General features: G+C 62.3%; 200 protein-coding genes, 8 tRNA genes and 1 pseudogene (2 of these 209 running past the window's edge). 140 read left to right on the top strand and 69 right to left on the bottom strand.

Going from position 1 to position 230,686, the window contains the following annotated elements:
* From AC26AR_RS11995 to AC26AR_RS11970, 6 genes are all read right to left on the bottom strand, one after another.
* Nucleotides 1-1,081 carry the 5' portion of a FecCD family ABC transporter permease gene (locus AC26AR_RS11995; protein WP_488107102.1) on the bottom strand. 47 nt of this gene lie to the left of the window's left edge, so the window shows 1,081 of its 1,128 coding nt (coding positions 1-1,081); it begins with the start codon at nt 1,079-1,081; the stop codon falls past the left edge of the window.
* A 161-nt stretch (nt 1,082-1,242) separates the two neighbouring features.
* Nucleotides 1,243-2,547, bottom strand: a complete 1,305-nt coding sequence (locus tag AC26AR_RS11990) for a TRAP transporter large permease (protein ID WP_271302217.1) — start codon at nt 2,545-2,547, stop codon at nt 1,243-1,245.
* A 1-nt stretch (nt 2,548) separates the two neighbouring features.
* Complete coding sequence (locus tag AC26AR_RS11985) at nt 2,549-3,106, bottom strand: TRAP transporter small permease (protein ID WP_077374836.1); 558 nt, start codon at nt 3,104-3,106, stop codon at nt 2,549-2,551.
* Nucleotides 3,107-3,291: 185 nt separating this feature from the next.
* Nucleotides 3,292-4,311, bottom strand: a complete 1,020-nt coding sequence (locus tag AC26AR_RS11980; protein WP_488107101.1) for a TRAP transporter substrate-binding protein — start codon at nt 4,309-4,311, stop codon at nt 3,292-3,294.
* Between the two features lie 224 nt (nt 4,312-4,535).
* Nucleotides 4,536-5,447: a LysR family transcriptional regulator gene (locus AC26AR_RS11975; RefSeq protein ID WP_077374830.1), complete on the bottom strand. Its 912-nt coding sequence runs from the start codon at nt 5,445-5,447 to the stop codon at nt 4,536-4,538.
* Nucleotides 5,448-5,556: 109 nt separating this feature from the next.
* Nucleotides 5,557-5,997 (bottom strand): VOC family protein, encoded by a 441-nt coding sequence (locus tag AC26AR_RS11970; protein WP_488107100.1) that lies wholly within the window; start codon nt 5,995-5,997, stop codon nt 5,557-5,559.
* 289 nt (nt 5,998-6,286) lie between these two features.
* Here AC26AR_RS11970 and AC26AR_RS11965 point away from each other — a divergent pair, with 289 nt between their 5' ends.
* From AC26AR_RS11965 to AC26AR_RS11955, 3 genes are read left to right on the top strand one after another with little or no spacing between them, the layout of a single operon-like run.
* Nucleotides 6,287-7,054 (top strand): 5-oxoprolinase subunit PxpA, encoded by a 768-nt coding sequence (locus tag AC26AR_RS11965; protein ID WP_084208091.1) that lies wholly within the window; start codon nt 6,287-6,289, stop codon nt 7,052-7,054.
* Nucleotides 7,054-7,800 carry a 5-oxoprolinase subunit B family protein gene (locus AC26AR_RS11960; protein WP_077374820.1) on the top strand — a complete coding sequence of 249 codons (747 nt, stop codon included), beginning with the start codon at nt 7,054-7,056 and terminating at the stop codon, nt 7,798-7,800. The genes AC26AR_RS11965 and AC26AR_RS11960 overlap by 1 nt, the downstream gene beginning before the upstream one ends.
* Nucleotides 7,797-8,762 carry a 5-oxoprolinase subunit C family protein gene (locus AC26AR_RS11955; RefSeq protein WP_218015148.1) on the top strand — a complete coding sequence of 322 codons (966 nt, stop codon included), beginning with the start codon at nt 7,797-7,799 and terminating at the stop codon, nt 8,760-8,762. The genes AC26AR_RS11960 and AC26AR_RS11955 overlap by 4 nt, the downstream gene beginning before the upstream one ends.
* A 482-nt stretch (nt 8,763-9,244) precedes the next feature.
* On the opposite strand, the gene AC26AR_RS11950 is transcribed toward AC26AR_RS11955, so the two are convergent.
* From AC26AR_RS11950 to AC26AR_RS11940, 3 genes are all read right to left on the bottom strand, one after another.
* Entirely contained in the window at nt 9,245-10,219 is a 975-nt protein-coding gene (locus tag AC26AR_RS11950; protein WP_488107099.1) for an SAM-dependent methyltransferase, read from the bottom strand.
* 34 nt (nt 10,220-10,253) lie between these two features.
* Nucleotides 10,254-11,963 (bottom strand): AMP-binding protein, encoded by a 1,710-nt coding sequence (locus AC26AR_RS11945; RefSeq protein WP_488107098.1) that lies wholly within the window; start codon nt 11,961-11,963, stop codon nt 10,254-10,256.
* Between the two features lie 180 nt (nt 11,964-12,143).
* Nucleotides 12,144-12,581 (bottom strand): MerR family transcriptional regulator, encoded by a 438-nt coding sequence (locus AC26AR_RS11940; RefSeq protein WP_077375619.1) that lies wholly within the window; start codon nt 12,579-12,581, stop codon nt 12,144-12,146.
* Nucleotides 12,582-12,936: 355 nt separating this feature from the next.
* Here AC26AR_RS11940 and AC26AR_RS11935 point away from each other — a divergent pair, with 355 nt between their 5' ends.
* The 7 genes from AC26AR_RS11935 (at nt 12,937) to AC26AR_RS11905 (ending at nt 20,904) form a co-directional block, all read left to right on the top strand.
* A complete protein-coding gene (locus AC26AR_RS11935; RefSeq protein ID WP_488107097.1) occupies nt 12,937-14,517 on the top strand; it encodes a CoA-acylating methylmalonate-semialdehyde dehydrogenase in 1,581 nt (526 codons plus the stop codon).
* Nucleotides 14,518-14,655: 138 nt separating this feature from the next.
* A complete protein-coding gene (locus AC26AR_RS11930) occupies nt 14,656-15,822 on the top strand; it encodes an acyl-CoA dehydrogenase family protein (protein WP_136938721.1) in 1,167 nt (388 codons plus the stop codon).
* 53 nt (nt 15,823-15,875) lie between these two features.
* Nucleotides 15,876-16,694 carry an enoyl-CoA hydratase gene (locus AC26AR_RS11925; RefSeq protein WP_488107096.1) on the top strand — a complete coding sequence of 273 codons (819 nt, stop codon included), beginning with the start codon at nt 15,876-15,878 and terminating at the stop codon, nt 16,692-16,694.
* On the top strand, nt 16,691-17,875 hold the full coding sequence (locus tag AC26AR_RS11920; RefSeq protein ID WP_488107095.1) for an enoyl-CoA hydratase/isomerase family protein: 1,185 nt from the start codon (nt 16,691-16,693) through the stop codon (nt 17,873-17,875). Before AC26AR_RS11925 ends, AC26AR_RS11920 begins: the two co-directional genes overlap by 4 nt.
* 85 nt (nt 17,876-17,960) lie before the next feature.
* The gene (gene mmsB / locus AC26AR_RS11915) at nt 17,961-18,875 is read left to right on the top strand and encodes a 3-hydroxyisobutyrate dehydrogenase (RefSeq protein WP_084208097.1); all 915 of its coding nucleotides are present in this window, start codon (nt 17,961-17,963) and stop codon (nt 18,873-18,875) included.
* A 63-nt stretch (nt 18,876-18,938) separates the two neighbouring features.
* A complete protein-coding gene (locus tag AC26AR_RS11910; RefSeq protein WP_077375616.1) occupies nt 18,939-19,352 on the top strand; it encodes a rhodanese-like domain-containing protein in 414 nt (137 codons plus the stop codon).
* Nucleotides 19,353-19,518: 166 nt separating this feature from the next.
* Nucleotides 19,519-20,904 carry an MATE family efflux transporter gene (locus AC26AR_RS11905; RefSeq protein WP_488107094.1) on the top strand — a complete coding sequence of 462 codons (1,386 nt, stop codon included), beginning with the start codon at nt 19,519-19,521 and terminating at the stop codon, nt 20,902-20,904.
* Between the two features lie 159 nt (nt 20,905-21,063).
* Here AC26AR_RS11905 and ppnP read toward each other — a convergent pair whose 3' ends face one another.
* Entirely contained in the window at nt 21,064-21,351 is a 288-nt protein-coding gene (gene ppnP / locus AC26AR_RS11900; RefSeq protein ID WP_488107093.1) for a pyrimidine/purine nucleoside phosphorylase, read from the bottom strand.
* A 76-nt stretch (nt 21,352-21,427) separates the two neighbouring features.
* Nucleotides 21,428-22,261, bottom strand: a complete 834-nt coding sequence (gene ppsR / locus AC26AR_RS11895) for a posphoenolpyruvate synthetase regulatory kinase/phosphorylase PpsR (RefSeq protein WP_077374789.1) — start codon at nt 22,259-22,261, stop codon at nt 21,428-21,430.
* Between the two features lie 394 nt (nt 22,262-22,655).
* On the opposite strand from ppsR, the gene ppsA reads away from it, so the two are divergent.
* Both ppsA and AC26AR_RS11885 read left to right on the top strand, forming a co-directional pair.
* The gene (gene ppsA, locus AC26AR_RS11890) at nt 22,656-25,043 is read left to right on the top strand and encodes a phosphoenolpyruvate synthase (protein ID WP_255304432.1); all 2,388 of its coding nucleotides are present in this window, start codon (nt 22,656-22,658) and stop codon (nt 25,041-25,043) included.
* A gap of 462 nt (nt 25,044-25,505) precedes the next feature.
* Complete coding sequence (locus AC26AR_RS11885) at nt 25,506-26,771, top strand: dicarboxylate/amino acid:cation symporter (RefSeq protein ID WP_205700483.1); 1,266 nt, start codon at nt 25,506-25,508, stop codon at nt 26,769-26,771.
* A 99-nt stretch (nt 26,772-26,870) separates the two neighbouring features.
* Here the strand turns inward: AC26AR_RS11885 and rraA are convergent, their stop codons facing one another.
* A complete protein-coding gene (gene rraA, locus AC26AR_RS11880) occupies nt 26,871-27,371 on the bottom strand; it encodes a ribonuclease E activity regulator RraA (protein ID WP_404625107.1) in 501 nt (166 codons plus the stop codon).
* 332 nt (nt 27,372-27,703) lie between these two features.
* Here rraA and AC26AR_RS11875 point away from each other — a divergent pair, with 332 nt between their 5' ends.
* Nucleotides 27,704-28,324, top strand: a complete 621-nt coding sequence (locus tag AC26AR_RS11875; protein ID WP_077374780.1) for a porin family protein — start codon at nt 27,704-27,706, stop codon at nt 28,322-28,324.
* Nucleotides 28,325-28,496: 172 nt separating this feature from the next.
* Here the strand turns inward: AC26AR_RS11875 and acnB are convergent, their stop codons facing one another.
* Nucleotides 28,497-31,100: a bifunctional aconitate hydratase 2/2-methylisocitrate dehydratase gene (acnB, locus tag AC26AR_RS11870; protein WP_271302320.1), complete on the bottom strand. Its 2,604-nt coding sequence runs from the start codon at nt 31,098-31,100 to the stop codon at nt 28,497-28,499.
* 450 nt (nt 31,101-31,550) lie between these two features.
* Here acnB and AC26AR_RS11865 point away from each other — a divergent pair, with 450 nt between their 5' ends.
* The 3 genes from AC26AR_RS11865 to AC26AR_RS11855 all read left to right on the top strand — a co-directional run bounded on the left by AC26AR_RS11865 (nt 31,551) and on the right by AC26AR_RS11855 (nt 36,775).
* Entirely contained in the window at nt 31,551-31,994 is a 444-nt protein-coding gene (locus tag AC26AR_RS11865; RefSeq protein ID WP_488107092.1) for a DUF1289 domain-containing protein, read from the top strand.
* A gap of 70 nt (nt 31,995-32,064) precedes the next feature.
* Entirely contained in the window at nt 32,065-32,766 is a 702-nt protein-coding gene (locus AC26AR_RS11860; protein WP_176493576.1) for a MiaE family protein, read from the top strand.
* Between the two features lie 94 nt (nt 32,767-32,860).
* On the top strand, nt 32,861-36,775 hold the full coding sequence (locus AC26AR_RS11855) for an ATP-binding protein (RefSeq protein WP_488107091.1): 3,915 nt from the start codon (nt 32,861-32,863) through the stop codon (nt 36,773-36,775).
* A 131-nt stretch (nt 36,776-36,906) separates the two neighbouring features.
* On the opposite strand, the gene AC26AR_RS11850 is transcribed toward AC26AR_RS11855, so the two are convergent.
* Complete coding sequence (locus AC26AR_RS11850) at nt 36,907-37,674, bottom strand: UDP-2,3-diacylglucosamine diphosphatase (protein WP_488107090.1); 768 nt, start codon at nt 37,672-37,674, stop codon at nt 36,907-36,909.
* A gap of 156 nt (nt 37,675-37,830) precedes the next feature.
* On the bottom strand, nt 37,831-38,325 hold the full coding sequence (locus AC26AR_RS11845; protein ID WP_043331309.1) for a peptidylprolyl isomerase: 495 nt from the start codon (nt 38,323-38,325) through the stop codon (nt 37,831-37,833).
* A 236-nt stretch (nt 38,326-38,561) separates the two neighbouring features.
* Between AC26AR_RS11845 and AC26AR_RS11840 the strand changes: the two genes are divergently transcribed.
* Both AC26AR_RS11840 and cysS read left to right on the top strand, forming a co-directional pair.
* Nucleotides 38,562-40,241: a glutamine--tRNA ligase/YqeY domain fusion protein gene (locus AC26AR_RS11840; RefSeq protein WP_077374771.1), complete on the top strand. Its 1,680-nt coding sequence runs from the start codon at nt 38,562-38,564 to the stop codon at nt 40,239-40,241.
* A gap of 202 nt (nt 40,242-40,443) precedes the next feature.
* Nucleotides 40,444-41,826: a cysteine--tRNA ligase gene (gene cysS, locus AC26AR_RS11835; protein WP_488107904.1), complete on the top strand. Its 1,383-nt coding sequence runs from the start codon at nt 40,444-40,446 to the stop codon at nt 41,824-41,826.
* A 104-nt stretch (nt 41,827-41,930) separates the two neighbouring features.
* Here cysS and mtnN read toward each other — a convergent pair whose 3' ends face one another.
* Nucleotides 41,931-42,641: a 5'-methylthioadenosine/S-adenosylhomocysteine nucleosidase gene (gene mtnN / locus AC26AR_RS11830; RefSeq protein WP_077375597.1), complete on the bottom strand. Its 711-nt coding sequence runs from the start codon at nt 42,639-42,641 to the stop codon at nt 41,931-41,933.
* A 79-nt stretch (nt 42,642-42,720) separates the two neighbouring features.
* On the bottom strand, nt 42,721-43,590 hold the full coding sequence (gene folD / locus AC26AR_RS11825) for a bifunctional methylenetetrahydrofolate dehydrogenase/methenyltetrahydrofolate cyclohydrolase FolD (RefSeq protein WP_077374768.1): 870 nt from the start codon (nt 43,588-43,590) through the stop codon (nt 42,721-42,723).
* A 363-nt stretch (nt 43,591-43,953) separates the two neighbouring features.
* On the opposite strand from folD, the gene AC26AR_RS11820 reads away from it, so the two are divergent.
* The 11 genes from AC26AR_RS11820 to AC26AR_RS11770 all read left to right on the top strand — a co-directional run bounded on the left by AC26AR_RS11820 (nt 43,954) and on the right by AC26AR_RS11770 (nt 53,910).
* The gene (locus AC26AR_RS11820; protein ID WP_488107089.1) at nt 43,954-44,163 is read left to right on the top strand and encodes a hypothetical protein; all 210 of its coding nucleotides are present in this window, start codon (nt 43,954-43,956) and stop codon (nt 44,161-44,163) included.
* A 229-nt stretch (nt 44,164-44,392) separates the two neighbouring features.
* Nucleotides 44,393-44,469: transfer RNA gene (locus AC26AR_RS11815), tRNA-Pro, on the top strand.
* An 87-nt stretch (nt 44,470-44,556) separates the two neighbouring features.
* Nucleotides 44,557-44,633: transfer RNA gene (locus AC26AR_RS11810), tRNA-Arg, on the top strand.
* 93 nt (nt 44,634-44,726) lie between these two features.
* Nucleotides 44,727-44,801, top strand: a tRNA-His gene (locus AC26AR_RS11805).
* A gap of 68 nt (nt 44,802-44,869) precedes the next feature.
* Nucleotides 44,870-44,944: transfer RNA gene (locus tag AC26AR_RS11800), tRNA-His, on the top strand.
* Nucleotides 44,945-45,258: 314 nt separating this feature from the next.
* On the top strand, nt 45,259-46,608 hold the full coding sequence (gene tig, locus AC26AR_RS11795) for a trigger factor (RefSeq protein WP_077374765.1): 1,350 nt from the start codon (nt 45,259-45,261) through the stop codon (nt 46,606-46,608).
* A 136-nt stretch (nt 46,609-46,744) separates the two neighbouring features.
* Nucleotides 46,745-47,365 (top strand): ATP-dependent Clp endopeptidase proteolytic subunit ClpP, encoded by a 621-nt coding sequence (clpP, locus tag AC26AR_RS11790; protein WP_065392597.1) that lies wholly within the window; start codon nt 46,745-46,747, stop codon nt 47,363-47,365.
* Nucleotides 47,366-47,449: 84 nt separating this feature from the next.
* Nucleotides 47,450-48,742, top strand: coding sequence for an ATP-dependent Clp protease ATP-binding subunit ClpX (gene clpX / locus AC26AR_RS11785; RefSeq protein WP_077374762.1), 1,293 nt, complete (start codon nt 47,450-47,452; stop codon nt 48,740-48,742).
* A gap of 234 nt (nt 48,743-48,976) precedes the next feature.
* Entirely contained in the window at nt 48,977-51,385 is a 2,409-nt protein-coding gene (gene lon, locus AC26AR_RS11780) for an endopeptidase La (RefSeq protein ID WP_084208104.1), read from the top strand.
* A 178-nt stretch (nt 51,386-51,563) separates the two neighbouring features.
* Nucleotides 51,564-51,836 (top strand): HU family DNA-binding protein, encoded by a 273-nt coding sequence (locus AC26AR_RS11775; protein ID WP_065392603.1) that lies wholly within the window; start codon nt 51,564-51,566, stop codon nt 51,834-51,836.
* Nucleotides 51,837-52,095: 259 nt separating this feature from the next.
* Nucleotides 52,096-53,910, top strand: coding sequence for a SurA N-terminal domain-containing protein (locus AC26AR_RS11770; protein WP_488107088.1), 1,815 nt, complete (start codon nt 52,096-52,098; stop codon nt 53,908-53,910).
* A gap of 168 nt (nt 53,911-54,078) precedes the next feature.
* Here the strand turns inward: AC26AR_RS11770 and AC26AR_RS11765 are convergent, their stop codons facing one another.
* The gene (locus AC26AR_RS11765) at nt 54,079-55,035 is read right to left on the bottom strand and encodes a LysR family transcriptional regulator (RefSeq protein ID WP_488107087.1); all 957 of its coding nucleotides are present in this window, start codon (nt 55,033-55,035) and stop codon (nt 54,079-54,081) included.
* Between the two features lie 263 nt (nt 55,036-55,298).
* Here AC26AR_RS11765 and AC26AR_RS11760 point away from each other — a divergent pair, with 263 nt between their 5' ends.
* The 4 genes from AC26AR_RS11760 (at nt 55,299) to AC26AR_RS11745 (ending at nt 59,298) form a co-directional block, all read left to right on the top strand.
* Nucleotides 55,299-56,297, top strand: coding sequence for an NADP-dependent oxidoreductase (locus tag AC26AR_RS11760; protein WP_488107086.1), 999 nt, complete (start codon nt 55,299-55,301; stop codon nt 56,295-56,297).
* A 380-nt stretch (nt 56,298-56,677) separates the two neighbouring features.
* Nucleotides 56,678-57,829 (top strand): iron-containing alcohol dehydrogenase, encoded by a 1,152-nt coding sequence (locus AC26AR_RS11755; RefSeq protein WP_084208106.1) that lies wholly within the window; start codon nt 56,678-56,680, stop codon nt 57,827-57,829.
* A gap of 211 nt (nt 57,830-58,040) precedes the next feature.
* The gene (locus tag AC26AR_RS11750) at nt 58,041-58,583 is read left to right on the top strand and encodes a CobW family GTP-binding protein (RefSeq protein ID WP_488107085.1); all 543 of its coding nucleotides are present in this window, start codon (nt 58,041-58,043) and stop codon (nt 58,581-58,583) included.
* The gene (locus AC26AR_RS11745; protein ID WP_488107084.1) at nt 58,552-59,298 is read left to right on the top strand and encodes a CobW family GTP-binding protein; all 747 of its coding nucleotides are present in this window, start codon (nt 58,552-58,554) and stop codon (nt 59,296-59,298) included. The genes AC26AR_RS11750 and AC26AR_RS11745 overlap by 32 nt, the downstream gene beginning before the upstream one ends.
* Nucleotides 59,299-59,327: 29 nt before the next feature.
* Here AC26AR_RS11745 and AC26AR_RS11740 read toward each other — a convergent pair whose 3' ends face one another.
* Genes AC26AR_RS11740 through queC form a run of 4 tightly spaced genes read right to left on the bottom strand, consistent with a single transcriptional unit; the run spans nt 59,328 to nt 61,955 of the window.
* On the bottom strand, nt 59,328-59,615 hold the full coding sequence (locus tag AC26AR_RS11740; RefSeq protein ID WP_084208108.1) for a YkgJ family cysteine cluster protein: 288 nt from the start codon (nt 59,613-59,615) through the stop codon (nt 59,328-59,330).
* Nucleotides 59,612-60,511 (bottom strand): 6-carboxytetrahydropterin synthase, encoded by a 900-nt coding sequence (locus AC26AR_RS11735; protein ID WP_271302234.1) that lies wholly within the window; start codon nt 60,509-60,511, stop codon nt 59,612-59,614. The genes AC26AR_RS11740 and AC26AR_RS11735 overlap by 4 nt, the downstream gene beginning before the upstream one ends.
* An 8-nt stretch (nt 60,512-60,519) precedes the next feature.
* Nucleotides 60,520-61,212, bottom strand: a complete 693-nt coding sequence (queE, locus tag AC26AR_RS11730; RefSeq protein WP_289864350.1) for a 7-carboxy-7-deazaguanine synthase — start codon at nt 61,210-61,212, stop codon at nt 60,520-60,522.
* Nucleotides 61,212-61,955 (bottom strand): 7-cyano-7-deazaguanine synthase QueC, encoded by a 744-nt coding sequence (queC, locus tag AC26AR_RS11725; RefSeq protein ID WP_488107083.1) that lies wholly within the window; start codon nt 61,953-61,955, stop codon nt 61,212-61,214. Before queC ends, queE begins: the two co-directional genes overlap by 1 nt.
* A 481-nt stretch (nt 61,956-62,436) precedes the next feature.
* On the opposite strand from queC, the gene AC26AR_RS11720 reads away from it, so the two are divergent.
* The gene (locus AC26AR_RS11720; protein WP_139345447.1) at nt 62,437-64,161 is read left to right on the top strand and encodes a putative bifunctional diguanylate cyclase/phosphodiesterase; all 1,725 of its coding nucleotides are present in this window, start codon (nt 62,437-62,439) and stop codon (nt 64,159-64,161) included.
* Between the two features lie 131 nt (nt 64,162-64,292).
* On the opposite strand, the gene AC26AR_RS11715 is transcribed toward AC26AR_RS11720, so the two are convergent.
* A complete protein-coding gene (locus AC26AR_RS11715; RefSeq protein WP_077374722.1) occupies nt 64,293-65,252 on the bottom strand; it encodes a LysR family transcriptional regulator in 960 nt (319 codons plus the stop codon).
* Nucleotides 65,253-65,688: 436 nt separating this feature from the next.
* Here AC26AR_RS11715 and AC26AR_RS11710 point away from each other — a divergent pair, with 436 nt between their 5' ends.
* The 4 genes from AC26AR_RS11710 (at nt 65,689) to AC26AR_RS11695 (ending at nt 70,662) form a co-directional block, all read left to right on the top strand.
* A complete protein-coding gene (locus tag AC26AR_RS11710; RefSeq protein ID WP_303567542.1) occupies nt 65,689-67,020 on the top strand; it encodes an MATE family efflux transporter in 1,332 nt (443 codons plus the stop codon).
* 321 nt (nt 67,021-67,341) lie between these two features.
* Nucleotides 67,342-68,601: a D-amino acid dehydrogenase gene (locus AC26AR_RS11705; protein WP_141392336.1), complete on the top strand. Its 1,260-nt coding sequence runs from the start codon at nt 67,342-67,344 to the stop codon at nt 68,599-68,601.
* Between the two features lie 161 nt (nt 68,602-68,762).
* On the top strand, nt 68,763-69,146 hold the full coding sequence (locus AC26AR_RS11700) for a RidA family protein (protein ID WP_488107082.1): 384 nt from the start codon (nt 68,763-68,765) through the stop codon (nt 69,144-69,146).
* 262 nt (nt 69,147-69,408) lie between these two features.
* On the top strand, nt 69,409-70,662 hold the full coding sequence (locus AC26AR_RS11695; RefSeq protein ID WP_488107081.1) for a LysR family transcriptional regulator: 1,254 nt from the start codon (nt 69,409-69,411) through the stop codon (nt 70,660-70,662).
* Nucleotides 70,663-70,778: 116 nt separating this feature from the next.
* Here the strand turns inward: AC26AR_RS11695 and AC26AR_RS11690 are convergent, their stop codons facing one another.
* The 3 genes from AC26AR_RS11690 to phhA form a co-directional block, all read right to left on the bottom strand.
* Entirely contained in the window at nt 70,779-71,972 is a 1,194-nt protein-coding gene (locus tag AC26AR_RS11690) for an amino acid aminotransferase (protein ID WP_488107080.1), read from the bottom strand.
* Nucleotide 71,973: 1 nt separating this feature from the next.
* Nucleotides 71,974-72,312 (bottom strand): 4a-hydroxytetrahydrobiopterin dehydratase, encoded by a 339-nt coding sequence (locus AC26AR_RS11685; RefSeq protein WP_077374704.1) that lies wholly within the window; start codon nt 72,310-72,312, stop codon nt 71,974-71,976.
* A gap of 66 nt (nt 72,313-72,378) precedes the next feature.
* Nucleotides 72,379-73,260 carry a phenylalanine 4-monooxygenase gene (phhA, locus tag AC26AR_RS11680; RefSeq protein ID WP_303567545.1) on the bottom strand — a complete coding sequence of 294 codons (882 nt, stop codon included), beginning with the start codon at nt 73,258-73,260 and terminating at the stop codon, nt 72,379-72,381.
* 461 nt (nt 73,261-73,721) lie between these two features.
* Between phhA and AC26AR_RS11675 the strand changes: the two genes are divergently transcribed.
* Both AC26AR_RS11675 and AC26AR_RS11670 read left to right on the top strand, forming a co-directional pair.
* Entirely contained in the window at nt 73,722-75,281 is a 1,560-nt protein-coding gene (locus tag AC26AR_RS11675; RefSeq protein ID WP_084208116.1) for a sigma-54-dependent transcriptional regulator, read from the top strand.
* A 232-nt stretch (nt 75,282-75,513) separates the two neighbouring features.
* On the top strand, nt 75,514-76,113 hold the full coding sequence (locus AC26AR_RS11670) for a MarR family transcriptional regulator (protein ID WP_240499676.1): 600 nt from the start codon (nt 75,514-75,516) through the stop codon (nt 76,111-76,113).
* 99 nt (nt 76,114-76,212) lie between these two features.
* Here AC26AR_RS11670 and cfa read toward each other — a convergent pair whose 3' ends face one another.
* Together cfa and AC26AR_RS11660 are read right to left on the bottom strand one after the other, a co-directional pair.
* Complete coding sequence (cfa, locus tag AC26AR_RS11665) at nt 76,213-77,391, bottom strand: cyclopropane fatty acyl phospholipid synthase (protein ID WP_077374696.1); 1,179 nt, start codon at nt 77,389-77,391, stop codon at nt 76,213-76,215.
* Between the two features lie 450 nt (nt 77,392-77,841).
* On the bottom strand, nt 77,842-78,219 hold the full coding sequence (locus AC26AR_RS11660) for a hypothetical protein (protein WP_077374692.1): 378 nt from the start codon (nt 78,217-78,219) through the stop codon (nt 77,842-77,844).
* 419 nt (nt 78,220-78,638) lie between these two features.
* On the opposite strand from AC26AR_RS11660, the gene fdhA reads away from it, so the two are divergent.
* Entirely contained in the window at nt 78,639-79,847 is a 1,209-nt protein-coding gene (gene fdhA, locus AC26AR_RS11655) for a formaldehyde dehydrogenase, glutathione-independent (protein ID WP_488107079.1), read from the top strand.
* Nucleotides 79,848-79,973: 126 nt separating this feature from the next.
* On the opposite strand, the gene AC26AR_RS11650 is transcribed toward fdhA, so the two are convergent.
* Nucleotides 79,974-81,350, bottom strand: a complete 1,377-nt coding sequence (locus AC26AR_RS11650) for an aminotransferase-like domain-containing protein (RefSeq protein WP_488107078.1) — start codon at nt 81,348-81,350, stop codon at nt 79,974-79,976.
* A 166-nt stretch (nt 81,351-81,516) separates the two neighbouring features.
* Between AC26AR_RS11650 and AC26AR_RS11645 the strand changes: the two genes are divergently transcribed.
* Together AC26AR_RS11645 and argE are read left to right on the top strand one after the other, a co-directional pair.
* A complete protein-coding gene (locus AC26AR_RS11645; RefSeq protein ID WP_488107077.1) occupies nt 81,517-82,395 on the top strand; it encodes an EamA family transporter in 879 nt (292 codons plus the stop codon).
* 140 nt (nt 82,396-82,535) lie between these two features.
* Nucleotides 82,536-83,774 (top strand): acetylornithine deacetylase, encoded by a 1,239-nt coding sequence (argE, locus tag AC26AR_RS11640; RefSeq protein WP_341542526.1) that lies wholly within the window; start codon nt 82,536-82,538, stop codon nt 83,772-83,774.
* Between the two features lie 46 nt (nt 83,775-83,820).
* On the opposite strand, the gene AC26AR_RS11635 is transcribed toward argE, so the two are convergent.
* On the bottom strand, nt 83,821-84,759 hold the full coding sequence (locus tag AC26AR_RS11635) for a LysR family transcriptional regulator ArgP (protein WP_077374680.1): 939 nt from the start codon (nt 84,757-84,759) through the stop codon (nt 83,821-83,823).
* A gap of 161 nt (nt 84,760-84,920) precedes the next feature.
* Between AC26AR_RS11635 and AC26AR_RS11630 the strand changes: the two genes are divergently transcribed.
* Together AC26AR_RS11630 and hppD are read left to right on the top strand one after the other, a co-directional pair.
* Entirely contained in the window at nt 84,921-85,526 is a 606-nt protein-coding gene (locus tag AC26AR_RS11630) for a LysE/ArgO family amino acid transporter (protein WP_077374677.1), read from the top strand.
* Between the two features lie 355 nt (nt 85,527-85,881).
* On the top strand, nt 85,882-86,964 hold the full coding sequence (gene hppD, locus AC26AR_RS11625) for a 4-hydroxyphenylpyruvate dioxygenase (RefSeq protein ID WP_488107076.1): 1,083 nt from the start codon (nt 85,882-85,884) through the stop codon (nt 86,962-86,964).
* Between the two features lie 170 nt (nt 86,965-87,134).
* Here the strand turns inward: hppD and AC26AR_RS11620 are convergent, their stop codons facing one another.
* Entirely contained in the window at nt 87,135-87,620 is a 486-nt protein-coding gene (locus AC26AR_RS11620) for an Lrp/AsnC family transcriptional regulator (protein ID WP_077374671.1), read from the bottom strand.
* 511 nt (nt 87,621-88,131) lie between these two features.
* On the opposite strand from AC26AR_RS11620, the gene leuA reads away from it, so the two are divergent.
* Both leuA and gltS read left to right on the top strand, forming a co-directional pair.
* Complete coding sequence (gene leuA / locus AC26AR_RS11615) at nt 88,132-89,856, top strand: 2-isopropylmalate synthase (protein WP_077374668.1); 1,725 nt, start codon at nt 88,132-88,134, stop codon at nt 89,854-89,856.
* 458 nt (nt 89,857-90,314) lie between these two features.
* On the top strand, nt 90,315-91,505 hold the full coding sequence (gene gltS, locus AC26AR_RS11610) for a sodium/glutamate symporter (protein WP_077374665.1): 1,191 nt from the start codon (nt 90,315-90,317) through the stop codon (nt 91,503-91,505).
* 144 nt (nt 91,506-91,649) lie between these two features.
* Here gltS and AC26AR_RS11605 read toward each other — a convergent pair whose 3' ends face one another.
* Nucleotides 91,650-93,146: an SLC13 family permease gene (locus AC26AR_RS11605; protein ID WP_077374662.1), complete on the bottom strand. Its 1,497-nt coding sequence runs from the start codon at nt 93,144-93,146 to the stop codon at nt 91,650-91,652.
* 526 nt (nt 93,147-93,672) lie between these two features.
* Here AC26AR_RS11605 and galE point away from each other — a divergent pair.
* From galE to ihfA, 16 genes and pseudogenes are all read left to right on the top strand, one after another.
* A complete protein-coding gene (gene galE / locus AC26AR_RS11600) occupies nt 93,673-94,692 on the top strand; it encodes a UDP-glucose 4-epimerase GalE (RefSeq protein ID WP_077374660.1) in 1,020 nt (339 codons plus the stop codon).
* A 167-nt stretch (nt 94,693-94,859) separates the two neighbouring features.
* Nucleotides 94,860-95,690, top strand: coding sequence for a 3'(2'),5'-bisphosphate nucleotidase CysQ (cysQ, locus tag AC26AR_RS11595; RefSeq protein ID WP_077374657.1), 831 nt, complete (start codon nt 94,860-94,862; stop codon nt 95,688-95,690).
* A 25-nt stretch (nt 95,691-95,715) separates the two neighbouring features.
* Nucleotides 95,716-97,611 carry a phosphoethanolamine transferase gene (locus AC26AR_RS11590; RefSeq protein WP_488107075.1) on the top strand — a complete coding sequence of 632 codons (1,896 nt, stop codon included), beginning with the start codon at nt 95,716-95,718 and terminating at the stop codon, nt 97,609-97,611.
* A 1-nt stretch (nt 97,612) separates the two neighbouring features.
* Complete coding sequence (locus tag AC26AR_RS11585) at nt 97,613-98,965, top strand: UDP-glucose dehydrogenase family protein (RefSeq protein WP_488107074.1); 1,353 nt, start codon at nt 97,613-97,615, stop codon at nt 98,963-98,965.
* Nucleotides 98,962-100,104 (top strand): glycosyltransferase family 4 protein, encoded by a 1,143-nt coding sequence (locus tag AC26AR_RS11580; RefSeq protein WP_488107073.1) that lies wholly within the window; start codon nt 98,962-98,964, stop codon nt 100,102-100,104. Before AC26AR_RS11585 ends, AC26AR_RS11580 begins: the two co-directional genes overlap by 4 nt.
* A gap of 155 nt (nt 100,105-100,259) precedes the next feature.
* Nucleotides 100,260-100,772, top strand: a complete 513-nt coding sequence (locus AC26AR_RS11575) for a DUF2489 domain-containing protein (protein ID WP_077374644.1) — start codon at nt 100,260-100,262, stop codon at nt 100,770-100,772.
* Between the two features lie 115 nt (nt 100,773-100,887).
* Nucleotides 100,888-102,404 (top strand): annotated as a pseudogene (locus AC26AR_RS11570) (IS3 family transposase).
* Nucleotides 102,405-102,540: 136 nt separating this feature from the next.
* A complete protein-coding gene (locus AC26AR_RS11565; protein ID WP_191237488.1) occupies nt 102,541-103,695 on the top strand; it encodes an amidohydrolase in 1,155 nt (384 codons plus the stop codon).
* A 278-nt stretch (nt 103,696-103,973) separates the two neighbouring features.
* Nucleotides 103,974-104,849 (top strand): OmpA family protein, encoded by an 876-nt coding sequence (locus tag AC26AR_RS11560; protein ID WP_065392602.1) that lies wholly within the window; start codon nt 103,974-103,976, stop codon nt 104,847-104,849.
* Nucleotides 104,850-105,195: 346 nt separating this feature from the next.
* Nucleotides 105,196-107,094 carry a threonine--tRNA ligase gene (gene thrS / locus AC26AR_RS11555; protein ID WP_084208127.1) on the top strand — a complete coding sequence of 633 codons (1,899 nt, stop codon included), beginning with the start codon at nt 105,196-105,198 and terminating at the stop codon, nt 107,092-107,094.
* Nucleotides 107,095-107,128: 34 nt separating this feature from the next.
* Nucleotides 107,129-107,668, top strand: coding sequence for a translation initiation factor IF-3 (gene infC, locus AC26AR_RS11550; RefSeq protein WP_077374638.1), 540 nt, complete (start codon nt 107,129-107,131; stop codon nt 107,666-107,668).
* 100 nt (nt 107,669-107,768) lie between these two features.
* Nucleotides 107,769-107,963 carry a 50S ribosomal protein L35 gene (rpmI, locus tag AC26AR_RS11545; RefSeq protein WP_043335648.1) on the top strand — a complete coding sequence of 65 codons (195 nt, stop codon included), beginning with the start codon at nt 107,769-107,771 and terminating at the stop codon, nt 107,961-107,963.
* Nucleotides 107,964-108,008: 45 nt separating this feature from the next.
* A complete protein-coding gene (rplT, locus tag AC26AR_RS11540) occupies nt 108,009-108,362 on the top strand; it encodes a 50S ribosomal protein L20 (protein ID WP_043335644.1) in 354 nt (117 codons plus the stop codon).
* A 358-nt stretch (nt 108,363-108,720) separates the two neighbouring features.
* The gene (gene pheS, locus AC26AR_RS11535) at nt 108,721-109,740 is read left to right on the top strand and encodes a phenylalanine--tRNA ligase subunit alpha (RefSeq protein WP_084208128.1); all 1,020 of its coding nucleotides are present in this window, start codon (nt 108,721-108,723) and stop codon (nt 109,738-109,740) included.
* A gap of 56 nt (nt 109,741-109,796) precedes the next feature.
* A complete protein-coding gene (pheT, locus tag AC26AR_RS11530) occupies nt 109,797-112,181 on the top strand; it encodes a phenylalanine--tRNA ligase subunit beta (RefSeq protein WP_488107072.1) in 2,385 nt (794 codons plus the stop codon).
* A gap of 26 nt (nt 112,182-112,207) precedes the next feature.
* Entirely contained in the window at nt 112,208-112,570 is a 363-nt protein-coding gene (ihfA, locus tag AC26AR_RS11525) for an integration host factor subunit alpha (protein WP_103751403.1), read from the top strand.
* A gap of 138 nt (nt 112,571-112,708) precedes the next feature.
* Here ihfA and AC26AR_RS11520 read toward each other — a convergent pair whose 3' ends face one another.
* A complete protein-coding gene (locus AC26AR_RS11520; protein WP_240704230.1) occupies nt 112,709-114,103 on the bottom strand; it encodes a TrkH family potassium uptake protein in 1,395 nt (464 codons plus the stop codon).
* Nucleotides 114,100-114,753: a potassium channel family protein gene (locus tag AC26AR_RS11515; RefSeq protein ID WP_077374629.1), complete on the bottom strand. Its 654-nt coding sequence runs from the start codon at nt 114,751-114,753 to the stop codon at nt 114,100-114,102. Before AC26AR_RS11515 ends, AC26AR_RS11520 begins: the two co-directional genes overlap by 4 nt.
* Before the next feature lie 408 nt (nt 114,754-115,161).
* On the opposite strand from AC26AR_RS11515, the gene AC26AR_RS11510 reads away from it, so the two are divergent.
* Nucleotides 115,162-116,619 carry a sodium-dependent transporter gene (locus tag AC26AR_RS11510; protein WP_488107071.1) on the top strand — a complete coding sequence of 486 codons (1,458 nt, stop codon included), beginning with the start codon at nt 115,162-115,164 and terminating at the stop codon, nt 116,617-116,619.
* A 170-nt stretch (nt 116,620-116,789) separates the two neighbouring features.
* On the opposite strand, the gene lapB is transcribed toward AC26AR_RS11510, so the two are convergent.
* From lapB to AC26AR_RS11495, 3 genes are all read right to left on the bottom strand, one after another.
* Entirely contained in the window at nt 116,790-117,968 is a 1,179-nt protein-coding gene (gene lapB, locus AC26AR_RS11505; RefSeq protein WP_084208132.1) for a lipopolysaccharide assembly protein LapB, read from the bottom strand.
* Nucleotides 117,969-118,274, bottom strand: coding sequence for a lipopolysaccharide assembly protein LapA domain-containing protein (locus AC26AR_RS11500; protein WP_077374623.1), 306 nt, complete (start codon nt 118,272-118,274; stop codon nt 117,969-117,971).
* 119 nt (nt 118,275-118,393) lie between these two features.
* A complete protein-coding gene (locus tag AC26AR_RS11495) occupies nt 118,394-118,690 on the bottom strand; it encodes an integration host factor subunit beta (protein WP_077374621.1) in 297 nt (98 codons plus the stop codon).
* A gap of 268 nt (nt 118,691-118,958) precedes the next feature.
* Here AC26AR_RS11495 and AC26AR_RS11490 point away from each other — a divergent pair, with 268 nt between their 5' ends.
* Both AC26AR_RS11490 and AC26AR_RS11485 read left to right on the top strand, forming a co-directional pair.
* On the top strand, nt 118,959-119,234 hold the full coding sequence (locus AC26AR_RS11490) for an FAD assembly factor SdhE (protein WP_077374619.1): 276 nt from the start codon (nt 118,959-118,961) through the stop codon (nt 119,232-119,234).
* Nucleotides 119,194-119,988 carry a hypothetical protein gene (locus AC26AR_RS11485; protein ID WP_488107070.1) on the top strand — a complete coding sequence of 265 codons (795 nt, stop codon included), beginning with the start codon at nt 119,194-119,196 and terminating at the stop codon, nt 119,986-119,988. Before AC26AR_RS11490 ends, AC26AR_RS11485 begins: the two co-directional genes overlap by 41 nt.
* Here the strand turns inward: AC26AR_RS11485 and nadB are convergent, their stop codons facing one another.
* Both nadB and AC26AR_RS11475 read right to left on the bottom strand, forming a co-directional pair.
* Nucleotides 119,989-121,722, bottom strand: a complete 1,734-nt coding sequence (nadB, locus tag AC26AR_RS11480; RefSeq protein WP_176493403.1) for an L-aspartate oxidase — start codon at nt 121,720-121,722, stop codon at nt 119,989-119,991.
* Nucleotides 121,719-122,987, bottom strand: a complete 1,269-nt coding sequence (locus AC26AR_RS11475; protein ID WP_488107069.1) for an FUSC family protein — start codon at nt 122,985-122,987, stop codon at nt 121,719-121,721. Before AC26AR_RS11475 ends, nadB begins: the two co-directional genes overlap by 4 nt.
* Nucleotides 122,988-123,427: 440 nt before the next feature.
* Here AC26AR_RS11475 and AC26AR_RS11470 point away from each other — a divergent pair, with 440 nt between their 5' ends.
* Nucleotides 123,428-124,825, top strand: a complete 1,398-nt coding sequence (locus AC26AR_RS11470; protein ID WP_341542879.1) for a class II fumarate hydratase — start codon at nt 123,428-123,430, stop codon at nt 124,823-124,825.
* A 154-nt stretch (nt 124,826-124,979) separates the two neighbouring features.
* Here AC26AR_RS11470 and glpD read toward each other — a convergent pair whose 3' ends face one another.
* The 3 genes from glpD to AC26AR_RS11455 form a co-directional block, all read right to left on the bottom strand.
* Entirely contained in the window at nt 124,980-126,482 is a 1,503-nt protein-coding gene (gene glpD / locus AC26AR_RS11465; RefSeq protein WP_488107068.1) for a glycerol-3-phosphate dehydrogenase, read from the bottom strand.
* Nucleotides 126,483-126,576: 94 nt separating this feature from the next.
* Entirely contained in the window at nt 126,577-126,918 is a 342-nt protein-coding gene (locus AC26AR_RS11460) for a hypothetical protein (protein WP_488107067.1), read from the bottom strand.
* Between the two features lie 94 nt (nt 126,919-127,012).
* The gene (locus AC26AR_RS11455) at nt 127,013-127,795 is read right to left on the bottom strand and encodes a DeoR/GlpR family transcriptional regulator (protein ID WP_084208138.1); all 783 of its coding nucleotides are present in this window, start codon (nt 127,793-127,795) and stop codon (nt 127,013-127,015) included.
* A 419-nt stretch (nt 127,796-128,214) separates the two neighbouring features.
* Here AC26AR_RS11455 and glpT point away from each other — a divergent pair, with 419 nt between their 5' ends.
* The 7 genes from glpT (at nt 128,215) to AC26AR_RS11420 (ending at nt 133,395) form a co-directional block, all read left to right on the top strand.
* Nucleotides 128,215-129,558 (top strand): glycerol-3-phosphate transporter, encoded by a 1,344-nt coding sequence (gene glpT / locus AC26AR_RS11450; RefSeq protein ID WP_077374603.1) that lies wholly within the window; start codon nt 128,215-128,217, stop codon nt 129,556-129,558.
* 88 nt (nt 129,559-129,646) lie between these two features.
* Entirely contained in the window at nt 129,647-131,140 is a 1,494-nt protein-coding gene (gene glpK, locus AC26AR_RS11445) for a glycerol kinase GlpK (protein WP_077374601.1), read from the top strand.
* 1 nt (nt 131,141) lies between these two features.
* Entirely contained in the window at nt 131,142-131,864 is a 723-nt protein-coding gene (locus AC26AR_RS11440; RefSeq protein ID WP_077374599.1) for an MIP/aquaporin family protein, read from the top strand.
* A gap of 198 nt (nt 131,865-132,062) precedes the next feature.
* Nucleotides 132,063-132,785: an MIP/aquaporin family protein gene (locus AC26AR_RS11435; RefSeq protein ID WP_488107066.1), complete on the top strand. Its 723-nt coding sequence runs from the start codon at nt 132,063-132,065 to the stop codon at nt 132,783-132,785.
* A 302-nt stretch (nt 132,786-133,087) separates the two neighbouring features.
* Nucleotides 133,088-133,164: transfer RNA gene (locus AC26AR_RS11430), tRNA-Val, on the top strand.
* Nucleotides 133,165-133,201: 37 nt separating this feature from the next.
* Nucleotides 133,202-133,278 (top strand) — tRNA-Val (locus AC26AR_RS11425).
* Nucleotides 133,279-133,318: 40 nt separating this feature from the next.
* Nucleotides 133,319-133,395 (top strand) — tRNA-Val (locus tag AC26AR_RS11420).
* 90 nt (nt 133,396-133,485) lie between these two features.
* Here AC26AR_RS11420 and AC26AR_RS11415 read toward each other — a convergent pair.
* The 5 genes from AC26AR_RS11415 to AC26AR_RS11395 all read right to left on the bottom strand — a co-directional run bounded on the left by AC26AR_RS11415 (nt 133,486) and on the right by AC26AR_RS11395 (nt 138,050).
* Nucleotides 133,486-134,517, bottom strand: coding sequence for an alpha/beta hydrolase (locus AC26AR_RS11415; protein ID WP_488107065.1), 1,032 nt, complete (start codon nt 134,515-134,517; stop codon nt 133,486-133,488).
* Nucleotides 134,518-134,700: 183 nt separating this feature from the next.
* On the bottom strand, nt 134,701-135,189 hold the full coding sequence (locus tag AC26AR_RS11410; RefSeq protein ID WP_488107064.1) for a GAF domain-containing protein: 489 nt from the start codon (nt 135,187-135,189) through the stop codon (nt 134,701-134,703).
* Between the two features lie 204 nt (nt 135,190-135,393).
* A complete protein-coding gene (locus AC26AR_RS11405) occupies nt 135,394-136,212 on the bottom strand; it encodes a MetQ/NlpA family ABC transporter substrate-binding protein (protein WP_488107903.1) in 819 nt (272 codons plus the stop codon).
* Nucleotides 136,213-136,372: 160 nt separating this feature from the next.
* The gene (locus AC26AR_RS11400) at nt 136,373-137,026 is read right to left on the bottom strand and encodes a methionine ABC transporter permease (RefSeq protein WP_284729279.1); all 654 of its coding nucleotides are present in this window, start codon (nt 137,024-137,026) and stop codon (nt 136,373-136,375) included.
* On the bottom strand, nt 137,007-138,050 hold the full coding sequence (locus AC26AR_RS11395; RefSeq protein ID WP_077374589.1) for a methionine ABC transporter ATP-binding protein: 1,044 nt from the start codon (nt 138,048-138,050) through the stop codon (nt 137,007-137,009). The genes AC26AR_RS11400 and AC26AR_RS11395 overlap by 20 nt, the downstream gene beginning before the upstream one ends.
* A gap of 622 nt (nt 138,051-138,672) precedes the next feature.
* Here AC26AR_RS11395 and AC26AR_RS11390 point away from each other — a divergent pair.
* From AC26AR_RS11390 to AC26AR_RS11365, 6 genes are all read left to right on the top strand, one after another.
* Nucleotides 138,673-139,284 carry a riboflavin synthase subunit alpha gene (locus AC26AR_RS11390; RefSeq protein ID WP_136938677.1) on the top strand — a complete coding sequence of 204 codons (612 nt, stop codon included), beginning with the start codon at nt 138,673-138,675 and terminating at the stop codon, nt 139,282-139,284.
* Nucleotides 139,285-139,584: 300 nt separating this feature from the next.
* Nucleotides 139,585-140,886, top strand: a complete 1,302-nt coding sequence (locus AC26AR_RS11385) for an NCS2 family permease (protein ID WP_084208142.1) — start codon at nt 139,585-139,587, stop codon at nt 140,884-140,886.
* A complete protein-coding gene (locus AC26AR_RS11380) occupies nt 140,886-141,431 on the top strand; it encodes an adenine phosphoribosyltransferase (protein ID WP_077374582.1) in 546 nt (181 codons plus the stop codon). Before AC26AR_RS11385 ends, AC26AR_RS11380 begins: the two co-directional genes overlap by 1 nt.
* Before the next feature lie 171 nt (nt 141,432-141,602).
* Nucleotides 141,603-142,100, top strand: coding sequence for a xanthine phosphoribosyltransferase (gene gpt / locus AC26AR_RS11375; protein ID WP_077374580.1), 498 nt, complete (start codon nt 141,603-141,605; stop codon nt 142,098-142,100).
* Between the two features lies 1 nt (nt 142,101).
* Nucleotides 142,102-142,815: a uracil-DNA glycosylase gene (ung, locus tag AC26AR_RS11370; protein ID WP_488107063.1), complete on the top strand. Its 714-nt coding sequence runs from the start codon at nt 142,102-142,104 to the stop codon at nt 142,813-142,815.
* A gap of 36 nt (nt 142,816-142,851) precedes the next feature.
* Entirely contained in the window at nt 142,852-144,042 is a 1,191-nt protein-coding gene (locus tag AC26AR_RS11365; RefSeq protein WP_084208143.1) for a glycosyltransferase family 4 protein, read from the top strand.
* Nucleotides 144,043-144,105: 63 nt separating this feature from the next.
* Here the strand turns inward: AC26AR_RS11365 and AC26AR_RS11360 are convergent, their stop codons facing one another.
* A complete protein-coding gene (locus tag AC26AR_RS11360; protein WP_488107062.1) occupies nt 144,106-145,041 on the bottom strand; it encodes a glycosyltransferase family 8 protein in 936 nt (311 codons plus the stop codon).
* Nucleotides 145,042-145,206: 165 nt separating this feature from the next.
* Here AC26AR_RS11360 and AC26AR_RS11355 point away from each other — a divergent pair, with 165 nt between their 5' ends.
* From AC26AR_RS11355 to AC26AR_RS11340, 4 genes are all read left to right on the top strand, one after another.
* Entirely contained in the window at nt 145,207-145,827 is a 621-nt protein-coding gene (locus tag AC26AR_RS11355) for a sulfotransferase family 2 domain-containing protein (protein WP_167592976.1), read from the top strand.
* A 148-nt stretch (nt 145,828-145,975) separates the two neighbouring features.
* A complete protein-coding gene (locus AC26AR_RS11350) occupies nt 145,976-147,184 on the top strand; it encodes a glycosyltransferase family 4 protein (RefSeq protein ID WP_488107061.1) in 1,209 nt (402 codons plus the stop codon).
* Between the two features lie 124 nt (nt 147,185-147,308).
* Entirely contained in the window at nt 147,309-147,938 is a 630-nt protein-coding gene (gene upp / locus AC26AR_RS11345) for a uracil phosphoribosyltransferase (RefSeq protein ID WP_077374565.1), read from the top strand.
* A gap of 122 nt (nt 147,939-148,060) precedes the next feature.
* Nucleotides 148,061-149,341 (top strand): uracil-xanthine permease family protein, encoded by a 1,281-nt coding sequence (locus AC26AR_RS11340; protein WP_279855282.1) that lies wholly within the window; start codon nt 148,061-148,063, stop codon nt 149,339-149,341.
* A gap of 145 nt (nt 149,342-149,486) precedes the next feature.
* On the opposite strand, the gene AC26AR_RS11335 is transcribed toward AC26AR_RS11340, so the two are convergent.
* From AC26AR_RS11335 to AC26AR_RS11325, 3 genes are read right to left on the bottom strand one after another with little or no spacing between them, the layout of a single operon-like run.
* Nucleotides 149,487-150,173 carry a helix-turn-helix domain-containing protein gene (locus AC26AR_RS11335; protein ID WP_488107060.1) on the bottom strand — a complete coding sequence of 229 codons (687 nt, stop codon included), beginning with the start codon at nt 150,171-150,173 and terminating at the stop codon, nt 149,487-149,489.
* Between the two features lie 40 nt (nt 150,174-150,213).
* Complete coding sequence (locus tag AC26AR_RS11330; RefSeq protein WP_488107059.1) at nt 150,214-152,466, bottom strand: cache domain-containing protein; 2,253 nt, start codon at nt 152,464-152,466, stop codon at nt 150,214-150,216.
* Entirely contained in the window at nt 152,463-153,995 is a 1,533-nt protein-coding gene (locus AC26AR_RS11325; protein ID WP_488107058.1) for a sigma-54-dependent transcriptional regulator, read from the bottom strand. Before AC26AR_RS11325 ends, AC26AR_RS11330 begins: the two co-directional genes overlap by 4 nt.
* 546 nt (nt 153,996-154,541) lie before the next feature.
* Here AC26AR_RS11325 and AC26AR_RS11320 point away from each other — a divergent pair.
* The 10 genes from AC26AR_RS11320 to AC26AR_RS11275 all read left to right on the top strand — a co-directional run bounded on the left by AC26AR_RS11320 (nt 154,542) and on the right by AC26AR_RS11275 (nt 163,446).
* A complete protein-coding gene (locus AC26AR_RS11320) occupies nt 154,542-155,471 on the top strand; it encodes an ABC transporter substrate-binding protein (RefSeq protein WP_077374553.1) in 930 nt (309 codons plus the stop codon).
* Between the two features lie 26 nt (nt 155,472-155,497).
* A complete protein-coding gene (locus tag AC26AR_RS11315) occupies nt 155,498-156,172 on the top strand; it encodes an ABC transporter permease (protein WP_205632739.1) in 675 nt (224 codons plus the stop codon).
* A 188-nt stretch (nt 156,173-156,360) separates the two neighbouring features.
* Nucleotides 156,361-157,053, top strand: coding sequence for an ABC transporter ATP-binding protein (locus AC26AR_RS11310; RefSeq protein ID WP_488107057.1), 693 nt, complete (start codon nt 156,361-156,363; stop codon nt 157,051-157,053).
* A gap of 95 nt (nt 157,054-157,148) precedes the next feature.
* On the top strand, nt 157,149-157,898 hold the full coding sequence (gene mobA, locus AC26AR_RS11305; RefSeq protein WP_488107056.1) for a molybdenum cofactor guanylyltransferase MobA: 750 nt from the start codon (nt 157,149-157,151) through the stop codon (nt 157,896-157,898).
* 458 nt (nt 157,899-158,356) lie between these two features.
* Nucleotides 158,357-158,980, top strand: coding sequence for a molybdopterin-guanine dinucleotide biosynthesis protein B (mobB, locus tag AC26AR_RS11300; protein ID WP_176504114.1), 624 nt, complete (start codon nt 158,357-158,359; stop codon nt 158,978-158,980).
* 35 nt (nt 158,981-159,015) lie between these two features.
* Nucleotides 159,016-160,386 (top strand): molybdopterin molybdotransferase MoeA, encoded by a 1,371-nt coding sequence (moeA, locus tag AC26AR_RS11295; RefSeq protein ID WP_488107055.1) that lies wholly within the window; start codon nt 159,016-159,018, stop codon nt 160,384-160,386.
* A gap of 167 nt (nt 160,387-160,553) precedes the next feature.
* Nucleotides 160,554-161,369 (top strand): cyclic pyranopterin monophosphate synthase MoaC, encoded by an 816-nt coding sequence (gene moaC, locus AC26AR_RS11290; protein ID WP_077374543.1) that lies wholly within the window; start codon nt 160,554-160,556, stop codon nt 161,367-161,369.
* A 1-nt stretch (nt 161,370) separates the two neighbouring features.
* Nucleotides 161,371-161,934 carry a molybdenum cofactor biosynthesis protein MoaE gene (locus AC26AR_RS11285; protein WP_077374541.1) on the top strand — a complete coding sequence of 188 codons (564 nt, stop codon included), beginning with the start codon at nt 161,371-161,373 and terminating at the stop codon, nt 161,932-161,934.
* Complete coding sequence (moaA, locus tag AC26AR_RS11280) at nt 161,934-162,920, top strand: GTP 3',8-cyclase MoaA (protein WP_488107054.1); 987 nt, start codon at nt 161,934-161,936, stop codon at nt 162,918-162,920. Before AC26AR_RS11285 ends, moaA begins: the two co-directional genes overlap by 1 nt.
* A gap of 238 nt (nt 162,921-163,158) precedes the next feature.
* Nucleotides 163,159-163,446 (top strand): H-NS family histone-like protein, encoded by a 288-nt coding sequence (locus AC26AR_RS11275; RefSeq protein WP_077374537.1) that lies wholly within the window; start codon nt 163,159-163,161, stop codon nt 163,444-163,446.
* 214 nt (nt 163,447-163,660) lie between these two features.
* Here AC26AR_RS11275 and AC26AR_RS11270 read toward each other — a convergent pair whose 3' ends face one another.
* The gene (locus AC26AR_RS11270) at nt 163,661-165,241 is read right to left on the bottom strand and encodes a ribonuclease J (protein WP_488107902.1); all 1,581 of its coding nucleotides are present in this window, start codon (nt 165,239-165,241) and stop codon (nt 163,661-163,663) included.
* A gap of 363 nt (nt 165,242-165,604) precedes the next feature.
* On the opposite strand from AC26AR_RS11270, the gene purU reads away from it, so the two are divergent.
* On the top strand, nt 165,605-166,459 hold the full coding sequence (gene purU / locus AC26AR_RS11265) for a formyltetrahydrofolate deformylase (protein WP_077374535.1): 855 nt from the start codon (nt 165,605-165,607) through the stop codon (nt 166,457-166,459).
* A gap of 117 nt (nt 166,460-166,576) precedes the next feature.
* Here purU and AC26AR_RS11260 read toward each other — a convergent pair whose 3' ends face one another.
* Nucleotides 166,577-167,545 carry a LysR family transcriptional regulator gene (locus AC26AR_RS11260; RefSeq protein ID WP_488107053.1) on the bottom strand — a complete coding sequence of 323 codons (969 nt, stop codon included), beginning with the start codon at nt 167,543-167,545 and terminating at the stop codon, nt 166,577-166,579.
* 181 nt (nt 167,546-167,726) lie between these two features.
* Between AC26AR_RS11260 and trpB the strand changes: the two genes are divergently transcribed.
* The 5 genes from trpB to AC26AR_RS11235 all read left to right on the top strand — a co-directional run bounded on the left by trpB (nt 167,727) and on the right by AC26AR_RS11235 (nt 174,338).
* Nucleotides 167,727-168,962 (top strand): tryptophan synthase subunit beta, encoded by a 1,236-nt coding sequence (gene trpB / locus AC26AR_RS11255; protein WP_077374435.1) that lies wholly within the window; start codon nt 167,727-167,729, stop codon nt 168,960-168,962.
* Between the two features lie 125 nt (nt 168,963-169,087).
* The gene (gene trpA, locus AC26AR_RS11250) at nt 169,088-169,927 is read left to right on the top strand and encodes a tryptophan synthase subunit alpha (RefSeq protein ID WP_084208158.1); all 840 of its coding nucleotides are present in this window, start codon (nt 169,088-169,090) and stop codon (nt 169,925-169,927) included.
* A 456-nt stretch (nt 169,928-170,383) separates the two neighbouring features.
* Complete coding sequence (locus tag AC26AR_RS11245; protein WP_488107052.1) at nt 170,384-172,759, top strand: sensor domain-containing protein; 2,376 nt, start codon at nt 170,384-170,386, stop codon at nt 172,757-172,759.
* A gap of 96 nt (nt 172,760-172,855) precedes the next feature.
* A tRNA-Arg gene (locus AC26AR_RS11240) sits at nt 172,856-172,932 on the top strand.
* Between the two features lie 161 nt (nt 172,933-173,093).
* Nucleotides 173,094-174,338, top strand: a complete 1,245-nt coding sequence (locus tag AC26AR_RS11235; protein ID WP_488107051.1) for a tyrosine-type recombinase/integrase — start codon at nt 173,094-173,096, stop codon at nt 174,336-174,338.
* Here AC26AR_RS11235 and AC26AR_RS11230 read toward each other — a convergent pair.
* The 6 genes from AC26AR_RS11230 to AC26AR_RS11205 all read right to left on the bottom strand — a co-directional run bounded on the left by AC26AR_RS11230 (nt 174,307) and on the right by AC26AR_RS11205 (nt 179,125).
* Nucleotides 174,307-174,540: a helix-turn-helix transcriptional regulator gene (locus AC26AR_RS11230; RefSeq protein ID WP_317292783.1), complete on the bottom strand. Its 234-nt coding sequence runs from the start codon at nt 174,538-174,540 to the stop codon at nt 174,307-174,309. The two genes, AC26AR_RS11235 and AC26AR_RS11230, sit on opposite strands and share 32 nt — an antisense overlap.
* A 13-nt stretch (nt 174,541-174,553) precedes the next feature.
* A complete protein-coding gene (locus tag AC26AR_RS11225; protein ID WP_317292784.1) occupies nt 174,554-174,874 on the bottom strand; it encodes a hypothetical protein in 321 nt (106 codons plus the stop codon).
* A 211-nt stretch (nt 174,875-175,085) separates the two neighbouring features.
* A complete protein-coding gene (locus AC26AR_RS11220; protein ID WP_488107050.1) occupies nt 175,086-175,844 on the bottom strand; it encodes a zeta toxin family protein in 759 nt (252 codons plus the stop codon).
* A 68-nt stretch (nt 175,845-175,912) separates the two neighbouring features.
* Nucleotides 175,913-176,827 (bottom strand): DNA cytosine methyltransferase, encoded by a 915-nt coding sequence (locus tag AC26AR_RS11215; RefSeq protein WP_488107049.1) that lies wholly within the window; start codon nt 176,825-176,827, stop codon nt 175,913-175,915.
* Nucleotides 176,824-177,411 carry a hypothetical protein gene (locus AC26AR_RS11210; protein ID WP_317292787.1) on the bottom strand — a complete coding sequence of 196 codons (588 nt, stop codon included), beginning with the start codon at nt 177,409-177,411 and terminating at the stop codon, nt 176,824-176,826. The genes AC26AR_RS11215 and AC26AR_RS11210 overlap by 4 nt, the downstream gene beginning before the upstream one ends.
* A 727-nt stretch (nt 177,412-178,138) precedes the next feature.
* Entirely contained in the window at nt 178,139-179,125 is a 987-nt protein-coding gene (locus tag AC26AR_RS11205; protein WP_488107048.1) for an IS481 family transposase, read from the bottom strand.
* A gap of 295 nt (nt 179,126-179,420) precedes the next feature.
* Between AC26AR_RS11205 and AC26AR_RS11200 the strand changes: the two genes are divergently transcribed.
* The 5 genes from AC26AR_RS11200 (at nt 179,421) to AC26AR_RS11180 (ending at nt 181,661) form a co-directional block, all read left to right on the top strand.
* Complete coding sequence (locus AC26AR_RS11200; protein WP_287020910.1) at nt 179,421-179,951, top strand: glycoside hydrolase family 24 protein; 531 nt, start codon at nt 179,421-179,423, stop codon at nt 179,949-179,951.
* A gap of 44 nt (nt 179,952-179,995) precedes the next feature.
* Nucleotides 179,996-180,349, top strand: a complete 354-nt coding sequence (locus tag AC26AR_RS11195) for a phage holin, lambda family (protein ID WP_131431534.1) — start codon at nt 179,996-179,998, stop codon at nt 180,347-180,349.
* Nucleotides 180,337-180,762, top strand: a complete 426-nt coding sequence (locus AC26AR_RS11190) for a hypothetical protein (RefSeq protein WP_248380730.1) — start codon at nt 180,337-180,339, stop codon at nt 180,760-180,762. The genes AC26AR_RS11195 and AC26AR_RS11190 overlap by 13 nt, the downstream gene beginning before the upstream one ends.
* On the top strand, nt 180,746-180,973 hold the full coding sequence (locus AC26AR_RS11185) for a hypothetical protein (protein ID WP_488107047.1): 228 nt from the start codon (nt 180,746-180,748) through the stop codon (nt 180,971-180,973). The genes AC26AR_RS11190 and AC26AR_RS11185 overlap by 17 nt, the downstream gene beginning before the upstream one ends.
* Before the next feature lie 178 nt (nt 180,974-181,151).
* A complete protein-coding gene (locus AC26AR_RS11180) occupies nt 181,152-181,661 on the top strand; it encodes a KilA-N domain-containing protein (protein ID WP_286989362.1) in 510 nt (169 codons plus the stop codon).
* A gap of 17 nt (nt 181,662-181,678) precedes the next feature.
* Here AC26AR_RS11180 and AC26AR_RS11175 read toward each other — a convergent pair whose 3' ends face one another.
* Entirely contained in the window at nt 181,679-181,870 is a 192-nt protein-coding gene (locus tag AC26AR_RS11175; protein WP_215824087.1) for a DUF2188 domain-containing protein, read from the bottom strand.
* A 33-nt stretch (nt 181,871-181,903) separates the two neighbouring features.
* A complete protein-coding gene (locus tag AC26AR_RS11170; RefSeq protein ID WP_488107046.1) occupies nt 181,904-182,113 on the bottom strand; it encodes a DUF2188 domain-containing protein in 210 nt (69 codons plus the stop codon).
* A 105-nt stretch (nt 182,114-182,218) separates the two neighbouring features.
* Between AC26AR_RS11170 and AC26AR_RS11165 the strand changes: the two genes are divergently transcribed.
* From AC26AR_RS11165 to AC26AR_RS11095, 15 genes are all read left to right on the top strand, one after another.
* The gene (locus tag AC26AR_RS11165) at nt 182,219-182,593 is read left to right on the top strand and encodes an HNH endonuclease (protein WP_339843056.1); all 375 of its coding nucleotides are present in this window, start codon (nt 182,219-182,221) and stop codon (nt 182,591-182,593) included.
* A 112-nt stretch (nt 182,594-182,705) separates the two neighbouring features.
* A complete protein-coding gene (locus tag AC26AR_RS11160) occupies nt 182,706-183,185 on the top strand; it encodes a phage terminase small subunit P27 family (protein ID WP_054557049.1) in 480 nt (159 codons plus the stop codon).
* Between the two features lie 6 nt (nt 183,186-183,191).
* The gene (locus AC26AR_RS11155) at nt 183,192-184,901 is read left to right on the top strand and encodes a terminase large subunit (RefSeq protein ID WP_488107045.1); all 1,710 of its coding nucleotides are present in this window, start codon (nt 183,192-183,194) and stop codon (nt 184,899-184,901) included.
* A 1-nt stretch (nt 184,902) separates the two neighbouring features.
* Nucleotides 184,903-185,067, top strand: coding sequence for a hypothetical protein (locus AC26AR_RS11150; protein WP_166019415.1), 165 nt, complete (start codon nt 184,903-184,905; stop codon nt 185,065-185,067).
* Entirely contained in the window at nt 185,064-186,284 is a 1,221-nt protein-coding gene (locus AC26AR_RS11145) for a phage portal protein (RefSeq protein WP_054557051.1), read from the top strand. Before AC26AR_RS11150 ends, AC26AR_RS11145 begins: the two co-directional genes overlap by 4 nt.
* Nucleotides 186,281-186,883, top strand: a complete 603-nt coding sequence (locus tag AC26AR_RS11140) for an HK97 family phage prohead protease (RefSeq protein WP_084208182.1) — start codon at nt 186,281-186,283, stop codon at nt 186,881-186,883. The genes AC26AR_RS11145 and AC26AR_RS11140 overlap by 4 nt, the downstream gene beginning before the upstream one ends.
* A gap of 15 nt (nt 186,884-186,898) precedes the next feature.
* Nucleotides 186,899-188,134, top strand: a complete 1,236-nt coding sequence (locus tag AC26AR_RS11135; RefSeq protein WP_488107044.1) for a phage major capsid protein — start codon at nt 186,899-186,901, stop codon at nt 188,132-188,134.
* A 77-nt stretch (nt 188,135-188,211) separates the two neighbouring features.
* On the top strand, nt 188,212-188,541 hold the full coding sequence (locus tag AC26AR_RS11130; RefSeq protein WP_054557054.1) for a head-tail connector protein: 330 nt from the start codon (nt 188,212-188,214) through the stop codon (nt 188,539-188,541).
* 7 nt (nt 188,542-188,548) lie between these two features.
* Nucleotides 188,549-189,094, top strand: a complete 546-nt coding sequence (locus AC26AR_RS11125) for a phage head completion protein (RefSeq protein ID WP_488107043.1) — start codon at nt 188,549-188,551, stop codon at nt 189,092-189,094.
* An 11-nt stretch (nt 189,095-189,105) separates the two neighbouring features.
* Nucleotides 189,106-189,684: a hypothetical protein gene (locus AC26AR_RS11120; protein ID WP_488107042.1), complete on the top strand. Its 579-nt coding sequence runs from the start codon at nt 189,106-189,108 to the stop codon at nt 189,682-189,684.
* A complete protein-coding gene (locus tag AC26AR_RS11115; protein WP_488107041.1) occupies nt 189,681-190,121 on the top strand; it encodes a hypothetical protein in 441 nt (146 codons plus the stop codon). Before AC26AR_RS11120 ends, AC26AR_RS11115 begins: the two co-directional genes overlap by 4 nt.
* A gap of 3 nt (nt 190,122-190,124) precedes the next feature.
* Nucleotides 190,125-190,871 (top strand): phage tail tube protein, encoded by a 747-nt coding sequence (locus AC26AR_RS11110; protein ID WP_488107040.1) that lies wholly within the window; start codon nt 190,125-190,127, stop codon nt 190,869-190,871.
* A gap of 12 nt (nt 190,872-190,883) precedes the next feature.
* Nucleotides 190,884-191,075, top strand: a complete 192-nt coding sequence (locus AC26AR_RS11105; RefSeq protein WP_488107039.1) for a DUF7210 family protein — start codon at nt 190,884-190,886, stop codon at nt 191,073-191,075.
* Between the two features lie 71 nt (nt 191,076-191,146).
* On the top strand, nt 191,147-194,950 hold the full coding sequence (locus tag AC26AR_RS11100) for a hypothetical protein (protein ID WP_488107038.1): 3,804 nt from the start codon (nt 191,147-191,149) through the stop codon (nt 194,948-194,950).
* 33 nt (nt 194,951-194,983) lie between these two features.
* The gene (locus AC26AR_RS11095) at nt 194,984-195,382 is read left to right on the top strand and encodes a hypothetical protein (protein ID WP_488107037.1); all 399 of its coding nucleotides are present in this window, start codon (nt 194,984-194,986) and stop codon (nt 195,380-195,382) included.
* On the opposite strand, the gene AC26AR_RS11090 is transcribed toward AC26AR_RS11095, so the two are convergent.
* The gene (locus tag AC26AR_RS11090; protein WP_488107036.1) at nt 195,379-195,774 is read right to left on the bottom strand and encodes a DUF4160 domain-containing protein; all 396 of its coding nucleotides are present in this window, start codon (nt 195,772-195,774) and stop codon (nt 195,379-195,381) included. The genes AC26AR_RS11095 and AC26AR_RS11090 overlap by 4 nt on opposite strands.
* 134 nt (nt 195,775-195,908) lie before the next feature.
* On the opposite strand from AC26AR_RS11090, the gene AC26AR_RS11085 reads away from it, so the two are divergent.
* From AC26AR_RS11085 to AC26AR_RS11060, 6 genes are all read left to right on the top strand, one after another.
* The gene (locus AC26AR_RS11085) at nt 195,909-199,286 is read left to right on the top strand and encodes a hypothetical protein (RefSeq protein ID WP_488107035.1); all 3,378 of its coding nucleotides are present in this window, start codon (nt 195,909-195,911) and stop codon (nt 199,284-199,286) included.
* An 86-nt stretch (nt 199,287-199,372) separates the two neighbouring features.
* Nucleotides 199,373-200,569: a hypothetical protein gene (locus AC26AR_RS11080; RefSeq protein ID WP_488107034.1), complete on the top strand. Its 1,197-nt coding sequence runs from the start codon at nt 199,373-199,375 to the stop codon at nt 200,567-200,569.
* A 2-nt stretch (nt 200,570-200,571) separates the two neighbouring features.
* A complete protein-coding gene (locus AC26AR_RS11075; RefSeq protein WP_488107033.1) occupies nt 200,572-201,726 on the top strand; it encodes a LamG-like jellyroll fold domain-containing protein in 1,155 nt (384 codons plus the stop codon).
* A complete protein-coding gene (locus AC26AR_RS11070; RefSeq protein ID WP_488107032.1) occupies nt 201,723-202,124 on the top strand; it encodes a hypothetical protein in 402 nt (133 codons plus the stop codon). Before AC26AR_RS11075 ends, AC26AR_RS11070 begins: the two co-directional genes overlap by 4 nt.
* Nucleotides 202,125-202,132: 8 nt before the next feature.
* Nucleotides 202,133-204,217, top strand: coding sequence for a hypothetical protein (locus tag AC26AR_RS11065; protein WP_488107031.1), 2,085 nt, complete (start codon nt 202,133-202,135; stop codon nt 204,215-204,217).
* 42 nt (nt 204,218-204,259) lie between these two features.
* Complete coding sequence (locus AC26AR_RS11060) at nt 204,260-204,481, top strand: hypothetical protein (RefSeq protein ID WP_488107030.1); 222 nt, start codon at nt 204,260-204,262, stop codon at nt 204,479-204,481.
* Between the two features lie 24 nt (nt 204,482-204,505).
* On the opposite strand, the gene AC26AR_RS11055 is transcribed toward AC26AR_RS11060, so the two are convergent.
* The 3 genes from AC26AR_RS11055 to AC26AR_RS11045 all read right to left on the bottom strand — a co-directional run bounded on the left by AC26AR_RS11055 (nt 204,506) and on the right by AC26AR_RS11045 (nt 208,646).
* A complete protein-coding gene (locus AC26AR_RS11055; RefSeq protein ID WP_488107029.1) occupies nt 204,506-205,708 on the bottom strand; it encodes an anti-phage protein in 1,203 nt (400 codons plus the stop codon).
* Nucleotides 205,668-206,840, bottom strand: a complete 1,173-nt coding sequence (locus tag AC26AR_RS11050) for a nucleoid-associated anti-phage protein (RefSeq protein ID WP_488107028.1) — start codon at nt 206,838-206,840, stop codon at nt 205,668-205,670. Before AC26AR_RS11050 ends, AC26AR_RS11055 begins: the two co-directional genes overlap by 41 nt.
* Nucleotides 206,841-207,476: 636 nt before the next feature.
* Nucleotides 207,477-208,646: a glycosyltransferase gene (locus AC26AR_RS11045; protein ID WP_164850279.1), complete on the bottom strand. Its 1,170-nt coding sequence runs from the start codon at nt 208,644-208,646 to the stop codon at nt 207,477-207,479.
* A gap of 327 nt (nt 208,647-208,973) precedes the next feature.
* Between AC26AR_RS11045 and AC26AR_RS11040 the strand changes: the two genes are divergently transcribed.
* Both AC26AR_RS11040 and AC26AR_RS11035 read left to right on the top strand, forming a co-directional pair.
* Nucleotides 208,974-209,831 (top strand): methyltransferase domain-containing protein, encoded by an 858-nt coding sequence (locus tag AC26AR_RS11040; RefSeq protein ID WP_284729293.1) that lies wholly within the window; start codon nt 208,974-208,976, stop codon nt 209,829-209,831.
* 72 nt (nt 209,832-209,903) lie between these two features.
* The gene (locus AC26AR_RS11035) at nt 209,904-210,959 is read left to right on the top strand and encodes a methyltransferase (RefSeq protein WP_191237424.1); all 1,056 of its coding nucleotides are present in this window, start codon (nt 209,904-209,906) and stop codon (nt 210,957-210,959) included.
* A gap of 45 nt (nt 210,960-211,004) precedes the next feature.
* Here the strand turns inward: AC26AR_RS11035 and AC26AR_RS11030 are convergent, their stop codons facing one another.
* Nucleotides 211,005-211,544, bottom strand: coding sequence for a GreA/GreB family elongation factor (locus AC26AR_RS11030; protein ID WP_404982994.1), 540 nt, complete (start codon nt 211,542-211,544; stop codon nt 211,005-211,007).
* A 243-nt stretch (nt 211,545-211,787) separates the two neighbouring features.
* Here AC26AR_RS11030 and AC26AR_RS11025 point away from each other — a divergent pair, with 243 nt between their 5' ends.
* The 6 genes from AC26AR_RS11025 to cysN all read left to right on the top strand — a co-directional run bounded on the left by AC26AR_RS11025 (nt 211,788) and on the right by cysN (nt 217,776).
* A complete protein-coding gene (locus AC26AR_RS11025) occupies nt 211,788-212,477 on the top strand; it encodes a tetratricopeptide repeat protein (protein WP_488107027.1) in 690 nt (229 codons plus the stop codon).
* A 156-nt stretch (nt 212,478-212,633) separates the two neighbouring features.
* Nucleotides 212,634-213,272, top strand: a complete 639-nt coding sequence (locus AC26AR_RS11020; RefSeq protein WP_488107026.1) for an NUDIX domain-containing protein — start codon at nt 212,634-212,636, stop codon at nt 213,270-213,272.
* A 268-nt stretch (nt 213,273-213,540) separates the two neighbouring features.
* Complete coding sequence (locus AC26AR_RS11015) at nt 213,541-213,987, top strand: DUF1249 domain-containing protein (RefSeq protein ID WP_077374279.1); 447 nt, start codon at nt 213,541-213,543, stop codon at nt 213,985-213,987.
* A gap of 234 nt (nt 213,988-214,221) precedes the next feature.
* The gene (locus AC26AR_RS11010; protein ID WP_279855262.1) at nt 214,222-214,956 is read left to right on the top strand and encodes a metallophosphoesterase; all 735 of its coding nucleotides are present in this window, start codon (nt 214,222-214,224) and stop codon (nt 214,954-214,956) included.
* 278 nt (nt 214,957-215,234) lie between these two features.
* Nucleotides 215,235-216,146, top strand: a complete 912-nt coding sequence (gene cysD, locus AC26AR_RS11005; protein WP_084208199.1) for a sulfate adenylyltransferase subunit CysD — start codon at nt 215,235-215,237, stop codon at nt 216,144-216,146.
* Between the two features lie 178 nt (nt 216,147-216,324).
* The gene (gene cysN / locus AC26AR_RS11000; RefSeq protein ID WP_084208200.1) at nt 216,325-217,776 is read left to right on the top strand and encodes a sulfate adenylyltransferase subunit CysN; all 1,452 of its coding nucleotides are present in this window, start codon (nt 216,325-216,327) and stop codon (nt 217,774-217,776) included.
* A gap of 217 nt (nt 217,777-217,993) precedes the next feature.
* Here cysN and AC26AR_RS10995 read toward each other — a convergent pair whose 3' ends face one another.
* Nucleotides 217,994-219,211 carry a globin domain-containing protein gene (locus AC26AR_RS10995; protein WP_404625210.1) on the bottom strand — a complete coding sequence of 406 codons (1,218 nt, stop codon included), beginning with the start codon at nt 219,209-219,211 and terminating at the stop codon, nt 217,994-217,996.
* 257 nt (nt 219,212-219,468) lie between these two features.
* Here AC26AR_RS10995 and norR point away from each other — a divergent pair, with 257 nt between their 5' ends.
* The gene (gene norR / locus AC26AR_RS10990; protein WP_488107025.1) at nt 219,469-221,223 is read left to right on the top strand and encodes a nitric oxide reductase transcriptional regulator NorR; all 1,755 of its coding nucleotides are present in this window, start codon (nt 219,469-219,471) and stop codon (nt 221,221-221,223) included.
* A 91-nt stretch (nt 221,224-221,314) separates the two neighbouring features.
* Here norR and cmoB read toward each other — a convergent pair whose 3' ends face one another.
* Together cmoB and cmoA are read right to left on the bottom strand one after the other, a co-directional pair.
* Nucleotides 221,315-222,343, bottom strand: coding sequence for a tRNA 5-methoxyuridine(34)/uridine 5-oxyacetic acid(34) synthase CmoB (gene cmoB / locus AC26AR_RS10985; RefSeq protein ID WP_488107024.1), 1,029 nt, complete (start codon nt 222,341-222,343; stop codon nt 221,315-221,317).
* A 31-nt stretch (nt 222,344-222,374) separates the two neighbouring features.
* On the bottom strand, nt 222,375-223,121 hold the full coding sequence (gene cmoA / locus AC26AR_RS10980; RefSeq protein WP_176503991.1) for a carboxy-S-adenosyl-L-methionine synthase CmoA: 747 nt from the start codon (nt 223,119-223,121) through the stop codon (nt 222,375-222,377).
* A 204-nt stretch (nt 223,122-223,325) separates the two neighbouring features.
* Between cmoA and pgi the strand changes: the two genes are divergently transcribed.
* The 5 genes from pgi to serB all read left to right on the top strand — a co-directional run.
* Entirely contained in the window at nt 223,326-225,029 is a 1,704-nt protein-coding gene (gene pgi, locus AC26AR_RS10975) for a glucose-6-phosphate isomerase (protein ID WP_488107023.1), read from the top strand.
* A 139-nt stretch (nt 225,030-225,168) separates the two neighbouring features.
* The gene (locus AC26AR_RS10970) at nt 225,169-225,915 is read left to right on the top strand and encodes a YqiA/YcfP family alpha/beta fold hydrolase (protein WP_077374251.1); all 747 of its coding nucleotides are present in this window, start codon (nt 225,169-225,171) and stop codon (nt 225,913-225,915) included.
* Between the two features lie 154 nt (nt 225,916-226,069).
* Nucleotides 226,070-227,950: a DNA topoisomerase IV subunit B gene (gene parE, locus AC26AR_RS10965; protein WP_488107022.1), complete on the top strand. Its 1,881-nt coding sequence runs from the start codon at nt 226,070-226,072 to the stop codon at nt 227,948-227,950.
* 125 nt (nt 227,951-228,075) lie between these two features.
* On the top strand, nt 228,076-230,352 hold the full coding sequence (gene parC / locus AC26AR_RS10960) for a DNA topoisomerase IV subunit A (protein ID WP_488107021.1): 2,277 nt from the start codon (nt 228,076-228,078) through the stop codon (nt 230,350-230,352).
* A gap of 67 nt (nt 230,353-230,419) precedes the next feature.
* Nucleotides 230,420-230,686: the 5' portion of a phosphoserine phosphatase SerB gene (gene serB, locus AC26AR_RS10955; protein WP_488107020.1), read on the top strand. The gene runs 945 nt beyond the window's last position; 267 of the gene's 1,212 nt are visible here — the first part of the coding sequence; the start codon lies at nt 230,420-230,422; its stop codon lies off the right edge, out of view.

Below are 230,686 nucleotides of genomic sequence, written 5' to 3'. Positions count from 1 at the left end.
GCAGGCCGATCAACGCGGTGATCATGCCCAGTGGCAGCAGCACGCCGGGGATGAGCGAACGGCTGAGGATCGAGGTCAGCGACAGCAGCAGGGCGCCGATCAGTGCCGAGAGGGGCAGCAGGCGCTGTTGCTGTTCACCTACCAGCAGGCGGGCGATGTGGGGCGCGACCAGGCCGATGAAGCCGACGCTGCCGACGAACGAGACGGCGGTGGCGGTCAGAAGCGCCGTGCACATCAGGCCGCTCAGACGCAGGCGGCGCACGTCCACGCCCAGCGCACGGGCCTGGGCTTCCCCCAGGCTCAGGGCGGTCAGCTCGCTGCGTCGACGATGAAAGACCACCGCACACAGCGCGATCACCAGGCTCAACACGGCCAGGCGTGACCAGCTGCTGCGCTCGAGGCTGCCCATCGACCAGAAGATCAGCTGCTGCAATGCCTCGGGCGAGGCGACGAACTGCAGCACACCCAGCAGGGCATTGAAGAAGAACATCAGCGCGATGCCCAGCAGTACCAGAGTCTGTACGCCGACGCCGGGCAGGCGCTGTGCGCTCCACAGCACCAGCGAGGCCCCCAGCGCGAAGAGGAAGGCATTCAGCGTGACCCCAAGCCCTGCGCCTGCGAGGCCCTGCCATGAGGGCAGCACCAGCTGCACGAGGTCGAGATGCAGGATCAGGCCAAGCCCGGCACCGACGCTGGCCGCCGCCGAGACTCCCAGCGTGAAGGGGTCGGCCAGCGGGTTGTGCAGCAGGGTCTGCATCTGGGCACCGGCCATGGCCAGGGAGGCGCCGACGGTCACCGCCATCAGCGCGATGGGCAGGCGCAGTTGCCAGAGGATGGCGTGGGCGAGCGGATCGTTCGCTTCGCTCTGCCACAGTGCGGGCAGCAGACGTGCCAGGGGCAGCTCGCCACTGCCCTGGCTGATATCCAGCAGGCAGGCGGCCAGGACCGCGAGGCCACTGGTCCAGAGCCACAGGGCACCATGGCGCTTTCGACGGCGCCAGTCGGCGATGGGTGAGGTGACGGGAGAAGTCAGGGAGTCGGGCACGGTGAGGTCCGGCGGTGGCGTGTCAGTGTGAAGCACGGGCGGCAGCCTGAAGCGCTTGCGTGTCACAAGCCTAGCGACTTGGCGTGGGAAGGAGAAGCCACGAAAAAGACCTCCCCGAAGGGAGGTCTGGAAGAGGACGACGTCCCGGGAGGGGATCTGTCTGCCGTGACAGTGCGTCGGGGACGTGGAGGGCCGGATCAGCCGTTCATGGCCTGGGGCAGATAGAGCACGATTTCCGGGAAGAGGTGCATCAACACGATGGAGAAGATCATCAACAGGAAGAACGGCAGCGTCGCCTTGGTGATGGTGATGATGTCCTTGCCGGTCAGGCTCTGGATCACGAAGAGGTTGAAGCCCACCGGCGGGGTGATCTGCGACATCTCGACCACGATGATCAGGTAGATACCGAACCAGATCAGGTCGAAACCGGCGGCTTCGATGACCGGCATGATGATGGAGGTCACCAGCAGGATCAGCGAGATGCCATCCAGGAAGCAGCCCAGGATCAGCAGGAACAGCGTCAGCACCACCAGCAGCATGGTCGGCGACAGCCCCAGGGTGGCGATGCCTTCGGCCAGCTGCATCGGAATCTGGGTGAAGCTCATCGCGGAGGACAGGAAGGAGGCACCGGCGATGATGAAGGCGATCATGCATGAGGTGCGCAGCGCCGCGAACAGCGATTCCTTGAAGGTGGCGGCGCTCATGTGGCCATTGAGTCGCGCGATGATCAGCGACAGCACCACGCCGACCGCCGCCGCTTCCGTCGGTGACGCCAGGCCACCGTAGATGCTGCCGAGGATGCCGCCGATCAGTGCCAGCAGCGGAATCAACTGGGCGCTGTTGCGCAGCTTGGCCATGAAGCTCATGTGCGGCTCATCATGGCCGGCGCGGCCCTGCGGCTCGCCGACGACCTTCGACCAGATCGCCAGATAGCCCATGAACAGGGCCAGCAGCAGCATGCCCGGCAGGACACCGGCGATGAACAGGCGCGAGATGGACTGCTCGGTGACCACGCCGTAGACGATCATCATGATCGACGGCGGAATCAGCAGACCGAGGGTCGAGGCGCTGGCGAGGGTACCGATGGCCAGATTGCTGTCGTAGCCGCGACGCTCAAGCTCCGGCAGGGTCATCTTGCCGACGGTGGCACAGGTGGCGGCGGAGGAGCCGCACACGGCGGCGAACAGCCCGCTGCCGATGATGTTGGAGTGCAGCAGGCGGCCCGGCAGGCGATTGAGCCACGGTGCCAGCGCGCGGAACATGTTGTCGGCGAGTCCGGAGCGGAACAGGATCTCGCCCATCCACACGAACATCGGCAGGGCGGTCAGGTCCCAGCCGTAGCTGGCACCCCAGAAGTCCGAGGCCAGGATCGGGCCGGTCTCGAAGGTGGAGAAGAAGGTCAGCACGATCCAGCCGGTGCCGATCAGCGAGAACGCGACCCACACGCCGCCGCCGAGCAGCAAGGCGAGGGCCAGCAGAGTGACGAGGATGAGTGTCAGCATGTCATTCGGCTCCGTCTTCGGGCTCGGGCGCCACGTAGCGTGAGGGCGCGGTGAAGGCGGTGCGCAGCGTGGCGATCAGTGTCTCGAGAATCGCCAGGCACAGAAGGCCGGTACCGGCGACCAGCACGCTCTGCGGAATCCACAGCGGCAGGGCCAGCAGGCCGGAGGAAATGTCGTGGTACTCGAGGCTCTCGCCGACCAGCAGTACCAGTTCATGGGTGATCAATACGCTCAGGCTCAGTGCGATCAGCAGCGCCAGGCTCTCGACCCACACGCGCACGGCGGGCGGCAGGCGATTGATGACCAGCGTCACGCGGATGTGCGCGTGGTGCGTGAAGGTATAGGCGAGGCTCAGGAAGGTGGCACCGACCAGCAGGAAGGCGGCCATTTCCGAGACGCCGGAGATCTCGAAGCCGAGACGTTCGGCTCCGAACATCACCAGGATGGCGTCGATCAGGCGCAGGAAGACCTGCAGGCTGACCAGGGTGCAGATCAGCAGCATGCAAGCTGCCGCACCCCACGCGCCGAGGCGATAGAGTCTGTCGAGGAAGTAGGTCATGACATGCACTCACAGGGAAGGTGAGGGTGGCCACGCGATGCCGTGTCGGGGAGCCCCTGTCGCGTCTGCCAGCGGGCAGAGGCGGACAGGGGTGCGACGTGATCATCGCGTGGCGGGGTGACGATACCGGCCAGGTGCCGAGCGTTCAGCTGATGGGACGAACGCCCGGCGCTGGCAGGCGGGGATCAGGCATCGAGATCGGCGCGATAACGCTCGAGCAGCTGCTGGCCTTCATCGCCGGCGCGTGATTTCCAGTCCTGGAACAGCTTGTCACCGGCGGCCTTGAGGTCTTCGGACAGCTTCTCGTCCGGCTCGCTGATGGTGAAGCCATTCTCGGTCAGCACCTTGGCGCTCTCGTCGGCATCGGCCTTGCTGGCTTCCCAGCCGCGAGTCTCGGCGGCCTTGGCGGCGTCCAGCACGGCCTGCTGGGTGCTCTCGTCGAGGCGATCGAAGGCACGCTTGTTGACGAAAACGATGTTCTTCGGCAGCCACAGCTTGGCGTCGTTGTAGTGCTTGACGTAATCCCAGGCCGACATGGACTTGCCGGTGGAGCTGGAGGTGATCATCGCGTCGACACGGCCGGTGCTGAAGGCGGTGGGGATGTCGGCTTCTTCGGTCTCGGTGGGCTTGCCGCCGACGTTCTCGACGAAGCGCTGGGTGTTGATGTTGGGCGCGCGGATGCGCAGGCCCTTGAGCTGGGAGACGTCGGTCAGGTCGAAGTCGGTGTAGATGCCCTGGGCCGGCCAGGCGACCGCGTACAGCGGCATCAGGCCTTCCTTGGCGAACAGCGCGGTGATGTCCGGCTTGGAGGCCTGCCACAGAGCGAAGGCTTCCTCGTAGCTGGAGGCGACGCCCGGCAGGGTGTCCAGCTCGTAGACCGGCGATTCGTTGGACAGGATCGACAGGAAGATCTCGCCGGCCTGGACGGTGCCGCGACGCACGGACGGCTTGATCTCGCCGTGGGAGATCAGCGAACCGCCGCTGTGCACGGTGATGCTCAGCTCGCCATCGGTGGCCGCGGTGACCTCCTCGGCGAACTGCTTGGTGTTCTTGGTGTGGAAGCTGGCATCGCCATACGGAGTGGCGAGGTTCCACTGTGCCGCGAGGGCCGAGCCACTGAAGGCCAGGGCACCGACGGCTGCCAGTCCGATGAGGGTACTGGAGGTGGCAGATTTGCGGGTGAGGGAGTCGCTGGGCTTACGCATGTCTAGTTCCTCATTATTATTGAATGTTGTCGGCAGACGATTTCATTCTTCAAGTGACAGGCCATCCCGTCCAATCGTTAATTCTGATTCACAGTATCGATGAAATCTTTCATCGTGTCGTCGCATGAAAGCCTTTGGCGATATTGTTAGACCTTGGTCTGACGCTGATCTGATGCAGGGCGGGGCACGATCAACCCTGTCTCAGCGCATGCATGACGCTTCGATCAGTCGGCGGGAGGCGCGTGCTGGCGAGAGTAGGTCTCGGCACACTGGCGACCCAGGCGCGCGACACTGGCGCAGAAGTCGGGGTAATTGGCATTGCGCCAGATGGCCTCATAGACCATCGGCGGCAGCGGGGTCTCGAGTGGCAGACGCACCAGTTCGCCGTGATTGATCACGTCCTCGACGGTGGCGACCGGCAGGACACCGATGCCCAGTCCTTCACTGCTCATGCGCAGAATGGTCATCAGGGTGCTGGTGCAGTGCACCTTGGGTTGGGTGATGCCCTGTTCGGCGAGGTAGCTGACAAGCTCCGTATAGGGACGGGCCTGCTTGCTGAAGGAGATGAAGGGGGTTCTGGCGAAGCATTCGCCGTCCTGGGCCAGCTGCTCGGCGAGGGTCGGCGAGGCGAACATGCCCATCTCGAAGGTGCACAGCGGTGTCTGGGTCGCGTAGGGGCCCATGGCGGCGCTGTCCATCGCGAACAGCATGTCGAGGTCATTGTCGGCCAAGCGCTGATGCAGAAAGGGCGAGATGTCGACGGTCATTTCCAGCGTCAGCTTGGGGTAGCGCTCGGCCAGCTGGCGCATGAAGGCCGGGAACCAGCTGTTGGCGATGGTCTCGATGACGCCCAGACGCAGCGTGCCGGAAAAGGCGCCTTCCTCCTGAAACAGGCGCATGGCTTCTTCGCGCCCGCTCAACAGGCGTTCGGCATGCGCGAAGAATTCCCGACCGCGCAGGGTGGGCTGGATGGGGCGGGTGGCACGCTCGAGCAGCGATTCGCCGACGGCGGCCTCAAGACGGTTGATGCGGTCCGAGATGGAGGGCTGGGTGAGGTGCAGCTTGGTCGCGCCCTTGCGGAACGAGCCGAGCCGCACGACCCAGACAAAGGCCTCGAGTTCCTTGAAATCGAACATGACAGATGCCCCGTGATGAATCGTTGAGACCGACCATCTTGCCGCATGCCGTGCAGGGCGTCAGCTTTCATCACCGGGCATGCCCCGCACGAGACGGGGCGCGGGGCCTTCACTTGCGAAACAGCTGGCTCTCGCGGTCCTTGAAGGCCTTGAACTCCAGCGCGTTGCCGGTGGGGTCGAGGAAGAACATCGTGGCCTGTTCACCGGGCTCGCCCTTGAAGCGCACATGAGGTGCGATCTCGAATGTCACGCCTTCGGCAGTGAGACGATCCGCCAGTGCCTGCCAGACCTCCATCTCGAGTACCACCCCGAAGTGCGGCACCGGGACGCCATGCCCATCGACCGGATTGCGGTGCTGGGCGAGCGGGTTGTCAGGGTCGGCCAGTGCCGGGTTCAGGTGGCAGACGAACTGGTGGCCGTAGAGGTCGAAATCGACCCAGCTGTCCGAGGAACGTCCCTCCGGACAGCCGAGGAATTCGCCATAGAAGCGCCGGGCTTCGGCGATGTCACGCACTTGAATCGCGAGGTGGAACGGATCACTGACGGCCATGTGGGAAATTCCTGTTGTTGTGGGTGGTTCCGCCAGACAAGACGCGTCGGTCGCCTGAGTCAGGCCGGCATTCAGAGATGACGGCCCTTTCGTGGCTGTCCGGGGTGCCCCAGACAGAAGCATGTGGCGGTCTGACAGGCAAGCGGATGATTGACTGGGCTTTCATACCTTCTGGTAATGAAAGATTTCATCGATATAACGAATCACAAAATACGATTGGATACCGAGGCATGGCCTTACTTAGAGTGGAGGGATAACAACACACAAGATCATCCTGCGAGGTGCCTCAATGTCCCGTTCCGCTCCCTCCCTCCCTCTGCTCAATTGCGACATGGGCGAAAGCTTCGGCAACTGGAAGATCGGCCTCGATGACGAGGTCATGCCCTACGTCGATTGCGCCAACATCGCCTGTGGCTTCCACGCCTCTGACCCCACCATCATGCGCCGTACCGTGCGGCTGGCGGTCAAGCACGACGTGCGCATCGGCGCACATCCCGCCTATCCGGATCTGCAGGGTTTCGGGCGCCGTTCCATGGCCTGTTCGCCTGCGGAAGTCGAGGACATGCTGCTCTATCAGATCGGCGCGCTCGACGGTATCTGTCGCGCCGAAGGCACTCGCGTCCAGTATGTGAAGCCGCATGGTGCGCTCTACAACGACATGGCCGCTGACCCGACGCTACTGCGCGCCGTCATGCAAGCCGTGGTGCGCTATGACGCCAGCCTGCCGCTGATGGTGATGGCGACCGCCAATCCGGCACCGATGCAGGCACTGGCCGACGAGATGGGCATCACGCTGTGGTTCGAGGCCTTCGCCGACCGTGCCTACGACTCGCGCGGTCACCTGGTCTCGCGTCGTGAGCCCGGCGCCGTGCATCACGACAGCGAGGTGATCATCGCCCAGTCGGTGACGCTGGCGCGCGGTGAAGCCCTCACCGACAGCAGCGGCGGTGATCTGGTACTCAGTGCCGACACCCTGTGCGTGCACGGTGACAACGCCGAGTCCGTGGCCGCGGTGCGTGCCATCCGTGACGCCTTCGATGCGCTGGCGGGTGCCTGATGGCTGGGGGGAATAGCCACGAACGTGGCTCGTCACCGCAACTGCGCCTCGAGACCGTCGGCATGGACTCGCTGATCATCCGGCTGTTCGACCGCATCGAGGAATCCAACATGGCCTGGATTCTGGCCGCTGACGGGGCCTTGCGTGAGGCCTTCGGCACAGCGCTGGTGGATCTGGTGCCGTCCTATACCACCTTGCTGCTGCACTATGACGTGGCGGCACTGGAAGAAGGCGAGGTGCGTGCCCGTATCCAGGCGGCCCTCGAGAACCTCGCTCCGCAGAGCGGTCAGCAGGGCCAGCTGCACGAGGTGCCCGTCTGGTACGACGACAGTGTCGGCCCGGAGCTTGCGCCGATCGCCGCGCGTCTCGGCATCAGTGTCGAGGCGTTGATCGAACGGCATGGCGCGCATGATTACTGCGTGTTCGCGCTTGGCTTCGCCCCCGGTTTCGCCTTCATGGGCGTGCTGGAGGAGGCATTGACCACACCGCGCCTCAAGACGCCGCGCCAGAAGATCGCCCCCGGCAGCGTCGGTATCGCCGATCGTCAGGCCGCGATCTACCCGTCCCGCTCTCCCGGTGGCTGGAACATCCTGGGCCGCACGCCCATCACGCTGTTCGGTCGCAACGAGGCCGGTGAGCCGTCCAGTCGCTTCATGCCCGGTGATCGCGTGCGTTTCGTTTCCGTGAGCCGAGAGGAATTCGTTGGCCTGGGCGGCGATGTCACCCCGCTGGAGGAGCGCGCATGAGTGCCGACAACGACAAGCGCGTGAGACTCGACGTCGAGCGCAGCGGTGCCCTGGCACTGGTACAGGATGCGGGACGCCTGGGGGTCCGCCATCTGGGCGTGACCCAGGGCGGCGCGGCGGACTGGGTGTCATTGGGCTGGGCCAACTGGCTGCTGGGAAATGCCCCGGATGCGCCGGGACTCGAGATCACCATGGGCGGCGGCCTGACCCTCAAGGTCGGGCAGGCGGGCACGCTGGCGCTGTGTGGCGCTGATCTGGCGGCGACACTGGATGGTGAGGCGTTGCTGCCCGGGCAGGCCTTCGCCGTGACGGCGGGGCAGGTGCTCAAGTTCGAGCGTCCGGTCGCCGGGCTGCGCGCCTATCTGGCCTTCCCGGGGGGGCTGGATGTCGCCCCGGTGCTGGGCAGTGCGGCCTGTACCGTGCGTGATGGTCTGGGCGGGCTGGATGGCGAAGGCCATGCATTGGCCAGCGGCGATGTGCTGACGGCGGCCGGCAATGAGCTGTCGCTGCGCGAGTTGCCGGCGTCGGCACAGGCATGGCAGCAGTCGCTGACCCCCGAGGAGGGCGAGGCGCTCGAACTGGCGCTGGTGGTAGGCGCCCAGATTGCCGAATTCAGCGGCGACAGCCTCTTTCGCGCCTTCAACCGCGACTGGGCAGTGGACGGGCGTGCCGATCGCATGGGCGTGCGTCTGACCGGCCCGCGTCTGGAGCGTGACGGTGCCGGGATGGTCTCCGAAGGCATTCCGCTGGGCGCGGTACAGGTGCCCGCCGATGGCCAGCCGATCATCCTGCTCAATGATCGCCAGACCATCGGCGGCTATCCGCGCCTTGGCGCACTGACGCCGCTGGCCTGCGCGCAGCTCGCCCAATGCGTGCCGGGCACCAGGGTGCGGCTGGCGGCCGTGACGCCGGGCCAGGCGCGCCAGGATCACCTCGCGGCACTGGCCGCCTGGCAGGCGTGAGGGCTCGCTGATCCAGTGCGCCATGCCGTGCCGATGAGCTGACGGACGGCGTGTCGGATCAATGGCTCGCACCGGCAGGAATCGAGCTGACAGCACGAGCAGACAAAGCGAGCAGACAAAAAAAGGGCCTCCAGATGGAGGCCCTTTCGGTTTTCCCGTGAGGGAATCTTTGATGCAGTCGGCGCGGATTGATCAGATCAGCGCCTTGATGAACAGATTCCCGGAGAAACGGTGCGCGAGCATCGGGAAACTGTGCACTGGCACATGGAAATGAAAGACATGCTCCAGTGCGGTCATCATGGTGAGGAAGACCCTCTTGCATGACGACGGATAACGAACGGCTTATCCCCCGAACGGGACTGTACTGGCAAGAATAACGGTTGATGACAGTGGATGCCAGTCATTTACGAGCGGTGTTTTCTAATTTTTTTCACGCCGGTATCGGACTGGCCTCACGCGGGAAACCTCCAGGCTCATCACCGTCACGGATGGCGGCGCTTGCGCAGTCGCCACAGGTGCACTTCCAGCCAGCCGGCCTCCAGCGCCTCGGCCAGATTGTGCTGCATCGTCGGGAAATGCGGCCCGAAGATCAGCTCCGGTGTCAGCGCCTGGCTGGCACGCTGGGCGGGCGAGAGTGGGGGCTGGCCGGAGGCGCCGGGGGAGGGTGTGCGCAGACGCCGCGCCTGCCAGGCGAGCACCTGAGGCGTCAGTTCGGCGTGCGCCTCGACCTCGAAACCACTGTTGGCCATCGCCTCGTGCAGTTCCTCGCAGCTGGCCAGGTGATCGGCGCGGGGCGTCAGTGCCCAGGGCACCGGCAGCTGCGGACGCTCATGGAAGGCTTGTGCCTGGACGCTGAGCACCGGCTCATGCAGCACCAGATAGCCGTCATCGTTGAGGCAGTCATGCCACTGACGCAACACGTCGGTCTTGTCGCTCAGATGGACCAGCAGGTGCTGGCTCAGGATGCGGTCGACATGTCGCCCTGTCAGGGCGGGGTGCAGCTCGGGATAGCAGGCGTCGCCCTCCAGCACTCGGATACGTTCGCGCAGGCCGGTGGCACGGTTGAGCGCGACGGCCAGCTGGCAGAGGCTCTCCGAGAGATCCAGCGTGGTGACGTGATGCCCGGCGCTGGCATGCTGACTGACCAGCATGCGTGCCAGTCCGCCGAGCCCGGCACCGGGCTCGAGAATCGCGAGTGGCATGCCCTCGGGGGTCTCGAGAGCCGCCATCGCCAGCAACTCGCGGCTGCCGGCCGCGCCTCCCAGATGCAGCTGATCCAGCCCTGCCAGCGCCGAGGGCGGCAGGACGGGCTCAGGATGCGCCTTGATCAATGCCTCGAGTGCCTCCTCCAGTGCCGCGTGATGCCGAGGGGGCGCGTAGTGCGCCACCTGGGCACAGGCCGTGCTCAGGTGGCGAGCGGAGGAGGCGTCATCGCCTCCCGGCGTGTCGTGACTCATGCGCGTGTTCTCCGTGGCCCTCCGAGGTGCCCGTTCATGCCTTGAGTCCCAGCTCCGCCGTAGCGGTTTCGCGCATCTTGAATTTCTGGATCTTGCCGGTGACGGTCATCGGGAATTCCTCGACGAACTTGATATGGCGCGGCACCTTGAAGTGGGCGATTCTGCCCTGGCAGAACGCCTTGAGGCCTTCGGCATCCAGCTGCTCGCCTTCCTTGAGCTTGACCCAGGCCATCACTTCCTCGCCATAGCGCTCATCGGGCACGCCGATCACCTGCACGTCCGACACGGCAGGATGAGTGTAGAGGAAGTCCTCTATCTCGCGGGGATAGATGTTCTCGCCACCGCGGATGATCATGTCCTTGATGCGCCCGACGATGGTCACGTAACCGTCCTCATCGAGGGTGGCGAGATCACCGGTATGCATCCAGCGGCCACTGTCGATGGCCTTGGCGGTGGCGTCCGGGTTGTTCCAGTAGCCGAGCATCACGCTGTAACCGCGTGTGCACAGCTCGCCCTTCTCGCCGCGCGGGACCACCTGGCCTGTCTCGGGGTCGACGATCTTGATCTCCAGATGGGGATGCAGGGTGCCGACGGTGGAGACACGCTTGTCCAGCGGTGCCTCGCGGGTGGTCTGCAGACTCACCGGGCTGGTCTCGGTCATGCCATAGGCGATGGTGACCTCGCGCATGTGCATGCGCTCGATGACCTGGCGCATCACCTCGATGGGGCAGATGGAACCCGCCATGGTGCCGGTGCGCAGGCTGGAGAGATCAAACTCGTCAAAGCGCGGGTGCTCGAGTTCGGCGATGAACATCGTCGGTACGCCGAACATCGCGGTGGCGCCTTCCTCACTGACCGCCTGCAGCGTGGCCAGCGGATCGAAACCCGCCTCGGGGTAGATGATCGTCGCCCCGTGGGTCAGGCAGCCCAGATTGCCCATCACCATGCCGAAGCAGTGATAGAGCGGCACCGGCATCACCAGCTTGTCGTGCTCCGTGAGATTCATGCGCTCGGCGACGAAGAAGCCGTTGTTGAGAATGTTGTGATGCGAGAGCGTGGCCCCCTTGGGGGCCCCGGTGGTGCCGGATGTGTACTGGATGTTGATCGGGTCATCGAAGGTCAGGCTGGCCTGCAGCTCGTGGAGTGTCTCGAGACTGACCTCTCCGGCGCCGCCCAGCACATCCTGCCAGTGGAGCATGCCGGGCAGGGCGTCCTCGGCCTCGAAGCAGACCAGACGCCTGAGGTCCGGCAGCGCGCCATTGTGAATGCCATCACGGCCGCGGGCCTCCCTGGCCTCAGGGAACAGCTCCTCGAGGATCGCGACGTAGTCCGAGGCCTTGAAGCGTGCCTGGAAGATCAGCGTCGCCGCGCCGGACTGCTTGAGCGCATAGGCCAGCTCATGGCCGCGATAGCTCGGGTTGAGATTGACCAGCACCGCTCCGATCTTGGCGGTGGCGTACTGGATCAAGGTCCACTCGGCGCGATTGGGTGCCCAGATGCCGACCCTGTCGCCGCGGGTGATGCCCATCGCCAGCAGGCCGCGCGCCACGCGCTCGACCTCTGCATGCAGCTCGGCCCAGGTGTAACGCAGCCCCTGATGACGGCTGATCAAGGCGTCGCGCTCGGGCCAGCGCGCGGTGATGCGATCGAGACAGTCACCGATGGTTTCCCCCATCAGGGGAGTGTCGGAGAGGGTGCTCAGATAGCTGAGAGACTGGCGTGTGGCAATGGCGTCCTGTGACATGGCGTTGTCCTGTGTCCCTGGTTGTTATTGGTGTGGCAAGGCGTATCAGGGGGAGCCGCCCGGCGGGCGGTCACGCCGCCAGGGGGCGGCGGCGTGAATGTCATGGTGCTTGTTGTCGTTATCGGTCTTGCTGTCGTGATGCTCTCAAAGGTGTTGGAAGAGAGTGACGGGGGTCGCGCATCATCCGTGTGTCGTCAGGCGGGCCAGCGCTTCCCGCGCCCGCGTCTCGACATCGTCCAGCTCGCGCTGCATGGCGGTGAGGTCGCGCAGCTGGCGCTCCAGTCCTTCACGTTTCTCGGCCAGGATGTCGAGCAGCCTCGTGAGCTGCTTCTCGCCGCCGCCATCCGCGGCATCGTAGAGATCCACCACCTCGCGAATCTCGGCCAGCGAGAATCCCAGCCGCTTGCCGCGCAGCGTCAGCTTGAGGCGCACGCGGTCCTTGTCGTGATAGATGCGCGTCTGGCCGCGTCGCTGGGGATGCAGCAGGCCTTCCTGCTCATAGAAGCGGATGGTGCGTGTGGTCACGTCGAAATGACGTGCCAGCTCGCCGATGCTCCAGGTGCGTTGGGTCGGGCGAATGGCGTCGCTGGTGCTGGTGGCACTCAGCAGGCCTTCCATGCCGACGCCATCGTCCGGACTCTCGGAGGCTGTCGGGTTCTGGGTGTCAGGCGTTGAGGTAATCATCGTATCCGTCATGGGCACTGCCGCTCCGAATGCTGTGTGCGCCGAGGAGATGGCATGCCCCTCTGCGCAGTGGATGCCAGCGGCGTCTGGCCGTGAATTTTCTACAGACTAGCATTGTTTACGTTAACGTAAAGGGTAATAGTATTTGCAGCCAACCAAGCAGATGCTAGGTTGAGTCAGATCGCAATGTCGGCTTGCCGCTTTCGGCAAGATGGCTCTGGCTGACGTCTCCGGCTCTGCTGACACGCCGTCCTTCACCCAATAACAACAGACACAGGAATGCCACGTCATGTCTTCGACTACCCTCACGTCCGCAAATGGCTCGCTTGAGTTGCTGTCACGACTGCGCGCCGTCGTCGCCGGTGACAGCGCACCACTGGTATTGCCACAGCTGATCAATGGCCAGTTTGTCGCAAGCGCCGCCGATCAGCACCTGAGCGTGACCAACCCGGCCACCAACGCTGAAGTGGCGCGTGTTCCACTGACGCCGCTCAGCGAACTGGACGAGGCGCTGGTGCATGCCGAGCAGGCCTTCCAGCGCTGGCGCAACACCCCGGTGCCGACCCGTGCCCGTCTGATGCTCAGCTATCAGCATCTGCTCAAGCAGCACCATGACGAGCTGGCCGAGATCATCTCCCATGAGCTGGGCAAGACCTTCGAGGACGCCAAGGGCGATGTCTGGCGCGGCATCGAGGTGGTCGAGCATGCCGCCAACATTCCGAGTCTGCTGATGGGCGAGACGGTGGAGAACGTCGCCACCGGCATCGACAGCTACTCCGTGACCCAGTCGCTGGGCGTCTGCCTGGGGATCACGCCGTTCAATTTCCCCGCCATGATACCGCTTTGGATGTTCCCGCTGTCCATCGCCTGCGGCAATGCCTTCGTGCTCAAGCCTTCCGAGCAGGTACCGCTGACCACGCTGCGTCTGGCGGAGCTGTTCATGGAAGCGGGAGCGCCCGAGGGCATCCTGACCGTGGTGCAGGGCGGGCGCGATCAGGTCAATCACCTGCTGGCCCACGAGACACCGCGCACCGTGAGCTTCGTCGGTTCGGTACCGGTGGGGCAGCACATCTATCGTACCGCCACCGACAACCTCAAGCGCGCCCAGTGCTTCGCGGGTGCCAAGAACCACATGGTGATCATGCCGGACGCTCCGGCGGACCAGGTGGTGAATGCGCTGGTCGGGGCCAGTGTCGGTGCGGCGGGTCAGCGCTGCATGGCGATCTCGGTGGCGGTCTTCGTCGGTGATTCGAAGGCCTTGATCGCGCGGGTGCGTGATGCGCTGGCCGAGGTGCGCCCCGGTGCCTGGAATGACACGGGCGCCAGCTACGGACCGCTGATCTCGCCGCAGGCACTGGAGCGCGTGACGGGCTGGATCGGGCAGGGCGTCGAGGAAGGGGCCGAGCTGCTGCTGGACGGTCGCGGCATCTCGGTGGCGGGCTATCCCGACGGCAACTGGCTGGGGCCGTGCCTGTTTTCCAAGGTGACGCCGGAAATGGTGCTCTATCGCGAGGAGATCTTCGGGCCGGTGCTGTGCTGCATGGAGGCGGCGGATCTGTCCGAGGCCATCGAGCTGATCAACAACAACCCCTACGGCAACGGCACCTCCATCTTCACGCGCTCCGGCGGCGCGGCACGCCGCTTCCAGAACGAGATCGCGGTGGGCCAGGTCGGCATCAACGTGCCGATTCCGGTGCCACTGCCGTTCTTCTCCTTCACCGGTTGGCGCGGCAGCTTCTTCGGCGATCTGCATGCCTATGGCAAGCAGGCGGTGCGCTTCTATACCGAGACCAAGACGGTGACGGCGCGCTGGTTCGATGATGCGCCGGCCGAGGGCAATCAGCCCAACTTCTCCATTCAGATGCGCTGATGACTCCTCAGATGCGCTGATGGCTCTCTTTACAAGACCGCTGAGGGCTCTTCAGATGCGCAGAGGGCTCTCTTCACAAGCCCGCCGAGGACTCGGCGGGCCTGGAGATAAAGAACAAGGACAACAGGAGGCAGCTGCATGAACTTTTCGCTGACCGATGACCAGCGTGCCCTGCAGGAGGGCGCGCGTGCCTTCGCGGATGCCGAGCTTGCCCCGCATGCCGCCGAGTGGGACGCCACGGCCCATTTCCCCATCGAGACGCTGAAGAAGGCGGGTGAGGCGGGCTTCATGGGGCTCTATGTCCCCGAGGAGCATGGCGGTCTTGGCCTGCCGCGTCTGGACAGCTCCATCATTCTCGAGCAGCTGGCCACCGGCTGCATCTCGACCACCGCCTACATCACCATCCACAACATGGTCGGCTGGATGATCGCGAGCTTCGCCAGTGACGAGTGCCGCGAGCAGTGGGTGCCAGCGATGGTGGCGGGCGACAAGCTTGGCTCCTACTGCCTGACCGAGCCGGGCAGCGGCAGTGATGCCGCCAGTCTGCGCACCCGCGCCGAGCGTGACGGCGATGACTACTACCTGAGTGGCTCCAAGATGTTCATCTCCGGTGCCGGGGCGACGGACGTGCTGGTGGTGATGGCGCGCACCGGTGAACCGGACAGCGGCGCGGCGGGTATCTCGGCCTTCGTGGTGCCAGCGGATGCCGACGGCATCAGCTACGGCAAGAAGGAAGACAAGATGGGCTGGAACAGCCAGCCGACCCGGCTGGTGAGCTTCGATCGCGTGCGGGTCCCGGCGGGCAATCGTCTGGGCGAGGAGGGCGAGGGCTTCCGTTTCGCGATGAAGGCGCTGGATGGCGGTCGCATCAACATCGCCACCTGCTCGCTGGGCGCGGCCCAGAAGGCGCTGGAGCTGTCGCGGGATTATCTCGGCGAGCGCAAGCAGTTCGGGCGCGAGCTGGCGCAGTTCCAGGCCCTGCAGTTCAAGCTGGCCGACATGGCCACCGAACTGACCGCCGCACGCACCCTGGTGCGACTGGCGGCCTTCAAGCTCGATGAGGGCGACGGCGAGGCCAGCGCCCACTGTGCGATGGCCAAGCGCTTTGCCACCGACATGGGCTTCGAGGTCTGCAATCAGGCACTCCAGCTGCATGGCGGCTACGGTTATATCCGCGAGTACCCATTGGAGCGGCTGGTGCGGGACACCCGTGTGCACCAGATTCTGGAAGGCACCAACGAGATCATGCGTCTGATCATCGCGCGCCGTCTTCTGACGCCGGGGATGATCGAGTCGCTGGCGTAACGGCGCCTCCACCTCAATTCGTCAGTGGTTACCATCTTTCAGGGAGTTACGTGATGTCATCCAATCAAGGGCCATGCCTCGTTCTCGAGAAGGATCGTCATATCGCCCGTGTCACCATCAGCAATCCGCCGGCCAACACCTGGACGGAGGCGTCCTTGATCGAGCTGGAGCATTTGCTCGATGAGCTGGAGAGCGATGGCAGCATAAGCGCCGTGGTGATCACCGGTGAGGGCGACAGGTTCTTCTCCGCCGGCGCCGATCTCAAGACCTTCGCCGATGGTGACAAGGGCGTTGCCGCCACCATGGCGCGTCGCTTCGGGCTGGCCTTCGAGCGGCTGGCCAACTTCCCGGGCGTTACGATCGCCGCCGTCAACGGCTACGCGATGGGCGGTGGGCTTGAATGCGCGCTGGCCTGCGACATCCGTATCGTCGAGCATCAGGCGAAACTGGCACTTCCGGAGGCCAAGGTGGGACTGCTGCCGTGCGCGGGCGGCACCCAGCATCTGCCGTGGCTGGTCGGCGAAGGCTGGGCCAAGCGCATGATCCTGTGTGGTGAGCAGGTGGATGCCGAGACCGCCGGTCGCATCGGGCTGGCGGAAGAGGTGGTCGAGACCGGCCAGAGCTTCGAGCGCGCACTGGCGATCGCCGAGAGCGTCGCCAACCAGAGTCCGAGCGCGGTGGCGCGCTGCAAGGCGTTGATCATGTCGTCACGCCATCGCGGCATGAGCGATGGCCTGCGCATGGAGCGCGAGCTGTTCGTCGAGCTGTTCGATGACCCCAACCAGAAGGAGGGCGTCAGCGCCTTCCTCGAGAAACGCGCACCGCAGTGGGTCTCGCATCAGAAAGAGGTGAAGGGAGGAGGGCGCTCATGAGCCAGATAGAAGGTGTCACTGCCAAGGCCGCGACCGATGTCGAGGCGCCCGTGGTGTTCGAGACGCGTCGCGCCCGCGACGGCAAGCAGCTGGGCATCATGCGCCTGAACGCGCCGCGTTCGCTGAATGCGCTGTCGCTGGCCATGATCGAGGCCATCGATGCGCAGCTGGATGCCTGGGAGCTGGACAGCAGCATCGCCATGGTGTGGCTGGAAGGTGCCGGCGAGCGTGCACTGTGTGCCGGTGGCGATATCGTGGCGCTCTATCAAGCGATGACCACGGCGCCTGCCAGCGAAGGCGCTGACCCTATTGAGGCGCTGGATGATTTCTTCGCCACCCGCTACTTCACCGCCGAATACCGGCTTGATCACCGGCTGCATACCTTCCCCAAGCCGCTGCTGGTATGGGGCGGCGGCATCGTGATGGGCGGCGGCATGGGGCTGTTCGCCGGCGGCTGTGAGCGCGTGGTCACCGAAAGCTCACGACTGGCGATGCCGGAAGTCAGCATCGGCCTGTACCCGGATGTCGGGGCCAGCTGGCTGCTCAATCGCCTGCCGCGTGGCATCGGAGAATATCTCGGCGCGACCGGCGCGCAGCTGAATGCCCGCGATGCGCTGGATCTTGGCCTGGCGACACGCCTGATTCCCGATGCGCAGCGCGAGGCGCTCAAGCAGGCGCTGTGCGAGGGAGAATTCGGCCGTCACCCGTCGCGTCATCTGAGCCAGGTACTGAGCGAGTTCGAGCGCCGTGAACTGGCGCCGCCGGGGCAGGTGCTGCCGCTCTTCGATCATCTTCAGCAGCTGGTCGCCGGGCGCGAAGTGCTGAAAGCCTGCCAGCGAATCATCGATGATCCCCAGGCGCGCAGTGACTGCAATGCGTGGCTGAGCGCCAACCGCGAGCGTCTGCTGGCCGGCTGCCCCAGTTCACCGCATCTGGTATTTCGCATGCTGGGGCGTCATCGCCATTCCTCGCTGGCGGAGGCCTTCCGCGACGAGCTGACCTTGTCGGTACGCTGCTGCATGGGCACCGAGCTTGCCGAAGGGGTGCGCGCCCTGTTGATCGACAAGGACAAGCAGCCGCAGTGGGCCTATGCCTCGATCGCGCAGGTCTCCGAGGAATACATCGACGGCTTCTTCGCGCCGCTGTGGGAAGAGGACGAGCATCCGCTGATGGATTTATAAGCGCGCTTTTCAGCACGGGCGGCAGGTGCGGACATGCCGCCGGACGCCAATGACAACAAGAACCTGTTCACGAGGAAGCATTGCAATGACATCCATCGGTTTCATCGGGCTCGGCAACATGGGCGGCCCCATGGCCCTCAATCTGGTCAAGGCCGGCCATGAGGTGAAGGTCTTCGATCTGGTCGAGTCGGCCATGAGCCAGCTGGTCGAGGCGGGTGCCTCACGCGCCGAGTCGCCACGCCAGGCGACAGAGGGCGTTGACGTCGTCATCAGCATGCTGCCGGCGGGGCAGCACGTGCGAAAGCTCTATCTGGGTGACAAGGAAGACGGCGAGGGTGGCCTCTTGGCGACACTCGACGCTTCGGTACTGGTGATCGACGCCTCGACCATCGCGCCGGATGATGCCCGGCTGGTCGCTCGCCATGCCGCCGAGCGTGGCATCACCTTCATGGACGCCCCGGTGTCGGGCGGGGTCGGTGGCGCACGTGCCGGCACCCTGAGCTTCATCGTCGGTGGTGAGGCCGACGGCTATGCGCGTGCCGTGCCGCTGCTGGAAGTGATGGGCAAGAATCTGTTCCATGCCGGCCCGGCCGGCAGCGGTCAGGTCGCCAAGATCTGCAACAACATGCTGCTGGGCATCCTGATGAGCGGCACCGCCGAGGCGCTGGCGCTGGGGGTCAAGAACGGACTGGACCCGGCCGTGCTCTCGGAGGTGATGAAGCAGTCCTCCGGCGGCAACTGGGCGCTCAACGTCTACAACCCCTGGCCCGGGGTGATGGAGGCGGCACCTGCGTCCAACGACTATCAGGGCGGCTTCCTGGTGGACCTGATGGCCAAGGATCTCGGCCTTGCCTGGGAAATGGCGCTGGGCTCGAAATCGGCAGTGCCAATGGGCTCCCAGGCGCGTAACCTGTTCGCCCAGCATGCCGCCCAGGGTGCGGGACGTCTCGATTTCTCGAGCATCCAGCGTTTCTATCGTTGCGGCGAGGCGGATGTGTGAGGTGTCACGCAGGCGGTGAGTGGCATGCATCATCAGGACGATATCATCTGCAAGGAGGACCCCATGATTCGACCGGTCAGTGAGCTGGTGGCAGCGGCCGAGAAGGAGATCGACACCCTGTCGCCTGAGGCGCTGCGTCAGGCGCTGGAGGAGTCTCGCGCAGGCGGTACGCCCCTGATCCTGGTGGATATCCGCGATGTGCGTGAGCTGGAGCGGGAAGGCCGCATTCCCGGGGCCATCCATGCGCCACGCGGCATGCTGGAGTTCTGGGTCGACCCGGCTTCGCCCTATCACCGTGCCGATTTCGCCCGTGAGGGACGTTATGTGCTGTTCTGCGCCGGCGGACTGCGCTCGGCGTTGGCCACCAAGTCGCTCAAGGACATGGGATTCGGGCCGGTCGCCCATCTCGGGGGTGGCTTCGCGGCCTGGCGTGAGTCGGGAGGCGAAGTCATCTCGCCCTTCATGCAGGGTAACTAGTCCGGTTTGCAGCCCCTGAGCCGCAAGGGAACTGCTCTCGCCGCGCGGATGTCTTACACTGTGCCCGTCCTGCACGACGGATTGCACGACAGATCGTACGATCGATAGCCCCCGATGGCCCCGCAGGCAGCTCGCCTGACGGGGCCGTTTACTGTCCGGAGCCTGCATGCCTGAGCCTGCCAACCCCACGTCCTCTTCCTCTGCCAGAAACCCGTCCCCGCGTGGTCGGCGTGATCTGCTGCGTGATCCGGTCGCCTCGACGCTTGCCCGCATGACGGGGCCGGTGATCGGCGGCATCGTCACCATGATGCTGTTCAACCTGGTGGATGCCTGGTTCATCGCCCAGCTGGGCACCGCGGAGCTGGCGGCGGTCACCTTCACCTTTCCTGTGACCTTTGCCGTCATCAGCATCGCCATCGGTCTGTCCATCGGCACCACCGCCGTGGTGGGACGCAGGCTCGGGCGTGGCGAGTTCGAGACGGTCAAGGCGCGGGCCACGGATGCCAGTCTGCTGGGGCTGCTGCTGGGCGTCATGATGATCGTGGCGGGGCTTGTCAGCATCGGGCCGCTGTTCGGGCTGCTGGGGGCCGATGACACCCTGATGCCGCACATCCAGGACTACATGCAGGTGTGGTACTTCGGGGCGCCCTTCGTGTTGCTGCCACGCGTGCTGGGCAGCGTGCTGCGCGCCGAGGGCAATACCCTGGTGCCCTCGCTGGTGATGGCGGCGGCAGGGGGTCTCAATGCGCTGCTCGACCCGCTGCTGATCTTCGGCATCGGAGATTGGCAGGGCATGGGCGTGGCGGGGGCGGCGTTGGCCACGGTGCTATCGTGGCTGGCGATGACGCTGGGCTTGCTGGCATTGCCATTGCTGCGCGCGCGGCTGGATCTGCATCAGCTGTCGCTGACACGTCTGATCACCTCATGGCGAGAAGTGGGGGCCATCGGCCTGCCTGCGGCCATGACCAGCGTGATGACGCCGATCGCCACGGCGCTGGTCACGCGGATCGTCAGTCAGCATGGTCATGCCGCCGTCGCGGCCTATGGCATCGGTTCACGCATCGAGTCACTGGCGCTGATTCTGGTGCTGGCACTCTCGATGACGCTGTCACCCTTCATCAGCCAGAACGATGGTGCCGGGCAGCACCGGCGGGTATGGCGAGCCATCCACGGCATACTCGGCTTCATTCTCGTCTGGCAGCTGGCGGTCTGGCTGGGGCTGGGGCTTGGCGGTGAGTGGATCGCGGCGCGCTTTGCCGAAAGCCCGGAAGTCGCGCAGCTGGTGGTCACCTACCTGTGGCTGATTCCCGCCGCACTCGGCGCCCAGGGCGTGATCATCCTCGCCAATTCCAGCCTCAATGCGCTGCACGAGCCACGCCGGGCGATGACACTCTCGCTGGTGCGACTGTTCGCTCTGCTGGTGCCATTGGCCTGGCTGGGGGGGACGCTTCACGGTGTGGTCGGTATCTTTGCCGGGGTGGCGACAAGCTATCTGCTGATGGGCGGTATCAGTTATCTGGCGCTGCGCTCCGTGCTCAGGCGACGCGCCTGAGCACGGTATCGAGAAGCAGTCGTCGTGACGAAAGAAGCCGCCGTGCTTGAGGGCACGGCGGCTTCTTCATGTCTGGCTTTCAGTGCCTTGGGCGGCTGTTTTCCCAGTGCCTCAGGCGGCTGTTTTCCCAGTGCCTTAGGCGGCTGTTTTCCCAGTGCCTTAAGCGTCTTCGTACTTGCACAGATAGGCGGACTCGACCGTGGTGCGCACCTCGAAGCTCTGGTTGGCTTCGACGATGAAGCTTTCCCCGTCTGCCAGTTGATACCACTCTTCGGCGCCCGGCAGCAGTACCTGCATGTCGCCGCTGATCAGGGTCATGTATTCGCGCTGGCTGGTGGAAAACACGAATTCGCCGATGGCCATCACGCCGACCGTGGCAGGCAGATCTGCGCTCTGGAAGGCGATGGAGGCCACCTGGCCGTCGAAGTAGTGGTTGGTGCGGAACATGGGGAGACTTCCTGCGTGAGTAGGGGGGTTGTTGTGGTCGATGTGTGTTGTTGGGGGCGTAACGTAGCGACGGGTATCAGCGTGGTGAGAAGCGGCGTGCCAGGCCGGTCTCGGCGATCATGCGCGTCGAGATCTCTTCGATCGAGAAGCGCGTGGTATCGATGTAGGGCACCTTGGAGCGGCGGAACAGCGCCTCGGTCTGCTCGACTTCCTGCAGACACTGGTCGATCGAGCAGTAGCGACTGTTGGGGCGACGCTCGGTACGGATGGCAGCCAGGCGGCGCGGGTCGATGGTCAGTCCGAACAGCTTGTGGCGATATTGCGCCAGTGACGCCGGCATCTTGAGGGTGCCGGATTCGTCGAGATCATCCTCGGTCAGCGGGTAGTTGGCCGCGCGGATGCCGAACTGCAAGGCCAGATACAGCGAGGTCGGGGTCTTGCCGCAGCGTGAGACGCCGATGAGGATGACGTCGGCCTTGTCGTACTGGTGGGTGCGCGCTCCATCATCGTTGTCGAGGGCAAAATGCACCGAATCGATGCGGTTCATGTAGACATCATCCTGACCGATGGAGTGGGTCTTGCCGACGCTGTAGGACGAGTGGGTATCCAGCTCCTCTTCCAGTGGCTTGAGGAAAGTGGAGAAGATGTCGACCTTGAAACCGGAGGATTCCGAGATGATGTCACGAATGTCCTGATCGACGATGGTGTCGATGATGATGGGGCGCTCACCGTCCGTGGCGTGGGCGCTCTCGATGGCCTTGACCAGCGCCGTGGCCTTCTCGGAGGAGTCGATGTAGGGCTTGGTCACCATGCGGATGTCGGTGTTCTCGAACTGGGCCAGCAGACTGCGTCCCAGTGTCTCGGCGGTGATACCGGTTCCATCGGAAATGAAGAAGGCGGTTCGGGTCATGACGGGCACTCGTGAAGAACGAATCGAAGACACAACCCGGCGCAGGGTGTCGTCTCGTGAAGTCCCAAGTGTCGGCGTTCACTGTCGTGCTTGCAATATCCGGCGGATGGCCAGTGGTGCGATATGGGAAATCTCGTGTTCCCGTTCCCCGGCAAAGCGGCCCATGACTACATTCCTGTAGCGGCCGTTTCTGGCTTGTCGACATGTTCGGCGACGATGGCGACAGAACGCCTGAAACAGTCTCAGGGTTGTAGTCCTCCTCCACTGACTAGCCGGTTAGACCAATGGCTAATACTAGAGAGAGCTTGTTAGGGTGGCGTCATTGCTGAACGGAAGGCGGTTCAACGTCCTCCATCGGTCATTCGTTTCCATCCATTGGTACCAGGGGGTTCCCTTGTCACAGCAAGCCACATCCGAATACGTCGTCGATTTCGATCAGCTCGGCATGAACGATGTTGATCGCGTTGGCGGCAAGAACGCCTCGCTCGGTGAGATGATCTCCAATCTGGCCGATGCCGGTGTCACCGTGCCCGGCGGCTTTGCGACTACCTCCTTTGCCTATCGCGAGTTCCTGGCCCACGAAGGCCTCGACAAGCGTATCAATGCCGCCCTCGATGCTCTCGATGTGGATGACGTGGTCGAACTGGCGCGTGTCGGTGCCGAGATTCGTCAGTGGATCATCGATACGCCGCTGCCGCCGGCCTTCGAGGCCGAGATGGAACGTGCCTATGCCGAGCTGCAGGCCAGGCACCCGAATTTGAAGGTTGCCGTGCGCTCCTCCGCCACCGCGGAAGACCTGCCGGACGCCTCCTTCGCCGGTCAGCAGGAAACCTTCCTCAACATCGAAGGCTTCGACAACATCAAGCGTGCGGTGCACGAGGTGTTCGCGTCACTGTTCAACGACCGCGCCATCTCCTACCGCGTGCACAAGGGCTTTGATCACTCGCTGGTCGCGCTGTCTGCCGGCGTGCAGAAGATGGTGCGCTCCGAGACGGCCGCTTCCGGCGTGATGTTCACGCTGGATACCGAATCCGGCTACCGCGACGCCGTCTTCGTCACCGGCTCCTGGGGCCTGGGCGAGACCGTGGTACAGGGCGCGGTCAACCCTGACGAGTTCTACGTCCACAAGACCACGCTGGCCGCCGGCCGCCCGGCGGTACTGCGCCGCAACCTGGGCTCGAAGCTGATCAAGATGGTCTACACCGACGACACCAGCGCCGGGCGTTCCGTGGCGACCGTCGACGTGCCGGTACCGGAGCGTCATCGATTCTGCATCAGCGACGCCGATGTCGAGGCCCTGGCGCGCCAGGCCATGATCATCGAGAAGCACTACCAGCGTCCGATGGACATCGAATGGGCGCGTGACGGCGATGACGGCAAGCTCTACATCGTCCAGGCGCGTCCGGAAACGGTCGTCAGCCAGGAAGAGGGCGGCAACCTCGAGCGCTTCCAGCTGCGCGAGAAGGGCCGCACCCTGGTGACGGGGCGTGCCATCGGCCAGCGTATCGGCCAGGGCGCGGTACGCGTGATCGACAACCCGGAGCAGATGGACAAGGTGCAGGTCGGCGACGTGCTGGTCACCGACATGACCGACCCGGACTGGGAGCCGGTCATGAAGCGCGCTTCCGCCATCGTCACCAATCGTGGCGGCCGTACCTGCCACGCGGCGATCATCGCGCGTGAGCTGGGCATCCCGGCCGTCGTCGGCTGTGGCGATGCCACCTCGGTGCTCGCCGAAGGTCGCGAAGTGACGGTCTCCTGCGCCGAAGGCGATACCGGGCATGTCTATGACGGCATCCTCAACTTCGACCGCACCGTCACCAGCGTCAACGAGATGCCGGAGATTCCGTTCAAGATCATGATGAACGTCGGCAACCCGGACCGCGCCTTCAGCTTCTCGCGTCTGCCGAATGCCGGTGTGGGCCTGGCGCGTCTCGAGTTCATCATCAATCGCATGATCGGCGTGCACCCCAAGGCGCTGCTCGACTACGCCACCCTGCCCATCGACCTGCAGCAGACCATCGATGCGCGTACCGCCGGCTACGCAAGTCCGGTCGACTTCTATGTCGACAAGCTGGTCGAGGGCATCTCCACCCTGGCGGCCGCCTTCCACCCGCAGAAGGTCATCGTGCGCATGTCGGACTTCAAGTCCAACGAGTACGAGAACCTGATCGGCGGCAAGATGTACGAGCCGGGCGAAGAGAACCCGATGCTGGGCTTCCGTGGCGCCTCGCGCTACGTGTCCGACACCTTCCGCGACTGCTTCGATCTCGAATGCCGTGCGCTCAAGCGTGTGCGTGACGAGATGGGGCTGACCAACGTCGAGATCATGGTGCCCTTCGTGCGGACTACCGGCGAGGCGGAACAGGTCATCAAGCTGCTGGGCGAGAATGGCCTGGTGCGTGGCGAGAACGGTCTGCGCGTCATCATGATGTGCGAGCTGCCGACCAACGCGCTGCTGGCGGATCAGTTCCTCGAGCACTTCGATGGCTTCTCCATCGGCTCCAACGATCTGACCCAGCTGACCCTCGGGCTGGATCGCGACTCCGGCATCGTCGCTCACCTCTTCGATGAGCGTAACCCGGCGGTCAAGCAGCTGATGTCGATGGCGATCCGTGCCTGCAAGGCGCAGGGCAAGTACGTGGGCATCTGCGGCCAGGGGCCGTCGGATCATCCGGAGCTGGCCAAGTGGCTGATGGAAGAGGGCATCGACAGCGTCTCCCTCAACCCGGATTCCGTGCTGGAAACCTGGTTCATGCTGGCGGACAAGGAACTGGCCTGATCCCGCTCGCGAGCGGATGTGATGCCCAGCCTCGGTATCTGACCCAGTGAGAGGCCCTAGGCTGGCGCACTACCAGATGCTGGCGCCAGTCGCCGGCTGATCAAGCGCCCACTGCACATCATGTGCGGTGGGCGCTTTTCATTTTCGCGCCCGAAAACTGAATGGATGGTCAGCTTGCGACACTAGACCAATGGTGTAGAAACCGGCAGAAGCATGTCAGTTCGTAACAAATAGCAACAAAATGATCTCGAATTCGCGACTAAATGATGATCATCCTGCCTCGTGTGGAAAAGGCAGTCATTTATAATCCCAGCCACCCCGCTGACCACAATATCCATGGTGGTTATGAATCCATGGTGACCATGCATCCATGGTGACCATGACGGCAGGCCTCACCGGTAGCCAGCAATGCGGTGGCACGCAACAACCGACCTTTCAGACACAATCCAAGGTAGTCGTAACGTGAAACAGTCTTTATGGAAGAACATCGGCGTCCAGGTAGTCATCGCCATGATACTGGGCGCTGGTGTAGGCGCTTACATGGGCGAAAGCGCCGCGATGTTCGCGCCACTCGGTGAGCTCTTCATTCACCTGATCAAGATGCTGGTGGTACCGCTGATCGCGGTCTCCATCGTGTCGGGAGCCGCCAATCTGGGCGATAGCCCTTCTGCCGGCAAGATCGGTCTCTCCACCTTCGCCTTCTTCATGCTCACCTCAGCCGTGGCGGTGATGCTGGCGCTGGTGATGGGGCATGTGTTCCAGCCGGGCAGTGGGGTGGATCTGGAAAGCGCCAAGGGCATGTTCTCCAACGCCTACGCCGACAAGGGCAGCGTGCCGGGCGTGATGGATACCATTCTGGGCATGGTGCCGACCAATATCTTCGGCGCACTCACCGATGCCAACATCCTGCAGATTCTGGTGTTCTGCCTGTTTCTCGGCATTGGCCTGTCCAAGACCGGCGAGCGTGGCAAGCCGCTGATCGAAGGCCTGAATACCGTGATCGAGGCCTTCGTGTGGATGATCAATGTGGTGATGCTGATCGCGCCGATCGGCGTCTTCGGTCTGATGGCGGATGCCGTCGGCACCTTCGGCTTCGATGTGCTGACCCTGGTGATGAAGCTGTTCCTCGTCTACATGGGCGCCATCCTCATCTATGGCTTCGTGTTCTACCCGCTGGTGGTCAAGTTCGGCTCTGACGTGCCGCTGGGTCGCTTCCTGTCGGTGATGAAGAAGCCGCAGGCCGTCGCGCTGTCCACGGCGTCCTCCATGGCGACCCTGCCGGTCAACATGGAAGTCTGCGAGAAGGAGCTGGGCCTGAAGAACGCCACGACGGCCTTCGTGCTGCCGCTGGGCGCGACCATCAACATGAGCGGCAACGCCATCTATTACGGGCTGGTGGCGATGTTCTTCGCCCAGGTCTTCAACGTCGATCTCGGCTTCTCCGCCTACGCCGCCATCGTGTTCACCGCAACCCTGGGTGCCATCGGTCAGGCTGGCGTGCCGGGGCCGTCGTTCCTGGTGGTTGCCGTGCTGCTGGCGGCCGGCATTCCCATCGAGGGCCTGCCGCTGCTGTTCGCGCTGGATCGTATCTTCGACATGACGCGTACCGCGCTCAACATCACCGGTGACGCGGCTTGCGCCGCCGTGGTGGATCGCTTCGCGCGTGCCGATGATGCGGTCACCGAGCGCCAGGACACCGCATCAGGTGAGCCGGTCAGCGTGCGCTGAGACAGACACGACTGACAGGAAAACGCCCCCGCAGCCAGAACGGTTGCGGGGGCGTTTTCATTGGGGGCTTGAACGGTTCGACCGGTGGTCGGGAACCGGTCAGGGCGTCGGCTGGGTGCGAATCAGCGCTTCCTTCGAGGTGACGATGCCGTTGTTGTCGGCATAGAGGAAGTCGCCCGGCACGATGGTGACACCGGCAAAGGTGACCGGGATATCGCGCTGGCCTTCGCCACGCTTGATGCTGGGACGCGGATAGCAGCCGAGTGCCTGCACGCCGAGCTGGGTGGCGTGGATCTCGTCGACATCACGGATGCAGCCATACATGATCACGCCGGCCCAGCCGCTCTTGGCGGCCTGCTCGGCGAGCATGTCGCCCAGCATGGCGCAGCGCATCGAGCCACCGGCATCGACGACCAGCACGCGCCCTGCACCGGGTTCCGCGACCGCCGCCTTGACCAGCGAGTTGTCCTCGAAGCACTTGATGGTCACGACTTCGCCGCCAAAGGACTCGACGCCGCCGTAGTTGATGAACAGGGGCTCGAGGACTTGCACATCAGGGAACTCATCGCAGAGATCGGGGGTGGAGAGGGAGTGCGTCATGTCGGATTCCTTGTGCTGGGCGGCCCGGTGAGGGTCGCTTGGGGACGGAGCGCTGGCGATTGCTGCAATGCCACAACGTCGAGAATGCCCGATACGCCAAGGCTTTGCACCTGTGCGAAGGGCTAAGCGGGCCTCGGGCGCGTGCAAGCGAGGGACGGGAGGGTCACGAGGGCATGTTGCTGACTGGCGACGTGGGAAGTAGTGAAAACGCCACTCTTGAAACACCGTTCGATATCTACCACGATGCTCCTGCACCCATGGCAGGCGACGTTGAACCAGTCTGCCTCTGGCAGGTATCCGCCTGTGCCGCCCATTGGATCAAGGAGCAACACATGAGCAAGTCACGTCTTCTGGCCGCCCCGTTGGCCACCGTTTCCTTCGCCGCTCTCGCTCTGGCGCTCAGTGGTCACGCCCAGGCGGCAGGCAATGCCACCGAAGGGCTCTATATCGGTGCCGGTACCGGTTTTTCCAGCCTGAAGAACGATGATTCCGATGAGGCCGGCGATTTCATCGACTCCGGCAGCGATGACTTCGACGTGGATGATGACGACAACGTCTACAAGGCCTTCGTGGGCTATCAGTACAACCCGTACTTCGCCACCGAAGCCTTCTATACGGATCTCGGGACCGTTCAGCTCAAGGGCAATGACTTCGGCAATACCGATCTCAAGTCCAAGGCCTACGGCGTCAACGTGGTGGGTATCCTGCCGATCGGCCAGTACTTCTCGCTGTTCGCCAAGGCGGGCATGGCCAAGTGGGAAACCGATGTCGATGGCAATCTGGGCGATTCCAGTGTCGACCTGAAGGACAATGACGGCTTCGACCCGGTCTATGGTGCCGGTGCCCAGGTCAATCTCGATCCGTTCCTGATCCGTGCCGAATACGAGCGTTATGACTTCGACAGCGACTATCAGGTAGATGCCTTCACGGCCTCTGTCGGTTACAAGTTCTAGGCTGAGCAGGTCGTCAGGCCGTCTCGGGCGGCGGGCGAAACGCCAGGCATGAAAAAACGGGCCGTCCCTGATGGGGCGGCCCGTTTCGTTGTCTCGCTGGCAGCTCTGGCGTGACCAGTGACGGCTGCTGTCCAGAGAGGCGCCGGACATTGGAGCCCGGCGCCTCGCCTGATCAGGCTTCCTGAGTGACCGGAATCACGTTGGAGGCGGCGTTCTGGAACTCTTCGATCTCATGGAAGTTCAGGTAGCGATAGATCTCGCCGGCCATGGCATCGAATTCGCCCATGTAGCCCTGATACTCCTCGACGCTCGGCAGACGACCGATGACCGCGGCGATGGCGGCCAGTTCGGCAGACGCCAGGAAGACGTTGGCGCCGTCGCCCAGACGGTTCGGGAAGTTGCGCGTGGAGGTGGACACCACGGTGGACTTGGCAGCCACACGTGCCTGGTTACCCATGCACAGTGAGCAGCCCGGCATTTCCATGCGCGCGCCGGCACGGCCGTAGATGCCGTAATAGCCTTCGGCGGTCAGCTGGTGCTGGTCCATCTTGGTCGGCGGTGCCAACCACAGCTTGGTCTTCAGGCTACCGGCCGGCTGCTTCTCGAGCAGCTTGCCGGCGGCACGGAAGTGACCGATGTTGGTCATGCACGAGCCGATGAAGACCTCGTCGATCTTCTGGCCGGCCACGTCGGACAGCAGACGCGCATCGTCCGGGTCGTTCGGGGCACACAGCACCGGCTGATCGATCTCGTCGAGGTCGATCTCGATGATCTCGGCGTATTCCGCGTCCTTGTCGGCACGCATCTGGCTCGGGTTGGCCAGCCACTCTTCCATGCCGGCGATACGACGCTCGATGGTACGGGCATCGCCGTAACCGTTGGCGATCATCCACTTGAGCAGGGTGATGTTGGACGTCAGGTACTCGGTCACGCTCTCGTCGGACAGCGTGATGGTGCAGCCTGCGGCGGAGCGCTCGGCAGAGGCGTCAGACAGCTCGAAGGCCTGCTCTGCGGTGAGATCTTCCAGACCTTCGATTTCCAGAATGCGGCCGGAGAAGGCGTTCTTCTTGTTGGACTTGTCGACGGTCAGCAGGCCCTGCTTGATGGCGTACAGCGGGATGGCGTGGACCAGGTCACGCAGGGTGATGCCCGGGCGACGCTTGCCCTTGAAGCGCACCAGCACGGATTCCGGCATGTCCAGCGGCATCACGCCAGTCGCGGCGGCGAAGGCCACCAGGCCAGAGCCTGCCGGGAAGGAGATGCCCATCGGGAAGCGGGTGTGGGAGTCACCACCGGTACCGACGGTGTCCGGCAGCAGCATGCGGTTCAGCCACGAGTGGATGATGCCGTCACCCGGGCGCAGCGACACGCCGCCGCGGTTCATGATGAAGTCCGGCAGGGTGTGGTGAGTCTCGACATCGACCGGCTTCGGGTAGGCGGCGGTGTGGCAGAAGGACTGCATCACCAGGTCGGCCTGGAAGCCCAGACATGCCAGATCCTTCAACTCGTCGCGAGTCATCGGGCCGGTGGTGTCCTGGGAGCCGACGGTGGTCATCTTCGGCTCGCAGTACATGCCCGGACGCACGCCTTCCATGTTGCAGGCCTTGCCGACCATCTTCTGCGCGAGGGTGAAGCCCTTGCCGGTATCCTTCGGCTGCTCCGGCAGACGGAAGACGTCAGAGGCGTCCAGTCCCAGCTCGGCACGTGCCTTGTCGGTCAGACCGCGACCGATGATCAGCGGGATACGGCCGCCAGCACGCACTTCGTCCAGCAGGACCTGAGTCTTGAGGGAGAAGGTGGAGATGACTTCGTCGGTGTCGTGACGGCAGACCTTGCCTTCGTACGGGTAGATGTCGATGACATCGCCCATGGCCATCTTCTCGACGTCCATTTCCACCGGCAGGGCACCGGCATCTTCCATGGTGTTGAAGAAGATCGGCGCGATCTTGTTGCCGAACACGAAGCCGCCAGCGCGCTTGTTGGGCACGTTCGGGATGTCGTCACCGAAGAACCACAGCACGGAGTTGGTGGCGGACTTGCGTGAGGAGCCGGTACCGACCACGTCGCCGACGTAGGCGACCGGGAAGCCCTTGGCCTTCACTTCCTCGATCTGGGCCAGCGGGCCGATGACGCCTTCTTCCTGCGGGATGATGCCATCACGCGGGTTCTTGAGCATCGCGTTGGCGTGCAGCGGGATGTCCGGACGTGACCAGGCGTCAGGCGCCGGGGACAGGTCGTCGGTGTTGGTCTCGCCCGGCACCTTGAAGACGGTCAGGGTGATCTTGTCCGCCAGGGCGGGCTTTGACAGGAACCATTCGGCGTCCGCCCAGGACTGCAGCACGGATTGCGCGACGGTGTTGCCGGCCTTGGCGCGCTCGGCGACATCGTGGAAAGCATCGAACATCAGCAGGGTGTGCTTGAGCTGTTCGCCGGCTTCCTTGGCCATGGACTCGTCGTCCAGCAGCTCGACCAGCGTGGCGATGTTGTAGCCGCCCTGCATGGTGCCGAGCAGCTTGGTAGCGTGGGTCTTGTCGATCAGCGGTGAAGAAGCTTCGCCACGCACGATGGCGGTCAGGAAGCCAGCCTTGACGTAAGCGGCTTCATCGACGCCCGGCGGGATGCGATTGGTGAACAGGTCGAGGATGAACTCTTCTTCACCGGCCTGCGGATTCTTGAGCAGTTCGACCAGATCAGCGGTCTGCTCTGCATTCAGCGGCTTCGCCGGGATGCCCTGCTGGGCGCGTTCTTCAACCTGTTGACGGTAGGCTTCAAGCACGTGGGAGACCCTCATCTGTAATCGTGTCGAGATGCGTGTGCCAGTCGTCACGCGAACCGGCAGAGACATCCCGAGGCTTCTTGCGGGTAATTCAAGCGTCTTATTGCGAGCGAATCAGGCGCTACGGGGCGAACGCGAGTCTACTCAACTTTGTCGACAATGTTAAGGAGCACCCCCGTGCGGGGGCTGAGACTTTGGTCGTCATCCAGGGCGCCATTTCGACCTTAACAGCTTGATATTGCATTTCTTTGTCGCGCTTCAGGCATGGCGCGGCTCGCATCGCCCGATGTCGCGTCGAGGTGACTCGAGCCTTGCGGTCTCCGGGCACCGCTGTCGAGCTCAGCAGGCGCACGGTATGATGCTGTTATCCTTTTTCCTGAAATTTCGCCGCAAGCCGAGGGCAGCATGAGCCGTATTCTTTCTCCCTGCGTCGGGGTGTGTTCCACCACGGTGGGTGACAACGTCTGTCGTGGATGCCAGCGCCATGACCAGGAGATCCTCGACTGGTTCGGGTATGACAGTGAGCAGCGCACGCAGCGCATGCGCGAGCTGGATGCGCTGCGCAGTGACGTCGCCGGGCGCTGGCTGTACGTGCATGACGAGGCGGCGCTGGCGGAACAGTTGACGCGCCACCGGATTCGTTTTCGTGAGGATCAGTCGGCGCTGTCACGTGCGGTGGAGCTTCTGCGGGTGGGACGCGCCAGGATCCGTGACCTCTCTGCCTATGGCATCACGCCGTGCAGTGGCGGCGAAGAACTTGAGCCGGAACAGCTTTTTTCGCGAATAAACGATGAAATCATGGTGGAAGCGGCAAAGCGGGCCAATAATGAAGTGAGTCCGGCAGGTCATCCTCCTGATGCAACGCAGGATGACGCTGGCAAGAGAAAAGACTGACATGATGGACGATGGCATGACCCTGATGACTGACCGCGAGCGTTTCGCGACGGATGAGCATGACGCTCGGATGGCCCATGAGCTTTCACGCGTCATCAAGGCGCCGCAGGGGCCGAGCAACGAGGATACCGATGCACTGCTGCCGGACTCCCTGCTGGCCTTTCTCGGTTGCCGCACACCGCACGCCTGGGTAGAGGCGGCGCTCGACAATCCTGAGCTGTTGCTGATCGACCACGCGCAGTGCGAGAAGAAGGCGGCCTCCACCGCGATGAGTCTGATGTACCGCTATGTGGACCACCCCTTGCTGCTGAGCAAGATGTCACAGCTGGCTCGAGAGGAGCTTCTGCACTTCGAGCAGGTGGTAGGACTGATGGAAAGGCGTGGAATCGTCTATCGTCATATCAAGGCTTCCCGATATGCAGAAGGGCTGCGTCAGCAGGTGCGCAAGGAAGACCCTCAGCGGCTGGTGGATATCCTGCTGATCGGGGCATTGATCGAAGCGCGGTCCTGCGAGCGATTCGCGCGTCTGATCCCGTATCTTGAGCCCGAGCTTGCAAAGTTCTATCGCACTTTGGTTAAGTCTGAGGGACGCCATTATGAGGATTACCTCATGTTGGCCGAGCGTTACAGCAAGGAACCATTGGAATCCCGTCTTGCGGTACTGCGTGCGGTGGAGAAGGAGCTGATTGAGCGTCCTGATGTCAGCTTCCGTTTCCACAGCGGCATCCCCGTCATGAATCGGGTGGAAAACGCCTCAAGCCAGGTGAGTTGAGGCAGTACAGACACAAGGCAAGGCTCAAGAACAGGGGACCTCCGGCGCCATGGCTGGGCTGGCGTTTCGTTCGCGACTTTGAAATGGATGACACATGACGCAGGAAACATCTGGTCAAGCTCAATTGGCGCTGCTGGGACATTTCCAGCTGACCCTGGGCGATGACACGCTGACGCAGTTCAGCTACGACAAGGTCAAGGCACTGTTGCTGCATCTTCTGCTGCATGATCAGGCCGTCTCGCGGGCGGGGCTGGCAGAGCTGCTATGGCCGGATCAGGGGCTGTCCTCGGGCCGCACCAACCTGCGCCATGCCCTGCATTGCCTGCGTCAGAGCCTGGGGGAGGAGGCCGACAATCTTCTGACGGTCTCACGTCAGACGATCGCGCTGTCGATTCCGGATTACTGGGAGCTGGATCTCGACGAGCTCAACGGCCTGTTGCTGGCGCCGCCCTCGGTGGCGACGCTCAACGAGGTGCTGGGACTCTACCGGGGCGATCTCGTCGAAGAGCTTGCCCTGACCCAGTGCCCGGAATTCCAGCGCTGGATGATCAAGGTGCGCGGCGAATGGCGTCAGCGCGTCATCCAGTATGCCGAGCGAGTACTGGCGACCGATGAGCCGGTCCCGGACGATGTGCTGCGGACCCTGGTGAGCCGCTTCTCCGGATATGGCCCCTTCCATGAACGCCTGGTACGTCAGCTCGCGGAAGATGGTCAGTCGGCTGCGGCGCATGAGCAGTTCAATGCCTTCCTGCAACAGCTGGCACTCTCCGGTCAGCAGCCTGATCCGGGATTCCTGCAGCTGGCCCGTTACTGGTCCGATGGCAAGAGCGAGCAGATGGGCGCGCTCACGCCGCAGGGCGCCATTTCTCGCACGCTGTCGCTGGACAGCGCGCCGCTGCGTGAAGATGAGATCGACCATCGTCAGCTGTCGGTCATGGCGATTCGCCTCAGCGTCAAGGACAGTCATCGTGATCGTGTCTGGGCCCGCGCCAGTCTGACCCTGCAGATCGAGCTGCTGCGCTGGCTGGAGCAGCAATGTCACCACCTGGGCGGTTTCTGGCTGCCGGGTGCCACGGGTGGCGTCGGCCTGGCGTGCTTCGGCACGCATGGCCCGGCCCATCAGCTGGCAGAGCTCGTGGCGCTTTATGAGCACTGCAGCAAGGCGATGCCGGATGAAATCGAGCGGATCTGGGATGGCGAAGGCAAGCCGCCGGTCTTCTCGCTGTCGGCGGGCCTCCACTCCGGGCAGGTCATCTATCTGCCGGAGCGTCAGCTGGCCGACCCGCTTGGCCAGGTGACCCAGTATTCCCTGGAATTGATGACGGCGGCCGAAGGCAGCGAGCTGGTGATTTCCCAGGAGGCCAGTCAGCACATGCCTCCCGCACTGGATCTGCAGCCACGTCTCACGTCACGCCTGTTGGCAGCGGACGGACGGGTGCGTCTGCGCGCGTTGGTCCTGAGCAGCGGCGTGGGGCATCGTGAGGCGTCACTGCCGACACTGATCGGACGTGAAGGCGAGCTGCGCCGTCTGCGCGATGCGCTGGCGCGTGCCAGTATCGGGCTGCGTCAGAGCGTGCTGGTCAGCGGCAACTCCGGCATGGGCAAGTCGGCCCTGATGGTCAACTTCCGGCAGCTCGAACAGAGTCAGGACGTGGGCCTGTGCTGGATGCCGACGACTCGCCTCTCGCAGCTGGAACCCTACAGCGTGGTGCGCACCCTGATGCGCTGGCGCCTCGATGGTCATGTGGATCGTGATGGCGTCGAACAGGTCTTTGAATCCTCCGAGGCCTTGCAGGCTCTCGATGAGGACGTGCGTCGCTCCTTCCATGCGGTGCTGGGGACCGCGGAGGAGGCCTCGGAAGATGAATCCCTGATCCAGAGCAGCGAGACGGTCGAGCGTGTGGTGCGTGTGCTGCATCTGGTGATCGAGAAATCGGCAAGCCTGCGCCCGCTGGTGATGATGATCGACGACCTGCAGTGGCTCGATGAACCGTCGCTCAAGGTGCTGGCGGGACTGCAGGCGCGCCTGCCCATCAACATCGGCTTCATGCTGGCGGCCAGCCATAACGGCCGCGACAGCCTCGCCGTCAAGCTCAACTGGGACCAGCATATCTCGCTGGGTCGCCTGGACCCGATGCAGGTCTCGCGTCTGCTGTCGCATCTGTCGCGTCGCTATCGTCTGCATCTCAGCCCGCGCATGCGCAGCCAGCTCATCGAGCGCTGCGATGGTGTGCCGCTCTACCTGCAGGAGATCTGTCGTCGTCTCGACATGGACCGCCGTGAGGGGCGTCCGGTGCAGCTCGACGAGCTGCCCAAGGGCTTGATCGGCCTGCTGTCCAGCCGTATCGACCAGCTGGAAGAAGGCCGCGATGTGGCCCACGCCGCCGCCGTGCTGGGACGTGTCTTCAAGCTGAGCTTCCTGCGCCAGAGCTGCGAATTCGAGGAAGGGCGCCTCAAGCGTTCCATCGAGAGCATGCAGCGCCTGGAGATCATCGAGGCCTGTGGCAACGATAGTGAATTCGACTATCAGTTCACCCACCAGCTGATCCAGGAAGCGGCCTATCTGTCCTGCCCGCGTGATGTGCGCCGCCGCATTCACCTGCAGGTCGTGGCCCTCATCGAGGACAAGCATCCTGCCTGGATCAGCCGTCACCCCGGCTATTTCGCCGTCCATCTGCGCAAGTCACAGAACTTCAGTCGTGCTGCGCGCTATTTCGAGCTGTCGGCACGTGAAGCGCTCAAGATCAGCGCCAACCGTACCGCGCTCAAGATGGCCGACAGTGGTCTGGCGTGTCTCAAGCATGTCGAAGGGCAGGAGGAGCGCGAGGTGAGCCTGCTGACCGTGCGCGGCCAGGCCGGCTTCGCGCTGGAAGGGCATGGTTCCCGCATCGCGCACGAGAGCTTCGTGCAGGCGCGCAATCTGCTCAACAGTCCGGCGCTGCTGGAAGATGATGAGCCGAATCTCGAGCAGGCCTTCATCGTGAAGTGGGGACTGTGGGTCGGTTGCAGTGAGCGCCATGCGCATGCGGATGCCTTCGCGCTGGCCTCGGGCCTGAGTGATCTGGCGGAAGAGCTGTCGGATGGGCGTTATCGTCGTCTGGCCGACTATGCGCGGGCACACTGCGAATTCTGGGCCGGTCGCGTACGCGTGGCAGGTGAGCATCTCGATGAGATCGATCCGGTCCACAATCCCATGGTGCTCGAATGGTTGCCGTTCAGTGATCACCCTCAGGTGGCAGCGGCATGTCTGCAGAGCTGGACGTCCTGCCTGCGCTTTGATTACGTGCAGGCCGAGCAGCAGGCCGAGGCGGCCATCCGCATGGCGGAGGCCATCGGTCAGCCGGGCTCGTTGGCCATGGCGTTGATGTTCTCCACCTCGCTCTATCGTCAGCTGGGGCATACCCATCTGGCCACCCAGCGTGCCGAGCGGGCGCTGGAGCTGACCCGCTCAGCGGATCTGCACCTCTGGCACATGGCGGCGCATGGCGTGCTTGGCTGGGCGCGGGCGATGAACGGCGACCGCGACGGGCTCGCGATGCTGCAGTCCAGCATCAACGAGTTCGCCGAGCTGACCGGGCGTGAGCGGCATCAGCGGCCCAATCTCTGGTACATGGATGCCGTGATGGCGCTGGGTGAGCATTCGGCGGCCGAAGAGTACATGGAGAAGGTGCTGCTGGTGGCTCAGGAGCGCAACTCCTTCTATCTGGCAGAGGTCAGCTACCTGGTGGCCGCGTTGCGTGCCGCTCAAGGTCTGCCGAGCGAGAAGGTGCGTTCCTTGATCGAGCAGGGCCTGGCCTACTCCATCGAGCAGGAAAATCCGCATCATGAAGCAATGGGGCTCGCTGCCTGGTTGAGGCTGGTCGATGCGCAGGATACCGAGCGCTGCGAGCGCCTCAAGGCACTGCTGGATGAGCTGCCGGCAACGGATGCACCCGCGGTACTGGGGTGGCATCAGCTGGTGGAGGCGGTGGAAGGGCGTGCGCGTCGCAAGGCGTCCTCGCCGGCCTGATGCGCACGCCCGGGGCTCCGGGCTGAGCAGGCTCTGAACGGCGCCAGTCGCTTCGAAAGCCGAGGCTGGACAAGGAAAAGCCCTCGTTGCCACTCAAGGCAACGGGGGCTTTTCATGGGCGTTGCAGGCGATCAGCCGTGGGTGATCGCATCACACAATGGCAATGCGAATTCCCGCAGGGTCGGTCCCTGGCCGCAGGCAATGATGTCGAAGGCAGTATTGGGGCGCCAGTCGCCCAGCACGATGCGGCGCGCCGCTTCGCCATCGATCTCGAGTTCATGTACCGCCGGGCGATGGGTGTGGCCGTGGATCAGGGTGCGCACGCCGTGCTCGCGCATCTCGCGAACCACCTCCTCGGGCGTGACGTCCATGATCGCCTCATCCTTCTCGCTGTTGGTCTCGCCGGACTGCATGCGCAGTGACTGGGCCAGCGCCAGTCGTTGCTCCAGCGGCATGGCCAGAATCTGTGCCTGCCACTGAGGGTCGCGCGTCATGGCACGAAACTTCATGTAAGCCTCATCGCGGGTACACATGCTGTCGCCATGCATCAGCAGCACGCGCTCGCCGTCGAGCTCGATCACGCTCGGGTCGGGCAGCAGGGTCACGCCGGCCTCGGCCGCGAAGGTCTCGCCGATGAGGAAGTCGCGATTGCCGTGCATGAAGTAGAGCCTGGTGCCGCGGGCCGAGACGCGCTGCATGGCTTCGCTCATGCGCTGGGTGAAGTCGTCGCGATAATCATCGCCGACCCATACCTCGAAGATATCCCCCAGCAGGTAGAGGCGATCCACCGCAGGTTCGCAGGTCGCCAGGCGCGCCATGTAGTCGAGAAAGCCCAGGGCGATCTCGGGAGTCTCGGGCTGCAGGTGCAGGTCGGAGATGAACAGAGTGGTGGCAGTCATGGTCAGGTCCACGGGTCGGGGCGGGTGTCGTCATGCGCAGCAGGCGACGGAAGAGGCCGAGTGAGAGAGCAACGCAAACCGCCCGGCCTGACGCTCGATATCACGAGGCAAGGCCGGGCGGCAGGTACGCGGTGAGGCGCGATCAGCGGAAATCGCTTATTCGGTGATTTCGGCGCTGGTGATGATCACGTCTTCTGCCGGCACGTCGGCGTGGCCGTCGCGACGCGTGGTCTTGACCGCCTCGATCTTCTCGACCACGTCCATGCCTTCGACGACCTTGCCGAACACGCAGTAACCCCAGCCCTGGCTGGTCTTGCTGGTGAAGTTCAGGAAGTCGTTGTCATTGACGTTGATGAAGAACTGGGCGCTGGCGGAGTGAGGATCCATGGTACGTGCCATGGCCACGGTGCCGCGGTCGTTCTTGAGGCCATTGTCGGCTTCGTTCTCGATCACGCCGTTGGTCGGCTTCTGGTTGAAGTCGGTGTCAAAGCCACCGCCCTGAACCATGAAACCCGGGATGACGCGGTGGAAAAGGACGTTGCTGTAGTGGCCTTCACGCACGTATTGCTCGAAGTTGGCCGCAGTCTTCGGGGCCTTCTCGTGGTTGAGTTCGAGGGTGATGTCGCCGTAGTTGGTGTGAAGAACGATCATGCGAATTTCCCGGTCATCTGTCTTGCTCAAGTGTCAGGCAGGCGGGGCCTCATGGCATCGCCTGCGGGCGTCGCGCTATAATAGCGGCTTTGTATCCTGAGACGAAAGCCTGAGGGGGCGGCAGGCCCCGGAGACGCACGCCAGCGCGCGTCACGATCGCCTGCTACCCAGTGCCAGTCCCCGTGACGTCCCGGAACACGACGCCCAAGAACCACACAGAGGTGCAGCGAAACTTCATGAGTACCGAGACCCAGAGCGCCCCGAACTTCGTGTTGAACCAGATCCGCGAAGAACTCGACGCCGGCCGCGCCGAAAAGGTTGTCACGCGTTTCCCGCCGGAGCCCAACGGCTTCCTGCACATCGGGCACGCCAAGTCGATCTGTCTGAACTTCGGTCTGGCGCAACAGCTCGGTGGCGACTGTCACCTGCGCTTCGATGACACCAACCCGGCCAAGGAAGAGCAGGCCTATATCGACGCCATCAAGGAAGACGTCGAGTGGTTGGGCTTCGAGTGGGCCGGCAAGGTGCGCTTCGCCTCCGATTATTTTGATCAGCTTTATGCCTGGGCCCAGCACCTGGTGCGCGAAGGCAAGGCCTATGTCGATGACCTCTCGCCGGACGAGATCCGTGAATACCGTGGCACGCTCAAGGAGCCGGGACGTCCCAGCCCGTATCGTGAGCGTAGCCCCGAGGAGAATCTCGATCTCCTCGAGCGCATGAAGAAGGGCGAGTTCGGCGAGAGCGAGAAGGTGCTGCGTGCGCGCATCGACATGGCCGCGCCCAACATCAATCTGCGCGACCCGATCCTCTACCGCATCCGTCATGCCAGCCACCATCAGACCGGCGACAAGTGGAAGATCTATCCGTCCTATGATTTCACCCACGGTCAATCCGATGCACTGGAAGGCGTGACGCACTCCATCTGTACGCTGGAGTTTGAAGACCACCGCCCGCTGTACGAGTGGTTCCTCGCCAATCTGCCGGTGCCGAGCACGCCCCGTCAGATCGAGTTCGCGCGTCTGAACCTGGATTACACCGTCACTTCCAAGCGCAAGCTGAAGCTGCTGGTGGATGAAGGCGTGGTCGATGGCTGGGATGATCCGCGCATGCCGACCATCTCCGGCATGCGTCGTCGTGGCTACACCGCGGCTTCCATCCGCAAGTTCTGCGACATGATCGGCGTGAGCCGTGCTGACGGCGGCATGGTCGAGATCGGTATGCTGCACCATGCCATTCGCTCTGACCTGGAAGACAACGCGCTGCGTGCCATGTGCGTGCTCAACCCGCTCAAGGTGGTGCTGACCAACCTGCCGGAAGGCCATGAGGAAGTGTTCGAGGTCCCCGGCCATCCGGCGCGTGATGACATGGGCACGCGTCAGATTCCGCTGACCCGTGAGCTGTGGATCGACGCGGATGACTTCATGGAAGACGCGCCGAAGAAGTTCTTCCGTCTCGCGCCCGAGAAGGAAGTGCGTCTGCGCAACGGTTACGTCATCCGCTGTGATGAAGTGATCAAGGATGACGCCGGCGAGATCGTCGAGCTGCGGTGCAGTGTCGACCTCGATACCCTCGGCAAGAACCCGGAAGGCCGCAAGGTCAAGGGTGTCATCCATTGGGTCAGCGCCGAGCATGCAGTGCCGGTCGAGGTGCGTCAGTACGAGAATCTGTTCCTGGAAGCCGAGCCGGACCGTGACAAGGATGTCGATTTCCTTGAGCACCTCAATCCGCAGTCGCTGAGCATCGTCAAGGGCTTCGGTGAGCCGAGTCTGCGCGATGCCGCGCCGGAAACGCGCTACCAGTTCGAGCGTATCGGCTACTTCGTGGCGGATCGTCATGACTGCGTCGATGGCGCGCTGGTCTTCAACCGCACCGTCAGCCTGAAGGACGGTTGGGCCAAGGCACAGAAGAAGGGGTGATGGTCGGCGGGCTCCCGCGGGAGCCCTGTCGTCACGCTTTCGTGACCTGCTTCACGGCCCGCAGTCTGATCCTGTACCTTCTGTGACGAAGTTGCATGACCGGCCTGCGGGCCGTTCCATTTTGAAAGGCTGACAGCTTTCTGTCAGCAAAGTAGCCAAGGGCGATGACCGAATGATTCCACTCGAAGATGCCGCGAGCACACTGTCCATCTACAGTACCCTGAGCCGGACCAAGGCACCTTTCGTGCCACTGGAAGGCAACAAGGTGCGCATGTACGTCTGTGGCGTGACGGTCTATGACCTCTGTCACATCGGGCATGCGCGTGTGATGGTGGCCTTCGATGTCATCACGCGCTACCTGCGTGCGCGCGGGTATGACGTCACCTACGTGCGCAACATCACCGACATCGACGACAAGATCCTCAAGCGCGCCGACGAGAATGGCGAGGCCTTCGATGCGCTCACCGAGCGCATGATCCAGGCGATGCATGAAGATGAAGGGCGCCTGGGGATTCTGCGTCCTGACCTCGAGCCGCGTGCCACCGCGCACATCGCTGACATCATCGCGATGACCGAGACGCTGATCGACAAGGGCTATGCCTATGCGGCCAGCAACGGTGATGTCTACTACCGTGTGCGTCGTTTCGAGGGCTACGGCAAGCTCAACAACCGTCAGCTGGACGACATGCAGTCCGGTGCGCGCGTGGAGGTCGAGGAAGCCAAGGAAGATCCGCTCGACTTCGTGCTGTGGAAGGCTGCCAAGCCGGGCGAGGCCAGCTGGCCGTCGCCCTGGGGGGAGGGGCGTCCTGGCTGGCACATCGAGTGCTCCGCGATGTCGACCTGCTGCCTGGGCAACACCTTCGATATCCACGGCGGCGGGCCGGACCTGACCTTCCCCCATCACGAGAACGAGATCGCCCAGTCCGAGGCCGCCACGGGCCAGCAGTACGCCAACGTGTGGATGCATGCCGGCGCGGTGCGTGTCGGTCAGGACAAGATGTCCAAGTCGCTGGGCAACTTCTTCACCATTCGTGACGTGCTGGAGCAGCACAACCCGGAAGTGGTGCGTTACCTGCTGGTGGCCAGCCACTACCGCAGCGCGATCAGCTATGAAGCCAACTCGCTGGATGAGGCGCGTCGCTCGCTGGAGCGCTTCTACAATGCGCTCGAGACTGTCACGCCCGAGCAAGGCGAGGTGTCAGGCGACTGGCGGGCACGCTTCGTGGCCGCCATGGATGACGACTTCAATACGGCGGGTGCGCTGTCGGTGCTGTTCGAGCTGGCACGCGAGCTGAACCGTGCCAAGAAGGAAGCACCGCAGCAGGCGCCGGCGCTGGCCTTCGAGCTGATCTCGCTGGGCGGTCTGCTGGGTCTGTTCGGGCAGGACCCGGCAGTCTTCCTCAAGGGCGATACTGCGGCACTGGCGTTGTCTGAAGACGAGATCCAGGCGCAGATCGAGGCGCGTGCCGCCGCCAAGAAGGCCAAGGATTTCGCGGGGGCGGATCGCATCCGTGACGGGCTGGCCGCACAGGGCATCATCCTCAAGGACTCCCGTGAGGGGACGACCTGGGTGCTGGAAGGCTGATGTCACTGGCGTGATGAGATGTCAGCATGAAAAAACCGCCGTCCCATGAGGGGCGGCGGTTTTTTGTGCGCTGTCGACCAGTACCGCTTTCGAGCCGTCTGCGATCAGCTGGCGAGTCGCTTGACCATGGCATCGACCATGCGCGAGGACTGGCGTGCGGCCACGTGCAGGAATTCCTCGAAGGACTGGCTGTTGTTGTCCTTGCCGGCGATGTCGGACAGCGCACGGATGACCACGAACGGCATGTCGTAGAGGTAGCAGGTCTGGGCGATGGCGGCGGCTTCCATCTCGGCGGCCAGCATGCTCGGGAAGCGTGAGCGGGTCAGCGCGACCAGTTCCGGGTCGGACATGAAGATGTCGCCGGTACAGATCAGGCCTTCACGCGCCTTGATCTCTCCCTGAGCCTCGACGCACTCGCGCGCGACCTTGACCAGCTCAGGGGCTGACGGGTAGGCCGCCGGCATCTGCGGCACCTGTCCGTGCTCATAGCCGAAGACCACGGCATCGACATCGTGATGGCGCACTTCGCTGGAGATGACCACATCGCCGATCTCGAGATCAGACGCGAAACCACCGGCCGAGCCGGTATTGATGATGGCATCCGGCTGGTAGCGCTCGATCATCTGGCAGGCACCGACGGCGGCATTCACCTTGCCGATACCGGATTGCAGCAGCACGATCTTCATTCCGTGCAGCTGGCCGACATGGAAGGTGGAGCCGGCGTGGGTGCTGGTGGTGCTGTCTTCCAGGCGCTCGGCGAGAATGGCCACTTCCTCGGCCATGGCGCCGATGATGCCAAGAGTCTTGAGGGTCATGATGCGATCCTGAGTCAGACGCGATGAAGGCCCGTTCATGTCGGGCCTCCATCACGAGCTAGAGAGAAGGGCGAGGGGGTTACTCGGCGGTGAGGCGCGCGTCGTGCAGCTCAGCGGCGAACAGGGTGTTCTCCAGCAGCGAGGCCACGGTCATCGGGCCTACCCCGCCGGGGACCGGCGTGATCCAGCCGGCGCGCTCCGCGGCTGGCGCGAATTCCACATCGCCGACCAGCGAACCGTCCTCGAGGCGATTGATGCCCACATCGATGACGATGGCGCCGTCCTTGATCCACTCCCCCTTGACCAGGCCCGGCTTGCCCACGCCGACCACGACCAGGTCCGCCTGGCGGACCTTGCTCTCAAGGTCCTTGGTGAAGCGGTGGCAGACGGTGGTGGTGCAGCCAGCCAGCATCAGCTCCAGCGCCATCGGACGGCCGACGATGTTGGACGCGCCGACGATGGTGGCGTCCATGCCGCGCACCTGCAGGCCGCTCTCGGACAGCAGCGTCATGATGCCCTTGGGCGTGCAGGGACGCATCACCGGCAGGCGCTGTGCCAGACGACCGAGGTTGTAGGGATGGAAGCCGTCCACATCCTTGTCGGTGCGGATCCGTTCGAGGATCGGGCGTGAGTCGAGGTGCTCCGGCAGCGGCAGCTGGACCAGGATGCCATCAATGCTGGCATCGTCATTCAGCGAGTCGACCAGTGCCTCAAGTTCCTGTTGGGTCGTGTCGGCAGGCAGACGGTGCTGGGTGGAGAGGATGCCTGCCTTCTCGCAAGCGCGGTGCTTGTTGCGGACATAGACCTCGGATGCCGCGTCTTCGCCGACCAGCACGACGGCAAGCCCCGGGATTCGTTCACCGGCATCGCGGCGCGCTTCGACCTGGCGGCCGACCTGTTGGCGTACGCGTTCGGCAATGGCCTTGCCATCAATTAGTTGTGCTGCCATCAGCGATCATTCCTTCTCATAGGCAAAAATGCAGGAGGGGAGAAACCGGGGACAATTTTCGCATGCCCTGTCTGGCAGTCAACGCCGAATGACGACCTTGGTCGAAAGCAGGTGCAAGTATCGCCTCTTTTGGAGGCGTCTCGTGGGCAGGCAGCGGTGCTGATTGCCCACGAGTCTGGAACTCGACGTCGTGAGACCACAGCTGTCGGTTCTCTCAGCCAGTTCTCTCAGCCAGTTCTCTCTGTCAGACCTTTCTGTCAGTTTTCCAGGGATCCGTCAGACGAGGCGTTCGCGAGATGCCTGATCGAAGAAGAGAAATAGAAAGAGAAAAAGAAAGAGGTAGAGGTAGAAAGGGCGATCGACGTGATCAGCTTCGAGGAGAAGGAGAAGGAGAAGGAGAAGGAGAAGGAGAAGGAGAAGGAGAAGGAGAAGGAGAAGGAGAAGGAGAAGGAGAAGGAGAAGGAGAAGGAGAAGGAGAAGGAGAAGGAGAAGGAGAAGGAGAAGGAGAAGGAGAAGGAGAAGGAGAAGCTCAGACCCGATGGTCGGGCCACGGATGCCGCTCAGTGGAAGTGAGTCGTCACTGATCTCGCCCGGTGCCAGGGTAGGGGCGAGAGTGAGGTGCCCGTATGGCGGTGGTAGCGCACCCCGCGTGTATCACTGGATGCTGACATGACAGTGGCGTGACAGCAGGAAGGGAAACGATTCTTTTGGAAAGAATTCACGTAAGGGCTTGACCGCAGACGAAAGTTCGGTAGAATACGCCTCGCATCGACGGGGTTCGACGGTCGGTTGAAGACGGTTTCGGGATATAGCGCAGTCTGGTAGCGCGCCTGCTTTGGGAGCAGGATGTCGGGGGTTCGAATCCCTCTATCCCGACCATTTGAATGCAGCACCTCGCAAGACTTCGGTCTTTCGAGACACGCATTCAAGGCTTTGTCCGGAGGTTGACTCGCAGCATCAGTTTCTGCGCCTATAGCTCAACCGGATAGAGCAACGGCCTTCTAAGCCGTAGGTTGCAGGTTCGAGTCCTGCTGGGCGTGCCATCACGATAACGATTGTTGTCATGATGGGAATCGGATTGCTCTTCATTGAGCCTGATGATGGCGACCAGACGATGTGAAGGTGTTCTTGCAGTGGTGGGTGTAGCTCAGTGGTAGAGCCCCGGATTGTGACTCCGGTGGTCGTGGGTTCGAACCCCATCATCCACCCCATTGCATGTCAGCTTGAGCAGTATCAACGAGATGGAGACGGCAGGCTTTCTGTCCAATCTCCAGAAGTGGTGGGTGTAGCTCAGTGGTAGAGCCCCGGATTGTGACTCCGGTGGTCGTGGGTTCGAACCCCATCATCCACCCCACGTCTCGATGAATATCAGGATGCTGCCTGTCCCGCTTGGGCGGGCGGCATGCCGCAAAAGGGGGAGAAGGCCAATGGCTTTCTCCCCCTTTTTTCGTGTTTTTTCGCACTGCTTCGTCTGCGATCTGACCGGGTTGACGGGCGCTCCATGCGCCTGTCAGGCGGGAGGACGGAGCAGAAAAAGGCCTGGCTCCTTGAATATCTTGGACCAAGGCACCATATGGCAGGTCATATCCGCGCTTGCCAGCGCGTGGCGGGGTTTCTACAATCTTCGCCTTTATGATTCGAACGCCACCAGTGGGTAGAGGAACTTTCATGCAAGCTTCTGTCGCAACGACTTCTCCGATCGAGCGCAAGGTCACCATCACGGTGCCGGCTTCTGAAGTCGACCAGGCCGTCAACGCCCGTCTTCTGGAAACCGCCAAGACCGTTCGTCTGAACGGCTTCCGCAAGGGCCACGTGCCGATGGCAGTGGTGCAACAGCGTTACGGCAAGGACGTGCGCAACGAGATCGTTGGCGAGATCATGCGCCAGCATTACGTGACCGCCGTCACCGAAAACGAACTGAACCCGGCTGGCTGGCCGAAGATCGATGCCACCGTCGATGAAGCCGGCAAGGATCTGGAGTTCGTCGCGACTCTGGAAATCTACCCGGAAATCGAACTGAAGCCGATCGAAGGCGCTGAAATCGAGCGTCCGCAGGCCGAAGTGACCGACGCCGACGTCGAAGAGATGATCGAGACCCTGCGCAAGCAGAATGCCTCCTGGACCGACGTCGAGCGCGCTGCCGCTGACGGCGACCAGGTCAAGATCGATTTCGAAGGCTTCCTCGGTGAAGAAGCCTTCGAAGGCGGCAGCGCTGAAGGCCACGAGCTGGTGCTGGGTTCCAACAGCTTCATCCCGGGCTTCGAAGAGCAGCTGGTCGGTGCTTCTGCTGGCGACGACAAGGAAATCAAGGTTTCCTTCCCGGCTGACTACCAGGCCGAGCACCTCGCCGGTCAGGAAGCGACCTTCAAGGTCAAGGTCCACGCCGTCAAGGCTCAGGAACTGCCGGAAGTGAACGAAGAGTTCATCGCCCAGTTCGGCCTGGAAGCTGCCGATGTCGAAAGCTTCAAGGTGGAAGTGAAGAAGAACATGCAGCGCGAGCTGAAGAACGCGATCGAGAATCGCGTCAAGCAGCAGGTGCTGGCTGAGCTGACCAAGGCCAATGACATCCTCGTTCCGCAGGCACTGGCGGATCAGGAAATCGACGGCCTGAAGCGTCAGGCAGCACAGCAGTTCGGTCTGGGCGAAGACTTCGACGTCTCCCAGCTGCCGGGTGAGCTGTTCCAGGACCAGGCCGTACAGCGCGTCAAGACTGGCCTGCTGCTCAGCGAAGTCGTCAGCAGCAACGAGATGGACGTCAGCGACGAAGAGCTCAACGCTCGCGTTGAAGAAATGGCCCAGCAGTATCAGGATCCGGCTCAGGTCACCGAGTACTATGGTTCCAACGAACAGGCCCGCAACCAGCTCAAGTCCGTCCTGCTCGAAGAGAAGGCCGTTGACAAGCTGCTGACACAGGCTCAGGTTAAGGACGTTACCATGTCCTACCAGGAAGCCCTGCAGGCAGCACAGCAGCAGGAAGAAGCCGAAGAAGAAGCGGCAGAAGCAGAAGAGCAGGCCTGATACCTGTCTGCTGACCTAGCGTGCTGACTTTCTGCATGTGATTCCAGGACCCGGCTACGGCCGGGTCTCTGGTCAGTGGGCAGGGTAAAGTGGCATGCTCAATGGATATCAATGTCATCGGATGAAGGAAGCCCCCATGAACGACTTCGACATCAAGAATGCAGGCGGTCTGGTTCCGATGGTTGTCGAGCAGAATGCTCGCGGCGAACGGGCCTATGACATCTATTCCCGCCTGCTGAAGGAACGGGTGATCTTCCTTGTGGGCCCGGTTGAGGATTACATGGCCAATCTGGTCGTGGCTCAGCTGTTGTTCCTCGAGTCTGAAAACCCGGACAAGGACATCCATCTGTACATCAACTCGCCGGGTGGCTCCGTGACTGCAGGGATGGCGATCTACGACACCATGCAGTTCATCAAGCCCGACGTGTCCACCGTATGCATCGGCCAGGCGGCCAGCATGGGGGCACTGTTGCTGGCAGGCGGTGCCGCTGACAAGCGTTACGCGCTGCCCAATTCTCGTGTGATGATTCACCAGCCGCTGGGTGGCTACCAGGGCCAGGCAACGGACATCGAGATCCACACCAAGGAAATCCTGACCATTCGCGAGAAGCTGAATCGCATTCTCGCGCACCATACGGGTCAGGACTTCGACACCATCGCCAACGATACGGACCGTGACAACTTCATGGCCGCCAATCAGGCGATGGAGTACGGCCTGATCGACGCCGTGCTGGAACGCCGTCCGGACGTGGAATGATCCACGCACACGGCTGACCTGACGTCGGTAAACATGCATTTCCGGTGACTCCCCGGGGAGTCACCGCCATTGAGAGGTACGCGAATGGCTGACGGCAAAGGCAAGGACGAGAACGGCAAACTGCTGTACTGCTCCTTCTGTGGCAAGAATCAGAATGAAGTGCGCAAGCTGATCGCGGGACCTTCCGTCTACATCTGCGACGAATGTGTCGATCTGTGCAATGACATCATTCGCGAAGAGGTCCTCGAAGCCGACGCCGAAGGTGATGATGATCGCCTGCCGGCGCCGCGTGAGATTCGCTCGACTCTCGACGACTACGTGATCGGTCAGGACCGCGCCAAGCGCGTGTTGTCCGTCGCGGTGTACAACCACTACAAGCGTCTGCGTGCCGGTCAGAAGGCAGCGGACGAAGTGGAGCTGGGCAAGTCCAACATTCTGCTCATCGGCCCGACCGGTAGCGGCAAGACGCTGCTGGCCGAGACGCTGGCACGCCTGTTGAACGTTCCCTTCACCATCGCGGATGCGACCACCCTGACCGAAGCGGGTTACGTCGGTGAGGATGTCGAGAACATCATCCAGAAGCTGTTGCAGAAGTGCGATTACGATGTCGAGAAGGCCGAACGCGGCATTGTCTACATCGATGAGATCGACAAGATCTCCCGCAAGTCTGACAACCCTTCCATCACCCGTGATGTCTCGGGTGAAGGTGTGCAGCAGGCACTGCTGAAGCTGATCGAGGGCACCACTGCCTCGGTGCCGCCGCAGGGCGGGCGCAAGCATCCTCAGCAGGAGTTCCTGCAGGTCAACACGGCCAACATCCTGTTCATCGTCGGCGGTGCATTCGCCGGTCTGGACAAGGTGATCCGTGAGCGCGCCGAGAAGGGTGGCATCGGCTTCAATGCCGAGGTCAAGAGCAAGCAGGACGAGAAGACGGTTGGTCGCGTACTGGCGGATGTCGAGCCGAGTGATCTGGTCAAGTTCGGTCTCATCCCCGAGTTCGTCGGGCGTCTGCCGGTCATCGCGACATTGACCGAGCTGGACGAGGACGCGCTGGTACAGATCCTGACCGAGCCGAAGAACTCGCTGGTCAAGCAGTACTCGCGCCTGTTCGAGATGGAAGATGTCGAGCTGGACCTGCGTGAAGACGCACTGCGTGCCGTGGCTCGCAAGGCCATCGAGCGTCGTACCGGCGCACGTGGTCTGCGCTCGATTCTCGAGGGCGTGCTGCTCGATACCATGTATGACATTCCCTCGGAAGAGAATGTCAGCAAGGTGGTAGTGGATGAGTCAGTGATTGCCGGCGACAGCAAGCCGCTGCTGATCTACTCCCAGAGCGAAGAGAAGAGTCAGGGCAAGGTGGCCGGCAAGGACGGCTGAAGCGTCCAGGCCTGAGTCGCACCAACGGGGGGCCGCAAGGCCCCCCGTTGCGTTTGCCTTCGTCACTCGCCTCTCTGGCAATGTTCCTCATGACTCGCGTGCGGCTTCATTCAGCGTTGAGTTACCGCCCATGCGTCTCAGGATCATTGCAAAATCATGACCTTGCCCCCATGGTCTCTGTATCAGAGAGCCGTGTGAGGCGGCCCACCCACAGAATACCGAGGAACGTCTGCCATGGAGCAGAACGATGATCAGACCCTGACACTTCCGCTGCTGCCGCTGCGGGATGTGGTGGTCTATCCCCAGATGGTGATTCCGCTGTTCGTCGGCCGGGAAAAGTCGATCCAGGCCCTCGAAGTGGCCATGGAAGGCGACAAGAAGATCCTGCTTGCGGCACAGCGTGAAGCCAGCCAGGACGACCCGACTGCCGAGGATCTCTTCGCGATCGGGACCGTCGCCGACATCATGCAGTTGCTCAAGCTTCCCGATGGCACCGTCAAGGTGCTCATCGAGGGCAGCTCACGCGCCGATATCCAGGCGATTCGTCTGCATGACGACGGTCACAGCATCGCCGATGTCGTGCTGCGTGACAGCCAGCCGCTGTCCGAGCGCGAGCAGGAGACCCTGGTACGCGTTCTGCTCAACCAGTTCGAGCAGTACGTCAAGCTGTCCAAGAAGGTGCCCAATGAAGTGCTGGGCAGCCTGCAGGGCATCGAGGACCCGAGTCGCCTGGTGGATACCATCAGTGCCCACCTGTCACTGGGCATCGATGACAAGCAGGCGCTGCTCGAGATGGACAAGGTGCGCGACCGCATCGAGCACCTGATGACGCTGATTGAAGCCGAGATCGACCTGCTGCAGGTCGAGAAGCGCATTCGTACCCGCGTCAAGGAGCAGATGGAGAAGTCGCAGCGCGAGTACTATCTCAACGAGCAGATGAAGGCCATCCAGAAGGAAATGGGTGAGCTGGATGACGTGCCCAATGAGGTCGAGCAGTATGAGCGTCGCATCAAGGACGCCGGCATGCCCAAGGACGCCGAGGAAAAGGCCAATCAGGAGCTCAACAAGCTCAAGATGATGGGCCCGACGTCCGCCGAGGCGACCGTGGTGCGGACTTACCTGGACTGGCTGTGCGACGTGCCGTGGAAGAAGCGCACCCGCGTGCGTCACGACATTGATCACGCCGCCAGGGTGCTCGATGAGGACCACTACGGTCTCGACGAGGTCAAGGAACGCATCCTCGAATATCTCGCCGTGCAGAAGCGCGTCAAGAAGCTCAAGGGGCCGGTGCTGTGTCTGGTAGGACCGCCGGGTGTCGGCAAGACGTCGCTGGGCAAGTCCATCGCTCGCGCCACCAATCGTCAGTACACTCGCATGGCGCTGGGTGGCGTGCGGGATGAATCCGAGATCCGTGGCCACCGTCGCACCTACATCGGCGCCTTGCCGGGCAAGATCATCCAGCGCATGACCAAGACCGGCGTCAAGAATCCGCTGGTGCTGCTCGACGAGATCGACAAGCTGGGCATGGATCACCGTGGTGATCCGGCCTCGGCGCTGCTTGAGGTGCTGGACCCGGAGCAGAACGACAAGTTCGCCGATCACTACCTCGAGCTTGATTACGATCTGTCCGAGACCCTGTTCATCTGTACCTCGAACTCGATGAACATTCCGGGGCCGCTGCGTGATCGCATGGAGATCATCCGTCTGCCGGGGTACACCGAAGACGAGAAGCTGGCCATCGCGATGCGCTACCTGGCCCCCAAGCAGCTCAAGGCCAATGGCCTGAAGCCGGGCGAGCTGACCTTCAGTGAAGCCTCCGTGCTCGAGCTGATTCGTTACTATTCGCGTGAAGCCGGTGTGCGTGAGCTGGAACGCCAGATCGCCAAGGTCTGCCGCAAGATCGTGCGCGAGCGCGTGGTCGCCGAGGCCAAGGAAGGTGCGCTGTCTTCCATGCACCTCGAGGCCGAGCAGGTCGAGCATTACGCGGGTGTCCGCAAGTACAGCTTCGGTCTCGCGGATGCCGAGGACCAGATCGGGCGCGTGACGGGTCTGGCCTGGACGTCCGTCGGCGGTGAGCTGCTGACCATCGAGTCGGTGGTCACGCCCGGCAAGGGCCGTGTCAGCAAGACGGGCTCGCTGGGCGACGTGATGAAGGAGTCGGTCAGTGCAGCGCATACCGTCGTGCGCGCACGCGCCGAGTCCTTCGGTATCGAGGCTGAACGCTTCGAGAAGGAAGACCTGCACATTCACGTGCCGGAAGGTGCCACGCCGAAGGACGGCCCCAGTGCGGGGGCTGCCATGGTCACCGCGATGGTGTCCGCTTACTGTGGGCGCCCCGTGCGCTGTGATGTGGCGATGACCGGTGAGGTCAACCTGCGCGGCGAAGTCATGCCGATCGGCGGCCTCAAGGAGAAATTGCTGGCAGCGCGACGCGGTGGTATAAAGCTCGTATTGATTCCCGAAGAGAATCGCCGTGATCTCAAGGAGGTCCCGGACACCATCAAGGATGCATTGGACATTCGCCCCGTGCGTTGGATCGATGAAGTTCTTGAGGTGGCTCTGGCGGAAAAGTCTTCAAGTGAGCCAGATGAATCTCGACAGGACGATGCCAGTGGTCGTCAGTCAGTCATCAGTACACATTGATGGATATTTCTGGCCATGCCGTTGTCGAAACGGCGGCGTGGTGCGGTTTTGCGCGTGAGGTTGCTTGACAGTCGTTTGAGGGCGTTGCTATAAACTCCGCTTCGTCGCGATCGCGTTTAGCACCCGTAATTTTCGCGCTGATTTCTGGTAATTTTTTTGCAAATTCAAGGGGTGAAGAGTGAATAAATCCGAGCTGATCGAAGCCATTGCTGCATCTGCCGATATTCCGAAAGCAGCAGCTAGCCGTGCACTCGATGCGATGGTCGACACCGTCACTGATAGCCTGAAGAAAGGTGAGACCGTGGCACTGGTCGGGTTCGGCACCTTTACTGTCAAGGAGCGCGCTGCTCGTACTGGCCGTAACCCGCAGACTGGCGATCCGATCGAAATCAGTGCTGCCAAGGTGCCGAGCTTCAAGGCTGGCAAAGCACTGAAAGACGCCGTCAACTGAGGTCTGCCTGCTCTTGCAGGTACCCGGTGACGTGGTGCCGCCCTGTCAGGACGTCGTTGTCTGTCAGGTCGGCACCAGGAAATCGAAGCGCATCGCCTGGCGATGCGCTTTTTTTGTGACTGATATCATGGGCAATCTGCGGTGACCCTGCTTCTGCCGCTACCAAAGGCACCTGCATCTGTCGGCGTCATGCGTATAATCAACAGTCACTGATTCGCGGCCCTAGAGGCCATTTCCTTCCCTGTAGCTCGAGGCCCGCATGCTGCAACGAATTCGAGACCGGTCGCATGGCTGGGTGGCCAAGACGATCGTTGGCTTTATCGTCGTCACCTTTGCCTTCTTCGGCGTTGAGTCGATCATTGGTGCCTTCACTGGCAGCAGTGACGAGATCGCCAGCGTCAATGGCGACAAGATCAGCCGTCAGTCAGTTGAGACCGAAGTGCAACGTGCCATCCGTTCCGGACAGGTCGCTCCCGAACAGGAGCGTGAGGCACGCAATCAGATCATCACCCAGATGATCGATTCCCGTCTGCTGGACCAGTACGCCGAAGAGGGTGGATTGCACCTCTCAGAACAACAGCTAGATCAACTGATCGTCAGCTTCCCGGAATTCCAGGATGACCAGGGCCGCTTCGACGCCGACGTCTTCCGCAATCGTCTGGCCAGCGCCGGCTACTCGCCGACGTCCTTCCGCGAGCAGTTGCGCAGCGACACCCTGCGTCAGCAGCTGACCGATGGCTTTGCCGCCAGTGCCTTCGTGCTGCCGGGCGAAGAAGAGAAGCTCAGCCAGCTTCAGCGCCAGACGCGCAGTTTCCGTTACGCCACCCTGAGTCAGGCCGACCTCGAGTCGCCGGTCACCCTGAGCGAGGATGAGCTGACCGCCTGGTATGACAACCATCAGGACAACTATCGGCGTCCGGCCCAGGTCAAGCTGGCCTATGTGCTGCTGGATCAGAATGAGCTGGCCGACGGTGGCGAGATCAGTGAAGACACGCTCAAGGCCGAATATGCCGCCAAGCGTGCCGATGCACCGCGCGAGATCGCGCACATCATGGTCGAGAAGGGCGATGATGTGGCGGCTGCACGTGCCAAGCTCGAAGGTGCACGTGACGCACTCGCCAACGGCGAAGACTTCGCCAAGGTGGCGGCCGAGGTCTCCGAAGACAGCTCCACGGCCGAGGATGGCGGTGAGCTGGGCGTGATCACCCGCGGTATCTTCGGCGAAGACTTCGATGACGCCGCCTTCGCGCTGGATGAAGGGCAGGTCTCGGACATCGTCGATACCGGCGACAGCCTGCACCTGATCAAGGTGACCGGGCTCGATATCGCGCCGTTCGACGAAATGCGTGATGAACTGCTCACCCAGGCGCGCAAGTCAGCCTCGCGTGACACCTTCAATGAGAAGGCGCAGCAGCTCAAGGATGAAAGCTTCGCGGCGGATGATCTGGCCAGCGTTGCCGAGGATCTGGATCTTCCGCTGGAGAAGACCGACTGGGTGGCACAGGACAATGACGACGAACTGCTGTCCGAGCCGGGTGTGATGGCGGCTGCCTTCGATGACGAAGTGCTCAAGGAAGGCTACAACAGCGATGTGATCGAACTCGACGACAGTCGCCGTCTGGTGCTGCGCGTGCTCGAGCAGCGTCCGGCCACGACGCTGGCCCTCGACGAGGTCAAGCAGCAGGTGCAGCGTGAAGCCAAGGCGGACAAGACCGCCAAGGCGCTTGAGGCATTGGCACAGACGCGCATCGAGGCGCTGCGTGAAGGCAAGTCTCTGGAAGGGATCGACTGGCGCGACGCAGACGACGTCAGCCGTCAGGGAGATTCCCAGCTGCCTGAGAATCTGGTCAAGCAGGCCTTCGCGCTGCCGCATCCCGAGGCAGACCAGCCGGTGTATGGCAAGGCAGCCCTCAAGGGCGGCATCGCCCTGATCGCGTTGACCGATATAGGGGAGGCCGAGCCGGGTGACATGGACCAGTTCCTGTCGCGTCTGGCGATGCGCCTGCAGGCCCAGTCAGCCGTCGAGGGGCTGCAGGAATCCTTGCGCGAGAGTGCCGATATCGAGCGCAAGTGAGCAAGGAGCAACGGACGTGAGTACCGTCACGTCTCACTCGAGGCATTGCCTCCCTTGAGAATCACGTCCTGACCTCTGCCACCAGAGACCGCCACCCCATGGGGTGGCGGTCTTTTTTTGGTTCAGTGTCGAGTCAATCCTGCTCACATCCCCGCAGTCACGACAGTGTCACGGCGTGAGGCGCTGACGCAGCCGATGGGAGAGTTCGCGGTGGCGGGCTTGAATGCCTGTCGAGAGAGATTGACGCAGCCAGCGATGCCCGGCGTCATGATGCAGGCGTTCGTGCCACACCAGCCAGTAGGCGAAGCGGTTGATGGCGATGGGCAGCGGGCGCAGCACCAGCGGTAGCTGATCCAGCATGCTGATGGCCAGGCAGCCCGGAACGCATAGCAGCAGATCGCTATGGCAGGTGACACTGAAGGCGGCCAGGAAGTGGGGCTGGCGCATGACGACCTGCCGACTCAAGCCCAGCTCCGCCAGCTTGAGATCCACCGCACCACGCTCATCACCGCCCATGCTGATCAATTGATGGCTGGCGGCGACGAAGTCCTCCAGACTCAATGTCTCCTTCGCTGCCAGCGGGTGGTCCTTGCGCATCACGCAGACGAACTGGTCATCCCCGATCTCGCGCCCATGCACGCCGGCCGGCACCTTGGCGGTGGGCACGCACATCGCAAGCTCCGGCCCCCCTTCCTCCAGCTGTTGTTCGACATTGCCCCCATAGGCCTGGATGTCCAGGCGGATGCCGGGCGCCTGGTCATGCAGCGGCGCTATCTGCGGTGCCACGAAGGCGTGCATGCCATAGTCGGTGGTGGCCAGCTGGAAGCGGCGTTGGCTGTCGGCTGGCGAGAATTCGGGGGGTGCCAGCAGTGCGCCCAGCTCCTGGAGCAGGCGCGCGAGAGGCTGTCTGAGCGCCTCGGCACGTGCCGTGGGGCGCAGGCCGCGTTGCGCACGAACGAACAGGGGATCGTCAAAGGCCTCGCGCAGCCGAGCCAGGGTACGTGAAACGGCAGGTTGACTCAGGTTGAGGCGCTCCGCGGCCCGAGACACGCTGCGCGTTTCCAGCAGCGCATGCAGCGCGACCAGCGTGTTGAGGTCATGGCGAGCGAGTTCAGCCAGATGCATGGCGGGAAGTTTCCGGTGGTGAAGAGGCCCCGGACGGGGATGAAGGTGCGTATTTTCAACCACGCATGATATCAGTCTCATGCATACCGGAATTCAGTTTCTGTCATTGGTGTGATATCGGGAGCGCGAGTAATCTGGTGGGACTTCGTCGCCGGGGAACGATTGCGGCGACCTGTCGTCACACGGTCAAGGCCTCGGGCCACATGCCTGATGACGATTCTGATCACGTGACGTTTGACCAGATCATTCGCAAGGAGCATTTCATGCAGACACGCTATTACACGATCACCGACTATCCGAAAGGCACTCCGGAACGCGACCTGTTCACCTTGCGTGAAGAGGCGCTGGGCGAGCTTGGCGAAGGGGAAGTGCGCATTCGCAACCGCTGGTTGTCCGTCGATCCCTACATGCGTGGCCGCATGAGTGGCGCCAAGACCTATATTGACCCCTTCGAGCTCAATGAGCCGCTGCAGGGTGCGGCAGTCGGTGAGGTGATCGAGTCACGCGACTCTCGCTTCAAGACCGGCGACAAGGTGCGTCACATGGGCGGCTGGCGTGATATCGCACAGCTGTCTGGCGACCAGGTCGAGCCGCTGCCGAGCATCGACGTGCCGGAGCAGGCCTACCTGGGCGTGCTGGGCATGCCGGGCATGACTGCCTGGACCGGTCTGAACATCATCGCCGAGATGAAAGAGGGCGACAACGTGCTGGTCAGCGCGGCCTCCGGTGCGGTCGGCTCGCTCGCCGTGCAGCTGGCCAAGGCCAAGGGCGGGACTGTCGTCGGCATCGCCGGCAGCCAGGAGAAACTGGATTGGCTGGAGGCGCGCGGCGTCAAGGCGGTCAGCTACAAGGGCAAGGATGCTGAGCAGCTGACGAAAGCGCTCAAGGAGGCCTGCCCGGACGGTTTCGATGTCTACTACGAGAACGTCGGTGGTGACTGCCTGGTGGCGGCGCTCAACAACCTGAACGTCGGTGCACGCATCGCCGTCTGCGGCATGATCTCCAGCTACAACGATACCGAGGTGGCGGCGGGCCCCTCCAATATCTCGATGATCCTGATTCGCCGGGCGCGCATGCAGGGCTTCATCGTCTTTGACCACTGGGACAACTACAGCCGCTTCCTCGAGGAAGTGGGGCCGCAGGTCGCCAAGGGCGATATCGACTACGAAGAGACGGTGGAAGAGGGACTGGAACAGACGCCGGACGCCTTCCTCAAGCTGTTCACAGGCGCCAACAAGGGCAAGATGCTGGTACGTCTGTAACCTGAGACGGCAGCACTGAAGCCCCGAACACCTGACGCCTCGCGTACGCGCGGTGCTCAGGCATTCACGAAAGGCTCGCCACGGCGAGCCTTTCGCGTTGGTGAAAGCCATTCGCGTGGGTGAGTGCCATTCGCTTTGGTGAGAAGCTGTCACGTCGCGATGCGATTGGTGATTCACACGAACCAAAGACGTGCGCACTGTGCTCTACTTTCGTCGTAGATGCTGCTCTAGAATGTGCGCAACATTCGTGGGGTGGTGACGTCTTCATTTCGTTTTCGTGTCACCAGGCCCTCACGCGACACCCTGTGTCAGGTGGCGCCTGATCATGGCGGCGTTCTGCATTGCCGCCGTGCCGCCCCTGACTCTGCGAGGAGAGCATCATGCAGGACTTTACCTATCAGAACCCGACCCGCGTGCACTTCGGTGCCGGCCAGATCGCCAAGGTGCGTGACGAGATTCCCGCCGATGCCCGCGTGCTGGTCACCTATGGGGGTGGCTCCATCAAGAAGAACGGCGTGATGGATCAGGTGGAAGCGGCACTGGAGGGCCATCAGTGGTGGAGCTTCGGCGGCATCGAGCCGAATCCGAGCTATCACACCCTGCTGGAAGCGCTGGAGGTCATCAAGCGCGAGAAGGTCGATTATCTGCTGGCAGTCGGGGGAGGCAGCGTCGCCGATGGCAGCAAGTTCCTCGCGCTGGCCGCCTGTCACGCCGGTGATCCGTGGGAGATTCTCGCCGAAGGCAAGCATCCCGAGACGGCATTGCCGCTGGGCGTGGTGCTGACCCTGCCGGCCACTGGCTCCGAGTCCAACGGCAATGCCGTGGTCACCAATTACGAGACCCACGACAAGCTGCCGATGTTCAGCGAACTGGCCTACCCGCGCTTCGCGGTGCTGGACCCGGCCACCACCCTGACCCTGCCGGAGCGCCAGAGCGTCAACGGTGTCGTCGATGCCTTCGTGCACGTCAGCGAGCAGTATTTGACCTACCCGGTCAACGCGCCGGTCCAGGATCGCTTCTCCGAGGGTCTGTTGCTGACCTTGATCGAGGAAGGCCCCAAGGTACTGAGCCAGCCGGATGACCTGGCCGTGCGTGCCAACATCATGTGGGCCGCCAACCTGGGCCTCAACGGGCTGATCGGTCGTGGCGTGCCGCAGGACTGGGCCACGCACATGATCGGTCACGAGATCACAGCACTGCACGGTGTCGATCATGGCCGCACCCTGACCATCGTGATGCCGGCACTGTGGGAAGAAATGTTCGAGGCCAAGCGTGCCAAGCTGGCGCAGTATGGTCGTCGTGTCTGGGGACTGGACGGTGATGACGAAAGCGTCGCCCGCGCTGCCATCGACAAGACGCGTGAATTCTTCACCCGCATGGGCGCGCCGGTATCGTTGAGCGAAGCCGGCATCGGTGCCGACAGCATCGACCAGCTGGTCGACAACCTGGCACGTCATGGCTTCACTGCCATCGGCGAGCACGGTGACATCACGCCGGACGTGGCGCGTCGTATCCTGACCCGCGCTGCCTGATCACGCACGTCAGTCAGGGCGCAAGGCAAGCCTGAAACCCCTCGTCACCTCTGGTGGCGAGGGGTTTTGCGTATGTCCCCTTGGCGGCGGCTTGCCGATTGCCGGATTGCGTCATGTTGCAAGGCAGGATTCGCTTCACGAGACGTCGTCGCCGGGTTTATTTTGTTACTCTATAACCTTTTGCACGCCTTCATCCTGCGGAGAATTCAGCATGTCTCTGGCTTCACGCGGCGCCGATACCGGCGACGCCTCGACGGATTTAGCACGTCACACGCGGATACCGGTGCATCTGATCACCGGCTTTCTGGGAACCGGCAAGAGCAGCTTCATCCAGGCACTGGTCGCGGCCAAGCCGGCGGATGAGCATTGGGCGATCCTGGTCAATGAATTCGGGCAGGTGGGGATCGATCAGGCCCTGTTTGCCGGACGCGAGGATGTCAGTGTCAAGGGGCTGCCCGGCGGGTGCCTGTGCTGTCAGCTGGCCTTCGTGCTGCAGGCGGGACTGGTCAGCCTGATCCATCAGACCCGTCCTGATCGTCTGATCATCGAGCCCTCGGGGCTGGGACATCCCGCAGGGTTGATCGATGTACTGCGCAGTGAAGGGCTGGCCTCCGCGCTTGAGCTCGAGGAGGTCATCACCCTGCTGGACCCGTGTGCACTGGACGATACCCGCACGCGTGAACACGGCACCTTCCAGGACCAGCTGACGCTGGCGGGGGGGCGTGGTGCTCAGCAAGCGGGATCTGGCGACTGATGAGCAGCTGGCGGCCGCGCATGAGTTTCTGGAAGGGATGTGGCCGCGCAAGCGCTGGGTGGGTGAGCTGGGCAGAGCCGACGGCGAAAGTCAGCCGGCCCAGGCACGCATGGACGGTCAGGAGGTCGCGCTGATCGATTGGCTGCTGCCAGCAGGGCGTGAATCCCATCGCCAGGGCGGCTTGCACGCCAGCGACGCCCATCACATCAGCGAAGATCGTGAGAACCAGCCCGAGATCAGCATGCCGGCTGCCCATCGCGCTGCGCGGGATAGGGCGCGTCTGGCGCAGGAGACTTCCACCAGTGAAAAGACGTCAGCCTCAGGCGTGATGCCATTGCCCGGCGCACCGGTGATCGAGCAGGCCGAAGGGCTTGAGCATGCCAGTCTGGGATGGCGAATCGTGGCGGGCGAGGTGTTCGATCTTGATCAGCTGACCCGGTGGCTGGATGGACTGCCGCGCGACTGGCGGGTGAAGGGCATCTTTCACACGACGGAAGGCTGGCGCAGCTATAACCGTGCCAAGGGACGAGCCGAACTTGCGCCTTCCAGCTGGCGCGAGGACTCACGACTCGAGTTGATCGCGCCGCTGGAGCAGCAGGGGCAGGAGGGGATGGCGACTGCGTTGCCGCTGGCGGATTCCCGTCAGCTGAATGCCGCCTTGCTGGCCTGTCGCAGCGAGGGTGCCGCCAGGCCCTTCAATTTCTTCGGCGAGTGAGCTGAGATCTATCCCTCAGGGGGCGTCTCTCACGTCAGGCGCTCCCACTCGCCGATCAGGCGCAGGGCCTCTTCGCTTGAATTGCCACACAGCTCGATATCGAAGTCGAAGTTGCCACACACGGCCGGTCGTTGTGGCGTTCCGAACAGCTTGCACAGATTCTCGTCATCCAATTGCACGCAGCGCACGCCTGCCGGCTTGCCATTGGGCATGCCGGGAATCGGGCTCGAGATGGAAGGCGCGATGCAGCACCCCCCGCAGCCGGCGCGGCAGCCGGATGCGGGAGTGGCCGCGAAGTGGTGGGCGGTCTGCGTCATGATGTGGCGGGCATTTCCTCATGCTCAGGCAGCACCAGCGGCTGGCGGGCGGTCTCTGGCGTGTGCCGCGCGATGGCGCCCTTGTTGATCCCTTCATAGGCTTCGACGCGAATGCTGTCACCGCTGTCGAGAGCGATCTGGCGCGCCAGCCAGTCGGCGATCCACTCGATGGTGGTCGGTGTCGGCAGCAACCAGACCTGCTTGCGCGGCAGGCGAATGCGGAATCTGCCCTGCGGTGCCTCATAGCTGAACACCAGCTCACGGCCGGGACGGTCGATCAGATCGCCTTCTTCGGCCAGGTAGCGGTCATTGAGCTTCTCGGCCCACTCGGCTTCCAGTGCCGTGTCCCGCACGCCATTGCGTTCGATGACCAGCGGAGAGCGGTGACCATGTGCGATACGCTGACAGTTGCCGCTGTGATGACGCAGGCCATGACTGTAGGTGTAGGCGGCACCCTCGATGCACTCATCGCGCAGGCGCACGCGCAGCGCCTCGACGCGCGGCGGCAGGCGGCGCGTCAGCAGCTTCTCGAAGTGGTTGGCCAGCACCACGGTGGTGACCTCGGCCACCGGCAGCAGGCAGAAGGCCTGACGCGGGCCGCGCACTTCCATGGCATAGGGCTGGGTGAAGCGCAGACACAGTCCTTCCGGGCAGTCCGTGACGCTCACGCCGTCGGCCTGACTGGGCACGATCAAGGTGTGATCGGCGTCCTGGTCGATCATGCGCTTGGCCCACGGCTTGACGTCGCCGAAGTCGAACAGCATGCCGTCATGGCCGACGGCGCCGTCCAGCTCCAGGTCCAGATGCTGACTGATGCCATGCAGGCCGCGAGTATTGCTCCACACCGAGGCATCCACCGCGGTGAGGGCCCTGACGAACAGGGTCTTGGAAGTCATTGCCGTCATCAATCGATACCACTGATCTTGTGAGTCTGCAGCGATAGCTGCCACTGGGGATTGGCCATGCAGTAACTGACGCACTGGTTCATCGGCGTATCCGTCGCCAGTACCTCGCGATAATGCTCGCGAGCGGCGGCTGGCGCGGGCAGGGCATCCAGGGCGGCGGTATCCAGTGGCTGCAGATAGAAGTGCGCGAAGTCCAGGCTGACGAAGCGCTCCGGCAGCGCCTCCGGCTGCGGGTAGACGAGCTTGAGCTCATCGCCGCCGGTGAGGACCAGCTCGCTGGCACCCTTGGGGCTGACGCATAGCCAGTCGATGCCGGCGGGCGGCGCGACGGTGCCGTTGGTCTCCACCGCGATCTCGAAGCCGCGGGCGTGCATCGCGTCCACCAGTTCGCGGTCGAGCTGCAACAGTGGCTCACCGCCGGTGAAGACCACATAGGGCGTGGCGATGCCGGAGTGTTCCGGCCACAGGCTGGCCAGGAAGTCCGCCAGCTCGCTTGCCGTGCGGAACTTGCCGCCATTCTGGCCATTGGTGCCGACGAAATCGGTGTCGCAGAAGCGACAGACCGAGGTGTCGCGATCCTGCTCACGACCACTCCACAGATTGCAGCCCGCAAAGCGGCAGAACACGCTGGCGCGCCCTGCGCGAGCACCTTCGCCCTGCAGGGTGTAGAACGCTTCCTTTACCGTATACATCAGAGAGTGCCTGCGCCCTTGGCCGAATCGGCCGTGTCATACCCGAGCGGATCGCTCAGCCCATGGGCGGCGAAGGCAGCGAGGCGCTCGCGGCAGCTGCCGCATTCCCCACAGGCCAGTTCACGGCCTTCATAGCAGGTCCAGGTCTGGGCGTAGTCGAGCTGCATGGCGATGCCGGCGGCCAGAATCTCGTCCTTGCTGGCGTGCAGGAAGGGCGCGCGAATCTCCACCGGCGAGAAATTGGCGATCGCGGCGACGGCATTCATCTTCTCGACGAATTCCGGACGGCAATCCGGGTAGAGCACGTGATCCCCGCCGTGGGCACCATAGAAGCACACGCCAGCCTCGATATTGACGGCCTTGGCGATCGCCAGGGACAGCAGGATCATGTTGCGATTGGGCACCACGGTCGAGGTCATGGAGTCCTCGTCGTAGTCGGCCTTGGGCATCGCCTGGTCACTGTTGGTCAGCGCGGAGTTGTCGATCAGGCCATGGATGGCGCGAATGTCGACGACTTCGTGGGCGACGCCCAGGGTCTCGCAGACCTGACGTGCGACGTCGAGCTCACGCGAGTGGCGCTGGCCGTAATGGAAGGAGAGGGCGTGTACCTCGAAGCCCTCCTTCAGCGCCTGGTGCAGGACGGTGTAGGAGTCCATGCCACCGGAGTAGATGACGACGGCGCGGGGGCGCTCTGCAGAGGAGGCAGGAGCGGATACAGCGGAATTCGGGACGTTGAGAGTCATGACGGAGAATTTCTTTGACCGATGGATTCGGCGCCCGGGATCCGGTCCGGGCGAAACGGGCGCCTATCCTACTCTTCCCGCGGTGTTGATGCCACCAGGACGCTTTGAGGCCACCAGGACACTTTGATGCCCACCAGGACACTTTGAGGCCAGCAGGACACTTTGATGCCCACCAGGACACTTTGAGGCCATCAGGACATCCTGGATGGCCGGGAGTCGCATGCCGCATTGGCTCAGGAAAAGCGTCGAGACATCGCAAGCGTTGATGGGGCGAGAAAATAGCCTTGGTACCTGCCCCATGCCCTGACATAGACTCAGTGTATTAGCGAAAGATTGCAGTAATGGTGAAAGTGCAGGACATGCCGTTGAAGTGAGACATGGCATGTGAAGGACCGGAGGTGAGCTCGATGGCGGTAACGGTTGCACCGTCAGCGGGCGGGATAGCAAGACCCTTATTCATTGTGACTGCAGTGGGGTGAGCGTGCCTCTCGATATTCTGATCAAGTTGTTGTCCTCTATCGAAGAGCCGCTGTGGATCTTCGACCGCTTCGGCCAGCTCGCCTGGAGCTCACCCCGTGCCCGTCAGGCAGAACACCAGCCTGAACTGCCGAGAACCCTGTCGCATCTGCCGGAGCCCTGTGGGCTCAGCGGCCAGCCGGGGATGTGGATGATGGGGATCGACGGGGAGCTGGGCCACTGGCTGCTGGTGCAGCAGGCCAACCTTCCCTGGCGAATGGCGGTGTTCGATGAAGAACGACTCGTCGCCTATACCTGTGGCTGGAAGGAGCTGTTCGGTGAGGCGCGCCCGCGGCTTGAACCGGTCAGTGAGCGCCGCGTGCGCCTCAAGGCGCCGTTCTCGGGTCTGGCCGAAGCGCGCGCTGCCGGTCTGGACGACAAGGTGCTGATCGCGCTGCGTCGACTGCAGCCGATCAACCTGCTGTCGCGTGATCGCTTCAATGCCCAGGTGGACGAGCTGCTGTCCGGTGAGGCGGTCGATGGCGGCATCATCTATCTCTCGCTGACCCATCTGGAGATCATCAACTCGGCGCATGGCGCGGAGCGTATCGACCCGCTGCTGGAGCGCGTGGCGGAAGCGATGTCGTTGCAATACCGCGATGCACTGGTCTGTCGTCCGCTGGGCAATGCCTTCGCGCTGTTCTTCACCGGCGATGAAGTCGCCCTGATCGCGCGGGCCAGCGAGCTGTGCGAGCAGCTGGTCACGCTGATGCGCCTGGATGGCAAGTCCTTGCCCGTCACCGCGCGGGTGGGCATCAGCCTGGCGCCTCAGCACGCGCGTCGCGCGCATCGGCTGCTGCACCTGGCTGAACTGGCCATGCTGCATGGCGAGCAGGACGATATCGATGTCTGCGGGGCCTGGCATGTCTTCTCGCCCGGTGCCCACATGCGTCACCTCAACGATTACCGACTGACCAGTGACCTGCGCGAGCATCTCGAAGAGCTCGATCTTGCCTTCCAGCCCCAGTTCGATCTGGTCAGTGGTCAGGCGGTCGGCGTGGAGGTGCTGGTGCGCTGGGACCATCCGGAGCTCGGGACCATCGGGCCTGGGCGCTTCATTCCGCTGGCGGAGCAGTACGGCTTGATCGGTACCGTCGGGGCTCGTGTCATGGATGCTGCTCTCAAGGCGACGCGGGATCTGGTGACCCCGGACGGCAAGCCGCTGTCGGTGGCGATCAACGTCTCGGCCCAGGAATTTCGTGACCCCGGCTTTCCCGAGCGAGTCTCACAGGCGCTCGCCTTGCACGACTTCGCCCCCGAGCGGCTGGAGCTGGAAATCACCGAGTCCTCACGGGTGCCGGATCTGGATCGCGTCGTCGAGCGCTTGACCGGTCTGATCGACCGAGGTGTCAGGCTTGCCATCGATGACTTCGGGACCGGCTTTGCCTCGCTGCTCTATGTCCGGGATCTACGCGCCTGTCGCCTCAAGGTGGACCAGCAGTTCGTCCGCAGCCTGGATCATGATGCGCGTGACCGCGCCATCGTCTCGCATGCCATCTCGTTGGCCGATAGCCTCGGCATGGAAGTGCTGGCAGAGGGCGTCGAGACGGTGGAGCAGGAACGCCTGCTGGTGGAGATGGGTTGCCATCTGGTGCAGGGCTTCCGCTACGCGCGGCCCAAGCGCCTGCCGGAGCTCAAGCAGTGGCTTGGCAACAAGCCCTGCATTCGCCCCTGTCCCGGGGCCGCCTGAGCTGACGGGTGCAAGCCCTGTCTGGCCCAGGAAACGAAAACGCCCGTCATGCAGTCGCATGACGGGCGTTTTCGTTTTTTCTTCGGTACTTCATGCAGCAGAAGCGGGTGTCAGACAGGCAAGTGACGCGCTCAGCTGCAGGTCTTGCCGTAGCCGTACATGTTCTCGAAGCCCGGAATGCGCTGCTCCCACACCGGCGGAGTCCCGACGACTTCCTGCAGGCAATCACTGAAGCGACGCGTCTTCTGGGGAAGATACTGGCGATGCGGGTAGACCAGATGGATGGATGGCAGCGGCTTCATCGGCACGTCGGTAAGCAGTGGGACCAGCTCGCCATTCAGTACCTCATCCTTGATGTTGATGGCGGAGATCATGCCATAGCAGGCACCGGACTTGATGGCTCCGATCAGCACGTCGGCATCATTGACCTTGAGGCGAGAATCCAGCGCCACCTTTTCCTCGACGCCACTTTCACTGCACACCCGCAGGCGGTCGAGAATGAAGCCATCGCGTGAATAGACGGCCGCCGGCAGCCCCGAGAGGTCCGCGGGGGTCTTCGGCATGCCGTGACGTTCGATGAAGGCAGGCGATGCGCAGATCAGATGGCGATGCGCGGCCAGGGGGCGCGCGATCAGGTTGGAGTCTTCCAGTTCCGACATGCGGATGGCGAGATCATAGCCGCCACCGATCAGGTCGGTCAGGTGGTCTTCCAGACGGACTTCCACCTGGGTGTCCGGATAGCGCTCCATGTAGAGGCGCACCGCCTGAGCCACATAGGTGCGACCGAAGTGGCTGGGGCTGGTGATCTTGAGCACCCCTCGTGGCCCATCCTGGTAGGCGCCCGCGACATCATCGGTGTCTTCCAGCACTTCGCGCAGGCGCAAGGCATGCTGATGGATCTCGCGGCCGGCATCGGTCAGGGCCAGCGAGCGGGTCGAGCGATTGAAGAGACGAATCTGCAACTCTTCTTCCAGACGACTGATCTGCTTGGAAACCACCGAGCGGTTGACCTGACGATGATCGGCTGCCTTGGAGAAGCTCTGTGCTTCCACGACATCCAGAAACAGCAACAAGCGGGATGCTTTATCCACGGTATGACCTCTCGTGATGCAACAGGAAAAGGCTCACGCAGCCGTCCTGCTCTTCAGGGTTGCGGCGCGCTTCAGCAGACAGGGACGCCGCCCGCAGATGGCAGGACAATCGGTAGGGACAGACCGGTCGCCCAGCGGGTCAGCATCGTCAACAGGCGAAGCTTAGCACGCCCAATGTTTCCGCTAATACTACGCATCAACGGATTTTCTCGCCTTCGTGTTGCCGTTACTGCATCAAAGACATGTCTGGCTGGTGGTATCTGCCTGACGGAGGAATCCCTAGAATCAACGTTCAAGCGCTGTCGTCGCGTAGCTCAAGCGCCCTCGTTCTCTTCTTCAGACCAGCGATGCCTGGCATCCTGGGAGTGATTGCATGTCTTCAACTCGTACTTCTTCGACATCCTCGCCTTCATCCTGTCCGAGTACCGGCGAGCTGATGTCCCGTCTCTGGCGTTCCACACTGCCGATGACCATCGGCATCATGGGATTGCTGGGCTTCAATCTGGTGGATGCCGCCTTCGTGTCGCGCCTGGGTACGGCGCCACTGGCGGCTCAGTCCTTCACCTTCCCGCTGACCTTCCTGATCATCGGGGTCCAGGTCGGCATGGGCATCGCCATTGCCGCCATCGTGTCACGCACGCTGGGGGCAGGGGAGGACGCTCGTGCCCGGCGGCTCGGCAGTGTGGTGGTGCTGGTCTCCGGCGGATTGCTGGCACTGTTGATGGTAGGGCTATGGCTGATACGTGCGCCGGCCTTCCATCTGCTGGGCGCCAATGATCAGGAGCTCTCGCTGATCGAGCAGTACTGGGGCCCCTGGCTGGTGGCCAGCTGGGTGGGCGCCATGGCCTATGTGCTCTACAGCCTGTTTCGTGCCCACGGCAACACGCGGCTGCCCGGCGTGATGATGCTGGTGACCAGTCTGCTCAATCTGGCACTGGACCCTCTGCTGATCTTCGGTCTCGGCCCCGTGCCGGGGTTCGGGTTGGCGGGGGCTGCCTGGGCGACGCTGATCGCCTTCGTGATCGGCCTGATGGTGACGACCTTCAAGCTGTTGCAGGAAGAGTGGATCGCGGTGCAGGGGTTGGTTCAGGAATGGCGGGACTCCTGGCGTCAGCTGACGGGGATCGCGGCACCGGCCATCCTTTCGCAGATGATGCCGGCCGTGTCCGCCATGCTGGTCACGGCCATCGTGGCGACGCTGGGTCAGACCCAGGTGGCCGCCTGGGGGATCGCCTGCCGGCTCGAGACCTTTTCCTTGATCGTGGTGCTGGCACTCACCATGTCATTGCCCCCCTGGTTGGGACGGTGCTACGGCGCAGGTCGCTGGCAGGAAGTGCGCCGACTGATGAATCTGGTCGCCAGGATCGTGATCATCTGGCAGTTGGTGCTGGGCGTGGTGGTAGCGCTCCTCGCCGTCCCCTTGTCCCGGTTGCTGGTCGGCAATGAGGAGGTCGGCGCGGCGCTGGTCCTGCTGATCCCCTGGATGCTGCCAAGCTATGCCTTCCTGGGAATCTGCATGCTGGTGGTCTCGGCCGCCAATGCGCTGGGTTGGCCGCTACGGGCCACGCTGCTGTCCTTCCTGCGTCTCTTCGTGTGCTTCCTGCCAGCCGTCTGGCTGGGCGCTGAGCTCGATGGCCTGCGCGGCGTCGCGATCGGGGCGGCCATCGGCAATCTGCTGGCCGGTATCGTGGCCTGGCGTCTCTATCGTCAGGCGATCGGCGGGCTGGGCAAGTCCTCCCGAGGGCCTGTCGAGAGCGCCACCGCGTGATGCCGATGCGGGTGTGTTCGAGAGGGTGAGACTGCCAGGACGAGTCCTTGACGTAGTGCAAAAGCGGCCATTCTAAAAATGGCCGCTTTTTTGTGCGTAATTGCTGGCAGGTTGGCAAAATTAGCTATCAATCATCTGTATTGGAGGCCAATAACAGAATATTCGTGACGGATTTCACTCTTATACTGGGGTAATTGAGGTCAAGCCACTGAAGGCAGCGCTGCTGCTCGGGGCTGGATCAAGCGATACGTTTCGTGCGCGGCGCACGGAACCCCCTTTCTTCCACCGCCGAGCGCGGTTGCAGTCACGGAGTAGAACAACATGAAGATTCTTGTGCTCGGAAGCGGTGTCGTCGGCGTGACCAGTGCCTACTATCTGGCGCGTCAGGGCCATGAGGTCACGGTCGTGGATCGTCAGGCCAGTCCGGCGATGGAAACCAGCTACGGCAATGCCGGCCAGGTGTCCTTCGGTTTTTCCTCTCCCTGGGCGGCTCCGGGCATTCCGCAGAAAGCCGTCAAGTGGATGTTCCAGGAGCACGCGCCTCTCAAGATCCAGCCGCGCATGGACCCCCAGATGGCCAAGTTCATGGTCAAGATGTTCGCCAACTGCAATGCGGACCGTTATGCCGTGAACAAGGAGCGCATGGTTCGCGTCGCGGAATACAGTCGTCTGTGCATTAATTCGCTGCGTGAAGAGACAGGGCTGCGCTACGAGGACCGTCAGAAGGGCCTGCTGCAGCTGTTCCGCAACGAGGCCCAGGTCGAGGCCGTGCAGAAGGACATGAAGGTACTGGCCGGATGTGGCGTGCGTCACCAGCTGCTGGATGCCGAGGCCTGCGCCGCCGTCGAGCCGGCCCTGGCGCGCGTACCGGGCAAGTTCATCGCCGGGTTGCACCTGCCGGACGATCAGACCGGTGATTGCCATCTGTTCACCAACCGGCTGGCGGATTACTGCCGTGACACCCTGGGCGTCACGTTCGTCTTCAATACCACGATCCAGCGCATCCAGCGTACTGGTAGCCGGATCGAGAAGGTGATCACCGACCGCGGCGAGATGAGCGCCGACAGCTATGTGATGTGCCTGGGCAGCTACTCGCCCTTCCTGGCACGTGATCTGGATCTGGATCTGCCGATCTACCCGGTCAAGGGCTACAGCCTGACCGTGCCGATCATCAATGCCGATGCCGCGCCGCAGTCCACGGTGATGGACGAGACCTTCAAGGTCGCGCTGACGCGCTTCGATGATCGCATCCGCGTGGGCGGTACGGCGGAGCTTGCGTCCTTCGACCTGTCCCTGCTCGAGAAGCGCCGTGCGACCATCAACATGGTGGTGCGTGATGTCTTCCCGGAAGCGGGCGACTACGCCAAGGCGGAATTCTGGGCCGGCCTGCGTCCGATGACCCCGGATTCCACGCCGATCATCGGTGGCACCAAGTATGACAACCTGTGGCTGAACACCGGACACGGCACGCTCGGCTGGACCATGAGCTGTGGCAGCGCCAGCCTGCTGGCGGACCTGGTCGGCGGGCGTACGCCCGGCATCGACCCGAACGGGCTGAACCTCGGTCGTTACGCTGCCTGAATGCCATGTGCCGTCGTCAGGGCCTGCCGGTGTCGGCGGGCCCGGATCGCTCCCGTTTCTCGTCTCGTGTCATCAGGGAGTCGCTGAGCACGCTGTCATGTGACGCGTCTCCCCATACGCTTCATGACCTCTCTTTCATCACTCGATACAAGGAAGCCCGCATGACCAAGCAGATCATCTCCACTGACGCCGCACCTGCCGCTATCGGTCCCTATTCCCAGGCGGTGCGTACCGGCAACCTGGTGTTCCTGTCCGGCCAGATCCCGCTGGACCCGGCCACCATGGACGTGGTGGAGGGCGGATTCGAGGCTCAGGCCGATCAGGTGTTCCGCAATCTCAAGGCGGTGTGTGAAGCGGCAGGCGGTAGCCTGGATCAGCTGGTCAAGGTCAACCTGTTCCTGACCGATCTCAGCAATTTCGGCGTGGTCAACACCTTGATGGAGCAGTACTTCAGCCAGCCGTATCCGGCGCGTGCTGCCGTCGGCGTCAAGGAGCTGCCCAAGGGCGTGCTGTTTGAAGCAGAAGGCATACTGGCACTCTCGTGATGGCTCGCCCATTGCCGGTCTGAAGGAATGACCGGCCTGAACGAGTGGCCGGTCTGAACGAATGACTGGCGCATCGATGCCTTGTCCCTCACTCCCCTCGCTGATTCATCAGCGGGGGGAGTGTCGTTTCAGGGGCATGACGTCTTGAAGGCTGGTGAAGCGTGACATTTGGCGCCAGCATGATTAGCGTAAGGCTAAATGAGCCGGCGCCCACTGCTGGCTCTCGGAGCATCGCGGACGAACCCCTTCAAGGAGCAACACCATGGCGCAGTCAGACACAGGCACACGTGAACCCGGCATACGGCTGCGTCAGCTGGAAATGCTGTGGGCGGTGATCGAGTGCGGATCGATGAAGGGTGGCGCGGCGCAGCTGGGCATCAGCGTGCCGGTGGTCTCGCGGGGCTTGGCACAGCTTGAGCAGACGCTGGGCTATTCGTTGTTCCTGCGTGAAGGTGGCCGCCTGGTGCCCACGCCGGAAGCCGAACGCCTGACCCCGTCACTGGCCCGGATGTTCACCGCGCAGTCCGAGCTCAGGCGACTGGCCTTCGGGCCGGGCAGTGGCAAGCGCCCGCGCCTGGTACTGGCAGTGACGCCGTCTCTGGAAGCCTTTAGCACCGGATGGCTTGAGCGCATCGCGGCCAGCGAGTCGTTGAGTGATTGGCTGCCGAGCCTTGAGGTGATGGAAGCCTCGTCACATGCCGCGGCGCTGGCCGAGGGGCGGATACACATGGCCGTCACGCTGGAAGCGCCGGAGGAGCCTCAGGGCGGCAAGCGTGCCAGGACAGCGGCCGCACGCGCACGCGAACTCAAGCAGAGTCTGCGCGCCCGGGCCCGTGAGGAGACCGTGCTGGTGGAGGGCACCGAGGAGGGCGCCGGCATCCCTGCGGCGCAGGGTGTCTCCTCAGGCATGCCGGAGCTGGGAGACGATGCCGCATTGTCGGAGGTCGGTATCACTCGCCAGGATGATCTGCTGTCCTCTCTGGACGACACGACAACGGCGGCACAGCCTCCCGTCGAGGCTGCCGACGAGCAGCGCGACGCTGCAGGCCAGACTACTGCGCTCAAGCTGCCACTGATATTGCTGTGGCCTTCGCGCTGGCCACTGCTCGACAAGCCGCTGACGGTGGAACGCCTCAATGAGCGGCCGTTCGTGGAGCTGCCGGAAACCAGCAGTCAGGGGCGGCTGGTCCGTGGACTTCTCAAGCGAGAGCGCGTGACGCCGGCGAGTCTGGTGGAGGTGGCCACGCCTGCCAGCGCCGGGCGTCTGGCGCGCTCAGGTAGTGCTGCCACCATCATCGATGCCCTGTCGGCGCATCAGGTACTCGAGGATGCCGGAGGCGACCTGATCGGCATGCCGCTCTCGATGCGCAGCGAGCGCTATCTGGCGCTCAAGTGGCAGTGGCAGGCAACGCAGGACGATGAACCGCTTCATGAGGTGCAGGCCTTGCTGGTCAGCCTGCTGGAAGAGGCGGTGGCGGCGAGTCTTGCGACGCTGCCTGTCGAGCGCGAGGAATGACGGTCGCGGTGACAGCGAAGGCTACCGACTGAGGGCGCCTGACAATGTCTCGCCCCAGCAATGAAAAACCCGCCAATCGGCGGGTTTTTCATCTTTCACGAAGCGTTCGGTCAGGCTCAGCCCTTGACGACGGTCGCGATGGCCTTGGCGACGTAGGGCAGATTCTCGCTGGAGAAGCCGGCCACGTTGGCGCGTCCGGAGCGCACCATGTAGATGCCGAACTCGTCACGCAGGCGATCGACCTGCTCCGGTGTCAGGCCGGTGTAGGAGAACATGCCGCGCTGTTCGGCGATGAAGGCGAACTGCTCATCCAGGCCATACGGCTTTAGCGCCTCGACGAACTCACGACGCAGGCCATTGATGCGCTCGCGCATCTCGGTCAGCTCGCTCTTCCACTCCGCGCGCAGGGTGTCGTCCTCGAGGATGTCGATGACCACTGCACCGCCATGCGCCGGCGGGTTGGAGTAGTTCTCGCGCGCGGTGATCGCGGCCTGGGAGCGCACGTCCAGCATGCTCTCCTCGTCCTTGGCGATCAGGATCAGGCAGCCGGTACGCTCGCAGTAGATACCGAAGTTCTTGGAGCAGGAGCTGGTGATGATGGCTTCATCGACATTCTCGGCCAGCAGGCGCACGCCGTAGGCATCTTCTTCCAGACCATCACCGAAGCCCTGATAGGCGAAGTCGATCAGCGGCAGCAGCTTGCGTGACTGGACGACTTCCAGCACCTGGTCCCACTGCTCGCGGCTCAGGTCGAACCCGGTCGGGTTGTGGCAGCAGGCGTGCAGCACCACCACATCGCCTTCCGGAATCGTCTTGAGGGTCGCCAGCATGCCGTCGAAGTCGAGGCGATTGTTCTCGTCGACATACGGGTAGCTGTGACGCGTCACGCCTGCGGCATCGAAGATGCCCAGGTGATTCGGCCAGGTCGGAGTGGACAGCCAGATACCACGGCCCTTGAGGTTGCTGGCGATGAAGTCTGCCGCCAGACGCAGGGCACCAGTACCGCCGGGCGCCTGAGTGGCGCTGGCACGGTTGGCAGCCAGCACCGGCGACTCGGCGCCCAGCACCATCGGCAGTACGACCTTGCCGAAGCGCGGGTCACCGTGGGAGCCGATGTAGGTCTTGGTGACTTCGCTCTCGACCAGGCGGTCCTCGGCCTGCTTGACCGCACGCATGACCGGCGTATTGCCGTTGGCATCGCGATAGACGCCCACGCCGAGGTCGACCTTCTGCGGGTTGGTGTCCTTGTTGAAGGCTTCGATCAGGCCGAGGATGGCATCCCCGGGTACACGCGCAATCTGCTCGAACATCTTATTTCGCTACCTCGTCGGTTCTGGCGGCCATGATGAAATCGTTCTTGTGCAGACCCTTCATCTCGTGGGACCACCAGGTCACGGTGACCTTGCCCCACTCGGTGAGAAGTGCCGGGTGATGCCCGACGTCCTCGGCAATCTCGCCTACGCGATTGGTGAATGCCAGTGCCTGCTTGAAGTTGCGGAACTTGAAGCATCGCTCCAATTGCATGATGCCATCGCGATTGAGCAACTGCCACTCGGGAATGGCGGTCTTGAGCGTCTCGATGTCGCTGTCACTGACCTTGGGGGCATCGAAACTGCAGGCTTCACAGGACTGTCTGGCGAGTTCGGTCATGTCACTATCTCCGGCTTGGGGAAAGAGGGTGGGGCGGGTGAAAAGGAGCGCAAGGCGCCGGTGCGATCAGCGTGGTGCGAAGCGCGGCGTCTTGAGACCGAGCGCCATGGCCTCGTGCACCAGCGCCATGATGTCGCGACTGGCGAGTTCATGCAGATCGTCCAGCGATTCCAGGACATAGTAGAGCGGCTGCAGGATGTCGATGCGATACGGGGTGCGCAGTGCCTCGACGGCATCGAAGGGCAGGTGCTCGGGGCGCTCGAGACTGTCTTCGAGCTCGCCCAGTGCATAGCAGGTCTCGCGTGGCGAGGAAATGATGCCGCCGCCGTAGAGGCGCAGCGCACGACTGCCATCGGGGTGAGCCTCGCGCAGCATGCCGAATTCCACCGTCATCCAGTAGAGGCGTGCCAGGTAGACGCGCTCTTCCTTGCTGGCAGCGAGACCGAGTCGACCGTAGGTGGCGGTGAATTCCGCGAAGGCGGGGTGGGTAAGCATCGGGCAGTGACCGAAGATCTCGTGGAAGATGTCCGGTTCCTGCAGGTAATCGAGTTCTTCGGGACGGCGAATGAAGGTGGCAACCGGGAAGCGCCGCTCGGCGAGCAGTTCGAAGAAGCGGGTGAAGGGGATCAAGGCTGGTACTCGTGCGGTTCGCCAGCCGGTGGCCGCCTCGAGCACCCGGTCGATCTCGTCCAGCTGGGGGATGCGATCCCGGGGCAGGTCAAGATGTTCAAGCCCTTGCAGGTACTCGCGGCAGACGCGTCCCTCGACCAGCGCCAGCTGGCGCGTCATCAGCGTCTGCCAGGTGGCGTGCTCCTGATCGCTGTAATGGATCTTGCCCTGGCTATCCGGTTCATGCGCCACGTAGCGGGTGCCCTTGGCCTGAGCCTGCGAGCCGGACGCAGATACCTGGGATGCCTGTGGCCAGTCACGACCCTGCGGTGCGTTCATGCAACCTCCCGAACGGTATGGCGGCGCTGCGTGGGCAGGCTGCCGTATTGTCATCATGGCGGACATGTCAGTCCCTGCATGTCGATGACTACGCTAGGCCTTGTCGGACAGCCTTGACCAGTGCCACGGCCTGCTTTTGCGCGGCAGATAGCGGTGCGATGCCCCGTCTCTTGTCACATAATCCTGACACCTGTGCGGCTGATGGCCTCGAACAGTGCCATTCGGGCAGTTTTGCGTGCCGGCAATACCGTCTATTGTAAGGAATGCTTTACGAGGTTTTTGATAACGCTTACGTTAACGTCATCGATGTGCCGCATTGCCCTGCGGTAGCTCGAATGATGTCCTCGGGTCATCAGCGTTTCCCCTCCACGCTTGTGATCCTCAAGCGCCTGACCCTCAGAGCCGTGCCGTCAGAGCCACCCTGACAGCGGCGATATGCCAACGACAATGCCGAGAATGCCATGCGCCTCAAACTGACCTGTCAGAACCGGATCGGGATTCTGCGCGACATCCTGGCCCCCTTTGCCGATTACGGCCTCAACGTGTTGCGTGGTGAGGTCGGTGGGGAGGCCAACAACTCCATCTATCTGCATGTTCCCAACATGCTGCGCATGCAGCTCTCCACCCTGAAGCCAGCACTGGAGGAAATTCCCGGGGTCTTCAAGGTCACCCGGGTCAGCCTGATGCCCACCGAACGGCGTCATCTGGAGCTCAATGCGCTGCTGTCATCGCTGTCTGATCCGGTGATGTCCATCGACATGGAGGGACGCGTGGTGGCGGCCAATCGTGCGGCCGGCAAGCTCTTGGGCGTCCGCATCGATGAGGTGCCGGGGCTGGCACTGACGCGTCACATCCAGGATGTCGACCTGCCGGAGCTGATCCGGCGCAACAATGCCCGCGTCAACGGCCTGCGCCTGCGTGTCGGAGAGGAAACCTTCCTGGCCGACATCGCGCCGCTGCATACCGAGAACGAGGACGTGGCCTCGCTGGCGGGGGCCGTAGTCACCCTGCATCGTGCGGACCGTCTGGGCTCGCGTATCTATCAGATCCAGCGTACCGAGGTGCGGGGGTTCGAGGCCATCTTCCAGGCAAGCCGTCAGCTGTCCGCCGTGGTCAAGGAGGCCAGGCGCATGGCGCCGCTGGATGCCCCGCTGTTGATCGAGGGCGAGACCGGCACCGGCAAGGAATTGCTGGCGCGCGCCTGCCATCTGGCCAGTCCACGCGGGCAGGCACCGTTCATGGCGCTCAACTGTGCGGGCCTGCCGGAGTCAATGGCCGAGACGGAGCTGTTCGGTTATGCCCCGGGCGCCTTCGAGGGGGCACGGCCGGAAGGCAAGCTGGGTCTGCTGGAGCTGACCAGTGGTGGCACCATCTTCCTCGATGAGGTCGGCGAGATGAGCCCGCGCATGCAGGTCAAGCTGCTGCGCTTTCTGCAGGATGGTGGCTTCAGGCGTGTCGGCAGCGATGAAGAGACCTTTCTGGATGTGCGCGTCATCTGCGCGACCCAGCAGGACCTGCCGGCGCTGAGCAGCGAAGGGCGCTTCCGCCACGACCTCTTCCATCGTCTCAATGTGCTGTGCGTGCAGATTCCGCCACTCAGGGAATGCCTGGATGGACTGGAGGAGCTGGCACATCACTTTCTCGAACGTGCCGTGCGCCAGATCGGAGCGCGTGTTCGCACTCTCTCACCGGAGGCGATGGCACGCCTGCGCGGCTATCACTGGCCCGGCAACGTGCGCCAGCTGGAAAACGTGCTGTTCCAGGCGGTCTCGCTGTGCGAGGGCGAGGTGATCGAGGCGCAGCATCTGCGCCTGATTGGCGAGGTGCGCGATGAAGGTCTGGACAGCATCGATCTGGCAGGCAGCCTCGGCGATATCCATGATGAGGTGGAGCGGCGCGTGCTGGCGCGTCTTTATCCGGAATTCCCCTCCAGCCGATTGCTGGCCAAGCGTCTTGGTGTCTCGCACACCACCATTGCCAACAAGCTCAAGCGCCACGGGATCGGCTCGGAGGCGGACTAGCCGCGCGAGGATCACGCGAACGCTCACGCGGGCGCTCAGGCACGCAAACAGGCCAGCGCGCCATCGGAAAGGGGAGTGGCAGGATGCTGCCGAGCGCGTCCCGTCACGCGTGTTTTGATTTGCCCGCTAATAAAGCGTATGATTCCGCCATTCATTAGCAAGCTAAATTGACGTTGGCATCGCGGGGCTCATCCAGGGGGTGAGCCCCGTGGCGTGGAGACGGAGAATCATCATGCAACAAGGCACTGACGACGAAGTGGCGCTGCAGGCGATGAAAGCCTGTGATGATGCTCAACCCCTTCACGAGACCATCAAGCCCTCCCTGGGAGGCCTGCTCGGGCGTGTCCACCGCCTGTGGCGTACCTCGATCACGACCGCGGTCGAGCCATTGGGGATGACGGAAGCCCGCTGGACGGTGATGGTGCATCTGGAGAAGCTTGGCGAGGGCTGTACCCAGCAGATGCTGGCCAGCGAGCTGGGAATCGAGATGCCGTCGTTGACGCGCACGCTCAATCAGCTCGAGTGTCAGCAGCTGATTCGTCGCGAACCCCACGCCACGGATCGTCGTGCTCGCTGCCTGTGGTTCACCGAGGCGGGCCATGAATGCCTTGTGCAATTGGGTGAGCGCATCGCGCGAGTTCGCGAGGAGCTATATGTCGGCTTCGAGGATGAATCGCTGGATCAGCTGGCCGGCATGCTTCAGGCGCTGGAGCGCAATGCCAGGCACAGCATCTCCCGCTCGCAGGCCGAGTCGGCAGGCAATGCCCCGGCATCACGGACAGGTGCCAGAGGGACGCGCTCCCGGTCACCGGCGACGCATCGTGAGTCATGAGTCATGGGTCACCAAGGGGCGAGTCGTCCCCTGGTGAGTCGCCTTGCCGGACGCCTGGCACGGCTGGAGAGTGCCAGGCGCACGGAGGGCGCAAGCGGATCAGCGTGGTGCGTCGTAACGCCCCGGATTGCCGTGGGTGAAGACCACCTGCCAGAGCTGAAGCTGGCGGGCGCGGAAGGCCCCGGCACAGGCACCCAGATAATACTCGAACATGCGCTTGTCCCGCGTCGTGTAGGTGTCGGCCAGTTCATGCCATCTGGCATCGAGGTTGGCACGCCATGCCATCAGCGTCGGGTCGTAGTCGGCACCGAAATTCTGCCAGTCCTCCATGATCAGGTGATGCTCGCTGGCCTGGATCAGTTGACTGGCACTGGGCAGCACGCCGTTGGGGAAGATGTAGCGATTGACCCAGGGGTCCGCGGAGATGTCGCTCAGGTTGGAGCCGATGGTGTGCAGCACGAAGCGTCCGCCGGGGCGCAGCAGCTGCGCGACACGGGTGAAGTAGGTCGCGTAGTTCTTGTGGCCGACGTGCTCGAACATGCCGATGGACACGATGGCATCGAAGGTGCCGACCTCGTGACGGAATTGCTCGTCACGGTAATCCTTGAGCAGGATCTCCACTGGCAGGCCATGGCAATGTTCCCGCGCCAGCGCCGCCTGCTCGGCGGAAATGGTGATGCCGACGACTTCCACGCCATAGTGGCGCGCGGCGTAGGCGGCGAAGCTTCCCCAGCCACAGCCGATGTCCAGCACGCGCATGCCGGGTGTCAGCCCGAGCTTGCGACAGGCGAGATCCAGCTTGGCCTGCTGGGCCTGCTCCAGGTTCTCCGGCGCGATCGGCAATCCTTTCCAGTATCCGCAGCTGTAGCACAGGGTCGGGTCCAGCATGCGGGTGAAGAGGTCATTGCCGAAGTCGTAATGCACCTTGCCCACCACCTCGGCACGACGACGGCTCTGCAGATTGATGACTCCTGCCTGGAGGCGGTAGGCGATGCGCTCACCAAAGGTGTGGGCTCGCTCCCCCAGCCCATGCTTGAGCAGGCGATGGATCATCTCGTCGATCCGTTCGCAATCCCACCAGCCTTCCATGTAAGCCTCACCCAGCCCCAGACTGCCCTGATTCAGCACCCGCCGGAACAGATCCGGATGGCGGACGCAGATATCCCAGGGGTCAGGGCCATTCAGACTGACCCCGGAGCCAGAGAGCAGGCGCTCGACGATCTGTCGTTGACGGTTTTCGGGTAGTGCAACGGGGGCCAGGCGTTGTTCGATACTCATGGAAAAGCCTCCTTGACGGCGCTGGGCGCGTAGAGTCCTGATGGATTCGTCATGGCAAATGGCAGTGATCGACCGCCCCGGGCGTTGGGTAGTCGAGCGTCTCGCATGGCAATGCTCGGGTGTCACGGCTGTCTGGTACGCAAAAGCTTCGCCTCCGCTCCCGCGTGCTGCGCTGTCCTGGGGGATGTCAGGCGCCGAACTGGCGAGCGCTTTCGTCTCAGCATAGTCAAGAGTCGTCTAATGCGGCGCTGCAATATCCCGTCGTGGGCGGCAACCCGAGGTTGCGCGTTCCGAACGGCCGTCCGTCTCCGGGGTTTCGTGATGCATGAACGCAAGAAAGCCGCCCCTGAGGGGCGGCTTTCTTGCGTTCATGCGTTCTTGTGCTCATGCGCTCTTGCATTCATGCACATGGCCTTGCTGTCAGCTCGGGCTGGCTGACGGGAAGGCGCCTCAGCGGCAGCGGATGGTCCAGGCGACCTTGTAGCCTTCACCTTCGTGGGTGGCGGCGGCCATCTCGGTATCCTCATTGATGGTGCCGCCTTCCAGCTGGTCGTTGCCTTCGGCTGCCTTGGACATGCTGTCCTGCGGGCCGAAGACACGGGAATCAAGCACGTCGTACTTGTCGCGATCCTGCTCCTCGCAGACTTCCAGAGCGCGTTCCTTGACCTGAGCGATGGCATCGTCACGGTCCTCATCGACGGCGCTGACCTCGTAACGCGTGTCCTGCTTCTCGATCACGCTGGTGTTGCCACAGCCCGCAATGAAGGCGGTTCCGGCGATGGCGACGGTCATGCAGGCGGTGCGCAGGGCGTTGGATGTCATGGTCATGGTCTCTCCTTGGAATGAATCAGGCCAATGGCTCGCAGCGAGACGCCGCTCACGGAGCGAGGGCTGGCGCGAGCGATTGCCATGGCGAAATGGGTTACCCATCGTGCTCTGCTGATTGACGTGGGGGCAGTGTCACTGGCTTCAAGTGTGGCGATGCATCGACGCATCCTGTCGGCCAGGCGCGACGACCTCGGTCATGCGCACTGCCACTTTGGTCGTGGCATGTCTCGCATGGGCATGTCGATGCCTCATCTGGACAGCTCACCCGTGGCAAGTGGCCTAGTCTGCAGGGGCCCTTCAGGTCGGACGCCACCGACAGGGGGCGGGTGGTCGGCGTATCGGCAAGTGACGGGAGATGTCGTCAGCGTGCCTGTCTGACGCCGTCCATGCACCAAATCCCATGCCAGCAGGAGCACGTCATGTCAGCCAATGCCAATCGCGGAGTCGTCTACCAGGGAGCGGGGAAGGTGAGTGTCGAATCACTGGACTATCCGACCCTGGCGCTGGGAAATCGCAAGTGTGAACACGGCGTCATTCTCAAGGTCGTCTCGACCAATATCTGTGGTAGCGATCAGCACATGGTGCGTGGCCGGACCACGGCACCCCAGGGCCTGGTGCTGGGCCACGAGATCACCGGACTGGTCGTCGAGGCTGGTCGCGACGTGGAATTCATCAAGGTCGGCGACATCGTCTCGGTCCCGTTCAACATCGCCTGCGGGCGCTGCCGCAACTGCAAGGAAGGCAAGACGGGGATCTGTCTGAATGTCAATCCGGCGCGTCCCGGCGCGGCCTACGGCTATGTCGACATGGGCGGCTGGACTGGCGGGCAGACGGATTACGTCATGGTGCCCTATGCCGACTTCAATCTGCTCAAGTTCCCGGATGCCGATCAGGCGATGGAGAAGATCCGTGACCTGACGCTGCTCTCCGACATCTTCCCGACAGGCTTCCATGGCTGCGTGACTGCAGGGGTCGGGCCGGGCGCTACGGTCTACATCGCGGGGGCCGGGCCGGTCGGGCTGGCGGCGGCGGCGTCTGCCCAGCTGCTGGGGGCGGCCTGCGTCATCGTCGGCGACATGATTCCCGAGCGTTTGCAGCAGGCCGAGAGCTTCGGCTGCGAGACCATCGACCTGCGTCAGGAAGGCTCGATGGAGGACAAGGTCGAGGCGATTCTCGGCGAGCGCGAAGTGGATTGCTTCGTCGATTGCGTCGGCTTCGAGGCGCATGGCTGTGGGTGTGATCATGGGCGTGAGCAGCCGGCGACGGTACTCAACTCGGCAATGGCGCTGACGCGTGCCGGCGGCCAGATCGGCATTCCCGGCCTCTATGTCACCGAAGACCCGGGCGCCGAGGATGAGGCCGCCAAGGTCGGTGCGCTCTCCATGCGCTTCGGACTGGGCTGGGCAAAGTCTCACTCGTTGCACACGGGGCAGTGTCCGGTAATGAAGTATCATCGCCCGCTGATGCAGGCGATCCTGTTCGGGCGCGTCAATATCGCCGATGCGGTCAACGTGCAGGTCATCAGTCTGGAAGAAGCGCCGCAGGGCTACGCGGACTTCGACGGTGGCGCTGCCAAGAAATTCGTCATCGACCCCCATGCCATGGTGCGCAACGGGCGCGCTGCCTGATATCGGGCATGAGAGACCCTTCGTGACAGGAGGCTTTCGCTACAGACGACGCTGCCACGCCCTGTTGACCGGGGCGTGGCAGCGTCGTCTGCATTGTCTGACAGGCGCATGTGAGCACGACAACCTTCAGCGTTTGCAGTGATTCGCGATCAACGTCATCAGGCGGGCGAGTTCCTGCTCGATCCGCTCATCCGGTGCAAGGCCGATATTGAGACGCAGACAATTGCGATAGCGCGCAGATTCGGTAAACCAGGGGCCGATCCGGATATCAAGCTGTGCCTGCTCGGCGGCCTTGCCGAGGGCCCTGGCATCGAGGCCGGGCACCTCGATCCACAGCACCAGGCCACCTTGTGGTTGCGTCACGCGACTGCCCTCGGGCAGATGCTGACTCAGATAGTTGAGGTAGTGGGCCTTGTGCTGGCTGAGCTGGTGACGGACACGTTTCAGGTGGCTGGCATAGGCGCCGGAATCGATGAAGTCCGCGACGGCGCACTGTACCAGCGTCGGCACGCCCAGCGCGCGCTTGAGATACGGCGGAAGGAATCGACCGGGCCGACACCAGCCCAGTCGGTAGCTCGGTGACAGGGTCTTGGAAACCGAACCACACCAGATGACGAAGCCGCCTTCGTCGTGGCAGGCCGTTGGCAGTGGCGGCGCTTCGCGATGGGTGAGCTCGAGATAGACATCATCCTCGATCACCGGCACGCGGTAGTGATTGGCAAGCTTGGCCAGGCGTTGTTTCTGCGCGGGAGTGAGGGTGATGCCCTGGGGATTCATGTGAGTGGTGCAGAACAGCCCGGCCTGCAGCTGACCGTTGGCGAGATGCTGTTCGAACTGATCGAGATCGATGCCTTGTGCACTCGAGGGAATCTCGATGACGTCGAGGGACAGCTGCGAGAGCAGATCCAGCAGGCCGTTGTAGCACGGTGAGCTGACTGCCACCGTGTCGCCGGGTTGCGTGCAGACCTCAAGCGCCGTCCTGACCGCATCCATGCAGCCGTGAGTGATGACCATCTCCTCACTGCCCAGCGCAAAGCCGGCCTGGGTGAAATGGCTCGCCAGGGCGCTCAACAGTGCGGGTTCGCCTTGCGCGGCGGGATACTGGGTGAGGGTATGCACGGCCCGCTTCATGGCGCGGCGCAGGCTGCGATCCAGTGCCTGCCGGGTCGCCTTGTCCAGCGCCAGATGCGCAGTGCCCAGCGGCCCGCACCACCTCTGCGTGCGATGGCGATGCGTGGCGGGTGTGATGACTCGGCTCTCGAAGGACTGCCAGGTGGGCGCGGGCATGACACGTGAGGGCTCGGCGATGAAGAACCCCGATTGTGGGCGAGCCATCAGCCAGCCCTGCGATTCCAGCTCCGCATAACAGCTGACCGCCGTCGACACGCTGATGCCGTGCTGGCGGGCAAACTGGCGCAGCGACAGCATGCGATCCCCGGTACTGAGTCTGCCGGCCTGAATATCCTGAATGCACTTCTCTGCCAGCTGTCGATAGCGTGCCATGAGCGAACTGTACTGGTGGAATGTCCAGAAACTGTATCTGTACGGCCTTGGTGCGGCAAGCGAGACTGGCCCTCGTATGCCGCACGTCATCACCGTGATGTTCCACGGTCACGGACAGCGGCGGTCATTGCCCGTCGTCAAGGGAATCTCGATCAGGAGACACGCCATGCAGGGACGCGATCTATTGCTCATCACCAGCGTGATGGCAATCTGGGGCTTCAACTTCTCGATGATCAAGCTGGGGGTCAGTGACATGGATCCCTTGCTGATCGCCGCGGCGCGCTTCGCGTGTGCCACCTTTCCGCTCATCTTCTTCATCCGCAAGCCGCAGGTGCCGTGGCGCTACCTGATGGCCTACGGGCTGGTGTTCGGTACCGGTATCTGGGGCATGGCCTCATGCTCGATCACCTTCGGACTGTCCTCTGGCATGGCGGCGGTCCTGTTGCAGACCGATGTGCTGACCACGGTGCTGGTCGGCGTGCTGCTCTACCGGGAGATCATCTCGCCGCGCATGGCGGCAGGCATTCTGGTCTCGCTGGTGGGGCTGGTGGTCTCCGTCTTCACCACCAACGGCAACGTGACCCTGGCGGGACTTGCCTTCATCCTGCTGGCGGCGATCTGCTGGCCCCTGGCTGGCGTGATTCTGCGCAGCTCCGGCACGCGCGCACCTTTCGCCTTCAACCTCTGGGGCATGCTGTTTGCACCGCTACCGCTGATGGCGCTGAGCGTCGCGATGAATGGCTGGGGGGGGCTGAGTGCCACCTATCAACAGTGGGGGATGGATGCCTGGGTCTCGGTGCTGTTCCAGGCCTATCCGACGACCCTCTTTGGTTACTGGGTCTGGAACCGGATGCTGCTCAAGTATCCGATGAGTCAACTGGCCCCCATGACCTTGCTGGTCTCGGTGTTCGCGTTGCTCAGTGGTTACGCCATCTTTGATGAGCAGTTGTCGCTGGCACAGTGGCTCTCGTGCAGCATCTTCCTGTTCGGGATCGCGCTGGTGCTCTTTCCCCCGCGTCGCAAGGCGCTTGCGGCCTGTGGCTGATCGCGGCACTCCTGGCCCGGTTTCTGTCGTGGCCTGGCGCTTGTTGTCAAAGGTGCGCTGCGCTATACCGGTGAGCACATGAGGCCAGCGCGTTGCGCATGGTGCTCTCCGCTCAGATGTCCCCGAACAGGAATGCCCCCATGCACGCTTCCGCCACCAGCGCCGTCGATACCGCCAGCCTGATGCCTCAGCACGCCGACTTCTCCGATTGGCCGAACAGCCGTGAATGGCTGGCGCATCTGATCCATTTCGCGACCGTGTCACGTGACTCGAATCTGGCGTTGATCCATTGCCTGCGTGATGCTCTGGAAGTGGCCGGTGTCAGCGCCGAGATCATTCATGATGATGGCGGTGACAAGGCCAATCTGCTCGCGGTGATCGGCCCTGTCGTGGAGGGCGGTGTGGTGCTGTCCGGGCATACCGATGTGGTGCCGGTGGAGGGGCAGGCCTGGGACAGTGATCCCTTCACGCTGCGCGAGGCCGATGGCCGCCTGTATGGGCGGGGCTCATCCGACATGAAGGGCTTCATCGCCTGCTGCATGGCGGCGGTGCCGGCGCTGGTGAGTGCAGCGCGTGATGGCAAGCTTGAAAGGCCTGTGATTTTCGCTTTCTCGTATGATGAAGAAATCGGCTGTCTCGGCGCGCCGCGGATGATCGCGCGTCTGCGTGATCGCCTGCCGCGCCCGGCGGCGGTGCTGGTGGGGGAGCCGACCCTGATGAGCGTCGTCGATGCCCACAAGGGCATCACGGTCATCCGCACCACGGTGACCGGCAAGCCGTCGCATTCCAGTCAGGTCAATCTGGGGGTCAGCGCGATTCATCTGGCGGCACGCATGGTCACCTTCATCGAGGACCGCATGCAGGCGCGCATCGATTGTGGGCATCTCGACGAGCGTTTCGAGGTGCCGCATGCCAGCCTGCATGTCGGGCGCATCGAAGGCGGCACGGCCGTCAACATCACCGCAGGGCAGTGCATCTTCGATTGGGAGTTGCGCCATCTGCCGGGCGAGGATGTCGAGGCGATGCTGGCGGAGATCGATGCCTACGCGGAGCGTCTGCTCGTGCCCTATCGCGAGCGGGCGCCCGAGGTGGCGATCCACAGTGAGCGCACGGTGGAGACGGTGCCGGCGCTGGGGCAGGGCGAACGTGATCCGGCAATCCATCTCTGTCAGCGTCTGCTGGGGGAGGCGCGTGCCAGCCAGGCGGTGACCTATGCCACCGAAGCGGGCCAGTTCCAGCGCGAAGGCTGGCCGACGGTGGTCTGCGGGCCCGGCTCCATCAGCGTGGCCCATCAGGCCAACGAGTACATCGACATCCGCCAGCTGGCGGCCTGTGATCGCTTTCTCGCTCAGCTGGTGCGTGAGCAGCAGACGAGCTGAGTGCGAGGGGCTGGCGTGATGCGGACAGGGTCATAAGCTTACAGGATCACAGGGTCCCCGGGCGTGGCGGTTGCTGCTCCGGTATGGGCAGCAGCATGGCGCTGCAGTGGCGCAGCAGGTGATCCGTGAGCTGTTCGAGGGTGCTGCCGCCATGGCGCCAGTGATGCCAGTAGAGCGGGATGTCCAGCGCGTGGTCCGGCGCGATATCGACCAGTTCACCGCTGTCCAGCAGGTGGCGCGCCTGCTGCTCGGGAATCATCCCATAGCCCATGCCACTCAAGGCCAGGTGAACGAAGCCTTCTGAGGAGGGACAGAGGTGATGCGGGAAAGGCTCGTCGAAGCCCATCTCGGCCAGCAGCCGATGCTGCAGACGGTCATCCCGGCCATAGACGATGGCGGGCATGCTGCGCAGTTTCTCGGCAGGCAGACGTGACGGGATGACGCCATCCTCTCCGGCGATGTGGCGGCGCACGAAATCCGGGCTGGCCAATGCGCGATACCGCATGCTGCCCAGCGGATGTGAGCGTGCCCCCTGGACCGGGCGTGGGGTCGAGCAGATGCAGCCCGCCACCTCGCCATCACGCATGCGCTTGAGGGCGACCTCCTGATCTTCCACCAGCATGTCCAGCAGCAGCTCGTGCGTCTGACAGAAGGCACCGGTGACCTGTGGCCACCAGGTGGCCAGCGAGTCGGCATTGATGGCGATGCGCAGGCGCTGCTCGCTGTCACCGAGAGCGGGAATCTGATCCAGCAGGTCATGCTCCAGCAGGCGCACCTGCTGCACATGATTGAGCAGACGCCGCCCCAGCGGAGTCGGCCCCAGGCGTGGCGTGCGCACCAGTACCGGCTGACCCAGACGGGCCTCCAGCAGCTTGATGCGCTGCGAGACCGCTGATTGTGTCAGGCCCAGCGCGCGTGCCCCGCGCTCGAAACCTGCCTGGTCGATGACGGCGGCCAGCGCCTCCAGCAGTTTGTAGTCCAGCATCAGAAATCCTTATGAGCCATTCCCTGAATCAATTTCCATGATGTATTCATCCTAGCGTACTCTGCCTGCGGCTGCAGCGCCGGGAAGTCCGGAAGCGCGCCGAAGACAGACAGGGGCGCAATGCGCTGAATCCGAGAATCATGCAAGGGAAGGGCAGTGTCATGTGGTGGTCAGTGTTCAATGGAGCAGGTGTCGGGGCCGGGCTGATCATCGCCATCGGTGCCCAGAATGCCTTCGTGCTGGGTCAGGGGCTCAAGCGCGAACATCAATGGTGGGTCGCGGGGCTCTGTGCGCTGTGTGATTGGCTGCTGATCGTGGCGGGGGTCTTGGGGCTGGGGGCCTTGATGCAGCAATCCCCCATGTTGATGAGCATCGCGCGTTGGGGAGGTGTCGCCTTCCTGCTCTGGCAAGCCGTCAAGGCGCTGGGGCGCATGCGCAGTGGTGGGCAGCTCACGGCGAGTACGGCGCTCAAGGCGAGCCTTGGCAAGGTGCTGATGGCGACTCTGGCGGTGACCTTGCTCAATCCGCAGGTCTATCTGGATACCCTGGTGATGCTGGGTGCCATCGGGGCACAACAGAGCTCGCCGGCGGGCTTCATCGCCGGAGCCAGCCTGGCCTCGATGGTCTGGTTCTTCGGGCTGGTGGCCTGTGCTGGCTGGCTGGCACCCCGCCTGACCAGTCCGCGTGCCTGGCAGGTCATCGAAGCCTTCATCGCGGCCATTCTGCTGGCCGTCGCCTGGCAGCTGGGCAGTGGCGCCTGGCTCTAGTGGCCAACGCAAGACGGGCATGTGGCAGTCGCAGGCGCGACGCGCCGATAGGTGTAAAGAAAGCATGACGCAGTGTCAGGCGCTCGCGGCAGTGAGAGCGCCCCGGGTGAGCAGTGTCGAGATGGCCGTCAGCACTATGGCAGAGTTTCGTTACATGTCTGGCGTGGGGGGAGGCAGGATACGGCACCAATGAGGGCGCAAGGTGCATGGGCAGGGCGGCAGGCAAGGCATAGATTCCCGATAACGGAATCGGGACATCACAGGTGATGTGCGGCGCGTTCGCCTGTCATGAAGGATGTCGCCCGCCTTTCTCTACCTTGCCTGCCTTGTCGGCAGCCTGACTCAGGAGTACCTCATGAACGCACCGGCGCGTATCGAACAGCACAATCCCATCGGCACGGACGGCTTCGAGTTCGTCGAGTTCACGGCCCCGGATGCCGCCGGCATCGATGCCCTGCGCAAGTTGTTCAATCAGCTCGGATTTACCGAGACCCGTCGCCATCGCTCCAAGCAGGTGTTCCTGTTCCAGCAGCATGGCATCAATGTGGTGCTCAACGCCGAGCCGAACAGCCCCGCGGCACGCTTCGCGGCGATTCATGGCCCGAGTGCCTGTGCGATGGCCTGGCGCGTGGCAGATGCCGAGCAGGCGCATCGCTACGCGCTGGCGCACGGCGCACGCAGTGTCCAGCACCCTGTCGGCTCGGGAGAGGTCGGTATCCCGGCGGTGGAGGGGATTGGCGGCTCGGTGCTGTATTTCGTGGATCATCACCGGGAACGCTCGATCTACGACACCGACTTCGTCGCCATCGAGGGGGCGGTGGAGAATGCCAACAGCGTCGGCCTGCATACGCTGGATCATCTGACGCACAATGTCGGACGCGGCCAGATGGATGTGTGGGCGGACTTCTATGCCCGTATCGCCAACTTCCGCGAGATCCGTTATTTCGATATCGAGGGCAAGATGACCGGGCTCTTCTCGCGAGCCATGACAGCGCCCTGCGGCAAGATGCACATTCCCATCAACGAGTCCGCCGACGACAACTCCCAGATCGCGGAATTCATCCGGGATTACAACGGGGAAGGCATCCAGCATCTGGCGATGGCGACGGATGACATCTATGCCACCGTCAAGGCGCTCAGAGCCAATGGCGTCAAGTTCCTGACCACACCCGAACCCTATTATGAAAAGGTCGATGCACGGGTGCCCAACCATGAAGAGAACGTCGAGGATCTCAAGGCCTTGAGCCTGCTGGTGGATGGCGCACCGGGTGAAGGAATCCTGTTGCAGATCTTCACCGAGACGGTGATCGGGCCGATCTTCTTCGAGATCATCCAGCGCAAGGGCAATGACGGTTTCGGTGAAGGCAATTTCAAGGCGCTGTTCGAATCCATCGAGGAAGACCAGATCCGTCGCGGGGTGCTGGAGGGCGAGCGGTGAGCTTCATCGCGAGCAGCGGGCGCTCACCAGAGCTGGCCTGCCGGAGTGACCGGCTAGCGTGGCCGTCAGCCTGAACCTTCCGCCTGATGAACCTTCCGCCTTGAAACGACGACGCCCCGCCGAGATTCGGCGGGGCGTCGTCGTTTGGTCAACTGGCCTTCATGGCGTCATCACATCGTCGGCACGCGCTGATGGTCGATCACCTGACGCAGCACGAAGCTTGAATGCACGCCGGTGACGCCCTCGATACGGGTGATCTGCTTGAGCAGCAGGTCGTGATAGTCATCCATGTCATTGACGACCACCTTGAGCTGGTAGTCGGCTTCCTGACCGGTGATCAGCAGGCACTCCATCACCTGGGGCAGCGCCGCGATGGTTTCCTCGAAGTTGGCGAAGCGCTCCGGGGTATGGCGGTCCATCGAGATATGCAGCAGCGCCATCAGGCTCAGGCCCAGCTTGCGGGCATCGACCTGTGCCCGATACCCCGTGATCATGCCGCTTTCTTCCAGGGCACGTACCCGGCGCAGGCAAGGTGACGGTGACAGGCCAATGCGCTCGGCGAGCTCCTGATTGCTGATGCGTCCCGACTGCTGGAGTTCGTCAAGAATCCGTCGATCGAAGCGGTCCAGTGTCGGGAGAGAAATGTTCTGGCTCATTTTTCGCAATCCATTGGCGGTGAAGGTGTGAATTATGAAATAAAATGCTTTCAAGATGGCGGTTTAGTGGGTTTTTCGCAATCATGCGCCCCGATATGAAGCATATACTGTAATCACTGTTCAGCGATTCAGATGTTCGACCATCAGGGTCGTGCGAGCAGGTGGACTGGCCACCCTGTCCAGCCCGCTTCCTGCGGAACCCGGCTCGCTTCTGATCGATGCGAGGCCGCTGAGAGGCATTCGACGGTGATCCCGCGATCTCTCCTTCCGCGCTGGCAACCGTGATCCGGAGCCACGTCCTGTCGCAGGTAGCGGCCATGTTCTCTACCTCCGACTTGCTTGCCTGTCGCGCTGGCGGCAAGCTTTCGGATGCGAGGGCCTTGATGCCCTCGTCATCTCACATTTACTCAGGCGCCCCGATTGGGACACTGTTGAGCGGGAAAGGTGCCATCGAATCCGCCTCCGGATGTCGAACGTTGCTTTCCACGCCCACCACGCCAAGGACACGACCATGACTGCTGCATCCACGCCAAGTGCTGCCTTCGACCACACCAAATATCGCCCCGTCACGCCTGTCGCGCTGACCGACCGCCAATGGCCGTCGCGTACCGTGACCCAGGCGCCGCTATGGGCCAGTGTCGACCTGCGCGATGGCAACCAGGCGCTGCTTGAGCCGATGACGGTCGAGCAGAAGAAGCTGATGTGGAAGCTGCTGGTCAAGATCGGCCTCAAGGAGATCGAAGTCGGTTTCCCGTCCGCCAGTCAGCTCGATTTCGACTTCGTGCGCTGGTTGATCGAGGAAGACCAGGTGCCGGAGGGTGTCAGCATCCAGGTGCTGGTGCAGGCGCGTGAGCACTTGATCGCCCGTACCTTCGAGTCACTGGTCGGGGCGCGCGATGCCGTGGTGCACGTCTACAACTCCACCTCCACCGTTCAGCGCGAGCGGGTGTTCGAGATGGATCGTGAGGGCATCAAGGCCATCGCCGTCGAAGGTGCGCAGCTGGTCAAGGACTACGCTGCGCGTTACCCGGACACCCACTGGGTGTTCCAGTACTCGCCGGAGAGCTTCACTTCCACCGAGATGGATTACGCCGTCGAGGTCTGTGAAGCGGTGATGGATGTCTGGCAGCCGACACCGGACAATCGCTGCATCCTCAACCTGCCGGCCACGGTGGAAGTGGGCCCGCCCAATCACTTCGCGGATCAGGTCGAGTACTTCATCAAGCACTTGAGCCGTCGTGACTGCGCGATCATCTCGCTGCATACCCACAATGACCGGGGCGGTGCCGCTGCCGCTGCCGAGCTCGGCCTGCTGGCCGGGGCGGACCGCATCGAAGGGACCTTGCTGGGCAATGGTGAGCGTACCGGCAACATGGACCTGATCACCCTGGCGATGAATCTCTACAGCCAGGGGATCGACCCGGAGCTGGATCTCTCCAACCCGGACGAGATCATCCAGGTCTACACCGAGTGCACCAACCTGCCGGTGCATCCGCGCCACCCGTGGGTCGGGGAGCTGGTCTACACCGCCTTCTCCGGCAGCCATCAGGACGCGATTCGCAAGTGCCTCAAGAAGCAGCAGGCGGACGAGCCGTGGCAGGTCGCCTATCTGCCCATCGACCCGCAGGATCTGGGTCGCGACTTCCAGGCGGTGATTCGCGTCAACAGCCAGTCCGGCAAGGGCGGCATGGCCTTCCTGCTCGAACGCGATCACGGCATCAGCCTGCCGCGCTGGATGAGCCTCGAGCTCGCCCCGCACGTGCAGAAGGCCAGCGAGCAGGTCAGTGGTGAGCTGTCCAGCAACCAGATCCGCGCGATTCTCGATGCCAGCTTCAAGCGCGAGGCACCGCTGAGTCTCAAGGGCTATCGACTGGATCGTGAGGGGGCCGAGCAGCTCACCGCGACACTGATTGACGAGAAGGGTGAGCAGATTGCCCTGGCCGGTGAAGGCAACGGTGCCATCTCCGCCTTCATGGATGCCTGGCAGCGTCACACCGGTGCCACCGTCAGCGTGGTGGACTACGGCGAGCATGCGCTCGGGGAAGGCAGTGACGCCGTGGCGGTGGCCTTCGTGATGCTCAATCTCGATGGTAAGCGCGTCTGCGGCATGGCCGAGGATGGTGACACCGTGAGCGCGTCACTCAAGGCGGTGCTGTCGGCGGTCAATCGCGGCCTGGAAAGCAGTGCACGCAGTGAAGCGGAACGTGCCGAAGAGGCGGGTCCCGTCGCCGTCTGACGGCAATGAGCGACACGAGCGTCCACGAAAGGCGGAAATCCTGCTTGCAGTGACGGTCCACGAAGCCCTCGCCCCTTGCGGCGAGGGCTTCGTCGTTTCTCAAGGCCGATCACTCCCCAGCCCAGTCATGGCAAGGGATGAGCGCAATGTCAGTAGCTGATAACCCCGGCCTTGGCATGGCGAGCGGATATAGACTTTTGTCGGAAGTTGTCTGACGAGTCAATATCCGGACTTGCACCGGTGCCATCCCTGCGTATCATCGCTGCATCCGCGTAAATGATAACGATCTGGTGGTACAACGGATTCGAGAGCACAACAATTCCAAGCGGTGCAAGGGCAACCCCCCTGAGTGACGAGACAATGGATGTGTCCCCATCCCCTCGTCGGTCGGGATTCGCCGGTGCACCTCTCGTTCAGGAGGTCCGCTAGAACAACCCACAACTACTCATCGGTATCGCATGATTCAACTTGATGCTATCACTACCCTGCTGCTGGCGGCGCTTGTCCTCGTCGTCGGTCATCTGATTGTCGAGCGCGTACGCGTGCTGCGCGAGTTCAACATCCCCGAACCTGTGGTCGGCGGTCTCATCGCCACCCTCATCGTCACCGGCCTGCGTGGCCTGGGCTACGAGTTCCAGTTCTTCGCCGGTCTCCAGACCCCCTTCATGTTGCTGTTCTTCGGCTCGGTCGGCCTGTCGGCGGACGTCCGCATGATTCGTGCCGGCGGCAGCAAGCTGATCCTGTTCCTCGTGCTGGTCATCGGCCTGCTCATCCTGCAGAACCTGCTGGGTGTCGGTGTTGCCAGCCTGTTTGGCCTCGACCCGGTACTGGGGCTGCTCGGCGGTTCCATCACCATGTCCGGTGGTCACGGTACAGGGGCTGCCTGGGCCAACGTCTTCGCCGACGAATATGGCATCAATGGCGCGATGGAAGTCGCGATGGCCTGTGCCACCTTCGGGCTGGTGTTCGGGTCGCTGATCGGTGGGCCGACGGCACGTTTCCTGATCAATCGCATGAAGCGTGAAGGGCAGGACATCAATGCCCAGGTCAGCGATTCCGAGTATGACGAGACGGAAGTCCAGCACCCGCTGAATACCGCCAATGCTCTGAAAACGCTCTTCATGTTGCTGCTCGGGGTCGTCAGCGGTCAGCAGCTGCAGGCACTCACGGCGGATACGGCCTTCTCGCTGCCGACCTTCGTGTGGGTGCTGTTCAGCTGTATCGTCATCGGCAACGTGGTGCGCGCCTTCGGCGACAAGCACCTCAATACCCATGCCGTGGATGTGCTGGGCAACATCAGTCTGTCCATCTTCCTGGCACTGGCACTGATGACGCTCAAGCTCTGGGATCTGGCCAATCTGGCACTGCCGATTCTGGCCATTCTGCTGGCACAGGTCGCGCTGGTGTTCCTCTACACCACCCAGGTCACTTTCCGCCTGATGGGCAAGAACTACGACGCTGCGGTACTGGTCGCGGGTAACTGTGGCTTCGGCATGGGCGCCACGCCGACGGCGATCGCCAACATGCAGGCGGTCACGCAGCACCACGGGCCGTCGCGTCTGGCCTTCATCATCGTGCCGGTGGTGGGTGGCTTCCTGATCGATATCGCCAACTCGCTGATCATCAAGGGCTTCCTCGGCTTCTTCTGAACATGACAGCAGGTGTCATGATGAGATGTCGCAGAATCTGCCTGGCATGAACGACAACGCCGGACTCCATGGGAGTCCGGCGTTGTCGTTTCGGGGAATCCCCCTTGCGGCGCGAGTGATGGGTCACGTCACGCTGTCAGGGAATCAGCTCCACAGTGCCACGATCAGGCCATAGGCCAGCAGCGTGACCACCACGGTGCCTGCCAGGTTCAGGAAGAAGCCGGCGCGCATCATGGTCTGGATCTTGAGGTGCCCGGTGGCGAACACGATGGCGTTGGGTGGCGTGGCCACCGGCATCATGAAGGCGCAGCTGGCCGCGATGGCCGCCGGCACGGTGATCAGCAGCGGGTCGATGTCCAGCGACAGCGCAAGCGCGCCCAGCAGGGGCAGGAAGGCGGCTGCCGTCGCGGTATTGGACGTGACCTCGGTCAGGAAGATGATCACCAGTACCACGATGCCCACGAGCCCGATGAGCGGCAGCACGCTGAACATCGAGAGCTGTCCGGCGATCCACTCCGCCAGACCCGAGCTCTTGATGACGCCCGCCAGTGCCAGTCCCCCCCCGAACAGCAGCAATACGCCCCAGGGCAGGTCACGCGCGTCTTCCCACACCAGCAGGCGACGACCGCGTGAGGTGCCGGAGGGAATCGCGAACAGCCCGACGCCGATGGCCATGGCGATGCCGGTATCCGACAGCCACTCAAGGCCGCTCTGATTGATCAGCGGGCGGAACATCCACAGCAGGGCGGCTACCAGGAAGGCGATGCCGACACGTTTCTCGGCGCTGCTCATGACACCCAGTGCCTTGAGCTCACGCTTTATCATCTCGCCACTGTCCGAAGTCTCGGATGCGAAGGAGAAGGGCGTGCGCGTCAACCACCACCAGGTGATGGTGCACATCGCGATGGCCACCGGCAGGCCGACGACCATCCACTGGGCGAAGCCGATCTCGATGCCCTGGTCACTGGACAGGTAACCCGCCAGCAGGGCATTCGGCGGCGTACCGATCAGTGTCGCGATACCGCCAAGGCTGGCGGAGTAGGCGATGGCCAGCAGCAGGGCGGCGGCGTAGCGCTTCAGCTCCGGGTCGTCGCTGTCGCGCTCATCCCGGCCACTGGACATCAGGCTGACCACTGACATGCCGATGGGCAGCATCATGATGCTGGTCGCGGTATTGGATACCCACATGCTGATGAAGCCGGTGGCGATCATGAAACCGGCGATCTGACGGCGGGGTGAATGGCCGGCAAGCTTCAGCGTATGCAGGGCCACGCGGCGATGCAGGTCCCAGCGCTGCATGGCGATCCCGAGCAGGAAGCCACCGAGGAACAGGTAGATGGTCGGATTGGCATAGGCTGCCGTGGTGCTCTTGATGTCGTCGATGCCAAGTGCGGGCACCAGCACGATGGGCAACAGCGATGTCACCGGTATCGGCAATGCTTCGGTGGCCCACCAGGTCGCCATCAACAGCGCCAGGCCCACGCAGAGCCAGGCGGTGTCCGGCATGTCGCCCGGGGCAGGGGTCAGCCAGGTCAGCAGCAGCAGGAGCGGACCGAGTATCAGACCGATACGCGCCGCAAGTGGCGCTTGTGGCGGCGTGGAGGATTGATCAACGACGTGATCGGTAGGTTGCTCAGGCATGTCGACTCCAGAGAAGCCCGCTGGCGACAGGCTTCCTCATCATGTTGGTCATCGTGTTGTTGGTATGGGTCATGGTAGGTGATGGCACGTTGTCGTGTTGGCGTTGTTCACTGCACGGCATGCATTCGTTCCTGAACGGGAGGTCATGCACGTCGTGTCATGCTGCCTGCGTCGGTCGATCGCCGCCGAGAGTCGGTCAGGTGGGGCTTTCGGGCCGGCAGGCGGCGCCATTGTCTCAGCATTGCGCCACGGCTCAATAGCCTTCATTGCCTGTTTCGAAACTCCCGTGGGTGAAACCTTGACGCCGCGCAAGCGCGACGCTCGATCCGAGGCGCTCAGGTCGCGTGCGAGGCCTTGCGTGACGCCATCCTGCACGGGTCAGGTTGCTGTCTGGCGACAGACGCTGTCGTTGGCTGTGGACTTGTGAGCGCAAGGGCTGGAAGGTAGGGTTAGCAGCCATGAACGGGGCCGGCGCAGGTCAACTGCGCGGCCCACTGTCGCGTTACTTTCACAAGGAAGATGATGGATGATTCTGGTCACGGGTGGTGCAGGCTACATCGGGTCTCATACGGTATTGGCGCTCATGGAGGCCGGCCATCAGGTGCTGGTGCTGGACAACCTGTCCAATGCCAGCGAAGCCTCCCTCGCGCGTGTGGCGACGCTTGCCGGACGCGAAGTGCCGTTCGTCGAAGGGGATATCCGCAACGGCGCGCTGCTCGACAGCCTGTTCGAGCGTCATGATATCGAGGCCGTGGTCCACTTCGCCGGGCTCAAGGCGGTGGGCGAGAGCGTCGCCAAGCCGCTGGCCTACTACGACAACAACGTCAATGGCACCCTGGTGCTGTGTGATGCCATGGCGCGGGCCGGCGTCAAGCGTATCGTGTTCTCTTCCTCCGCCACCGTGTATGGCGATCCGGCGTCCACGCCGATCCGTGAAGACTTCCCGACGTCCGCGACCAACCCCTACGGCCGCTCCAAGCTGATGGTCGAGGAAGTGCTGCGTGACCTGTCCGTGGCGGATGACAGCTGGCGCATCGCGCTGCTGCGCTATTTCAATCCGGTGGGTGCCCACGAGTCCGGTACCATCGGTGAGGACCCCAACGGCATCCCTAACAACCTGGTGCCCTATATCAGCCAGGTGGCGGTGGGTCGCCTTGAAGAGCTGGCCGTGTTCGGCGATGACTATCCGACGCCGGATGGCACCGGGGTGCGTGACTACATCCACGTCGTCGACCTGGCCGATGGCCACCTCAAGGCGCTGGACTATCTGGCCGGTGAAGCGCGTGATGGCGTCCACACCTACAACCTGGGCACCGGCACTGGCTATAGCGTGCTGGACATGGTCAAGGCCTTCGAGAAGGCCAGCGGTCGCCCGGTGCCTTATCGCATCGCGCCGCGGCGTTCCGGTGATATCGCCGAATGCTGGGCGGAGCCGGACAAGGCCTTCAAGGAATTGAAGTGGAAGGCGGAGCTGGGGCTGGATCGCATGATGGCTGACAGCTGGCGTTGGCAGTCACGCAACCCCAATGGCTATCGCAGCAACTGAAGCAGGCATAGCAGCACCGATTGAGATGGGCGTGCGAGTAAGCTCGCACCCCGTCATCAATGGCTTCCTGGAAGCGGCCGTGGGCAGAATCCGCGGCCGCTTTTGCGTATGATGGCCCCGAGCTGAAAGCCGCGTGCTGACTCCCTTGAATTATCTGCGAGACTTCCATGAATCAGTCTGATGTCACCCCTGATCTTGAACTTCTGACGGCCATCGAGACGCTCTGCCGTGAAGCGGGGCAGGCGATACTCGCCGTTGCGCAGGGCGGCGATCTCGAGACACGCGCCAAGGCCGATGACAGTCCGGTGACGGCCGCGGATCTTGCGGCACACCGTGTGCTGGTGGAGGGGCTGGCCCGCCTGACGCCGCAGATTCCGGTGCTCTCCGAGGAAAGCGACAAGGCGGATATCGTGGCGCGCCGTGACTGGCAGACCTTCTGGCTGGTGGACCCGCTGGATGGCACCCGCGAGTTCGTCAACGGCAGTGGCGAATACACCGTCAATGTCGCCTTGATCCAGGGGACGCGCAGCGTGCTGGGCGTGGTGGATGCGCCGGTGCTCAGGGCGACCTGGAGCGGGCTTGATGGCGTGGGCGCGTTTCGCGAGGATGCCAATGGACGAACGGCCATTCGCGTCAGCCCGGAGCCCGAGGTGTTGAGAGTCGTGGCCAGCAAGTCGCATCTCGATGCGCAGACGGCGGCGCTGATCGAGCGTCTGACGCCGGTCGAGACCGTCAGCTGCGGCAGTTCGCTGAAATTCTGTCGTATCGCGGAAGGCGACGCGGATCTCTACCCGCGCTATGCCCCGACCTGCGAGTGGGACACCGCCGCGGCGCAGGCCGTGCTGGAAGCGGCGGGCGGGTGTGTCTTCGATGCGCAGAGCCTGACCGATGGTCAGCCGGATGTCCTGCGTTACAACGCGCGTGACACCCTCAGAAATCCTTTCTTCATTGCCTGTGGCCAGTCTGACGGCCGCTGGCGCCAGGTGCTGGAGTGCTGACGCTTGCGCCTGAGCGAGATGACTCATGATGCGTGAAACCCATGACAATGAGCGGCCCGGGGCCGGTGGTGGCGAAGGCATGCTGCGCCGCGCGGGGCGTGCTCTCTTTGCCAGACGCACCGATGGCGGTGTCGCCGGTGGGCTGATCAGCGCCGTGCTGCTGTCATCGCTGGCCAGTCTGGTGCCATTGATCTACCACGGGCTGCTCGAGGGCGGTCTGATCCTTATCGGCAACCTGCTGCTGTGGCCGTGTCTGCTGGCGGCAGCCCATCGCCCACGCTGGCGCTGGCCGGCACTTGGTCTGATGGCCGCACTGGGCGTCAATCTCTCGGCCAGTGTGGTCAGCGCCGTCTATTACGATTCGCGCTATGGCCTGGCCTTCGCGCTGAGTTCGCTGGATACCAGTCGCAGCGAGTCGATGGCGATGCTGTTCAAGTTCCCGCTGGCACTCATCGTGCCGCTGGGGTTCTTCCTGCTGGCCCTGTCATTGGCCAATCGCCATGGGGCGGGGTTGGCTCGCGCCCGGCTGGGGGGGCGCAGCGGAATCGCCTTCGTGCTCTGGATGCTGATGCTGCTGGCAGGTAGCTGGCAGTGGGGGCGTGCCAGCGTGCCGCTGGCCATCACCACGCTGTCGGTATCGCCGGGCTGGAACCTGGCCACCACCTCACATGCCTGGTGGGAAAAGGAGCGTTTCAAGGCACTGATGGCGGATGACTACGATTTCGGCAAGGTCACGCTCAGCCCTGAAGTGCCGGATGATGCGGTCTTCGTGCTGGTGATCGGTGAGTCCCAGCGGCGTGATCAGCTGTCGCTCTACGGGTATTCGCGCCCGACCACGCCCAATCTCGACGCCCGTCGTGATCAGCTGGTGGTCTTTGACCAGGCCATCGCGCCGGCGCCGCAGACGGTGCTGGCGGTGCCGATGCTTTCCAGTCTGATGGACCCGCGCACCTTCTCGCCGCGCTATCTGGATGCCAACCTGATTTCACTGGCCAATCAGGCCGGCATGCATACGGAGTGGCTGTCGCGTCAGGGGCTCGATATCACCTCCGAGCGCACCTGGATCACCGCCATCGCCCAGCGTGCCGACGTCGCCAGAACCATCATGACGGAGTACGACGACGGACTGCTGGATGCACTCGATGAGGCACTGGCGCGCAAGGTCAAGGGGCCGCGACTGATCGTGCTGCATCTGTACGGCAGCCATCCGCCGGCCAGCCTGCAGTACCCCGACTCGCTGCGTTACTTCCTGACACCGGACAGTACCTCGCCGCTGACCGATGCCTATGACGACAGTATCCGCTTCACGGACCAGGTGCTGGAGGGCGTCTTCCAACGTCTCGAGGGTCGCCATGCCGGCGTGCTCTACCTTTCCGATCATGGTCTTGAGCATGATCCGCTCAGCGATGCTTACGTGCATGGCGGTGATCGCCCCAGCCAGGCGCCTTATCGCATTCCCCTGTGGCTGTGGCAGGCGGGGCGTGGTCCCAATCCCGAGCGTGAGATGGTGCATCTGCGCGAGCATGCCCGTCAGCCGTTCGCCAGTTTTGATCTTCCCTATCTGGCCAGTGACTGGATGGGAATCCACTTCTCGGGGGACAAGCCATGTCTGTCACCCTGGTCGGCCTGCTATCAGCCGCGCGAGCGCCATCCGGTGCTGGATCAACTGGGGCGTCTGAACTTCTTCGAGGATCTGCCGTCGGACTTTCTTGCCCGGCCGCTGGCCCCCGGTGCCGAAGAACTGGAAGAGGCCGTGGAGGCCACGACGCGTCTGCTGGAAAGTCCGGATGGCTTGCTCGACAGCGCTTCGGATGGCGCGTCATCCGCTCGTGCACAATCTTCTGGCGTGACGGCGAGGGAAACCTCCGCGCCGATCACCCTGTCACCCCCTTCACTACCCTCAGAGACACCCAAGGACTGACATGAAAATCACTGTCTTCGGAACAGGTTACGTAGGTCTGGTCACCGGCACCTGTCTGGCGGATGTTGGCCATGACGTGATCTGCATGGACGTGGACGCCGCCAAGATCGAGCGCCTCAAGCAGGGTGAGATCCCCATCTTCGAGCCGGGACTCGAGAGCATGGTGACGCGCAACGTGGAGGCGGGACGTCTCAACTTCACCACCGACGCCCGCGAGGCCGTCGCGCACGGCGTGCTGCAGTTCATCGCCGTGGGCACGCCGCCGGATGAAGACGGCAGTGCCGATCTCAAGTACGTGCTGGCCGTGGCGGGCACCATCGGTGAGCACATGGATGACTACAAGGTCATCATCGACAAGTCCACCGTGCCGGTGGGCACGGCAGACCGCGTGCACGCCCGCGTGGCTGAAGTGCTCAAGCACCGCGGCGTGAGCGTTGCGTTCGATGTCTGCTCCAACCCGGAATTCCTCAAGGAGGGCGCGGCGCTGGAGGACTTCACGCGTGGGGCCCGCATCGTGGTCGGCACCGATTCCGAGGCGGTGCGCGAGCGCATGCGCGAATGCTACGCCCCCTACAATCGCAACCATGAAAAGCTGATGTTCATGGATGTGCGCGCCGCCGAGCTGACCAAGTACGCCGCCAACGCGATGTTGGCCACCAAGATCAGCTTCATGAACGAGATCTCCAATCTGGCCGAGCGTCTCGGGGCGGATATCGAGGAAGTGCGTCGCGGGATCGGCAGTGATCCGCGCATCGGCTACCACTTCATCTACCCGGGCTGTGGCTACGGTGGCTCCTGCTTCCCGAAGGATGTCCAGGCACTGGCACGTACCGCCAGTCAGGTAGGCTATGAGGCCGAGCTGCTCACCGCAGTGGAATCCGTTAACAAGCGCCAGAAGGTCACGCTGTTCGAGAAGCTGTCACGCGCCTTCGATGGGGATCTCGCCGGCAAGACCATCGCCGTCTGGGGGCTGGCCTTCAAGCCGAACACCGATGACATGCGCGATGCGCCGAGCCGCACGCTGATGGAAGCGCTGTGGGCGGCGGGTGCCAAGGTGCAGGCCTATGACCCGGAAGCGATGAAGGAATGCCGTCGTATCTACGGTGAGCGCGATGACCTGGTGCTGGTCGCGGATCGCATCCAGGCGGTCAAGGGCGCGGATGCGCTGGTGATCTGCACCGAGTGGAAGGAATTCCGCACGCTGGATGGCGAGTGGTTGAAGCAGCAGCTGGCCTTCCCGGTGGTGGTGGATGGCCGCAACCTCTTCGAGCCGTCCGCCATGAAGTCTGCCGGCCTGATGTATTACGCGGTCGGCCGTGGTGATTCCATGCATCAAGCTCCGGAGGCCTCGTGAGCGCGGGTCTCGCGAGGTCAGAAAAGCTGGCCGCGATTGCCATTCGTCAGGTCGAGAAGAGCACCGGTGCCAGTCGCAACGCCTTCGAGCAGGCGGACGCCCTGACCGCGCTGGGGTATCGCGTGGTGATTCTCGCCGAACGTGGCAAGCCTGAGCTGGCGCGGGAGCATGGCGCGGAGCTGGTGCGTCTGTGGCGCTGGCCGTTCAAGGGGGCCTATCGGCGCTTCTGGTTCAATCGTCGGGTTCAGGTATGGGCCCGTCGCCACACGCCGGACCTGCTGGTCAGCCATGGGGATTGCGAGAGCCCGGATACCGTCTATCTGCACAACTGCGTGCATCTGGCGTCACAGTGCATCCATGGCCGTGATCTGCCTGAGAATCATGAAGTGGCCGCGATCCATGATCACGTGCTCAACGGTGGCAAGTTCCGTCAGGTGGCGGTCAATTCGCGCATGATGGGCGATGATCTCGTCGAGCGCTACGCGATCTCTCCGGACAAGATCGAGATCAGCTACCCGGGCTATGACCCGGTGCAGTTCACGCCCGAGCGTGCACGTGCCGGCCGTGAAGCCCAGCGTGAGGCGCTTGGCGTCAGTGGGGAAGAGCAGTTGATCGGGCTGGTGACCTCAGGGAACTTCACCAAGCGCAATGTGGCCGGATTCGTCGCCATGGCCGCGCTGATGGAGCAGGCCAGCCCCGGACGCTATCGCTTTCTGGTGGTGGGCAAGGATGATGCCGCGCCCTACCAGCAGCAGGCACAGGTGGCCGGCGTGGCTGAGCGCATGATCTGGCGTTCGACCATCGCCGAGGTCGAAACGCTCTATGGTGCGCTGGACCTGTTCGTTCTGCCGGCACATATCGAGGAATTCGGACGTGTCGCGCTGGAAGCCATGGCCTGTGGTACGCCGGTACTGCTCAATGCGCGTGTCGGCTCGGCCGAGTTGCTCGACGATCACCCCTCGTTGGTGATGGCCGCGCAATCCAGCCCGACGCAGTGGGCCGAGCGCTGTACCCATCTGCTGGAGAGCGACTCCGATGCGCTGAGCAGAACCCTGGCCGCACTTGCCACGGGCTACTCCCATCAGGCCCAGAACCTCAAGCTCAAGGCCAGTTTCGAGGCATTGATGGCGGGACGCTGAGCGAATCACCTGCTGATCAGAAAGCCCTGTATCCCGCTGGATACGGGGCTTTTTTTCTGTCAGGCATCGCGCGGGGGTCCCTGGGGCATCGCGCCGCCTTGGGTGTCCCGTCCGCAGTCCCTATACTCGTCACTTGATTTCGGCAGGAGAATCGCATGTCCCTGAGTACCAGCATCATTCTGATCGTCATTGCACTCATCATCATCGCCGGTCTGACGGCGTATGCGCTCAAGTTGCGCCGTGAGGTGAGGAAGCGCGAGGCGTTGCGTGCAGAGGAGTTGACGCGTGCACGCGCCAATTGCCTGGAGAGTCTTGAAGCGATTGCCCGTGCCATGCAGGCCGGCCAGGTGGACCTCGTGGAAGGGGGGCTGCGCTGCAAGGTGTTGATCGAGATACTGGATACCTCGCTGGCAGAGGATGACGTCCTGGGGGCCTTTGGCACCCTGCACGGGCGAGTGTCCCACCTGCATACCCACTCGGCACGCAAGGCACTGAGCCCGCGTGAGCGGCTGGCAGAGGACAAGGAGCGCATCGCCGTCGAGGAAGAGATGGCCAAGCCTCTTCAGCAGGCAGCGCAATGCGTGCTGGAAAGCATGCCGGTGTGGTATCGCGAGTACCTGGGACGTGAACGGCCCGTGGCGCCGACGGATCTGGGTCAGGCGCTATAGCGGCATCGGGTGCTGCGCACGGGCCCTATCTGCCAGCGTAGTTGTCACCTAAACGGATTGAGAGGTGATCAACGTGCGTTATTCCACAGAGCGTAAGGAAGCCATCCTCAAGAAGATGGCGCCGCCTATGAGCATGGCCATCCCGGAATTGGCCAAACAGGAAGGCATCACTGCAACAACCCTCTACAATTGGCGGAAACAGGCCAGAGAGCGAGGACAAGTTTTGCCATCACGTTCCACCCAGCCCGACCAGTGGACCAGCCAGGAGAAGTTCCAGATCGTCCTGGAGACGGCCCCGATGAACGAGGCCGAACTCAGCGCCTATTGCCGCGAGCGTGGGCTCTACCCCGAGCAGGTGTAAGCCTGGCGGGATGCCTGCATGAACGCCAACGACGACGTGGCAGCGCAGGCCAAGCAACAACGCCAGGCTCGCAAGGCGGAGCAAAAGCGGCTCCGTAAGTTGGAGCGCGAGCTGCACCGCAAGGACAAGGCCCTCGCCGAGACGGCGGCCCTGTTGACCCTGTCAAAAAAAGCCGAGGCGATCTGGGGCACGACCCACGACGAGGACGACTGACCAGCCTCCCGGATCGCCAGCGCATCGTGACCCTGGTGCAAGACGCCCAGCGTGACGGGGCTCGGCTGGCCAAGGCCTGTCAGGTGATGGGCATCAACGTGCGGACCTACTACCGCTGGGTCGCAGAAGGCGAAGTGACGGCGGACCGCCGCCCCGACGCCGATCGCCCGGAACCGGCCAACAAGCTATCTCCCGAGGAGCGAAAAGCGATCGTGGCGTTGTGCAACGCTCCAGAGTACCGAAGCCGCCCTCCGGCCTTCATCGTGGCCGATCAGGCTGACAAGGGCCGCTATCTGGCCTCTGAGTCGACGATATACCGAGTGCTTCATGAATATGATCAGCAACATCACCGGGGCCGACAGCAGGCCCCTCAGCGTAAGCGCCCACCGACCACTCACCAGGCGACGGCGCCGAACCAGCTTTGGTGCTGGGACATTTCGTGGCTGCCCGGTCCCGCGCGCGGCACTTGGTGGTATCTGTACCTGATAATGGACGTCTTCAGCCGCAAGATCGTCGGGCACGAGATTTATGAAACAGAGACTGGCGAGCTGGCCGCTGAGTTGATTCAGAAAACCTGCTGGCGAGAGCGCCTGACAGATCGTCATAAACCCTTGATTCTGCATTCAGATAACGGCAGCCCGATGAAGGCAGCGACCTTCCTGGAAAAGCTCTATGACCTGGGCATCACTCCCTCGTACAGCCGACCGCGAGTCAGCAACGACAATGCCTTCGCCGAGTCGGCCTTCAAGACGCTGAAGTACCGGCCGGGCTTCCCCGTCGACGGGTTCGCCACCCTGGCCGAGGCTCAGGACTGGGTTCAGCAATTTACCGAGTGGTACAACCATGAGCACCGGCACAGCGCCCTTCGCTACGTCACGCCGAGCCAGCGTCATGACGGCGAGGCCAAAGGCATTCTGACGCAGCGCCGAGAGGTCTTCGAGGCCGCGAAGCAGCGTCACCCGGAGCGATGGTCAGGTGACATCCGAAAACTCGACCTGCCGGAGATAGTGCATTTGAATCCGGAGCGGGATCCGATACCGCAGGCAATAGGGTTTTAAAAAGCCAGAACCACTTCATGTGCCAACTATGTTGACAGATTCCGCGGGCGGGGAGAGCATTCGCTTCGGACCCGCGGGTCACGAGCCGCAAGGCATCGTGTGAATTCGGGTGGTATCGGGCCATTGAGAGGCTGGCATGAACAATACGCTCCCGCTGCTGGGAACTGAACTGATCGAGCTGCGTCATGCGCTGCATCGGGCACCGGAGCTGTCCGGGCAGGAGGAAGCTACCTCGGCCCTGATCGCCGGCTGGATGGAAGAGGCAGGCGCCGAGGTGGTCACGGGATTGGGGGGGCATGGTCTGGCGGCCATCTTCCGCGGCGCCGCGCCCGGCCCGCGGGTCATGTTGCGCTGTGAGCTCGATGCGTTGCCCATCGATGAGGTGCCACGGGGAGACTGGTCATCCTGTCACCAGCATGTCGGCCATCTCTGTGGTCACGATGGGCACATGACGTGGCTGCTGGGAGTGGCGCAGCGCCTGGCCAGGCGCCCGGTAGCCAGGGGTGAGGTGGTATTGCTGTTCCAGCCCGCCGAGGAGACGGGAGAGGGTGCGCGTGCGGTGGTACGCACCAAGGCCTTCGAGACCATCAAGCCGGATTTCCTCTATGCCTGCCACAATCTGCCGGGGCGGCCGCTGGGAGAGGTCAGCGTCCGTGATGACGCCTTCACCTGTGCCTCGCGGGGCATGATCGTGCGGCTTTCCGGACTGTGCGCCCACGCAGCCCATCCCGAAAATGGGCGCAGTCCCGCCATGGCCATGTGTCGCATCATGCAGGGACTCTCTCGTCTGCCGCTGCAGTTCGCGGACGAGACGGGGCTTGCCATGGTCACTCTGGTGCACGCGCGGCTTGGGGAGGTTGCCTTCGGCACCGCGCCGGGGGATGCCGAGGTGATGGCGACCCTGCGCACGGAAAGCAACGACATGATGAAGGCCCTCGCCGAGGCGGCGGTCTCATTGGCTCGCAGTGAGGCGGAAGAGGACCATCTCGGCATCGAGGTGGACTGGTGCGATGCCTTTGAGGCGACCTGGAATTCGGCTGAGGCGAACGCGGTGATTCGTCGCGTGGCGGCGCAGGTGGGGCAGCCCTGTCATGAGCTGGATCAGGCACATCGCTGGTCGGAAGATTTCGGAGTGCTGGGGCGAGAATGCCATGCCGCCATGTTCACGCTGGGGGCCGGTGAAGCGCTCCCGGGACTCCATCATCCCCGCTATGATTTCCCGGATGACCTGATCTTGCCGGGTGTCGCGCTCTTCGAGGGACTGGTGCGTCACCACCTGAACGGTGCATGAATCGTGACTTTTACAGCGTCTCTTAAATGATACAGGTAGTGTCAAAGTTTTTCGACGTTGCAAAAAACACTGTTTTCCTTCAACGTATGCATGAGGATCGGTACCGTTTTCAAGGGAAACAGACCCGATCAGAGCTGGAAGGACGCACTCAGATGTGCTTTCTTCTAAAGGGATGAGGTATATAAAATTCCTTTCACCGTAACGAGTTCGGCTCTTATACTCGGAGCCGCTGCGTAACACCCCGTTACAAATAGCGCTGTGTAAAGAAGGAGTCTTACATGAAAAGATCTACGACTGGCCTGGTTCTGGGGTCTGCATTGGTTGTTGGCCTGTCTGGCTGTGCAAGCTCTGCTTCCCAGTCCTCATCCGCTGAGAAGCCGTGGTACAGCCAGCCGTTCGTCTGCGGTCTGGCCGGTGGCCTGATCGGTGGGGGGATTGGTTACGGCGTCTCTGGCGACAGCGACGAAGACACTGGCGCTTCTCTGGGTGCCGTGGGCGGCGCGACTGCCGGTGCACTGCTGTGTGCTGACGACGCTCCGAAGTCCATGGACGACGACGGCGATGGCGTGCCGAACGATCGTGACGAATGCCCGGGTACTCCGGCAGGCGTCGCAGTCGATGCGAAAGGCTGCCCGCTGGACACCGACGGTGACGGCGTTGCTGACTACAAGGACCAGTGCCCGGGTACCCCGGCCGGCGTCACTGTTGACGCGAAAGGCTGCCCGCTGGATTCCGATGGTGACGGCGTGCCGGACTACCAGGACCAGTGCCCGAACACTCCGGCAGGTGCCAAGGTCAACGCCCTGGGCTGTGTCGCTGACCTCGTGCTGCGCGACGTGAACTTCGAGTTCGACTCCGCCAAGCTGACCTCCGGCGCTGAGCAAGTGCTGAACGGTGTGGCTGCCAAGCTGGTGTCCAACGAGAACGTTCGTGTCCGTATCGAAGGTCACACTGATTCCGTGGGTTCTGACTCCTACAACAAGCAGCTCTCCCAGAAGCGTGCTGATTCCGTCAAGGCGTACCTGGCCTCTGAAGGTGTCGGTTCCAACCGCATGGAAACCATGGGTTACGGTGAAGAGCAGCCGGTTGCCAGCAACGACACCGCTGCAGGTCGTGCTGAAAACCGTCGCGTCGAGCTTGCTGAAGTCAAGTAAGCCCATCGCGGTAAGCTGAATCAGACGGGGCGCCTTCGGGCGCCCCGTCTGCGTTTCCCCCCTTCAGGATCATGTACCAGCTCATGGGTGTGTCTTTACGCTATTTGAGTGGGCTGCTAAGGTCTTGTCTCGATCATGGGCCATCGGTCCGTGCGTCCGTGATGTGTGGCCGGCGCGTCAGCGCTCTGCCCCATCACGGCAGCTTCCCCTGGCATCGTAGGCCGGGGACGGCAACCGTTCCGTCCATGATCCGTACCACCCCATCGAGCCGACGCCCCGGGCGCTCGGCTAAATTCGCTTCACGTGACCCTTGGTAAGGGCCACCACTGAATGCAAGGATTCCTTCATGCCTATCGTTACCCTGCCTGACGGCAGCCAGCGTACCTTCGATACTCCGATTTCCGTGATGCAGCTGGCCGAATCCATCGGTCCCGGCCTTGCCAAGGCGTGTGTCGCCGGCAAGATCAACGGCGTCGAAGTCGATGCCGCCGACATGATCACCGAAGATGCTGACGTCGCCATTCTCACGGCCCGTGATGCCGAAGGCCTGGACGTGATCCGTCACTCCTGCGCCCACTTGATCGGTCATGCCGTCAAGCAGCTCTATCCGGATGCCAAGATGGCCATCGGTCCGGTCATCGATGACGGTTTCTATTACGACATCGATTTCGGTCGCTCCGTGACGCCGGAAGACCTCGAGTCCATCGAGAAGCGCATGAAGCAGCTGATCGACAGCGAGTACGACGTGGTCCGCGAGTACGTCTCGCGTGACGAGGCCATGGCCGCTTTCGAGAAGCGTGAAGAGCCGTACAAGCAGGAAATCATCGAAGGCATCGGTGAGGGCGATACCATCCGCCTGTATCACCATGAAGAATACACCGACATGTGCCGTGGCCCGCACGTGCCGAACACGCGTCACCTGAAGCATTTCCAGCTGCTCAAGCTTGCAGGTGCCTACTGGCGTGGTGATTCCACCAAGCCGATGCTGACGCGTATCTATGGCACCGCCTGGCCGGACAAGAAGCAGCTCAAGGCCTACCTCAAGCGTCTCGAGGAAGCCGAGAAGCGCGACCACCGCAAGCTGGCCAAGAAGCTGGATCTTTTCCACATGCAGGAAGAGGCACCGGGCATGGTGTTCTGGCACCCGAATGGCTGGACCATGTATCAGGTGCTCGAGCAGTACATGCGCCGGATCCAGCGAGCCAACGGCTACCAGGAGATCAAGACGCCTCAGGTCGTCGATCTTTCGCTCTGGAAGAAGTCCGGGCACTGGGGGCATTACAACGAGCTGATGTTCACCACCGAGTCCGAGAAGCGTGAGTACGCCGTCAAGCCTATGAACTGCCCGTGCCACGTCCAGGTCTTCAATCAGGGGCTCAAGAGCTACCGCGACCTGCCGCTGCGTCTGGCCGAGTTCGGCTCCTGTCATCGCAACGAGCCTTCAGGCTCTCTGCATGGCCTGATGCGTGTGCGTGGTTTCACTCAGGACGATGCTCACATCTTCTGTACCGATGATCAGGTGCAGTCCGAGGCGGAAGACTTCATCCGACTGACGCTGGAAGTCTATCGTCAGTTCGGCTTCGAGGATGTCGAGCTCAAGCTCTCGACACGCCCCGAGTCGTTCATCGGTGAGCCGGAAGCCTGGGACAAGGCCGAGGCTGGCCTGCAGGCGGCACTGGATGCGACCGGCCTGCCGTGGGAGCTTCAGCCGGGCGAAGGCGCCTTCTATGGACCAAAGATTGAATTCTCCCTGCGAGATTGCCTGAATCGTGTCTGGCAATGTGGTACGCTACAGCTCGACTTCAATCTGCCTGAGCGTCTCAGTGCCCAGTTTGTCGATGAAAGCGGTGAGCGTCGCACTCCGGTCATGTTGCACCGTGCGATTCTCGGCTCCTTCGAGCGCTTCCTCGGCATACTGATCGAGCACCACGCTGGCGCGATGCCTTTCTGGCTCGCCCCGGAGCAGATTGTCGTGATGAACATCACGGATTCCCAGGCAGAATATGCCAAGGATCTGGTCTCTCGCCTCGAGAAACATGACATCCGTGTCAAAGCAGACTTGAGGAACGAGAAGATCGGCTTTAAAATCCGTGAGCATACTCTGCAGAAGGTTCCTTACCTCATCGTCGTCGGCGACAAGGAAGTGGAAGCTGATGCAGTAGCTGTCAGAACCCGTTCCGGTGAAGACCTCGGCACCATGAAAGTTTCAGAATTCATGGAACGCCTGAAGGAAGAACAGGTCTGACAGTAACGAATTTCAGCCAAACGGAGACGCAACGATCAAGCGGAATAATCAGCGCGGACGCCCCCAGGAAAAGCGGGCTCCCATCAATGACCGTATTCGTGCGGACGAAGTCCGCCTCATCGACGCAGATGGAGAGCAGGTCGGCGTAGTGCCGACGAAAGAAGCGCTCACCAAGGCCGAAGAGGCAGGGCTCGACCTCGTCCAGATTTCCAATGCCGATCCCATCGTCTGCAAGATCATGGATTACGGCAAGTTTCTTTTCGATGAGAAGAAACAGAAGAATCTTCAGAAGAAGAAGCAGAAGCAAATCCAGGTCAAGGAAGTCAAATTCCGTCCTGGTACCGATGAAGGCGATTATCAGGTCAAGCTGCGTAACCTGACTCGCTTCATCGAAGGCGGAGACAAGGGCAAGGTTACCTTGCGCTTCCGTGGTCGTGAAATGGCGCATCAGGACATCGGCCGCAAGCTGATGGAACGTATCGCCGGCGACCTCGGTGAACTCGTGACCGTCGAGTCCTTCCCGAAGATGGAAGGCCGTCAGATGATCATGATTCTCGCGCCGAAAAAGAAGTGATCCACAGGCAGTAGAACGGACACATCAGGGTCACGCTTGCGGGCGTGGCTCTTTTTGTCGGCCTTGGATTTTCTCAAGAAACCGAGCGGAGTTAATACTCATGCCGAAGATCAAGACTAACCGCGGCGCTGCCAAGCGCTTCAAGAAGACTGCCAACGGCTTCAAGCACAAGCAGTCCTTCCGTAGCCACATCCTGACCAAGAAGTCGACCAAGCGTAAGCGTCAGCTGCGTGGCATGAAGCAGGTTCACGCTGCAGACAAGGCGCTGATCCAGCGCATGCTGCCGAACCTGTAAGCCGTCCTTACCTCGGTCCAACTTTCTTAATATCAGGAGTACGCTATGTCCCGCGTCAAGCGTGGCGTCGTCGCACGTCGCCGTCACAAGAAGATCATGAAGCAGGCCAAGGGTTACTACGGAGCGCGTTCACGCGTCTTCCGCGTAGCCAAGCAGGCTGTCATCAAGGCCGGCCAGTACGCTTACCGTGACCGTCGTGTCCGCAAGCGTCAGTTCCGTGCCCTGTGGATCGCTCGTATCAACGCTGCGGCCCGCATCAATGGCATGTCTTACAGCCGCTTCATCGCTGGCCTGAAGAAGGCCAATATCGAGATCGACCGCAAGGTCCTCGCCGATATCGCGGTTCACGAAAAAGCTGCCTTTGCTGCCATCGTCGAGAAGGCCAAGGCTGCTCAGTAAGTGACCGGATCAGATGTCGCCCGGCACCGGCCAGCCACGCGAGTGGTGAGTCGAGGCGCGACTGTCGAATGCTTGCATTGGGCAGCTCAGGTGGCATCGAGATGACGTGTTACGTCACAGGGGAAGAGCAGCCGCTCTTCCCCTGTTTTTGTTTGGTGTCTCCCTCGGATTTCGGGAGAGGTGCCAGCGCGAACATGAATGAGGCTGGCTGCGGATCGGGCCGGACTCTGGCAAGGGCGCGACCGTCTGTGTGACTCACCGCGGACGGAGCGTTCTCCCTGCCGATCTTCGGGTCGGCGCGACTTCCATTGACGTGGGCTCTACCACGTCGATGACTCAAGCGATCGGAGCTGAACGGATGGAACATCTTTCCACCCTGGTGGACGAAGCACGCACCGCGATCCAGGCGGCCGGAGACGTCCAGACCCTCGATGAGGTGCGGGTACGCTTTCTGGGCAAGAAGGGCGAGATCACCGCGCTGCTCAAGGGGTTGGGCAAACTGTCCCCCGAAGAGCGTCCCAAGGCCGGTGAGACCATCAACGAAGCCAAGCAGCTGCTGAACGGCGAGCTGGAAGCGCGTCGTACCGCGCTGGAAACGGCAGCGCTCAATGCACGACTGGCTGCTGAACGCGTCGACGTCACCTTGCCAGGACGCGGCGAACCAGTGGGTGGCTTGCACCCGGTGACGCGCACGCTTGAGCGCATCGAGAGCTTCTTCGCGCACATCGGCTACGGGGTTGCCGAAGGCCCGGAGATCGAAGATGACCACCACAACTTCGAAGCGCTGAACATCCCGTCGCATCACCCGGCACGTGCGATGCACGATACGTTCTACTTCGATGCCACGCGTCTGCTGCGTACGCATACCTCGCCGGTGCAGGTGCGCAGCATGAAGGCCAGTGAACCGCCGCTGCGCATCGTCTGCCCGGGGCGTGTCTATCGCTGCGACTCTGACCTGACCCATACCCCGATGTTCCATCAGGTCGAGGGGCTGCTGGTAGATGAGAACGTCAGCTTCGCTGACCTCAAGGGCACTGTCGAAGAGTTTCTGCATGCCTTCTTCGAGCGCGATGATCTGGAAGTCCGTTTCCGTCCGTCCTACTTCCCGTTCACCGAGCCGTCTGCCGAAGTCGACATCCAGTGCGTGATGTGTGCCGGTGACGGCTGTCGTGTCTGCTCCCACACCGGCTGGCTCGAGGTGATGGGCTGCGGCATGGTGCATCCGGAAGTCTTCCGTCACTCCGGTATCGATAGCGAACGCTTCCGCGGCTTCGCCTTCGGCATGGGCGTGGAGCGTCTGGCGATGCTGCGTTATGGCGTCAATGACCTGCGGTTGTTCTTCGAGAATGACCTGCGTTTCCTTCGCCAGTTCAGCTAGGCACTCATTCACGTATCGCGCCGTGAGGGCGTGAACTTACGGAACAGGACAGCAAGATGAAATTTTCCGAACAGTGGCTGCGTGAGTGGGTGTCGCCGGAACTGAACACCCAGCAGCTGGCCGATCAGGTCACCATGGCCGGCCTGGAAGTCGATGGTATCGAGCCCGTCGCCGGTGAGTTCACCGGTGTTGTCGTGGCCGAGGTCAAGGACAAGCAACCGCATCCTGAGGCTGATCGCCTCAACGTCTGTCAGGTGGATGATGGCAGTGGTGAGCTGGTGCAGGTCGTGTGTGGCGCGCCGAATGTCGCCGCCGGTCAGAAGGTGCTCTTCGCCCAGGTTGGCGCGAAGCTTCCGGGTGACTTCAAGATTCGCAAGGCCAAGCTGCGCGGTGTCGAATCCCGCGGCATGATCTGCGGTGCCTCCGAGCTGGGTCTGGAGGCGGAAGCCTCCGACGGCATCATGGTGCTGGCCGCGGATGCGCCGGTGGGCCGTGATGCCAGTGACTTCCTGAACCTCGACGACAGCGCCATCGAGGTCGATCTGACTCCGAACCGCGGTGACTGCCTGAGCGTCAAGGGTCTGGCGCGCGAAGTCGGTGTGCTCAACCGTCTGGCCGTCACGGCACCGAGCATCGAGCCGGTCGCGGCCCAGATCGACGACACCTTCCCGGTCACCGTTAGTGCGCCGCAGGCTTGCCCGCGCTATCTGGGGCGTGTGGTGCGCGACGTCAATGTCGCCGCGACCACCCCGCTGTGGCTCGAGGAGCGTCTGCGCCGCAGTGGTATCCGCAGCATCGACCCCGTCGTCGACGTCACCAACTACGTGCTGCTGGAGCTCGGTCAGCCGATGCACGCCTTCGATCTGGCGCGCCTGAACGGTGGCATCGAGGTGCGCATGGCGGCCGCTGAAGAGCCGCTGACGCTGCTCGACGGTCAGGAAGTCGCGCTACGTGACGACACCCTGGTCATCGCCGACGAGAAGGGCCCGCTGGCCATCGCTGGCGTGATGGGCGGCGAAGGCAGTGGCGTGAACGGCGAGACGCGCGACATCTTCTTCGAGTCGGCCTTCTTCGCGCCGTTGAGCGTGGCTGGCAAGGCGCGCAGCTATGGCCTGCACACCGACAGCTCGCATCGTTTCGAGCGGGGTGTGGACGCGCAGCTGCAGCGTGATGCCATCGAGCGGGCGACGGCTCTGCTGCTCGAGATCACCGGCGGCAAGCCGGGCCCGATCATCGAGGTCGCAAGCGACGCAGCGCTGCCCAAGGCCGCCGTCGTCAGCCTGAGCGGCGCCAGTGTCGAGCGCACGCTGGGCATGGCATTGCCGGATGCCGAGATCGTCGAGATCCTCGAGCGTCTGGGCATGCAGGTCGTGGCCGATGGCGAGAGCCAGTGGCAGGTGACGGTGCCGAGCTGGCGTTTCGATGTCAGCATCGAGGCTGACCTGATCGAGGAGCTGGCGCGCATCCACGGCTACAACAATCTGCCGGTCAGCCGCCCGAACGCGCGCCTGGCACCGGCCGTGGCCAATGAGACCACCCAGCCGCTGACCAGCCTGCGTCGTCAGCTGGTGGCGCGGGGCTATCAGGAAGCGATCAGCTACAGCTTCGTCGCCCCTGAGCTGCAGAAGACGCTGGACCCGCACGGAGTGGCGCCGGCACTGGCCAACCCGATTTCCAGCGACATGGCCGTGATGCGCAGCTCGCTGCTGCCGGGGCTGGTCAAGGCACTGAGTCACAACCTCAATCGTCAGCAGTCGCGCGTGCGCCTGTTCGAGACCGGGCTTGTGTTCCGTGGTGAGCTGGACTCCCTCGAGCAGACACCGATGATCGGTGGCCTGATCACCGGGGCACGTCTGCCGGAAGGCTGGAATGGCGGTCGTGACAAGGTCGATTTCTTCGATCTCAAGGGCGATGTCGAGGCACTGCTGGCACTGGGCGGCAACCTGGATGCCTGGCGTTTCGAGGCTGCTGAGCATCCGGCGCTTCATCCGGGTCAGTCCGCTCAGCTGTTCTTCAACGGCGAGCCGGCAGGCTGGATGGGGGCTTTGCACCCGGCAGTGCGTGCCGAACTCGGCCTGAAGGTCGAGGTGTTCGTGTTCGAGATCACGCTGGCCGCTGCCTGTGCGGGCCGTCTGCCGCGCTTCGCACCGCTCTCCAGGTATCCGGAAGTGCGTCGTGACCTGGCCTTCGTGGTCGAAGAGGGCGTGCACGTGCAGTCGCTGCTCGACGCCATCCGCTCGCAAGCCGGGGAATGGCTGACGGATCTGCGCCTGTTTGACGTCTATCAGGGCCAGGGGGTAGCCGATGGTCACAAGTCGCTCGCTCTAGGCTTGACCTGGCAGCATCCTTCGCGCACGCTGAATGATGAGGAAATCAATCAGTTAGTCGATGCGATCGTCGCCGATGGCCACACACGTTTCGGGGCGGCGCTGAGAGCATGAGTCGCCACTTGAACGAGGGAGCGGACATGGGAGCGTTGACCAAGGCGGAACTCGCCGAGCATCTCCATGCAGAGCTTGGCATGTCCAAGCGCGAAGCCAAGTCGATGGTCGAAGTCTTCTTCGATGAGATTCGTGGCTGCCTGCGTGAGAACGAACAGGTGAAGCTGTCCGGTTTCGGCAACTTCGATCTGCGTGACAAACGCGAGCGTCCGGGGCGCAATCCCAAGACAGGCGAGGAGATTCCGATCTCCGCGCGTCGCGTGGTGACCTTCCGTCCTGGCCAGAAACTCAAGGCTCGGGTGGATGAGTACGATGGCGAAGGCCATACCCATCAGCGCCTTGAGGAGCATGACGACCACGATGATCATCATGATGACGATGATCACTGAGGTCGCTGGTCGAAGCCGTTGCCGTTGAGCCATTGACAGCTTCGCCGCTCCTGTCGTTCGAGTGAAAAGCCCCGATGCCCTGCATCGGGGCTTTCGTCGTTCAGGGGGAGAGAAAGTGCGTCAGGCAAGTCGTGCTGCCTAGCCGATGGAGAGTTCGGTGCGTGCATAGCTGACGCCGGGACGGCTGCGGGTCGCCAGCAGGTAACCCAGTGCCAGCGGGCCGGTGCGTCCCAGCAACATGGTGATGATGATCAACCACTGTCCGGGAGCGGAAAGCTCCGGCGTCACCCCCAGGCTCAGTCCCACGGTGCCGAACGCCGAGACCGTCTCGAAGGCCAACGACCGGAAGTCGTGGTCGGGGTCGGTGATGGTCAGCCCGAACAGCATGCTGAAGATCAACAGCATGCCGGCCAAGGCCACGGCGATGGCCTTGAAGACAGTCTCGTCTCCGATACGGCGGCCATGCAGGGTCGGTGAGTGTCTCTGGCGCAGGAAGGCGCGAGTGGTCAGCAGCAGCACCACGAAGGTGGTGATCTTGATGCCACTGGCCGTCGAGCCACTCCCGCCACCGATGAACATCATCGCCATGGTCCAGAGGGTCGAGGCCTGTGTCATCGCGGAGGTATCGAACATGCTGAAGCCGGCGGTACGGGGCGTCACTGCCATGAAGGCTGCCGAGATGAAGCGTTCGCCATGATCACGCATGCCTGCCAGGGTATCGGGGTTGCCCCATTCAAGCGCCAGTATCACCACCAGGCTCAACAGGTTGAGTGCGATGGTGGCTTCCAGCACCAGGCGTGTCTGTACGGAGAAGCGTGAGGGGTGCAGCAGCACGCGCCACCCATGCTCACGCCTGCGCTCGCGCAGTTCGCCGATCACGGCAAAGCCGATGCCACCCGTCATGAAGAGCAGGCTGATGACGCTCGCGACCAGCGGGTTGCGGGATTCGCGCAACAGGCTGTCCGGCCACAGGGTGAAGCCGGCATTGTTGAAGGCCGAGACCGAGTGGAAGAGGCTCAGCCACATGCCGCGTCCCCAACCATGGCGTGGCACCCATTCGAGCGCCAGCAGCAGAGCGCCGCCCAGTTCAAGTGTCACCGCAAAGGCGGTGATGACCCTGAGCAGTCGGCCGATCTCGCGTGAGCTGCTGCGGTTGAGCGCTTCACGCAGCAGGCTGGTCTGATGCATCGGCAGTCGTTGCCCCAGCATCACCAGTGACAGGGCGGCGATGGTCATGAAACCGAGGCCGCCAAGCTGGATCAATACCAGCACGACGGCCTGCCCGGCGAAGGTGAACTCGCTGAGCGGGGTGACGGAAAGCCCGGTGACGGTCACCGCCGAGGTGGCGGTAAACAGTGCCGACAGCCAGCTGAGGCCCTCCTGATGCATGCCTGGCAGTTTCAGCAGGCAGGCCCCCAGCATGCTGAGTCCCAGAAAGCCGCCCAGCAGGATCTCCGGAGGCGACAGGTGGATGATGGGTCCGCGTGGGCCACGGGTCAGGGGGCGAAGATAGCGTCGGTAGCGCTGCCTCACAGATGCGCCCCCAGCTTGCGCAGCGCGCTCAGTTCGCCGATCAGTACCAGATGATCGCCAGCGGACAACTGCGTACTGCCGGAAGGCTTGCGATCGAGTGTCGCGCCCTTGCGCAAGGCGATCACGCTGATGTCCTCATCGATGGGGAGCTGATCGAGCTGTTGGCAGTCATCGCACAGACGCTCGCTGACCTCCAGCTCGACCACGAACTGGTGATCGCCCAGGTGGATGAAGTCGACCATAGCGTGATAGGCGAGGCTTTCCGCCACCCGCACGCCCAGGTCGTACTCCGGGTGCACGATGTGATCCACGCCCAGACGGCTGAGCAGCTTGTGATGCGCATCCGAGGTCGCCTTGACCCACAGTTCCCTGGCACCGAGTTCCTTGGCCAGCAGCGCGCAGATCAGGCTCTGCTCCATCGAGTCGGCCAGATCGATCAACACGGCGTCGAACTGTTCGAGGCCAAGCTCACGCAGGGCATGCTCATCGGTCGGGTCGGCAATGACGGCCTGATTGAGCAGGTCCGCCATGGCATTGAGACGTTTCTCATCGAGATCCACGCCGAGCACTTCATGGTCGTGGCGCCTGAGCTCCCGCGCGACGGTACTGCCGAAATACCCCAGTCCGATCACCGCGAATTGACGATGCATGACGACTCCTTGTCTGCGCTGCTTGAGAGGGCGAGAGACCTGTCAGCTCAGCGAATTCCGAGGCTCTGCCGCTAGCGCTTTCAGGTGCGCTCATGGATGAGCTTACTCCAGTGACTCGTCGATGTCGGCTTCCGCACTGATCCTCGCCCGGCAGGGACTTCCCTTGCCAAGCGCTTGCTCTGATGGTCGTTTCAAATGTTACCAATTAGCAGTGGCTGATGTAGAGTGGATGGCGTCGCTTGGTAATGGCGCTATCGCAGACGTTTTGCGAGGTGCGTATGGGGATTTTCCACAGGAATCGCGGACGAACATCCTTCTTATCAGTAAAATGGTCTGCGTGAGCACCCGAGACGGCAAGGCGTTGCGTCGATCACCACTGGCTCACAACAATAACTCGTAAGGTATTCCATGACGGCAAGACAGCAACCCAAGAATCTCTGGATCAGTCGCTGGGGGTTCATCCTTGCAGCTACCGGTTCCGCGGTAGGGCTGGGCAATATCTGGAAGTTTCCCTATATCACCGGTGAATATGGCGGAGGCGCCTTCGTGCTGGTGTATCTGGCCTGCATTCTCGCCGTGGGCGTACCCGTGATGATGGCGGAGATCGCCTTCGGGCGCCGTGGTCGCGGCAGCCCCATCGAGGCGATCGCCAACCTGGCCCGGGAAGCGGGGGCCAGCCCGCTGTGGAAGGTCTTCGGTTGGATGGCGATGCTGGCCGGCTTCATGATCCTGTCGTTCTATGTCGTGGTCGCGGGGTGGTCCTTCAGCTACCTGTGGAAGATGGCCAGCGGGTCGCTGTCCGGACATGGCGTCGCTGAGCTGGGCGGTATCTTCGAGGCTGGCAACGCCAATCCCTGGGCACTGGGTGGCTGGGCGACGCTGGTGACGGTAGTGACGATGCTGATCGTCGGGCGTGGCGTGCAGGAGGGGGTCGAGAAGAGCGTGCGCTGGATGATGCCGGGCATGGTGATCATGCTGTTGATCATGATCGGTTATGCCCTGACCTCCGGCAACTTCTCGGCAGGCTTCCACTTCCTGTTCGACTTCGATGTCTCCCGTTTGAGCAGTGAGGGCGTACTGGCCGCGCTGGGGCATGCCTTCTTCACCCTGTCGCTGGCCTCCGGCGCCATCCTGACCTACGGCTCCTATCTGCCGTCAGGCACCTCCATCGCTCGCACCACCTTCACGGTCGCGATCGCCGATACGCTGGTGGCGCTGATGGCGGGGCTCGCGATCTTCCCGATCATCTTCGCCAATGGCATGGACCCGTCCTCCGGTCCGGGGCTGATCTTCATGAGCCTACCGGTGGCCTTCAACCAGATGCCCTTCGGTCAGCTGTTCGGGGTACTGTTCTTCGCCATGCTCTCCATTGCCGCCTTGACGTCCGCGATCTCGATGATCGAAGCCACCGTCGCTTGGCTGAGCGAGAACCGCAACATGAGTCGCACCAAGGCATCGTGGCTAGCCGGAAGCGTGTTGTGGCTGGTCGCGATGTTCGCGATGCTGTCCTTCAATCTGGGCGCGGACTGGACCCTGGCCGGCAAGCACTTCTTCGACTGGCTGGATTACCTGACCTCGCGCTGGATGATGCCGATCGGTGGCATCGCCATGGCGCTGCTGGCCGGCTTCGTCTTCAAGAGCAGCATGTTGCGCGATGAGCTGGATCTGAGTAAGGGAGGCTACCGTATCTGGCTGTTCATGATTCGCTATGTCAGCCCAATCTGCATCGTGGCGATCTTCATTGATGCGCTTGGCGTGGCGGCCCTGAGTCTAGAGGATTGGCCGTATTTCCTGGGGGCCATCGTGCTGGCCTGCGGGGCAGGAGAGACGCTGTCACCGCGTCTGCGTGGGCCTCGCGTCGCCTGACAAGCCAGAGAGTCGAGGGCTTTCAGGCCCTGGAATGACGAGACGCCCCCGTCGCGAAAGCGGCGGGGGCGTCTTGCATCCTGCTCGGGCGTGCTTGGTCTGACGTGCTTGGTCTGACGGGCTTGAACTGACGGGCTGGTTCAGATGAGCGAGTCACGGAACGCGGGGGCTCATTCGCCCTCCAGTCCGGTGATCGGCTTGACGGTACCCCAGTGGCGACATTTCGGGCATTGCCACAGCAGCATCGAGGCCTCGAATCCGCAGCGGTGGCAGCGATGGCGAGGGCGTGCCTCGATCAGCTGCTGGGTATGGCGCTTGAGCAGGCTGAAGCGCTGGGTCTCGCGCTCATCGGCATCCAGCAGGTACAGGTCGAGCAGATAGTCGACACCCCGCAGGCTGGGGTGGCGATGCAATTGCTCGCTGGCGAAGCTGACAGCGGCCTCGACCCCTTCCCGGCGCTCGATCAACTGGGCGAGACTGACCACCGTGGTGGTATAGGGGCCGCGCTCGACTTCCTGCTGCAGATAGCGCACCAGTCCGCTTTCGTCGTCCAGCATGTGGAATGCCTTGCCGAGCGGTTCGAGAATGATGGGAGTGAAACCGGTGTCCTGACGCGGAATGCGCTGCAGCAGGCGAATGCTCTGCTTGTAGTTGGCATGCTCGTATTCGATCTCGGCCAGCATCCAGTTGGCGCGCACACACTTCTCATCCGTGGAGAGTGCCTGCTTGAGGCGCTTGCGCGCCACCGCCTGACTGCCTTCGAGGATATCGAGGGCCGCCAGTTCGCAGTGCCAGTGGGCGGCGGCGCGTCGGATGCCACCTTCCTGACGCAGGATGGGGTGCGCGACCTCGAGGGCAGCCTCCCATTCTCGCTCACGCTCGAGCAGGTCGATCAGGAGGCGCCGGCCAGCGCGACGATGGTCATCGTGCTGGGCCTGCTTGAGGAGGGTTTCCAGCAGCTTCTCGGCGCGGTCGTAGACACCGCTGCGCATGAAGTCGCGGGCCAGTTCCAGCTGTACGCGTTCGCCCTGCTCGCTGTCGAGGGCCGGGCGTGCCAGCAGATTCTGGTGGATCTTGACGGCGCGGTCGACCTCCCCGCGACTGCGGTACAGGTTACCCAGCGCGATGTGGGTATCGACCGTGTCGCTGTTGACTTCCAAGGCCTGTACGAAGGTTTCGATGGCGCGATCAGGCTGCTCGTTGAGCAGATGATTGAGGCCAACGAAATAGTCGCGGGACAAGGTGGCAGGGGCGGGAGTTTGCGTAGTGGGGCGACGATCACGTCGCCCCAGCCAGAACCCGATGGCAATGGCGGCCATCAGCAGTCCCAGCAGTATCAGGTCAGGCATTTATGCCACTTCCTTGATCTCCTGGATGCGCAGCTGGTCCAGTTCCTTGCGTTGCTGCTGGTTGCGACGCTGCGCGCGGGTCAACAGCGTGCGCAGGCGCAGATACATGCCGGTCATGGCGATCATGCCGAGCACGACGCCGATGGCCAGTGAAAACAGCAGCCACATGGAAAGTGAGGCAGCCGGCAGCTCGAGCCAGATGAGGTCGAGAGGCACGGTTTGCTGGTTGTGAACGGCAAACAGGATGCCGACCAGCAGAACGATCAGCAGGATCACGGCCAGAACGAGACCTTTTAGCCAGCGCATAACGGTTTCCTTGTCATGAAATGCAGTCGTGAATCATCGCCTGGCGAGTGTATCACCGGGCAAGCCGTGAGTCTCGACGTCAGCCGTGCGGCCTGAGGCCAGGCCGATGCCTTGTGGGCTCAGTAGCCGAGCGCGCGGCTGGCATCGACCTGTTCGCGCAGTTCCTTGCCCGGTTTGAAGTGCGGGACGAACTTGCCGTCCAGCTGGACGGGCTCTCCGGTCTTCGGGTTGCGTCCCAGACGTGGCTCACGGTAGTGCAGCGAGAAGCTGCCGAACCCGCGAATCTCCACGCGCCCCCCGTGGGCCAGCGCATCAGTGACATCATCGAGGATGATGCGAACGGCGGCTTCTACATCCTTGAGCGACAACTCAGGCTGTCGCATGGCTATCTGTTCGATCAGCTCGGACTTGGTCATCGGATCTCTCCATGCCTGCACCCTTGCGGGAAGGGTGATCGTGATGCGGCTGTCAGATGACCTCTTGTCGTCTGACGGACCCCCGCATCCTTGTGATTGTTATCTCCTCAGCATAATGGGCAAATCCTGAGAAAACAACGCACTACGAACATCATTGCCCATCACGACATGGATTGCCAATTCCTGTCGTGGCAAAGGGTCAACGGATGCTGCCAGACTCCCCCTCGGGTATACTGCCGGCATTGATGTGACGACTGAGGTTCGGGCAATGGATGAGATGATTCGCAAGCGCCTTCACTGGCACTCCCGCCGCGGCATGTGGGAACTCGATCTGCTGCTGTTGCCTTTTCTCGAGCAGCGCTTCGATGCGTTGAGTGAGCAGGACAAGGCCCTCTACGTGGAACTGCTCGCGGAAGAGGATCAGGATCTCTTCGTGTGGCTGATGAAGCGGGATCCGTGTGGCAATGAGGACTATCAGCGCCTGATCGACATGGTGATCGCCAATGCAGAACATGGCGAACGCGATCAGTTCAAGGGTCTCTGAACAGGCCCTGCATGCTCAGGCGATTCTGCGCCTGATACTGCTGGCGTGCAGCCTCGTGCTGATGACGTGGCTGTTCGCTCGCCTGGCAGGACCTTCCGGCCTGGATGCCTGGTGGGCCTGCCGCACCCATGATGCTCTGCCTTTCGAGGCGGAGCATTGTGCTTTCTGGGGCATGATGCCGCCTTTGAACATCCATTCGGCCGTCATGGCCATGCTGACCACAGGCGGGGTCTTGCAGGGGGTGGAAGCCTGGTGGTGGTGGCATCGCCGTGACCGGCATCGGGAGGTATGGTGGCTGGCGCTCGGGGCGGAGCCCGTGGGGGAAGGGGCGGAGCGCTCGGGGCTGGCCGCCATGCCAGAGGCAGAGGCAGAGACGGAGACAGGTGAGGAGGGCGAACTGGCGCACGACGAAGCCGAAGAGGAAAGTCCTCGCTCACCGGCATCACTCGACGAGACGCGCAGGCGGCACCCCGAGATGCGCCTTTGCTGGTGGTGGGCGGACGCGAACTCCGGTGGCTGGCAGCGAGTCGGCGTCACGCGCCTGTGGTGTTCGCCGCGACTGGTGGGCCTGCGCCTCACGTGCCCCGGTGAGCGCTCACGTACTCTGTGGCTATGGCCAGACAGCGCACCTCCAGCCCAGCTGCATCGGCTGCGACTGTGGCTGCTGTGGCCACCTCTCGCCCACGACATGCCACGACAGCCGCCTGCCATCGAGCCGCTGATGGCCCGTATCGCGACTGATCGCCGCCAATGATCATCTGAGGTGAATCACGCTGTCACGCGCGCGCGGTGCCGGCATGGGGTAATCGCGCACGAAGTGGAGCCCGCGTGATTCATGACGTTGGTGAGCGCTGATCAACAACAGCGGCGCCAGAGTCAGCGCCTGATACAGGGCCAGGTGAGTGACACCTGCGCTGGCCCCTGAGTGCCTGCCTTGCCGGGAGAGTTCAGAGGAATGAGCGCGCTCTGACGAATGAGGGGGCTCACAGGCCAGCCAGGCCGCCATCTGATCCAGTGCCGCTTCCAGTCCCTGCTGGCTACGCTCGATGCCCGCCTGCAGGCTCATCAGGCGCCGCAACGCCGTGAGCCGCTCATCCGCTTCGCGATTCTCCAGGCACATCACGTGCTGCCAGAGTGCATGCCTGTCTTTCAGCCGGGTCAATAGTGCCTGCTGGCGGGGAGGCAGCTGTCCTCGTTCAGGCAGCATGCTCGTTGTGAGCGCCTGCGCCACTGGCCAGGTGTCGGGCGCCGATTCGCGCTCGGTGAGCGCCTCGCCGCAGGCGCGCGCCTGCACCAGGCATTCCAGCAATGAGTTGCTGGCCATGCGGTTGGCCCCGTGAAGCCCTGTACAGGCCACTTCGCCGATGGCCCACAGTCCTGCCAGATCACTCGCGCCATTCAATTCGGTGGCGATTCCGCCGCAGCTGTAATGTGCTGCCGGTACCACGGGAATCGGGGCTCGGGTGATGTCGATGCCACGCTCCCGGCAATGCGCCAGGATGGTCGGGAAGTGATGATGGATGGCCGCGGATCCCAGCGCACTGATATCGAGATGGACGTGATCCAGCCCGTGAGCGCGCATCTCGGCGAGGATGGCGCGCGCCACCACGTCGCGTGGTGCCAGCTCCAGGCGAGGGTCGTGATCCAGCATGAAGCGATGGCCATCGGGGCGCTTCAACAGGCCACCTTCGCCGCGCACGGCTTCCGAGATCAGGAACGGCGTTCCGGCCGGGTCGTACAGACAGGTGGGGTGAAACTGCTGGAACTCCAGATTCATCAGGCTGGCACCGGCACGCACGGCCATCGCCATGCCATCCCCGACGCTGGCGCTGGGGCTGGTGGCATGCGCAAACAGGCCGCTGGCACCGCCCGTGGCCAATACCAGGTCGCGTACCGTCAGCAAGCGTTGCTGGCCGGTGCCATCGATGACCCGCAGTCCCGCGACCTGGGCCCCCTTCACCTCGATGTCCACGGCGAGCAGGTCATCGAGCACCTCGATGGCAGGATGTGACTCGACATGCTGACTGAGCGTATCCAGCAGCGCCCGCCCCGTGGCGTCGGCCGCATGGATGATGCGTCGCCGGCCGTGGCCGCCTTCCCGGGTGAGGTGATAGGGATAGCTGGCATCGGCTTCGGCTGGCGTGAAGGGGACGCCAAGCCCGATCAACCACTCGATGGCCTCGCGGGAATGTCCGACGGTAAAGCGCACCGCTCGCTCGTTGCACAGGCCGTCCCCCGCGATCAGCGTATCGGCGACATGCGATTCCACGTCATCCTCCGGGGCCAGTACCGCCGCGATGCCGCCCTGAGCCCAGCGGCTGGCGCCCTGGGCCTCCCGCGCCGGACGCAGCAGCGTCACGCGGCGCGAGCGCGACGCGGATGACGGCTGGTTGGCCAGGCTGAGCGCAAGGGTCAGGCCGGCCGCACCGCCGCCCACGATCAGAACATCGTGGTCACTGGTGGCAGTGATGTCATGCGCTGTGCTCATGCGTCTTTCCTTGGCGTGTCACCGGGTACGGCGGCGGGCGAGCCGGAATGGGCGTCATCCCGGGTGTCAGGTGACTTCGCCTCGGGTGTCGGGGGCGTGCCGTCGCTGTCAGAGTCCTTGGGGACGGCTGTCTCGCCCGGGGTCGGGTCCTCCGGCAGGAAGATCCGGCGGGCATCACTGATCAGGCCATGCCCCGGCAGGCGCCGTTGCAGGCGCTCGCTGGGCAGACGTTCCAGCAGGGAAAGCCGTTCCCCGAGGGCTTCCGTCAGGCGCGCGAGTTCACGATTCAGCCACAGATAGCCTGCCGGGCTGAACAGTGCACGTCCTTTGCGGCTCTCGACATTGCGTACCTCGGCGTAGCGCTGCAGGTCGAACGGGGTCACCGTCAGCTCGATGTGCTGGCCGGTACGCACCTGGAAGGCCAGCGTGCCGAGGGCGCGAGCCAGTCGGTGCTGGGCATCGCGCAGGCCCTCGAGTCCTTCGATGAACTCATGACCTTCTCGCGTGTTCCAGTGGGTTTCCTGCAGCAGCTCGATGGTCGAGATCATGCGCCGCTCGAACGACAGGATCTCCTCGATATCACCGCGCTGGATCCGGCCTTCACGCACCACGGCATCCACCAGTCCACGCTGCTTGACCAGCTGGGCGGAGGTGGCGCGCACCAGATTGAGCGTTTCCTCGATGCTGGAACGCTCTGCATTGGTGTGGTTGTGATAGAGCCGCGCCAGCTTGTCGAGGTTGTCGGCCAGCAGGAAGCGGAAGACATCCGTCGCCTTCTGGGGCAGCAGGACCAGGCTGACCACGATACTGATCAAGGTGCCCAGTACCACGTTGAAGACGCGCCACAGGGCGATCCCGAGATCATGATTGCCATCGCCCACCACCATCAGCAGGGTGACGCAGAACAGCAGCGAGCTGTAGCCATAGCGATTGCTGAAGGTGGCATTGAGCGCCAGCGCGATGCCGACCATGCTCCAGATGGGCACCACGCCGGGCAGCGGGTCCGCGACCAGTATCAGGATCAGGCCCCAGAGTCCCCCCAGCAGCGTGCCGAGCAGGCGCTGCGAGCCCTTGTCGAGCACGCCGCCGACGTGGGGCAGATTGCCCATCACCATCACGGTACTGACCAGTGCCCAGGAGCTGTGCGGCAGATCGAACAGCTCGATGATGCTGAAACAGAGCGTCAGGGCGACGGTGACCCGCAGGATATGCAGGCGCTGACGGTGCAGATAGGTGAAGTAGGGATTGTGCGATAGCCAGTTCATGCCGATTCCCCCTCGCGAATGACAAGACCGGGAGTGAGCAGGCGGGTCGCAGACATGGCGGGCATCAGCAGCAGAGAAGTGGACATCGGGTGCCAGGAGATTCCGTCGACAGAGAATGGAAGAGGATGTCGTGAGCGATGCCGCCGTGCACCGGCGCAGGCAGGGCGCGGCGGACCACCGAATCGCCGCACAGTGTAACCGACCCCCACGAGCTCGTCACAGCGCTTGGCATGCCAGAATCGCGTTGTCATCAGCAGGTTAGTGGCGGGTCGTGAAGGGCAACGCGGAAATCTGATGATTGTTATTGATAATCACTACCATCAAGTGGCTTGATTGGATTCCCCCAAGGCCCCACGTGATCATGGGGGCAATCCATTCACGCCTACCGGCAGCGCCAGTCACACGAGCCGCTGCCTGGTGTCATCACAGGGAGTCATTGCATGAGCAGCCAGACCCGTCGCGAACAGGACAGCATGGGCGAACTCGAGGTGCCGGTCAGTGCACTCTACGGGGCGCAGACCCAGCGTGCGGTGGACAACTTCCCGGTCAGCGGCCAGCCTTTGCCGGCACCGTTCATCCAGGCGGTGGCGCGCATCAAGCTTGCCGCGGCAGAGGTCAATCTCGACCTCGAGTTGCTGGATGAGGCGCGTGCCGGTGCCATCGTCAAGGCGGCGCGCCAGATCATCGATGGCGAGCATGCGGATCAGTTCCCGGTCGATGTCTTCCAGACCGGTTCCGGCACCTCGACCAACATGAACGTCAATGAAGTGCTGACGCATCTGGCCAATGCCCAGCTGGAAAGCGAGAACAGCGACCTCAAGGTCGGCGCCAATGACCACGTCAACATGGGGCAGTCCAGCAACGATGTCATCCCGACGGCGATTCACCTGTCGGCGGTCATTGCCGTCACCGATACCTTGCTGCCTGCACTGCGTCATCTGCACGACGTGATCGCGAGCAAGGCGGCGGAGGTTGATGATGTCGTCAAGACCGGCCGCACTCACCTGATGGACGCGATGCCGATTCGTCTGAGTCAGGAGCTGGGGGCATGGCAATCCCAGGTGGCACAGGCCATCGAGCGCATCGAGGAGTCGCTGCCGCGTCTCGAGCGTCTCGCCCAGGGCGGCACGGCCGTCGGCAGTGGCATCAACGCGCATCCCGAGTTTGCCGAACGCATGGCCAAGCGCCTTTCGCTTCAGACCGGGCACGCCTTCCGTCCGGCCGACAGCTTCTTCGCGTCGCTGTCTTGTCAGGATTCCGCGGTCGAGCTTTCCGGTCACCTGCGGACCTACGCCGTGGCGATGATGAAGATCAGCAATGACCTGCGCTGGATGAACTCCGGGCCGCTGGCCGGGCTGGGCGAGATCGAGCTTGAGGCCTTGCAGCCGGGCAGCTCCATCATGCCGGGCAAGGTCAATCCGGTGATTCCGGAAGCCGCCGCCCAGGTGGCTGCCCAGGTGATGGGCAACGATGCCACCATCGGCATCGCCGGTCAGAGCGGCAACTTCCAGCTCAATGTCATGCTGCCGTTGATCGCCAACAATCTGCTGTCCTCGATCACGCTGAGCGCCAATGTCAGCCGCCTGCTGGCGGACAAGGCCATTGCCACCTTCACGGTGCGGCAGGACAACATCGAAGCGCCGCTGGCCAGGAACCCGATTCTGGTCACGGCACTCAATCCGGTGATCGGTTACAACGAGGCCGCGCGTATCGCCAAGGTGGCCTATCAGGCCGGCCGGCCGATCCTCGAGGTGGCCGAGGAGGAGACGGATCTCGACCGTGAGACGCTGGAGCGCCTGCTGGACCCGGCCAAGCTGACCGAGGGCGGCATCCAGTAAGCGTGCCCCCGCAAGGCTGACAGCAAGCGTCAGCAGGCAAGAGACAGCAGGCAAGAGATAGCAAGCAAGAATCTGCGAGTAAACGACAGAAAGCCCGCCCTCCAGTCAGGAGGGCGGGCTTTCTGATGTCGCATGCAGGTGAATCAGCGATGCGTCAGGCGGCACGCGCCATCAGGCGTTCCTTGAGGTACTCGCCGATACGGGCCTTCTGCTCATCGCTCAGGCGCAGGGTCAGCTTGGTACGCCGCCACACCACATCCTGTACCTCATGTGCCCACTCACGCTCGACCAGGTAATCGATCTCGGCGGCGCTCAGGCCGGCACCGAAGTCTTCGCCAAGCTCGGCTTCGCTCTTCTTGCCGTCGAGGAAGTGCAGGCACAGGCTGCCATAGCTGGAAGCCAGGCGTCTGGCGCGAGCCTCTCCCAGGAACGGGAAGTCGCGGATCAGCTGGCGAGTGAAGGCTGCGCGGCTCTCGATGTCTCCCCCCGGCAAGGCCTTCTCGTGGGTCCACGGCTCACCCATGTTGGGCAGCAGCGGCTTCAGATCTTCCAGCGCGGATTCGGCCAGCTTGCGATAGGTGGTGATCTTGCCACCGAAGATGGACAGCATCGGCGCGCCGCTGTCATCCAGGTGCAAGGTGTAGTCGCGGGTCATCGCTGACGGGTCGGCTGACTCGTCATCACACAGCGGGCGTACGCCGGAGAAGGAGGAGATGACGTCATCGCGGCTCAGCTTGCGCTTGAAGTGATGGTTGACCACCTCGAGCATGTAGTCGGTTTCATCGCTGGAGCAGGCTACCTCGGAGGGGTCGCCCTTGTAGCGCACGTCCGTGGTGCCGACCAGGCTGAAGTCTTCCTGATAGGGCAGCACGAAGACGATGCGCTTGTCCTTGTTCTGCAGGATGAAGGCGCGATCATCGGTATTGAGGCGCGGCACGATCAGGTGGCTGCCCTGGATCATGCGGATGCCGTAGCGCGGCGTGCGCTCGGTGGCACCCTTGATGAAGGACTCCACCCACGGTCCGGCGGCATTCACTAATGTGCGGGCGTGGCGGGTGAAGGTCTCACCGCTGTCGATGTTCTCCAGCGTCAGCTCCCAATGCCCGTTCACGTCGCGTGCCCCGACGCAGCGAGTGCGCGTCATGATCTCCGCGCCTTGCCCCTGAGCCTGAAGCGCGTTGGTGATGACCAGACGCGCATCATCCACCCAGCAGTCGGAATATTCGAAGCCCTGGGTGATCTTGCTGACCAAGGGGCTCTGCTCACCGAACTTGAGCCCCTTGGAGGCTGGCAGGGTCTCGCGCTTGCCGATGTGGTCATACAGGAACAGGCCGGCGCGGATCATCCAGGCCGGACGCAGATGTGGCTGGTGCGGCAGGATGAAGCGCAGGGGCCAGATGATGTGCGGTGCCTTCTTGAGCAGCACTTCACGCTCCTGCAGGGCTTCACGTACCAGCCGGAACTCGTAGTGTTCCAGGTAGCGCAGGCCGCCGTGGATCAGCTTGCTGCTTGCGGAAGAGGTGGCGCTGGCCAGATCATTCTGCTCGCACAGTGCCACGCTCAGGCCGCGCCCGCTGGCGTCATTGGCGATACCGGCACCATTGATGCCACCGCCGATGATGAAGAGGTCGATAAGTGCGTCATTGTCGCGGGACATGGGCTGCTCCTGCACGTGCCCGGCGCTACCGGGGAGATCGAGATGGGGCGGCACCGGTTCGGTGCGCGTGATAAGTTTCGAAAGTGAAAATAGCTTAGTGAAAGTCGAACATCAAGGTGATTCTTGTGGCATCTCGATTTTCGAAAGTGCGCATAATGGGCTCGAACAAGCGACCCGGCATTGCACCATGTTCAACCTGTTGTCCTGCCTGAACATTTTTCACAGTGTCGATGCGGGATATGACAGTCGGATGAAGATCTGCCTCTTCGCCCATGCGCTCGAGGCACTGGCCGACGGGCTTTTCTGCAGCCTGCCGGCGCACCGCAAGGCGAGATGCCCGATGCAAGGGGAGCTTGCTGAGCAGGAGGATGAGAAGAGAGCCGAGGAGCAGCAGGCTAGAAGAAGAGAAAAAGAGCGACGACCCACGCCACGGCATGACGCACGGCTTGACGTGGGAAATGACTCAACGATGAGGAAGGGGATGGCGAGACGACAGGCGTTCCGCGTGGCTGGGCGCTCTGCGCCGTGGATCAGGCGTTCCCGGCCTCGTCGGATACCGCAACATGCAAGGCCACTTCATGCTGGTGCATCAGTCTCAGAATGTTTTCCGGAGGCTGGATATCCGTGAACAGCGCATCCAGCTGGCTCAGGTTGCCCTGACGCACCACGGCATTGCGCTGGAACTTGGAGTGATCCGCGATCAGGAATACCTGGCGCGAGTTGTGGATGATCGCCTGGGCGACACGCACTTCCTGATAGTCGAACTCCAGCAGCGAGCCATCTTCATCGATGCCGCTGATGCCGATGATGCCGTAATCCACCTTGAACTGATTGATGAAGTCGATGGTCGCCTCGCCGATGATGCCGCCATCGCGGGAGCGCACCATGCCACCGGCGACGATGACATTGAAATCCTCCTTGTGCTGGAGAATGGCTGCCACGTTGAGGTTGTTGGTGATGACTTCCAGTCCGTGATGATCACACAGCGCCTCAGCGACCATCTCATTGCTGGTGCCGATGTTGATGAACAGCGAGGCGTGATCCGGTATCTCGTTGGCCAGGGTGCGAGCGATGCGTCGCTTGGCTTCCAGGTTCAGGGTCTTGCGCGTGCTGTAGGCAGTGTTCACCGTGCTGGATTCAAGTCCCGCCCCCCCATGGACACGCTTTAGGGCACCGGCTTCCGAGAGCTGGTTGAGGTCACGGCGAATGGTCTGCGGCGTGACCTTGAAGTGACTCGCCAGCTGCTCGATGGAGGCATAGCCCTGACGCGTGATCAGTTCGACGATGGCGCGGTGGCGCTTGGACTGCATCATCCTGTCCTCTTGCTCATGTCCGGTGAAAAGACGTCTGCTCTGAACCGTCGCGCAGGCAACGTGATCCTGCGTGCGGTTGCTGCTCGACCAGGTGCCCCGTGATGGTGAGGCGGGGCAGTGTGCCATCCAGAATGTTCGTTTGATGTTCTTTTTGATACATGCTCGCGGTGACGCCAGTGGTTGCACTGATTGACCTGGTGGGCGCAAGCCGTTGAAGTTATACGAAATCATGCATAACTTACTGAATAGCAAGGATTGTCATGCTCGTGTAGACAAAGGTCTAGCGAATATCGGTGCTTTTCGCATTGTGACACCGATGTGAAGCCTGTACTTTCGCATTCGAACACCAAGCGCGTCTGTCAAGGCGTCGCTATGCCCGTGTAGAGGTCGGTGTCGTAAAATCAGGAGCGAGCAGCAGAATGTACGGTTTATTCAAATCCGCGGTGCACGCCACACCGCTTCACGACGCCAAGGTAGACGACACCTATAAGCGACTGAGATGGCAGATCTTTCTCGGTATCTTTCTAGGCTATGCCGGCTACTATCTGGTACGCAAGAACTTCTCCCTGGCCATGCCTTCCCTGGTGGAGCAGGGCTATTCCCGTGGTGATCTTGGTCTGGCCTTTGCCGGCGTGTCGATCGCCTATGGCATCTCCAAGTTCGTGATGGGGGCTGTCTCTGACCGCTCCAACCCGCGTTACTTCCTTCCTGCCGGTCTTCTGATGTCTGCCGGCATCATGTTCCTTTTCGGTTTCACTGACTGGGCAACCTCCAGCATCGGCATCATGTTCGTGCTGCTGTTCCTCAATGGGTGGGTGCAGGGCATGGGATGGCCGCCCTGCGGTCGCACCATGGTGCACTGGTGGTCACAGAGTGAGCGTGGCCAGATCGTCTCGGTGTGGAACGTGGCCCATAACGTCGGCGGCGGTCTTGTCGGTCCGCTGTTCATTCTTGGCATGGCCTGGTTCAACGACTGGCAGTCCGCGTTCTATGTGCCCGCCGCGCTGGCCGTCTTCGTGGCGATCTTCGCCCTGCTGACCATGCGAGACACGCCGCAGAGCTGTGGCTTGCCTCCCATCGAGAAGCACAAGAATGACTACCCGCCGGGATACGATGAAAGCCACGAACAGGAATTCTCCACGCGGGAGATCCTGGTCAAGTACGTGTTCAAGAATCGCATGCTCTGGTACATCGCGCTGGCGAATGTCTTCGTGTATCTGCTGCGTTACGGGGTCCTCGACTGGGCGCCGACCTACCTGCAGGAAGCCAAGAGCTTCAGCGTCGACAAGTCCTCCTGGGCGTATTTCCTGTATGAGTGGGCCGGTATCCCCGGCACGCTGCTGTGTGGTTGGTTGTCCGACAAGCTGTTCCGGGGCAACCGCGGTGCGACAGGGGTGTGTTTCATGGCGCTGGTCGCCGTCTTCACGACTGTCTATTGGTTGAATCCTGCCGGTAATCCGGGAATCGACATGCTGTGTCTGGTCGCCATCGGCTTCCTGATCTATGGCCCGGTCATGCTGATCGGTCTGCAGGCGCTTGAGCTGGTACCCAAGAAGGCGGCAGGGACCGCGGCTGGCTTCACCGGCCTGTTCGGTTACCTGGGCGGCTCTGTCGCTGCCAGTGCCTTGGTAGGCTATACGGTAGATGCCTATGGATGGGATGGTGGTTTCATGTTGTTGATTGGCTCGTGCGTGATGGCGGTCGTCCTGTTGTCGTTGACGATCTTCGAGAGCGCTCGCATGTCGGCACGCACCGCCAGCTGATTCCCAGCGGAAACATGATCATTCAAATGGCCCGCTGAACGTGGCATGGGCGGGCCATCTTGTAACGGACTACCGGGAGATATTGACGATGACCAACCACATTCTGTCCATTGACCAGGGAACCACCAGCTCGCGCGCCATCCTCTTCGATCGTGAAGGCGCGGTGACCGGACTGGCACAAGAAGAATTTGCGCAACACTTTCCGAACAGCGGCTGGGTCGAGCATCACGTCGATGATATCTGGGGATCGGTGAAGCGCACCGTGCATCAGGCGCTGATCAATACCAATATCGGCGCTGAGCAGGTCGCGGCCATCGGGATCACCAACCAGCGTGAGACCACGATCGTCTGGGACCGCAAGACCGGCGTACCGGTCTACAACGCCATCGTCTGGCAGGACCGCCGGACCCACGAGTACTGCCGTGAGCTTTCCGATGCCGGCCATGGCGAGATGATTCAGCGCAAGACCGGCCTGCTGATCGACCCGTACTTCTCCGCGACCAAGCTGCGCTGGATTCTCGAGAACGTAGAAGGCGTGCGTGCGCGCGCCGAGAAGGGCGAACTGGCCTTCGGAACCGTCGACAGCTATCTGATCTGGAAGCTGACCGGTGGGGCCCGTCACGTGACCGATGCCACCAATGCCTCGCGCACCTGCCTGTTCAACATCGTTGATCAGTGCTGGGATAGCGAGCTTCTGGCGCTGTTCGGCATCCCGGAATGCCTGCTGCCGGAAGTGCTGGATTCCAGTGATGATTTTGGCACCACCGATCCGCAGCTGTTCGGGGCGGCAATGCCGATCCGTGGCGTGGCGGGCGATCAGCAGGCGGCGCTGGTCGGGCAGGCCTGTTTCACGCCGGGCATGAGCAAGAGCACCTATGGCACGGGCTGCTTCATGATCATGAACACCGGCGAGAAGATGGAGCTGTCCAGGAACCGTCTGCTCACCACCGTCGGTTATCGCCTCAACGGCAAGCCGACCTTCGCCATGGAAGGCAGCATCTTCGTGGCCGGCGCTACCGTGCAGTGGCTGCGTGATGGCCTGAAGCTGTTCTCCGATGCCTCCGAGACCGAGCCGCTGGCACGTGCGGCCAGCGCCGATCACGGCGTCTACATGGTGCCGGCCTTCACCGGCCTGGGAGCGCCACACTGGGACCCGCAGGCACGCGGCGCGATCCTGGGGCTGACCCGAGGTACCGGCATCACCGACATCGTCGCGGCCGGCCTGCAATCGGTGTGCTATCAGACCCGAGATCTGCAGGAGTGCATGCTGGATGACGTCACCATCAATTGCGCGAATCTGCGCGTGGATGGCGGCATGGTCAGCAACAACTGGGTGATGCAGTTCCTCTCCGATATGCTGGGCGTGAAGGTGGATCGCCCGCGCGTGCTGGAAACCACGGCGCTGGGTGTGGCGTATCTGGCCGGCCTGCATATCGGTTGGTATGAAAGCCTAGAGGAGATCAGCGAGCTGTGGCACTGCGAGCGCACCTTCGCGCCGGAGATGGCGGAAGAGCAGCGTGAGCGCCTCTATGCCGGTTGGCTGGAAGCCGTCGAACGGGTGAAGAGCGACGGAGGTCACTGACATGTGGACTGACGTCATGACGGGCGAGTTTCTCGGTTGCCTGTTCCTGATCCTCTTCGGCGGCGGTGTGGTCGCCAACGTGGTACTCGCGGATACCAAGGGCAACGGCTCCGGGTGGATCGTGATCACCACCGGCTGGGGATTTGCGGTGATGATCGGCGTGTTCGTGGCCGTTTCCACCGGCTCGCCCCAGGCGGACCTCAATCCGGCGGTGACCCTCGCCAAGTACCTGCTCGGGGTGCATGCCACCCTCATCGATGTGGCGCGTCATGTCATCGCCCAGATGCTGGGCTGCTTCGCCGGTGCGGTGATGGTGTGGCTGGCCTATCTGCCGCATTGGAAGCGTACCGGCGATGCTGGCCTCAAGCGTGCGGTGTTCTGTACTGACCCCGCGGTCGAGTGCCGGTTGGGCAACATGCTCAGTGAGGTGATCGGCACCGTGGTGCTGATCTTCGGTATCGGCGCCATCGTCGGCTCCGGCAAGATCAGTGCCGGCCTGCTGCCATATCTGGTCGGCATGCTGGTGTGGGCCATCGGGCTGTCGCTGGGTGGCGCCACTGGCTATGCCATCAATCCGGCACGTGATCTTGGTCCTCGCATCGCGCACTCGCTGCTGCCGATCCATGGCAAGGGTGCCTCCGGGTGGGGATATGCCTGGGTGCCCATCGCCGGCCCGCTGGCGGGGGCATTGATCGCGGCCAGCATGTGGAATCTGCTGCTGTAAGCCCTTCTGTCGCAAGTGGCTGGAGCCACCTCGTCAGCTGTGGCAATGTAACGCCTCCTTCGCCCCGTCACTCGACGGGGCGAAGTCTTTGTGCCCGTGTGCCGACATTCCTGTCTGGGGGAGCGATGCTGCAACCTCTCTCGGGGCTGGAAGACACAGTGGGTGGTGGATGGGGACAAGTGACGGAGGTCATCTGGCATGTGGACTGACGTCATGACGGGCGAATTTCTGGGTACCACGCTCATGATCCTGCTGGGCGGCGGGGTCGTCGCCAATGCGATGCTGCGCAAGACCAAGGGAGCCGGTTCCAGCTGGTTGATGATCAATGCCGGCTGGGGCTTTGCGGTGATGGTCGGGGTGCTGGTGTCGACCTCGACAGGCTCTCCCTACGGAGATCTCAATCCAGCGGTCACCCTCGCCAAGTATCTGCTGGGCGTGCATGCAAGCGAGCTCGAGGTGGCCAGGATGATGCTGGCGGAGATGCTGGGATGCTTCACCGGGGCCGTGCTGGTGTGGGCGGCGTATTACCCCCATTGGAAGGTGACCCGTGACCCGCTGCGCAAGCGTGCGGTCTTCTGTACCGATCCGGCAGTCGATTCCCGATTGGCAAATGTCGTCAGTGAGGCGATCGCGACGGTGGTTCTCGTCTTCGCGATCGGCAGCATGGTCAACAGCGAGCTGATCACTGACCGGGTATTGCCGTATCTCATCGGGGCGCTGGTGTGGGCCATCGGTCTGTCACTGGGTGGCCCGACCGGCAATGCGATGAACCCGGCGCGCGATCTTGCGCCACGTGTCGCGCATTGGCTTCTGCCGATTCCGGGCAAGGGCAGTTCTGACTGGGGGTATGCCTGGGTGCCGATCGCCGGCCCCTTGCTGGGGGCGGCTGTGGCCGCGGGACTGCGATGGGTATTGTTTTGACGCCCCGTTGCCTTGTGATGTCGCTTGCGCGGCGCTGAGGGCGTGAAGACGTGAGGGCGTAAAGAAGTGAGGCGGTGCCGGCATGGGCTGGCACCGCCTCGCGCGTTCTCGGGGGAGGATCGGTGACCCCGGTGAGACGCCTGAAAGAAGGCGCATACGGCGAGTATCGCGATGCTGCTCAGGCGAGAAATTTTTTTATCATCAGGGGGTTGCATCAAAACGGAAGATAAGTAGAATACGTCCTCGCTGACAGGGCAAAGCGCTTCGCACCACAAACGCTTCCCTCATTCAGCTGCTGACACAGGACCATAGCTCAGTTGGTTAGAGCGCCACGTTGACATCGTGGAGGTCGGCGGTTCAAATCCGCCTGGTCCTACCAGCATCGGCATCGATGGCAACATCGCGCCACTTGATACAGGACCATAGCTCAGTTGGTTAGAGCGCCACGTTGACATCGTGGAGGTCGGCGGTTCAAATCCGCCTGGTCCTACCAAGCAGAAACTTCAAGTGACAGTGATCCATCAGCCTCATCCAGGACCATAGCTCAGTTGGTTAGAGCGCCACGTTGACATCGTGGAGGTCGGCGGTTCAAATCCGCCTGGTCCTACCAGATTCCAGAAAACGCCCGACTCATCGAGTCGGGCGTTTGCGTGTGCGCGTCAGACACGCCTGTCGAGAAGCGCTGGCGCTGGCCGTGCTGTCAGGCAAGCGTGGTGTCGAGGAAGTCACCGGCTTCCTTGAGGGCGGCGTTGGCAGCGCTGAGCAGTGGTGCGAAGCCGACGAACACATGCGGCATGTCCGGCCACAGGCTGAGCGTGACAGGCGAGCCGCAATCCTGTGCCTGCGCGGCGTAGCGACGACTGTCATCGAGCAGGATTTCCGCCTCGCCGCATTGGATCAGCGTCGGTGGCAGGTCAAACAGATTCCCCTCCAGCGGCGAGATGCGTGGATCGCTCATGTCGGTACCGTCCTGCACATAGGCCATGCTCACGAAGGGCAGCAGATTGGGGTCGAGGATCGGGTCCACCTCGGCCTTGCGCGACAGCGAGGAGCTGCCCCAGCTGAGGTCAGTGGCGGGCGAGAAGGCGATCACCGCGTCCGGCAGTCGCTCGCCTGCGCTTTTGAGCGCGTTGAGGGTCGAGAGCGTGAGGTTGCCGCCCGCGCTGTCTCCGGCCAGCAGCAGGTGGTCATCCGGAAACTCGCGGCACAGCCAGTGCCATGCGGCCAATACGTCTTCCAGGCCTGCCGGGAAGGGCGCCTCAGGGGCGAGGCGATAATCCAGCGTGTAGGTCTCGGCGCGCGCCGTGCGGCCCAGACGACTGGCCAGCGGGCGATGGCCGGCGGGGGAGCCGGCGATCCAGCTACCCCCATGCACGTACAGCAGGCGGCGAGCAGGTGTCGGTGCGCCGTCTGGTGCGGGCAATATCTCACAGAGGCGCTCGCCGTTTCCTCCCGGCAGCATCTCGAGGCGTGGCGTCACGCCGGTGTCGAGAATGCTGGCATCGGCGGCGAAGTAGCCTTCCAGCAGGGTGCGCTTGGCGCCCAGGTCATTGCCGGTACGTGCCGTGAAGGCCTTGAGGCGCTCGAGATGCGCGATGACCTGCTCGAGCCCTGCGTGGGCGTCATCGTGATTCTGGAGAGAGCCTTGCGCATGCGGGGCAGGATGAGCGATCGATGCAGATGAGGAAGGCGCTGAGGAAGGCGCGTCATGTGATGGCGACTGGGATGACATGTTCTGCTCCTGTCGGGTCAGAGAGCTCTTAACGTGTCATCTCGCCAGGGGCTGTGCAAGGGGCTTTGCCAGGGGCTGTGCGAGGGCTATGCAAGAAAGGCCTGACCCGCCGCAACGCAGACCGCCCGCCATGCAGGAGGCATGGCGGGCGGCAGGACATGATGTCAGCACCTGATGGGCGTATCAGGCGGGCACGCTGTCGAAATCGCTGGAGGCGATGAAGATCTCGACCAGGCGTTCGATGCCGGCTTGATCCTCTTCATCGAAGCGCTCGGGGCTGGGGCTATCCAGGTCCAGCACGCCCCACAGCACTTGCTGGCCGTTCTGCTCGATGAGAACGGGGATGACCAGCTCGCTGCGCGACGCGGCGTCACAGGCGATATGGCCCGGGAAGGCATGCACATCCGCGATGCGCTGAGTGCTGCGCTGGGTCGCGGCAGCGCCACACACGCCCTTGGTGAAGGGGATCGGGTGGCAGGCCGGCTGACCCTGGAACGGCCCCAGGTGCAGGATCTGCGGCTGACGTTGCACATAGAAGCCTGCCCAGTTGAGGTCCGCCACCGTCATGTTGATGAAGGCAGCCGTCTGGGAGGCGTTGGTCAGCCAGTCGCGAGTGTCGAGCGTGGCGTCCAGCTGGCGGGCCAGCAGTGAGTAGTCGGGACGAGTGGCCATGTTGGCTCCTGAGTGGATGGCGGGTTGATGCCGGTGACGCAGGGATGCGGTCGCGGGTCGCCTGTTTCAAGCACGCCCTGCGCGCGCGCTCTTGCGCCGCGTCGGCATCTGGACGTGATGGGGGGATTCATCAATCAGATGCAAAAGCGCCGACCTCAGGGTCGGCGCTTTGCGTCATGCGGCTGTCAGCTTGCGCTCGAAGGCTTATTTCCAGCCCGGTACCGCAGCGCCCTTGAACAGCTCTTCGGCCTTGACTTCGACTTCCGGTGTCTGGTAGGCCTTGACCAGCTTCTGCACCTTCTCGCTGTCTTCATCGCCCTGGCGCACGACGATCAGGTTGACGTACGGGGACTCGGCGCCTTCACGGATCAGCGCGTCTTCCGGTTTCAGGCCAGCCGGCTGAGCGAAGGTGTTGTTGATGAAGGCCAGGTCGACGTCCGGCAGGATGCGCGGCAGCTGGGCAGCCTCGATTTCCTTGAACTGGTAGTCATGCGGGTTCTTGGCGACGTCGATCGGGGTCGCTTCAAGGTTGTCCTTGTCGGTCAGCTCGATCATGCCCAGGTCGTGCATCAGGATCAGGGAGCGGCCTTCGTTGGACGGGTCGTTCGGCAGTGCGATGGTCGCGCCGTCCGGCAGTTCGCTGATGTCTTCGTGCTTCTCGGAATAGGCACCGATCGGGTACACGAAGGTCTTGCCGGCGCTGGCGAACTTGTAGCCGCGCTCACGCACCATGGATTCCATGTACGGCTGGTGCTGGTAGGCGTTGGCATCCAGCGAGCCATCGGCCAGAGCGGCGTTGGGAGACACGTAGTCGGTGAACTCGGTGATCTCGACGTTCAGGTCGTACTTTTCCTTGGCGATCTCGGCCGCGACCTTCATCACCTCGGTTTCCGGACCTGCGACGGTACCCATCTTGAGGGTGTTCTCGTCGGACGCGTCGTTGCCGCAGCCTGCCAGCAGGGTGGCGCCGAGCAGGGTGGCAGCACCGGCAAGGCGCAGCGGGGAAGAAAGCGTGGTCAGCATGTTGCGCATCGATGTTCTCCTTGTGATCCGACGTGACCGGCGGGGTCCGCGGGATGTTATGAGTGACGGCTCATTGTGATGAGCCGTCACGATACCGAAAGCCATGTGATTTGTAGATCGAACGCCACTGGTGGATCAGTCACCGCTCATGGAGCGAGGCTTACTTGTGGTTCGACTTGCGCACCAGATGGTCGCCCAGGCTCTGGAAGCCCTGCACCATGACGACGAGGATGATCACGGTCACCAGCATCACCATCGGGTCGAAGCGGTTGTAGCCGTAGCGGATGCCGAGATCCCCCAGGCCGCCGCCACCGACGGTGCCGGCCATGGCGGAATAGCTGATCAAGGTGACCACGGTGATGGTCAGACCATTGATGATGCCGCCGCGTGCTTCCGGCAGCAGGACCTTGGTGATGATCTGCATCGGCGTAGCACCCATGGCCTGAGCGGCTTCGACCAGCCCCGGGCCGACTTCATTCAAGGCGCCTTCGATCAGACGGGCGACGAAGGGAATCGAGGCGATGGTCAGCGGCACGATGGCGGCATTGGTGCCGATCGAGCTGCCGGCGATCAGGCGTGTCAGCGGGATGATCGCCACCATCAGGATGATGAAGGGCACCGAGCGGCCGATGTTGGTGATGATGCTCAGCACGCTGTTGAGCACCGGGCGCGCGAGAATCTGGCCCGGGCGCGAGGTGTAGAGTGCCACGCCCAGCGGAATGCCGAGTGCCGCGGAGATCAGGCCTGCCACCGCGACCATGTAGAGGGTCTCGAGGGTGGAGGACAGGACGAGTTCAAGCAGTGCGGGTGACATGGCCGAGCACCTCCACTTTCAGGTCGTGGGATTCGAGATAGTCCAGCGCCTGCTGGGTCTGGGCGCTGTCGCCCATCAGTTCGGCGATCATCAGGCCCAGAGTGCGGTCCTGAATGGATTCCACCTTGGCCTGCAGGATGCTGACGTCCACCTGACACTCACGCGCAAGGCGCGAGATCAGCGGCGTGGAGACGGCGTCGCCACTGAAGGCCAGACGGACCACCGGATGGGTGTGCGGGCCGGGAGTCGCCTCCAGGCGCTCGACCAGTGCGCGCGGCGGTTCGAGTTCCAGGAATTCATTGAGGAATTCGCGGCCCAGGCGGGTCTGCGGGGCGGTGAAGAAGTCGCCGACCGCCGCCACTTCCACCAGCTCGCCGCCGCTGATCAATGCGACCTGATCACAGATGCTCTTGACCACTTCCATTTCATGGGTGATCAGCAGGATGGTCAGGCCCAGCTTGGCATTGATGTCCTTGAGCAGCTCGAGAATGGAGGCAGTGGTCTGGGGATCGAGCGCCGAGGTGGCTTCATCGCACAGCAGCACCTTGGGGCGGCTGGCGAGTGCGCGAGCGATGGCGACGCGCTGCTTCTGTCCGCCGGACAGCTGGGCAGGATACTGGCTTGCCTTGTCGCTCAGGCCGGTCAGTTCCAGCAGTGGCTCGACGCGCTGGCTGATCTCGGCCTTGGAGATTCCGGCCAGTTCCAGCGGCAGGGCCACGTTGGCGAAGACGGTGCGCGAGGACAGCAGGTTGAAGTGCTGGAAGATCATGCCGATCTGGTGGCGAGCACGACGCAGGGCGCTGTCGTCGAGTGCGGTCAGCTCCTGACCATCGACCACGACACTGCCCTCGGTGGGGCGTTCGAGCAGATTGACGCAGCGAATCAGGGTCGATTTTCCGGCACCGGACAGGCCGATGACACCGGTAATGGCGCCCTGGGGAACCGTGAGACTGGCATCCTTGAGCGCGACCACGGCCTTGTCACCACTGCCGTAAGTCTTGGAGACGTTCTTGAGTGTGATCATGGGGGTCCGAATGGTTAAGGCACCAACCGGAATGCGGGCGAAGGTCTGCGGCAAGCCGCCTGTTCTGCGTGTGTCGTGCACTGCGCCGAGAAGGGCAAGGCACGCCTGGCAAGAGGAGAGTGATCCAGAGAGGAAAAAAAGACCACCCAAGATGGGTGGCCATCAACGCTGGACACACCCTTTTAGCAGAACTTGCACCCCGGGAGACAGACTCTCGAAGTGGGCGCCCGCAATCCGGGTACAAATCGGCGCCAAACAGATTTGAGGCGCATTCTATCAGTCACCCTCGGGGTGTCAACGACTTTGGTCTGGCGTTGACGGTTTATTCGAACTGGCGTTCGATATGGCAATTTGCCGATACTCGCTGTCAGAGATGTCTTACACGCAGGACGCCTTGCCAGCCCCGTGGCGCAAGGCCAACCCTTGACAGCAGGCCTGCTCATCTTCTTTTCGCTCGATGGCGTGAAGGAGGCGTGATGGCTGCCGGCATCGAGTCCGACATGCTAGGATTTCCCATCGGCATGTCGGATCTCGTGGTGTCATCAGTGCCCGGGTGTCATGGCCTGTCATCATATTCATGGGTTCCCGCTCTGCGGGAAGCAGTGCAAGGATAAGGAAGCGCATGTTCACCGGTATCGTGCAAGGCATGGCGGAAGTGGTCGCCATTGAAGAGCGTCCGGAGTTTCGTACCCATCAGGTCCGGTTGCCGCAGGGGTTGGAGCAGGGGCTGGAAACCGGGGCGTCAGTGGCGCACAACGGTTGCTGCCTGACCGTGACGGCACTCGAGGGTCAGCTGGCCAGTTTCGATCTGATGCGTGAGACACTGCGACTGACCAACCTCGGCGAGCTCAAGGTGGGCAGTCGGGTCAACATCGAGCGGGCAGCGCGCTTCGGGGATGAAATCGGTGGCCACTCCATGTCCGGTCACGTCATGGCGATGGTCACCCTCGATGCCATTGAAGCCACGGCCGACAATCGCCGGATCTGGTTCCAGGCTCCCGCTGAGCTGATGCGTTTCCTGTTCGACAAGGGCTATGTGGGACTTGACGGTGTCAGTCTGACCATCGGGGAGGTCCAGGGCACGCGTTTCTGCGTCAATCTGATACCGGAAACCCTTGAGCGCACCCTGATGGGTGAGCGCGCGGTGGGGGATCGGGTCAATCTCGAAGTGGACCCCCAGACCCAGGCCATCGTCGAGACGGTGGAGCGAGTCATGGCCTCACGGCTGGCATGAGGCTTGCAGGCTTCCTGCGGGGTCAATTCGCTGGCAGGACGCCAGAACCCGTCTGACCGGTCTGGAAATATGCCTGCAATGCTCGATTCGCTGCAGACCTTTGGGTACCATGTTGCGCCTTTCGATGCCCTGCCACCGGCAGGGCATCGTGGTTCAGGCAGGCTGAACGAGGGGGAAGCCATGGTTGACCCCTGTGCAGCATACCTGTCCGAGTGAGTTCGTGTTGATCCGCTGTTCCCGAACGTCATCGACCACTGCGGCTTGCCGGACAGGCACTGCTCAAGGATAAGGGTTTCCCTCATGCTGGAACGTCTCTTCAAGCTCTCGGAGCACGGTACCAATGTGCGTACCGAAGTCATCGCCGGATTCACTTCCTTCCTGGCGATGGCCTATATCATCTTCGTTGCCCCCTCGATGCTGGCCTCCACCGGCATGGATCACGGCGCCGTCTTCGTGGCGACCTGTCTGGCAGCTGCCCTTGGCTGCCTGATCATGGGGCTCTACGCCAACTACCCGATCGCGCTGGCACCCGGCATGGGCCTGACGGCCTTCTTCACCTATACGGTGGCGGGGCAGATGGGCGTTCCCTGGCAGATCGCGCTGGGTGCGGTTTTCCTGTCCGGGGTGAGTTTCTTCCTGCTCTCCGCCTTCAAGATCCGGGAGTGGATCATCAACGCCATTCCGGCCTCACTGAAGACGGGCATCGCCGCGGGCATCGGCCTGTTCATGGCGATCATCGCGCTGCAGGGCAGCGGCATCGTCGTTGATGCACCGGGCACCCTGGTCACGTTGGGTGATCTGTCCTCGCCGGCAGCCCTGTATGCGCTGCTGTCATTCTTCCTGATCGTCGCGCTGTCCTACCGCAAGGTGATCGGCGCCGTGATGATCGGCATCCTGGTGGTGACGCTGCTGGCGACCCTGACCGGCAACAATGACTTCCATGGCCTTGCCTCGATGCCGCCTAGCATGCTGCCGACATTCGCACAGCTCGACATCGCCGGTGCCTTCAACCTGGGCATGGTGTCGATCATCTTCGCGTTCCTGTTCGTCGATCTGTTCGATACCTCGGGCACGTTGATCGCCGTGTCCCAGCAGGCGGGACTCACCAACGAGCGTGGCCACCTGCCGCGTCTCGGTCGTGCCCTGATGGCAGACTCCAGCGCGACCATGGCCGGTTCGGTGATGGGGACCTCGAATGTCACCAGCTATATCGAATCTGCCACCGGTGTGGCGGCAGGCGGACGCACAGGACTGACCGCGGTGGTCGTGGCGGGGCTGTTTCTCGTCAGCCTGTTCCTGTCACCGCTGGCCACCTCCATCCCCGCCTTTGCCACCGCGGGTGCGCTGCTCTATGTCGCCTGCCTGATGACAGGTGGCCTGGCGCGCATCGACTGGAATGACATTACCGAAGCCGCGCCAGTGGTGATCGCCACCCTGGTGATGCCACTGACCTACTCGATTGCCAACGGGATCGCACTGGGCTTCATCAGCTACGCCGTGATCAAGCTGTTCTCTGGCCGCTATCGTGATCTGAGCCCGGGGCTGGTGATTCTCGCCGTCCTGTTTGCCTGCAAATACCTGTTCCTCGACGGAGCCCTTTAATGAGCATCTACAGCGACTACATCAAGTCTGTCATCCGCACCGTGCCGGATTGGCCCCAGCCGGGTGTCAACTTCCGTGACATCACGCCGGTGCTGCAGAATTCCGCCGCGTTCCGCAAGCTGATCGACTCCTTCGTGCACCGCTATCAGGAGATGGAGATCGACGCCATCGCCGCCATCGATGCACGCGGCTTCATCATCGGTGCACCGCTGGCCTATGAGCTGGGCTGCAGCTTCGTGCCGGTGCGCAAGAAGGGCAAGCTGCCGTTCAAGACCATCAGCGAGACCTACACGCTGGAATACGGTGAGTCTACCGTCGAACTGCATTCCGATGCGTTCCGTGAAGGCGATCGCATCCTGGTGATGGATGACCTGATCGCCACCGGTGGCACCATGCTGGCGGCCTGCAAGCTGATCGAGCGCACCGGCGGTATCGTGGTGGAGACCGCCGCGATCATCGACCTGCCGGAGCTGGGAGGTTCCGCCAAGATCCGCGAGGAAGGCCACAGCGTCTTCGCCGCCTGCAGCTTTACCGAAGCCGAGTAAGCCTGCGCAACGACGATGGCCCTGTCTTCTGGCAGGGCCATCGTCGTTGCAGACAACGTCCGATATCGTCGTCGCCGGCAGTGTCGTTTCACACCGGCGCGATCTGTCCCTTGTAGGGTGGCACGCCAGCCACCATGCTTTGTTCCTGTTCCGTCATTGCGAGTGACCCACATGTCTTCCGAACGCTATCACGACCATTTCATCGTCTCCTGGGACCAGCTGCACCGCGACGTGCGCGCGCTCTGTCATGACCTGATCGGTCGTGACTACAAGGGCATCATCGCCATCACCCGTGGTGGGTTGATCCCGGCTGGCCTGATCGCCCGTGAACTGGGCATCCGCCATATCGACACCGTGTGCATCAAGAGCTACCACGACCACATGGAGCAGGGTGGTCTGGAAGTGGTCAAGGGCGTCGATCATGACGGTGACGGCTGGCTGCTGGTCGATGACCTCGTCGACACCGGCAACACCGCACGTGCCGTGCGCGACATGTTGCCCAAGGCCCATTTCGTGACCGTCTACGCCAAGCCGGAAGGCCGTCCGCTGGTCGATGACTTCATCACCGAAGTGCCGCAGAACTGCTGGATCCAGTTCCCGTGGGACATGGGAATCGCCTACGTCGAACCGATCTCCGAGCAGCTCAAGAAGCAAGAGAGCGACAGCTGACATGCCGTTGGAGACTGCCACCTCCGGTAGCTCCCAGGTGCTGCCTGCCGACTGGCAGGCGCATCTCGGGCTGGAATTCCATGCCGAGTACATGCAGCGGCTCAAGGCCTTCCTGCGCGCCGAGAAAGATGCCGGCAAGGTGATCTACCCGCACTCGCAGGACTGGTTTCGCGCCTTCTGGCTGACCCCGCTGAGCAACGTCAAGGTCGTGATCCTGGGACAGGACCCCTATCACGGGCCGGACCAGGCACATGGCCTCTGCTTCTCGGTACGCCCCGGCGTGCGCCCGCCGCCCTCACTGAAGAACATCTACAAGGAACTGGCTGCCGATGTCGGGGTCGAACCTGTGGATCACGGCTTCCTCGAAAGCTGGGCGGAGCAAGGGGTGTTGCTGCTCAATAGCGTGCTGACGGTCGAGCAGGGCAAGGCCGCCTCGCATCAGAAGCAAGGTTGGGAGCAGTTCACCGACCGCGCCATCGACGTGATCAACCAGCACTGCGAGGGTGTCGTCTTCCTGCTCTGGGGCAGTCATGCCCAGAAGAAGGCGGGGGCCGTGGATCGCCAGAAGCATCTGGTACTCCACGCTCCGCATCCGTCGCCTCTCGCAGCGCACCGCGGATTCTTCGGTTCTCGTCACTTCTCACAGGCCAATGCCTGGCTGGAGGCACGTGGCGATGTGCCGATAGATTGGCAGCTGCCACTGCTTGATACCTGAGAGTGAAGACGAGAAACCACATTGACGCATCCGACATTGCAAGGACCTCGCGCGGGTCATCTGATCAGTCTCAAGAACCTGGGAGGGGCCGAGCGCACCTTCACCAATTTCTATCGCATGGCCGCTAATGAGCGTGATCATCATGTGCTGTTGCAGACCCCCGAGATTCATCCGATGCTGCAGTCCGTCTATGCGGACTTTCCAGGTCGCGTGCACGATATAAAGCGCTATCTCGGTATCAAGATCCCGCGTCAGCTCCCCTGGCTGCGGGATAACTGCCAGGCGCGATTGCTCGATGATGAAGAGATGCAGGCAATCGTGGTGTGGAACAAGCTGCGTCACCATCCTCTGCATTTTCCTGAGCACATCAGCCTCATCCATTACGAGCATGGCGCTGCCTGGTTCGTGGAGCCTACCCCCGAGGTCGAGGATTACCTCTCGAGGCTCGATGGCATCATCTGCAACTCCCATGCCGCCAGTCGCATGTTGCAATTGTCGCTCGGCATCCGTGACACCTTGCCCTGCAAAGTGGTGCGCAATTCCATCGTGCTGCCCGAGAAGGCATCCACGCATCCGGCTTCGCGATTCAGAATCGGTTTTGCAGGACGCCTGACCGGCCTCAAGGCGCCAGTGATTGCCATCGAGGCGCTGCGAGATCTCAAGGTCAGTGTGCCCCATGCTGAGCTTTGGATCGCTGGTACGGGGACGCTGGAGGCGGCTCTCAAGTCATTGGTCATCGAGTGGGGGCTTGAAGACAGTGTCCGCTTCTGTGGCCTGCTCAGTGACATGAGTGAATTCTATTCTTCCCTCGATGCCTTCATCTGTCCTTCCTGGCGCGAGCCGTTCGGCAATGTGGTGCAGGAAGCCCTGGCGCATGGAGTGCCTGCGATCGTCGGCAATGTCGATGGATTGCCGGAGCAGATCACCTCCGGCCTCAATGGTGAGGTGCTGACACCCGGACGCCCGAAGGGTGAGCTCGCCCGTTATGGAGAAGACTTCGTCCAGGGGCCGGACAGAGTCTATTCACCCGAGCGCGATGCCATCGTGCAGGCGCATGTCCTGGACTCGGCCGCCATTGCCGATGTCCTGCAGCGTTGGGCGGAAAGCCCGGAGCAGCGGAGAGAGATGGGGACGGTCGCCCGCGATATCATCGCACGAGATTTCTGTCAGCAACGGTACTGCCAGGGGATTGGTGACTTCATTGCCGAGGTAGTGGACAAGCGGTAATCAAGAGGCGGCCATGATGATGAATTGAATGGCATCTCCGAGAGATGCCATTCAAGGAAATCGTTATCGATGAGCGTCAAGCAACTCCTGGCTCATGGATCTTCTCTTGTGGTACTTGTATAACTTCTGCAATTCAATATAAGACAGAATGGATTTCTTGAGTGTCTTGTTGTTGACGATATTGCCAGAGGCCCATGGCGTCTTGGCTCTATAATAAAAGTAAACATCCTTCAATGGATGCAGTGAGCCATACTCCCAAGGCTTGCTGCCTTTTCCCATGTAGTGAATCATCTTGGGTTTCTTGATGGACTCCAGGAACTCATGTTCTGCTCTATGCTGTTCATCCATTCTTTTCTCAAGAATCTTGTAAGCAGGACGTTGAGCATTCCAGACCAACGGTAATTGTGTCCATTGGCCGTCGAGAATTTTATTCAGTGCGGATTGTTCAGGGTATAGACAGAGTTCGGGGTGTTTTCTCAAGAAATATAATGCCCTCTCGCCAATATTATATTCCTTCCAGCGAGGCATGTTGATCAACATCAAGCCGCAGTTGAAGTATTTGCCTTTCTCCAGGCCCAATGATTTATAAGGAGATCGGCCAATATTCTCCACAGCGGCCAGCGTGAAGTCCTGGGTCGGCAGGTCATCCATGATCGTCGTGATATCGTCCACGACGATAGTATCGCAATCAATGCATACGATATGTTGAATGGAAGGGTCGATGACCTCACTCAGATATAATCTGAAATAGATGGAAAGCCCGTAACGTTTGATCTCCAGTCCTTCAAACTTGCTCTCGTGCAGGTAAGTAAAGGTGATCTGTGACTGGTAGGGCGCGATCATTGCGTGCAATCTGGAAATGGTGTCGGACGACAGTCCTCCATCACCAATGATGAAGCTCAGCGCTTCTGGCTTTTGACAGTTATCAAGTATGGACATGATAGTCGTGGCTAGATGAGGCGCATAGTTTTCATCGCACGATATAAAAATATGGAGCATGGCTGATGGTCACACCGTAAGTCTATTTCCATGTACTGTAACATTGCGCTGGCGCATGATCTACTTCTTCCTTTTTTTGACGGTATGTACACGAAAAATGCGTATTGTTTGCCTACTTTTGCGGCAAGGTGATGGATCATTCGCAATCTATGTATGAGGCTTGTCATGTGGTTGAAGCACGAATTCCCTTATCGTAAACACTTTGATCGCAACAAATGTATTTTCATACATATTCCCAAGGCCGCCGGGACCTCGGTTCTAGCCGCATTGGGAAAGAAGAGTGAAAAAGGCCGAGATCATGTTTCCTGGCAAACTTATAAAAAAGCAGATAGCAAGAAATTCAATAATTACTTCAAGTTCTCCTTTGTGCGAAATCCCTATGATCGCGCTTTTTCCGCATACCATTATATATTGAAGGGTGGGAATCAGGGGCCTGAGGACAGTCGCGTGGCAGCCTCACTCGCAAAGTATCGTGGCTTTGATGACTTTGTGGAAAACGGGCTCTGGCAAGGTGCTTTTCGCAGTCATCTGTTATTCCACTCTCAATCTTCTTTCATCATGTCGGCAGATGACAGGTTGATGGTGGATTTCCTGGGACATTTCGAGACGCTGGATCAGGACTTCAAGATTGTCGCTGAGAAGCTGGGTATCGATTCCTCCATTGCTCATCGCAACAAGGGGGATGTCCGCTGTCGTGTGGCTCAGGAAAGTATGGCGTCTGCCACGCGAGAGAAGTTGGCCATCCTCTATGCACAGGACTTTGCCAATTTTGGGTATCCTTCTTGAGCAATGATTGTCGGAGGTTGGGTGTGGACTCATCCTCTCATGAGAGGGCAGGTGAGTCATCGGGGATGTCAGGCATGGCGCGGTGCTGATGTTTCCGTTGTGATAATGTTGGCTTCCGATAGGGACGCATTCACATAGAAGGAGCGCCATGGGAAGTCAGCCGAAGATAGGTCATCTCGTCAGCCTGAGAAATCTGGGCGGAGTGGAACGTCACTTTTCACGCTTCTTCACTACCATGCTGGAAGCCGGAAATGATTATCATGTCCTTCCGATGACCGATCGAATCCACCCTATCGTACAAGAAGAATTGAGTGATCATTTCTGGCGAATTCATTCCGTCAAGGGACCTCGTGGCATCAATCTTCCCAGGCAGATTCCATGGTTGCGTTCTACGTATCAGCGGAAATTGCTGAAATCATTGACGCTTGAGCAGTTGGTCATCTGGAATAAATATCGCAACTTCCCCATTGCTCTCCCAAATGACGTACCCATCGTGCATTTCGAGAGAGGCAGCGCCTGGTTCATCGAGCCGGCTCCCGATATCCAGCGCTACGTGGAACGCTGGTCCGGCGTCATCTGCAATTCCCATGCATCACTGCGCATGCTCCAGCTGAAGCTTGGTCTATCAGAGGAGTGCCCGGCGCTTGTGGCACGCAATGCCATGTCGCTACCGCAGGTGACGGCAACCCATGACGGCGACGTCTTCCGGTTGGGGTTTGCCGGTCGACTGACGGCACTCAAGGCGCCTGTCGTGGCGCTCGAGACCATCAGATTGCTGCGGGAAACCCATGCGAATGTGGAGCTGCATATCGCGGGAGACGGGCCTTTGCGACCCCCCTTGCAAGCACTGGTGACAAGGTGGGGGCTGGCCGATGTCGTGACGTTTCATGGCGCGGTCAAGGAGATGTCGGAATTCTATTGCACGCTGGATGCTTTCATCTGCCCTTCCTGGCGTGAGCCATTCGGTAACGTGGTGCAGGAAGCCTTGGCGCATGGCGTGCCGACCATCGTCGGCAATGTCGATGGGCTGCCGGAGCAGGTCATCGCGGGAGAGAATGGCGCCGTGCTTCCCACCATCAAATCCATAGGTGAACTTGCAGAGCATGATCCCGCTTTCGTCGGGCCAGAGGTCAGGGTCTATTCGCCTGACGAGGATGCCATCGTTGCGGCCAGGGTGATATCGCCAGTGGCAGCAGCAGAAGTGCTTGATAAATGGATCGCCAGTCCTGAGCTTCGGTGTGAAATGGGCCGACGTGCGCGTCAGATTCTGGCTGAGCGCTTCGATTACCCTGATTACTGTTCAGCCGTCGGCGATTTTCTTGACCGCCTCGCCCGTGACGATGTCGGGTGCGCTTAACATCAAAGTCCTGCTCGGCTAGAATACGCCCAATTTGCCAGCCTCTCTGCCTGCCATCGTCCCTCGCTGGCGGGGTAGTGCTGCGCAATCATGAGCACCATCTTCTGTCCCAAGAGGTATTTCCATGAGCGTCCATGCCATCAATCATCCACTGGTCCAGCACAAGCTCGGCCTGATGCGTGCAGCAGGCATCAGCACCAAGAGCTTCCGTGAGCTGGCCAGTGAGGTCGCCAAGCTGTTGACCTATGAGGCAACCCAGGACCTTGAGCTGGAAACTACCACCATTGACGCCTGGAGCGGCAACGAGCTGGACGTCCAGAGCATCAAGGGCAAGAAAGTGACCATCGTGCCGATCCTGCGTGCCGGTCTCGGCATGCTGGAAGGGGTGACGGACCTGATTCCCAGCGCGCGCATCAGCGTGGTGGGGCTGTACCGTGATGAGGAAACCCTCGAGCCGGTACCGTACTTCGAGAAGTTCGTCTCGGATCTCGATGAGCGTCTGGCGATCGTCATCGACCCGATGCTGGCGACCGGCGGTTCCATGATCGCCACGCTGGACATGCTGAAGGCCAAGGGCTGCCAGCAGATCAAGGTGATCGTGCTGGTTGCGGCACCGGAAGGCATCGCCAAGGTGCAGGAGTCCTATCCTGACATCGAGATCTTCACGGCTTCCGTCGATGATCGTCTTGATGAGAATGGCTACATCGTCCCGGGTCTTGGTGACGCCGGTGACAAGATCTTCGGCACGCGCTAAGCGCCTCGCCTGAGCTCTCGACGCCCTACGCCTTGCGTGGGGCGTTTTTGTATCTGCCTTACCTGTCTGAGCAGTCAGGATGAGGCCTTCCTTCGTCAGTTCATTGAATAGAATCTTCCGCCATGTCGTCTTCTCAAGCCCCGGACTCCGCTTCCTCTGCCTCTCATGATGCTCTCCAGACTCCTGAGAAGGAGCCTTTCACGCTGGCGACGCTGATCACGGGAGCACAGATGCTCTTCGTGGCCTTCGGTGCGTTGGTGCTGGTGCCGTTGCTGACTGGCCTTGATCCCAACGTCGCGCTGTTCACGGCAGGGGTCGGGACGCTGGTCTTCCAGAGCGTCACCAAGGCGAGCGTGCCGGTCTTTCTCGCCTCGTCATTCGCCTTCATCGCTCCCATCCAGAGTTCGGTCGCCAACTTCGGCATTCCCGCCACCATGGGGGGATTGTTCGTTGCCGGACTGGTCTATGTGCTGCTGGCGCAGTGCATTCGTCTCAAGGGCGTCGGCATCGTGCATCGCCTGTTGCCTGCCGTGGTGGTGGGGCCTGTCATCATGGTGATCGGACTGGCGCTGGCACCGACCGCCGTCCAGATGGCCACGGGGGAATTCAGTGACACCATTTCTCATGGACAGGCACTGACCCTCTCGCTGGTGAGTCTTGCCGTCACCCTGGTACTGTCGATCTTCGGTCGCGGACTGTGGCGCCTCATCCCGATTCTCGGCGGGATCATCACCGGCTATCTGCTGGGACTGGCCATGGGGGTGATCGACCTGTCGCCTGTGGCGGAGGCGGCGTGGCTGGCCCTGCCAAGCTTCACCGCTCCTACCTTCGAGTTCTCCGCCATCCTGTTCATGATTCCGGTCGCCATCGCGCCGGCCGTGGAGCATATCGGTGACATGGTGGCCATCGGCTCCGTGACGCGTCAGAACTATCTGAAGAAGCCGGGACTGCATCGGACACTGCTGGGAGATGGCCTGGCCACCAGCGCGGCCTCATTGTTCGGTGGACCGCCCAACACGACATACTCGGAAGTGACGGGCGCCGTCATGCTGACGCGCAATTTCAATCCGCGTGTCATGACCGTCGCGGCCTGCGTGGCCATCTCGCTTGCCTTCATCGGCAAGGTGGGGGCGGTACTGCAGACGATTCCCACCCCTGTCATGGGTGGTATCATGTGCCTGCTGTTCGGGTCGATCGCCGTGGTGGGGATGAACACCCTGGTGCGTGCCGGTGACTCGCTTACCGCGCCGCGCAATCTGGTGATCGCGTCCTTGATTCTGGTCTTCGGGATTGGCGGCATGCAGGTCGGTGGTGGCCAGTTCACGCTGCAGGGCGTCAGCCTGGCGGCCATTCTGGGGATCGTGCTCAATCTGGTGCTGCCCCCGGCGAAAGAGGGGGAGTGAACCCTCACGGCCTGTCGAGTGAGCGGATGCCCAGGTGAATCGCGGTTCTGATGAATGCCCCTCTTTCGTGTCGCGGTACTGACAGGAAAGAGGGGCATTCTTGATTGATGCGTGGCTCGCTGGGAAGAAAGGGGGCTCCTTCGGTTTATCCCGCGCTGGCGATGCATGACCAGTGACTGGCTGTCGGGGTTTCCTCGTCCAGTGGTTCAGACCCATCAGCATCTTGCGCCTGGGCATGGTGGAGTCGGTAGCGCTCTCCGGCCTGCAGCCGCACGGCATCTCCGGATCTGAGGTGGGTATCGAGCGCTTCCGCCGGCAGCTCGATGCGCAGTTGCCCGCGGGTGACGAGCAAGAGGCTGTCATGGCTTGCCTGCAGGCTGACGCTGTCCTGGTCTTCAAGCCTCCCCAGCGTGACCTGCGGTTTCTGACGACGCTGCCCTGAGGCATCAGGCCAGTCGGGAATCTTGCGCAGTCGCGTGTCAGCGGGGCTTTCCTCGCATGGTGCATGCTCCTCACGGCGCAGCACTCGCGCAGGCGCCTCGGGGGGCTCGTCGCTGAAGAAGTGACTGAGCGAGACGGGGAAGACATCGAGTATCTTGTTGAGCGAGCTGACAGAGGGGCTGACGGCATCCTGTTCGACCTGGGAAATGGTCGAGTTGGTCACGTTGGCGCGCTTGGCGAGTTCGCGTTGAGACAGGCCGTGGCGGGTGCGCAGGATGCGCAGGCGCTGGCCAAGCGTCGGCGACGTGTTCGCGTGACGGGCTTGTGGCTCATCGGTGGATGCCGTCGAGGTCTGGCGGGCTGGAGAGGGAGTCGAATTGGCCGATGGCATATGGCAAAGGCTCCGGTCAGTGGATGGCAGGGCAGGGGGATCAACTGGCACGGCTGCTGCCACCGGCGCTCAGGGTCTCGAGCAGGTGTCGGCCCTGGTTGTCTTCGTGGTGACGCCGCGCGATGCAAGGCAGCCACAGGCAAAAGGTCGCGCCGCCCCCGGGCGTCTCTTCCAGCCACAGTCGTCCGCCCAGTTGCGTGATCAACCCGGACGAGACCGACAGACCGATGCCGGAGCCGTTGGCGCGCGTGGTGAAGAAAGGGATGAAGATGCGCTCCCTGAGGTGTTCCGGGACGCCATTGCCATGATCGATGATCCGGATCTCGATGCCGGCCACGACCTCACCGCCGGGGTCTCCTGTCATCACCGGCGAATGATCCTCCTCCACACCGGCGAGCGTCGCGTCCCGATCGGCGCTGGTGATGCATAGCGTGTCCGGTCCGGGTGCCATCTCGATGGCATTGATGAGCAGGTTGACCAGCACCTGTGTCAGCTGGGCGCGGTCGGCCTCGATCTGACGTGTCGCCGAGAGCTCATGCGTCAATCTGTGTCCGTGATGATCCAGCGCATGGCGTACCAGTACTTCGACGCTATGGATGGCCTCATCTGGATGAATCTGGCTGAGGTTCGGGGGGCTAAGCGTGGTGGGGAGCGTCTCGCCCGGCAGCTCTGCTTGTGCGCCGTGGTGGCTCGCCTGATGTGGGTCACGTGCATACTGGCGCAGGTTGTCGACCAGCGCGCGAATCCGTTCCACCTGATGGATGATGGTCGCGATTTCCTCGCGTACGGGGTCTGCCTGGTCGCCGAGAATGACTTCGATCAACTCGACATGCCCGAGGATGACGGCGGCGGGATTGTTGATCTCATGCCCGATGCCTGCCGTGAGTTCCCCGAGTGCTGCCAGCTTCTCGCGGGTCAACAGCTTCGCGCGTGCTTCGCGCAACAGGCGGACATGCTCCTCCAGTGCCTGGCTGCGCTCGCGCAGCGTGTTCGTCTGTGCGCTCAAGTCACGCGTGCGGTCCTCGACCTGGGCTTCCAGGGTATTGGCGGCCGCCTGAATCTCGCTGCGGTGCGCCTCCAGCCGCGCCAGCATGGTATCGAATTCCTGCGCCAGCTCATCCAGCTCATCACCGCGACGCTGTTCGGGGCCAAGCGAGGCAAGCGGCCCGATGCGCAGCCCATCACTGGAGGGTGCATCGCGAACGGCATGCACCACATGGCGTATCTGGCGAATGGGGCGCATCAGGCGCTCGACCCCGCCCCAGACCAGCAGAACTCCCAACAGGCTGACCGCCAGCAGTACCAGGCTGATGTGGACCAATGTCTCCCGGTAGAGTCGCACGTAGGGTGCCTGGGGGTAGCCCGCGTAGATCATGCCGATCCGCTGGCCGTCCAGAGAATCCAGAGGCGCATAGGCGGCAACGAACCAGTCGCGTACCACGAAGGCGCGATTGACGTAGCGCTGCCCCTCACCGATGACCTGACGGGTCACTTCGAGCGAGGCCTGCGTGCCGAGTGCGCGTTCACCGGTGCTGTCAGTCACGTTGGTGGCAATTCGGACATCGTCCAGAAACAGGGTGATGGTGCCTGTGCCATCCAGCGGCAGCGTCCCCGGGCCGTAGAGGAGATCGCGGATCTCATCCACCAGGTTCGGGTCACGATTGAGCAGCCGCCCGGCATCAAGCACGCCCACGAGCGTCCCGCGTGAATCCATGATCGGCACCAGTGCACGCAGCAGCATGCCGCGCGTTTCCTCACGCCGCGCGCTGGGTTGTGCATGGGGGGTCCGGCGCAGGGCCAGGCGGGCTCGCTCTGCCAGCAAGGGGTCGAGAGATGCCAGCGAATCGCCGCTGAGCATGTCGAGGCCATCCAGACTCTCGCCCTGGCGCAGACGCGGAACCAGGGCGGCGACACCGGGCGTCTGTCCGAGCTGCTCCGCTGGCAGCCAGCGGAGCCAATCGGCGTTGAGGGTCTCACGCAACGCCTTCAGACGAGGCGCCAGTGTCTCGGTCGATGTTGAGGACGGGCCTGGCAGCGTGGTGGACTGGCGAAGGTTGCGGCGCAGGGTTTCCAGGCCGTCACGAAGCCGCTGGTGCTGACGTTGCAGCGTGCGGCTTGCCACATCGAGATCGCTGCGCACGTTCATGTACAGCTGGCGGTCGGTGTAGGCGGTGGTCCAGTAGGCGGTCAGGCCGACCAGCGCCAGCAGCAGCAGCAGCAGCGGGGCCAGCGTCAGCACCAGCAAGCGGCGGCGCAGCGAGCCGGCAAGGTAATGGCGCAGGCGCTGGATCATGCAGGGTCATCAGCCGAGCGGTGAGACGAGTCGCGGTCAGGCATGGCGCTCTCGGCCTCGGCGCGCCAGTGGGTCAGCTTGCGATCCAGCGTCTTGCGCGAGATGCCCAGCTGACGTGCGGCAGCGGACTTGTTGTTGGCGTGATGCTCCAGTACTGCACGCAGATGCGCTTGTTCCACACGATCCAGCGACCACTCCAGCGGATAGCCGTGTGAAGCCTCGCTGTCGGCCTCCCCCCCCGCATGGGGAGCGGCAGCGTTACCTGGTGCATCCGAGGCGCCGGGCATCGCGGCATGGCCAGACGTGAGAGAGGTGCCAGAGGCCGGGAGGGCATCGCCGGGCAGGCGTCCCAGCAGCAGCGCGCGCTCGATGACATTCTTCAATTCACGCACGTTGCCGGGCCAGGCATAGCGACACAGGCGTGCAAGGTCGGTGTGATCCCAGGGGACCTCGGGCAGTCCCAGTTCGCGCGACAGCTGTCGAGAGAAATGCAGGGCCAGGGCAGGAATGTCCGCGGGGCGATCCCGCAGTGCCGGCAGCCGCAAGCTGAGCACGTTCAAGCGGTAGTAGAGGTCTTCCCGGAAGCGACCCGCCGCGACCTCCGTCTCGAGCGTGCGATGGGTGGCGGCCACGATGCGCACATCGACGGCCTGCTCCTGCTCACCGCCCACTGGGCGCACGCGTCGGGTTTCCAGTACCCGCAACAGCCTGGACTGCATGGTCAGCGGCATCTCGCCGATTTCATCCAGGAACAGGGTGCCGCCATCGGCGAAGCTGAACAGCCCATCACGTCCGCGGTGGGCGCCGGTGAAGGCCCCCTTGAGGTGACCGAAAAGCTCGCTCTCCAGAAGTTCCGGACTGATGGCGCCACAGTTGACCGGTACGAAGGCACCGCGCCGTCCGGAGAGGCGGTGCAGGTCGCGTGCCGCCAGCTCCTTGCCGGTGCCGGATTCCCCGAGTATCAGCACGGGAGAGGGGGCCGGCGCGACGCGCGCGATGATCTGCGCGAGTTCCTGCATGCCGGGGGTCTCGCCCTGCAGGCTGGCCTCCTCACCCTGGTGGCGTGCATTGTCGCGACGCAGCAGGAAGTTCTCGCGTGCCAGTTGGCGGCGTTCGAGGCAGCGGTCTATCGCGGCGTGCAGCTGTTCGAGGCGGAACGGCTTGATGATGAAATCACTGGCACCTGCGCGCAGGGCACGTACGGCGGTATCGAGATCGGCATAGGCCGTCATGAAGATGACGTCGCTGACCGATGACGGTGACAGGGCCTCCTCCCACTCAAGGCCATCACGTCCCGGCAGGCGGATGTCGAGCAGGATGAGATCAAAATGCAGGCGCGAGCGCAGTGATTCGGCCTGCTCGACGCTTTCGACGGCTTCGATCATCGCGAAGCGGGATGCCAGCGCCTTTTCCAGGTAACGCCGCATGCCCGGCTCGTCATCGACGATCAGGACCGATGCGGTCGGCAAAGCCTGGTCGTTCGTGGCGCGACGCGCCTCCCGTGCGGGAGAGGTGGCGTGGACGGTCATGGCGTTCCTCTATCATGCGTGGCGTGCATCGGGGCGATGGTCATACGGGTATGGCGTGTCAGGGTGGCGTTCGTTCGCTCATTGTCGCGCGGCGCACGGTACTTTATCTAGCCATTCTCTCGATCTTGCGATTCTCTCGGCATTCGCTTTCGCCCGGCGCGGCCACAGTCACCACGGTGTCGGGTGAAGCGAGGTCCAGAGGCTCGCGCATGGTGCCATCGCGGCAGCGAGAGACAGGGCCGCGAGCGGGTGGCCAGCGCGAAGGAACAGTGTATCGTGTCGTCCCGCGCAGGCTCACGGGTGGGTCAAGATGACCCGCTTGTGGCAGGACGGCGATATCCTGTCAGTATTCTCGCCGGCGCTCACCCGGACATCCAGGCATTGCCAGCGGGCCATGTGCAGGACAAGCAACCAGGTGAATGGCGAGAGCGTGGCCTTGCGGGCACGCTGCTTGCAATGTCTTGCCGCGGGGAGATGGCCAGCCATCGCTGGAGGATCATCTCCCTCGTGAATCACCCCGATAATGACACGCCAGGGAGCTACCTCATGCCGCATCGCCACATCCTCTCCGCCCGCCATCTGCTGGGTGCCATCGCCGGTCTGTCTCTCGGCGCGCTGAGCCTGCAGCCCGCTCAGGCTGCGGATGACATCATCCGCCTCGCGACCACCACCAGTACCTACAATTCCGGCCTGCTGGACAATCTGTTGCCGGCATACGAACAGGCCAACGATGTCACTGTCCAGGTGATCGCCGTGGGGACCGGCAAGGCATTGCGCATGGGGCAGGATGGCGATGTGGATCTGGTGATGACGCATGCGCCGGGCGCGGAGCGCAAGTTCGTCGATGCCGGGTATGGCATCGAGCCACATGGCGTGATGTACAACGACTTCGTGCTGCTGGGGCCCAAGGCGGATCCGGCCAATGTCGAGGGCATGTCCGACGTGGACGCGGCCCTGGCCAGAATTGCCGAGAGCAATGCCGGCTTCGTGTCACGCGGTGATGACTCCGGGACTCACAAGAAGGAGCTGTCGCTGTGGGCGAGCGCCGATGTCGTCCCCGATTTCTCGGCATACAAGGCCGTGGGGCAGGGGATGGGCAAGGTGCTGAGCATGGCCAGCGAGCTGCAGGATTACACCCTGAGTGACCGCGGCACCTGGCTTGCCATGCAGGACAAGCTCGACCTTTCCGTGCTGGTGGAGGGAGATGCGCGCCTGTTCAATCCCTACCAGGTGATTCTGGTCAACCCGGCCAATCATGAAGGTCTGAACACCGAAGGCGCCCGTGCGCTGGCTCAGTGGCTGATTTCCCGTGAGGGTCAGCAGGCGATCGATGACTTCCGTCTCAAGGGGCAGGCGCTGTTCCATGCCAGCCACGGTGAAACCGGTTTCGATGCCCAGAAGACTGCGGATGGCAGTGGTGCAGGTCAGGCAGCCGGCGGTGAGACTGCCACCCAGCAGGCGGCGCCGCGTTCGTGACGCTCTGGCATACCACGCAGGAGGCCATGGGCCTCCTGCTGAGCATGGACGCCGCACTCTGGGAAATCATCGGCGTCTCTTTCCGGGTCTCGCTGATGGCCATGCTGGTGGCTGTACCGCCGGCTCTGCTGATCGCCTTCGTGCTGGTGCGTTGCGCCTTCCCGGGGCGCTGGCTGTTGATCTCGCTGGTGAATACCCTGATGGCCGTGCCCACCGTGGTGGTGGGGCTGCTGCTGTTCATTCTGCTGTCACGGGCAGGCCCTCTGGGGGATTGGCATCTGCTGTTCACCCAGCCAGCGATGATTCTGGGCCAGATTCTGCTGGCGCTGCCGATATTGGTGGTGATGCTGCATGCAGCACTGGCTGGCGTGGACAGGCGTGCCTGGGAAACCGCATTGCAACTGGGGGCATCCCGGCCTGCGGCGTTGTGGCGGTTGGTGATGGAGGCGCGCTTCGGGGTGATGGCCGCGTTGGTGGCGGCGTTTGGTAGAATCATCGCGGAAGTGGGTTGCGCCATGATGGTGGGTGGTAACATTGCCGGCTTTACCCGCAACATCACGACCGCGATCGCCCTGGAGACCCTCAAGGGAGAATACGCTCAGGGGGTCGCCCTGGGCATGGTGCTGCTGGTATTGGCCCTGGTGCTCAATCTGCTGCTGGGGCTGCTGCGTGGCCGTGGTCAGCTGGCCGTACAGGTCTGAGTGGCGTGCCGTGGAACACCGCATCGCGCAAGTCTGAATTGTCGTCTGGAGTTTCGATGTCCCCCCTCAACTCTTCGCCCTCATCCTCCTCGCCGGGCGAATCTCCCCATGAGGCCGTGCTGACCTCGTCGTCAGACGCCGTGCCAGACGCTATGCCAGAACCCGTGGCAGAGCCTATGGCAGAGCCTGTGCCAAAGCCCCGAACCCTCGCCGAGGAAAGTCTGCTGTGGGTGCGTGACCTGCAGTATCGTCTGCCTGACGCTCCCACGAGCCCTGGCCGCTTGCTGTGGCAGATACCCTCTCTGGAGTGGACGCCAGACCCGAGGCGCGGCTGGGTACATCTGAGCGGAGACAATGGCAGTGGCAAGACCACCTTGCTCAGAGTGCTGGCCGGCATGCAGCCTGCCAGCGGTGGAGAGCTTCGCTGGCAGAAGGGGGCCGCCGGCCAGATACGCTATCTGCACCAGCAACCCTATCTCTTTGATACCAGCGTGGCCGGCAACCTGGTGCTGGCGGCGCGCTGGCAGCCGCAACGGCGCTCTGCCGGCGAGCAGCGCGATCAGGTCGAGGCCATGCTGGAGTGGAGCGGTCTGAGCGAGCATGCCCGTCAGCCGGCACGCTCGCTGTCCGGTGGCGAGCGTGCACGTCTGGCACTGGCGCGCGCCTGGCTGTCGCGTCCTCCTGTCCTGCTTCTGGATGAGCCAGCGGCCAATCTCGACCAGGCCGCCGTGGAGCAGCTGGCCATCCGTCTCGAGCAGATGTCCCAGGCGGGTTGCGCGGTGATTCTGTCCTCGCATCAGGACAACGCGCTGAGTCATGGCTGTACGGCACGCTGGACGTTGGCGGAAGCTAGCCTGCACACTGAGCGCATGCCTGGTTGAGCCCGACACGGGAAAGGTATCGTCGGTTCCCGTGTCTTGCGTGATCAGAGGAATTTTCTCGCGCGTCCGCCGCGCCTGCATCGAGACCCTCTCGCATGTCCAGACCCCACTCTGATGCCAACCCCGGCCCCTCTCGTGATGGCCAAACCAATCCCGGCGTGACACCTCTGCCGGCCAGTGGTGAACAGCTGGCGGCCTCGCTGACGCCGGCCAACATCACCGGTGTGATCCTGGCCGGCGGCCAGGCCCGGCGCATGGGCGGTGTCGACAAGGGACTGGTCATGCTCAATGAGGTGCCCTTGATCGCGCATGTGCTGGCACGCCTCACGCCCCAGGTCGGTGAGCTGCTGATCAATGCCAATCGCTCGCATCAGGAATATGCCGCCTATGGTCATCCGCTGGTGGAAGACCGTGAGGCGGGCTATCACGGCCCTCTGATGGGCATGGCCAGTGCGCTGGCCGCCGCGCATACCGAGTGGGTGATGGTGGTGGCCTGCGACGTGCCGCACCTGCCCAATGACCTCGTGGATACCCTGAGCGTGGCGCTGATAGATCACGCCAACGGTGACAGGCTGGCCGGCTACCGTGTGCAGGGGGATGACACCTCGGCTGAGCCGGCGCTGCTGGCGGTGGCCGCCGATGACGAGCGCTATCACCCCGTCATCTGCCTCCTGCACCGTGGCCTTTTGCCATCACTGGAAGCCGCCCTGGCGGCAGGTGAGCGCAAGATCGACCGCTGGTTCGCGCAACATGTCTGGCTGACGGTGCAAGCGGGCAAGGCCGAAGACTTCGCCAATCTCAATACGCTGGATGAGTGCAGAGCGATGGAATCCGGCCCCCGCTGAGACTGCCCGCATCGATTGCCATTGCGGCGCGGCCGCTGCCGAGCCTGAGCCGCAGGGCATTCAAGGCGTGTCATCCGACCCCACTCCGCTGGCCAGGCGAGTCATAATGATCCACGGTCAGTGCTCACCTGCCGTACATGTTGGAATTCAGCGGCGTATTGTCCTGCCGCGGCAGGCATGCCTGGCCTTGGACTTGCAGATTTACAGGCAAGCCTGTTGTGACAGGCCACCCTTTTTTCATCATGTCGCCAACGCTCCTCATGAGCGGCGCTGAGAGAAAAGGGCCCGACATGTGGGTCGATGCCATCAGAATCATCGAATCGTATCGGCCATCACGTCGTGAGCACGCCGGAAACCTCAAGAGAATCGTCATGCCCGAGTTGCCCACTGATGCCATGGGGCGCGAAGCGTCCACTGTCTCTCATTCTTGCTCTTCCGCTGATACCGGCGGCGGGACGATGTCACCCGGTTGGGCGGCGAGACTTGCCGCCTCGGCCTGTCCGCTGCTGGGCATCGCCGCCTGGAGCGGCACGGGCAAGACCACCTTGCTGGAACAGTTGCTGCCGGCCTTGCGTGAGCGTGGTCTGCGAGTCGCCGTCATCAAGCACGCTCATCATGCCTTTGATGTGGATACGCCGGGCAAGGACAGTCATCGCCTGCGCTCGGCGGGGGCAACTCCCATGCTGGTTGCCTCTGCCCGGCGCTTTGCGCTGATGATGGAGACGCCTGATCAAGAGGAGGCGGATCTGGAGCAGCTTGTCGCGCAGCTCGATGGGCTGGCGGTGGATCTGATTCTCGTCGAGGGGTTCAAGCAGTGGCCATTGCCCAAGCTTGAGCTGCATCGCGCGGCCGTCGGCAAGCCGCTGCGGGCCTTGCATGATCCCTGGATACGGGCACTTGCCGTGCCAGGTTCAATGGATGAGCCAGTTGATGAGCCCGATGGCGAATTCCCGGTGGCGCTTCCCGCGGATCTGACGCGGCTGGACCTCGATGATATCGATGCCTTGGCGGCCTGGGTGGCGGCCTGGCCGGTGCAATGGCGATTGAATGGCGGTCAGCCCCGTCAGGAGGTGGCCTCTTGAGTCTGTCGTGCTTTGACCCAAGATTCGGTGAGCGGATGCTGAGTGTCGACGAGGCGCTTGCGGTGCTGGGAGGCAGTCTGGCGAAGCTCGCGGCGACACGGCCCACCCAGCGTGTGCCACTCGCCCAGGCCGTCGGACATGTTCTGGCTGAGCCGGTGATATCGCCATTGGATGTGCCTGCCCAGACAAATGCCGCGATGGACGGTATCGCGCTGGCCCACGCGTCGCTGGCTGCCGGCGCGCTGGATGAGGGGGATCGATGCCAGCTCCGAGTCATCGGCAGCTCGCTGGCAGGGCACCCCTGGACGGGGCGCGCCCTGTCTCCGGGGGAGGCATTGCGCATCACGACCGGTGCGGCCTTGCCGGCGGGGGCTGACAGTGTGGTCATGCAGGAGCAGCTCGACTATTTCACGCCCGATGCCTCGCCTGATTCAATGCTTGATGCCGATAGCCAGGCGGGTGACGCCGAGACTGCCGAGCAGGTCGTGATCGACGGCGTCAGCAGCGTTCGCGCAGGGCAGAATGTGCGTCAGGCAGGCGAGGATATCGCCCGTGGCAGTGACGTGATGTCGGCGGGGCAATGGCTGTCGCCGGCGGCCATCGGGGTACTTGCATCGCTGGGACTGGCCGAACTCACCGTTCATCGTCCGCTGCGTGTGGCGATCTTCTCGACCGGTGATGAAGTGACGGCTCCGGGAGAGCCCTTGCCGGCCGGCGGCATCTATGATGCCAACCGTTTCAGCCTCACGGCTGCCTTGCATGCCGAGGGAGTCGAGGTGCTGGATCTCGGCATTCTGCGTGACCAGCGCGAGGCGTTGAGCATTGCCCTGCGAGATGCCGCGGCGCGGGCGGATCTGGTGATCACTTCCGGCGGCGTGTCGGTCGGCGAGGCAGATCATGTGCGCAGCGCGCTGGAGGCCTGTGGCCAGCTGGCGCTGTGGCGGATTGCCATGCGTCCCGGGCGCCCTCTGGCCTTTGGCGCACTGGCGGCAGAGGAAGGCCGGCAGGTGCCGTTCTTCGGTCTGCCCGGCAATCCGGTCGCCACCATGGTGACCTATCTGCAGTTCGTGCTGCCGGCGTTGCGCATGCTGGGGGGGCTGGGTCCGCTGAGCCCGGTACCGGCAGACCACCCGGAGACCCTGGCATGCTGGCAGTCACCGCGTCTGCAGATGGTGGCAGGCGAGACGCTGCGCTCACGGCCTGAACGAGTCGATTATCATCGCGGCCGGGTGACGCTCGATGACCAGGGGCGTCAGGTCGTGACTACCACTGGCCGCCAGGGATCGGGGATTCTGACTTCGATGCTGGCCGCGCAGTGTCTGATCGAGATCCCGGCAGGCTGCGCCTCCCTCCAGGCCGGCGACCCGGTCATGGTGCAATGGCTGGGGACGCGTGGCCTGTCATGATGGCCTGCCAGGCCGAGCGATCGAACGCGGAGTTCGGCGGGTCGTCCGACATCCTCGGTCCGCCGACAGACCAAGAAACAGGATCTACCGGGCTGTCGTGACGACCGCCCATGCTTACAGAGGTAACCGCCACCCCCGGCGGACCTGATACGGATACGAGACAGCTAATGAGCCTTACCCATCTCAACGCCCGCGGCGAAGCCCATATGGTCGATGTCGCGGACAAGCAGGAAACCCGGCGCGAGGCCCGTGCCAGTGCGCGGGTCAGCATGCTGCCTGCCACGCTGGCCTTGTTGGCGGAGGGCGGCCTGCCCAAGGGAGATGTGCTGGCCACGGCGCGTATCGCCGGCATCCAGGCAGCCAAGCGCACCCATGAGCTGATCCCGCTCTGCCATGCCTTGATGCTCTCCAAGGTCACGGTCGATTTCACGCTGGATGAAGTGAACAGCTGTGTCGAGATACAGGTGTTCTGTCGCCTCAACGGGCGCACAGGTGTCGAGATGGAAGCGCTGACGGCTGCCTCCGTGGCAGCACTGACCCTGTATGACATGTGCAAGGCGGTGGACAAGGGCATCGTGATCGGCGACATCCAGCTGGAAACCAAGACGGGTGGCAAGAGCGGTGACTGGCAGCGTGAGGCCATGCAGGAGGAGGCGCCAGCCCCGACGGGAGTGCCGGCCGCCCTGGCAGTCGCATCCGAGGACGTGTCGCCTGTCACGGCGGTGAACGGCAATCTGCGCATCCTGTTTCTGGCCGAGCTGCGTGAGCGTCTCGACCTTGAGTCACTCTCGCTCAACCCTGCCACCCTGGCCGATGCCACGGTAGGTGGGCTCAAGCGCACCCTGGCACTGCGTGATCCGCAGCTGGAAGCGCTCAATGACTCGCGCGTGCTGTGCGCCGTGAACCAGGACATGGTGCGTGATGATCATCCTCTGAAGGCCGGTGATGAAGTCGCTTTCTTCCCGCCCGTCACGGGAGGCTGAGATGACGACACCCCTTGCGACTGCCGATCGGGCCTTTTCGGTCAGCATCCAGTCAGCGGATTTCGATATTCGCGCCGAGCAGGCGGCCCTGACCCATGCTCGGGGGGATATCGGTGCGGTGGTGACCTTTACCGGGCTGGTGCGTGATTTCAATGAACGCCCCGATGTCCAGGCACTGACACTGGAGCATTATCCCGGCATGACGGAGCGCAGCTTGCAGGCGTTGCTGGTGGAAGCGCAGGAACGTTTCGCGCTGACAGGGGCGCGTATCATCCATCGCATCGGGCGCCTGGCGCCCATGGACAATATCGTGCTGGTGCTGGTGGCGAGCGCGCATCGTCAGGCCGCCTTTGCCGGTTGTGACTTTCTGATGGACAACCTCAAGTCGCGTGCGCCTTTCTGGAAAAAGGAGCATACCGCCTCTGGCGATTACTGGGTGCAGGAGCGCTCCAGTGACCGCGATGCTCTGGAGCGCTGGCACTCTTCGGCAGAAGGCGCTCGGACACACTCTGCCAAGCAGGATTCCCTGACTCCTGTGACACCTCAGACCCTGGGAGATGGTTGATGGAAACCCTGGTCGATGATTTCGGGCGTCGCATTCGCTATGTGCGTCTCTCCGTGACGGATCGCTGTGACTTTCGCTGTGTCTATTGCATGAGCGAGGAGATGACATTTCTACCGCGAGACGAGGTATTGAGTCTCGAGGAAATCGCCCTGCTGGCACGTGCCTTCGTGGAGCTTGGGGTCGAAAAGATTCGCCTGACCGGTGGTGAGCCATTGGTCAGACGCGATATCGGTACTCTGGTGGAAGATATCGGCGCGCTTGACGGGCTGAAGGATTTCTCCATGACCACCAATGGGGCGGGCCTGGTCAAGCATGCCGCTCGTCTCAAGGCCGCCGGCATGCAGCGCCTCAACATCAGTCTTGATTCTCTGGACTCTGAGCGCTTTAAGGCCCTGACGCGTACGGGGGATCTCGACAAGGTGATCGCCGGTATTCGGGCCGCGCGGGCAGAAGGCTTTCGCATCAAGCTCAATGCTGTCGTGCTCAAGGGGCGCAATGATCATGAGGTCGTTTCTCTGGTCGACTTCGCGCGCCAGGAAGGGCTGGATATCAGCTTCATCGAGGAAATGCCGCTTGGGCAGGTGTCCGATCACAGGCGTGAGGAGACGTTCTGTTCCAGCGATGAAGTGCAGGCGCGGATAGAGGAGCATCACGCGCTCATACCGACGCTGGAAGACAGTCTGGGACCGGCCCGGTATTTCCGCATGGCAGACAGTGAAACGCGCGTAGGCTTCATCTCACCGCACAGTCACAACTTCTGCTCGACCTGCAATCGTGTTCGAGTGACGGTAGAAGGGCGTCTGCTGCTATGTCTGGGCAATGAGCACTCGCTGGATCTGCGTGCCATCATGCGCCGCGACCCCGGCAATATCGAACCTCTCAAGGCGGCCATCATCGAGGCGATGCATCTCAAGCCGGAGCGTCACCACTTCACGACCGATGGTGATGTCCAGATCGTCCGCTTCATGAACATGACCGGTGGCTGACGAAATCGCCATCTGAATCTCTTGGCTGGCTTGGGATATCCACTCGACAACACTATGAACCTTCACAAGAACCCTGCCTTCGAGCAGGGTTCTTGTTGGGCGGTGCTGTGGCAACACTGCCTTGCTTTTGACAAGGCTTGTCAGCTTTCAATTAAGGCTTATACTTTGCTGCAACATCCAATCAACTATCGTGTCCCTCATTGGATTCCAGTTTCGCCCGCATGGTGGAGGTAGCAAGATGACCGCAGAATCCCTGGAAAAGATCGCTCGCAACAAGAATGTCGCACGTGCAGCGGCACGCCAGTTGTCCATGGAACAACTGCACAAGCTTTCTGAAGTCATCAATGAAGTCATTGAGCAGAAAGCCGAGGAAGATGAACAGCGTCGCGAAGAAGAAATCGCCAAGGAGCGCAAGCTTGCCGAGATTCGTGATGCGATGATCGAAGCGGGTCTTTCCGTCGATGATCTGGTCAGTGACCAGCCGAAGCGTCGCGGTCGTCCGCCGAAGAACAAGTCAGCACAGTAAGCGTTGCCCGGCACGGGGCCCCAGTGGATGAGGTGGATCACACTGGCGGTCATGACGGTAGAGTGGGACGTCTCTGCTGATGGATGTTCCAGCGTGCATTCAGGCATGAAAAAGCCCGATCGGTATTTTTCCGATCGGGCTTTTTCATGCTTCAAGGCAGGTGAAAGGCCGGGGGAATCGCAGTAGCCTGACAGGCTTGCCTGTCATGGCGTCTTCAGCTGTCACCCATGGTCATCACATGCAGAAAGAGCACCGGCTCGTGACGCAGATGATTGCGTAGCCAGCGATTGATTCTGCTGTTCAATTGCTGTTTCACGGTGTCGATGTCGGTGGTCTCGAGTCCGGCCAGGGTGTCATCGAGCCACTCGGCGAAGCTGTCTTCATCCAGTCTGGCCGTACCACTGACGTCCAGCATCAGGCGGCCGATACGCACCCAACCGGCTTCCTGCAGCGTCAGGGGCAAGGCGAGCGATACGCTGCCATGGCGTCCGAGACGCGCTCGTGCACGACGGTCCATCGAGTCAAGTGGCCGCACCTTGTCGTGCTCGATGATCCGCTCCTGCAACGTCAGACGCTTTTCCACGGACAGCCCCTGAGCATCGAGACGAATCACGTCACCATTGACGGGAATCAGCGGTGCCTCGATGCCCAGGGACTGTGCTACCTGGGTGTGCGCCAGCTGGTGACGGTATTCGCCGTGCACCGGCAGCAACCGCGTGGGTTTCAGCCAGCCGTAGAAGGTGCGCAGCTCCTCTTGGGCGGGATGGCCTGAGGCATGCAGATCCGGGAACTGCTTCTCTTCCATGATGCCGACGCCCAGGCGGGTCAGGGCATTGTGCAGCTTGCCGATCGCCAGTTCATTGCCGGGAATGGCCTTGGAGGAGAAGATGACCGTGTCGCCCGCCGCCAGCTCGAAATCAGGGTGGCGCGAGTTGGCCAGGCGTGAGAGTGCCGCGCGTGGCTCGCCCTGGCTGCCGGTCGCGATCACCATCACCTCTTCCGGCGGCAGATAGCCCAGGTCCTTTACCGGCACCAGCGGCGGGAAATCTTCCAGATAGCCCAGTCCGCGTGCCACCCGCACCATGCGTTCCATCGAGCGGCCCAGCAGCGTGACCCGACGGCCATTGCGAGCCGCCGCACGACCCAGTGCCAGGATGCGCGCCAGGTTGCTCGCGAAGCAGGTCACCACGACCCGCCCACGGCAGCCGGCCAGCGTCTTCTCCAGTGCACGCGCCACCTCGCCCTCACTGCGTGAGTGGCCGGGCAGAGGGGCATTGGTGGAGTCGCCGACCACGAGATCGACCGGCGCCAGCGCCTGATAGCGCTCCGGATCAGTGGGCTCACCGATCAGCGGCTCCGGGTCCAGCTTCCAGTCACCGGTGTGCATCACGCGATATTCCGGCGTGACGATCAGCAGCGAGCAGCTCTCGGGAATTGAGTGGGTCAACGGCAGCAGGCGCAAGGCGAAGGGCCCGGACTCGAAGCCTTCATCGACCTCGATGATCTGCAGGCTGGACGTCTCGAGTTCGCGTTCCGCGAACTTGGCCCGCAGCAGGCCCGCGGCCAGTGGTGTGGCGATGATAGGACAGCGCCATTTCGGCCACAGCCAGGCAACGGCGCCGATGTGGTCTTCGTGACCATGGGTAATCACCAGCATCTCCGGGCAGATGCCCAGGCTTGCCAGCGATTCGGTGTCGGGTACCTGCAAGGGGCCTTCAGGAAGATCCTGGCGAATCATCATGCCGCAATCCACGGCGATCCAGTGATTCTGGTAACCATACAGCGTCAGATTCATGCCGATCTCGCCACAGCCGCCCAGCGGCAGAAGATGCAGCGGTGGACGTTGTCTCTGACGGACTTGAACGCGGGGTTTCAACATGGATGTCATGCCATCAGTAAAATGTCACTCAACTATACGGGAATCCCGCAAAGCGCCACAAATGACGGCACTTCTCGCCGGCCACCCCGAGGGGCGAAACCGAGGTCGAATTGACAATTCATTCACTCTCGTTGAAGGGCGCTGCTTCGTCGCGTGTGATCGGCTACAATGGCGCACCTTTTGCCGGGAGCCATGGCGTCGATGCACGGACTCCCGAGCGTGTCGGTAGTCGTTACCGGCTGAATATCATTCCCCGCTTTCACAATGGTTGAACATACGATGTCACACGCCTATCGCCTGGTGGTGTCCTGCCCTGATCAGGTGGGAATTGTTGCCCGAGTCTCTACCTTCATCGCCGAGCAAGGCGGTTGGATCACCGAAGCCAATCAGCATTCCGATCTGGGTGCGGGTCGATTCTTCATGCGCTATGAGATCAACCCCGAGTCCATCGGCCTCAGCGCCGCTGAACTCAGCAAGCGCTTCGCGCCGATCGGGGAAGAGTTCGGAATGGAGTGGCGGGTGCATGACACGGCCGCTCGCAAGCGTGTCGTGCTGATGGTGTCCAAGGATTCCCATTGCCTGGTGGACCTGTTGCACCGCTGGCAGTCGGGGGATCTGGAATGCGATATCCCCTGTGTCATCTCCAATCACGAAGACATGCGCTCACTGGTCGAATGGCATGGCATTCCGTTCCACCATGTGCCGGTGGACAAGAATGACAAGGCGCCGGCATTTGCCGAGGTCGAACGACTGGTGGAAGAGGCCGAGGCCGACAGCATCGTGCTGGCGCGTTACATGCAGATCATCCCGCCGAGCCTCTGCGAGCGCTATGCCGGCCGCCTGATCAACATCCACCACAGCTTCCTGCCGTCCTTCATCGGTGCCAAGCCGTACCATCAGGCCTTCGGCCGCGGCGTGAAGCTGATCGGCGCTACCTGTCACTACGTGACCGAGGAGCTGGATGCCGGCCCGATCATCGAGCAGGACATCCATCGAGTCACCCATTGCCACACCGCGGAAGACCTGGTGCGCATCGGGCGTGACGTGGAGCAGAAGGTACTGTCGCGTGGCCTGCGCTGGCACCTGGAAGACCGCGTGCTGATCCACGGCAACAAGACCATCGTCTTTGCCTGATCCGCGCTCTGGGCTGACTGCCTGAGCCAAGCGGCTGAACCGAGACCGGCACCTGAAAGGGTGCCGGTCTTCTTGTTTCCTGCACCTGCCCGCAGGACGGCGTGGCGCTGGTGCCTGTCATGGGCTGCGAGAGGTGACAGGCGGAGTATTCAGCTCCCGTGCCAGCCAGTCGGCGAGGGCTTTTGCATGAGGGTGTCGTGCCCGTGTGCGACCGCTCTCGGGCAGCGTCAGCGTCAGGCAGGCGCGTGTCTCGACAAAGCCCCACGGCGCGATCAGGCGTCTGCTGCGCAGGTCCTCCTCGACCAGATAATCCGGTGTGATGCCCACGCCCAATCCCACCAGCGTCGCTTCCAGCAGATAGTTGAGGTGCTCGAAGCCTTGCGCGTAGTGCAGTTGATCGCTGGACAGGCCCTGGCGTGAGCACCAGTCCGGCCAGGCCTGCGGGCGCGAGCGGGTGTGCAGCAGCGGCAAGGTCAGCAGAGTCTGTGGTGCGGGAGTCGCGGTGGTCTCGCCCAGCCAGTCAGTGTCCGGACGCAGCACCGGGCCGATGCGCTCCGTGCCGAGGATTCGCGTTTCCTGATGCTCAGCCTGGGTGAAGGGGGGAGTCTGAAAGCGCAGTACGCCATCCACGCCAGAGCGCAGGCCTTCGTTGTCGTCACTGGCAGTCAGATGCAGTTCAAGCTCCGGAAGGGCTGCCTTGAGGGCACCCAGCCGCGGAATGAACCAGCGGGCGAGGAAGGAGCCCGGGCAGCTGAGCACGAAGGGCGCGCGGGCATCACTGCGGGAAAGGTCCGCACAGACCCGTGCCAGACCGCTCAAGTGATGGCGTGTGGCAGCCGCCAGCTCATGACCCGCCGGCGTCAGCTTCAGCCCGCGGCCAGCACGGTCGAACAGCTGTGTCCCCAGCGTTTCCTCAAGCTGGCGAATCTGACGACTGACGGCGCCGTGGGTCACGTGCAGCGCCTCGGCGGCACGCGACGCGCTCTCGAAGCGAGCCGCCACATCGAAGGCGCGCAAGGCATTCAGCGAGGGCAATGCCTCCAGAGAGGCGGGAGAGGATGAATCGGGCGGAGTCAGGCGGGCCATCGGATGTCTCCTGCTGAGTGTCCTGTGAGATAAACTCACATATCTTGGCGAATATATCGTTTTTCATCCCGCGTGCCGAGCGCTAGGATGGTCAGCATACTGTCGGGTGCACCACGCAGGCCAAGAACGCAGACGCCGCACCAGCGTGCCCCGCCACTGACATGACTTCGAGGAGATTTGCATGAGCCAGTCGACTGCTACCCTGCGTCAAGGCCCGGATGCCAAGGGCTTCTTTGGTGACTTCGGCGGCCGATTCGTCGCCGAGACGCTGATGCCGCTGATTCTGCACCTGCAGCGCGAGTATGAAGCCGCCAAGCAGGATCCGGCCTTCGCCGAGGAACTGGCCGGTCTCTCCGCGGATTATGTCGGGCGTCAGAGCCCGCTGTATTACGCCGAGCGTCTGACCGAGCATCTCGGAGGTGCCAAGGTCTATCTCAAGCGGGAAGATCTGATGCACACCGGCGCTCACAAGATCAACAATGCGCTGGGCCAGGTGCTGCTGGCACGCCGCATGGGCAAGCAGCGCATCATCGCCGAGACCGGTGCCGGCATGCACGGCGTGGCGACGGCCACCGTGGCGGCTCGTTTCGGTCTGGACTGCGTGATCTACATGGGCTCCACCGACATTCACCGTCAGCAGCCCAACGTTCAGCGCATGCAGTTGCTGGGCGCCAAGGTGATCCCGGTCACCGCCGGTGATGGCACGTTGAAGGATGCCATGAACGAGGCGCTGCGTGACTGGGTCACCAACGTCGACGATACCTTCTACATCATCGGTACTGTCGCGGGCCCACATCCGTATCCGCAGCTGGTGCGTGACTTCCAGTCCATCATCGGTCAGGAAACCCGCGTCCAGCTGCAGGAGAAGGAAGGCCGTCTGCCGGACTCGCTGGTCGCCTGCATCGGCGGGGGGTCCAACGCCATGGGGTTGTTCCATCCGTTCCTGGACGAGCAAAGCGTCGAGATCATCGGGGTCGAGGCTGCCGGTGAAGGTCTGGACACGCCGCGCCACGCCGCCAGTCTCAAGGGGGGCCTGCCGGGCGTGCTGCACGGTAACCGCACCTTCCTGCTGCAGGATGACGAGGGGCAGATCGGTGATGCGCACTCCATCTCCGCAGGGCTCGACTATCCGGGTATCGGCCCGGAACACGCCTGGTTGCACGACATCAAGCGTGCCGAGTATGTCGCCGCGACCGACCAGGAAGCACTGGACGCCTTCAAGATGCTGTGTCGCCTGGAAGGCATCATTCCGGCGCTGGAGTCTTCCCACGCGCTGGCGGAAGTCATCAAGCGTGCACCGGGCCTGCCGAAGGACCATCTGATGGTGGTCAATCTGAGCGGCCGCGGTGACAAGGACATGGCCACCGTCACCCATCATCTGGCGGACGAGCTGGGCCTGAATCCTGACGGCGAGTAACGCCGCGCCTATCGCGCAATGCCCGGCGATGGAGGGGTCAGACGCTGACCGGGTCCATCCGCCCCATGTCTTCTTCGCCTGCAGGTGAATCGCTGCCTGCAGGTCAGCAAATCCGGAGTCTATTGATGAGCACTTCCGCTACTGACACCACTTCCAGCAGCCGTCTTGACCGTCGTTTCGCTGCCGTACGCAGCGAGAATCGCGCAGCGCTGGTGACCTACATCACCGCGGGTGACCCCGGCTATGATGCCAGCCTCGCGACCTTCCTCGGCATGGCCGAGGCCGGTGCCGATGTCATCGAGCTGGGCATGCCGTTCACCGACCCGATGGCCGATGGTCTGGCGATCCAGCATGCCACCCAGCGTGCCCTGAAGGCCGGCCAGACGATGGACCGTACCCTGGCGATGGTCACGGAATTCCGCAAGCAGGACCAGGACACGCCCATCGTGCTGATGGGTTACTACAACCCGATCTATCGTCGCGGTGTGGCCACCTTCCTCGAGCAGGCAAGCCAGGCCGGTGTCGATGGCCTGATCGTGGTCGACCTGCCGCCGGAGCACGACGATGAGCTGTGTGAGCCGGCCAATGCCGCCGGTATCAGCTTCATCCGCCTCGCGACACCGACGACTGACAGCGCGCGCCTGCCGGGCGTGCTGGCCAATACCTCAGGCTTCCTCTACTACGTCTCCAGCAATGGCGTGACCGGTGGCGCTGCACCGACGGCCGAGAAGGTCGAGGCCGAAGTGGGCCGTATCCGGGAGCACACCGAGATTCCCGTCGCGGTCGGTTTCGGTATCCGTACCGCAGAGCAGGCGGCGCGTATCGGTCGTTTCGCCGACGGAGTCGTGGTCGGCTCGGCCCTGATCGATCTGCAGGCCAACGCCGAGACACCGGAGCAGGGCACCCAAGCGGTACATGCCTTGACCCGTGAACTGGCGGATGCGCTGAAGACGGCGCGCCACTGAGGGTTCGCTCAGGGGTAGCCAGCTCGCCTCTTCCCCTCGGGTAGTGACACAGCCACGCCTCGACCTCTGGTCGGGGCGTGGCTGTTTTCGTTCGGTCGTATCCGTCTGGCTGTGTCATCACGTTGTGCTGCCCTTCGAGCATTGCGCGGGAGGGTCTCGCGCGCTCTCGGATCCCACCACGCCAGAGAAGACCATCCTGCCGCGAAGGCTCGACATGGCAGTGCCTGCCTCGCGCTCGAGGCAGAGGTTTCATGAGATTTCGCCTTCATTCAACGCAGATTGAGGGTTACTTATACTCAAGGACAAGTGACACTTGACCAGCAGGATGAGAGGAGAGTCGGTGCCAAGGCGCCCGGCACTTCAGGAAGGAAAGATCGAGTGCGACCGACATGCTGACTGTGCCAGAAGCCATGAACCTTCAGGCAGCATCGGCAGGGAGATTGAAACGACATGTCCATGAATCCATCAGCGTCCTCCGCCGCGGCCACCTCCGCTGCTTCGGTTGACGGCCTGGAAGGCAGCAATTGCTTGCATCAGCTGTTGCAGCATACTTCCAATGGAGTGTGTGGATACGACCTTCAAGGGCGTGTGCAGTGGGTCAATCCGGCCTTCGAGGAGCTGACGGGATACCGGGCAGAAGACTTGGCCGGTCAGGTGCTCAGTGAATTTCTGACGGGTGAGGATTCCGACAGGACGGTGATCGCCAGAATGCATCAGCAGTGCGAGCTGGGTGAGCCCAGTGACGAGGAGCTGCTCCATCACGATGCGAATGGACGACCGCTGCGCCTTCGTCTGCGCTGCATACCGCTCATGGCCGCCGACGGCACCCTGACCGGTTATCTCGGCGTGCATACCGATGTGACCCAGGCGCATCTGGCGCTGGAGCTCAGCCATTCCCAGCTCAGATTGCTTGAGTCCGTCACGGCTGGCCAGCCGCTGGACAAGACCCTGCTGGACCTGTGTCAGGCCATCGAGGCCGTCGCGACTCGCGTGCGTTCCTCGCTGCTGCTTCTGGATGAGACAGGCACACGAATCATCGGAGGGAAGGCGCCGAGCCTGCCCCCCAGCTTCATGCAGTTCACCTCCGGCCTGCGCATCGGGGAGGGGGTGGGCACCTGTGGTACGGCGATGTGGCGGCGTGAGCAGGTGCTGACCCCCGCCATCGGCGAGGACCCCGCCTGGGAGGGCTTCCGTCAGCATCCCCACGCGCTGGGACTGGATGCCTGTCTCTCCATGCCCATCCTCGATGATGCAGGCAATCCGCTGGGAAGTTTCGCCTTCTATGCCACGTCCGGCGATGTCTTCAACGATAGCCATCTCGGCTTGCTGAAGGTCGCCGTCAACGTGGCTCGATTGGCGATCGAACGCCATCGGCGTGATGAGCAGCTCACCTATCAGGCGCTGCATGATGCATTGACGGGCCTGCCCAATCGTCGGCTGTTGCGTCGCAAGCTCGGAGCCTTCGCGGACCTCGCTCTGGAAGAAGCGCGCGTCGGGGCGTTGATGTTCCTGGATCTGGATCATTTCAAGCGCCTGAACGATGTACTGGGGCATGACGCGGGAGATCGTGCCCTGATCCAGATTGCCGCCCGGCTGGAGCAGTTGCTGGAGCCGGGCGATGTGCTCGCGCGCCAGGGCGGGGATGAGTTCATCGTGCTGCTGGCGCCTCGCTTCGGTAGCATGGAGGACGCCAGGGCCCGAGCGATGCACGTCGGCGAGGGATTGCTGGCACGTCTGCGGGTACCGGTTGAGCTGGAAGGGCGTGCGCATCAGCTGTCCGGCTCACTGGGCATCACGCTGTATCCGCGTCCGGATGAGGTGGACAAGGGGTATCAGACGCTTTCCGGGGCGGCAGAAGACGAGGGAGACGATTGGGGCCATCTGCTGCACGAGGCGGACATCGCGCTCTATGAGAGCAAGGGGGCCGGGCGTGCACGCATGTGTTTCTTCTCACCGGACATGCGCAATCGCATCATCGCCGCCACCCAGATGGAGCAATCCCTGCGCAGTGCGCTTTCCCGTCAGCATCTTGAAGTCCATCTTCAACCGCAATTCTCCCTGCAGTCGGATGCCTCGCTTGAGCATCAGCTGCCCAGGCTCTGTGGTCTTGAGGCGTTGCTGCGTTGGAATGACCCGCTGCTGGGGAATGTCTCGCCCGCGACCTTCATCCCGATCGCGGAAGAATCAGGGCTGATCGTCGAGCTGGGTCATTGGGTGCTGGGGCAAGCCTGTGCGGTGTTGGAAGACATGGCGATACGCGGACATCAGCTGCCGATCGCGGTGAATGTCAGTCAGGTACAGTTTCGCAGCGCGGAATTCGTGCCGCAGGTCGCAGCCCTGCTCAAGCGCCATGCCTTCGCGCCGGACATGTTGCGCATGGAGATCACCGAGAGCCTGGCGGCGGAAGATGAGGCCGACATGCTGGAGAAGGTCGACCAGCTGGCGGCGCTGGGGCTGACGTTCTCCATCGACGATTTCGGGATCGGCTACTCCAATCTTGCACGCCTGCGCCGCATGCCGCTCAGTGAACTGAAGATCGACCGCAGCTTCATCAAGGATCTGCGTCTCATCGATGACGACGGGCTGGCAGCGCCTGCACCTGGCGAGACTCCCGGACAGGAAGTCTGCCATGCCAACGAGATCGTGCGTGCGATGCTGGTGATGGCGCGCGCCCTGTCGCTGGAAGTGGTGGCCGAGGGAGTGGAGACCTCCGAGCAGTTCGAGGTGCTGCGTCAGCTGGGCTGTCAGCGTGTCCAAGGCTATCTGTTGGGGCGCCCCCGTCCCATGAAGGACGTGCTCGATGAGATCGAAGCCGGAGTGCTCGGCGCATGAGGCCGATGATGCTCTTGCCTGGCGTGAGGAGGGCGGCACGCGCGGGCCGAACGGGTTTATCTTGCCACTTCAATGGCTTATACTGCGCAGCGCTACGCCCCCTTAGCTCAGCTGGATAGAGCGGCCCCCTCCTAAGGGGCAGGTCGCAGGTTCGACTCCTGCAGGGGGCGCCAAGCCCCTCTTTTTCCCTGCTTTACCCTCCTCTTATATTCTCGTAACTCCTTGTTTTACCTTTATTGCGTCCGTAATACTGTATATTTATACATGCATCCACTCTAGAGGCTCGTGTATGGTGTGGTGTATGGTGAGGTTCCACCATACATGGGCACCATACATGAAGCGTGATGCTATCAAGCGGCGACCGCTTGCAGACACCGTGTTGTCTACCCTCGAGCCAGAAGCGCGTGAGTATCGCGAGTCCTATGGCCTGGACCGTCTCTACTTCGTCGTATCGCCAACTGGCCGCAAGCGCTGGGAGGTTCGCTACAAACACCCGATCACGCAAAAGTGGTCGTTCATGGGAGTAGGGGGTTACCCGGACACCAAGGCCAAGAAAGCGCGAGCTCAAGCTATCCAGATTGCCGAGCTGGTAGCCGACGGCATTGATCCCCGGGAGCACCTTAGAGGGGGCGGTGGTGTCCGGACCTTTAGGGTTGTCGCGGAGCAGTGGTACGAGCACAAGCAGATGCAGGGGAGATCGGCCAAGACGCTGACCAAGATGAGGCATTGGCTCGATAATGATGCGTTGCCTGCACTGGGAGAGTTGGCAGTTGCTGATGTGTCACGGGCTGACTGCGTGCGCGTTCAGAAAGGCATTGAGGCCCGCAAGGCTTTCAATATTGCCGAGAAGTCCCGGGCTTTTCTGCGCCGGATCTTCGACTTCGCCATTGCTCACGGCTATTGCGAGAACAACCCAGCTTCGAACCTGCTGGACGTTGCGGCGCCGGCACCAGTCTCCAAGCCTCGTCCTCATCTACTGGAAGAAGATCTACCAGACTTTCTGCGTGCGCTGCGTATGACAACCAGCCGCCGGTCTACCCGCTTGGCTGCTTGGATGGTCGTGTGGACGGCATCGCGGCCAGGCATGGTGCGATGGATGGAATGGAGCGAGATCAAGGGCAAGTCGTGGCACATCCCCGCGGATAAGATGAAGATGCGCCGCGATCATGTCGTGCCACTTTGCCGTCAAGCACTGCAAGCGCTTGAAGAGATGCGTCCTCTTTCTGGACGATCGAGGTATGTATTCACTGGGGAGGGGGCAAAGCTACCTGTCCTGTCGGATGCTGCGATAAATCGCTGCTTCTCGAATGCAGGGTATAAGGAGAGGATGACGGGGCATGGTGCCCGCCACACGGCCAAGACGCTGCTGAGTGAGCATGGGTGGCCGTTACAGTGGACGGAGATGCAGCTTGCGCACAAGCCGATCGGGTTGGAGGGCGTGTACAACCAGGCGTCGTACCTTGAGCAGAGACGGAAGATGATGCAATGGTATGCCGACTACCTTGAGGCATTGGAAGTCGGCATGACCAAGGCCAAGCGGGACAAGTTCAAGCGTCGTCAGCGGGACGTAACTGCATAGCCCATTGGCTCATCCATGCTTCAACCTCATGCTCGTACCAATAGTTGGTCGATGCCCGGCCAATGCCATCCTTGATAGGGCGCGGGAAGTTGGAATCTTTCACAAGCAGCTTCTCGAGTGATGAGCGGCTGCGGCCTATCTTCTCGCAGACTTCACGGGTGCGGAGGAAGCGCAGCGGCTGGTGTGTGGCTGTGTCTGTCATGATCATCTCCTGTCTAGTCACCTTGATAACGGCCCGAGCTGTAGCCCAGGGCCTGCTCTTCTTGCGCGGCGGCATGATTGGCCATCGCGTCTTGCACACCGGGCACCTGCATCACCAAGGTGTACTTGCGGCGCCAGTGATCTCGTCGTTGGCTGATCATCACGATCAGGTCTGCCAGTGGCAGTGCTTCACCATCTTCTGCGGCGTACCCGGTACCGTGACAATGGGCGCATGGGGAGATATGGAAGACGCCTCGAAATGTGCCGCTGCCACCGCATTGCGGGCATGGCCCATGCGCTGGCGGCTCCCACGATGCTTGCGATATCTGGCGCATACGGCCTCCCTGCAGGCACAAAAAAAGCCACTCATGTAGGAGTGGCTCATAAAAAAACCCGCCGTATGTGGCGGGTTTTCTGGGACGCGGTTGTTATCTCGGTCTAGCCGAGTTCACCATTTCTTTCTGTTGTGCTGCAGCCCTCTTTAGCGCAGCTTTGAAGAAATTGCTTTTTTCTTGGGGCGGGGTATCACGGAGGTAGCGAGAGAGACTAGCTCGATCTGCTGTCTTCGTTTCCTTGTTCGGTGTCATCAGGTTTACTCCTTGCTGCTAGGGCTCTAGCAAGATCTTCACGAGTACGAGAGGTTGGGCAAATGCAATCTACACTTGCTACGTCCTCATGAAATTCAGGGTCTGGATCGGTAAAGTCTTTGACTAGGACGTCGATGCTAAGGTCGTCGCCAAACTCCTTTTTCATCTCGTTTACCACAAGACGGGAGCTAAAATACTGATCTATAAAGGATTCTAAGGGGATCCCTCTACCCTCAACTATCTCTCTGGCCTGTACGAATTCCCATGAAGTCAAGGGGTCTTGGTACACATACCAAAGTCTTACAAGGCGACCTTTTTGCAGAGCCCTTTGGATATTGCTTCTAACCTTCTTGAGGTTAGCAGAGGTGCCGTCCAGTAGGAAGCTCTTCCTGCTCCTTACCAGCCTGTCGAAGACGCGCTCAACGATCAAAGATACTCCGCCTTGGAAAAGACGTGAGTTACTGCCATCGTAGCCTGGTAAGTTGCTTCGGAAGTCATCAGGATCTACGCGTAAAATGTTAAATTGAGATGCTATCTCCTTAGATGCTTCCGTTTTTCCTGCACCGGGGGCACCAGCCATGAAGATGGTTAATGGAGGGTCGTCACCATCACCATCAGGGCAGCTCAAGAGCTCGGAGGCGATTGTGTTGCGTATGCTCTTTGCACTGGCCTTGGCTGTTTCCACAATCTCCCGATCATGATCACTCAGTCCATTCATATGGCTATTTCCATAAGGCTATGATGGCTAGTTATACATGGTGATCTTTCAAGCTACTAGTCAAGGTGTTATGCGGCTTGCTGCAGCGCCTTGATGATGTGGCTGACCGGGGTAGGGCATACCGCGTTGCCGAGCAGATGCACGGCGAGACGGTGGTTGTCCGGCAGCTGGTAGGTGTCGGGGAAGCTCATGGCCGACCGGCATTCCCACCGGCTGAGCATGCGCATGCGGTCGCCATCGACGATGGCCCAGCGATCGCGCGTGGTGATGGTGCCGATGGGGCGATCCAGCGATCTTCCCGTCTTGGTGTTGCCGTAGTAGCTGATCAGGAAGCGGTCACCGTGGGCGGTACGGCCCGCGCGCACTCGCTCCAGGGTGGCGGCGGCTCGCCCGGGCTTCTCGATGGGCTGCCAGCGGCCCGCCTCGAAGTCGATGAAGCTGGCGGCCGGCAGGTGATCGAGTGTCGGCAGGTTCAGCTTGAGCGGCTGGGCGGACTGGGTGAGTACCAGGAACATGCGGATGCGGTTCTGTGGGGCGCCGAGGTCAGCGGCATCTACCACATGCGGGCTGACGGCATAGCCCAGCGCCTGCATGGCCAGCACCCAGGGGCGGTAGAGCTGCCAATCGAGGAACTCGGGTACGTTCTCCACGAGGATGGCTGGCGGCCGGCGATACTCGGCAGCTGATACCACTGCCCAGGCAGTCGAGCGTCTGGCATCGTGCTGAGGGTTGCCGCTGGCCTTGCCTCGCGCTTTGCTGTGGCCCTGACAGCAGGGCGACGCCAGCATCAGGTCATGCGCGGGCACCTGGCTCCAATCCGCTTGATGCAGGTCCTGGCAGATGTGCGCTGCGTCCGGATGGTTGCGGCTGTGCCACTCGACAGCATCCGGCCAATGATTGGCGGCCCAGGCCACGTTGCAGCCGGCCATGCTGGCGCCGGTGCTGAATCCACCGGCACCGGCGAAGAGGTCAATGACGTTCATGACTTCACCTTGCGATGGCCTGCGTCGTAGAGCGCTCCCAGCAGGTACTCTTCCGACAGTGCCCCGTGAAGCTCGCGCTTATGAGCGTCAGCCGCGGCCTTGGTGATCTGCTTCATGTCCTCAATGGCCGTCTCGCGCTCGCTGCGGATGGGGCGTAGCTCAGACTGAGCGCACACTTCAACGCCACGTCGCTTGCCTTCGACCACGGCATTGCCGCCGCGCAGTGTATGGCCGATCACCCTGACTTCTGCGTATCCGCCGTGATCTGAATCGAGCGTCACGATGCTCCCCACCGGTGGCAGCCCTTCTCCATTCCAAGCCCTTGGATTGACTGTATCGCTGACAGGTCGCTCGAGATGTTGGACGTGTACCAGCAGCGCCTCTTCCCATTGTTCCCGGGTGATGACGATGCGGCGCTCATGGGCGCCGATCCATGCGTAGTGCCATTCATTGTTGGTTGGGCCTTTGATCCAGCCCTCGAGATCGCCGTGGCCGTTATCGGTCGGGAGGTTGCAGTCCGTCTCGGGACGTGGCCACGGGTGGGGGAGGTGCATCAGGCTTGCCATCAGTTGATCGCGGGTCATATCAGTCATCTTTGGTGAGCAGTGTGTCGAGCCAGCCACCGGCGAGCAGGCAAAAGAAAGCCGCCAGGCAAGTGGCGGCAATAAGTAGTGGGTGAATCATGGTGATTTCTGTGTCAGTGAGGCGTAGTCGCCTAGCCGCTTGGCGGTCGCCAACAAGCCGGCAGGCCTTCGCCTTAGCGTTTTGACAGCCTCTGCCAAGCTTTGGGGCTTCGCCGGCTTGCGGGATTTGGTGACTGGCTCAAGCAGTAGTATCGGATTATGACGGCCCAAGCGCGTCATGCGGGACAATAGTGTCCCTTCCCCGATACCGAGCCGCTCGGCGTGTTCCGCCATCGTCGCGGTGATGCCATCGACAGTGACCCGAGATCGAAGAAAGAGCGTCATGCTGGCCTCCACGAGTGGTTGAGCGCACAGGTCAGCCTCTAGAAGAGGCTGACCTGTGAGCACAAAAAAACCCACCGTATAAGTGGGTTAACAATCAGACGGTTTGCACAGAACTAATCAGCTTTTTCTGTATCCTTGGAATGGCGAGCATCTTTACGTAGTCGGCCCATAGAGCCGAACGTCAACAGCACAAAAAGTAGGGCCAGACCCAGGCCCATCCATACTGCTTCAGTGCCCATAAATTCAGTTCCCCTTCAGAACCCTGCAATTTCCAGGATTTTCAAGTGTAAAGGAAAATGGGTTTGATTAAACCACTCATGTTTATGGCTGATGCAGATAATGGTTACGTGTCGGGTCTCGCCTGATTGATTACCCGCCTGTGGAAAAGCTCGGGCCGCCTTTTTTGCCAATCTTTCATGGCTGATATCGGCGCCTGATGATGTAATGCTTTCTGCTGGATGCAGTGATTGTAGAGCCAACAGTAACGCTTGAGTGTCTGCTCCAGATCCTCCCTCGATTCGTAGCGTCGAGTCGTCAGCACATCGCTGATACGGCCATTGAAGCGCTCGACCATCCCGTTGGTTTGGGGGTGACCCGGACGGATGAGCCGGTGTTCGACATGATGCTGTGCACAGGCCTTGTCGAAAAGATGGCTTCCTGTCGGCTTACGCTCACCGCCCGACGTGAAACGATCGGTGAAGCACTTTCCATTGTCTGTCAGCACCTTCTGAACCTTGAACGGTGCCTTGACGATAACGCGATGGAAGAACCCCTCTGCGTCTTTCGCTGACTGGCTGGAGCGCACCTCAAGATAGACCCAGCGCGTGGCGCGGTCGATGGCCACGAACAGGTACCGCCGCTGGGTCTCATCGGGCATCTGTGGCAGGTACTTGATGTCGATATGCAGGTAGCCTGGCTCGTAGTCCCGAAATGCCTTGGGAGCCTGCTTGTTGTCCTCTTGGTCCTGGCGTGCCAGCTCGGCAAGTGTCGGCACCTGCCGTCTTTTCAACATCCGGTGCAAGGCTGCGCGGGAAAGGTTCGGATGAAGAAACTCACGAGCCACCACGAGGAGATCATCCAGCCCCAGACGAAGGAACGTTCTGGCGGCGATGAGCACTTCTTCCTGCTCCCTGTTGAGGGTGGCCAGGAGGTTATGACGCGTGTGAGGACGATCATAGACGTCGTCTCGATGCCGCCACCGGCGGATGGTCATATCACTCACGCCAAAGCGCTCCGCCAATACCGTGTCCGGGATGTGGGCAGGAGCGGCCTGGATCTCAGCACGGACCTTGGGTGTGGTAGTCGCTTGCTTATGAAGCTTGATGTCCATCTCGATGCTCCTGAACGAACTGACGAAGAAGCCCTCTGGCAGCAAGCAAAGGATAGCTTATTCTAGTCAATTGAACATCCGAGACCCTACACTTATGCATTGTGTGTGATGATATGGGGATCGATTTGAATGAGGTCGTGGAGGAGTGTGAGTTTACACGACTGACCCATGAGCTTGCCAAAGCGGCGCTAGATTATGGGCGTTCAAATAGACGGGATTCATGACGCTCTCCATGTACAGCTTTGAGCCCTGCCATCTGGCGGGGCTTTTTCGTATCTGCTTACCGGTGATTCCCATGCCTGCATATGCCCCCGCGCACTGGCTCGATGAGGTCGAGCTGGTGGGCTTTGACGCGCCTGTTGATCCGGCGGCTGATGATGCCAGCAATCTGGCGGCCTTCCTGGACACCATTGCCTATGCCGAGGGCACGCCCCGCTTCAGCTCGATTGAGGGTTATGACGTGCTGGTGGGTGGCAAGACCTTCGATGGCTTCGATGATCATCCGCGCCAGTCGGTGTGGCTAAAGTCGTACAACATCCACAGCACGGCGGCTGGTCGGTATCAGTTCCTAGTCGGGACTTGGGATGACCTGGCCAAGCGCTTCCATCTGCCGGACTTCTCGCCTGCCTCGCAGGATGAGGCGGCCAAGCAGTTGATTCGTCAGTGCCGGGCATTGGGGCTGGTGTATGACGGGCGCATCGCTGAGGCCATCCACGCCTGTCGGCGCATCTGGGCGAGCTTGCCGGGGGCAGGTTACGGGCAGCGAGAGCTTGATACCGATGAGCTGCTGGGCGTGTACGTGCGTGCTGGCGGCCACATCGCATAACGATAACGACGAACTACGCAGGGCCTACCGACTCAGGAGGCCATATGCATGATGACGACCACGAGCCCGCCGATATGCCACACCGCGATCCATCGACATGGCAGATGCTGCTGGAGTGGCTACAGCCGTATCAAGCCAACCTTTATGCAGCGGGGCTGTCATTCGTGATCGCGCTGCTGCGCGGCCTGCATGCCGGTGGCCGCTTCTACAAGTCATTGCTCGAGGCGACCTTGGTGGGTGGCCTGACATTGGCGCTCAAGCCGCTGCTGGACTGGGGTGGCTTGGATCAGGACATGGCCGTGGCCATCGGGGCTGCGATCGCTTTCCTAGGTGTCGAGTGGCTGCGTGCCAAGTCTGACGCCATCTTCGATAAGGTGCTGGGACGATGGCTGCACTGATCACGACCGCGTGGGCATGGGGCCGCAAGCTGATATCAGGCGTGAAGTTCGAGGTCATCCTGATGGCGGTGGTGCTGGGCTGGGGTGCGATGCAGACCTATGAGGCAACCAAGGCCGAGCAGCATGCCAATGACCTCAAGGCTGAGCTTTCCACTGAGAAGGCGGTCAACCGCGGGCTCGAGATGATGGCGCTGCACTATGGCAATCAGATGAAGCGATTGTCCGTCGCATTGGAGGCCCGCGAAGCCAGCCGCGCCCTAGATGACCGTTCAATCATGGCTGCCCGGGCAGCTGCTCGCCGAATGGAGAACGACGATGCGCCGACTGCTGAGTGGGCTGACCGGCCTGTGCCTGATGCTGCTGCTGAGTGGCTGCAGCGCCTTCGAGAGCAAGCCAGTGGTGATGCCCACTGAGTGGCAGTGCACACCCGAAGTGCCGAGCTACCTGCTCAATCCACTGCCCGCCCCTGATCGGCCAGTGGCCTCCAATCGCGATCTGCTCAGCCTGCTGGCCGACTATGAGTCACAGCGCCGCCGCTTCAATGCTGACCGCACGGCGACGGCCTCGATCCTCGAGCGCTTGGCCGATGGCCCTGATGGGGCCGAGCAGACGACTGTCGAGTAACACCAGAAGAATTGAAAAGCCCTGCCTTCTGGCGGGGCTTTTTTGTGGGCGCTTCACCCGCGCCCGGTACTTACCAGAGCCTTTCAGGATAGAGCCTGAGGAGCGCCGATGGCTTCATCGGGCCTCTCTGGGTTGGCGACTCCTGGGTGACAGGCTCTATCTCTAAAAGGCTCTACCGATGACAAACGTTATTCCGCTCGACTACGAAGGCCAGTCGGTCCGCTTCAACACAGATTGCTGGATCAATGCTACTGACATTGCCAAGCGCTTTGGCAAGAGGCCGGCCAAATGGCTGGAGCTTCCGCGAACCCAAAGCTATATCGCTGCCTTGGCTAGAGCGATGGGGAGGACCGATGTCCGAAAATCGGACTTCGGTCTCGTGATCACCCGAAGAGGCGGCTTGCTACAAGGCACATGGCTGCATCCCAAGCTAGCGGTGGCCTTCGCGCGATGGTTGGATGATGACTTTGCCGCATGGTGTGACCTACGCATCGATGCGTTGATGCGCGGTGAGCTGAGCGCTATGCAAGAGTTCGAGAAGGCCTGTCGCGCACTGGATGACCAGAATGCCAAGGGCAGCCTTGCCGGTCGCGAGCTGGCCAGCCATCGGTGGGTCAAGCCGGCGCTGGAGTCTCGCGCTGACTACTGGCGGCAAGAGCTCCAGATGGCGTTACCCATCGACTCATGATCACTCCCTTGCCCTGGTCACAGCACGCGGTCTCGCCCAGTGCCTCCGTCGCGGATGACATAGAGCTTGTATCCCTTGATATGGGCGAGAGCCTCTGCGTACTCACGGGCTTCGGCTTCCTGCTTGAATGTCTTGTGCGGCATATCCTCGAGCTCACGACGTACTGCCCAGCCGTCAGTGCAGCGGTAGAGATATAGCTCGAGCATCATGAAAGGCTCCTGTGATCGATATATGTGTAGTTCTTACTGTAGTAATGGTGAGTATTTATCAACAATGTTTCCGCCTCTTGCTTCAATCACGAGCTTGGTTCTCAGTCGGGCCGCGAGGGCGCGTGCGTAATCAATCGCATCGTATTGTGTTGTAAAACATCTGATACACAGCGTTTTCCCCTCTCGCTTCACGGCCCACTGGTGGCCTCTAGCGACCACGCGGATGCTGCTAGGAGCCGTCATCTCGGCCTCTCTTTGTGTAGATATGTCTTGTTAATCTTGGTGCACTAAATTAGTTGCATCAATAAGAATAAAAATACCTATCGACTTTCATGTAGAGGTCTTTGTATGCCTATCAAGCCACCACGACCCTGCAGGGCGCCCATGTGTGGTGGCAAGACGACTGCCTCTCATGGGTACTGCGAAGCGCATGCCGATCGAGCCATCAACTGGGGCAAGAGCAAGCGAGGTGGGCAAGGCAGAGGCGGTCGGCCTTGGCGACGACTGCGAAGCGGAATTCTCAAGCGTGATCGCTACCTCTGCCAGCCATGCGAGCGCGTGAATCGCATCACGCCAGCCACTGAAGTTGATCACATTGTGGGTAAGGCTCAGGGCGGCACAGACGCCCCTGATAACCTCGAGGCGATCTGCAAGGTCTGCCATCAGGCCAAGACGGCAAGCGAGGCGCTGCTGGCCAAATCAGGCAACCACGACAGGCCCTGAGAGGGGGGAGGGGGTGCAATCTCTACCACCTTTGGGGCCGGCCACCGTTCCGTTACGTTTCATTCTCACACCCGCGAAATTGAAAAATCAGCCTAGCGCGAAGGATTCTCAGATGACACGAGGTCGCAAGCCCAAACCAAGCCACTTGAAGGCGGTACAGGGCAACGCCGGCAAGCGTGCCATCAACCATGACGAGCCCGAGGGCGATGCACTCGATGAAGCCCCGCCGGCACCCGACTGGCTGTGCGAGATCGGCCGCGATGCCTGGGACAAGCTCGCGCCCTGGTTGGTCGGCTCCAAGATCCTGACGCGCTCTGACCTGCATCAGCTCGAGGCCTACTGCGATGCCTACGCCACCTGGCGTCAGGCCGTGGTCGAGATCCAGCAATGCGGCCTGGTGCTGGAAAGTCCTGCCACCGGTGCCCCCATCAAGAACCCAGCTCTGACCGCGAAGAATGAGGCAGCCCGCCAGATGACCACATTCGGCAGTGCACTCGGTCTCGATCCGTCCAGCCGAGCACGCCTGGCCGTGCCCGGGTCCAAGGATGCCGCCAACCCCTTCGCCGAGCTGCTGGGTGGCAACAAGCGATGACACTCAATGGCCAGCTATCCCAACGTCAATGCTGCGAACAAGTACGCTCGGGACGTGGTGGCTGGCCGGATACCCGCTTGCAAGTGGGTCCGCCTTGCTTGCCAGCGTCATGTCGATGAACAGAAGGCGGCCAAGACGCGCGCCTTTCCCTACCGCTTCGACCGTGACGCCGCCGAGCGGGTATGCGCCTTCATCCAGCTGCTGCCTCACACCAAGGGCAAGTGGGCGCGCGAGCGCAAGCTGATCACGCTCGAACCCTGGCAGCTCTTCATCTTCAGTGTGCTGTTCGGCTGGATGAGCAAGCGCAGCGGGCAGCGCCGTTACCGCGAGGCCTACATCGAGGTACCGCGCAAGAACGGCAAGTCAGTGATCGCCGCTGGCGTGGCCACCTACATGCTGGCCGCCGATGGGGAATACGGCGCCGAGGTCTACTGTGGTGCCACCACAGAGAAGCAGGCTTGGGAGGTCTTCCGCCCGGCCAAGCTGATGCTGCAGAAGTCACCGGCCCTGATCAGCGCCGCCGGCATTGAGGTGATGGCCAAGAACATCAGCATCCCCGGTGACGGCTCCCGCCTGGAACCGATGATCGGTGACCCGGGCGACGGCTCGAGCCCCAGCTGCGCCATTGTCGATGAGTTCCACGAGCACCAATCGCCCAGTCTCTACGAGACCATGCTGACCGGCATGGGTGCCCGCGATCAGCCGCTGATGTTCATCATCACCACTGCCGGCTTCAACCTCGCTGGCCCTTGCTACGACAAGCGCCGGCAAGCGCAGCAGATGCTCGAGGGTGTGGTTGATAACCCTGAACTCTTCGCGCTGATCTACACCATCGATGAGGGCGACGACTGGCAGTCACCGGACGTGCTGCGCAAGGCCAACCCCAACTTCGGTGTCAGCGTCAGCGAGGAATTCCTGCTCAAGGCGCAGCGCGATGCCATCCAGTATCCCAGTCGCCAGAACTCCTTTCTGACCAAGCACCTCGATGTCTGGGTCTCGGCACGCAGCGCCTGGTTGAATATGGCCACCTGGCTGGCGGCCGGCGATGACTCGATGTCGCTGGATCAGATGGAGGGCGAGCCCTGCTGGCTGGGCGTTGACCTTGCCAGCAAGACCGACATCGCCGCCATCGGCCTGATCTTCCGCAAGGTGCGCGAAGACGCCAAGGTCGAGTGGCGTGCCTTCGTGCGCAGCTACCTGCCGGAAGGTGCGATCGAGCGCGCCAGCAGCAACCGCGCTGCCTATGAGGGCTGGGTCAACTCCGGCCACCTGATCATCACTGATGGCGAGGAGCTCGACTTCGAGGTCATCCGGCAAGACATCCTCGATCTCTCCAGTCGCTTCGATGTGCAGGAAGTCGCCTACGATCCGTGGCGAGCCACCCAGCTCGCCCATCAGCTGATGCAGGAAGGCGCGCCGGTCATCGAGTACCGCAACACGGTCCAGAACATGAGCCCCGCCATGCGCGAGATGGAGGCCGCCGTCACTGGTGGTCGCTTCACGCACCCGGCTGACCCGCTGCTCACCTGGATGGCCAGCAATGTGGTCGCCAAGGCCGACGCCAAAGAGAACATCTACCCGCGCAAGGAAGCCGCCGACAACAAGATCGACGGCATCATCGCGCTGCTCATGGCGTTGGGGCGTGCCATCACCCTCGATGTCGAGCCACCCAGCCTTCTCGACTCCCTCTCAGACGACGACTTCCTGGTCATGTGACATGCGAAACCTACTGTTCGACACCCTCGGGCTGGCCGGCTTCGCCAGCCTGACGGGCGGCCTGTACCTGCGATTCGGCCTCGCGGACGCGCTGATGGTCAGTGGCAGCCTGCTACTGGTGTTGGCACTGCTCGGCGCACGCGCCATGCGCAAGGGGGCCTCATGATTCTCGATCAACTGTTCTCCACCCGCTCGGTCGAGAACCCGGCAACACCGCTCACCGGCCAGACGCTGGCGGACTATCTGCATGGCGACTCCAGCATCACGGTCAACCAGCAGAGCGCCATGACGCTTGGCGCGGTCTACGCCTGCATCTACGTGCTGTCATCCTCGCTGGCGCAATTGCCGCTGCACGTCATGCGCAAGCAGAACGGCGTCATCACCGCCGCCACGGACCACCCCGCGTATCAGCTGCTGCATGACGAGCCCAACGACTGGCAGACCAGCTACAAGTGGCGCGAGACGGCCCAGTCCCACGTGCTTGGCTGGGGCAATGGCTACACCGAGGTGGTTCGGGATGCGCGGGGCAATGCCGTCTCCCTGCAACGCCATTGCCCGTGGAACTGCAGCCCGGTGAAGCGCGGCAACCGCTGGCTATATGCCGTCACCGATGAGGATGGCTCACGCGCCGTCGCGACCGAGGACATGATCCACGTTCGTGCACTCGGCTCGCACGATCGCACCGGCGTCAGCGTGGTGCGCCAGCACGCCGAGACCATTGGCCTCGGGCTGGCGGCCCAGCGCTACGGCAAGGATTTCTTCGAGGGAGGCGGGCGCCCGACCGGGCTTGTCACCGTCAAGGACAGCTTGAACGCCGACAGCTGGAATCGCCTCAAGGAGACCTGGGCCAAGGCCGTGGCCAGTCTGCGCCAGTCCGAGAACAAGACGCTGATGCTCCCCGCACAGCTGGATTACAAGTCGATCACCATCGCGCCGGAGGACGCCCAGTTCCTCGAGACGCGCAAGCTCAACCGCTCCGAGGTGGCCGGCATCTTCAACGTGCCAGCGCACATGATCAACGACCTGGACAAGGCCACCTTCTCGAACATCTCCGAGCAGGCCATCCAGTTCGTGCGGCACACGATGATGCCCTGGGTCATCAACTGGGAGCAGGAGATCAACCGCGCCATCTTCACGCCCACCGAGCGTCGGGCTGGCTACTACGCCAAGTTCAACCTCGCCGGGCTGCTGCGCGGCACCCCCACGGAGCGTGCCGAGTTCTATCACAAGGCCATCACCGATGGCTGGATGGATCGCAACGAAGTCCGCGCCCTGGAAGACATGAACCCACGCGATGGCCTCAGCGAGATGCTGATCAGCGTCAACGCCACCCCAGCCAGTCAGCTGGGCCAGTCACCCTCGCCCGAGGACTCCACATCATGAGTGAGACAGAAAAGCGCGCCCTGACGTGCGAGGTCCGCGCCGAAGCGGGCGAAGAAGGGCAGCCGTTGCGGATCATTGGTCACGGCGCCGTCTTCAACAAGCGCAGCGAAATGATCATGGGCATGTTCAAGGAGCAGATCGCCCCCGGTGCATTCGACAACGTGCTGGGCGATGACGTGCGCGCCCTGTTCAACCATGACCCCAACTTCGTGCTCGGCCGCACCCTCAGCAACACGCTGTCGCTGTCCGTGGATGAAGAGGGTCTGCGCTATGAGATCGACCCACCCGACACCCAGTCGGTGCGTGATCTGGTCATGGCGCCGCTGGCACGGGGCGACATCACCGGCTCCAGCTTCGCCTTCCGAGTCGCCCCCGATGGTGACGAGTGGGGCGAGGACGAGCACGGCGTCATCGTGCGCACCATCCACCGATTCAGCCGCCTGCTGGATGTGTCCCCCGTGACCTATCCGGCCTACCCCGATGCGGGCGCCGCCAAGCGGTCGCTCCAAGCTCGCTGCGATGAACTCCGAGAGATCACGCAGCGTGCCGTCAATCAGCGCCGCGCCCGCGAGCGCTTCCTTGAACTCATCAATGCCTGAGCCCGTGGAGGCTACATGAAACTCTCTGAACTGAAGCAGAAGTACGCGGCCATCGCCAAGGACATGCGCAAGATGCATGAAGATGCCGGCGACACCGAATGGAAGGATGAGCAGCGTAGCCAGTGGCAGTCCATGAAGAGCGAGCTGGATGGCCTGCAGGACAAGATCGATCGCGAAGAAGCCCTGCGCGATGCAGATCAGCGCTTCGTGCGTGACAACGAAGAGGAGCTGCGCGGCCAGTCTCAGACGTCTGAAGCTGGGCAGTCCCAGGGCCCGAGCGTGGACGAGCAGCGTGCCGCGGCCTTCGATGCCTTCGTGCGTGAAGGCATGGGCAACATGAGCAAAGAGCAGCGCGCGATCATGCGTGAGATGCGAGCTCAGGCAGCGGGCGAGAATGACAAGGGCGGCTACACCGTCCCGACCACCATGCTCAACCGCATCCATGAGTCCATGCAGGACTATGGCGGGCTGGCCTCGGTCGCCCAGATCCTGACTACCTCCGATGGCGCCACCATCGAATGGCCGGTGTCTGACGGTACCGGGGAAGAGGGCGAGCTGCTGGGCGAGAACACCGCCGCCAGTGAAAAGGATGTCGAGTTCGGCATCCAGAACCTCGGCGCCAAGAAGCTGAGTTCCAAGGTCATCCGTGTCTCGAACGAGCTGCTGCAGGACTCGGCCTTTGACATCGAGGGCTTCCTGGCCTCGCGCATCGGCTCCCGTATCGGTCGCGCCGAAGCCAAGTACCTGGTGAGCGGTACCGGTGCCGGCACTCCCCAGCAGCCCAAGGGCCTCGCCACCTCGGTCACTGGCACCGTGGCGGCAGCCGCTGCGGCCAGCCTGAACTGGAAGGACATCACCAAGCTGATCCACAGCATTGATCCGGCGTACCGTCGCGCGGCGAACTTCCGTCTGGGCTTCAACGACAACACCCTGCAGAAGATCACCGAGATGGAAGATGGCCAGGGTCGCCCGCTGTGGCTGCCGGCCGTCGCGGGCCTGGCGCCATCCACGGTACTCGGTCAGTCCTACTTCATTGATCAGGGCTTCGAGGACATGGCCGCGAGCAAGAAATTCATGTTCGCCGGTGACTTCCAGCAGTTCGTGATTCGCCGCATCAACTACATGACGCTCAAGCGCCTGGTCGAACGCTATGCCGAGTTCGACCAGACGGCCTTCCTCGCCTTCCATCGCTTCGATTGCGTGCTGCAGGACACTGCCGCCATCAAGGCGCTGACCGGCAAGGCAGCTTGATTCTCACCCACTACCTGACACAAGGGCCGCCATCGCGCGGCCCTTGCCTGTTGGGGCCAACCCCATGAGGCATGTCGATGCTCGAGCTGGACATCATCAAGCTGCACGTCCGGCTGGAGCCGGACTTCTCCGAGGACGATCAGCTCCTGGAGACCTATTCCAATGCGGCCCGTCGCGTCATTGAAGGACGCACGGGGCGCACGCTGTATGAAACCCACGACGCCATCCCGGCAGAAGGGGATGAGCACGCGCTGGTCATCGATGACGACATCACCACCGCGATGCTGCTGCTGATCGGCCACTGGTACGAGACCCGTGAAGCCGTGGTCATCGGCACCATCACCTCAGAGGTACCCATGGCCGTGGGCGCCCTGGTCGATCACTACACCCATTACCACTTCGCATGAGGTGACTATGCGCGCCGGACAGCTTCGTCATCGCGTCACCCTGCTGGGTGGTCGCACCGGGCACCCGCCCAGCTGGTCCACCTTGCGTGAGGTCTGGGCCGAATTCGTGGAGCCCAAGAGTGCCGGGCGAGAAGAGCAGGCGGGCATCCGCGCCCCATCTTCCACGCTGGTGCGCATGCGGCCCCGCGATGAGTTGGCAGCAGGCCAGATCATCCGCCGCCGCGATGGGGTGCTGTTCATCATCGAATCCCTCGACCCGGCACGCAGCATGGTCGAGATTGCCGCGCGTCGCCTGCAAGGCGTGGTGGCCGAGTATGAGCCTATGAGGGGTGAGGCCTATCCCATTCAGGCATGGCTGCACCGGCAGAACGTCTTCATCGGCCAGGCCAATGAGGCCCGCAACGTGGTCGAGGTGCTGCAGCCGGAGCTGCGCTGGCCGTGGCCAGAGCCCGGTGACAGGATTCACATCGCCGGTCTGGCGCTCGAGATCGAAGGCATAGTGGAAGGCAGCGATGACGGCATCAGCGTGCAGCTGTTCACCATTCCTCGCTGACAGGAGGCCGCATGCCTCGCAAGCGTGGCAAGAACTCACGGCTGCCCAAGGGCGTGGCCATCGAGGGATTGACCGAAAGCCTGGCGGAGTTCAAGGCGCTACCCGCGGCCACCCGCCGCGCGATGACCTCGGCCATCAATGAGCAGGCATCCGCGACCCGCAAGCAGCTCATCGATGACATCAGCGCCGATGGCAAGGTCAGGCCGACGGCGGTGCGCTCGCGCATCACGGTCGAGAAGGCCAGCAAGGACCAGCCAAGCGCCAGCCTCACGCTCAGCCGCTCACCGGTGCCATTCAAGTGCTGGCAGTACCGCACCGAGGTGGAGGATGGCACTGGCACCCGCGCCAGTATCTGGATTCGCAAGGGCGGCCAGCGCATGCGGGTCTACGGCTTCGTCAATCCCAAGGGCGGCAGCAAGACACCGCTGGTGCGCTACCGCAAGGGCAGTCAGCGCCGCCTCACCCGCGCCAACGGCTGGACCCTCAAGAACCATTGGAATCATCAGGTGAATGGCGAGCTGCGCAACCAGATCGCCTTCGACCTCCAGCAACGCTTCCTCGCTCGCCTGGCCAAGGAGAGAGCTACATGACGCCCATCACCCGCGTGGTCGATGCCTTCGTGGCACAACTGGCGGCCATCTCGACGGCCAATGGCCATGCCACCGACATCGCGCATATCGAGACCGAAGCCATCCAGATCAACCTGCGCTCGGAGACCCCGCTGCCACTGCTGCATGTCCGTCGTCTGGCCAGCAACGTGGATGCCCGTGCCGGGCGGGGGACGCGCAAGGAATCGATCAGCCTTCAGATCGAGGCCTATCTCGACCTCAAGACCCATGGGCGTGCCGGTCAGGATGCGCTGCTCAATGATCTTTACAACGCCATCTATCCGGAGAGCCAGGTGCTGCTCGATGGGCTGGCGGTCACCATCACGACTGGTGAAGCCGAACTGGATGATGCGGAGCTGGGCAGCCGCATTCTTCCCATCTATCTGCCCGTGACCATCACCTACACCCGCACGAGGTAACTCATGGCTGACTTCAAAGACACAGGCCTGATCATGTCTGGCGACATCTTCATGGCCGAGGTGGATGCCGACGGCAAGTTCGGCGCCCTGAATGGCCCGATGAACGTGCCGTCCCTGAGCATCACGCCGACCAGCGTGAACCGCATCTCTCGCCCTTCCTTCCAGAAGGACAACTACGGCCAGGCGCTGGATGCCGTCAACCTGCCCAGTGACTCGGCCAGTGTCACCATCCAGTTCGATTCCATGCCGGCCGCCATGCTGGCGGAGACGCTTGGCGGCACGGCAGAGCTGGCGGATGCCGAAGCTGACAGCGTGACTGGCGAGGCGCTGACCCTGACGGAAGGGGCCTGGGCGGCGCTGCCGCATTCCTCGCTGGCCGCGGGCAGTGTCGTGGTCACCAAGGACGCTACCGATGTCACGGCTGACTGCGACATCAACCTGAGTGCCGGCCTCATCAAGGCGCGTACCGCTGCCGCGGCAGGCGATGTCACCGTGGATTACGACACCGAGGCGGTCACCGGCCATCGCGTAATGGGGGACACCGAGATCTCCAAGCCGCGTTACATCCTGGTGGATGGCATCAACCTCGCCACCGGTAAGCGTACCCGGGTCGAGATCTTCCGTGCCGTGCTGTCGGCGGATCAGGCCACCGAACTGATGGGCACCGAGTTCATCACCGGGCAGCTGTCCGGCTCGCTGGTGGTGCCGCCGGGCAAGGGCGCCGCCTACACCGCCACCATGTACAGCTAACGGGAGCGAGCCATGACCGACAAGACTGCTACGGGCAAGACTGGCACTGAGTCCAAGCCCGGCACTGAGGCAAAGCCCACCGACTCGGTGAGCGTCAAGCTCAGGAAGGCGCACCGCCACGGCGGCAAGGAGTATGCCGCCGGCGACTCCCTCACCCTCGAGGTGCGCCAGCTGGATCGACTGAAGAAGGCGGGCAAGGTCTGAGCCTGCCTGCTGTGAGTTGCACCCTCTAGCCCGCCATCTGGCGGGCTTTTTCATGTCCGGAGCACGACACGATGGCCAATCAGAGTGACATCCAGCTACGCATTCAGGCTGCGGTCGATGGGCTGCAAGACATCGGCAAGCTGATGAGCGAGCTGGACAATCTCGGTCAGGACAGCAGCGAGGCCTCAGCCGAGGTCGAGCGCCTCTCCGAAGAGATGTCGGCCATCGGCCAGCAACAGAAGCTGGTCACCCAGATCAACAAGGTCGCGGCGGTCGTGGATGACGCCGGGACTGCCATGCGCGAAGCCGTGGACAAGGCTGACGGCTTGCAGGCCGCGTATGAGAATTCCGCTAATGGTGCGGATTCGCTGCGGCTGGCGACACAGCGGGCCGCGCAAGAGGCGGACGACGCCAAGGCGGCGCATGTCGCCCAGACCCAGACGCTGACCCAGCTGCAGACCAGCTACAAGGGCGCCCAGACCGCCACCACTGCCGCCCGTCAGGCATGGCGTGATGCCGCACAGCGTGTGCGTGATCTCAAATCCGAGATCGGCCGAAGCGCCAACGCCACTGATGAGCAGCGCCAAGCATTGTCGCGGGCCAGTGGTGCCGTGGAGCAGGCGAAAGACGCCTACGATGCCCAGGCACAAAGCCTCAACAGCCTGCGTGATGAGCTTCAGCAGCAACGCGAAGCGACGGATGAGGCCAAGGAAGAGTGGCAGAACGCCAGTGCCAGTGCGGCCCAGCTGACGGCCGAGCTCAAGCCGGTCGAGCGCGAACTGAAGCAGCAGGAAAAGGCCCTCAACAAAGCCCGCGCGGCAGCCGACAAGGCGACCGCCGGTCATGAGGCTCAGGCCCAGAAGCTCACGCGCCTGCAGCAGGATGCCCACGCCGCGGGTGTGGACATCGACAACCTGGCCGATGAAGAACAGCGCCTGGCCCGCCAATCCCGTGAGCTGAAAGACGACGTGACCTCGCTGGCATCTGGCCTGCGTGAGACCGCCGCGGCCGCCCGCGAATCCGGTGAGGCTGCCGAGCGCAGCGAAAGCCGCTTCAAGAAAGCGGGTACTTCACTCAAGCAGTGGGCTGCCGGTGCTGCTGCCGCCACGGTGGCAGGGGCAGGGCTGGCCGTCGGCTGGGCCACGCGCTACACCGCTCAGCAGGCCGAGATGGCCCAGCAGCTGGATATCACGTCGCGCTCGCTGGGTATCTCCACTCAGGCGCTGCAGGGCTATCAGTACGCCTTTCAGCGTGCCGGTATCGATGCCGACAAGACCGCCGATATCTTCAAGGACACTGCCGACAAGATCGGTGATGCCTACCAGAACGGCGGCGGTGAGGCGCAGGACGCCCTCGATGCTCTGGGCATCAAGGCCGAGGAGCTGATCGAGCTGGCGCCAGACGAGATGATGTTGCGCCTGGCCGATGCCATGAAGGATCTGCCCCAGGCAGCTCAGGTCAACCTGCTGGAATCGCTGGCAGACGATGCCACACGCCTGCAGCCACTGCTTGCCAATAATGCCGCTGAACTCCGAGCTCTGATGGAAGAGGCCAGCGAGGTGGGGCTGATCATGTCCCCCGAGCAGATCGCCAACCTGCAAGCGACCGATGCCGCCATCACCCGCCTGCAAGGCCGGCTACAAGGGTTGAGCAATCGCCTGATGGGCGAGCTGTCACCGGCGGTCAATCAGGTGTCTGCTGACTTCGAGCAGGCACTGGCGGAAAACCCCGGGCTGCTGGACGACCTCGCCACGGCCATCGGGGGTGTGATTCGCACCGGCGGTGAGTGGGCGCGAAGTTTCATTGAGCATCGCGAGCAGATCGGCGGTGCCATGCAGTCGATCATTGATACCGGGCAATTCCTCGGTAACTCCCTCACAGCGGTCTTCCGTGGTGTGCAATCTGTTGTCGCGGGGCTGGTCGCTGCGGTCGCGGCAGCTTCCACCTGGGTGCTGGAGTTGACGGCTACCTCGGTCAGGGCGCTGGAGATGGTAGGGCTGGCATCCGAGGCGCAGGTGGCGCAGGCCAAGGCACGGGCCGTAGCTGCCCGTGCCACCTTGAATGACTTGAACGCGGATGCAGTGCGCTATGCCCAGCAAGCTGCTGCCGCTGCCAAGGATGCCTTCAACGCCTTCGACAATAGCGATACAGCCGCGCAGAAGGCTGCCAAGTCTGCTGCCAAGCAGGCCGCTGCCTCTGAGGCTGCGGCCATTGCCGCCAAGAAGCAGGCCGAGGAGGAAGAGAAGGGCGCCAAGCAGGCAGCGGATGCGGCCGCCAAACGCCAGAAGGCACTGGAAAACGCCGCCACTTCTCTCGGCACCTCGCTGGGCGAGCTGTCCAGTGGTATTGCGGACAGCGAGCAGGAAGCCCTCGATGCCTTCGCCACGCTGGCGGCCAGTGGTGAATTGAGTGCGGCGCAGCTAGCGACGGCCTTCGAGAAGGCGCAGGACAAGATCAAGTCTGACAAGGGGATCGCCGCCCTCAAGGATCAGGTCGATGGGCTGTTGAATGACGGCGTGAGCGGCGCGGATTCTCTCGCGACCAAGTGGAAGTCTGCCGGTGCCCGCCTGGCCAAGGACATGGGCACCACCCTGGAAGAGATTCGCACCGGTGTGACCGAGGCGGAACGCTCGGCCATTGATGCCTTCACCAAGATCGCCTCCACCGGTGAGCTGTCCGCCAAGGAGCTGAGCCGTGCCTATGTCGGCGCCAAGGAGCAGATCAGCTCGAAGGAAGGCATCAAGGCCTTCGGCGCGGTTCTCGATGGGCTGGTCAAGGATGGCGTGACCGGGGCTCGCACGCTCAAGGCGCAGTGGATCGAGGCGCAGGAAGCCACGGCCAAGGCAGCCCGGGACACGGGAGACAAGGCGCAGCAGGCCTCTGCCGACACGGCCAAGACGGTGGAGGCCTCTGTCACACGCAGTGCCCAGACCATTGCTCAGCTGATGAGCAATGCCTTGCACGAGACGGAAGAGCAGATGCGGTCACTCAGTGACGCCGCCTATCAGGCCTTCGCGACTGACTGGGGGATCGATACCCAGGCCGAAGGCATCGAGGGAATGCAGGAGCGCATTGCCGAGTTGGATCATGAAATCGGTGATCTTCGCGACAACCTCGCCACTCGTCTCGACTCCACCGGCTTTACGGCCTGGATGACGGACCTCGCCACCACGTCACGTCAGACCGAGATCGCCTTCCTCGAGCAGAAGATCGCCGTGGAATCGCTGACCGATCAGATCGAGGCAGGGCGGGCGCCAGCCAGCGCACTCTCACAGGACATGGACGATCTCTCAAGCCGCTTCGACCTGCTCGATGAGTCGGATCTTTCCGGCCTCGAAAGCTCCATTCAGTCGGTGCGCAGTCAGGTCGAGTCGCTGTCAGACAGCGTGAGTGACACCTTGGCCAGTCTGCGCTCGGAGCTCGCCAGCCTGCAGGGCGATAGCGCCCAGGTCGAGGCGCTGCGGTATCAGCAGCAACAGACCGAGCTTCAGGAGGCGCTCAACGCCGCCCGGGCATTGGGCGATGCTCAGACCATCAGCGCGGCGCAGGAGTCGCTGCGGCTCGCGGAACGCGCCCATGATCTGCGCCTTGAGGATATCCGCGCCCAGTCTGAGCAGGAGAAGCAGCAGGCTTTGGCAGATGAGGCTGAGCGTCAGCGAAACGTGCAGGAGGCTGAGGCCACCCAGCGCGAGAACAACCGTGACGCCCAGAACCGTACCAGCCAGCTCACCCAGTCGGTGCAGGCTCAACGCCGCGTGGCGGTGGATCTCAACATCGCCGGCCAGCAGGTCACGCTGAACGGGGTGGACGAGCGCGAGGCCGATGCCTTCCTTGACAGATTGACCCAAGCCTCACGCACGACGGCCCGCCGCTGATGGCGGGCGCTTCATTTCTATCGAGAGAACGCCATGGCGATCACCCTTGAGGGCATTGTGCTGCCCGATGACATCCAGTGGACCGATGAGCTGGTGTCCCACAGCGTCGGCCAAGTGCAGACGCCCACGCTGACGGGGGCACTCATCATCGAGGAATCCGCGCAGGCGGCAGGGCGGCCCATCACCCTCGCCAGCGGCAACGGGGCCTGGGTAACCCGCGCCACCGCGTTGGCCCTCACTGAGCTGGCGGCCACGCCACGGCCAGACGGCACGCCCATGACGCTCATCTGGGGCGATGGTCAAACCTTCGATTGCGTGTTCGATCGTGCCAGTGGTGAGGCGGTCACGGCCACCGAAGTCTATCGCCTCGCCGCTGGCGGCCAAGGGCCGGATCACCCCTACACCATTACGCTGCGCATGATTACTACCTAATTAGTTTGGTGTTTTATCGGGCCCACAGGGCAGTCTGTCGGGCGCATTTCATTCCATGTTTCTATTAAAATATACCTATTTTCACTATGCCATTTCTTTATGTTCTTGAACCATTTTTTTAACCCCCCGTTAGGATAAAGTGGCTCAGCATTATCAATTCGAAAACTATTTTCATCGCCATCATTAGTTTTAACATGAAAGTGGGGAGGCGGGTGCTCATCAGAATATATTTCAACCTTTAAGTTTTTAATTCGATCTATAAAAGCTTTCTCCAGAAAAACAGTTTCTTCGTTATTCTTACTCTCCTCTTTCAGCTCGATAATTCTTCCTCGATTCATACTAAGCAATAATTTATCGGTAACGTCTTGCTGTAATGTGATTTTGACAATCATATTGTTCTCTTTTTTAAGTAATAAAGGGTCAAGAATACAGGTTATATGATTATAGGTTACTTTTAGTGGTTTTTAACTTGAATGTCTATAACCAATAGTAGTGGTTTTAGTATTGTTAACCTCAAGGATCAATTATGGCCGACGACACGATTCATAGCGGCGACATCCGCATTCTGCAGTCAGAGCGCATGACTGATAACGAGGACGGGGGCGGGCGACTGACTGGCCGCCCCGTCACCGATGGCGCGAGCAATGACATCTTTGATGACATCTCTGGTCTTGATCGCGCAGCGGGGCGCACCTCGCTGCGCAAGGTGGGTGCCGGCGTACTGACCGACAACACCGCCCAGTATTTCGGCGCGCACGCGATCATTGACCAGGTGCCGGCTGATCCGAATGTCAGCGTGGTGATGTTCGATACCGGCTCGCCATCTGATGAGCGTGCCGAGTCCCGCGATTATGTCGAGAGCTATGTGACCGCCGGCGCGACCTCGCGCATGACGCTGCTGGGCGATCAGCTGGCCGGCCAGCGCAGCATCATCACTTTCCAGATGCCAGAGGCCACGCTGCCCGATCTGGGCGATGTGCTGGCGCTGATGACCGAGCAGGGCGATGCCGCCGGCGAGGTCCAATATGTGCGCATCAGTGAGATAGATCACGAGATCAGAACGTTTGAGTATGAGAACGGCAGCAACGTGCAGACGTTCGAGCGCCGCGTCCTGACGCTGGGGCTATCCACTGCGCTGCGCCAGCGTGTCTATGGCGTGCAGCCCAAGCCTGGCACCCTCGACCCTGACACCGTGATCCGCGAAGGGCAGAGCACCGATGCCGCCCGTTACTATGGCGTCAGCACCCTGACCCAGCCGGCCACCTTCGGGGCCAATAGCGTCACCGTGGCCAGTACCTATGCGCCGCTTGTGCCGGCGACCACCACCGAGCAGGCGGTGACCGATGTGCAGGTGGGCGGCACGGCCACCATCAGCGTCAGCAGCGGTGGCTCGACCTTCGAGGTGGCGCAGATCGCCAGCACCACCCAGATCGCTATCGAGCTGAATAATCGCGGTTTCACCTATGTCAGCCGCCTGGACCCACTGCCGGCACCTGGCAGCGTGGTGATCGCTTATCGCTCGCTGGGCAAGTGGTATGAGCTGCGCGACGATGACGCCAATGGCGATCTAAGCGGCAGCGGGGCGGGGCGCGTGGACTACGCCACCGGATCTGTCAGCGTGACGCTGGGCGGCCTGCCGGATGTCGGCAGTTCGGTGCTGTTCAGCTGGGGCACGCCGGCCCACTATGAGGACCGCGCCGGCCAGGCCACCATCGACAAACCCTGGATGACGTTCGTGCTCGATCACGCCGGCGTGATGCCTGGCAGCGTTACCGTGCGCTGGATCTCTGGCGGCAGCGAGAAGTCAGCCACCGATGATGGCCTGGGGAGCCTCAGCGGCGCAGCCACCGGCCGCGTGGTCTATGGCTATGCCGACGGCAGTGGCGCGCCCCAGCCTGGCGAGGCGTATGTCGAGTTCAATGGCGACGCCTTCCCAGATGCCAGCACCCAGGTCGAGATCGAATATGACTACGGGGCACCGAAAACCGAGCAATTCCTGCCGTCTGCCAACGGGGCCGGCCTGGTCAGCCTCAGCATCAGTGATGCGCCGGTGCGTCCTGGTAGCGTGGCCATCACCTGGTCGGTGGTGCGCACCTGGTCGAGCAGCGAGAGCGAGTCGCGCAGCAGCCCGCGCACCGGCACCTGGGAGACTGTCGAGCAGAATGGCGGCGAGGCAGATGTCACCTACACCATCACCGATGATGGCCGTGGCGGCTTCAATGGTGGATGGGAGGGCAGCATCGACTATGCCACCGGCGCGGTGACCTTCGAGGTCGAGAAGATCCGCGAGGTCAGCGAGTGGGATGATGGCGACGCCACGCACCGCGAGTGGGGCAGCAAAGAGAAACGCGACGTTTTCGAGAACGGCTCGAGCGTCTGGCTGACCAGTCAGCTGGACAGCGCCGCCCCGACTACCCACACCATCACCCAGGATCTCGCCCCGCTCGATGTCGAGCTGATGCCCCTGCTGCAAGATAGCGTCGTGCCAGGCACCCTCAGTTTCATCTTCCGAGGTGATACGTTCATCGACCGCCAGGGCAGTCTCTATCGCAGCGTGACCAGCAACGGGGCCGGCGTTCTCGCGGGGACCATCGACTATGGCACCGGCGATGCCCGCATCACTGACTGGCCGAGCGGCACCAGCGCCACCATCACCGTCAAAACGCTGGTGAGCACCTTCGGCACCTGGACGCTCGATGAGGCGTTTTTCCGCACGCCAGGCTCGCCGCTGCAGGTGGGTGGTTTGCTGATCCAGGCCACGACGCTCGACGGCCGCTCGATCACCGGCCAGGCGGCACTCTCTGGCGAGATCGAGGGTGACGAGATGTCAGGCAGCGTGAGCTTCGAGACGGGGGTGGTGCGCGTGACCTTCGGCAAGTTGGTCAGCAATGACAGCCTGAGCGCTGCCGAGCGCGCCGAATCCTGGTACGACGCCACGGCCGTGGATGACGCCGGCATGATCTGGCGGCCCACCCAGGTGATCCCGAGCACCGCGCGCTTCAATGCCGTCATTCTGACCACGCTGCCGCTCGAGGCTGAGCTGATCGGCATCGACCCCGTGCGCCTGCCCAGCGATGGCCGCGTGCCCATCTATCGCGCCGGCGGCGTGGTGGTGGTGCATCACACCGGCCGCGCCCCGTTCCCGTTGGGGATTGGTAGCGGCACCACGCTGGAGGTCGGCCGCTCGCGGCTGGCCAGTCTGGTGGTGGAGGACGCCACCGGTGAGGAGGTGCCCGCCACCCAGTACAGTGCAGACCTCGATGCCGGCACCGTGCAGCTCGCCGCGCCTGACACGGCCACCCACCCCGAACCCTGGTACGCGCTGCACCGTGTCGAGGACATGCTGCTGGTGGGTGACGTGGATCTATCGGGGGCGCTGACGCTCAAGGGCAATCTGAGCCATGACTACCCCGCCGGCGATACGCTGGTCAGCGCCGCGATGGTGGCTGGCGATCTGCAAGCGCGCGTGGCTGATTTCTTCGATCTCTCGAGCTGGGATCGAGACTGGAGCAAAGACGACAACGATGGCGCAGATGGCACCCTGGCCGAGTACAACGTGACCACCTACCCGCCAATCATCACCAACCGTGGGGCCATCACTGAGGATTGGGCGCTGATCTTCACCAGCTCAAGCACGTTCCGCATCATCGGCCGCACCGTGGGCGAGATCGGCGTGGGCAGCATCAATGAGGACACGTCGCCTACCAACCCGAATCAGGGCGTACCCTATTGGACGCTCAAGGCGGGCGGCTTCGGGGCCGGCTGGGTGAATGGCAACGTGATTCGCTTCTCGACCATCGGCGCGAGCTTCCCGATGTGGCTGGCGCGCGTGATCCTGCAGGGGCCGGCCAGCGGCCAGCAAGATTCTTTCCGGCTGCAGATCCGTGGCAACGCCAACGCCTGACCGCATGCGGCTGGCGCAACCCTCTACCCCTATCCCTCAACCGCCCAGCCACTCGCTGGGCGGCCTTGTTTCTGGAGACGTTCAAGATGGCCGATTTTCCCGTGAAGTGGTTCAGCAGTGACATGGGCGGCAGTCCCGAGAATGGCGACCAATATGGCGCGCTGATCGAGCTGCTAAAAGCCTGCCTGGTGACCGGCTTCAATACCAAGCCTGTCGCCTCGCTGACGTATGACAGCGCCATCCAGCAAGCCACCGCGAGCGTGGGCAGTGGTCACGGCTATCTCAAATGGCAGGTGATCGCCATCAGTGGGGCAGATCAGGCTGGCTACAATGGCGAGCACCGCGTGACTGCCATTGGCAGCGACTGGGTGCGCTTCGCGCTTGATGCCGCGCCCGCTGCCACCGAGGCGACCGGCGAGCTGATCGAGATCAAGACGGCTCCCGTGGGCGGCTGGGAGCTGGTGGCCGAGGATGCCGAAACGTTCCGCGCAGCGTTCAAGCGCACTGATGCGCGAGCCACCGATCTGACGCTGATAGTGAGCAATGGTGATCGAAATCAATACGCTAGCAGCGCCAGTCCCTATAACCGCTTTGCATTGATGCAGTGGGTGACTGATTTTGTGGATTTGGATACTCACGGTGGCGAGACTGGTCATTTTTGGCCGTACTCAGACTATAACCTTGATGTGAGTCAAAGCTGGGTGTTTCTGGCGGATAGTCTCATGATGTTTTTTGCGCCGCGATTTGCGTCTACAGGTAAGCGCGGACTAGTCATGGCAGGCGATATTAACACTGTGCGCCCTGGTGACGCCTACCATGCACTTTTAGTTGGTATTTCGTCGTCTATTTCATGGGGGAATAATCAAAATTGTTACCCAAGGGTGCTTGATTATACAGATGACTTTGCGTGCTATCTAAGTCGTGCCAGCAGTCAGCTACCAGGTGAAGTCTCGGCCTCTCTACTGGGGATCGGCTACAAGATGAGTGATGTTATCGGCTATCCGAATGCCAGTGATAATGGCTTCTATATTTCGCTTGGCAGTATTATCGTGCGTGAGGGTGAGGCGGGATCAGACGCTGGTTTAAAAGCCAAGCAGTCTATTCGTGGTTACTTGCCTGGCGTGCTGGAGCCTCTGCATTATGCGGTGGGCTATGATCTCGCCATATTGGATAACTTGCCTGGTTTGGTTGGCGTGCCTGTGCTGGTGTTTGATGTTGCCGTGGATGAGCGAGGCACAACTGATGGCATGATCGCGTTTCGTCTGGACGATTGGAGGCAGTGACCATGAGCTACCGCGACACGGTACTGGCTGATGCCCCGTTGCTCTACTGGAAAATAGACGGCAGCGATACCGCTACCGACATCAGTGGCAATGGGCATGATGGCAGCGTGGTGGGTGATGGTTTTCGCTTTGATAATATTGCGAAGTGGGAGGGCTATTCGAGTGATCTAGCATTAGAGATGGATGGCAGCAGCTATATCACTGTGATGGACCTGGGTGATGCTATTGGCGATGACAGCCTGACTTTCGAGTTTATATATACCGAGTATCCAAGTAATCAAGCCTCTGCAAAGTGGGGCATCCATGATAGCGCCGGTGGTAATTTCCTTGCCTTTTGGGACGCCACGACATCAGCTAATCAGTGGAATCTTCCAAATACTAACGCTTTGCATGAGCAAATAGGTAATGAGCTTGAATCCTATGCGGGGAAGCGCTTGCATTTCATTGTTGTCTATGATCGAGATGCTAGCGTTATCCGCCTGTTCATCAATGGTGTACAGCTCGTTAATAATGACTATCCGCTGGCTACGGATACCCCCGCGTTTCCTGACAACCCTCGCTTTACTGTCGGCATGGAGTGGGACGGCAATAGTCCGTCCGACTTCGTGAAGGATGGAGCAGTAAAAGAAATCGCGTTATTTCGGGGCCGGCTCTCTGACGAGCGTATCGCCGCCCATTACGAGGCCAGTCTACCGCACCCGAGCAGCCGCACCGCTCGCAGCGGGATGCTAGAGCAGTTGGGTGGCTGGAATCCCAGCCCGCTACCGGTGCCGAATCCTCGCGCCATTGGTGTGAGTGGGCAAAGCGCTGTTATTGGGGTGCCGCACCAGCGTCGCTACCCCGTCCACCTCGATCAGATCGACGGCAGTGGTGCCAATGGCACGCCGACTGGCGGCGTCTCAGATCCGGACCGCATGGGCGTCATTGCCGGCACCGTGCTGGACATCCAGGCCCAGCCCGTCAGCCGGCGGGTGCGAGTGCATGAGCGCGCCACTGGCCGCATCGTGCGCGAGACGTGGAGCGATGCCGATGGCAAATACCGTTTCACGGACCTTGACCCGCGCCGCGCGTTCTACGTGATGGCCTTCGATCACACCCTGCAGCAAAACGCTGTCGTGTCAGACAATGTGCATTCTGAGGTGGAGGACAGTTCGTGATCAGCTTCTCGACAAGCGCGAAAAATGCACGCCTGGCGGCCATCGCCGGTGCGATTGATGCCGGCGATTCGCCGGCGTCATTCGTCGTGTACTCCGGCACCCGCCCATCACCTGGTGCTGCCGTCACCGATCAGGTGGCGCTGGCCACGCTGGAGGTACCCCAGCCATTCGCCGCCGATCTCTCTGGTGGCGTCCTGACGGGGGCAGCCTTCGAGGAGGTGATGGCCGATGCCGATGGCGAGGCCACCTGGTCGCGCCTGGTCGATGGCGAGGGTGCCTGGGTGATGGATCTGGATGTCGGCATCGAGGGATCAGGCGCTGACGTGACCATCAGCTCGACGACGATTTATCGAGGGATACTGACGCGGATCAGCCGCATGGTATTCGCTGAGGGCTAGGGGGCACCGTGAGAGAGATCAGGCTGCAGTTTGTCCAGGGGCTTGCACCCTGGAATGCGCGAGCGCTCGAGCTGCGCCTGGGTGGCGATCCTGGTTTGCTGCTGCTGTTCGCCGGTGACTATGTGCCGCCGGCGGGTGGCAATGTCGTGCTGGGCTTTGGGGGTGCCACTGAGGCGGTGGAGCTGCCGCGCGAGCTGGTGCTCGATGCTCAGCTGATGCCGCCATCCCTCGATGCTCGACTCGCCCAGGGTGGCGCTATCGAGATCGCGGCCAGCCTGGTGGTGCCAGTGGCCACCGTGCGTGCGCAGCTCGAGCTGATCCAGTCGCTTAGTCTGGAGGCGACCACGCCGCCGGTGACGGCAGAGATCCGCGTCGAGCATGGCGTCAGCCTTTCGCTGGTGGCCACGCTGGGTGCGCCGGCGGTGGTCGATGTCGCGCTGACCCGCGAGATCAATGTCTTTCGAGGGCCATCAGATAGTGCCGGTGCCCGTTTCGAGAACGCGGTCCCGCTCGAGGCTCAGGGCAGCACCCGCTGGGAGCCGCCGGCTCGCCCCTATGGGGCCACCGCGTCAGGCTTCGAGCAGGGCGCAACGCTCGCGGCCAGCCAGGGCGGCCAGTGGTCGGCACGCCCCCGCACCGATGCCATCAGTGGCTCGCGGTGGGAGCAGGCCGAGCGCATCCTGGGCACCCTCAGTGGCAGCCAGTGGCTGCAGCTGCCGCGTGTCCGCCACGGATCTCGGCCGGTATGGGAGCAGGGGCAGGGAATCGCCGCGGCACGCTCGAGCGGCTACCAGCACCCGCCCCGCAATGATGCCCGCCGGCGCTCGCGCTATGAGGAGGCCCGCACCCTCGAGCCGGTGACGATTGATGTGCCCTATCAGCAGGGGCGCACCACCGGCGACGATTGGCGCGTGCCCTGGGAGCAGGCCCGCCGGCCACCGCCTGGCATCGACTTGCCGCCAGATCCGCCTGAGCCGCCGGTGCTCGAGCCGGTGGAGGGCAGCACCACCCTGCAATTCTGCCACGCCATGCCGAGCGCCCCGTGGGTGCTGCAGTTCGGTCTGATGTGTGAGATACCCACTCCGACCATTCCCGTCAAAAGGCTCTATATCGTGCAAAACTCCGCGCGCCTGGTGCGCCTCTCCGATGGCCTGGAGCTGCCGGCCACCCAGATGACGCTCAGCATCGACGCTGACAGCTGGGCATGGTCATTCTCTGCTGGCCTGGCAGGGCGTGACGCTCAAGCGCTGGTGACTGGCACCGATGGCCAGCCGGTGGAGGTGATGGCCGAGATCAATGGCGAGCAGTGGCGGTGCCTAATGGATGGCTGGCGACGCTCTGAGAGCTGGCAGAGCCATAGCGTGACCATCAGCGGCCGCTCGCTCGCGGCGTACCTGGGCGCGCCCTACGCCACCGCGCGCAGCTACACCGAGGACAGCCAGGCCACCGCCTCGCAGCTCGCCCGTGCTGAGCTGCCAGAGGGCTGGTCACTGGATTGGCGCATGACTGACTGGGTGGTGCCCGCCGGCGCGTGGAGTTATGACAGCCTCGCGCCCATCGATGCCATCTCGCGGATCGCCCAGGCCGCCGGCGGCTATGTGCAGGCCCACCAGCAGGATCAGACCATCATCGTCGCGCCACGCTTCGAGGCAGCGCCCTGGCGCTGGTCTGAGGCCGAGGTCGATCTGGTGGTGCCGCGCGACATCATCACCCAGCTGGGCAGCGATCAGCAGCCAGGTGATGCCCGCAATGCCGTCTGGCTCCATGGCGGCACCGGCGGTATCCAGGCCCAGATCATCCGGCAGGGCACCGCAGGCGATCAGCTGGCACCCACCGTGGTGGATGCCCTGATCACCGATCAGGCACCGGCCCAGTCGCGCGGGATCGCTGAGCTGGCCGCAACCCTACGCCAGAGCACCGAGAGCCTGCAGATGCCCCTGGCGGCCTCTCTGGGCGGCCTGCTGCTGCCTGGCATGATGATCGAGTGCGATGGCTGGCGTGGTGTCTCGCGTGGCGTGAGCGTCAGCGCCAGCCTGCAGGGGCGTGCCCTGAGCGTGCGCCAGTCTATCGAGCTGCAGAGATTCCATCTGTGATGGCGTCGTGTGGTATCAGTTCAAGCAAAGGAGGGGGATAGCATGGCCAATCCATATCGCCGCCTGCTGGCGTTGCTGCCGACCACGCCGCGCCAGGTGGGCGAGGTGATCAGCGCCAGCGGCTCGCGCGTTCGCGTGGATCTGGTAGGGGGCGGGGTGCGCACCTGCCAGGGCGATGCCCAGGTGGGTGGCATGGTCTACGTGGAGGGGGACCAGATCACTGGCGTGGCGCCTAATTTATCGACAGTGATTATATACATATGAATGCTCTCTTAAGTTTATATGTCTTTATTTAGTGCTCAAGAAAGTGATTGTTGCATAAATTAACCCAAGCCAAAAAGTCACTCTTGCAAAAATATTAATTTTGCCGAGATTCTTTTTGGCTTTGCCAATTCGAGTGTTTAGTCGATCAGCATTTTCTCTTGCTAATGTTGATACTTCTCTACTATCAACCATGACTCCATACTTCTGGAATGATTTTTCTATTTGCCATTCTAGATCTTCAAAGGTTTCGTACATAATCTTGTTTGACATTATGACCATCTTTGTTGTGACCCATACCCCAGCAGTTATTAACAGTATAGTCCAGCTGCCATTAGATTTCACCAAAGCAGCAATAGCAATTATCGCACCTGGTATCGTTAGGGCCTTGTTTTGACTGTTGGTTACAAAGTCCATTATTTTAGAATTAAACTCTAGGCTCTTTTGGTCAACCTCATTCAGAAGTTTACTTGTTGAAAAGTTATGTACATATATTTCGTATTGATCTTTGTATTTGCTATGTAGGTTATAGGCATTCTTGAGTACCCATATAAAGTCTGAGTTTTCAGAGTGCCTTTCGTCTAATAGCGTAGTAATTGTTCTTCTAAGAACCTCTACTCTCTCTGAGGTGTGTACATCGTCATAGTTAATAATTTTATAGATTTCATCTATTGAATTTAAGTCTTTTGGCTTTGGGGTCAGCTCTTGAATATCACAGTAGTCTAGAGACATTAATACGCTTTTTTTTACACCTCCTTTCTCAGAGTTAACGAAGAATAAGGCCCTTTTGTCCGAAGCTATGTAGTGATCGCAAATTTGCTTGAGTATTATTTTTGTCTTAAAAGTAAGTTCTATTGCATCTAAAAGTCTACCTTTACACTTGTCTTGACTAGAGATTTTACTTGAGACTACATAATATAGCTCGGGAATAGTGTCAGTGTCTTCATTAGTAGTCCAGAAATCGTTTTCGTTTCTATAAATAGGTGGTAGAGTTTCCCATTTGTTAGCTCTTAATGAAAATAGAGATTTGTCATCACTATATTGGAGGTCGTCAAGATAGTTGGCTGATAAAAGGGCGCTCTTAAGCGCCTCTTTATCACTGAAGTTATCTAAGGATACAAAGTGTTTCGCCTCAATGGTTATAGTGCCAGTGAAGTTGGTGAGTAAGGTCACAATGGGGCTAAAGTTACTATTCCTCATTCTTGTCCTCCTCATACCTTCCGGTTGCACGAAAAATTTCTTTACGTTTTTCTCCACTTATAGGAAAGCAAATATAATCGCCGTCTGAAGAAATTTTAACTGGTTTATTGGAGCCCATTTCTCCAATTGAGTTCTCACTAACCTCCGCTTCATAACTTTTGTTTTCGTCACTTATTGTTATCTTTCCAATTTTTTTGGCATGATAGCTTGTTGGCTGAAACCACTCGCTAATCTGATATTCATTATCATGAGCAAAGTCTGAGTACGTGTTTTTATAAACGCTATTCTCAGGTAACAGTTGGTCTATTCTTCTTTGAATCGCATCTACGCTTAAAGGCTCTGAGTTAGTGCGTGAGTGTTGGATAAGAAGCGCTTTCACCCCATCTCTTATCTCTTCGGCTAATGTGAGATCGATTTTGTTGACTGCTATAAAGTCTCGAATGCTCCTATTTACTTCAGACACGCTTTTCTCATTATCTACTTTCTCATCACAACCCAGAGCTTCTTTAAAGAAAGCAGCTTTTGAGCTGCCTTCGATAAACTTTAGATAAGGGTCAGTATCTCGTGCAGCGGTGCTGACAGAGAAGAGGTTGATGTCGAATAAAGCAGCTTGTTTTAAAGCCCGTGTATCAATAGGCTCTAATCGCTCTGGTCTTAAATCATCGTCGAAGTTGAACATACTTTTCTTGTCAAGTAAAACAATTAGTATGCGACCAAGATCGCCATCTTCATGAGAGGTGTAATGCATTATTATAACATTGCCGCCTACTGTAGGGCTGGCATTAACTTCATCTGCAGCATGACCTAAACTGACAGCTAGGCCATTACTAAAGCTGAGGAATTCACTATCAATTTTTTTATTATTAGATGTGTAATACTTAGTCAGCTCTTTGGGTATAGAGCTTTTAGTTGACGAAAAATAACCATATCTTTTGCTTTTGTTGCGAAATCTTTTTTCAATTTCAACAATGAATTCAATTGCAATCGGGTTTGTTATGTCCCACAACTTCCCCGCATCTACTTTGAATAGTTTAGATTTCGAAGTGACGTCTTTTTTTAATAAATAAGTGATGGCTTTGAGAGGCTTTATTGGGTGTTTAGGTACGGGGGCATTTTGGCCAACGCTTCCATTTGAGCTAGTGTTATCCCTGTTACTTGCCATGATTACTTCCTTGTGTACTAAGTTTTTCTAAATAGTGTTATATAGGGGGATCAGGTGCAGAGCTTATGATAGAGGTTTTCACCAAATTAGACTAGTAGGCATAAGGTTCGGTGTATCTTGGCTGACACCAGAGGCAACCTACGTTAGTGGAGGTGCTATCTAGCGGGTAAGTGGTCCGGCTTTTGAGGTGATTTCGGATCAACTGGTGATCGAGGATCGTCAGTATATGGACGGAATTACCGATGATTCTAAAGGCGTGGCACAGCGCCGAGCTTTGTGTATGGCGCCATGTATGGTAGGGGTGGAAACATCCTCTTAAAGCCTATTGTGTCGGGCTTATACGACTCCTGCAGGGGGCGCCAGCCCTTCATTCATCCCCGCGTCATTCTTTCCTGAATCTCTCGTCACTCTCTGTACAGGGTGTCTTTCTGCTGTCTCTCGCTTGCCTGCCCTCTGGCTTCCGGGTCACGTCCTGCGCGCCCATGCGCCAGCAGCTTTCAGGGTGAGCCGGACCCCGGCTTGAGCAGCACGGCGCCTCATGCATGGCACGTCATTTATGATGCCCTGACCTGTTGCCCGGAGAATGGCAGTCGTGCCGGGCGGGGCAGGGCATCTCGTCATTCCATCGCGTTGTGTTCAGTCGCGATGTGCTGCCTCGGCATCCGTTGGCAGGGCCAGAAATTCCTGCATGATACGGGTGTCGCGGAAACGTTCGATCAACTCCGGATCCTCGGCGAGTGACGGCGGGTTCTCGAGCCCTTCGCGGATCTTGGCTGCCAGGCCTTCAATGCTGTTCTCGGAGATCAGCCGCGCCTGATCATGGATCAGCACATTGCGGACCCCACCGGGGACATCCGGCGCGACGCATGGCGTGCCGCAGCACATGCTTTCCACCAGCACGATTCCGAAGGCTTCACTGCGCGAGCTGAGAATGAACAGACGGGCATGCTTCATCCACGGGTAGGGATTGACCCGGCTGCCGATGAGATGGACCCGGTCGCCCACCCCGAGCTCGCGAATCAGGTTCTCCACACTCTCGCGCTTGGGCCCATCGCCGACGATGACCAGATCTTCCTCGATATCTGCGGCGAGATAGGCCTTGATCAGGACATCCTGACGCTTCACGTCCGACAGGCGACATACCTGCACGACATAGGGACGTGATGGCAGCTCCACGGGCTCATCCGCCATCTGCGCGATGGCATCGAGATCGCAGACGTTGCCGATGGTGGCGAGGCGTCGAGGCGTGACAGCGTGTTGCGAGAGCAGTCGCTCGAGTTGCTCGCGGACATTGTCGGTATTGCAGATGATCTGCTTGTCGGCGTACAGGCGCTTGAGCAGGAATTTCTGACGCCAGCCCTGGCGGATGTCACCGGGCCAGGACACGGTGACCTGCCACAGGCGCGGGTCCTTGAGTGACCAGACCGTCTCGAAGGCGCCCTGGCCGCGCATGATCACCCGATCGACGGGGCCATGGCGTGTTTCCAGGGTACGGATGAATCGCCGCAGGTAGGCGCCACCGTAATAGCCGCGCCAGACGAATCCAGAGCCCTTGATCAGAGGGTTGAGCACTGCGCGGGTGAAGAGGTCATACACCAGGCCAATGCCGGTCTTGCGGAATGCCTTGTCGAAGTCGATCTGGTGGACATGTACGCCCGGGTCCGGGATGAGTTCGAGTTCACCCTTGAGCACGAGCACATGCACCTCGTGACCTTCGCGGCACAGGACATTGGCCAGATTGACGGTGTTTCGCTGGATCCCGCCGATGTTGAGCTTGCGTACCACAAGCAGGACGCGTTGTTTCATGGTGGCCATCTGTCCGTAAAGATGTGGGATGAGCCATCAACTCCCAGCGGTGCCAGTGACGGAAGACTGCCGGGGATCCGGCGCTCGGTCTGAGGCAAGGGGAGCGGGATGAGCGGAGGGTGCCATGTTACGTGGATTCAATGAGCGGGGGAATGCCGCCTGCCCGGCCGGATGTCAGGGCTCTGCGCCGCAGTCTGCTTGCATTCTGGCTTTGATGGAGTAGCCTACCTGCCGCCTTGTCCCGCGCGGCGCCTTTTCGGCGTCTGCACTGCCGACTGTCGTCCAGTCGTGACCTCCGATTCCTTCACGTTCGAGATCCTGTCTGCCATGTCTGATGCTTCCAACCCGCCTGTCCGAGGGGAGTCCCGTGTCCGTCGTGCCACGGCGGATCGTCATTTCGATGGGCTGGCGGAAAAGTTCGAGCGCGGCTTCTATACCACCGAGCGTGGCAGGGTGCGTCTGGCGCTGACTCGCCAGTTGATGGAGGAGCGTTTCGCCCATCTGCCGGCCACCCAGGTGCTCGAGATCGGGGCCGGACTTGGTCAGATGGCGCACTGGTGGTTGTCGCGTGGCCATCAGCTGACGCTGGTCGAGCCTTCCGGTGAGATGCGTGAGCGCGCCATGCAGCGACTGTCCTCTCCAGAGGAGGATGCGGCCCCGCTGACGCAGGCCACCCTGACAGAGCGCCTGACCTGGGATGGACGTGATCTGCAGGGGTTCGCCGCCGCGGCCCACCGACAATGGCCGGTGGTGGTCTGCCATGCCGTTCTTGAATGGCTGGTCTCTCCGCGTGAAGGGTTTCTGCTGTTGGCACAGCTGCTGGCACCGGGTGGCGTGATGTCATTGAGCGTCTTCAATCGCGACGCGCTGGCATTCTCCAACGTCACCAAGGGCAACTTCGACAAGGTGCTGGACGGGCGGTTGGCCGGATGGGGGACGGGCAAGCGTCTGACGCCCATCTCGCCGCTGCGTGATGTCGAGATTCGCCAGTGGGCCGAGGAGGCCGGGCTTGAGGTGCGCGAGCTGACAGGGCTGCGAGTCTTCCATGATTATCTGCGCTCGCGCGACCCGCTGAGTGAGGGGGACATGCAGAAACTGCTGGCCCTCGAGTGCCAGCACTGGCGCACGCCCCCCTTCGTCCATCTCGGACGCTATCTGCACTATGAGCTGGTGCGCCCTGCCTGAGGTGTCACGGCGCAGGCTTCTGCGCCGTCTTGCTGTTCATCATCTGCCGTTTCCTATCTTTTCGGAGTCTTCATGTCTGCTCAAACCCCCGCCTGCCAGTTGCTTGAACGCCAGGACAGTGATTTCCGTGATTGGCTGTGGGTCGCTGCACCGCGTGATGACTGGTGGCTGTCATCGGACCGCCAGCGGCGTGTCTGGGGGCATGACACCGGCATCGTGAATGCCGCGCGGGAGGCCGGGCACCGGGTCAGCCATGCGGTGGCCTTTGCCGAAGCCCGCGCGGATACCACGATTGGCGAGGCGGCGGGTGCCTTGCTGTTCTGGCCCAAGGCGCATGCGCTGGGCGAGTGGTGGCTGGTGGCGCTGTGCCATGTATTGCCGGCAGGTACGCCGATCAAGGTGGTGGGCGAGGTCAACGGTGGCATCAAGCGCGCTGAGCGCATCCTCAAGGCACTGGGAATGACGGCCCGCAAGGACGATACCGCGCGTCGTTGCCAGCTGTGGTCATCCGCCACGCGTGAGTTGACGGCCGAACAGGCCGCCAGCAGTGAATCGCCACTGGCAGTGGCTGGAGAATGGACAGAAGGCTGGGGCGAATTCGAGGCGCTGGAGCTGCGCCTGACCAGCCATCCGGGCCTTTACGGCAATGCCAAGCTGGACCCGGGTACCGCGCTGCTGCTGGAGAACCTGCCGACCCGTGGCTACAAGCGGGCGCTGGATATCGGGGCGGGCGACGGCATCATCAGCTGCTGGCTGGCGCGTCACGGTGCGCGCGTGATGGCAGGCGATGTCAGTGCCTTCGCGGTGGAGGCGACCCGTCGCAGTCTGGCGCTCAACGGGCTTGAGGCGGACGTACGCCTGAGCGATGTCTTCGCGGCGTTCGAGGGCGAGCGGTTCGAGGCCATCGTGGCCAATCCGCCGTTCCATCATGAGCGCGATATCGATTACGGACCGGCGGCGCGTCTGATCAGCCAGGCGCCGGATCACCTGGTGCCGGGCGGTACCCTGACGCTGGTGGCCAATGCCTTCCTGCCCTATCCGGATCTGTTGCAGGCGGCCTTCGGCGAATTCGAGGTGCTGGCCGAAACGCGCCAGTTCAAGGTCTATCGTGCACGCAAGGCGCGCTGATCCTCTGTGGACTGATTCCCTGCGACCTGATGCCGAGCCCGCCGCTTACGCCTCCGGCGACTGATAGCGGATGGCCGTGATGATGTAGGTCGTCTCGCCGCCCGGCGCTGCCACGCTCACGTCATCATCCAGCCCCTTGCCCAGCAGTGCCCGGGCGAGGGGGGCATCGACGCTGATCCAGCGGCGAGCGTTGTCGGTCTCATCAGGGCCGACGATGCGTATCTCCATCTCCTCTCCCTGTTCATCCTCCAGCGTCACGAAGGCCGCGAAATACACGCGCTCCAGATCCGCGGGCAGGCGGTCGATGATGGTCAGTTCATCCAGACGCTTTTCCAGATAGGCGATCTTGGCGATGGTCTGATTCAGTGCCTTCTTGTTGTAGGTGTAATCCGCATTCTCGCTGCGATCCCCCATGGCGGCGGCTTCGCCCGTCTTGCGCGACAGCTCCGGTCGCCTGACGCGCCTCAGGTGGTCGGCCAGCGCCTTCATCTTCGCGTGGCCCTGCGGGGTGATCACGTTGCTCTTCTTTTCCTGACGCGGATCGGTCTTGGGATCGCGCCAGCGCGTCATGTTACGACCTTGCATGTCTTTCTCCACAGCCTGCGAAAATGAAGGGCAAGCGCCCGCAAAGGGCGCTGTCTTGCGTTGAGGCCTGCGACCAAGGGGGGTTGGCGGCAGATTCAAACGTTCGTTACAGTCTTGGCATGCCGTTCACGTTCTCGTGATATCGCCATTGCGGCAATTCGCCAGCACGCCTGCCAAGGCGCAGGTCTCAAGGGGCATTGCCGTATCATCCCGCCAACAATAATGAATTTCAGGGAGCTGTCCATGCCAACCCCGTCATCGCTACGCCGTACTCGTCGCGCCACGCATCGTGTCTACCAGCTGATGCTCTCAGGAGGCATGGCGCTGGGCATCACGCTGGCCGGCATGACCGGCGTCCAGGCCGCCGAAGGAGATGATGCCGTCTTCGGACTCATGAAACGCTGGGCCCAGGTCAACTATCAGTCCTCCGGGGACGCTCAGGAAACCGGCATGGAGGCCTTGGGCAAGGAAGTGCGCGCGCTGGCGGACCAATACCCGGACAACGCCCATGTGCTGACCTGGGAGGGTATCATCCTGGCGTCGTGGGCCAAGGCGCGAGGGGGACTGGGGGCGCTGGATCTGGCCAAGGAAGCCAAGGCCACCCTTGAGCAGGCCATCAAGCTTGACCCCCGGGGCGACAATGCCTCTGCCTACGTGACGCTCGGGTCGCTGTATGACAAGGCGCCGGGTTGGCCGGTCGGCTTTGGCGATGATGACAAGGCGGGGGAGGTGCTGCGTCAGGGGCTGGCCGTCAATCCTCAGGGCATGGACACCAATTTCTACTATGCCGACTATCTGGCCTCCGAGGGCAGGAAGGCCGAGGCACTCAAGCATGCACGGCTCGCGCTCAAGGGCCCGGCTCGGCCCAATCGTGAGCTGGCCGATCAGGAGCTGAAGCGCGAGATCAAGGCACTGATCACACGACTGGAGTGAGTGTCGCGCACGCGGCTTCAGGACAACGGTGACCGTTCGGCGGCACTGGACGTGAAAGCGGCACTTCCTTCGGACAGTGCCGCTTTCACGTCCAGTGGGCGGGCTGGCCAGCGCAGGGCGAGGTCGGGATAATGCGACTTCAGCCAAGGAGGATGCATGAGCGATACACCAGAGCACGTGGCAGGGCAGCAGGTCTTTGCGCATGGCGATGTCGAACGGGTCGAGACCAGGGTGCTGCAGGACGGTTTCTTTCGCCTGGAGCAGCGCGAGCTTCGCCATCGGCGTTTCAACGGTGGCTGGAGTGATGTGATCCAGCGCGAGGTGCATGTTCGCCATGATGCCGTCGGTGTGCTGCCCTATGACCCGGTGACGGATCGTGTGGTCTTCGTCGAGCAGATTCGGGCCGGCATGCTCGAGGACGAGCGCACCCCCTGGAGTCTGGAGCCCATCGCCGGCCTGGTGGACAAGCAGGAAAGTGCGGCGGAGGTCGCGCGGCGTGAGGCGGTCGAGGAGGCCGGTTGCGAGTTGAGGGAGCTGATCGAGCTCTACCGCTATTACCCCAGCCCCGGCGCCTGCACCGAAGAGGTCACCCTGTTCATCGGGCTATGCGACAGCAGCGGACTGGGCGGGGTGCATGGGCTGGCGGAAGAGAACGAGGATATTCGCGTGCATGTGCTCGATTTCCAGGCGGCCCTGTCGCTTCTGGAGCAGGGCAGGCTTGGCAATGCCATGGCGATCATGGCCATGCAGTGGCTGTTGCGGGAGCGTGCTGCACTGCGGGTGATGCACGCCTGAGACAGCGAAGGCGTTGCTTGGCAATCCCCCGTGGCTCACGCAGGGTTCCTCAACCTGCCCACCAGAACTGCTATTCTAGAGGCTTGCTGCCACCGGCAGGCCGGCAGTCTATCAATGCCTGTGTCAGTGCCGAGCGCCGAAACCCCGCTGCCGGGCGCTCTCACGGCGCTTGATCTGTCGCGCTTTGCCCGCATCATGCCATGCACGATACAGGGTGTGCCCTGCTAGACAGCACGCCAATGTTCTGAGATTCGCAAGGAGTTTGCCCATGCAGGTCAAGAAAGCCTATGTGGCCGACCTAAAAGCACTCCATGCCGAGTGCGGGTCCAATTATCTGCGCCTCACGCGCATCCTCGGCAAGGCCGAGGCGGGGGACAGCTTCGCCTTTCCCCTGGCGGGCAATCAGGGCCACTTCGGTACCCTGTTGCTCGAGGTGGTCGAGTGCGCGCCCTATACCACCATGGTCACGGTTGCCCAGACTGGCGTGCTGGATCACATCATCGATTCCCCGCGGATGAGCGTGCATCTCTATCACGATGTACGCATGGCCGAAGTCACCGACTTCCAGCGTCAACGGCATTTCTCGGGGCGCAACCGCTATCCGAACCCTCGCATGCACCAGCCGGATGAAAAGCTTCAGCTCAATCGTTTCCTCGGCGAGTGGTTGAGCCATGCTCAGGCTTTCGGGCAAGCCGATGTGCCTGAGTTGCCATGACGAGGCTGCCATGACGAGGCTGCCGTGACGAGGTTCTCGTGACGAGGCTGCCGTGACGAGGCTGTCGTGAGGCCCGCCGGGATGGGGGAGTGAGGGCAGCGCCAGCGTCATGATCAGAAAGAGAATTCGCGTTGCGGATTCCACGCCTGACCGGCTGTCCGCTTGACTGCCTGAAAGAACCGCGATGGCCCGGCCATCGCGGTTCTGTTCTTTTTTCCGCTGTTCGAGAGACCCATGCGACTGATCCAGATAAGTGACTGTCATCTGCGTGCCGACCCTGACGCGCGCTCACGACTGGGCTTCCCCTTGCGTCAGCTGGAGGCCGTGATGGCGCATGCCTCAAGCCTGCGTCCCGACATCCTGCTGGTGACCGGGGATGTCAGCCAGGATGAGAGCCCTGCTTCCTACCGTCTGGCGGGGGAGCTGTTCGATGCCCTGGGGTGTCCGTGGTTCTGGTTCGCCGGCAATCATGACCACCCGGATTTCATGCAGGAGCTGCGCCCTTTCCATCAAGAGCTTGATCTTGGTGACTGGCGTCTGCTGTGTCTGGACTCGCGCATCTCTGGACAGGCGGGGGGCGAGCTTGGCCGCGAGCAGCTGGCGGCGCTGTCGCTGTCGCTCGAGGAGGATACGAGGCCGACGCTGCTGGCGATGCATCATCATCCAGTGCCGATCGACTCGGACTGGATGGATCAGCTGGGCCTGGCCGACCGTGATGCCCTGTGGGACACCCTGAGTCATCACTCGCAGGTGCGGGCCATCCTGTGCGGCCATATCCATCAGGCTTTCGCCACCCGGCGCCCGAGCGGGCAGGGCAGTGTCGCCGTCTATGGCGTGCCCTCCACGTCAGACCAGTTCGCGCCGCTCAGCCATGATTTCGCCGTCGATGAAGCGGCGCGGCCAGGCTTCAGGGTCGTGGATCTCGACGGAGAGCGCCTCGAGACCTGGGTGGAGCGTGTCAGCCTGTGAGCGCCTTCGCGCTCCCGCTCGCGGCGTTTCGCCATCGGCGTGGGGCTGACGTGTCCCGGGGCTGCGGGAGTCAGGTATTCATTTTTGATCTTAAAAGATATTTTCTGATTCTTTGACGTTATCAAGGCGGCGCGGGTACCGTATCGGTATCCAGCATGCTCCGTGGGGGGTGAGAGAGTGAGAGTCATCTCGATCGACACGACCCGCGGGCACGCCCACTGATTGTCACGGGCCGCCTTCCAGGGCGACTCCCAGCGCTCACGAGGTTGCCGCACGCGATGCTTACCCCCGAACGTCAGACCCACCTCAAGCAGCTCGAGGCCGAGTCCATCCACATCATTCGTGAAGTGGCGGCCGAGTTCTCCAATCCGGTCATGCTCTACTCCATCGGCAAGGACTCCGCCGTGATGCTGCACCTGGCGCGCAAGGCCTTCGCGCCGGGCGTGCCGCCGTTCCCCCTGATGCACGTCAACACCACCTGGAAATTCCAGGAGATGATCAAGTTCCGCGATGAGATGGCCGCGGAAGTCGGCATGGAATTGATCGAGCACATCAATCAGGAAGGTGTCGAGGCGAACATCAACCCGTTCGAGCACGGCAGCGCCAAGTACACCGACATCATGAAGACCCAGTCGCTGAAGCAGGCGCTGGACAAGCATGGATTCGATGCGGCCTTCGGCGGTGCGCGTCGTGACGAGGAAGCCTCACGCGCGAAAGAGCGTGTCTACTCCTTCCGTGACCAGTACCACCGCTGGGACCCCAAGAATCAGCGCCCGGAGCTGTGGAACATCTACAACTCCAAGATCAACAAGGGCGAGTCCATCCGCGTCTTCCCGCTCTCCAACTGGACCGAGCTGGACATCTGGCAGTACATCTACCTCGAGTCCATCAAGATCGTGCCGCTCTACTACTCCGCCGTGCGTCCGGTGGTGAAGCGTGATGGCCTCGACATCATGGTCGATGACGACCGTCTGCCGCTCAAGGACGGCGAAGTGCCGGAGATGAAGTCCGTGCGCTTCCGCACCCTGGGGTGCTACCCGCTGACCGGCGCCGTGGAATCCACCGCCGCGACCCTGCCGGAAATCATCCAGGAAATGCTGCTGACCCGTACCAGTGAGCGCTCCGGTCGTGCCATCGATCACGATCAGGCAGGCTCCATGGAGAAGAAGAAGCGCGAAGGGTATTTCTAGTCGCCAATTCTCGCTAGGCCCATTGCCTCACGAGGCCCCATCCTGCTGATTCCGCCTCGTGCTTGATGACCTGAACGAACAATTCGCCTGATGAATCGGCTCGCAGCCTCACGAGACACTGGCTCGTGATACTGGCTCGCCAGCTCATCAGGCCCATGACAGCGGCAAGGAGAAGAGTGTGTCCCACGCGTCAGACAAGATTTCCGCGGATATCGAAGCCTACCTGCAAGAACACGAGCGCAAGGACCTGCTGCGCTTCATCACCTGCGGTAGCGTCGATGACGGCAAGTCGACCCTGATCGGTCGTCTGCTGTTCGACTCCAAGCTGATCTATGAAGACCAGCTGGCCTCCATCACCCAGGCCTCCAAGACCAGCGGCACCACCGGTGATGAAGTCGATCTGGCCCTGCTGGTCGATGGCCTGCAGTCCGAGCGCGAGCAGGGCATCACCATCGATGTCGCCTATCGCTTCTTCTCGACCGACAAGCGCAAGTTCATCATCGCCGATACCCCGGGGCATGAGCAGTACACCCGCAACATGGCCACCGGTGCCTCGTCCGCGAGCCTGGCGATCATTCTGATCGATGCGCGCTACGGCGTGCAGACCCAGACCCGTCGTCACAGCTTCATTGCCGACCTGCTGGGTATCCAGCATCTGGTGATCGCAGTCAACAAGATGGATCTGGTCGACTACTCCGAGGCGCGCTTCAACGAGATCGTCGCCGAGTATCAGGAATTCGCCGACAAGTTGAATGCACCGGATATCCGCTTCGTGCCGATGTCCGCGCTCAAGGGCGACAACGTCGTCAATCGCAGCCCGTCACTTGACTGGTACACCGTCGATGGTCAGGCCGGACCGTCGCTGCTGGAGGTGCTGGAAACCGTCGAACTGACTCGCGATCAGAACCTCAGCGATCTGCGCTTCCCGGTGCAGTACGTCAATCGTCCCAACCTCGATTTCCGTGGCTATTGCGGCACGCTGGCGGCCGGTGTCGTGCGTCCGGGTGACAGCGTCAAGGTGCTGCCGTCCGGCAAGATCTCGACCATCGAGCGCATCGTCACCTTCGATGGCGACCTCGAGATCGCCTATCCGGGCCAGGCCATCACGCTGACGCTTGACGACGAGATCGACATCTCGCGCGGTGACTGGCTGGTGGCGGCAGACGCCGAACTGCCGCTCTCCAATGCGCTGGAAGCGGATGTCGTCTGGATGCACGAGAAGCCGCTGCAACCGGGCCGTCAGTACGATATCAAGCTGGCGACCCGTGATCTGACCGGGCAGGTCAGTGCCATCGATTACCTCTACGACGTCAACACGTTGGAGCATCACGAGGGCGACAGCCTGGCACTGAACGCCATCGGCCGCGTCCAGCTCGAGCTGACCCAGTCGGTGCCGGTGGACGACTACCGTTCAAGCCCGGGCACCGGCAGCTTCATCGTCATCGATCGTCTGAGCAACGTGACCGTCGGCGCGGGCATGATTCGCGGCGTGGGTCGCTCCGGCACCCAGGCTACTACCCAGCAGACCGACTGGGCCGCGTTTGAAGCCGATCTCAACGCGCTGGTACGCAAGCACTTCCCGCACTGGGAAGCCCGCGACGTGCGCGAGCTGCTGGGCCGTGGCAACTGAGTCTTTGCAACAGAGTCTTTGCAACTGAGCCTTGGCAACATGAGTCGCGGTAACGGAGTTGAGCCGGCACGGTCGACTCCGTCGCATGACCCGATAACAACAACGCTGGACACGCGATAACAACACGGCCTGCTGGATATGAAGCCGGAGAACGCAGAAGCCCCCATGGCCGCAAGGCGATGGGGGCTTTTTGCATGGTGCGGGTCACGTCAGCGCATCAGGCGGCAGCGGCGTCGATGGCAAGCGGTGTGGAGGGGCCGAAGTGCTCGTGATGGCACTGGGTGAGCGGTACGCCGATGCGATTGAGGTGCTGGATCATGCTCTGCATGAAGCCATGCGGACCGATCACGAAGGCCTGCAGGGACTCGGCACTGGCACCTGTCGCGGCAATCTGACGTGCCAGCCAGTCGCGCTCGATGATGCCCAGGTGCGCATGCGTCGGCAGAGTGTCAGCCTTCTCGTAGCAGACCTGATAATGCAGCTGCTCAGGATACTGCGCGACCAGTGATTGCAGCGTGGTGTCGAAGGCATGTACCTCGGGATTGCGGGCCGCATGCAGATAGATCACCTGACGGCCTGCCGCGAGCGCTGCCTCCAGCAGCGAGAGCATCGGTGTCTGGCCGACGCCGGCAGACAGCAGCAGTACCGGGGCCTCGGGGCTCTGGGGCGTGGCATGTTCGAAGGTCAGCTCGCCGGCCGGCGGCAGCAGATCGATCTCGTCACCCACGTTCAGCGCATGCAGATACTGGCTGGATTGACCGTGGTCTTCACGCTTGACCGAGATACGGCAGAAGCGCTCGTCCGGCGCGTGTGACAGGCTGTAGTGGCGATGGATCACGCCCTGCGGCGTCGTCAGGCGCATGCCGATGTACTGGCCCGGCAGGAAGGAGAACATCGGACCTTCCACTGGCGCTAGGTACAGCGAGCGAATCTCGCGGCTCTCGTCCTCCGTGCGCACGATGCGAAAGCGGCGCAGCCCCTGCCAGCCGCCGCGGGTGGCAGCGAAGCTGTCGTAGCGGCCCTGCTCGGCGGCGATCAGCACGGCGGCCAGCTCTCCGTAGAGGGCGCCCCAGGCGTCGGCAATCTCCGGCGTGACGGCGTCTCCCAGCACCTCACCGATGGCGGCCATCAGGCACTCGCCGACGATGGGGTAGTGCTCGGGCAGGATATTGAGCGAGACGTGCTTGCTGACCACGGGCGCGAGCAGGCGGTCCACCGCCTCACGCGAGTGGCGTGCGCCGACATAGGCGAGCACGGCGCCGGCCAGTGCACGGGCTTGACCACCACTGGCCTGGTGCGTCTGATTGAACAGCGGCTTCACTTCGGGATAGCGCTCGAACATCAGCGGATAGAAGCGCGCGGTAATGGCGTTGAGGTGCTCGGCGACGACGGGAGCGGTGGCGGCGATCAGGTCTTCCTGGGCGTTGGTCAGCATGACGATACCTCGTGATGAATGTCGTCATGAAGAGAGCAAGGGCCATGCCAACTCGTCAGGCCAGTATCCATGCGTCCCCGAGAGCGGTGATGTGAAAAATACACGACGTGAGAATGTGTCAAGATGACATCTTGCGTGTCATGATGACATCATCTGTCGCCATGACGATGTCTTGCGACACGCCGTCGCGTGAGCCGCGTGCTCATCACCCAGTACCTCGCCCGCCATTTCCGGTTGACTGACGTCAGGAATCCCGCATGCCCGAGACTCCCTTGCCACGCAATGATACGCCCCTTGCCGCCCTGAACGCCTGGCTTGCTGCCTGGTTGACGGAAGAGGAGGGCGGCAAGCGGCGTGCCTTGCCATGGACCCGTCTGCTGGCCGCGATCATGCAGCGTCTGCCCGGTGAGGCCGCGACGCTGATGCGCTATCTGCCGGAGCGTGACGAGTTGCTGCCGCTGGCCACGCATGGGCTACCTGCCGAGGTGCGCGGTCGGCGCTTTGCGTTGTCAGAGCATCCGCGGCTCAAGGCGATTGCCGAGCACACCGGTGTCTATCGCTTCGCGGTGGACAGTGACCTGCCGGACCCCTTCGATGGCCTGTTGGGGGAAGTGCATGGGCCGGATCTGCTGGTGCACGACTGTGCGGGTATCGCGCTGCGCGAAGGGGACAGGTTGCTGGGCGTGATGACCTTCGATGCGCTGACACCCGGCGTGTTGGCCCCGCTGGAAGCGCTGGAGGTACGGCAGGTCGGCGATGCCGAGCTGGCAGACGTCCTGGCGCAGGAGCATCAGGAGCATCAGGAGCATCAGGAGCTTCATGACCTGCTGACGTTGCCCACCTGCTGTCTGGCGCTGGCATCACGGCTTGAGCGTGGGGCCGCTCCGCTGACCGGCATGGCAGCGCTTGCGCCGGGCATGACACCGCAGGTCCAGAGGACCTGTCCGCAGCGCGGGCCAGCGATGGCGAGACTGGAGGCACAGCTGGAAGCGGTAGCCGATACCGACATGACGGTGCTGGTGACGGGCGAGACCGGGGTGGGCAAGGAGGGCGTGGTCCAGCGGTTGCACGATGCGTCGCGTCGCGCCAGTCGGCCTCTGGTGCGCATCAACTGTGCCGCGCTGGCACCGGAACTGGTCGAGAGTGCGCTGTTCGGGCATCGGCGAGGGGCCTTCTCCGGCGCGTCCCATGATCACCGTGGCCATTTCGTGATGGCCGATGGCGGCACCCTGCTGCTGGACGAGATCGGTGAGCTGCCGCTGGCGTTGCAGCCCAAGCTGCTGCGGGTGCTGCAGGAAGGTGAATTGCAGCCGCTGGGCAGCGATCGCGTGGTCAGGGTCGATGTGCGCGTCATCGCGGCGACCAATCGTGACCTCGAGGCCGAAGTCGCCGCCGGGCATTTCCGCGAAGATCTCTATCACCGCCTGAGCGTCTATCCGCTCAGGGTACCGCCGCTGCGTGAGCGCGGACGAGCGGATCTGCTGGCGCTGGCGGGAACCTTTCTCGAGCACAACCGCACGCGCCTCGGGCTGGGCAATCTGCGCCTGACGCCGGCGGCGGAGCGTCTGCTGTGTGACTACCCGTGGCCCGGCAACGTGCGTGAGCTGGAGCACTGCCTGAGTCGTGCCGCCCTGCATGCGCGGCTGGCGCAGGGGGCTCATCCGACGCGCCTGCGCGCCGATGGGCGTCAGCTGGTGGTGATCACGCCGGAGTTGCTGGGGCTGGAGGCGAGTGCCGAGGTGGCGCACGAGCAGGCCGGTGGCATTGCCCTCCACGCCGCACAGGAGGGGCATGGCACGATTCAGGCGGGGAGTGCGAACCCGGCGCTGCGTCATGTCCTGCAGGACATCGATGAAGCGCTGGGGTTGCGTGACGCCACCGAGGCGTTTCAGCGCGAGCACATCTCGCGGGTCTGGCTGGCGAGTGATCGCAACTGGGCAGAGGCCGCGCGCAGGCTCAAGGTCGATCGCGGCAATCTGTATCGACAGGCCCGGCGGTTGGGCATCGTGTGAGGCGAGAGACGAAGACGGCGGTGCTCGATGAGCGCCGCCGTCTTTGTCTGCCCCGGCGCAGACACCGCTGGGAGAGAAGGTGCTGCGCAGATCAGGCGCGCGTGGCGATCAGCACCGCACGCCGTGGTGCCGGATGGCCTTCACGGGTCAGGCGTGGGTCGTCAGGGTCGAGGAAGTCGCTCAGCGAGTGATAGGTCATCCAGTCGGTCGAGCGTTGCTCATCCAGCGTGGTCACCGCTTCATCGACGATGCGCACGTCCTTGAAACCGGCGCGCTCACACCAGTGGGCCAGCGCCCGGGAGGACGGCAGGAAGTAGACGTTGGGCATCGCGGCGTAGCGCTCGCCGGGCATCAGTACCGTCGTCACGTCACCTTCCACCACCAGGGTTTCCAGCACCAGTTCGCCGCCGGGGCGCAGGGCATCGCGCAGCTGGAAGAGGTGGTCCATCGGCGAGGGGCGATGATAGAGCACCCCCATCGAGAACACGGTGTCGAAGGCGGCCATCTTCGCGGGGACGTCCTCGATGCCCACCGGCAGGAAGTGCAGGTTGCGCCCCTGGGGGTGATCCGCGCCGATGAAGTGACGCACGGCATGGAACTGGCAGTAGAAGCGCGGGGAAGGGTCGATCACCAGCGTGAAGGCGGCACCAGCGCCGACCATGCGCCAGCCGTGGTAACCATTGCCGCCCCCGACATCCAGCACGCGACGGTGAGTGAGATCCGACAGATGCGGCGCGAGGCGCTGCCACTTCCAGTCGGAGCGCCATTCGGTATCGATATGGATCTCGTCGAGCTGATAGGGGCCCTTGCGCCACGGCATCATGGCGCGCAGCAGATTCTCGCTCTGGCGTTGCTGCCCCGTGCTCAGGCCTGTCGGAAAACATGCACTGACACGGTCGGCATCCAGCTGCACCTCGCGCTCGTCAGGTAGCGTCGGCAGCTTCTCCAGCGCGCCATGCCAGGCCTTCAGGTCAGCATGGCGCTTGCGGTCCAGACCCTTGGCCAGTTGCTCGGGCAGGGCGCCCAGCCAGCGGGCGAAGCCGTCACCGACGGCGCCTGGCTCACAGGCAAGCTCGGTGAAGGCGCGGTAAAGATCACGATCGTAGGGGGAAATGCTCATGCGCTGGGTCGGGTCCGTGCAGGCGTAGCGGTCATTCGGCGGCTTTGAAAGCGACCATCGAGGCAAAGTTCAGGTATTGCAGCCAGGTGTGGCTGCGCGCGAAGCCGGCGCGTGCCAGGCGCGCATGGTGAGTGGCGAGACTGTCGGGCTTCATCACGTCCTCCAGCGCTTCGCGTTTCTGCGAGATCTCGAGGTCGGAGTAGCCGTTGGCGCGCTTGAAGTCATGATAGCGCTCGATCAACCAGGCATTCTCGACCGGGTCGTCGCTGATGATCTTCTCGGACAGGATCAACACGCCGCCGGGCTCCAGCGCCGCAAACAGCTTGTCGATCACGGCGTCGCGGTCCTGCGGCGGCAGAAACTGCAGGGTGAAGTTGACCACGATCATGCCGGCAGGCTGGTACTCCAGGGTGCGGATATCGGCTTCACTGACGTTGATGCGATGGTCCGGGAAGGCGTCGGCGAGCTCGCGGCTGGCGCGCTCGACCATCGGCCGGGACAGATCGACGGCTTCGATCTCGATGTCCTGGGCCGCCATCTCACGTGCCAGTGCCATGCTGGCAGCCCCCAGCGAGCAGCCCAGATCATAGACGCGTGCGCCAGGGCGCAGGTGAGCGCGGGCCATCAGCCCCAGCATGGCGATGATCTGACCGTACCCCGGCACCGAACGGCGCAGCATGTCCGGGAAGCAGCTGACGACCTGTTCGTCGAAGGAGAAGCTGGCAACACGGTCAAGGGGTGTCGTAAATATCGCGTCACGGTAAGATGCATCACTCATGGATCAAGGCTTCATCGGGCAGAGGGCCTGGGCGACATGCCATTGGCCGGGGAGCGGCTGGGCTGAGTGCCCTGCTGGGCCCGCCATTCTACGCATTCGAGGTGCCTGACGCACCCGCCGCGGCTTGCCGATGATGCCTCCATCAACCGATTTCTGACCGGGCCACGCAGGGCCGGTCGCGACACTTCAAGGAGAGAGGTGGCCATGTCCACTCCATCGTCTGCACGTTCTGCCCGCCGTAACAGTCAGGCCTGGCAGGCCCTCGCGCGTCATCATCAGGAGCAGATGGCCGATGTGCACCTGAAGGACCTGTTCGCCGAGGATGCGGCGCAAGGGCGCGATCGAGTGACGACCTTCACCCGTTCTGCCGCGGGCCTGCGCCTGGATCTCTCCAAGCAGCGGCTCAAGCAGGAGACCCTGGAGCTGCTGCTGGAGCTGGCGCGGGAAACCGGTGTCGAGCAGGGCATCAAGCGTCTGCTGGCCGGTGAGCACGTCAATCGCTCGGAAGATCGCCCGGCCCTGCACGCGGCCCTGCGTCTGCCACGCTCAGCAAGTCTCGAGGTGGATGGCGAGGATGTGGTACCTGCCATCCACGAGAGCCTCGAGCGGCTCGCCGAGATGGTCGAGACCTTCCATAGCGGGCAGTGGCGTGGTGCCACCGGCAAGCCGATCACCGATGTGGTCAATCTGGGGGTCGGTGGCTCGGACCTGGGGCCGCTGATGGTCTCGAGCGCGCTGAGCGATTGCCGTCCCAAGGGCGTCCATGAGGTCGGCGTGCACTTCGCCTCGACCATGGATGGCTCACAGCTGGCGGACTACCTGCAGTCCTTCAGTCCGGAAACCACCTTGTTCATCCTGTCGTCCAAGTCGTTCTCCACCATCGACACGCTCTCCAATGCGCGTACCGCGCGTGACTGGCTGAAGTCGCGCCTTGACCCGCAAGGCCGTCTGGAAGGACTGATCAATCGTCAGCACTTCATCGGTGCATCCGCCAAGCCGGAGAAGATGAGCGAGTGGGGTATCGCGCCGGAACATCAGCTGCTGTTCTGGGACTGGGTCGGCGGGCGCTACTCGCTGTGGGGCACCATCGGACTGCCCATCGCGCTCAATGTCGGCATGGACAACTTCCGTCGCCTGCTGGCGGGGGCGCATGAGCTGGATGAGCATTTCCGCACCGCACCGCTGGAAGACAATCTGCCGGTATTGCTGGCGCTGGCGGGGATCTGGAACAACAACTTCCTCGATATTCGCGCCCACTCCATCCTGCCCTACGACGGCCGCCTGGAATACTTCGCCAGCTACCTCGAGCAGCTGGAAATGGAATCCAACGGCAAGTCGGTCACCAACGATGGCGAGATGGTCGATTACTCCACCTGCCCGGTGCTGTGGGGCCAGCTGGGCCCGAACGCCCAGCATGCCTTCTATCAGCTGCTGCATCAGGGTACCCAGGCAGTGGAATGTGACTTCATCGCGCCGATGCGTCGCTATGACCATGTCGAGGACGCCGAGACCCGTGCCCACCTCAAGGCGCAGCACCGTCTGACACTGGCCAACTGCTTTGCCCAGTCGCGCGTGCTGATGCTGGGCGATGACGCGATAGCGGGTGACGAGGCCCAGCCGAATCACAAGCGTTATCGTGGCAATCAGCCCTCGACCACCCTGCTGCTGGAAGCGCTGACGCCGGAAACCCTGGGGGCCCTGATCGCGCTCTACGAGCAGAAGGTCTTCGTCCAGGCCACCATCTGGGACATCAATCCGTTCGATCAGTGGGGCGTGGAGCTGGGCAAGCAGATCGCCACCGCGACGGAAGCGACCATGACCACGGGAGAAGGCTTCGAGCAGCTGGACGCTTCCAGTCGTGCCTTGATCGAGTCCGTGTGGGCCGCCCAGGGGCAGGACCCGCGCTGACGGGGGATCACGCAGGCGATCATCCTCTGTTGATTTATACAGTATTCTCGCTATCCTATATGGGAATCAATCGTTTACACTAGACACCTTGCCGCGAACCGAGCGTGAGCCGTTCGGTTCGCGCGTGTCGGGAGCGCTGATGAGCCGTCCCCATTACCCTGCGCAGGCAGGCGTTGTCGTTCCTCCGGTCAGGGGCGTGTTGTACCTGCATGGTTTCAACTCGGCCAGTTGCTCGCCCAAGGCGCAGTTGATGAAGCGTGCGGCCGCCGAATTCGGTCTGCCCTGCGTCGCGCCTGACATCCCACCTCAACCCGCTGCCGGGCAGGCGGTGGTGGAGGAGGCCTACCAGGCGCTCTGCGCGCAGTTGGATCTCGACCCGGCTGACCCTGCCTGTGACGACGCCATCGTGGTGATCGGCAGCTCCATGGGTGGCTTTCTGAGCACCTGGCTTGCCGCGCGTGAGGCTGCGCGACTCGATGGACCCCAGGGCCGCGAGCAGAGCGTATGGCGTCAGGGGCCGCGCACGGTATTGATCAATCCAGCCGTGCGCCCGGTCAGGCTTGTCACGGCATGGCTGGGGTCGACCCACGCCAACCCCTATACCGGCGAGTCCTTCACCGTCACCGAAGCATTCGGGCCGGCGCTGGCCGCACTGGAAGCGATCCCCGTCACGCCGCAGCGCACCCTCGTGCTGCTTGCCACGGCGGACGAGACATTGGACGTCAACGATGCCGCAAGCCTCTATCAGGATTGCCGGCTGATCCTCACGCCGGGAGGGGATCATGGATTTGCCAGACTGGCGGAGTACCTGCCTGCCATCATGGCGCATGCCGGCCATCGTCTGGCCCCGTCGCTTGCGACATCCTTCCACGTCGCACCCTGCTAACGTGTCGAGGACGGTTGGGCGTGCGGGCCGGACAGGAAGATGAATCCGTCATCGGATCGTTCGGCCAGCGGCGACTCTCTTCAGAAAATCAGGCAGAGGCATCGCCATCCGTGATGCGTCTGCCGGACGTCAACACCAAGGACACAAGGCTGCGATGAGTCAGTACAGCGCCAGTTCCATCGAGGTTCTCTCCGGCCTCGAACCGGTCCGCAAGCGGCCCGGCATGTATACCGATACCACTCGGCCCAACCACCTGGTCCAGGAAGTCATCGACAACTCCGTCGATGAGGCGCTGGCGGGTCACGCGAAGGAAGTGCGCGTGAAGCTGCTGGAAGACGGCGGTATCGAGGTGGCGGATGATGGTCGTGGCATGCCCACTGACATCCACCCCGAGCATGGTGTGACCGGGATCGAGCTGATCCTCACCAAGCTGCACGCGGGGGGCAAGTTCTCCCAGGACAGCTATCGCTTCTCGGGCGGCCTGCATGGCGTGGGTGTCTCGGTGGTCAACGCCCTGTCGACGCGCCTTGAGGTGGAGGTCTGCCGTGAGGGTCTGCGTCAGCGCATTGCCTTCGAGAATGGCGAGAAGGTCGAGGAGCTGAGTCAGATCGGTACCGTCGGCAAGCGCAATACCGGCACTCTGGTGCGTTTCTGGCCGGACGAGAGCTACTTCGACAGTCCGCGTCTGGCGATGGCACGCCTGCGTCACCTGCTGCGCGCCAAGGCGGTATTGTGCCCGGGGCTCAAGGTCGTGCTGACCGAGACGGATGGCAGCGAGACGGCCTGGCATTACGAGGATGGCCTGCGCGACTATCTGCTCGGCGCCACCGATGGTTTCGAGCGGCTGCCGGAATCGCCGTTCGTCGGTCATTTCGAGGATGAGGAGCATGGCGTCGACTGGGCCATCCAGTGGCTGCCGGAAGGCGGCGAGCTGGTGCAGGAGCCCTACGTTAACCTGATCCCCACGCCGCTGGGCGGCACCCACGTCAATGGCCTGCGTTCCGGCCTGCTCGAGGCGCTCAAGGAATTCTGCGATTACCGCAGCCTGCTGCCGCGTGGCGTCAAGCTGAGTGCGGATGACCTGTGGGAGCGCGCCGCCTTCGTGCTGTCGGTGAAGATGCTCGATCCGCAGTTCGCCGGTCAGACCAAGGAGCGCCTGTCCTCGCGCAGTGTCGCGGCCTTCGTCTCCGGCGTGGTCAAGGACGCCTTCTCGCTGTGGCTCAATCACCATGTCGATCAGGCCGAAGCGCTGGCGGAACTGGTGATCTCGGCGGCCCAGCGCCGTCTGAAGAGTGCCAAGAAGGTCGCGCGCAAGAAGGTCACTTCCGGGCCTGCGCTACCGGGCAAGCTCTCGGACTGCTCAAGCTCCGACCCTGCCGACAGTGAGCTGTTTCTGGTCGAGGGGGACTCGGCTGGCGGCAGCGCCAAGCAGGGTCGCAACCGCGAGACCCAGGCGATCCTGCCGCTGCGCGGCAAGATCCTCAATACCTGGGAAGTCGAGTCGCATGACATCTACTCCTCCCAGGAAGTCCACGACATCGCGGTCGCCATCGGGCTGGACCCGGGCTCGGATGATCTCACCAAGCTGCGCTACCACAAGGTCTGCATCCTGGCGGATGCCGACTCCGATGGCCTGCACATCGCCACGCTGCTGTGCGCGCTGTTCGTGCGGCACTTCCCGGCGCTGGTGGATGCCGGACGCGTCTTCGTCGCCATGCCGCCGCTGTATCGCATCGACCTGGGCAAGGAAGTCCATTACGCCCTGGACGAGAGCGAGAAGGCGCACATCCTCAAGCAGCTCGAGAGCAAGCGTGGCACGCCCAACGTGCAGCGCTTCAAGGGGCTGGGTGAGATGAACCCGCTGCAGCTGCGCGAGACCACCATGGCACCGGACACTCGCCGCCTGGTGCAGCTGACACGCAGCGTGGATGACGGCACCCACGAGATGCTCGACATGCTGCTGGCCAAGAAGCGCGCCAGTGATCGCAAGAGCTGGCTCGAGGACTACGGCAACATGGCTGACATCGAGGTCTGATCATCGGTTGAGTTGCAAGAGCAGCTGAACTTCGAAAGCCAGACAAGCTGCGCGACAGCATTCTTTCGGGAGCGCCAGAGTCTTGCGCTCCCCGGTTTTACGCTCGTAATCAAGGTCAAGTGCCCATGAGCATGGATATCCAGGTCGCGGAGGGTGACGTCGAACGTCTGGCCCTGCGTGACTACACCGAAAAGGCGTACCTCGACTACTCGATGTACGTGATTCTCGACCGCGCCCTGCCGCATGTCGGTGATGGCATGAAGCCGGTACAGCGCCGCATCGTCTACGCCATGCGCGAGCTGTCCCTGACGGCCAACGCCAAGTACAAGAAGTCGGCGCGTACCGTCGGCGATGTGCTGGGCAAGTTCCACCCGCATGGTGACAGCGCCTGTTACGAGGCCATGGTGCTGATGGCGCAGCCGTTCAGCTATCGCTATCCGCTGGTGGATGGACAGGGCAACTGGGGTAGCCAGGATGACCCCAAGTCCTTCGCGGCCATGCGTTACACCGAATCGCGTCTGTCGAAATATTCCGAGGTGTTGCTGTCCGAGCTCTCCCAGGGCACCGTCGACTGGGTGCCCAACTTCGATGGCACCATGAACGAGCCCAAGGTGCTGCCGGCGCGTCTGCCCAATGTGCTGCTCAACGGCACCACCGGCATCGCGGTGGGCATGGCGACCGACATTCCGCCACACAACGTGCATGAAGTCGTGGCCGCCACACGCCACCTGCTGCGCAACCCGGACTCCGACAGCGATCAGCTGATGGACTTCCTGCCGGCACCGGATTTCCCCACCGAGGCGGAGATCATCACGCCGCGCACCGACCTCGCCAAGCTCTATCGCACCGGTCGTGGCAGCGTGAAGATGCGCGCCCGCTATGTGCTGGAAGAAGGCGATATCGTGATCACGGCGCTGCCGTATCAGGTCTCCGGCGCCAAGGTGATCGAGCAGATCGCCGCCCAGATGCAGGCCAAGAAGCTGCCGATGGTCGCGGACCTGCGCGATGAGTCCGACCACGAGAACCCGACGCGCCTGCTGATTCAGCCGCGCTCCAATCGGGTCGATATCGAAGGCCTGATGGCGCACCTGTTCGCCACCACGGATCTCGAGAAGAACGCGCGCGTCAACATGAACGTCATCGACCTCAAGGGTCGCCCGCGCGTGATGGCGCTGCACGAGATGCTGGCCGAGTGGCTGCGTTATCGTCGTGCCACCGTGCGTCGCCGTCTCGAGCATCGCCTGGCCAAGGTCGAGGACCGTCTGCATATCCTCGAGGGGCTGCTGACGGCTTACCTGAATCTCGACGAGGTGATTCGCATCATCCGCGAGGAGGAAGACCCCAAGGCCAGCCTGATCGAGACCTTCCAGCTTTCCGAGCGTCAGGCCGAGGCGATCCTCGAGCTGCGTCTGCGTCACCTGGCGCGTCTTGAAGAGATGAAGCTGCGGGGCGAGCAGGACGAGCTCAAGCGCGAGCGCAAGCACCTCAAGCATCTGCTGGGCAATGACGAGGCCCTGACCGATCTGATCGACAGTGAGCTTGAGCAGGCTGCCACTGACTTCGGCGATGCACGTCGCTCGCCGCTGGTCGAACGCGGCGAGGCCAAGGCGCTGTCGGAAGTCGAGCTGATGGGTGCCGACCCGATCACCGTCGCGCTGTCCGAGAAGGGCTGGATCCGCGCCGCCAAGGGGCATGATATCGACCCCGAAGGCCTGTCCTACAAGGCCGGCGACCGCTTCCATCTGGCGGCGCGCGGCAAGACCAATCAGCCGCTGGTGCTGCTGGATGATACTGGGCGTGCCTACACGCTGGCCGCGCACAATCTGCCCAGTGCGCGCGGGCAGGGCGAGCCGATCACCGGGCGCATGAATCCGGCGGCGGGGGCTTCGATGGTCGGGCTGCTGCTCGACGCGCCCTCGGCGCGCTATCTGCTGGCCTCCGATGGTGGCTATGGCTTCGTGACCACGCTCGAGCAGCTCACCGGCAAGAACAAGTCCGGCAAGGCCGCGCTGACCTTGCCGCGCGGCTGTGCGGTACTGCCGCCGGTGGCGATCCCCGAGGTGCCTGAGGCGGCGCAGGGGGATGCCGCGCCGCTGGAAGTGGCGGTGGTGTCCAACGAAGGGCGTCTGCTGGTCTTCCCGCTCGCCGAGTTGCCGGAAATGTCCAAGGGCAAGGGCAACAAGATGCTGTCGATTCCGGGCGAACGCGCCGCCAATCGTGAGGAATTCGTGCGCTCGCTGGTGGTCGTGCCTGCCGGGGCCACGCTGGTGGTGCACGCCGGCAAGCGCAAGACGCTGCTCAAGGGCGCGGATCTTGACTACTATCGTGGCGAGCGTGGCCGACGCGGCAGCAAGTTGCCCAAGGGCTTCCAGAAGGTCGATCGCCTGGCCGTAGACAGTTGATGATGCCAGTGGCGAGCTGCCCTGGAGGTAACCTCTTGATGATTCATTGCTCAGGAACGATTTTCCGATGACACAACGTATCTTGATCCGCGCCACCGGTGCGGCTCGTCCGGGACAGCTGGCAGGGCTCGGTCAGGCGCTGGCCCGCAGTGGCGCACGTCTGCTGGATATCAATCAGAGCGTGACCTTCGGGCTTGTGTCGCTGGAAGCGCTGGTGGCACTGGAGGCGCAGTCCGAACTGGAAGCGGCGCTGAGTGCTGCCGGGGAACAGCTGGGACTGGATGTGCAGGCCGTGCAGGTCGGCGCCGAGGAATATGCACGCTGGAGCCATCAG

Source organism: Cobetia sp. PS-4MA (assembly GCF_057670765.1).
Note: the sequence above shows the minus strand (reverse complement) of the source record. Positions and strands in the feature narration are given on the sequence as shown.

Coding starts and splice junctions, on each gene's coding strand:
- AC26AR_RS11490 (WP_077374619.1), top strand. CDS start 118,959: ATGGATGAGATGATTCGCAAGCGCCTTCACTGGCACTCCCGCCGCGGC.
- AC26AR_RS11470 (WP_341542879.1), top strand. CDS start 123,428: ATGAGCAGCCAGACCCGTCGCGAACAGGACAGCATGGGCGAACTCGAG.
- AC26AR_RS11765 (WP_488107087.1), bottom strand. CDS start 55,035: ATGCATCTGGCTGAACTCGCTCGCCATGACCTCAACACGCTGGTCGCG.
- AC26AR_RS11695 (WP_488107081.1), top strand. CDS start 69,409: ATGGCGCAGTCAGACACAGGCACACGTGAACCCGGCATACGGCTGCGT.
- AC26AR_RS11125 (WP_488107043.1), top strand. CDS start 188,549: ATGCGCGCCGGACAGCTTCGTCATCGCGTCACCCTGCTGGGTGGTCGC.
- upp (WP_077374565.1), top strand. CDS start 147,309: ATGAGCGTCCATGCCATCAATCATCCACTGGTCCAGCACAAGCTCGGC.
- mobB (WP_176504114.1), top strand. CDS start 158,357: ATGTCACCCGGTTGGGCGGCGAGACTTGCCGCCTCGGCCTGTCCGCTG.
- AC26AR_RS11100 (WP_488107038.1), top strand. CDS start 191,147: ATGGCCAATCAGAGTGACATCCAGCTACGCATTCAGGCTGCGGTCGAT.
- AC26AR_RS11700 (WP_488107082.1), top strand. CDS start 68,763: ATGACCAAGCAGATCATCTCCACTGACGCCGCACCTGCCGCTATCGGT.
- AC26AR_RS11155 (WP_488107045.1), top strand. CDS start 183,192: ATGGCCAGCTATCCCAACGTCAATGCTGCGAACAAGTACGCTCGGGAC.
- rplT (WP_043335644.1), top strand. CDS start 108,009: ATGTCCCGCGTCAAGCGTGGCGTCGTCGCACGTCGCCGTCACAAGAAG.
- AC26AR_RS11760 (WP_488107086.1), top strand. CDS start 55,299: ATGCAGACACGCTATTACACGATCACCGACTATCCGAAAGGCACTCCG.
- AC26AR_RS11750 (WP_488107085.1), top strand. CDS start 58,041: ATGTCTCTGGCTTCACGCGGCGCCGATACCGGCGACGCCTCGACGGAT.
- AC26AR_RS11045 (WP_164850279.1), bottom strand. CDS start 208,646: ATGAAACAACGCGTCCTGCTTGTGGTACGCAAGCTCAACATCGGCGGG.
- gpt (WP_077374580.1), top strand. CDS start 141,603: ATGTCTTCCGAACGCTATCACGACCATTTCATCGTCTCCTGGGACCAG.
- folD (WP_077374768.1), bottom strand. CDS start 43,590: ATGGCAGCACAACTAATTGATGGCAAGGCCATTGCCGAACGCGTACGC.
- AC26AR_RS11510 (WP_488107071.1), top strand. CDS start 115,162: ATGACGGCAAGACAGCAACCCAAGAATCTCTGGATCAGTCGCTGGGGG.
- moeA (WP_488107055.1), top strand. CDS start 159,016: ATGCTGAGTGTCGACGAGGCGCTTGCGGTGCTGGGAGGCAGTCTGGCG.
- AC26AR_RS11950 (WP_488107099.1), bottom strand. CDS start 10,219: ATGAGTCACGACACGCCGGGAGGCGATGACGCCTCCTCCGCTCGCCAC.
- AC26AR_RS11350 (WP_488107061.1), top strand. CDS start 145,976: ATGGGAAGTCAGCCGAAGATAGGTCATCTCGTCAGCCTGAGAAATCTG.
- AC26AR_RS11325 (WP_488107058.1), bottom strand. CDS start 153,995: ATGACCGTCCACGCCACCTCTCCCGCACGGGAGGCGCGTCGCGCCACG.
- mobA (WP_488107056.1), top strand. CDS start 157,149: ATGTCCAGACCCCACTCTGATGCCAACCCCGGCCCCTCTCGTGATGGC.
- mtnN (WP_077375597.1), bottom strand. CDS start 42,641: ATGACCCTCAAGACTCTTGGCATCATCGGCGCCATGGCCGAGGAAGTG.
- AC26AR_RS11315 (WP_205632739.1), top strand. CDS start 155,498: ATGGGCCTCCTGCTGAGCATGGACGCCGCACTCTGGGAAATCATCGGC.
- AC26AR_RS11685 (WP_077374704.1), bottom strand. CDS start 72,312: ATGACCGAACTCGCCAGACAGTCCTGTGAAGCCTGCAGTTTCGATGCC.
- AC26AR_RS11910 (WP_077375616.1), top strand. CDS start 18,939: ATGATTCGACCGGTCAGTGAGCTGGTGGCAGCGGCCGAGAAGGAGATC.
- AC26AR_RS11380 (WP_077374582.1), top strand. CDS start 140,886: ATGAGCATCTACAGCGACTACATCAAGTCTGTCATCCGCACCGTGCCG.
- leuA (WP_077374668.1), top strand. CDS start 88,132: ATGACTGCTGCATCCACGCCAAGTGCTGCCTTCGACCACACCAAATAT.
- AC26AR_RS11275 (WP_077374537.1), top strand. CDS start 163,159: ATGACCGCAGAATCCCTGGAAAAGATCGCTCGCAACAAGAATGTCGCA.
- AC26AR_RS11645 (WP_488107077.1), top strand. CDS start 81,517: ATGCAGGGACGCGATCTATTGCTCATCACCAGCGTGATGGCAATCTGG.
- AC26AR_RS11860 (WP_176493576.1), top strand. CDS start 32,065: ATGGCCCATGAGCTTTCACGCGTCATCAAGGCGCCGCAGGGGCCGAGC.
- gltS (WP_077374665.1), top strand. CDS start 90,315: ATGATTCAACTTGATGCTATCACTACCCTGCTGCTGGCGGCGCTTGTC.
- AC26AR_RS11460 (WP_488107067.1), bottom strand. CDS start 126,918: ATGCCGTGGCGTGGGTCGTCGCTCTTTTTCTCTTCTTCTAGCCTGCTG.
- cmoB (WP_488107024.1), bottom strand. CDS start 222,343: ATGAGCATTTCCCCCTACGATCGTGATCTTTACCGCGCCTTCACCGAG.
- AC26AR_RS11635 (WP_077374680.1), bottom strand. CDS start 84,759: ATGCTGGACTACAAACTGCTGGAGGCGCTGGCCGCCGTCATCGACCAG.
- AC26AR_RS11085 (WP_488107035.1), top strand. CDS start 195,909: ATGGCCGACGACACGATTCATAGCGGCGACATCCGCATTCTGCAGTCA.
- AC26AR_RS11605 (WP_077374662.1), bottom strand. CDS start 93,146: ATGCCTGAGCAACCTACCGATCACGTCGTTGATCAATCCTCCACGCCG.
- trpA (WP_084208158.1), top strand. CDS start 169,088: ATGAGCACTTCCGCTACTGACACCACTTCCAGCAGCCGTCTTGACCGT.
- AC26AR_RS11020 (WP_488107026.1), top strand. CDS start 212,634: ATGAGCGATACACCAGAGCACGTGGCAGGGCAGCAGGTCTTTGCGCAT.
- AC26AR_RS11360 (WP_488107062.1), bottom strand. CDS start 145,041: ATGCTCCATATTTTTATATCGTGCGATGAAAACTATGCGCCTCATCTA.
- AC26AR_RS11080 (WP_488107034.1), top strand. CDS start 199,373: ATGGCCGATTTTCCCGTGAAGTGGTTCAGCAGTGACATGGGCGGCAGT.
- queC (WP_488107083.1), bottom strand. CDS start 61,955: ATGACTCTCAACGTCCCGAATTCCGCTGTATCCGCTCCTGCCTCCTCT.
- AC26AR_RS11180 (WP_286989362.1), top strand. CDS start 181,152: ATGACAAACGTTATTCCGCTCGACTACGAAGGCCAGTCGGTCCGCTTC.
- AC26AR_RS11340 (WP_279855282.1), top strand. CDS start 148,061: ATGTCGTCTTCTCAAGCCCCGGACTCCGCTTCCTCTGCCTCTCATGAT.
- ung (WP_488107063.1), top strand. CDS start 142,102: ATGCCGTTGGAGACTGCCACCTCCGGTAGCTCCCAGGTGCTGCCTGCC.
- mmsB (WP_084208097.1), top strand. CDS start 17,961: ATGACATCCATCGGTTTCATCGGGCTCGGCAACATGGGCGGCCCCATG.
- phhA (WP_303567545.1), bottom strand. CDS start 73,260: ATGAACGCACCGCAGGGTCGTGACTGGCCACAGGCATCCCAGGTATCT.
- AC26AR_RS11975 (WP_077374830.1), bottom strand. CDS start 5,447: ATGTTCGATTTCAAGGAACTCGAGGCCTTTGTCTGGGTCGTGCGGCTC.
- AC26AR_RS11675 (WP_084208116.1), top strand. CDS start 73,722: ATGCGCCTCAAACTGACCTGTCAGAACCGGATCGGGATTCTGCGCGAC.
- pheS (WP_084208128.1), top strand. CDS start 108,721: ATGGAACATCTTTCCACCCTGGTGGACGAAGCACGCACCGCGATCCAG.
- AC26AR_RS11145 (WP_054557051.1), top strand. CDS start 185,064: ATGATTCTCGATCAACTGTTCTCCACCCGCTCGGTCGAGAACCCGGCA.
- AC26AR_RS11135 (WP_488107044.1), top strand. CDS start 186,899: ATGAAACTCTCTGAACTGAAGCAGAAGTACGCGGCCATCGCCAAGGAC.
- AC26AR_RS11590 (WP_488107075.1), top strand. CDS start 95,716: ATGATGCGTGAAACCCATGACAATGAGCGGCCCGGGGCCGGTGGTGGC.
- AC26AR_RS11220 (WP_488107050.1), bottom strand. CDS start 175,844: ATGAATGGACTGAGTGATCATGATCGGGAGATTGTGGAAACAGCCAAG.
- AC26AR_RS11230 (WP_317292783.1), bottom strand. CDS start 174,540: ATGACAGACACAGCCACACACCAGCCGCTGCGCTTCCTCCGCACCCGT.
- AC26AR_RS11160 (WP_054557049.1), top strand. CDS start 182,706: ATGACACGAGGTCGCAAGCCCAAACCAAGCCACTTGAAGGCGGTACAG.
- cmoA (WP_176503991.1), bottom strand. CDS start 223,121: ATGAGTGATGCATCTTACCGTGACGCGATATTTACGACACCCCTTGAC.
- AC26AR_RS11630 (WP_077374677.1), top strand. CDS start 84,921: ATGTGGTGGTCAGTGTTCAATGGAGCAGGTGTCGGGGCCGGGCTGATC.
- AC26AR_RS11120 (WP_488107042.1), top strand. CDS start 189,106: ATGCCTCGCAAGCGTGGCAAGAACTCACGGCTGCCCAAGGGCGTGGCC.
- AC26AR_RS11485 (WP_488107070.1), top strand. CDS start 119,194: ATGCAGAACATGGCGAACGCGATCAGTTCAAGGGTCTCTGAACAGGCC.
- moaA (WP_488107054.1), top strand. CDS start 161,934: ATGGAAACCCTGGTCGATGATTTCGGGCGTCGCATTCGCTATGTGCGT.
- AC26AR_RS11245 (WP_488107052.1), top strand. CDS start 170,384: ATGAATCCATCAGCGTCCTCCGCCGCGGCCACCTCCGCTGCTTCGGTT.
- AC26AR_RS11875 (WP_077374780.1), top strand. CDS start 27,704: ATGAGCAAGTCACGTCTTCTGGCCGCCCCGTTGGCCACCGTTTCCTTC.
- AC26AR_RS11845 (WP_043331309.1), bottom strand. CDS start 38,325: ATGATCGTTCTTCACACCAACTACGGCGACATCACCCTCGAACTCAAC.
- AC26AR_RS11455 (WP_084208138.1), bottom strand. CDS start 127,795: ATGATGCAGTCCAAGCGCCACCGCGCCATCGTCGAACTGATCACGCGT.
- cfa (WP_077374696.1), bottom strand. CDS start 77,391: ATGAGTATCGAACAACGCCTGGCCCCCGTTGCACTACCCGAAAACCGT.
- lon (WP_084208104.1), top strand. CDS start 48,977: ATGGAGCAGAACGATGATCAGACCCTGACACTTCCGCTGCTGCCGCTG.
- rraA (WP_404625107.1), bottom strand. CDS start 27,371: ATGACGCACTCCCTCTCCACCCCCGATCTCTGCGATGAGTTCCCTGAT.
- AC26AR_RS11175 (WP_215824087.1), bottom strand. CDS start 181,870: ATGATGCTCGAGCTATATCTCTACCGCTGCACTGACGGCTGGGCAGTA.
- AC26AR_RS11770 (WP_488107088.1), top strand. CDS start 52,096: ATGCTGCAACGAATTCGAGACCGGTCGCATGGCTGGGTGGCCAAGACG.
- purU (WP_077374535.1), top strand. CDS start 165,605: ATGTCACACGCCTATCGCCTGGTGGTGTCCTGCCCTGATCAGGTGGGA.
- queE (WP_289864350.1), bottom strand. CDS start 61,212: ATGTATACGGTAAAGGAAGCGTTCTACACCCTGCAGGGCGAAGGTGCT.
- AC26AR_RS11235 (WP_488107051.1), top strand. CDS start 173,094: ATGAAGCGTGATGCTATCAAGCGGCGACCGCTTGCAGACACCGTGTTG.
- AC26AR_RS11095 (WP_488107037.1), top strand. CDS start 194,984: ATGGCGATCACCCTTGAGGGCATTGTGCTGCCCGATGACATCCAGTGG.
- AC26AR_RS10995 (WP_404625210.1), bottom strand. CDS start 219,211: ATGCTGACCAACGCCCAGGAAGACCTGATCGCCGCCACCGCTCCCGTC.
- tig (WP_077374765.1), top strand. CDS start 45,259: ATGCAAGCTTCTGTCGCAACGACTTCTCCGATCGAGCGCAAGGTCACC.
- AC26AR_RS11320 (WP_077374553.1), top strand. CDS start 154,542: ATGCCGCATCGCCACATCCTCTCCGCCCGCCATCTGCTGGGTGCCATC.
- glpK (WP_077374601.1), top strand. CDS start 129,647: ATGACCAACCACATTCTGTCCATTGACCAGGGAACCACCAGCTCGCGC.
- AC26AR_RS11850 (WP_488107090.1), bottom strand. CDS start 37,674: ATGACTGCCACCACTCTGTTCATCTCCGACCTGCACCTGCAGCCCGAG.
- AC26AR_RS11060 (WP_488107030.1), top strand. CDS start 204,260: ATGGCCAATCCATATCGCCGCCTGCTGGCGTTGCTGCCGACCACGCCG.
- AC26AR_RS11130 (WP_054557054.1), top strand. CDS start 188,212: ATGCTCGAGCTGGACATCATCAAGCTGCACGTCCGGCTGGAGCCGGAC.
- AC26AR_RS11395 (WP_077374589.1), bottom strand. CDS start 138,050: ATGATCACACTCAAGAACGTCTCCAAGACTTACGGCAGTGGTGACAAG.
- AC26AR_RS11735 (WP_271302234.1), bottom strand. CDS start 60,511: ATGACTTCCAAGACCCTGTTCGTCAGGGCCCTCACCGCGGTGGATGCC.
- AC26AR_RS11330 (WP_488107059.1), bottom strand. CDS start 152,466: ATGATCCAGCGCCTGCGCCATTACCTTGCCGGCTCGCTGCGCCGCCGC.
- AC26AR_RS11385 (WP_084208142.1), top strand. CDS start 139,585: ATGCTGGAACGTCTCTTCAAGCTCTCGGAGCACGGTACCAATGTGCGT.
- AC26AR_RS11025 (WP_488107027.1), top strand. CDS start 211,788: ATGCCAACCCCGTCATCGCTACGCCGTACTCGTCGCGCCACGCATCGT.
- AC26AR_RS11390 (WP_136938677.1), top strand. CDS start 138,673: ATGTTCACCGGTATCGTGCAAGGCATGGCGGAAGTGGTCGCCATTGAA.
- AC26AR_RS11405 (WP_488107903.1), bottom strand. CDS start 136,212: ATGCTGACCACGCTTTCTTCCCCGCTGCGCCTTGCCGGTGCTGCCACC.
- AC26AR_RS11170 (WP_488107046.1), bottom strand. CDS start 182,113: ATGACGGCTCCTAGCAGCATCCGCGTGGTCGCTAGAGGCCACCAGTGG.
- argE (WP_341542526.1), top strand. CDS start 82,536: ATGCACGCTTCCGCCACCAGCGCCGTCGATACCGCCAGCCTGATGCCT.
- AC26AR_RS11620 (WP_077374671.1), bottom strand. CDS start 87,620: ATGAGCCAGAACATTTCTCTCCCGACACTGGACCGCTTCGATCGACGG.
- AC26AR_RS11945 (WP_488107098.1), bottom strand. CDS start 11,963: ATGTCACAGGACGCCATTGCCACACGCCAGTCTCTCAGCTATCTGAGC.
- lapB (WP_084208132.1), bottom strand. CDS start 117,968: ATGCCTGACCTGATACTGCTGGGACTGCTGATGGCCGCCATTGCCATC.
- AC26AR_RS11755 (WP_084208106.1), top strand. CDS start 56,678: ATGCAGGACTTTACCTATCAGAACCCGACCCGCGTGCACTTCGGTGCC.
- AC26AR_RS11165 (WP_339843056.1), top strand. CDS start 182,219: ATGCCTATCAAGCCACCACGACCCTGCAGGGCGCCCATGTGTGGTGGC.
- AC26AR_RS11105 (WP_488107039.1), top strand. CDS start 190,884: ATGACCGACAAGACTGCTACGGGCAAGACTGGCACTGAGTCCAAGCCC.
- AC26AR_RS11585 (WP_488107074.1), top strand. CDS start 97,613: ATGAAAATCACTGTCTTCGGAACAGGTTACGTAGGTCTGGTCACCGGC.
- nadB (WP_176493403.1), bottom strand. CDS start 121,722: ATGAGCACAGCGCATGACATCACTGCCACCAGTGACCACGATGTTCTG.
- fdhA (WP_488107079.1), top strand. CDS start 78,639: ATGTCAGCCAATGCCAATCGCGGAGTCGTCTACCAGGGAGCGGGGAAG.
- AC26AR_RS11115 (WP_488107041.1), top strand. CDS start 189,681: ATGACGCCCATCACCCGCGTGGTCGATGCCTTCGTGGCACAACTGGCG.
- AC26AR_RS11035 (WP_191237424.1), top strand. CDS start 209,904: ATGTCTGCTCAAACCCCCGCCTGCCAGTTGCTTGAACGCCAGGACAGT.
- clpX (WP_077374762.1), top strand. CDS start 47,450: ATGGCTGACGGCAAAGGCAAGGACGAGAACGGCAAACTGCTGTACTGC.
- AC26AR_RS11960 (WP_077374820.1), top strand. CDS start 7,054: ATGGCTGGGGGGAATAGCCACGAACGTGGCTCGTCACCGCAACTGCGC.
- cysD (WP_084208199.1), top strand. CDS start 215,235: ATGCTTACCCCCGAACGTCAGACCCACCTCAAGCAGCTCGAGGCCGAG.
- AC26AR_RS11015 (WP_077374279.1), top strand. CDS start 213,541: ATGCAGGTCAAGAAAGCCTATGTGGCCGACCTAAAAGCACTCCATGCC.
- AC26AR_RS11740 (WP_084208108.1), bottom strand. CDS start 59,615: ATGACGCAGACCGCCCACCACTTCGCGGCCACTCCCGCATCCGGCTGC.
- rpmI (WP_043335648.1), top strand. CDS start 107,769: ATGCCGAAGATCAAGACTAACCGCGGCGCTGCCAAGCGCTTCAAGAAG.
- ihfA (WP_103751403.1), top strand. CDS start 112,208: ATGGGAGCGTTGACCAAGGCGGAACTCGCCGAGCATCTCCATGCAGAG.
- AC26AR_RS11090 (WP_488107036.1), bottom strand. CDS start 195,774: ATGATTGTCAAAATCACATTACAGCAAGACGTTACCGATAAATTATTG.
- AC26AR_RS11660 (WP_077374692.1), bottom strand. CDS start 78,219: ATGACCATGACATCCAACGCCCTGCGCACCGCCTGCATGACCGTCGCC.
- AC26AR_RS11270 (WP_488107902.1), bottom strand. CDS start 165,241: ATGAATCTGACGCTGTATGGTTACCAGAATCACTGGATCGCCGTGGAT.
- AC26AR_RS11410 (WP_488107064.1), bottom strand. CDS start 135,189: ATGGCCACTCGTCCCGACTACTCACTGCTGGCCCGCCAGCTGGACGCC.
- AC26AR_RS11980 (WP_488107101.1), bottom strand. CDS start 4,311: ATGCGTAAGCCCAGCGACTCCCTCACCCGCAAATCTGCCACCTCCAGT.
- ppnP (WP_488107093.1), bottom strand. CDS start 21,351: ATGTTCCGCACCAACCACTACTTCGACGGCCAGGTGGCCTCCATCGCC.
- AC26AR_RS11040 (WP_284729293.1), top strand. CDS start 208,974: ATGTCTGATGCTTCCAACCCGCCTGTCCGAGGGGAGTCCCGTGTCCGT.
- AC26AR_RS11050 (WP_488107028.1), bottom strand. CDS start 206,840: ATGGCAAGTAACAGGGATAACACTAGCTCAAATGGAAGCGTTGGCCAA.
- AC26AR_RS11990 (WP_271302217.1), bottom strand. CDS start 2,547: ATGCTGACACTCATCCTCGTCACTCTGCTGGCCCTCGCCTTGCTGCTC.
- cysQ (WP_077374657.1), top strand. CDS start 94,860: ATGAATCAGTCTGATGTCACCCCTGATCTTGAACTTCTGACGGCCATC.
- AC26AR_RS11905 (WP_488107094.1), top strand. CDS start 19,519: ATGCCTGAGCCTGCCAACCCCACGTCCTCTTCCTCTGCCAGAAACCCG.
- parE (WP_488107022.1), top strand. CDS start 226,070: ATGAGTCAGTACAGCGCCAGTTCCATCGAGGTTCTCTCCGGCCTCGAA.
- AC26AR_RS11030 (WP_404982994.1), bottom strand. CDS start 211,544: ATGCAAGGTCGTAACATGACGCGCTGGCGCGATCCCAAGACCGATCCG.
- AC26AR_RS11190 (WP_248380730.1), top strand. CDS start 180,337: ATGGCTGCACTGATCACGACCGCGTGGGCATGGGGCCGCAAGCTGATA.
- galE (WP_077374660.1), top strand. CDS start 93,673: ATGATTCTGGTCACGGGTGGTGCAGGCTACATCGGGTCTCATACGGTA.
- AC26AR_RS11400 (WP_284729279.1), bottom strand. CDS start 137,026: ATGTCACCCGCACTGCTTGAACTCGTCCTGTCCTCCACCCTCGAGACC.
- AC26AR_RS11840 (WP_077374771.1), top strand. CDS start 38,562: ATGAGTACCGAGACCCAGAGCGCCCCGAACTTCGTGTTGAACCAGATC.
- AC26AR_RS11285 (WP_077374541.1), top strand. CDS start 161,371: ATGACGACACCCCTTGCGACTGCCGATCGGGCCTTTTCGGTCAGCATC.
- AC26AR_RS11210 (WP_317292787.1), bottom strand. CDS start 177,411: ATGACCCGCGATCAACTGATGGCAAGCCTGATGCACCTCCCCCACCCG.
- AC26AR_RS11920 (WP_488107095.1), top strand. CDS start 16,691: ATGAGCCAGATAGAAGGTGTCACTGCCAAGGCCGCGACCGATGTCGAG.
- AC26AR_RS11215 (WP_488107049.1), bottom strand. CDS start 176,827: ATGAACGTCATTGACCTCTTCGCCGGTGCCGGTGGATTCAGCACCGGC.
- AC26AR_RS11935 (WP_488107097.1), top strand. CDS start 12,937: ATGTCTTCGACTACCCTCACGTCCGCAAATGGCTCGCTTGAGTTGCTG.
- AC26AR_RS11710 (WP_303567542.1), top strand. CDS start 65,689: ATGTCCCGTCTCTGGCGTTCCACACTGCCGATGACCATCGGCATCATG.
- glpT (WP_077374603.1), top strand. CDS start 128,215: ATGTACGGTTTATTCAAATCCGCGGTGCACGCCACACCGCTTCACGAC.
- AC26AR_RS11985 (WP_077374836.1), bottom strand. CDS start 3,106: ATGACCTACTTCCTCGACAGACTCTATCGCCTCGGCGCGTGGGGTGCG.
- AC26AR_RS11140 (WP_084208182.1), top strand. CDS start 186,281: ATGAGTGAGACAGAAAAGCGCGCCCTGACGTGCGAGGTCCGCGCCGAA.
- AC26AR_RS11150 (WP_166019415.1), top strand. CDS start 184,903: ATGCGAAACCTACTGTTCGACACCCTCGGGCTGGCCGGCTTCGCCAGC.
- AC26AR_RS11515 (WP_077374629.1), bottom strand. CDS start 114,753: ATGCATCGTCAATTCGCGGTGATCGGACTGGGGTATTTCGGCAGTACC.
- hppD (WP_488107076.1), top strand. CDS start 85,882: ATGAACGCACCGGCGCGTATCGAACAGCACAATCCCATCGGCACGGAC.
- AC26AR_RS11440 (WP_077374599.1), top strand. CDS start 131,142: ATGTGGACTGACGTCATGACGGGCGAGTTTCTCGGTTGCCTGTTCCTG.
- AC26AR_RS11355 (WP_167592976.1), top strand. CDS start 145,207: ATGTGGTTGAAGCACGAATTCCCTTATCGTAAACACTTTGATCGCAAC.
- AC26AR_RS11415 (WP_488107065.1), bottom strand. CDS start 134,517: ATGTCATCCCAGTCGCCATCACATGACGCGCCTTCCTCAGCGCCTTCC.
- AC26AR_RS11195 (WP_131431534.1), top strand. CDS start 179,996: ATGCATGATGACGACCACGAGCCCGCCGATATGCCACACCGCGATCCA.
- trpB (WP_077374435.1), top strand. CDS start 167,727: ATGAGCCAGTCGACTGCTACCCTGCGTCAAGGCCCGGATGCCAAGGGC.
- AC26AR_RS11335 (WP_488107060.1), bottom strand. CDS start 150,173: ATGCCATCGGCCAATTCGACTCCCTCTCCAGCCCGCCAGACCTCGACG.
- AC26AR_RS11670 (WP_240499676.1), top strand. CDS start 75,514: ATGCAACAAGGCACTGACGACGAAGTGGCGCTGCAGGCGATGAAAGCC.
- AC26AR_RS11930 (WP_136938721.1), top strand. CDS start 14,656: ATGAACTTTTCGCTGACCGATGACCAGCGTGCCCTGCAGGAGGGCGCG.
- norR (WP_488107025.1), top strand. CDS start 219,469: ATGCCCGAGACTCCCTTGCCACGCAATGATACGCCCCTTGCCGCCCTG.
- AC26AR_RS11560 (WP_065392602.1), top strand. CDS start 103,974: ATGAAAAGATCTACGACTGGCCTGGTTCTGGGGTCTGCATTGGTTGTT.
- AC26AR_RS11565 (WP_191237488.1), top strand. CDS start 102,541: ATGAACAATACGCTCCCGCTGCTGGGAACTGAACTGATCGAGCTGCGT.
- glpD (WP_488107068.1), bottom strand. CDS start 126,482: ATGTCCCGCGACAATGACGCACTTATCGACCTCTTCATCATCGGCGGT.
- parC (WP_488107021.1), top strand. CDS start 228,076: ATGAGCATGGATATCCAGGTCGCGGAGGGTGACGTCGAACGTCTGGCC.
- AC26AR_RS11435 (WP_488107066.1), top strand. CDS start 132,063: ATGTGGACTGACGTCATGACGGGCGAATTTCTGGGTACCACGCTCATG.
- AC26AR_RS11965 (WP_084208091.1), top strand. CDS start 6,287: ATGTCCCGTTCCGCTCCCTCCCTCCCTCTGCTCAATTGCGACATGGGC.
- thrS (WP_084208127.1), top strand. CDS start 105,196: ATGCCTATCGTTACCCTGCCTGACGGCAGCCAGCGTACCTTCGATACT.
- pgi (WP_488107023.1), top strand. CDS start 223,326: ATGTCCACTCCATCGTCTGCACGTTCTGCCCGCCGTAACAGTCAGGCC.
- AC26AR_RS11010 (WP_279855262.1), top strand. CDS start 214,222: ATGCGACTGATCCAGATAAGTGACTGTCATCTGCGTGCCGACCCTGAC.
- AC26AR_RS11575 (WP_077374644.1), top strand. CDS start 100,260: ATGTCCCTGAGTACCAGCATCATTCTGATCGTCATTGCACTCATCATC.
- AC26AR_RS11075 (WP_488107033.1), top strand. CDS start 200,572: ATGAGCTACCGCGACACGGTACTGGCTGATGCCCCGTTGCTCTACTGG.
- AC26AR_RS10970 (WP_077374251.1), top strand. CDS start 225,169: ATGAGCCGTCCCCATTACCCTGCGCAGGCAGGCGTTGTCGTTCCTCCG.
- clpP (WP_065392597.1), top strand. CDS start 46,745: ATGAACGACTTCGACATCAAGAATGCAGGCGGTCTGGTTCCGATGGTT.
- AC26AR_RS11970 (WP_488107100.1), bottom strand. CDS start 5,997: ATGGCCGTCAGTGATCCGTTCCACCTCGCGATTCAAGTGCGTGACATC.
- AC26AR_RS11690 (WP_488107080.1), bottom strand. CDS start 71,972: ATGTTCGAGCAGATTGCGCGTGTACCCGGGGATGCCATCCTCGGCCTG.
- AC26AR_RS11925 (WP_488107096.1), top strand. CDS start 15,876: ATGTCATCCAATCAAGGGCCATGCCTCGTTCTCGAGAAGGATCGTCAT.
- AC26AR_RS11260 (WP_488107053.1), bottom strand. CDS start 167,545: ATGGCCCGCCTGACTCCGCCCGATTCATCCTCTCCCGCCTCTCTGGAG.
- ppsR (WP_077374789.1), bottom strand. CDS start 22,261: ATGACCCGAACCGCCTTCTTCATTTCCGATGGAACCGGTATCACCGCC.
- AC26AR_RS11110 (WP_488107040.1), top strand. CDS start 190,125: ATGGCTGACTTCAAAGACACAGGCCTGATCATGTCTGGCGACATCTTC.
- AC26AR_RS11940 (WP_077375619.1), bottom strand. CDS start 12,581: ATGGAAGGCCTGCTGAGTGCCACCAGCACCAGCGACGCCATTCGCCCG.
- AC26AR_RS11855 (WP_488107091.1), top strand. CDS start 32,861: ATGACGCAGGAAACATCTGGTCAAGCTCAATTGGCGCTGCTGGGACAT.
- pheT (WP_488107072.1), top strand. CDS start 109,797: ATGAAATTTTCCGAACAGTGGCTGCGTGAGTGGGTGTCGCCGGAACTG.
- AC26AR_RS11205 (WP_488107048.1), bottom strand. CDS start 179,125: ATGGACATCAAGCTTCATAAGCAAGCGACTACCACACCCAAGGTCCGT.
- AC26AR_RS11705 (WP_141392336.1), top strand. CDS start 67,342: ATGAAGATTCTTGTGCTCGGAAGCGGTGTCGTCGGCGTGACCAGTGCC.
- AC26AR_RS11650 (WP_488107078.1), bottom strand. CDS start 81,350: ATGGCACGCTATCGACAGCTGGCAGAGAAGTGCATTCAGGATATTCAG.
- AC26AR_RS11225 (WP_317292784.1), bottom strand. CDS start 174,874: ATGCGCCAGATATCGCAAGCATCGTGGGAGCCGCCAGCGCATGGGCCA.
- AC26AR_RS11495 (WP_077374621.1), bottom strand. CDS start 118,690: ATGACCAAGTCCGAGCTGATCGAACAGATAGCCATGCGACAGCCTGAG.
- AC26AR_RS11200 (WP_287020910.1), top strand. CDS start 179,421: ATGCCTGCATATGCCCCCGCGCACTGGCTCGATGAGGTCGAGCTGGTG.
- moaC (WP_077374543.1), top strand. CDS start 160,554: ATGAGCCTTACCCATCTCAACGCCCGCGGCGAAGCCCATATGGTCGAT.
- AC26AR_RS11500 (WP_077374623.1), bottom strand. CDS start 118,274: ATGCGCTGGCTAAAAGGTCTCGTTCTGGCCGTGATCCTGCTGATCGTT.
- AC26AR_RS11475 (WP_488107069.1), bottom strand. CDS start 122,987: ATGAACTGGCTATCGCACAATCCCTACTTCACCTATCTGCACCGTCAG.
- AC26AR_RS11955 (WP_218015148.1), top strand. CDS start 7,797: ATGAGTGCCGACAACGACAAGCGCGTGAGACTCGACGTCGAGCGCAGC.